Source organism: Microbacterium sp. MYb62 (genome assembly GCF_002979475.1).
Taxonomy (GTDB): domain Bacteria; phylum Actinomycetota; class Actinomycetes; order Actinomycetales; family Microbacteriaceae; genus Microbacterium.
The window spans coordinates 170954-397174 of the sequence record NZ_PCOY01000002.1 but is presented as its reverse complement, the minus strand read 5'-3'; the positions used below and the strand labels follow the sequence as shown (position 1 = coordinate 397174).

The window sequence follows — 226221 nt, the reverse complement described above, 5'->3', positions numbered from 1 at the left end:
GATGAGCTGGATCAGCTCGGGGAGGAAGCGCCGTACCGGAGCGGGACCACCGTGCAGGTGCACCCCGGAGAAGAACAGCTCCTCACCGGGCAGCGCGACGTCGTGCGAGACGCCGACGTAGCCGACATGTCCGCCGGCGCGCGTGGAGCGGATCGCCTGCATCATCGACTCCTGCGTGCCGACCGCCTCGATCACCGAGTGCGCGCCCAGGCCGTTCGTGAGCTCCTTGATGCGCGCGACGCCCTCATCCCCGCGCTCGGAGACGATGTCGGTCGCGCCGAACTCCCGTGCCAGCGCCTGCCGGTCGGCGTGCCGGCTCATCGCGATGATGCGCGCGGCGCCGAGCTCCCGCGCGGCGAGGATGCCGAGCAGGCCCACGGCGCCGTCGCCGACCACCGCGACCGTCTTGCCGGGGCCGACCTCGGCGGCGACGGCCGCGAACCATCCGGTGCCGAGGACATCGGATGCCGCGAGCAGCGAGGGGATCAGGTCGGCGTCGGGCTGTCCGGGTGTGACGACCAGGGTGCCGTCGGCATGCGGGACGAGCGAGTACTCCGCCTGCGTGCCGTACCTTCCCATCGGCACGACGTGCACGCAGCGGGACTGGTAGCCCGCCTGACAGATCTCGCACGTGTTGTCGGAGGCCATGAACGACCCCACGACGAAGTCTCCGACCTTCAGCGTCTGCACCTCGGAGCCGATCTCCTCCACGACGCCGACGTACTCATGACCCATCGGTGCGTGATCGACCTCGTTGGCGCCGCGGTAGGGCCAAAGGTCGGACCCGCAGATGCAGGTGGCGGCGATCCGGATGACGGCATCGGTCGCCCTGCCGATGGTCGGCTTCTCCCGCTCCTCGACCCGGACGTCGCCGGGGGCGTACATGACTACTCCACGCATTCGTGGTGCTCCTTCCGTCGTGTGCACCCCAGTCAACGCCGAATCCGGCGCGCATGGGAGGTACTGAGGGAACCCCTCCGATATACCGTGCTTCCGGGAATACTCCGGCGGACCGCGTGTTGCACCCGGCATGATTGAAACTTCAACCGTCGCTCCGGTCGCCACGGAACGCACCAGCGTCCGCGTGCCGCTGCGCTTCGGCGACGGCTTCTCCACCGCCGCCGACGTGGTCACGTTCGACGGCCTGGTCGACGGCCGCGAGCACCTGCTGCTCGGCCTCGGCGACTGGCGTGCAGCCCTCGAACGTGCGACCGACGGCGGCGACGCCCCGCTCGTGCGCCCGCACAGCGAGTGCCTGACCGGCGATGTGTTCGGGTCGGAGCGCTGCGACTGCGGCCCCCAGCTGCGCGAGGCCGTCGAACGCATCGCGGAAGAGGGCGGATTCCTGCTCTACCTGCGCCAGGAGGGCCGGGGCATCGGGCTCTACGCCAAGCTCGACGCGTACGCCCTGCAGGACGCGGGCCTCGACACCTACGAGGCGAACGTGGCGCTGGGTCACGGCGAGGACGAGCGCGACTACACCGTCGCCGCCCAGATGCTGAACGCGCTCGGCGTCGACGGCATCCGTCTGCTGAGCAACAACCCCGACAAGGCCGTGCAGCTCGAAGCACTCGGCATCCGCGTGACCGAGCGCGTGCGCACCGAGGTGCACCTGTCCGAGTCCAACACCCGTTACCTGCAGGCCAAGCGGGACCACACGGCGCACACGCTCGACCTGTCGGCGGCGTGACCGCGGGCGTGGCACTCCAGGAGGACACCATGGCGGCGGAGCAGCATCATCCGCGTCGACTCGACGACATCGAGATGGACACCTGGCTGCCCGTCATCCGGTTCGTGCAGCTGCTGCCCCAGGTGCTCGACCGCACGCTGAAAGAAGAGGTCGGGCTGAATCATGCGCGCTATGCCATCCTCATCACGCTGGCGGGCCAGGGCGAGAGCGCCGTCACCATGACCGAGCTCGCCCGCATCGCCGGGCTCAGCCGGTCGCGCCTGAGCCACGCGCTGGACTCGCTCGAGGAGCGCGGCTGGGTCGCGCGCACCTCCTGCGGCTCCGACAAGCGCACCCTCTCGGCCGCGCTGACCCCGGCGGGACGGGAGATGCTGCGCACGGCCGCCCCCGTGCACGTCGAGCAGGTGCGCGAGCTCGTGCTCGATCCGCTCAGCGCCGAGGAACGCCGACAGCTGGGGACGATCCTCGGGAAGCTCCTGCCCGGCGTGACGGCGGCGCTCTGAACCGGCGCCGGCCGATCACCGGTACCGGCAGTACCTCCCTCCGCGGTCGCCGAGCGCGTAGCGTCGAAGCATGGACACCCGCAGCGAGGTGCGCGAGTTCCTCTCCACGAGGCGCGCACGCATCACCCCCGACCAGGCAGGACTCCCCGCATTCGGCGGCAACCGTCGGGTGCCGGGCCTCCGCCGGGAAGAGGTCTCGCTCCTCGCGGGCGTCAGCGTCGACTACTACACCCGGCTCGAACGCGGCGACCTGTCCGGCGCCTCCGACAGCGTGCTCGAAGCCCTCGCTCGCGCGCTCCAGCTGGACGAGGCCGAGACCGCGCACCTGTTCGACCTCGCCCGCACGGCGAACGCCTCCCCTGTTGCGCGCACGCCACGGAAGAAGGCGACCGAGCTGCGACCCAGCATCCTCCGGCTCCTCGATGCGATGACCGAGGCGCCGGCGGTGGTGCGCAACAACTACTTCGACTATCTGGCCGCGAACGCGCTGGGGCACGCCCTGTACGCGCCGGTGTTCGCACAGCCGCAGCCGAACAGCGCGCGCTTCGCATTCCTCGATCCGGCGGCGCAGGAGTTCTACCCCGAATGGGAACGCAACACGCAGGAGCTCGTGGCCGCCATGCGCGGTGAGGCAGGACGCAATCCGTTCGATCGGAAGCTCACCGATCTCGTCGGCGAGCTCTCGACGCGGAGCGAGCGGTTCCGTACTCTGTGGGCCGCCCACAACGTGCGGTTCCACCGGACGGGCGTGAAGCGCATCGTGCATCCGGTGGTCGGCGAGATCGAGCTGACGTACGAGGCGTTCGAGCTGCCGGCCGACCCCGGTCTCCACCTGTCGACCTACACGGCCGAACCGGGCACGGCGTCGGCCGACAAGCTCCGGATGCTCGCCAGCTGGTGGGCGACGGATGCCTCCGCATCCCCCTCCTCCGAATCCGCGCCGAACCCCGCAGAAGCCTGAGCACGAGCGGTTCTGCTCTGAGCAGAACCGCTCGAACCGGCTGGATGCGGCGGATTATCGTGAGGCATGGCCGACATCGTCCCGTTCCCGCGCGCACCCCGCACCGACCGCCCCCACCCGAGCGACCCCGAGCCGCTGTGGCGCCACCTGCTGGGCGATCAGCTGCGCCGACGTCGCCACGATCGCGAGGAGACCCTCACCGAGACCGCGGAGAAGGCGGGCGTCTCGCCGCAGTACCTCTCCGAGGTCGAGCGCGGGTTGAAGGAGCCGTCGAGCGAGATGATCGCCGCGATCGCCGGCGCCCTCGACACGAGCCTCATCGAGCTGACGAGCGCCGTGGCCGACGAACTGCGGTCCGCTGCCGTCCCGGCATCCGCCGCGGTGTCGGTGTCGGTGTCTGCGTCGCGCGGCGCGTTCGCCCTCGCCGCCTGACCGCGAGGGCGAGGCTGCCCGCGAGCACGAGGCCGAGGGCGAAGACGAGGGCGAACGAATCAGCCGCGGGCGCCCAGCACCGTGTCGATGAGCCCGTAGTCCCGCGCGGCGGATGCCGTGAACACCCGGTCACGGTCGGTGTCCGCACGCAGCTCCGCGGCCGTGCGACCGCTGTGCCTGGCGAGGATCTCCTCCATGTCGGACCGCACCCGCACCACCTCGTCGGCGGCGAGGATCAGGTCGGGGATCGCGCCCCTCGACTGCCCGGCCGGCTGGTGCAGCACGACGCGCGCATGGGCGAGTGCGGCCCGCTCCCCCGGGTCTCCGGCCGCGACGAGGAGTGCCGCAGGGCCGATGGCCTGACCGACGCACGTCGTCGCGATGCGCGGGCGGATGTGCTGCATCGTGTCGTAGATCGCCAGCGCCGCGCCGGGGTCGCCGCCCTCGCTGTTGATGTAGAACTGGATGCCCGACTCCGGGCTGTCCGCGTCGAGATGCAGCAGCTGCGCGATGAGGGCGTTCGCGACCCCGGCGTCGATGCCGGTGCCGAGATAGATGACGCGTTCCGCGAGCAGGTGCGAATAGACGTCCATGATGCGTTCCCCGCGCGGATGCTGCGCGATGACGTTCGGGATGGTGTATCCGCTCATGCGTCCGCCCCCAGTCCGACGCGCGCGCGTCGTCGCGGCATCACCTCGGCGATCGAGGCGACGATGCCGTCGATGAACCCGTAGTCCTGTGCCTGGGTGGCGGTGTACCAGCGGTCGTGCAGCGAGTCCTCGAAGATGCGCTCGAGCGGCTGACCGGTGTCGGCGGAGATGAGCCCGAGCACGGTGTCGCGCGTGTGCCGCAGGTCGTCTGCCTGCGTCTCGATCTCGCCCGCCGAGCCGCCGATGCCCGCGGACCCCTGATGCATGAGGATGCGCGCGTGCGGCAGCGCCCGCCGCTTGCCCGGGGTTCCTGCGGAGAGCAGGAACTGCCCCGCGCTGCAGGCGAGCCCGAGCGCCAGCGTCGCGACGTCGTTGGGGATGAGGTGCATGATGTCGCGGATCGCGAGCATCGACGGCACCGACCCCCCGGGTGAGTGGATCCAGAGGGCGATGTCGGCGACGGGATCCTCGGCCGACAGCGCCAACAGCTGCGTCATCAGCAGCGTGCCGTTGTCGTCGTCGAGTGCGCCGTCCAGCACGAGCACGCGCTCGTGGAACAGTGCACGCCGGGCCTCAGGGCCGAACTGCGGGATGGAGGGGTTGTCTTCGCTCATGCCCCCAGCATCCGTCGCCGCCCGTCGCGCTCGGCCGGATTCTGCCGTGGGCCGCTCTGCCCTGAGCGGATACGTTCCGGCGCGGTCTCACCGCAGGCCGTCTTCGCAGTTGCTGCCCGCGCGCGCCTCCTGCCACAGCGCGTACTCGTCCCCGTCTCCCGCATCGATCTGCCACGGGGGGAACGTGACGAACTCCTCCATCGCCAGGCCCCAGGATGCGTCCGCCCGCGTCGACCGGGGGTCGTCTGCGGGCAGCTCATCCTCCGTCGTCCAGTGCTCGGCCGGATGGCTCTTCGCCCATTCGTAGATGTCCTGGCCGGTCTGGGACCAGTCGCGAGAGTTCATGCTCTCGGCGATGTCGGCGGGCATCGGCAGCCGGTCCGGAGTGCTGTAGTCGTACGTGCAGGAGTACGTCTGCCCGTCATCGCCGACGTAGCTCAGCGAGATCGTCACGTTCGTGGTGAAACCGGGCCTCTGCACCAGGATGACCGTCGCGATGATCGCGACGAGGGCAGTCACGGCGAGCCCGATGATCCACCCTGCGCGGCGACGCGGCCGCGCAGATCCTGCGGGCGACGGAGCGTCAGGAGCCACGAGCAGATCCTTCCCCGGTTGCGGACGGCGAGGGCCTCTCCCCGGGACACGACCGCATCGCATCCGCGTCGTGGAGCTCCCCCCGCCTTCCATGGTGCACGTTCCGGAAGCGACGTGCCAACCTGAGCGGATGCCCGGTGGGGAGGCATCCGCCCAGGACAGCGGGTGGGGACGGTGAGTGGAGACGGTCAGGCGGCGAGAGCCAGGGAGCGGCGATGGGTGATGCGGTGTCCGACCCAGAAGCCGATCGCGATCAGCCCGGCCAGGGCGATGCCGAGGATCCAGGGGAGCATCGACGGCGCGGCTCCGGCCGTGGCGGAGGCGAGCGTTCCCGAGCCTTCGGCGATCAGGCCGTTGCCGGCGGCGAGGTCGGCCGCTCCCGCCTCGAGCTTGTCGCCACCTGCGGCGAGGTCTCCCGATCCTTCTGCCACCGCGGCCGCCCCTTCGGAGAGCTTCTCCATGCCGACGTTGAGGTCGCCCGCACCGGCCTGCAGCGCACCGATGCCGGTGGCGAGCGTGCCGGCACCGTCGTTCAGTCGGCTCGCTCCGGCGCTGAGGTTCGCCGTCCCCGCATGCAGGGAGGACGCTCCGGAGGCGAGCGTCTGCAGCCCCGCGGTGAGCTTCGCGGCACCGGCCGAGAGCTGGGAGGTTCCGGACTGCAGGGACTGTGCCCCCGCGACGAGCGCGGGAGCGCCCTGGGGTGCGACGAGGGCGACCGTGCCCGGCCACTTCTTCGTCGGGTCTCCGCTGATGAGTGCGTCGACGCCGGCCGTGACCCGCGACGAGCCGTCGGCCGCGGCGACGAGGCCCTGTGCGAGAGCCGGGGCCCCCGCGGCCGCGGGAGCCATCGCGTCGACCTGCTTGTCGACACCGTCGGCGAGTGTCACGAGCGCCTGCAGCCGCGCGTTCTCCGGGTCGGCGGCGAGCATCCCGGCGAGTGCGTCGCGGAGCTGCTGGGAGTGGCCGGGCGCCGTGGCTGCGACGCCCTCCAACAGGGTCTTCGTGCCCGACTGCGCCAGAGCGACCACGTTGTCGTCCACCTTCGCGCCGAGCGTGTCGCTGAGTGTGGTCGCCCCGGCCAGCACGCCGTTCGCGTACTGATGGGCGCCCGCGACGCCCGCGGCGAGGGTGGAGACCCCGGCGGAGAGGGTCTGCGCACCGGCGTCCGCCTGGACGAGCTTCGCGGCGAGCTCCTGGGAACCGGCGAGCGCCGACTGCGCTCCTCCGCTCACCCTGCCCGCGCCGTCGACCGCCGTGGTCGCGCCGGCGGCGAGGCTGCTCGCGCCCTCCGCGAGGGTCGTCGCACCGGTCGCGGCCGTCGTCGCACCATCGCTCAGCTTCTGCGATCCCTGCTGCGCCCCGGCGGTGCCGGTGGAGAGGTCGTCGGTGCCCGCGGCGAGCCGGGTGGCGCCGGCGGAGAGGTCGGCGGCACCGGCTGCGAGATCGGCGGACCCGTCCTCGGCCGTCGTGGTTCCGACGGCGAGCTCGGAGGCGCCGGCGGCGATCTTGCTCGTGGTCAGGAAGAACAGGATCACCATCGCGGCCAGCAGCAGGCTGAGCACGATCACGGCGATGCGCATTCCGATTCCATGCGCGTGGGGCTTTGCACTCGTCATTGAGGACTCCCGGGTCAGTGGCGTCGTTGCCACCGGCGACTGTATGGGCGCACCACCTGCCATCGGCCGGATTTGCCGATCGAAACCAAGTCTCAGCACTCTTGAGACTCAGTTTCTTGTGGTGAATGCACAAACGAAGCCGAGGGGCGCTGTGCCTTCCACGAAAACGGACCGTAACATCGCGGACTCACGGCCCGCCTACCCTCGTGCTCATGGCGAAGCAGAAGGCACCGGCCTGGCAGTGGTCGGAAGACGGACTCAACTTCCGCACCCGCAAATGGGTGCGCCCCGAGGATCTCAATGCGAACGGCTCGCTGTTCGGCGGGAGCCTACTGAAGTGGATCGACGAGGAGGCGGCGATCTACGCGATCGTGCAGCTGGGCAACTACCGCGCCGTCACCAAGCACATCTCGGAGATCACCTTCGAGGCGTCGGCCGTGCAGGGCGATCTGATCGAGATCGGGCTGCAGGCCACACGCTTCGGCATTACCTCGCTGACGATGCGCGCCGTCGCGCGGAACATGATCACCCGGAAACGCATCCTGACGATCGAGAAGATCGTCTTCGTGAGCCTCGACGAACACGGGATGCCGACCCCGCACGGGTACGACGAGATCACTTACGAGCGCGACCGCATGCCGACCGAGCGCATCGCGACCGGCACGATCCGGCTGCCGTCCGCCTGAAGGCCCGCCGCGTGCGCCGGGTTGTTTTCGGTGTGCCTAAAAGCTAGATTTTTAGGCATGCCTAAAAATCTAGCTCGCCGTGCCACCGCCGTCGTCGCCGTCGCATCGGCCCTGATCCTCGGGGGCTGCACCGCCCCCGCCGTCGCCCCCACCAGCGACGACCAACCGGTGGTCCTCACGACGTTCACGGTTCTCGCCGACATCGCCCGCGCCGTCGCGGGCGACGAGCTCATCGTCGAATCGATCACGAAGCCGGGGGCGGAGATCCATGGCTACGAACCCACCCCCGGCGACATCCGCAAGGCCGCGGAGGCAGACCTCATCCTCGACAACGGCCTCAACCTCGAACTCTGGTTCGCGCAGTTCGTCGACACCGTGGACGTGCCGCACGTCGTCGTCTCCGAAGGCGTGGACGTGATCGACATCGGGGAGGACGCGTATGCGGGCACCCCCAACCCACACGCGTGGATGAGCCCCCTCAACGTGCAGCGGTATGTGGACACCATGCGCGATGCCTTCATGGACCTCGCCCCCGAACACGCGCAGACCTTCACGGCCAACGCCACGGCGTACAACGCAGAGCTGCAGAAGGTGCAGGACGATCTCGTGACCGAGCTGTCCCGCCTTCCCGAGGCCCACAGGGCCCTCGTGACATGCGAGGGCGCGTTCTCCTACCTCGCGAGGGACGCCGGCCTGACCGAGGCCTACATCTGGCCCGTGAACGCTGAGCAGCAGGCGACACCACAGCAGATCGCCCGGGCGATAGCGTTCGTGCAGGAGAACGAGGTTCCCGCGGTGTTCTGCGAGTCGACCGTGTCAGACAAGCCCATGCGGCAGGTCGTCGACGCGACGGGTGCCGCGTTCGGCGGCACGCTCTACGTCGACTCCCTCTCGGAGGAGGGCGGCCCTGTCCCGACCTACCTCGACCTGATCCGCCACGACGCAGACACCATCGTCTCCGCACTGGCCGGTGGCCGCTCATGAGCGCGATCGAGATGCGCGGGGTCGGAGTCCGCTACGGCGACGTGACCGCCCTGGAGAATGTCTCGTTGACGGTCGAGGCCGGGCGGATCACCGCACTGATCGGTATGAACGGATCTGGCAAGTCGACCCTCTTCAAGACGGTGATCGGGCTGATCCGTCCGCACACCGGCACGGTCAGCCTGGACGGTGCTCCCGCCGCCGCCGCGCGCCGCAACGGCCTGATCGGCTACGTTCCGCAGAGCGACGAGATCGACGGGCACTTCCCGGTCTCCGTGCGCGATGTGGTGATGATGGGGCGATACGGACGGCAGGGGATCACCCGCCGCCCTCGCCGCGACGACATCGCGGCCGTCGATGACGCACTTCAGCGCGTCGACCTCGCCGACCTCGCCGACCGACAGATCGGGCGGCTCTCGGGCGGCCAGCGCAAGCGAGCCTTCGTCGCCCGCGGCATCGCACAAGGGGCGCGGATGCTGCTTCTCGACGAGCCCTTCGCCGGGGTGGACAAGCGCTCCGAGGCCATGATCGTGGGGCTCCTTCGTGAACTCGCCACCGAGGGCCACGCGATCCTCATCTCCACGCACGACCTCCATGCGCTCCCCAGCCTCGCCGACGACGCCGTCCTGCTCCTGCGGCGCGTCCTTCTGCACGCACCGGTCGACGAGGTTCTGCGCCCCGAGAACCTCGCCAGGGCGTTCGGACTCGATGACGGATCGGAGCTTGCGGCATGAGCATCATCGAGGTTCTCGTCGAACCGCTGCAGTACGAGTTCATGGTCCGCGCCCTGGTCACGACCATCATCGCTGCCGTGGTGTGCGCCGTGCTGTCGTGCTGGCTCGTCCTGATCGGCTGGTCGTTGATGGGCGACGCCGTCTCGCACGCCGTGCTCCCCGGCGTCGTGATCGCCTACATCCTCGGAGCCCCGTTCGCGATCGGCGCCCTGGTGTTCGGCCTGCTCGCCGTCGGCCTCATCGGCGGAATCCGCGGGACCAGCCGGATCAAGGAGGATGCGGCGATCGGGATCGTGTTCACGACCCTCTTCGCGCTCGGTCTCGTCCTCATCTCGGTGACCCCGAGCCAGACCGACCTGAACCACATCATCTTCGGGAACATCCTCGGCGTCTCCACCGGCGATCTCATACAGATCGGCATCCTCGCCGCCGTGGCCTTCGCGGTGCTGCTGATCAAGCGCCGCGATCTGACGCTGTACGCCTTCGATCCCACCCATGCCTTCGCGATCGGACTGTCTCCGCGGTTCCTCGGAGCCCTGCTGTTGGGCGTCCTCGCCCTCACGGCGGTGGTCGCGCTCCAGGTCGTCGGCGTGGTGCTCGTCGTCGCCATGCTGATCATCCCTGGAGCGACGGCTCATCTGCTCACCGACCGGTTCGGTCGGATGCTCCTGATCGCCCCGATCCTCTCCGCCCTCTCGGCCGTGATCGGGATCTACCTGAGCTACTGGATCGACGCCGCGTCCGGTGGCCTCGTGGTCGTGGTGCAGGGGGTCGTCTTCGGACTCGCCTACCTGTTCGCCCCCCGTCACGGCGTTGTGGGCCGAAGACTGCGGAGGCCCGTGCTCGCATGAGTGCAGGCCACCGCCACCGCCGCGGGGCCGTCCCCTCAGGCGCGGACGGCCCCGCGGGATGCCTCACTCGAGGAGGCGGCGTGCATCGAGACCTGCGGCGCGGCGTCGGCGGCGACCATCGAGGCGATCGCCGCGAACGCCTGGCCGAGGTCGGCGATCAGGTCGTCGACGTCCTCCAGGCCGATCGACAGCCGCAGAACGTCGGCGGCCGGACGCGCCTCGGGCGGGACCGGGCGGTGGGTGAGCGCCGCCGGATGCTGGATCAGCGAGTCGACTCCGCCGAGCGACACCGCATGGGTGAACAGGGCCGTCGCACTCGTGACGGCGGACGCCGCGGCGAATCCGCCCCGCATCCTCATCGCGATCATCGCCCCCGTGCCGCGCATCTGCCGCTCCAGGATGCCGCGCGGATCGCCGTCGAGCCCCGGATAGAACACCTCGGCGACCTCGGGTCGGTCGATCAGCCACTGCACGATCCGCCGTGCGCTCTCCTGCTGGTGCCGCACCCGCACGGGCAGGGTCGTGAGTCCGCGATGCAACAGGTACGCCCCGAGCGGATGCAGCAGCCCCCCGGTCACCGCTCGCACGCGGCGCAGCGCTTCCGCGGTCTCTTCGCTGCAGGCGACGACGCCGGCGATCACATCACCGTGGCCGCCGAGGTACTTGGTGGCGCTGTGCAGCGACATCGCCGCGCCCAGATCGATCGGGTTCTGCAGCACCGGGGTCGCGAAGGTGTTGTCGACCACGACCGGGACCGACCCGGCCTGGCGCACCACGTCGGCGATGTCGGCGATGTCGAGCGTCGGGTTCGCCGGGGTCTCGACGACCACGAGGCCGGTGTCGGGCCGTACGGCCGCCGCCACCTCGTCGGGGTGGCAGTAGGTGGTCTCGACGCCGAGCAGCCCGGACCCGAGCAGATGGTCGGTGCCGCCGTACAGCGGACGCACCGCGACGACATGGCGCGCACCCGTCGCGCCGGTGTGCGCGAGGATCACGGCGGTCATCGCGGCCATGCCCGAGGCGAAGGCGACGGCGGCCTCGGCGTGCTCGAGTTCGGCGAGCGCGTCCTCGAAGCGGGCGACCGTGGGATTCCACAGGCGCGCGTAGACCATGCTGCCGTCCGCCGGCGGGCGACCCCCTGTCGCCATGGCCTCGTACGACTCCCCGCCGCGTTCGATGTCGGGCAGCGGGTTCGTCGTGGACAGGTCGATCGGCAGCGCGTGGACCCCGAGACCTTCGAGATCGGAGCGCCCGCTGTGGACGGCGACGGTGTCAGGATGCAGCGGTGCAGTCATGTCTCCACGTTGCCCGAATCACGATACTTCCGCAGGAAACCGACAGAGACCGCCAGAAAGTCGGCCCCTGACGCTATTCTGTGCAAGAGTCGGCACGAGAAGGGGCACCACGTTGGCGAAAGCACAACTCGACGAGATCGACCTCGAACTGCTCGCGGTCCTCAGCCGTGACGCCGAGACGACGAACAAGGCGCTGGCGCATCGACTCGGCCTCGCCGAATCGACGTGCGCACACCGAGTGCGTGCACTGCGCGAGCGCGGAGTGATCCGCGACACCCGCATCCGCATCGACGGGGCGGCCCTCGGGTTCCCGTTGCAGGCGATCATCAAGGTGCGCCTCGCGAACCACACCGGCGCCAAGGTGACGGCACTGTTCGACGCCCTCGCGAGCATCCCGCGCGTCCTGCAGGTCTTCCACGTCGCCGGGGTCGACGACTTCCTGGTGCACGTGGCGGTGCAGGATGCGACGGCCCTCCGCGACATCGTGCTCGAGCACATCACGATCCACCCGGTCGTGCGCGGCACCGAGACCCAGCTCGTGTTCGAACTCCGCGACGGCCCGGGAGTGCTTCCTTCCTAGGGGAACGTGTGCGCGAGGATGGAATGCACGTCAGCACGGAGCCAGGAGCAAGGGAGCACCATGAGCCGCAGCGCCACCACCGCCACGCACACCATCCGTGAGATGCGGGACTTCCTCTTCGCGAACGCCACCGACTACGCTGCGGCGCGTGCCGGATTCACCTGGCCGGAGGTCGATGAGTTCAACTTCGCGCTCGAGTGGTTCGATGTCGTCGCGGGTGAACGGCCGGACCGGCCGGCCGTGCAGATCGTCGAGGCCGACCTGAGCCTGCGCTCCTGGTCGTACGGGGAGCTGTCGACGCGGTCCGACCAGGTCGCCGCCTGGCTCACCGCGCGCGGCATCCGTCGCGGCGACCACGTGATCGTGATGCTGAACAACACGATCGAGCTGTGGGAGGTGATGTTGGCGATCACCAAGATCGGCGCCGTGTCGATCCCGACCTCCACCCTGCTCTCGGCATCCGACCTCGCCTACCGCGTCGATCACGGACGGGCGCGCGCCGTCATCACTCTCGGCGCGCTCGCCGACCGCGTCGCGGGTATCGACCCCGGCATCCTGCGCATCGGCGTGGGTGACGACGTCCCCTCCGGTTGGGCGCGCTTCGACGACTCGACCGCCGCCTCCACGGCCTTCGAGCCCGACGGACCGACGCCCTCGTCCGACACCGCGCTGCTCTACTTCACCTCCGGCACCACGAACCGGCCGAAGCTCGTGCAGCACACGCACGCGTCGTATCCGATCGGGCATCTGTCGACCATGTGGTGGCTGGGCGTACGACCCGACGACGTGCATCTGAACATCTCCTCGCCCGGGTGGGCCAAGCACGCATGGTCGAGCTTCTACTCGCCGTTCCTGGCCGAGGCGACCGTCTTCGTCTACAACTACGCCCGCTTCGATGCGGACACCCTCATGCAGGTCATGGACACCCACCACGTCTCGACGTTCTGCGCGCCGCCGACCGTCTGGCGCATGCTCATCCAGGCCGACCTGTCCCGTCTCACCCACCCGCCGCGCGAACTGGTCGGCGCGGGTGAGCCGCTGAACCCCGAGGTGATCGACCGCGTGCGCGACGCCTGGGGCGGCACGATCCGCGACGGCTTCGGACAGACCGAGATGACCGCCTGCATCGGCAACTCCCCCGGCCAGACCGTCAAGGTCGGTTCGATGGGGCGCCCGCTGCCCGGATATCCGGTCGTACTGCTCGATCCCGTCACCGGAGAGGTCGTCGACGGCGAAGGGGAGATCGCGCTCGACCTGTCGCAGCCACCGCTCGGGCTCATGGCCGGATACTACGACGACCCCGAGAAGACCGCGGACTCACGGGCGGGCGGCTACCACCACACCGGCGACATCGCGGTGCGCGACGGCGACGGCTACCTCACCTACGTCGGGCGCTCCGATGACGTGTTCAAGGCGTCCGACTACAAGATCTCGCCCTTCGAGCTCGAGTCGGTGCTGCTGGAGCACGACCTCGTGATCGAGGCCGCCGTGATCCCGAGTCCCGACCCGACGCGACTCGCCGTGCCGAAGGCGTACGTGTGCCTGACCCCGGATGCCGCGTCCTCCGAGGCGGACACGGCGCGCGCGATCTTCGCCTACGCCCACGACCGACTGTCGTCGCACCTGTGGGTGCGGATCATCGAGTTCGTGCCGGAGCTGCCCAAGACGATCTCCGGCAAGATCCGCCGCGTCGAGCTTCGGGCGCGCGAATCCGCGCGGGTGCAGTCCGGCGACGAGGCGGGACAGCACCGCGACCGCGACTACCGCTGAGCGATCAGCGCACGATCGCGATCGAGGCCGTCGCGGGCCCCGTCTTCGCGAGCGCAGGCTTCGACGTCGTCACCGCAGCGGCCTTCGAGGCGGGAACCGGAATCGGCAGGGCCTCCTCGACCGTGCGGTCAGCACGCTCGACACCGGCCGCGTTCGCGATCGCGCGCACCACGAAGCCGATCACCAGCATGGCCGCGAGCGAGGCACCCGCCAGGATCAACGGCATCCACACGCTCGCGAACGATGCCGTGAGGCTCATCAGCGCGCACACGATCCACAGAGCGACAGCGCCTCCGGTGAGCCCCCCGGCTCCTCGGATGATCGCGATCGCCGCGACGATCGCGCAGATGGCGGCGAGCGCCGCACCCACGTAACCGATCGGCACCATCACCGCGGCCAGATCACTGGCCACTCTCAATGTCGTCATGACGACCCCCCGTCAGTGGTTATTCCACTCCTTCGACAGTAGAAGTGTCTCCCGGAAGGGGCATCCGTCTCAAGTCCGATCCGCATCATCCTGAAGGCGGATATCCGTGCGGATCGGACGAGGCGACGCGGGTGTCAGCGGCGGCTCGGCCACCGCAGCCGCCGGGTGCGCACGACCCGCACCGGCTGGGTCACGACGGCATCGACGACCATCGACCCGTCGGTCGGCCCGACGATCGCGATCGCCGAGGTCTCGGTCGCCTCTGCGGGATCGATGGGCAGTCGTCCGAGCGCCCGGTGCGCACGGACGTACGCGGGCACGAGCAGCACGATCGCGCCGACCCAGGCGAGCGGGTTGCTCAGGGCGACGCCCTCGAACCCGATCCACGCCCCGAGCACGATGGCCGCCCCCACGCGCATGACCAGCTCGATCACACCGGTCACGGTGGGCACGAGGGTGTGCCCGAGCCCCTGCAGCGCGCCGCGCAGCACGAACAGCATGCCCAGCGCCCAGTAGCCGCATCCGTTGACGATGAGCATCAGGTGGGCCTGTTCGACGACGATGTCGGAGCCGTCGCCGATGAACAGGCGCACCATCGGAGCGCCGAAGGCGATCAGTAGACCGCCGAGCACCAGCCCCGCGACGACGGCCATCCAGGTCGCCTCGACCACGCCGCGCCGGATGCGGTCCGGTCGGCGGCCGCCGTGGTTCTGCGCCGCGTACATCGAGACCGCGAGCCCGAGGGAGGAGAGCAGGGCGACCGCGAGGCTGTCGACGCGGGACCCCGTGGTGTAGGCGGCGACCGCGTCGGCGCCGAGGGTGTTCAACGCCACCTGCACCGTGAGCGTGCCGATCGCGATGATCGATGCCTGGAAACCCATCGGCAGACCGAGCCGCAGGTGCTCGGAGACGTCGGCGCGGGTGATGCGCCAGTCGGCGCGGCGCAGGTGCAGCATCGGCAGGCGGCGGCGCACGAACTCGAGGCACAGCGCCACCGAGACGGCCTGCGCGACGACCGTCGCGAGTGCCGCTCCACCGACCCCCCACTCGAGAGGGCCGACCATGAGCACGACGAGCCCGACGTTCAGAGCGCACGAGACCGTGAGGAACACCAGTGGCGTCTTGGAGTCGCCGATCGCACGGATGATCGCGGAGAGGTAGTTGAAGAACATCGTCGCGCTCGCCCCGAGGAAGCTGATCTGCGTGAAGATCGTGGCCTCGGGCATCAGCTCGGCCGGCGTCTGCAGCAGGGCGAGGATCGGGCCGGCGAGGAGGGGCGCCCCCACGGTCAGGATCACGCTCGTGATGCCGCTGAGGAGCACGCCGGTCGCGACCGATCGGCGCACGGCGGCGTCGTCTCTCGCGCCGAATGCCTGTGCGATCGGGATCGCGAAACCACTCGTCAGGCCCCAGGCGAATCCGAGCAGGAGGAACAGCAGGCTGCCGGTCGCACCGACGGCGGCGAGGGAGGTGACGCCGAGGTGCCTGCCGACGACGATCGCGTCGGCGAACTGGTAGAGCTGCTGCACCACGTTGCCGAGGAGGAGCGGGATGGAGAAGGCAAGGATGACGCGCCACGGGCGGCCCGTGGTGAGGGAGGTGGCCATGAAGGAGCGGCTCGCAGAACTGAAGGGGTGATCGGGGGTGCAACAACCTTATCGAATCGATTCGGCGGAGCGGAATACCGGATCTCGATTCCGATCGATCCGGAGTCGGCAGGTACCGTCGGAGCGATGAAGTCGACGACGACCGGAGGACGAAAGTGACGAAGCAGCACACGGGGGGAACCGGACGCGAGGGCGATGCCACCGCGGACGGAGAGGAGCAGCACCTGCGGCGAGCGCTGAGCAACCGCCACATCCAGCTGCTCGCGATCGGCGGGGCCATCGGCACCGGTCTGTTCATGGGCAGCGGCAAGACCATCTCGGTCGCGGGTCCGTCGGTGATCTTCGTCTACATGATCATCGGCTTCATGCTGTTCTTCGTCATGCGGGCGATGGGCGAGCTGCTGCTGTCGAACCTGAAGTACAAGTCGTTCAGCGACTTCGCGAGCGACCTGCTCGGCCCGTGGGCGGGGTTCTTCACCGGGTGGACCTACTGGTTCTGCTGGGTGGTCACCGGCGTCGCCGACGTGATCGCGATCGCCGGCTACACGGATGCGCTCCTCCCCGGCATCCCGCTGTGGATCCCCGGTGTGCTGGTGATCGTCATCCTGCTCGCCCTGAACCTCCCCACCGTCGCCGCGTTCGGCGAGATGGAGTTCTGGTTCGCGCTGATCAAGATCGTCGCGATCGTGGCCCTCATCGTCACGGGTCTCGTGATGATCTTCACCGGCTTCCAGCACGACGCCGGCACCGCGAGCTTCTCGAACCTGTGGGACAAGGGCGGCATGTTCCCGCACGGGTTCATGGGCTTCGTGGCCGGGTTCCAGATCGCGGTGTTCGCCTTCGTCGGCATCGAGCTCGTCGGCACCGCTGCGGCCGAGACCAAGGACCCGAAGCGCAACCTGCCCAAGGCCATCAACGCGATCCCGATCCGCGTGCTGCTGTTCTACGTGGGCGCGCTCATCGTGCTGATGGCGGTCACCCCGTGGACCGAGTACGTCGCCGGGGAGAGCCCGTTCATCGCGATGTTCGCCCTCGCCGGGCTCGGCATCGCCGCGACCGTGGTGAACCTCGTGGTGCTGACCTCCGCGATGTCGAGCGCGAACTCCGGCATCTACTCGACCTCGCGCATGGTGTTCGGCCTGGCGCAGGACGGCGACGCCCCTCGGCTCTTCGGCCGTCTCTCCCGCCGCCGCGTGCCGCAGAACGCCCTGTTCCTGTCGTGCATCCTGCTGCTGTCCGGCGTCGTGCTGCTGTACGCGGGCAAGGACATCGGCACCGCCTTCGACATGGTCACGACGGTCTCGGCGCTGTGCTTCATGTTCGTGTGGACGATCTTCCTGTGCAGCTACCTCGTGTACCGACGCACCCGCAAGGAGAAGGTCGCCGCGTCGACGTTCCGGCTGCCGGGCGGCGTGTTCATGGTCTACGTGGTGCTCGCGTTCTTCGTGTTCGTGCTGTGGGCACTCACCACGCAGCCCGACACGCTGACCGCGCTGCTCGTGACACCCCTCTGGTTCGTGGTGCTGTTCGTGGCCTGGCTGTTCGTGCGACGCTCGCCGAACCACCTGGCCCGGCATGCGGCCCACATCGCCCATCTTCGTGACGACTCGGTGGAGGCGGACTGAGCCTGAACCCACGCAAGAGCGCCGCCTCCCGGAGGGGTGGGCGGCGCTCTTGCGGCGTTGCGACGGTCAGGCCGTGGCGGCGGATGCCGAAGCCGTGGGGGCTGCGGGCTTCACGGCGAACAGGCGCTTGCGCAGCGCGAGGAACAGCAGCACCATGCCGGCGCTGAGCAGGATGTGCCCCATCCCGGCGATGCCGGCGATCATGCTCGACGACTCCAGGCCGAGCACCGTGAGGCAGCCGTGCCAGACCATCATCGCGGAGGTCAGCACGAGGCCGGCGTTGTAGAGCCAGAAGAACCAGCCGAACAGGCGGCTCTCGGACAGGGTGAAAGCCTTCTCGAGGAGCAGGACGATCAGCAGCACGACGAAACCCAGCACCAACAGGTGCGTGTGCACGAGGCCGAGCTGCGTCGACTCCCCCTCGGGGAAGTCGTTGATCTTGGTGAACTCTCGGTAGAAGAGTCCGGAGGCGACGCCCACGAGCATGTAGGCGAACGCGGCGGAGAAGAGGCGGCGCATCGGAATCCTTTCGGTCTGATTCCAGCCTCGGCGCAGCAGCGGTTTCGGGGATCCATCGAACGGTTGAGACGGAGATGCCGTCGTCGGAGCTGTCGGGCTCAGAGCAGTCCGGTGTCGCGCGCGATGGCGATGGCGCGCGCGCGGCTGTCGGCACCGAGCTTCTCGAACACGTGCACGAGGTGCGTCTTCACGGTGGCCTCGGTGACGAACAGGGTCTTCGCGATCTCGCGGTTCGATGCCCCCGTGTCGAGCAGCCGGAGCACGTCGAGCTCCCGGTCGGTCAGGCGCACCCGCGGCGCGCGCATGACCTGCACGACCCGCTCGCTGAGCTCCGGTGTGAGCACGAGTCCGCCCGCCGCGGCCTGCCGGATCGCGCGCACGATGTCGTCCGGCGGCACGTCCTTGAGCAGGTAGCCGGCAGCTCCCGCCTCGATCGCCCCGAGGATCTCGGCGTCGCGGTCGAACGTCGTCAGGATCAGCACGGCCGGAGCCGGGTCCTGCGCACGAAGCGCCGCGGTCGTCTGCACGCCGTCCATGCCCTCGCCGAGGCGCAGGTCGCACAGCACGACATCGGGGTGCAGGTGTCGCGCGAGAGCCACGGCCTCCTCGCCCGACGCCGCCTCCCCGACCACCTCGACGTCGTCACGGTGGTCGAACAACGAGCGCACACCGGCGCGGACGATCGGGTGATCGTCGACGAGCAGCACGCGCACCGCGGTCATCCCTCATCTCCCGTCCGTCTGGCCGATGTCACGCCGCCGAGCGGGAGGTGTGCCGAGAGCGCTGTGCCGTCGCCAGGGGTGCTCTCCACGTCGAGCCCGCCACCGAGCTCGCGCAGCCGCGCGCGCATCGAACGCAGCCCGTAGCCGCCACCCCGGCTGCCGACACCACCCTGGGAATCCCAGCGCCTCGCGTCGAACCCGACCCCGTCATCGACGATGTCGAGCCGCACTGCATCGCCGGCGTCGGCCAGGGTGACCACGACCCGGGAGGCGGCCGCGTGGGAGCGGACGTTCGCGAGGGCCGACTGTGCGGTGCGCAGCAGGGCGACTTCGGCATCGAGCCCCAGCGAAGGCAGGTCGTCGTCGGCGTTGAGCGTCGCCTCGATCCCCGTCTCCTCGGCCAGACGTTCGAGCATCCGGGCGAGGGCGTCGCCGAGCGCCGTGGATTCCAGCTCGGCCGGCATCAGGGCGTTCACGATGCGCCGCGCATCGGCGAGGCCCTCGGCCGAGAGGGCGCCGATCTGCTCGAGCGCTCGGGTGCGCTGCACCGGGTCGTCCGCTTCCAGAGCCGCTCGCGCCAGCATCCCGATCGACGACACGCTCTGCGCCACGGTGTCGTGGATGTCGCGCGACACCCGGGTGCGCTCGGCGCTCGCTCCCGACTCGCGCTGGGTGCGGGCGAGTTCATCCTGAAGCGCCGCCATCTCCTCCTGGGTCGCGACGAGCGAGGCGATGAGTCGGCGCCGCTCCCGTCCGTCGCGCACGAGTTCGAGATACCCGCGGGAGATCCCCAGAGCGAAGACGCCGCCCACGAGGGGGCCGATCACGTTCGCGTAGGTGGTGGTACCGGTGTGCAGCAGGGGGCCGGTCACCACCACGGCGAGGATCGCCACACTGAGCAGCAGCGCCCACCGCAGGCGCATCACGAAACCGGCGAGCAGCCACAGCGGGAACGCGAGCCACACGAACTCCGGCGAGACCACGACCGCGCCGAGCCAGATGAGCGTGAGCCCCAGCAGCCACCAGGTGGCCAGGCGGCGGTCGGAGGTGCGTTCGCCGAGCAGCAGCCCGCCGCCGTACCAGCCGAGGAACACGAGCGAGAGGGCGAGCACCCACGGCAGCGGCACGCCATCGACTGCCGCACGCCACGCGCCGATCACGAGCAGCACGACGGTGATGACGGCCTGGCCGATGCGGATCGATCCGACCAGGCTCGCCCAGGTGCGCGGCGTGCGGAACCCGGCGGACCGCTCCTCGCGGCCGGTGCGCTCAGCCCGCGACGGCCCAGCGCGCGACGGCTCAGCGCGCGACGGGGGCGGTGGCGACTGCGGCATCTTCGTATTCTCCCCCGTGCGGTCGATCTGCGCCCCCGACCTTCCCCGGCCACCACATCCGGTCGCCGACGATCGCGAAGATCGCCGGGACCACCAGGGTGCGTACGACGAACGTGTCCACGAGCACGCCGATCCCGACGATCAATCCGATCTGGCCGAGCGTGACCAGCGGCAGTAGCCCGAGGGCGGCGAACACTGCCGCGAGCACGACGCCGGCGCTCGTGATCACACCGCCCGTCGCGGTCAGCGCACGCACCATCCCCTGCCTGGTGCCGACCGTCTGCGCCTCGACGCGCGCCCGGTGGACGAGGAAGATCGTGTAGTCGATCCCCAGCGCCACCAGGAACAGGAACGACAGCAACGGCACCTGCAGGTCGAGCGCCTCCCATCCGAACACGACCCGGCTCAGCCAGGTGCCCGCACCGATCGCGGCGACCGCGCTGAGGATGTTCACCGCGAGCAGCAGCACGGGTGCCACCACGGAGCGCAGCAGCACGATGAGCACGAGCAGGCTCACCGCGAGGACGAGCGGGACGACGAGGAGCAGATCGCGCTGATTGCCTTCGCGCGCATCGAGATCCGCCGCCACCGGGCCGCCGACCACGGCGTCGGCATCCGGCACCGTGTCCACGGCGTCTCGCACGGCGCTCACCAGATCGAGGCTCTCGGTCGTGCCCGGCGCCGGTTTGCCGACGACGAGCAGACGCGTGAGTGCGCCGTCGGTGCCCTCGCCGGTGGCCGACACCCGGAGCACTCCGGGAACCTCGCCGAGGGCAGCGGTCAGCGCATCGACCTCCCCGGTGTCCCCGATCACGATCATCGGCTGGGCCTCGCCGGCCGGGAAGTGGTCACCGAGCACGGTGAGCCCCGCCGCCGACTCGGACTCGACGCGGAACTTCTCGACCTGCGTGAGACCGACGGATGCTCCGGCAAGGCCACCGGCGAGGACTCCGAGGAGCGCGAGCCCACCGACCAGCGGCACCCAGGGGCGTCGGGAGACCCGGTGCGCCACGGCACCCCACACGCGCCCGGTGACGGCGGCATCGCCCACCCGCGGTGCGAACGGCCAGAAGATGCGGCGGCCGCACACGGCGAGCGCCGGCGGAAGCACCAGCAGCACCGCGGCGAGCGCGATCAGAAGACCGACCGCCGACGCGATGCCGAGTCCGCGTGTGCCGGGGATCACGGCGAGCGCGAGCGTCGACAGCGCCAGCACCACGGTCACGTTCGAGGCGACGATCGCCGGCGCCGTCGCACGCCATGCGGCGACGAGGGCGCGGCGGTGATCGGTCTCGCGGGCGAGCTCCTCGCGATAGCGCGAGATCAGCAGGAGCGCGTAGTTCGTGCCCGCCCCGAAGACGAGCACGCTCACGATCCCCGAGTCGAACTGAAGGCCCAGCCCCGCCCCGACCGCCGCCGTGGCCTTGTTCGCCAGCTGGTCGGCGAGCGCGACCACGACGAGCGGGATCATCCAGAGCACCGGCGAGCGGTAGGTGACGATGAGCAGGAGCGCGACGATCCCGAGGGTGACCATCAGGAGCGTGAAGTCGGCGCCGTCGAACGCGGAGGCGACGTCCACTCCGAAGGCGGGCCCGCCGGTGACCTGCACGGTCATCCCGTCGATCGGATTCGCGGCGACGGTGTCACGCAGACCGTGCACGGCATCCGCGGCGGCATCGTCGTCATCATCATCGAGGGCCAGCGTTGCTTGGAGCACTGCGGCCTCGCCGTCGTCGCTGACGATCGGACCGTGCGGCTCCCGCCCCGTCTCCGCTTCGACATCGGTGGCGAGGGCGTTGATCGCCGCGACGTCGTCGTCGTCGAGCTTCTTTCCGTCATCGCGTGATGCGACCAGGAGTACCGCGTGCTCGTCCGCATCGGGGAACCGCTCGGCGAGGACCGCCGCCCGCGCGGACTCGGAACCGGGAGGAGCGACGTCGTTGCCGGCGGGGAGCGACACCCGGCCGAGGGCACCGAGGAGAGCGGTGAACGCCACGACGGCGATCAGCAGGGAGAGCCATCCCCCGCGTCGCGAGGTGAGCCACAGCGGAAGCGAACGAAGGGTGCGGAGCATGGATCCAGTCCAGCCGCCACCGGCTCCGCGAGGATCGCGCAGGCGGCTGAGACGAGTCTCCACCGTTCGATGGATCCGGCGGCGCGGCCAGAGGGGTTCCGCCAGAGGGGTTCCGCCAGGCCCTCCCCCGTTTCGGCTCCCGCGCGTAGCGTCGGATCAACGGCCGCGGACACGTCTGCGGCGACGATGAAAGGACCACTCATGCACACACGAACTCTCGGACAGGGCCTTCGGGTCTCGGCGGTCGGACTCGGCTGCATGGGCATGTCGCAGAGCTACGGACCCAACCCGGGCAGCCGCGACGACATGATCGCGGTGCTGCGGTCGGCGGTCGACCACGGCGTCGACTTCTTCGACACGGCCGAGGTGTACGGACCGTATGTGAACGAGGAGCTCGTCGGGGAGGCGCTCGAACCCCTCCGCGACCGCGTCGTGCTGGCCACCAAGTTCGGGTGGGACATCGAAGACGGCAAGAGCGTCGGGCTGAACAGTCGTCCCGAGCAGATCCGCCGCGTGGCCGAAGCTTCGCTGCGGAGTCTGCGCACCGATGTGATCGACCTCTTCTACCAGCACCGCGTCGACCCCGACGTGCCGATCGAAGACGTCGCCGGCACCGTCGGCGAGCTGATCGCCGAGGGGAAGGTGCGCCACTTCGGGCTCTCCGAGGCGTCGGCCGACACCATCCGTCGCGCGCACGCCGTGCATCCGGTGACCGCGCTGCAGAGCGAATACTCGCTGTGGACCCGCGACCCCGAAGCCGGGATCCTGCCGGTGCTCGGCGAACTGGGCATCGGGTTCGTACCGTTCAGCCCGCTCGGCAAGGGTTTCCTGACCGGCACGGTCGACACGGCAGCCGACTTCGCGACCGGCGACATCCGTGCGACCATCCCGCGCTTCACGGCCGAGAACCGGGCGGCGAACCAGGCGCTCGTGACGCACGTGGCCGAGTTGGCCGCGGCGAAGGAGGCCACGCCGGGGCAGATCGCTCTCGCGTGGCTGCTCGCCCAGCAGCCGTGGATCGTGCCGATTCCCGGCACACGTCGCACCGCCCGCATCGCCGAGAACGCCGGCAGCACGGCCGTCGCCCTGTCGGCCGACGAGGTCGCCGATCTCTCGTCCCTCGCGACCCGCATCGGCGTGAGCGGTGACCGCTACAACCCGCAGCAGATGGCGTTCGTCGACCGTTGAGCGACGCGCGGCCTCGGTATCGTGAGGCGGGTGACCTCCGCCCGCAGCTACCCCGCGACGATCGCGGCGGCTGTCGAGCACGAGACCGTCATCCGCAAGTCGCGCTTCCTCACCCGCATCGAACCCGTCTCCTCGGTCGAGCAGGCCGAGACCGTGATCGCCGGCATCCGCAAGCGGGCCTGGGACGCCAACCACAACTGCACCGCGGTGGTCACGGGTCTGCTCGGCGATCAGGCGCGGTCGTCGGATGACGGCGAGCCTTCCGGCACGGCGGGGATCCCGATGCTCGAAGTGCTGCGTCGACGCGAGTTGACCGACGTGGTCGCGGTGGCGACGCGCTACTTCGGCGGCGTGAAACTCGGCGCGGGCGGGCTCGTGCGCGCCTACTCTTCTGCCGTGTCGGAGGCGCTCGATCTGGCCTCACTCGTGCGGCGGGCGGCGCTCCGACAGGTGACGCTCGAGGTGCCGCACGCGGAGGCCGGCCGCTACGATAATCTGCTGCGCGACTGGGCCGTTCACCACGGAGCAACTCTCGGCGATCCGGCCTATGCGGCGATGGCCACGCTCGAACTGTGGGCCCCGGAGTCGGAGCTCCCCCGCCTCCGGGACGACCTGGCCGCCGCCTCCGCCGGCTCGGTCGTCCCTGTCTTCGGCGCCGAGCGCATCGTCGACGTGCCGGCCTGACCCCGGGAGATCGGCGAACGCACAACGACCGCCGGATATCCTGGATGCCGCGGTCGCGGAAGGAGAGCGATGTTCGACAGTCCGCTCTCTGCTTCGGCCTACGAGATCCTCGGAGTCGACCCCTCCGTCGACGACGGCGAACTGCGTCGCGCCTATCGCCTGCGTCTGCGCCAGACGCATCCGGACACCGGCGGCGACGCGGCGATCTTCATCCAGGTGCAGCGCGCGTGGGAGCTGGTGGGGACCGCCGAGGGCCGTGCCGCCTACGACCGCCGCACCGGAGTGACCCACGAGGCCGGCGCCGAGTGGAGGGGATGGCGCCCGCCGCCCGCGCGCACCGACACCCGCCCGCGCGCACGCTCCTACGGTCACCCCGGTGGGTGGCGCCGCGAACGCTATCTGGTGCTCATCCGCGAGTGGGCGGGCCGCGGCGTCGAGGTTCCCGACCCGTACGACCCGGCGCTCGTACGCTCGGCACCCCGCGATCTGCGTCGGCTCCTCGCCGATGCCCTCGCGGAGGAGGCCACGGCGCGCACGGTCTCCGATCTCGGCATGGGGTTCACGGTGTGGCATGACGTCGTCGCCGGCGCCGAGGCCGACGACAAGCTCGATCACGTGGTGCTGGGCCCCTCGGGGCTGTACGGCGTGATGTCGGAGGACTTCGGCGGAGTCGTCGGCTTCCGGCGCGGAGAGATCACGGGCCCGAGCCTGGGAACACGGGCGCCCGTCACCGCCGCCCTCCGACGCATGCGCACGATCGCCAAGGCGGCGCGCGTGCGTTTCGGCGGCTCGATCATCGTGCTGCCCGACGACGACCTCGCCCAGGCTGTCACCCCTCTCGGCACGAGCCGCGGAGTCCCCGTCGTCGTCGTGCGCCGCAGCGCTCTCGCGATGGTGCTGCGCCAGGGCGTTCCGCAGGCGCGGGCCATCGGCGGCAACGAGCTGTTCGACGTGCGCACCCGCTTGCAGCAGACCGTCCGCTTCGTCTGAGCGGCCCCTCCCGCTGACCCGTTGACTTCCGCAATCAAACCGGTTTACACTCATCAAACCGGTTCACCGATGAGCACGTCGGCGAGCGAGGATCCCCGAGGAGATGGCATGAGCCGCACGACCATCGCCGATGTCGCCCGCGAAGCCGGCGTCACCAAGGCCACGGTCTCGCACGCTCTGAGCGGCAACCGCCCGATCTCGGACGAGACGAAGGCGAAGGTCCTCGCCGCGGCTGCGAAGCTGAACTGGGCACCGAGCCAGAGCGCACGGGCGCTCGCCACCCGGCAGGCCAATGCGGTCGCCGTGGTGCTGGCCCGCGACCCCCAGGTCATCGCGAACGACTCCTTCTTCCCGGCCTTCATCGCCGGCGTCGAGTCGGTGCTCGCCGAGACCGAGACGGCGCTCCTGCTCCAGGTCGTCCCCGACCGCGACGCCGAGGAACGGGCCTACCGCACGCTCACCCACGGCCGCGCCGACGGCGCCCTCCTGCTCGACCTGCGCACCGACGACTGGCGCGTGCCCTTCCTCGACGACCTCGGACTGCCCACCGTGCTGGTGGGCGCCTATGACCAGCCGACCGGGTTCTCGTGCGTGCGAACAGACGACACCGCCCCGGTCCGCGAGATCATCGCGCACCTCCGGGCTTCCGGGCACGAGCGCATCGCCCACGTCTCCGGGCCGCTCGAATACGTGCACTCGAAAGCGCGTGCAGACGCGTATGTCGCGGCGATCGGCGACGACGAGCTGCTCCGCGAGGGCGACTTCACCGCCGCGAGCGGCCGCACCCGCACCGCCGAGCTCCTCGCCCTGCCCGACCGCCCGACAGCGATCCTCTACTCGAACGACACCATGGCCATCGCCGGGCTCTCCTACGCCCGTTCCCAGGGCCTCTCGATCCCGCAGGACCTCGCGATCTCGGGCTTCGACGACGACCACCTCTCCGCCCACCTGTCTCCGGCGCTGACCAGCGTCTCATCCGACCCCGCGGCCCGAGGCCGCGCCGCCGCCCGCCTCCTGCGGGCAGACATCCTCGGGGCGCAGCCGCGCACCGAGATCGTCGACTGCAACGTCGTGCACTTCCGGGAGAGCACCAGCTAGTCGGCATCCGCATCACCGCAGCATCACCGCAGTGTCACCACCCGCAGTGTCACCACCCGCAGTGTCAAGGAGGACACCATGAAGAAGCTCCGCGCAATCGCCTTGATCGGCGCCACCGCTCTCATCGCCACCGGATGCTCGGCCGGAGGTGGTGGCGGCGAAAGCTCAGCCGACGGTACCGGCCCCATCAGCATCTGGCTCTCCAACAACGAACAGGAACTCGCCTGGGGCACCGCCGTGGTCGAGGCCTGGAACGACGAGCACCCCGACGAGAAGGTCAAGGCGCAGGAGATCCCCGCCGGCTCCTCGTCGGAAGAGGCGATCACCGCCGCGATCACCGCGGGCACGGCTCCCTGCCTCGTCTACAACGTGGCACCCGCCGCGGTCTCTGGCTGGGTCAAGCAGGGCGGACTCGTCGACCTCAGCAAGATCGACGGCGGCAGCGACTACATCACCGAGCGCGGCGGAGAGGTCGATGCCTACGCGAGCGACGGCAGCTTCTACCAGCTCCCGTGGAAGTCGAACCCCGTGATGGTCATGTACAACAAGGCGCTCTTCCAGGCCGCGGGGATCGATCCGGAAGACCCGCAGATGAACACGTACGACGCGTTCCTCGAAGGGTCGCGTGCGATCGTCGCCTCCGGCGTGCAGAGTGCGATCTGGCCGGCGCCGACGAGCGAGTTCTACCAGCCGTGGTTCGACTTCTATCCGCTGTATCTGGCCGAGACCGACGGCACGATGCTCGTCGAGGACGGCAAGTCCACGTTCGACTCGGATGCCGGGCGCACCGTCTCGGAGTTCTGGAAGACCTTCTACGACGAGAAGCTGTCGCCGAACGAGGCGTCGACCGACGACGCGATGTCGGCAGGCACCACGGCGATGCAGCTCGCCGGCCCCTGGGCGATCCCCTCCTACGCCGACACCGTCGACGTCGGCTTCATGCCGGTGCCGACCAGCGACGGCCGGGAGACTCCGACGACCTTCGCCGACTCGAAGAGCGTGTCGATGTTCACGGCCTGCGAGAACCAGGGCACGGCGTGGGAGTTCCTGAAGTTCTCCACCAGCGAGGATGCCGACGGCCAGCTGCTCGAGGCCACCGGGCAGATGCCGATGCGCACCGACCTCACCGACACCTACGGCGACTACTTCGCCGCGAACCCGAACTACGTGGCGTTCGCCGAGCAGGCCGAGAAGACCGCCGACGTCCCCAGCATCCCGAACTCCGTGGAGGCGTGGCAGGCGTTCCGCGACGAGTACTCCTCCGCCGTGATCTTCGACAAGGAGTCGATCGACGACTTCCTCGGGAATGCGGCGAAGAAGATCGACGCGCTCGTCGCCGAGTGACACCGTGACCGAAAAGAAGCGGTTGCGCACCCAATGGCTGGGTGCGCAACCGATCGGCGGGCTGTTCGCGCTGCCGTACTTCGTGTTCGTGATCGCGATCTTCGCGTATCCCCTCGCGTTCGCGGTCTACATCGCCTTCCACGACTACTTCTTCACGGCTCCGGCTCCGGGCACCGAGGTCGATCGCCCGTTCGTGGGCTTCGACAACTTCGTCACGGTGCTCACCGACCCGCGGGTGCTCGGATCGTTCCGCAACACCCTGATCTTCCTGGTCATCAACGTGCCCCTCACCGCGGTGCTCGCCCTCGTGCTCGCCGCGGCCCTGAACACCGGCATCCGATGGGTCGCGGCCTACCGGGTCGCGTTCTACGTGCCGTATCTGACCGCGAGCGTCTCGCTCGTGGGCGTCTGGATGCTGCTGTTCTCGGGCAACGGGCTGATCAACACGATCCTCGGCCCGCTCGCCCCCGATCCGTCGTGGCTCGTGAACAGCGGACTCGCGATGCCGATGATCGCGTTCTACGTGACCTGGAAGCAGCTCGGGTTCTACATCCTGCTGTACCTGGCGGCGCTGCAGAACGTGCCGAAGGAGCTGTACGAGTCTGCCGAGACCGACGGAGCTGGAGTGCTCTCGCGCTTCCGGCACGTCACGATCCCCGGGGTGCGCAGCGCGACGACCCTCGTGCTGATCCTGTCGATCATCACCGGCGCGAACCTCTTCACCGAGCCGTATCTGCTCACCAACGGCGGCGGCCCTGACGGCGCCTCGACCACCCCGGTCCTGCTGATCTACCAGCTGGGCATCCAGCAGCAGAACCCCGACACCGCAGCGGCCATCGGCATGATCCTCGTGATCCTCGTCGGCATGCTCTCGCTGGCGGCCAACCGCGCGACCAGGGAGCGATGATGAAACGCAAGCGTTCAGTCCCCCGCATCCTGAGCATCATCCTGCTCACGATCGCGGCCGTCGGCTTCGCCTTCCCGTTCTACTTCATGATCGTGGGGGCGTTCCAGGAGAGTCCGACGAACTCCCCCAGTGAGCTGTTCCCGACGAGCGGGTGGACGGTCGACAACTTCGTCGCGATCGACTCGCGCATCGACCTGGTCGGCTCCCTGCTGAACTCGCTGATCTTCACGGCGGGCGTGCTGCTGGGGACCGTCGTGTTCGGTCTGCTCGCCGGCTACGCGATCGCCCGCCTGGACTTCCGCGGCCGAGGCGTGATCTGGGTGCTGATGCTGCTCGTGCAGATGGTGCCGTTCCAGCTGCTGATGATCCCGCTCTACGTGCAGATCACCCGCAACTACGGCCTCGGCGACTCGTACATGGGCATGATCCTGCCGTTCCTCATCAACACCACGGCGGTGTTCATCTTCGTGCAGTTCTTCAAGGCGCTGCCGGTCGAGATCTTCGAAGCGGCACGGATCGACGGCGCGGGCGAGATCCGCCTGCTGACCTCGGTCGCGATCCCGCTCATCCGGCCCGTGCTGGTGACGGTCGTGCTGGTCACCTTCATCGGCCCCTGGAACGAGTTCCTCTGGCCCTTCCTCATCACGAAGGATGCGAGCCTGCAGCCGCTGGCCGTGTCGCTGGCGAACTACATCTCCAACGTGGCGCAGTCCACGGCCAACCCGAACGGCGCGATCCTCGCCGGCGCCACGGCGCTCGCGTTCCCCGTCGTCATCCTGTTCGTCGTCTTCCAGCGCTTCTTCAAGGCCACCGACCTCGGCGCGGCCGTCAAAGGCTAGCCCCCATCCCCCAGCCAGAAAGGGCCCCCATGTTCTCCGGAGCCTCCTTCCCCCTCGGTCCGTTCACGCCCTATGAGGGCAACCCCATCCTGCGTCCGCGCGGCGACAGCTGGGAGTCGGCCAACCTCTACAACCCGGCCGCGCTCGTCGACGGCGACGAGGTCGTGCTGCTCTACCGGGCGCACGCCGACGACATCATCTCCCACATCGGCATCGCCCGGTCGAGTGACGGCGTGAACTTCACGCGCGAGGATGCGCCGATCCTCTCCCCCTCGGAGGACTACGAGACCTACGGGTGCGAAGACCCGCGCATCGCGCTGATCGACGGCACCTACTACCTCACCTACACGGGCTGGGACCGCCGCAGCGCGCAGCTGTGCCTGGCGACTTCGACCGACCTGCGCACCTGGACCAAGCACGGTCCGCTGTTCGACGACTTCGACACGTTCAAGACCATGGACCCGCGCGGGTTCAACTGGTCGAAGGCCGGGGTCATCGTTCCGCAGCGGATGCACGGGAAGTGGTGGATGTACTTCGGCGAGGGGGCGATCTACTGGGCGACCAGCGATGACCTGATCCACTGGACGCCGGGCACGGCCGACACCGAGCCGATGTACTCGCCGACGCCCGGCACCTGGGATGAGGCGCTGGTGGAGATCGGCACCTCCCCTGTGGTCACCGACAACGGACTGCTGCTGTTCCTCACCAACGGCGCCACCCGTGTCGTGCACGACGACGGTACCGTCGACGTCGACTACCGCTGCGGGCAGATCGCGATCGACCCGGACGAACCGACGACCGTCATCGCCCGCCTGCAGGAGCCCTGGCTGCGCCCGCAGACCTTCGAGGACATGCACGGACTCGTCTCGAACGTGACCTTCGTGGAGGGGCTCGTGAAGTTCCGGGACCGATGGTTCGCCTATTACGGCCAGTCCGACACGACACTCGCCGTGGCGATCCATGACCCGGCGGAGCCCTGGGGGCGCGCGCTCCGCACCGAAGGGCGCTGACACCCCGATATGCCGTTCTTTTGAGTTATTCAAATGACGGGGTACACTCGGGGCATGGAGACAGAACTCGACTCGGCGCTTCGCGTTGCCGGGCTTCGAGCGACCGCGGGCCGCGTCGCCGTTCTCGAGGCTTTGGACTCCATGGCCCATACGGATGCGGAACGGGTCTACCGCGCCGTGTCCGAAGTGCTGCCGACCACGTCGATCCAGTCGGTGCACAACATCCTCGCGGACCTGACGACGGCGGGCCTCATCCGCCGGATCGAACCGGCAGGCTCCGCGGCGCTCTACGAGCGGCGCATCGACGACAACCACCACCACGTCGTCTGCACCTCCTGCGGTGCGGTCGGCGATGTGGACTGCGTCGTCGGTGAAGCTCCGTGTCTCACCCCGTCCTCGACGGGGGGATTCACCGTCCAGACAGCCGAAGTCACCTTCTGGGGCCTGTGTCCCAGTTGCCAGAACGCCGCGCAGTAACAGGCCGCCGATCGCCCGTCCCCGGATGGGGGTATTCGTCGCGCCCGCGCGGAGAAGGAGAACACCATGACGAAACCTGCCACCACCACGCAGGCCGGAGCCCCGATCGCGAGTGACACCCACTCGCTCACCGTCGGCGCCGACGGGCCCACCGTCCTGCACGATCACTACCTGGTCGAGAAGATCGCCGCCTTCAACCGCGAGCGGGTGCCCGAGCGCAACCCGCACGCGAAGGGCGGCGGGGCGTTCGGCGAGTTCGTCGTCACCGAAGACGTGTCCGCGTACACCCGGGCCGCCGTCTTCCAGCCCGGCGCGAAGAGCGAAACGCTCATCCGCTTCTCCTCCGTCGCCGGCGAACAGGGCTCTCCCGACACCTGGCGCGACGTGCGCGGCTTCTCGCTGCGCATGTACTCCGAGGAGGGGAACCTCGACATCGTCGGGAACAACACCCCGACCTTCTTCCTGCGCGACGCGATCAAGTTCCCGGACTTCATCCACTCGCAGAAGCGCCTGAGCGACTCGGGACTGCGAGACCCCGACATGCAGTGGGACTTCTGGACGCTCTCCCCGGAGACCGCGCACCAGGTGACCTACCTCATGGGTGACCGCGGCCTCCCGCTGAGCTGGCGGCACATGAACGGCTACGGCTCGCACACCTACTCGTGGGTGAATGCGGAGGGCGAACTCTTCTGGGTGCGCTACCACTTCGTGTCGCACCAGGGCGTCGAGGCGATGGGAGCCGACGAGGCGCAACAGCTCGCCGGATCCGACGCCGACCACTACCGTCGCGACCTGTTCGACGCGATCGCACGCGGCGAGCACCCCTCCTGGGACCTGTACGTGCAGATCATGCCCTACCACGAGGCGAAGACGTACCGCTTCAACCCGTTCGATCTGACCAAGACCATCTCGCTCAAGGACTACCCGCGCATCAAGGTCGGCACGCTGACCCTGAACCGGAACCCGGAGAACTTCTTCGGCGAGATCGAGCAGGCCGCGTTCTCGCCGGGCAACCAGGTGCCGGGCACGGGCATCTCTCCCGACAAGATGCTGATGGGCCGCATCTTCGCGTACCCGGACGCGCAGCGTCACCGCATCGGCGCGAACTACAACCAGCTGCCGGTGAACCAGCCGCACGCCGCCGAGGCGCGCAACTACCAGCACGAAGGCGCGATGCGGTACCAGCACAACAGCGCCGCACACCGCACCTACCAGCCGAACTCGTTCGGCGCAGCCGGCGGCCCTGAGGCCGATCCGGCGAAGGGTATCGAGGCGAACTGGGAGGCCGACGGCGAACTCGTGCGCTCGGCCGCCACGCTGCACGCCGAAGACGACGACTTCGGACAGCCGGGCACGCTCTACCGCGAGGTCTTCGACGCGGAGCAGCAGGCGCGGTTCCTCGAAACCCTCACCGGTCAGGGGCGCTCGATCACGATCGACGACATCCGCGAGCGGTTCTTCCAGTACTGGACGAACGTCGACGCCGCGCTCGGCGCCGCACTGCGCGAACGGGTCTGATCCGCGGAGCCGACAGAAGCCGCCCGTCGTCGCGTAGGTGACGCCGGGCGGCTTCCGGCATCTCCGCAGCGGCCGGCGGACTCGCCGATACCCCGTGCAGCGCGGCGCCGCCCGCCGCGAACAGGGCCAAGATGGAAGGGTGGCCGTCCCTCTCTCCGACCTGACCAGCATGCCCGACCCTCAGCACGTGCACGCGGCCGACGGCACCCGGCTGGCGACCTACACCTGGGGCGACCTCGACGCCCCGGTCGTGGTGATCGTGCACGGGTTCGCCTCGAACGCGCGCGACAACTGGGTGCTCACCGGCTGGGTGCGCGAGCTCACCCGTGCCGGCTACCGCGTGCTGGCACTCGATCAGCGCGGCCATGGACTCAGCGAGAAGCCGCATGACCCGGTCGGGTACCGCATCCGCACTCTCGTGACCGATGTCGAGACGGTCATGGACACGTACCTCGTCGACGACGCGTTCTACGTCGGCTATTCGCTCGGTGCCCGCGTGGGCTGGGAGGTCGTGCGCGAGCTGCCGCACCGTCTCGGACGCGCGGTTCTCGGCGGGGTGCCCGACGGCATCCCGCTCGCCCGACTCGATCTCGACCAGGTGCGGGAGTACATCGCGCACGGTACGCCCGTCGAGGATCGGACGACGCAGAACTACATCGCCCTCACCGAGCGGGTGCCGGGCAACGATCTGCAGGCGCTGGTCGCCCTCGCGGAGGGGATGAGGGCGTCGGGCATGATCGACCCGGACCCGTCGGATGCGCCGACCCGCCCGATCCTGTTCGCCACCGGGTCGAAGGATGCGATCATCGAGGGCTCGCGGACATTGGCGGCTGCCGCGCCCGACGGCCGATTCTTCGAGATCCCGAACCGGAACCACTTCAATGCACCGGGTTCCCGTGACTTCAAGGAAGCCGCGGTGGCGTTCCTCGCCGAGGGATAGCCCGGTCGAGAGGCGCAGCCCGCCCGAGAACCAGTCCGCGCCACGCGCTCACCCCCCCCCCCCCGAAACAAACGGGGGCCGACACACCAGATGTCGGACGATTCGGTCGAATGCGTCCGACAAATGGCGTGTCGGCCAGCAGGGTGGATGCTCCGCGCCTCAGACCGCGGAACTCTCGGCGCGCTTCGGCAGCAGCCAGCCCGCGCGCGGGAAGTGGCACGTGTAGCCGTTGGGGTACTTGATCAGGTAGTCCTGATGCTCCTCCTCGGCCTGCCAGAACGGGCCCTCCGGCTCGATCGTGGTGACGGCCTTCGCGGGCCACAGGCCGGAGGCGTCGACATCCGCGATCGTGTCCCGTGCGACCGTCTCCTGCTCGGGCGAGAGCGGGAAGATCGCGGAGCGGTAGCTCGATCCGATGTCGTTGCCCTGACGGTCCTTCGTCGACGGGTCGTGGATCTGGAAGAAGAACGCGAGGATGTCGCGGTACGTCGTCTTCGTCGGGTCGAACACGATCTCCACGGCCTCGGCGTGGCCGGGGTGGTTGCGGTAGGTCGCATGGTCGTTCGAGCCGCCGGTGTACCCGACGCGGGTCTCGAGCACGCCGGGCTGGCGGCGGATCAGGTCTTCCATGCCCCAGAAACAGCCGCCGGCGAGCACAGCGGTCTCGGTCCCAGGGGTGCGGGTGATGTTTCCCGTGTCGGTCATGACTGCTCCTCAGATGAATCGGTGGTGGGGGTGTCTGCTGTCTTGGCGAAGAGGGGGCTGTAGCGACCGTACCCCTCCTTCTCCAGACTGTCAGCCGGGATGAAGCGCAGGGCTGCCGAGTTCATGCAGTAGCGCAATCCGCCTTCGGCGCGGGGCCCGTCGTCGAAGACGTGCCCGAGATGGCTGTCTGCACCGGCCGAGCGCGCCTCCGTGCGCGCCATCCACAGCTTGCGGTCGGTGCGCGTGGTCACGGCATCCGTCTCGATGGGCTTGGTGAAGCTCGGCCACCCTGTGCCGCTGTCGAACTTGTCGGTCGACGAGAACAGCGGCTCGCCGGAGACGACGTCGACGTAGATGCCGTCGTCATGGTTGTTCCAGTACGCGTTGCGGAACGGCGGCTCGGTCGCGTCCTGCTGGGTCACCTCGTACTGCAGGTGGGTGAGGCCGCTGACGGCCTCGGGGGTCTTGCCGTAGTCGTTCGACATGATCTGACTCCTTGTCCGACGTCGCTGGCTGCGGCGTCATAGAAGGAGAACCGACGACGGAGCGGTTTTGGTCCCGCAGGGCTGGGAGCGCGCTGTGAGTTTCCCCGACTCGATAGAGTTGCCTCCGCACTGCACACCTGCCGAGGGGAACCACCCATGTCCGTTGGACTGCTCGCCGTCGTCGACGACATCCTGAGCGCCGCGATGAAGGCCTCGGCGAAGGCGGCCGGTGTCGTGATCGACGACGCCGCGGTCACGCCGCAGTATGTGCAGGGGATCACGCCGGCGCGCGAGCTGCCCGTCGTCGGGAAGATCGCGCTCGGCTCGCTCGCGAACAAGTTCCTCATCATCATCCCGGCGGCGCTGCTCTTGACCGCGTTCGCGCCGTGGGTGCTGCCGTACCTGCTGATCCTGGGCGGGGCGTATCTGTGCTTCGAGGGTGCGGAGAAGGTGCTCGAGTGGTTCGGCGTGCAGCACGGTCACGCCGACGAGGGCGCCCGAGACGAGAAGAAGCTGGTGCTGGGTGCGGTGCGCACCGACCTGATCCTCTCGACCGAGATCATGCTCATCTCGCTCGCGAGCCTCGAGAAGGGGCTCGACATCTGGGCGACGCTCGCGATCCTGGCCGTGATCGCGCTGATGATGACGGGCGTGGTCTACGGCGCCGTCGCACTGCTGGTGAAGATCGACGACATCGGGCTGAAGATGGCCAAGAACCCGGTGCGTCGGGTGCGCCACACCGGGACGAGGATCGTGCGTTCGATGCCCGCGGTGTTCCGCTTCATCAGCGTCTTGGGCACGGTCGCGATGCTCTGGGTCGGCGGGCACCTCGTGCTCGTGAACCTCGGCGAGGTCGGCCTGCACTTCACCACCGATGTGCTGCACGGCATCGAGCACGCGCTGGAGCCGCTGGGCGGATTCGTGGTCTGGGTTGTCGAGACGATCGTGTCGGCGATCGCCGGTCTCGCACTCGGGCTGCTGATCGTCGGGATCGTGGTGGGCATCGCCCGACTGTTCGGCAAGACCCCCAACTTCCACGAGGGCGAGGAATCGCCCGCCGACGTGCACGTCTGAGCGGGACGCGGCCACTTTCCGCCACGCCCGTTATCCGCCGCGCGGGGGATGCGGGCTGCCTCTTCGTCCGGTTTGATCGGAGCATGAGAACCGATCGGGCCTCGCAGCTACGTCTGGCACTTCGCCTCATCTCCGCCGTCGCCATCGTGGGGATCGCCGCCGCCGTGGTCTGGTTCGTCTTCGCCGCCGTCGCCGAATCCGGTGCGCAGCTCGCGGCCGCCAGCGCCATGGCTGCGGGACTGGCCGCGGCCTGGTCAGCGGGATTCGCCGCCATCAGATCCCGGTTGACGCAGATCCCGGTTGACGCAGATCCCGCCTGACGCAGATCCCGCCTGACGCAGATCCCGCCTGACGGCACCGAAGGCTCAAGCTGCTCGCACGCGGCACACGCGGCACACGGCTCACGCGGCGATGTCGTACCGTGCTCTTCCGCCCAGCCTCGGCCTGCGCTCCCGATCGACGTTCGGCGGAGGAATGAGCCACACGCGCGCCGTGACCCCGCGCCCCTCGATCCTGATCTCCCAGCCGTTGTCGTGGATGCGGTGATGACAGCTCTCGCAGAGCAGCACGCCGTTGTCGAGATCGGTCGGTCCGGTATCCCGCTGCCACCAGCGCAGGTGATGGGCTCTGGTCATCGACGGTGGCAGCCCGCACATCACGCACCCGCGGTCGCGCTCCACGAGAGCGAGTCGCTGGGCCCGGGTGAACAACCTCTTCTCACGCCCCCAGTCGAGGATCTCGCCGCCGCCGCCCAGCACGACCGGGATGATGCCACCACCGGCCGCCATGCGCCGACAGGCACCGACGCTGATCGGCTGATCGAGTCCGTCGACCTCGGCGAATCCGGTACCGGCGGTCAGCGCGTCGAGGCCGATACGCACGACGACCGTCGCGCCCGCGAGCGGCAGGCCGCCGTTGTCGCACCCGCTCGCGTGCGCGCAGATCTCCGCGAGCGCATCCGCCTGGAGCATCGCGATCGTCCGTCGATCGGCATCCGGCGCCTCGGGGTCGAGCGCACCCGACCTGGCCTGGAACGTCGCTGTGACATACGCCTGGATCGCCGCCTTCACCGGAGCGCCGGAGGCGATGTCGGTCTGCAGCGTCAGGTGCAGCGACCCGTCGCGCTCGAACATCGTCAGCGAGCGCCGCGACCGGGCCTCGTCTTCGCGCGGAGCCACACCGTCGGGATCGAGCCAGGCCTCGGCGCGCACGACGAGCTTGCGCACGTCGTCGAGCGACAGCCCTGCCGTACGTTCGACGAGCAGCCGCTCGGCCTCGATGATCCGCTCCAGACCGACCTTCAGGCGCGCTCGATCGAGCAGGGTCACGATCAGGGCCGCAGCCGCTGCGCTGAGCGTGCCGGCACCGATCGCCCTCTGCACCTCGGGATACCGCGGCGGCAGCGGCTCGCCGAGCAGGTTCGCCCGCGGGGCCGTGGCCTCTCCCACCTTCACGAGGCGCACCGCATCGCCCGTCGAACCGCCCGTCGTCGCGGCGATCATCGTCGCCGGGTTGCGAAACCCCTGTTCCTTCGCCAAGCCCGCCGCTCCCAGCTCGGGCCGCGACTCGCGCGCGATGCTCGCCGCGATCTCGGCATGGATGCCGTCGAGCCGACGCTGCACCAGCCCCATCGCGCGGTGCGCCTCGAGCAGTTGTTCTCGGGTCAGGTCAGCCGCATTCGCCGCGTCAGCCCACGCATCTTCGAGGCATTCCACGGCCTCGAGAAGGGGGTTCAGATGCGGGTTCGACATGCCTCCAGTTTAGAACATATCTTCGATATATTGGAGGGGTGTGGATAAGTCCGTGAGCCTCCGTACCGTAGTCTCGTCGCCATGGTTTCCTCTCCGCCCTCCCCGAAGCTCCGGAGTGCGAAGCGAGACGCCGACCGCTGGTTCCGAGAGCAGGGCCTCCCGACGTTCGTGCCGCTGCGCCGGTGGTTCACCGATCTCCCGCGTCGCGTCGCACCGCTGATCGCCGGGGTCGCGCTCCTCGGGTTCCCGCTCCTGAACGGCATCGAACTGGCCGTCGACGTGGCCGTCGACATGGCCAGCGGCGAGGAGACGCTCATCATCCTCCTCGTCCTCCTGGTCCTCGCGGCCGCGGTGGGCATCCCCTGGGCCTGCTATCTGGTCGTCCGCGCGGTGCTGCGTCGACTCCCCCTCGCCATCGGCACCCTCGTCGCCCTGATCGTGATCGCGGCCAGCATCACCCTGGTGGTCGTCGACGGCTACGAGACGCAACCGGGCGCGACAGCAGGTCCTGTGTTCCGCGCTCTGCTGGTGATCGCCGTCTGCGTGCTGGTGACAGGGATGGGCGGAGGCGCACTGATCTCCTGGGCATCCCGCCTGGCCGTGCGCAATGCCTCGGCCATCGGCCACATGGCCTCGATCGCACTGCCCGTGATCCTGATGCTGGTCGTGTTCGCGTTCTTCTCGGCCGAGGTCTGGCAGATGGCAACCGCCCTGCACTGGGGGTCGATCGCGCTGGTCGGGCTGGTCGTCGCGGTGCTCGCCGGGGTCGTCGTACTGCGGGTCAGCGCCTCGGAGATCGACGACGACGCGCAAGCCCCCACGGACGAGCAGCGGGCCGCGCTCCTCGTGGACACCCCCGCCGAAGGGCGTTCGGCGACCTCGGGCGCTCACCGTCGGCTGCGCGCACCGCAGCGCATCAACATCCTGCTCGCGATGACCGTCGCCCAGCTGGTGCAGGCGCTGTTCTTCGCCGCACTGCTGGCCGCGCTGCTGATCGTGATCGGCGGCATCGCGATCCCGTCGGGCGTCGTGGGCATCTGGCTCGGCCCCGGCAGCGAGGAGCAGCCGCTCGCGGTCCAGCAGCTGGAACTCTTCGGAGCCGAGCTGCCCCTCACCGTGAACCTGCTGAAGGCCGCCACCCTGCTCGCGGTGATCGCGACCCTTCCCTTCGTCTTCTCCGCGGTCAGCGAGGCCCGCTACCGGGAGCGGTTCTTCGACCCGATCATGGCCGACATGCAGCGCGCGATCCTCGTGCTCGACACGGTCGAGGCGAAGGGCACGGGCGGAACGGCGTGATCGCCCGGTCGCATGGCGCTCGAACCCCCGGCATCCTGCTAGCGTCGGCGATGCGCACCCGAGCGCCGAAGAGCGACGCGCACCCGAAGTGCAGAAGAAGAGAGACCGTCCGCCGATGACAGCCGTGCGAATCAGGGACGCCGAGCCGGGCGACCTCGACACGATCACCGCGATCCACAACCACGCCGTGGTGCACACCACCGCGATCTGGAACGAGGAGGCCGTCGACCTCGCGGACCGCGCCGCCTGGCTCGCAGACCGCGCGGCCCGCGGGTACCCGGTGATCGTCGCGGTCGACGACTCGGGAGTGCTCGGGTACGCGTCGTACGCGCAGTGGCGCCCCCACAGCGGGTACCGGCTCACGGTCGAGCACTCCGTCTACGTCCTCGGCGGCCAGCACGGCCGCGGCATCGGCACGACGCTGATGGCCGCGCTCGTCGACCGCGCCAGGGCGGCGGGCATGCACGTGATGATCGCGGGCATCGAGAGCGGGAACGCCGCCTCCATCGCCCTGCACGAACGCCTGGGTTTCGTCGAGGTCGGACGGATGCCGCAGGTCGGCGCCAAATTCGGACGCTGGCTCGACCTGAGCATGCTCCAGCTCGTGCTCGACGACCGCCCCGAGCCCGACGCGGGATCCTGACGATGGATCCGCTGCAGTGGTTCGTCGACGCCTTCAATTCGCAGTGGATGCTGCCCGGCGGACAGACGCTCCTCGTCCGCGAGGTGGTGGGCAACGCCTTCGGACTCGCGAGCGCTCTCGGCGGCATGCGCCGGAAGGTGTGGGCGTGGCCGGTCGGCATCATCGGCAACGTGCTGCTGCTCACGGTCTTCCTCGGATCCGCGCTCAGTCCTGATCCGTCCCTGCCGCACCTACTCGGGCAGGCGGGCCGGCAGATCATGTTCATCGCCGTCGCGATCTACGGGTGGGTCCGCTGGCGCAATCTCGACGGGGGACGCGTCATCCCGCGATGGGCGCCGACGAGCGCGCGCATCGGACTCGTCCTCGTGATGATCGTCGGCACCGTCGCCCTGACTCCCCTGTTCCGCGCACTCGGATCGTGGGAGCCGGTCTGGGCCGACGCCTGGACGTTCGTCGGCTCGCTGCTCGCGACCTACGGCATGGCCAAGGGCTGGACGGAGTTCTGGCTGATCTGGATCGCCGTCGACGTCGTCGGGGTGCCGCTTCTGTTCAGCTCCGGCTACTACGCCACGGGCTTCATGTACGTGTTCTACGGCGTCTTCACGGCTGTCGGGTTCGTGATCTGGTGGCGGGCGCAGCGCCGCGCCGCGCATCCGATCGAGATCCTGCCGCCCGATCCGAGTCCGCGCCGACCTGCGGACGACGAGCGCGCCTGAGCTCCCGGGTCAGCGCCGCACGGGGCCAGCGCCGCACGGGGCCAGTGCTGCACGGGGCCAGTGCCGCACGGGGCCAGGAAGTCACGGGTCAGTGCCGCACGCGTGCGAGGAAGTCCGCGGTCGCGGCCTGCTGCGGGGCATCGAACACCTGAGACGGCGGCCCCTGTTCGACCACGACGCCGTGCTCGAGGAACACGATGCGGTCGGCGACCTCTCGGGCGAACGACATCTCGTGCGTCGCCATCACGATCGTGGCGCCCTGATGCTTCAGCTCGCGCACCAGGTCGAGCACCTCGCCCACCAACTGCGGGTCGAGCGCACTCGTGATCTCGTCGAGCAGCAACACCTCGGGCTGCGTGAGGATCGCGCGCACGATCGCCACGCGCTGCTGCTGCCCACCCGAGAGCCGGTCGGGGTACTCGTCGGCCTTGTCGCCGAGCCCGAGCGTCTCGAGCAGCTCGCGCGCCTTGGTGCGCGCGTCCGTCTTGCGCATGCCGTGCACGCGGACCGCCGCGAGGGTGACGTTCTCGAGCACGGTGAGGTGCGGGAACAGGTTGAAGTGCTGGAACACGACCCCGATCCGGGCGCGGACGGCGTCGGCATTCACCCGCGGGTCGGTGATGTCGTCGCCGGCGAGGAAGATCTGCCCGTCGTCGATGCCCTCGATGAGGTTCATGGTCTTGAGCAGCGTCGACTTGCCGGAGCCCGAGGCGCCGATCAGCACGACGACCTCGTGCGTGCCGACCGTGAGGTCGATCCCGCGGAGCACGTCATGGTCGCCGAAGCGCTTGCGCACCGCCCTGGCCTCGATCACGGGGACGCTCATACGACTCCTCCGGCCTGCTCGCGCTTGTTCATCCGGGCCGTGACGACGTCGGTGAGGCGGATCATCGGCCAGCTCAGGATGATGAACATGAGCCCTGCCACGATGTACGGCGTGAAGTTGTAGGTCTCGGCGACCAGCAGCTGCGCCGCCCGGACGGCATCGACCGCGCCGAGCACCGAGATCAGGCCGACGTCCTTCTGCATCGACACGAAATCGTTCATGAGCGCGGGCACGACCTTGCGCACGCCCTGCGGGATCACGACGATGCGGAGGGTCTGTCCGTGGGTCAGGCCGAGCGATCGCGCGGCGATGCGCTGCGAGGGGTGCACGGCCTCCATGCCGGCGCGGAGCACCTCGGCGACGTAGGCGGAGTAGGTGAGGACCAGGGCGATCGTGCCCCAGAACATCGCCGGCATGCGCGGGAAGATCATCAGCGCCGGGATGCCGAAGCCGACGAGGTACAGCACGATCAGCAGGGGCACGCCCCGGAAGAAGTCGGTGTACGCGGCGGCCAGAGCGCGCAGCGGGAAGAACACCGGCCCGCGCAGGGAGCGCATCGTGGCCAGCAGCGTGCCGAGGATCGCGACGCACACCGCGGCGATCGCCAGCACCAGGAGGTTGACCAGCAGGCCCTGGAAGATCGGCCCGACGCTCTCGAGCGCGACCTGCGGGTCGAAGAACGTCTGGCTGACGATCGCCCAGCCGGGAGTGTTGACGATGACGACGATCAGCACGGCCGCGAGGGCGAGGCTGCTGCCGAGCGCGATCAGGACCGACTTCGTGGTCGCCCGGCGCCGCAGAGCGCGGCGTGACAGCTCGAGCGCGCTCGGCTGCCACTCCGCGTCGACGGAGGTCGAGGTCATTTCAGGACGGGGACGTCGACCGCGTCGCTGAGCCACTTCTGCTGCAGCTCATCGAGCGTGCCGTCGTCGCGCAGGGCGTCGACCGCCTCGGTGACGTCCGCCGTGAGCGCGGAGCCCTTCGGCAGCACGATGCCGAAGTCGTCGCCGCCGTCCGCGTCGGCGAACTGTCCGGTGACGACACCGTCGTCGAGCTGAGCGCCGACGACGTAGAACGCGCCGGGGAGATCGGTGATCATGGCGTCGATCTGGCCGCCCTTGAGCGCGAGCACGACGTCGTCGACCGAGTTGAAGACGCTGAGGTTGCCTTCACCGAGCTGGGCCTTGGCGACCGTGTAGCTGGTGGTGCCGCTGGCGACGCCGACCTTGGCGGTCTTGAGCTCGTCGATCGTGGTCGCCGATGCCGCAGGCGAATCGCCGACCGCGACGACGGCCTGCGTGGTCGTGTAGTACGGCGACGAGAAGTCGACGGCCTTCTTGCGGTCATCCGTGATGGAGAACTGCTGCAGATTGATGTCCCAGTCCTTCGGACCAGGGGCGATGGCGCCGTCGAAGGTCGTGCGCACCCAGACGATGTCGTCGGCCTTGTAGCCGAGCTGTTCGGCGACGGCGTTCGCGACCGCACCCTCGAAGCCCTCGCCGTTGGCGGGGTCGTCGTCGACGAACCACGGCTCGTAGTTGGGCTCGCCGGTGGCGATCGTGAGCTTGCCCTCGGTCACGGTCTGCAGGCCGGATCCTTCACCGCTGCCCGAGTCGGCGGACGGCGTGCTGCACGCGGAGAGGGTGAGGGCGATGGCGGCGGCCGCAGCGGCGACGGCGGCTGCACGGCGGAGGGAGGGAGCGAAGGACACGATGACTCCAGGCGAGGAAGGGTATGGAGAGGACGGCGAGGCGGGACGGCTCTGGTTCTGCACTGTCCTGATCTGCGCTGTCTGTTCTGCAGAGACGGGTCTGCCTCTACAGAGTAGGCGATGCGGCGAGTCGCCAATCGGCGAAGTCGAAACCTGGAGACACGAAGCACGACACCAGGACCTCGTCGGCATCGAGCGGCCGCGCCGCCTGCCACACGCCGGCCGGCACCAGCATCTGCGCGGCTTCGTCGGGACCGAGCACCACGATCGTCGCTTCGCCCGGTTCCGCGCCGTCTCCACCGAGGCTGAGTTCGAGCCGACCCGGTCCATGCCAGAGCCACAGCTCGTCGCTGGTCACGACATGCCATTCGCTCTTCTCCGACGGCAGCAGGAGGTAGTGGATGCAGGTGGCCGCCGGTCGCTGGCCGTTCGGCGTCTCGACGAGCAACGGGCTCGTCCAGGTGCGGCGGAACCACCCGCCCTCGGGGTGCGGGGCGAGGTCGAGCCGCTCGGCGGTCGTGGGGCGCTGTGTCATGAGACACCTCCGGGTTCAGGGCGGGTTCAGGCGACCGGAATGTTCACGGGGTGACCGCGGCCCGGTCGAAGGAGTCGATCGCGTAGCGCACCTCGCCGGACACGACCGTGGCGGCGGTGCGGCCAGACCCGTGCTCGACGAGTTCGGCGACCGCGTCGGGGCCGGCGGGGACGTCGAAGAACGTGAGGTCGGCGAGGGCTCCGACGGCGAGGTACCCGGTGCGGTCGGGGCCGACGTCGATCCCCATGGCGTGCGCACCACCGAGCGTCGCGGCTCCGAGCAGGCGCGCGTGCAGGTCGCGGTCGGTGTAGCCCTGCGAGCGGGCGATGCGGGCGAGCTCGGCCACGTCGGCCAGCACGTCGAGCGAGGGGCTCGACGACAGCGAGTCGGTACCGACGGCGATCGGGCTGCCCTCGCGCAGGTACGCGGCGATCGGCGGCTCCTCGAGTCCGATGACGGCGTTGGACCGCGGGCACAGGGCGACGGTCGTACGGCGCTCCCGCAGGATGGCGCGATCCCTGGCGCTCATGTAGACCCCGTGCGCGATGTGGCAGTCGGGGCCGAGCACGCCGAGCTGGTCGACGAAATCGGTGGCGCTGGTGCCGAACCCGGCCTTGCGCAGCTCCTGGAAGCTGGCGAGACCCGCGGTGTGCCAGGCCTGCGGATGCTCGTGCGCGAACTCGCTCTCGAAGGCGGCCTCACCGAGGTGGATGTGGATGCGTCCGCCGCGCTCGCGCACGATGTCGGGGATCTCCAGGAGCGGCTCGATGTCGAGCGAGTAGGGCGCATGCGGCGACAGGCCGGTTCCCGGCGGGGTCGGCAGCGCGTCGAGGGCCTGCTCGACCTGCGCGCGCCCGGTGCGCGCCCAGTCGGCGTTGGTCCAGCTCATCACCTCCCAGTAGGTGATTCCATGCAGTCGGGCGTCGTGCAGGGCGGTCGCCGCCGCGCGGTCGGTCACCACGTCGGCCACGGCCGTCGTGCCGGAGCGCAGTGCCTGTGCGGCACCATCCGCGGCATCCGCCGCCCAGTCGCGCCCTCCTTCGTACACCGGGTCGAAAGCGCGCACCCAGTCGTCGAAGCCGTCGTACCGCCCGCGTCCGACCGAGGCCATGCCGGTGTACTGCAGGTGGGTGTGCGCGTTCACGAGTCCGGGGGTGAGCACGCCGTGCCAGTGCACCTCTTCCGCCTCGATCCCGCGTTCCGAGAGCGATCGCAGCACCCATTCGCGTTCGCCGACGTGCATGATGCGTCCGTCGCGGACGGCCACCGCTCCGTCGACGATCGGCGGCGCCGTGACCGGGACCACGAGGCCTGCGGAGTAGACGGTGACGGCGGTCATGCGGATGCTCCCCCGAATCGCGGCGAGCGCCACTCGCGTTGCGCCTCGACCTGGGCCTGGCTGCGCTCGTCGATGTGCTCGCCCCGCAGCGCGAGGGCCGCAATGCCGATCGTCGTGTCGGCCTCGGCAGGAAGCGGGTGCACTCCGGCGGACAGGTCGTGTGAGAGCAGGTACTCGACGGCGGAGAGCTGCACCGAGAACGACAGGTCCATGATCTCGATCGGGTTGCCCTCGCCGGCGGAGAGGTTCACGCAGCCGCCGCGGGCGATCACGAGCGCGCCGTCACCCGCACGCTCGACGTACGGCGAGGCTCCCCCGCGCGGTCCCGAATACGGTCGCAGCGTCGACACATCCAGGTCGATCTCGTGCGGGACACCGCCCGCGACCGCGACGACCGCTGCCTCGCGGAGCACCTCGGCGTCGACCGTGTGCGGCGCCCCGGTGGCCGAGACGACGAGCGCCCCGGGAGCGAGATCGTGCAGCCGACCGATGCGGTACCCGTCGTGTGCGGCCCGCAGCGCGCGGACGGGATCGGTCTCGGTGACGAAGACCTGCACGCCGAGTGCGCGCAGGTGCGCGGCGACGCCCTCACCGACCGGGCCGTAGCCGACCACGACCGCCGGCTGGTCACGGATGTCGATGCCCGCGGCATCCAGCGCATCGGCGATCGCGAACACGCACGACTGGCCGGTGCCGTAGCGGTTGTCGAACGAGGTCTTGGTCAGGGCATCGTTCACCGCGATCACCGGAATCCCGAGCACGCCCTCGCGCTCCATGAGCCGCAGGGGCGTGAGCCCGCTCGTGGTCTCCTCCGCCGCACCGCGCAGCCCGCCGGCGAGACCCTCTTCATGGGCGAGGCGGATCAGGTGCGAGCCGTCGTCGAGCAGCAGGTCGAAGCCACGGCGAAGGAACGACACAGCGGCGGCCCGCTCGGCGGCACCGGAGAGCGAGGGGTCCCCGTCGACGGGGATGCCCCGGGACCGCAGTACCTCGGCGACCTCGACGTCGATCTCATCGGGGTGGGCGTAGACGGCGACCGTGGCGCCCGCGTCCCGCAGCAGCAGAGCGAGCTGGGCGGTCTTCGGCTCGAGCACCATCGCGATGCCGATCCGCACTCCGCGCACCGTTCCGGCCTCGCGCAGCCGTCGGGCGCGGTCTGTCGCGACGGGCATGTGGCGTCCGGCCGCATCGACGCGATCCTCCGCCGTCTCGCGCGCGGGCAACGCGCGACCATCGAGCAGGATCTCGGGCGTCTCCCCCGGCGCGAACACGACACCCGCATCGCCGGGATGAGCGCCGAGAGCGGGGAGCAGCTGACGCAGCGCACCGGCCACGGCATCAGTACCGACCACCGAGAAGTCTCGACCCGACACGAGCAGGTTGGTCTCGCGGGCGAAGCGGCGCACCAGACGCTGGGCTGTCGCGGTCTCGTCGGTCACCAGTCAAGGGTAGAGCCACGGGAGGTTGCGTGAATGCCAGAGCTTCGAAGGCGGGACTCTCGAATGTGTCCGCGAATTTCGGCGACCCTGGATTCGCCCGCGTCGTTCGCCTTTCATGGGGGCATGACCCGTCAGATCCGCTTCAACGCCTTCGACATGAACTGCGTCGCCCACCAGTCGTCCGGCCTGTGGCGGCACCCCGACGACCGGTCCCGCCAGTACAACACCATCGGGTACTGGACGGATCTGGCGAAGCTGCTGGAGAGCGCGGCCTTCGACGGCATCTTCATCGCCGACGTGCTCGGCACCTACGACGTCTACGGCGGCACGAACGAGGCCGCGATCCGCAACGGCGCCCAGGTGCCCGTGAACGACCCGATCCTGCTGGTGAGCGCGATGGCCGCTGTGACCGAGAACCTGGGCTTCGGGATCACGGCCGGCACCGCATTCGAGCACCCGTACCCGTTCGCGCGCCGCCTCAGCACACTCGACCACCTCACGCAGGGCCGTGTCGGCTGGAACGTCGTGACCGGCTACCTGCCCAGTGCCGCGCGCAACATGGGCCAGGAGGACCAGCTCGCGCACGACGACCGCTACGACCATGCGGACGAATACGTCGAGGTGCTCTACAAGCTCTGGGAGGGTTCGTGGGAAGACGACGCCGTGGTCGAGGACCGCGAACGCGGCATCTTCACAGACCCGGCCAAGGTGCACCCGATCGGGCATGAGGGCAAGCACTTCAGCGTGCCCGGCATCCACATCTCCGAGCCGTCGCCGCAGCGCACCCCGGTGATCTACCAGGCCGGAGCGAGCCCGCGCGGCGTGAAGTTCGCGGCCGAGAACGCCGAGGCCATCTTCGTCGCCGCCCCCTCGAAGGAGGTGCTCGCCGGCACCGTCAAGCGCATCCGCGACGCTCTCGAGGCGGCCGGTCGTGACCGCTACGACGCCCGCATCTACACGCTGCTCACCGTGATCACCGCAGCGACCGGCGAAGAGGCCACAGCGAAGCACGCCGAGTACCTCTCTTATGCGAGCCCCGAGGGCGCGCTCACGTTCATGTCGGGGTGGATGGGCGTCGACCTGTCGCAGTACGCCGAGGACGAGCCGGTCGGGAACGTCGAGTCGAACGCGATCCAGTCGGTGCTGCAACACCTCAAGGAGGAGGCCGACCTCGGCCGCGAGTGGACGGTCGGCGACTTCGGACGCCACAACGCGATCGGCGGCCTCGGCCCCACGATCGTCGGATCCGGCGTCGAGATCGCCGACGAACTGCAGTCGTGGGTGGAGGAGACCGACATCGACGGCTTCAACCTCGCCTACGCGGTCACCCCCGGCACCTGGCAGGACATCATCGAGCACGTGATCCCGGTGCTGCGCGAGCGCGGCGCCTACCCCGAGGAGTACGCGCCGGGAACGCTCCGCAACAAGCTCCACGGCCGCGGCGACCGCGTGCAGGACACGCACCGCGCCGCGAAGTACCGCGTCGGGGCCTTCGCGAAGGCATAGCCACTTTCGAATCGCGCAACTGGTCGCTTCCGAGGCGAATTCGCGACCAGTTGCGCGATTCGAAGGGCCGGGGGGTCAGTCGTCGCTGCGGGCGAAGAGGCCGCGGAGCACGAGGAAGACCACGACGGCGACGACCGCCACGATCGCGAGCTTGAAGAAGAACGCGAGGACCGAGAACAACGCGCTCACGATCCACCACGCGATCACGACGGCGAGGATGACGCCGAGGATGGTCCAGATGTTCTTGGTCATGCCTCCAGCCTACGGAGTCGAAGCGGCGGGGATCTCGTCGAGCGAGCGGAACACGGCCGATCCGAGTTCTCGTGCGATCTCGACCGGCGTGCCGTCTCGTACATGACGTCGCCCTCCCCGGCACCCGCCGCATCGAGGGTGCGAAGGACCGGCAGTGCGACCCACTCCCCGATCATCGGCACGTGACCGAGGCGGAAGATCGGCCCGGACGCCTCCTCGAGACGGGCGAGGATCTGGGCGATCAGGGCAGGATCGGCGCGACCGGAGTCGATCCCGAGCGCGGCCTCACCACCGGCGACCTCGACGATGCCGTCACGAAGCGGGCGCTCGCCTCACGCTGCCCGGAGACGATCGTGCTCGCCAGCGAGGAGAAGATCGGCGTCGTCGCACACCAGCCCGTCCTACCACTCGGAGCCGTCAGCGGCATCGTCACCGACCCGCACGACACGAATCCGATGATCGCGGTGATCGGCGCACGCCTCGGCGTCCGAGGCTGACGCCGGATTCGCACAGGATGCGACGCGAGGGTCAGCGGTAGAGCAGATCCTCCGCGACGGCATCCCGCCATCCGGGGACGGCGAAGCGCTCCGGGTCGTTCCATTCGCCGTGGACGATCTGCGCGAACGCCCCCTCGACGCCGAACAGCTTCTCGATCGGCGACCAGTCCGACTCCCCCGGCATCGGGACGAGCGAGCGTTCCTCGAGCACGCCGGGGTGGATCTCCTCGATCAGCGAGAGCAGGCGCGCACCGGTGTGCACCGGTCGAAGAGCGTCCGCATCCGTGACGTGCAGGATCACGCCCTCGCACGCCTCGCCGGCGTGGTCGCGCACCAGCGGCGTGAAGCCGTAGGGCACGGCCGTGACGCCGGGCAGTCCCGCGGCGGCGATGGCTGCGGCGTAACGCTCCCCGTCGATGAAGGGCGCGGCGATGACGCGGAACGGCACCGCGGTGCTGCGACCCTCCGACACGTTCACGCCCTCCGCCAGACAGGTGCCCGGATACAGCAGCGCCGTCGTGGGGCTGGGGAGGTTCGGGGACGGCGGCATCCACGTGCCCTCCCCGCCCCCGATCGGCGCATCGCGAGACCACCCGTCGACCTCGATCACGTCCAGCTCGACGTCGATCCCTCGGGTGCGCACCCAGTGCCGCGCCAGCTCGCCGATCGTGAGCCCGTGCCGGATCGGCATGCTCCACCGCCCGACGAGGGACTGCGCCCGCTCGTCGAGCATCGGCCCCTCCGCGCGGTCGAGACGGCCGCCGATCGGGTTCGGGCGATCGAGCACGACCACAGCCACTCCGGCATCCGCGCACGCTTCGAGCACGTGGCTCATGGTCCAGATGTACGTGTAGAACCGGGCACCGACGTCGGGCAGATCGATGAGCATCACATCGAGATCGGCGAGGTCGGCGGCGGCAGGGCGCACCGCGTCGCCGTACAGGCTGCGCACCTCGACGCCGGTGACCGGATCGACGAGATCATCGACGAGCTCGCCTTCGCGCGCACGACCCGAGAGCCCGTGCTCCGGCCCGAACAGCCTCGTGAACCGCCATCCGGTCGCCGCCAGCGGCTCCCTTCCTCGCCGCAGATCGGAGGTCAGCGCGAGATCGTTCGTGACCATGCCGATGCGGCTCGCGGTCAGGCGGGCGAGCAGCTCGGGCTGGATGTCGCGTCGGATCAGGCGGTCGATGCCGAAGAGCATGAGGATCAGTCGATTCTGTGGTCGGTGACGGCGTTGTAGGTGCGCTGGAGGTTGTCGGAGATCGTGTCGTAGTCGGCCTGCGCGATGCGTGTGAACAGGAAGTCGAGCACTGCGAGCTGCGCGATGCGACTGGCCATCGCTCCGGATCGGAACGTGGACTCCGAGACGGCGGTGACCAGCACGAGCGAGCAGACGCGCGCGAGCGGGGACCGAGGATTGTTGGTGATCGCGATGGTGGTCGCTCCCGCGCGGGCAGCGACCTCGGCGGACTGCACGATCTCGAGCGTGCGCCCCGAATGCGAGATCGCGAACGCGACGTCACGCTCGTCGAGGAGCGCGGCACCGGTGAGCGCGAGGTGCAGATCGGTGCGCGCCTGCGCCACGAGTCCTGCGCGGTGCAGCTTCTGCTCGAGATCCTGCGCCGCCAGCCCGCTCGCTGCGGCACCGTAGATGTCGATGCGGCGGGCGGCGCGCACGGCGTCGACGCAACGTTCGAGCTCGTCGATGTCGATCTGACGCGCCGTGCGCTCGATGGCGGACGCCTCGGCGAACGCGATCTTCCGCACGGTCGTGAGCGCATCGTCGTAGCGGCTCACATCGCTCTCCGACACCTTGAACCGCTCGCGGTCGGAGGCGCTGCGGTCCAGTTCGGTCGCCAGCGCGAGCCGCAGATCGGGGTATCCCGAGAAGCCCAGGCTCTGCGTGAAGCGCGCGATGCTCGCGATCGAGGTGTCGCAGGCCGCGGCGAGCTGCGTGATCGACGATTCGACGACGCTCTGGGGGTCGGCGAGCACATGCTCGGCGATCCGGCGCTCGGTGGGCGTGAGCGCAGAGAGGCGCTGGTGGATCGCGGTCATCGCACTGGTGGGCACGCGATCAGGATTGCAGACCCGAACCGGGAATGGAAGGAATTTTCGTAAAGGGGTTGAAATCCTGTAAGAAATTGCCCAAAGTGGGCGGGAGGCTTTCACAGCAGAGACGCCCGGTCTGTCAGACGGCTCTCATTCACCCGAGAGGAACCCCATGCGACACCGCACCACACGACTTGCCCTCACCGCAGGTCTTCTCGTCACAGGCCTTGCCCTGGCCGGCTGCGCACCTGCGGCATCCAGCGGCGAAGGAGCCGACGGCGCCGAGGAGATCACGCTCACCATCTGGTCATGGCAGGCCTCGTCCTCGCCGAAGTGGGAGGCCGTCTTCGACAAGTACGAGGAGTCGCACCCCGGCGTGACGATCCAGTTCGAAGGCTTCCAGCCCACCGAGTACAACCAGATCCTGGCCACCGGCCTCGAGGGCAGCGACGGCCCGGACATCGCCATGCTCCGCGCCTACGGCGGCATCCAGTCCGCGATCCAGTCCGAGCAGATCGTCCCGATCGACGACATCGTCGACGGGCTCGACCAGTTCGACCCCACCGTGCTCCGCGCCGCGCAGGGCAAGGACGACGGCGTCACCTACGGCGTGCCTTTCGCGTACCAGACGATGCAGATGTTCTACAACAAGACGATGTTCGACGACATGGGTCTGGAAGAGCCCACGGACTGGGACGAGTTCATCGACCTGCAGGAGACCCTGCTCGAGGAGGGCGTCACCCCGATGGCACTCGGCGCCCGCGAGGACTGGGTGCTGCCGATGTTCCACGACATCGTGGGCTCGTCGAACTACGGCGGCGCCGACTTCGAGGAGAAGGTGCTCAGCGGCGCAGCCGACTTCACCGACCCGGCATACGTCTCGTCGCTCGGCATCGTCAAGGACATGCAGAAGTACCTCGACAAGAACGTCAACGCGATCGCCGTCGCCGATGCCGTGCTGCAGTTCACCTCGGGCCAGGCCGCACAGTGGCCCGGTGGCTCGTTCGACCTGCCCACGTTCCAGAACTCCGCTCCGGACATCGAGTGGGGCGTCTACGAGGTGCCGCCGGCTCCCGGCAGCGCGCTCGACCACGCCGTGACCCCCGGCTACGCGGACGGCAGCTTCGGCATCAACGCCTCGAGCGACCAGCAGGAGGCCGCGACCGAGCTCCTCAACTGGATGACGACGGCCGAGTTCGGCCAGCTCGTCGCCGATGAGGTCGACCAGTTCTCGGCGCTGCCCGGTGTGAAGTACTCCGACCCGCTGATGCAGGAGATGAACGAGCAGTACACGGCCAACCCGGCGCCGTACCTGCTGCTCGTGGACTTCCGTTACGGAGACCCGACCGGCACCGCGGTGCTCGGCCCCGACATCCAGGCGATGTTCCTCGGAGACAAGACACCGGAGCAGCTCGGGACCGACCTGCAGTCCGGGATCTCCACCTGGTTCACCCCCGCATCCTGATCCGACCGTGGTGGGGGCGCCGACTCCGGCGCCCCCACCACGCAGCGAAAGAAGCATCATGGCCCTGACCCTCCCCCTCCGCCGGGAGAAGACGCGGCGTTCGCGCACGGGGATCGCGCTGTCGACCCCGACCGCGACGTTGTTCGTCCTCCCCGCCGCGGTTCTGTTCGCCGTGCTCATCCTCTACCCGATGCTCGCGGCGCTCAGCTATTCGTTCTTCGACTGGCAGGGAACCAAGCAGGGCGGTTTCGCCGGGGTCGGGAACTACATCACGCTCCTCACGAAGGAGCCCTACGCCTCCGAGCTGTGGAACGCGTTCGGACACAACCTCCTGCTCTTCGCGGGCGCACTCGTCTTCCAGAACTCCCTCGGCCTCGGCATCGCGACGCTGCTGCACCGCCGCAAGCGCACCAAGCGCTTCTTCCAGACGATCTTCGCGCTGCCCTACCTCGTCAGCCCGATGGTGATCGGATACCTGTGGTCCCTGATGCTGTCGCCGCTGTTCGGCCCGGTCAACGCCATCCTCCGCGGCGTCGGACTCGAGAGCCTCGCGCTCCCCTGGCTCGGCGACCCGCAGCTCGCGATCTGGGTCATCGTGCTCGTCAGCGCCTGGCAGTGGATCGGGTTCCCGATCCTGCTCTACGGCGCAGCCCTCGGCGGCATCCCCGAGGAGATCGAAGAGGCCGCCGCGCTCGACGGCGCCACAGCCGGCAAGCGCTTCCGCTACATCACCCTGCCGATGCTCACGCCGACGATCGGCATCATCACCGTGCTCACCTTCATCGGCAGCATGGAGGCGATGGCCATCCCGTTCGCCCTCGCCGGGTCGAACGGCGCCCCCGCCGGATCGACCGACGTGATGATGCTCCTGTTCTACCGGACCGCCTTCGAGTCGGGGAACCCCAACTCGATCGGCGTCTCCTCCGCGCTCGCGACCGTCCTGTTCATCTTCATCATGGTGATCTCGGTCGTGATCACCACGACGATGCGTCGCGCCGAACGAAAGCTGTTCTGATGAGCACCGCCACCGAACCCCGCATCGAGCCGACGACCGAGGCGATCGTCTCGGGCCGTCGCCCGTCCGCACCACGGCGCCGCACGAGCCGCACGTCCGACACCCCGTTCATCGGACGCCTGTTCGCGAACGTGTTCCTCTGGGGCTACGCGCTGGTCGCGATCGGTCCGCTGCTGCTCATGGTCAACAACTCGCTGCGCACGCAGCAGCAGATCGCCACGGAACCGCTCGGCCTTCCGGTGCCGCCGACGTTCACGAGCTTCCAGAGCGCCTGGATCACGGCCTCCTTCGACACCTACTTCCTCAACTCGATCACCGTCACGGTCGGCTCTGTGATCGTCACGACCGTCGTGTCGGTACTCGCCGCGTACGCGTTCGCCCGCGCCAGGGCGAAGTTCTTCCGCGGCATCGAGGCGATCTTCCTCTCCGGGCTCATGCTGCCGGTGCATCTCGCGATCCTGCCGCTGTTCTACCTGCTCGACTCGCTCAAGATGACGAGCAACGTCTTCAGCCTGATCCTCGTCTACGGCGCCCTCGGCATCCCGTTCACGACCTTCGTGCTGACCGTCTTCTTCCGTGCGCTGCCGATCGAGCTCGAAGAGGCCGCGCGCATCGACGGCGCCGGCCCGTTCCGCACGTTCATCCAGATCCTGCTGCCGCTCGTACGTCCCGCTCTCGCGACGGTGATCGTCTTCCGGTTCGTGCCGGTGTGGAACGACTTCTTCTACCCGCTGATCCTGCTTCGCGACCGCGATTCGTACACACTGCCCGTCGGTCTCACCCGCTTCTTCGGCGAGTACTCCACCGACTGGCCGCAGCTGTTCGCCGGACTGACGATCGCGACGATCCCGCTGATCGTGCTGTTCCTCCTGGCGACCAAGCAGATCATCAACGGACTCACCTCCGGGATGAGCAAGTGAGTCGCACGTGGTGAACGGGGCGCCGGGCTCGGCGTGGGCCTCACTGCGGTCCTCGGACCGCGGCGCAGACGAGGAACTGACACTGCTCGGCACCCCGGCGCACGACGACCCCACCCCGCTGCGAGCGGATCACCTGTTCGACCTGGCTTCGCTCACGAAGATCTTCACGACCGTCGCCGCGCTGCGTCTCGTCGACGCCGGCGAGATCGACCTCGATGCGCCGGTCGCGGATGTGCTGACCGTCGGCACCGGAGCGGACGCCGGCCGCATCACGCTGCGACACCTGCTCACGCACACCTCCGGGCTTCCCGCCGAAGGCGGCGCCTGGCGGGAAGGCCTCGCAGGAGACGAGCTCCGCACGACCGTGCTGCGCAGCGAGCTGCGTGCGGAGCCCGGCACCGCGCACCTGTACTCCGACGTCGGATTCATCGCGGTCGGCGAGTTGCTCGAGCGGGTTTCGGGACGCCCTCTCGCGGCACTCGTCGCGGAAGCGGCTGCCCCGCTGGGCGCGGACGCCCTCACCTGGAGCCCCTCCGCGGCGCACGCCGTGGCGACCGAGGTGCAGCCGCATCGCGGTCCGGTGCGCGGCGAGGTCCACGACGAACTGGCGCACGCTCTCGTCCGCCCCGCCGGACACGCCGGGCTCTTCGGGACGGTGCACGACGTCGCCGCGCTCGCACGCATGATCCGTGACGAGGGCACGGGGGCGCAGGGGCGAGTGCTCTCCGCGGACAGCGTGCGGCTGCTCGTGACGCCGGTCGTCGCCGCGGACGCAGGCTACGGCCAGGCGATCGGCCTCCGGGTGCGCGACTCCGCCTGGATGGGCGATCCGGTAGCGGTCGGCCACACCGGCTTCACCGGGACCGCATTCGCGGTCGACCTCGACTCCGGCGGCTGGGGCGTGCTGCTGCTCAATCGCGTGCACCCTTCGCGAGACGGCACCGACGTGAGTGCGGTGCGACGGGAGTTCTTCCGGACCCTCGGCTGAGAGGCGGGGCGTGTTCCCCTCGCGACTCCACTAGCGTCGTCCCATGACGTTCACGCCCCTCCGGTCGCGGTCGCGCGATCTCTCCTCGTGGTTCGCCACGCGACCGGACCTCTTCGTCTCCGAACGCTCCCCGCGAAGATCCACGACCTGGCTGCTCATCGCCGCCCTGATGGTCATCCTGATGGTCGTGGTCTATGCCAGCCCCGATGCGACGGTCGCGCTTCTGGGTGGACGTGTGCGCAGCGGCCTCGCGATCGGCGGCGCCTTCTTCCTTCCTCCGACCGTCTTCGCGGCGAGCATCGCGATGTTCTTCATCGGCACGAGACGCTGGCGGGTCAAGGGCGGCGGTGCGCTGACGAACCCGGTGGTCCACGGTGTCGCGGCGGGATTCCCTCTCGATCAGGCCACGGCCGCGCTGCAGCGGGGGAGCTCCGACATCGCCGGCATCGTCGACGCGCTGAAGACCGTGATCGCGCACCGCGGGGATGACCGGCTGCTCACGATCTGGACCTCCGAGTCCGACCGCGCGATGTACATCGGCGTGATCCGCGTCGACGGCAAGAAGCTCTGGATCGATTCCGAACCGGTCCCGGTGGATCCGGCGCTCGTGTTCGACGTGAAGGAGCTCGACCGCGCCGCTCTGCGCGAGCACGCCGGTCTCGACCGCCCCCGCACCGACAGGCGCTGAACCGACAGGAGCTGACCTGGCGGCCGCTGACCTCGCGACCCGACCCCGACCCGACCCCGGCCTCGATCAGGACAGGGCGCGACCGAGTCCGGAGAACACGAGCGACGCCTCACCGCGGTCGAGGCTCGCGAGTCGCTCCGGCGAGCGCTCCTCCCCGGGCGGCAACTGCTCCGGATCCCGCCACGCCCGATGAGCGAGGACGTCGGGGCTCTTGAGGCCGTAGGCGTCGCGCAGCGCGGCGACGCACCGCTCCGCGAGCTCGCGGTATTCGATCGCGTACGCCGGGAGGGAGAGCTCTGTGGTCCAGTTCCGCTGTGCGACCCCGGGCGGCTCCCATCCGGCGGCCCGCAGCACCGACTCGTCGGCGTCTACGACGACATCGATCCCCGGCGCCTCGACGGACAGGGCATCAGGGCCTCCGGCGAACTGCACGTACCGCAGCGGATCGTCCTCGACGGAGACGATGAGGAACACGCGGTCCGTCACGCCGCGGAGCGCGGTGATGAGGCGGAGCGTGAACGCGCCCCACTCCGAGGGCTCCCCTTCCGGTACCCGCGGGACGGCCCGTGGAGCGGGGGTTCGTCGTGACTCGTCGCTCGGTGCCGCCCACGGCATCGGCTCGGGGGTGCGTGTGGTCGTGAAGCGAAGCTCCCGGTCGTCGACGGCGACGAACTTCAGCCACAGCTGCAGCTCCGGGCGCTCGAAGCCGACCCTCTCGAACCCCTGCTCGGCGGCCCGCGAGTCGCCCGTGCCGAGCCGGACCAGCGCTCCTCCGTCGGACTCTCCTCTGCCGGGTTCGCCTCTGTCGGGCTCGCCTCCGCCGGACGCGCCTCCGCCGGGCTCGACGGTGACGGGGATGCCGCGATACGTGCCTCGATGCTCGACGCGGTAGCACTCGAGCTGCTCGTCAGGGGCGATGTTCCGCACGTACCCGCTCCCGATCTTCCGGAAGCCGAGGACCGGGGTGCGACTCCAGAGCGCCCAGTGCCCGCCGGGCGTCGCGAGCGGGTACTCCTCGGTCCCGACGCGAACGTACCGACCCGACTTCTGCACGGTCAGCACCGCGGCTTCCGGTCGGGTCGCACCCGAGGGTGCGTCTCGGTCGGCGGTAGAGCTCTCCACGTCATACGAGACACCCTAGGCGAGCGCTCCGTCGTCACGGAGGAAGGGGACGTCGCGGACGGGGATCGAGCGATCACTCCGCATCGACTCGGTCGTCGAACAGGGCATGAAGCTGCCCGGCGGCGGCGAGAAGGGCGATGCTGCGTCGGGTGAGCACGCCGAGCCTGGCGCGGAGGATGCGCTGCACCGCGCTCGCATCGGCGTGCAGGCGCACCTGTTCGAGGATGTCCGCGATCGCGGGGATGCCGTAGCCGCCGGATCGGAGGGCGGCGACGATCCGCGCCTCGGTGATGGCCCCCGCGGCGTACGACCGCGACGATGCCGCATCGCGCAGCGGATGCACGAGGCCCTCCCGCTCCCAATGACGCAGCGCAGATGCACGGATGCCGAGCGCCTGCGCGAGCTCGCCGATCGTCATCGCATCCGCGTCGACGAACACGTCGTCAGCCTCGGTCATGGCGACGTCGAGACCGTGCAACGCCTCCCGCACCCGGGAGCGCTCGTCGGCGAGATCGGCGTGCAGCTCGTCGATCCGCGCGGCCGCCTCCTCCACGGGAGCCTCGATCAGCAGCGGCATCAGGCGGCGGGCGGGGACGGGACCGATCGCCTCCGCCATCGCCCGGTACGCGCGCACGGCCGTCTCGTGTCGCGTCCGATACCGGCGGTACCCGTTCGACCCGCGCTCGGCGGGCGGGATGACACCGAGACGCTCCAGGCCGCGCACCTGCTGGGTCGAGTACCCCACGCGGCCGCCGAGCACCGCGGTGGTCATCGCCTGCTCTTGAGGGTTGCGCATCATCTTTCCCTTGTTTTCGGTTCGCATGTCCACATAAGCACTTCAGCATCACCATTGAAGGATGGAAATGCAGGAGATCATCGAATCGGTCCGCGGTCTCGACGGCGTCCTCGTCGTCGAACCCGAAGAAGGCAGCGACTTCCCCGCGCTGTCGTGGGGAGACACCTACCTCTACTACGCACCCGATGGGCGGATGCCGGAGCGCACCCAGCCGTACGGGACGATCATCACGAAGGACTACCCGGACGACACCTCGTCCGCCCTGGATGCTCCCGGACGCTTCCGGGTGAACATCCACGTCGGGCGCGAACAGACGGAATCGATCGCGGATGCTGACGCCGATCCGACCGCGGCCGACGTGTTCCACCGGCATCCGCTCTACGGCGCCTCCGGCTGGGTGTGCGTGATCGACCCGGCGGAGCGGACGGCGGATGCGGTGCTCGCTCTTCTTCGCGAGGCGCACGAGACCGCACGATCACGCATCGAACGCCGAGCGCGGTGAGCATGACCACCCCGCAGGGCATGACCGAGGCAGACCGACGGATCGTCGCCGTCTGGGCGGCCGATTGCGCCGAGCGGGTGCTGCCCCTGTTCGAGAGGGAAGCGCCGGACGACGACCGTGCGCGCGATGCGATCGTGCGCACGCGCGCCTTCGCCCGCGGAGAGCTCACGGCCGCGGGCGAGATCCGTCGGCGTTTCGTCGCGGGCCGAGCCGCCCGCAGCGCGACCACCCCGGCGGGTGTCGCCGCGGCCCGCGCGGCCGCCCAGGCCGCAGGCGTCGCCCACATGGGCGCCCACGCGCTCGGGGCCGCCGCCTATGCCGCGAGGGCCGTCGAGCTCGCGCATCCGGACGATCCCGAGGCGCGCTCCGTTGAAGTGCACCGGCAGCTCGCCGATCTCTCCCCCGTGGTGGCCTCGACCCTGCGACGCCTGCCACCCCTCGGCGAGGACACCGCCGGTCCGCTCGGCCCCGGCCTGCTCGCCTCCGGCACCCTCGGCGAGATCATCCGCGAGATCCAGTCCCACCTCCGCTGAGGACGCAAGACCGCTTCAGCCCCGATTCAGCGTCGACCGGCCACACTGGAGGAATGCGGATCCTGGTGGTGGACGACGAGGTGCGCCTCGCCGAGGGCGTGCGCCGCGGGCTCGAGGCCGAGGGCTTCGCGGTCGACGTCGCGCACAACGGCGTCGACGGACTCTGGCGGGCGCGCGAGACGCGGTACGACGCGATCGTGCTCGACCTGATGATGCCGGGCATGAGCGGGTGGAAGGTGTGCGAGGCGCTCAGAGCCGAGGAGAACTGGACGCCCGTGCTGATGCTCACCGCGAAGGACGGCGAGTGGGACCAGGTCGAGGCTCTCGAGACCGGGGCCGACGACTACGTCACCAAGCCGTTCTCGTTCGCGATCCTCGTCGCCCGCCTGCGTGCGCTCGTGCGCCGCGGGGCCGTCGCACGCCCCGCGATCCTCGAAGCGGGAGACCTGCGACTCGACCCCGCCGCGCACCGCGTCTGGCGCGGCGAGACCCCGGTGACGCTCACCGCGCGCGAGTTCTCGGTGCTCGAGTATCTGATGCGCCATCGCGGCCAGGTGCTCTCCAAGCGCGCCCTCATCGACGGGGTCTGGGACGACGACTTCGACGGTGACCCCAACATCGTCGAGGTCTACGTCGGGCATCTGCGCCGCAAGCTCGACAAGCCGTTCGGACGCGAGGCGATCGAGACCATCCGCGGTGCGGGCTACCGGCTGGCGGCGAACGGTGGCTAGCCGCGGCTGGCGCTCGGTGCGCGGCAGGACCACGCTGGGAGCGACCGTCGTCGTCGCGATCGCACTGCTCGTCGGCGCGTTCTCGTTCTACGGCGTCCTCAGTGCCAGCGTCCACGGCAGCACGGAGCGTGCAGCCGAGCAGCGTCTCGACGAGCTCTCCCAGCGCGCCGATGGGCCGGCAGGCAAGGGCATCGATGCCGTCGACGACGAGATCCTGCAGATCATCGGCCCGGACGGATCGGTCCGCGCCGCCAGCGAAGACGCCAGGGAGAAGCTCGGGTCGACACCTCTCCCGGTCGACGACGATCCGCAGACGACGACCGTCGACGGCGAATCCGTCCTCGTCGTCTCGGAAGACCTCGAGGGCGATCAGACGCTCGTGCTCGCCGTCTCGATGGACGACGACGCCGAGACCCTGGCGACGGTCGCGACGCTGCTGGCCATCGCCGTCCCGCTTCTCCTGCTGCTCGTGGCCGTGACCACGTGGCTCGTCGTGGGCCGCGCACTCCGCCCGGTCGAGCGCATCCGCGAAGAGGTCGACGGCATCACGGCCGAGCGCCTGCACACGCGTGTGCCGGTGCCGGAGACGGCGGATGAGATCGCCGCCCTCGCGACGACCATGAACGGCATGCTCGATCGGCTCGATGCCGCCGCCACCGCGCAGCGGCGCTTCGTGTCGGATGCGTCGCACGAGTTGCGCTCCCCCCTCGCGACGATCCGGCAGCACGCCGAGCTCGCCCAGGCTCATCCCGACGTCACGAGCATCGGGGAGCTCGCGGAGGTCGTGTCGGAGGAGGGACTGCGCCTGCAGGGGATCGTCGAATCCCTGCTGCTGCTCGCCCGACTCGACGAGGGCGCGAGCACGCACGACGAGGCGCTCGACCTCGACGATGTCGCCCTCGGCGAGGTGCGCCGACTGCGCGCGGCCGGTCTCGATGTCGACGGCTCCGGCATCCATGCCGCCCGGGTGCACGGCGATCCCCGCTTGCTGGGCCAGCTGGTGCGCAACCTGGCCGACAACGCCGCCCGCCACAGCCGTGGGCGGGTCGCGATCGGGGTGACCCCGTCGCAGGGCTACGTGTTCGTGACCGTCGAGGACGACGGCGGCGGCGTGCCCACGGAGGAGCGCGAGCGGATCTTCGAGCGCTTCGTGCGCCTCGACGAGGCCCGCAGCCGCGACGCCGGAGGCAGCGGGCTGGGACTCGCGATCGCCCGCGGCATCGCCGCCTCCAGCCGCGGCACCCTCATCGTCGACGAGTCCCGCTGGGGTGGCGCGCGCTTCGTCCTCACCCTCCCCCTCGGCTCCTGACGGGAGCTCCCGACACTTCCTGAAGAAGGCTTCAGGACGCTTCAGGGAGGCTTCAGCGCCCGCGCGAGAGCATCGAGACATGGACGACAAGACACCCACTCCCGACCAGACGCCCGAGCCCGCTCCCGAGAGCACGCCGGATGCGCAGACGGTTCCCGTGACTCCGACGCCGGCCCCCGCTGCCCCGGCTCCCGACTCCGGGCAGCACCCGACGTTCCCGGCAGCCGAGCCCGTCGCCGCCCCTGCGGCAGCCGGACCGAAGCCCGGCCGCAAGCGCGCGCTCCTCATCGGCGGCGGTATCGCCGCCGCCGTGGTGCTCGCCGGCGGCGGCATCGCGGTCGGTGCGGCGATCGGCGACGAGTTCGGCGACGACGACCGCGCCTCGATGTCCGACGGCCCTCGCCACGATGACGCAGACGACCACGGTCAGCGCGGAGACGACCACGACGACGCGCCCTCGAACGGCGGTGCGTCCTCGAACGGCCGCGGCCCGGTGACCGGCATCGGCACGGCATCCGCCGACGAGCTGATCGAGATCGCGGATGCCGCGCGCGGTGCTGCCGAGGGCGATGTCACCTCGATCGACGCGAAGCGCGACGGCACCTGGGAGGTGCAGCTGACGAACGCTGCCGGTGACGAGACCGAGGTCCGCGTCGCCGAGGACCTCTCCACGACGATCACCTCGACCGACGCCGCCGATGGCGACGACACGGGTCCCGCTCTGACGCTGGACGACGAGACGATCCGCGCCCTCGTCACGGCAGCCCTCGCCGAGGCCGACGGCATGGTCACCGACCTCGACGTCGATGGCGACGACGTGAGCCCCTACGACGCGTCGGTCCTCACCTCGGACAACCGCTCGATCGACATCGACTTCGGCGCGGACTTCGCCGTCGTCGGAACCGACATCGACGACTGAACGGGGAGCACCGTCCTGCCGGGCGGACCCTGAGACGCCCGACACCCCGATGCCGCCGGTCCCCTCCCCGAGGACCGGCGGCATCGTCTCGTCCAGGCAGCCGAGTTCCGCCGCTCCGGACGCCGACGGCTACCATTCAAGGATGACGAACACGGATCCGATCAACGACATCTCCATCGGCGGTGAGGTGATCCGCCTCGGCCAGTTCCTCAAGTTCGCCGGCCTCCTCGACTCGGGCGGCGACGCCAAAGAGGTCATCATCGACGGCTACGTGACGGTGAACGGCGAGATCGATCGTCGCCGCGGACGTCAGCTGCGCGACGGCGACCTGGTCGCCTTCGAAGGTCGCACGGTCCGCGTCCGTCCCTGAGACGCGCGCGCAGGTCGCTCAGTCGCGATCCGTCGCGAGCCAGGCATATCCGAAGGGCACGAGCGTCAAGGCATCGTGGCGGACACCGGTGAGCAGATCGGTGCCGGCGAGCGAGGGAACGGTCACCGCGTCGCCGCTGACATTCACCGCCGCGATGACCTCGTCCGCGGTCTCTGCCGCCCGCCGCACCACCAGCACCCGGTCGTCGAGGTACTCGACTCGCTGGGACGCGAACGGCGAGAACGCCGGCACGACTCGGCGCACTGCAAGCATCACGCGCAGCCCCTCCAGCATCCCCGTGCGGCGTCCGGGCCCCTGCAGCTCCTCATCCAGACGGTCGGCGTCGAGAACCTCACGATTGATGCGTCGTGCGATGTCGCTGTCCCGCACGGCCTGATGATCCTGCGTGGAACCGAACAGCGAGTGGTGGTAGATCGCCGGGACCCCCACGAGGGAGAGCAGGATGGCGTGTGCGGCGAGGCCGCGGGTCACCGCAGACCGGTCGGGGAACGGGTCGCCCGGGTCCACCAGCGCTTCCAGGAAGTTCGTGTTCAATTCGTACACGCCCTCGCTGCCGTCCGGACGTCGGGCCATCGACACGCGGCCGCCGCGGGCGTGCGTACGCTCGACCAGCAGTGCCCGATCCTCGTCGGTCAGCAGACCCTCGGTCGGCCGAAGCCCGATGCCGTCGTGGCTCGCCAGGAAGTTGAACCAGGTGGCCGTGCCGCTCACCGGCTGCACGCCGCTCGCCCACTCGGAGAGCCCTGTGGCTCGACCCGTGACGAACGCGTGCAGCACCAGCGGCGGCAGGGCGAATTGGTACACCATGTGTGCTTCGTCATCCCCCTGGCCGAAATAGGTGACGTTGTCGACATGCGGCACGTTCGTCTCCGTGAGCAGCAACGTCCCCGGTGCGAGCTCATCGACGATCGCCCGCCAGATGCGGATGATCGCGTGGGTCTGCGGCAGGTGGATGCAGCTCGTGCCGGACTCCTTCCACAGATACCCGATCGCGTCGAGGCGCACGGTGGTGGCGCCGCGCGCGAGATAGCCGAGCAGGATGTCGGTGAGATCGAGCAGGACTGCCGGAGTCCGGGGATCGATGTCGACCTGATCAGGGCCGAAAGTCGTCCAGGCGCGCGCGACCGTGCCGTCGGGCCGTTCGTACTCGTGCGTGAGGGGACTGGTGCGCGGACGCACGACGTGCGAGACGTCGAAGTCCGTGCCCGGCTCGAGGAAGTATCCGGCATAGCGCGCATCGCGGGCGAGCCACGCGCGGAACCAGGGCGAGGAGCTCGAGAGGTGGTTGGCGACGAAGTCCAGGGCGAGCGCATACTCATCGTTCAGCTCGGCGACGTCCTCCCAGGTCCCGAGGGCGGAGTTGACCTCACGGTGGTCGACGACGCCGAAGCCGTCATCCGAGGTCCAGGGGTAGATCGGCAGGAGGTGCACGTCGCTGATGACATCGCCGATGTGCTCGCGCAGCACGCCGGCGAGCGTGTGCAGCGGCGTCTCGCCCGGGCGCCGGAAGGAGTCGCCGTAGGTGATCAGATACGCGGTGCTCTCATCGGGTCGCGTCTTCGCCGCTGGCGACAGACGGTCACGCCAGCTCTCGGCGAGATCGAGCAGCGCCGCGAGCACCTCGCTCGAAGATTCCGGATACAGCTCAGCCACGAGAGGGGCGAGCCGATACTCCAGACGCATCATGGTCTTCATGCCGTGCCGCCCTTCAGCAGCGCGCGGACGAGCTCCACCCCGTGCGCATCGAGGGCGTCGATGCGGTCGGAGAACCCACGGATACCGGGGGCGGCGAGAACCACGTCAGCCCACTCGTCTCGCAGGACGAACTGCGGACGCGCGACGAGGCAGTCCGGATCGTTGGTCCAGAGCCGGCCATGCTGCCAGGACCTCGCCTCGAGGGACATCTGCCCTCGGAGCCCCTGCGACCCGTCCTCGCCGCCTTCATGGAAGGTGTCGCCCGACACCCGCATCGCGTCGACGAGTCCGACGCTCGGCAGCATCGGTGCGCCGCAGCCGAGAAGGAACGCCTCATTGCCGAGCACGTCCCTGATCAGCTCCAGGCCCGAGCGGTAGGCGGCGATCGGCGTCGCCGTCGCATCCCATCGCTGCCCGGGGATCGCCCCCGAGTACAGGAAGTCGAGCTTCACGTAGTCGATGCCGAGCTCGCGGAGGTCTGTGAACACGCGCGTGAGGTACGCCCGCACGCCGGGATGTGTCAGATCGAGGCCCCGAAGATCGTCGCCCCAGTTGCGACCCGCGTCGCCGATGACCCAGTCCGGGTGTTCGCGCGCGACGGATGATGTCGCGCCCACCGAGAACGGCGCCGCCCAGATCCCCGCGCGGCGCCCGCTGCCACGGATCGCGGCGACGGCATCGGAAAGCGACCCGAATCCCGGGCGGAGTGCCGTCCACTCGCCGGTTCCGAGGCTCCACCCGTCGTCGATCTGCACGACGTCGACGTCGAGCTCGGACTCATCGAGGGCACGCAGATTCTGGAGCACATCGTCGGCGCGCACCTGTTCGAAGTACTGATACCAGCTGCACCAGACACGCGGTGCACGGGCGGCCGTCCGCGCGCCGGCAGCCGCGCCGAAGCGCTCACCGAACACGGCGAGCGCCGCGACACCGGCGTCGGCGTCGGCGTCGGTGTCGGTATCGGTCGGCTCGTGGGTCCAGGTCGCCACGCTGTCAGCACCTGAGTGGTCGGTGTCGACGACGATCCTGTCACCGTGACGGCTGGCACGGAGCGTGGGGACCGCCTGCGTCGCTTCACGTGCTCCGAACACCCGCACGGGCGCACCGCCACCCGGATCGACGACGAGAAGGCCCTCGCCCTGCCACGCATCGGCCGCGACCTCGGTGCCGGGACGAAACCGCATGGTGTGCTGCCAGGGCTCGGCCGGGCGATGGATCGGATCCCCGTCCGCGTACCAGGTGGTCGGACTCCAGCTCTGCCAGCCCTCGGCATACACACGGGCGTCAGGACCCACGACGATCTCATCGAGGACGTTCACTCTGCTCCACTCCGCCCACTGAGGGCCGTCGTCAGTTCGAGGTCGCGCGGATGCACCGGGGCACCGCCGCGTTCAGCCGATTCGACCGCGGCGAATGTCATCTGGACGGTCGCGAGGACGTGCTCCGCCGAGTTCTCCGGGTCGCGTCCGTCCACGACGGCGAACTGCAGCTCGCCCATCGCCCCTGCGAAACCGTCGGTGAACCACTCACCTTCCAAGGGGATCTCCGTGCTCGTCCCGCCGCTGTCCAGCACGAGCCGGTCGGAATCACGCAGGATGCTCCCCCGCAGCGTGCCCTTCGTGCCGTGTATCCAGAACGGGCACCCGCCGGCATGGGTGTTCGCGCTGCCGACGACGCGGATCGAGGCGCTCGCCCCCGTCGAGGTCAGGATGCGGAGGTCCGCTCCCCAGGGGTTGCGGGCGTGCGCGGGTTGTCCGGGCACGCGGTGATCGGAGGCGGCGACCTCGATGACGCTGCCGCCTTCGAGCCAGCATCGGCTGATGTCGACCCAGTGCACCAGATAGTCGCTCAGCAGCATGTGCGGGACGGCGTCGAACGGTGTTCCGGCCAGCGGCGGGAGAGGCTTGTCGTGCAGATGGGTCACGCCGACGACGCGCCCGATCCGCCCCTCGCGGATCAGCCGGGTCGCGAGCCGCCAGGCCGGAGCCCACCGCGCGTTCTGATTCACCGCGACGCGGACTCCTCGCGCACGGGCTTCTGCGAGCACGTCGAGGAGGCGAGGCAGATCTGCGGGGTCGCTGATGAGCGGCTTTTGCGCGAGCACGTGCTTCCCGGCCGCGACCGCAGCTGCGATCAATTCGACCCTGCCCGCCGGACCGGTCGCGAGATCGACGACCTCGACGCGGGGGTCGGCGAGCAGGTCCTCGGCTTTGTCGTGCACGACGGCGATGTCGAAGTCGGCGGCGAGCGCCCGCGCATCGGCGACTCGACGAGAAGCGACCGCGACGACCGGCACACCCCGATCGCGATACGCGGGGAGATGCGCGCTGCGGGCGATCCCGCCGGCACCGATGACTCCGATGGCGAGAGGACGCTCGGGGAATGTCGGCGCGTGCGGCGGGATCGGGGTCACCACGTGCGCTCCGGTGCCGCGTCGAAGCGCAGCACGACCTGCAGGATCTCGGGGTCACCGTCGTCGAGTCGCGCGAACACGGCTGCGACATCCGCGGCGGGCACGACATCGGTGACGAGCGCCGCGGCATCCACACGGTCGGCGAAGATCAGGTCCATCACCGTCCGCACGAGACGGGCCTGATCCCAGCGGCCGCTGAGCGAGACGGGAACCCCGCCGATCTGACTCGCGACGATCCGTACGCGGTTGTGGTGGAACTCCTCACCCAACCGCAGATGGGTCGCGCCTCCCTGATAGAAGCCGGACGCCGCCACCAGCCCCTCGGGCACGACCGAGCGGATCGCCTCGTGAAGGGCACGATCGGTTCCCGAAAGCTCGATCGCGCTGTCCGCTCCGCCGCCGGTCACCTCGCGGACCCGCTCGCCGGCGCCGCCGGACCGGAGCGCGTCGACCGTGTGGGCAGCACCGAACGACTCGGCGACCGCCAGCCGGGACGCCAGAGTGTCGACAGCGATGGCCCGGCCCCCGGAGAGGGCGACGAGTCGCGTGGCGAGAAGCCCGATCACGCCCTGCCCGAACACGGCCACCTGTTCCCCCAGGCGGACGTCGGCGGCGAGGACGCCGTTGAGGGCGATGGCCCCCACACGAGCGAACGTGCCGAGCAGCGGATCCACGCCCTCGGGGACGAGCCGCCCCGAGATCTGCGTCGCCGCGACGACCGCATCGCTGCGGTGTCCCCAGATGCCGTAGACGACCTCGCCGACCTGTACGTCGGTCACATCCTCGGCGACTTCGACGACCTGGCCGACCTCGGAGTAACCCCATCCGGACACCGGGTAGGCGAAACTCGGCTCACCTGGCACGAACAGCCGTCGCTCCGCATCCCAGGTCGAGGTCAGGTAGGGGTTCGTGCCACGGAATGCCGTGAGCTCGGTGCCGGCGGAGATTCCCGAGTACCAGGTGGCGATTCGGACACTGCCGGACGTCAGAGGCTGCGGCTCGACTTCGACCAGCGCGACTTCTCGGACGGCGGAGAACTGCACGACGTGGGGCACGGTGATGTTCCTTCCAGCAGGGGACTCAGCCCTTCTCCGCACCGGCGGTGAGACCCCCGACGAGGAGCCGCTCCGATGCGAAGAAGAGCGCGATGATGGGCAGGGTGAGAATGACGGATCCGGCCATGAGCACCGTCGTGGGAACCTCGATGCTGCCGGAGAGCTGCGAAAGGCCGAGGGAGACGGTCCATGCATCGCGCTTCTCCACCAGGAAGAGCAGCGCGAAGAGGAACTCGTTCCACGCGATCATGAAGATGAACAGGCCATTGGAGACGATCGCCGGCATGGCCAGGGGGATGCTGACCTTGCGCATGATCTGGAACCTGCTGCAGCCGTCGAGGGCCGCTGCCTCCTCGAGCGAGACCGGGATCGTCGCGAAGTAGTTGCGCAGCGTGTAGATGGACACTGCGGCGACCTGCGACACGTACACGATGAGCAGTCCGACGAGCGAGCCGCGCAGCCCGATCTGGGTGAAGAACACGAAGAGAGGCACAGCGAGCAGGATGGCGGGGAAGAAGTAGACGGCGAGGAAGAGTCCGGACACCTGGCGGCGTCCGAAGAACGCCAACCGACTGACGGCGTAGGACCCCGGGATCGAGACCAGAAGCGTCAGCGCCACGGTCGCGAGGGCGACGAGCAGCGAGTTGCGCATGAAGACGATGAACCCCTGTCCTCCTGCCTCCACAGGCGCGAGCACATCGAGATACGTCGACAGGTCGAGCTCGTCGAGAGAGATCCACAGCGCGCCGGGGTTCTGCAGCAGCGAGTCCAGGGAGCGGAAGCTCATGAGCACCATGTAGTAGAACGGCACCACGGCGACCAGCACCAGGAGCACGATCACCACGGGTCGCAGCACACGGAGAACGGCATTCTCGACGCGATCCCGGTCGAGTCGGCGACGCGGGGACATCTTCTTCGGGGCGTCCGTCGTCGAGCTCATGCCTGCTCCTCCTGACGGCCGAAGAATTTGAGGTACACGCCCACGAGGATCGCGAGGATCGCCGCGAGGACGAGGGCCTGAGCCGCCGCAGCGCCGATGTCACCTCTGGCGGTGAGCAGATCGAACACACGGACCGAGACGACCTCGGTGCCCGCACCCCCACCGGTGAGCAGATAGATGTCGTCGAAGTTGTTGAAGGTCCAGATGAAACGCAGCACGCACAGCACCGCGATCGTGGGCAGCAGTTGCGGCAGCAGGATGTGGCGGAATCGCTGAGTCGGCGTCGCGCCGTCGACCCTTGCGGCCTCGTCGAGAACACCGGGCACCGCCTCGAGCCGGGCGGTGAGGAACAGGAAGGCGAACGGGAATGACCGCCAGGCCTCGAACAGGATCACGGTGATCAGCGCCATGGGCAGCTCCACCTGCCAGCCGAAGATGCTGACGGGCAGGGCACGGTCGGACAGGAAGGCGATCGGGTCCTCCCACCCGAGAACGTTCACGCCGAACCAGTTGACGATGCCGAACTGCGGGTTGAGCATCGTGGACCACACGAAGGTGGCCGCGACGACCGGCGCCACGTACGGGAGGAGGAGCGAGGCGCGGATGAGTCCTCGACCGCGGAAGGGCTTGCGAAGCGCGAGGGCTGCGACCAGGCCGATGCCGATCGCGAGGGCGGTGCCGCACACCGCGTAGACGATGGTCGTCCACAGAGCGCTGAAGAACCCGGGGGAAGTGAGCACCTCGACGAAGTTGTCGAGCGTGTAGTCGCCGATGATGCCCGTACCGCGGATGTTGATGAGCCGGACGTCCTGGAACGCCAGAGAGATGGCCCAGACGATCGGCAGGACGACCGCCACCAGGATGATGATGAAGGTCGGTGAGATCAGGAGCAGGCCCGCGCGGTTCTCCTCCCGGCGGCGTCGCGAACCGCGCCGCCGCACCGGTGCGCTCTGCGACCTCGGCGGTGTGGTGCCGGGCTCGGGGCGAGGCGCCCCGAGCCCGGATCCCTCGACGACTCTGCTCACTTCAGCGACTCGCCGATCGAGCGCACCGCCTCGGCGGCGGTCGCGGCGGCTTCGGCCGGGTCACCGCCCTGTGCGACGTCGCTGACGGCGGTCGCGACCGGGAGCTCTCCCTGCAGCGCGCCCAGCAGCGTGCCCTGACCCTGCGTGATGCCCCAACGGGCGAGGTCTTCGGGCCCCGCCGCCACGGCCGCGAGCACCTCAGGGGCGTAGAAGTCGGACAGCGGCGCCTTGGTGTCGACTCCGGCGGGCAGCGTCGCCCAGAGGTCGGAGTACAGCGTCGGCTCGTCGGGGGTGCCGGCGCGGACCGGAACCTTGCCCTCGGGGGCGATGGCGATCCAGGGCTCGTAGCCGTCGGTCATCATGTATTCGACGAACGACTGCGAGGCCTCGGTGTTCGCACCCTCCGTGATCGTCCAAGACGTGATCTCGCCGAACTGGGCCGGAGCATCGGCATCCGGGCCCGTGATCGAGGTGACGACGCCCGTGTTCTGGGCGAGGAACGCGGGGTCGGCGACGCATTCGGGGCACGACGGCTTGGCGTCCTCGCGGAGTCCCGCCAGCTCATCGAGCACGAAACTCGACCAGATGAACATGGCGGCGTCACCCGCGAAATAAGTGGCCCGGGTGGTGTCGACATCCTGCGCACCGGGCACGGAGTAGTTCTCCGTCAGATCGCCGTAGAACTCGAAGGCGCTGACGCATGCGTCCGAGTCGAGTTCGACATCACCGTCTTCGTTCACCAGCTCGCATCCGTTGCCCAGCGCGATCTGCTCGAAGGTCTGCTCGGTGAAAGCGTCTCCGGGGGCCGTGGCTCCGACGAAGCCGGCGATGTCCGGGGAATCCAGCGTCTTCGCGGCCTCGAGGATCGACTCGTACGAATCGGGCGCGTCCAGCCCTGCGGCCTCGAAGAGGTCGGTGCGGTAGAAGAGCATCTGCGTCCACGACTCGCTCGGAATCGCCAGCGGAGTCTCACCGTCCGAGGTCAGCGTGAGCGCGTTCTCGGCGAAGGTCGAGGCATCGAGCGCATCGATGGTCGCGGCCACGGCATCCGTGTCGACGAACTCGTTCGCCGACAGTGTCCGCACCTGGGGCAGTGAGATGCCGCCGATGACGTCGGGAAGATCTCCCGCCGCGGCGGACGAGGTGATGAGCTGGGCGAACTGGTCCTCCGCCACCGACACGACCTCGACCTCGATCCCGGTCGTCTCCGTGAATGCATCGACGATCTCCTGGGTCGCGGCGACCCGGTCGGGAAGGTCCTCCTGGACCCAGAACGTGATGCCGTCGGCATCGCCATCCTCATCTCCGGAGCTCGTGCATCCGGTGAGGGCGATCGCCGTCAAGCACACCGCGGCCATTGCTGCTGCTGTCGCACGGGTCTTCACTATGCGCCTCCTTGCGCTGAACCTGCAGGGTCGAACCGTCGGGTCGGCTCCATTAAGACTAAAAGCTAGACATAAGTCGCCTAGCTGTCAAGCATTATGCTGAAGTCACACACATGGAGGTGCTGATGTCCGGTCCCGGCGACGTGCTCGATCTGATCCGAGAGCGTCGAGCATTCACACGCGGCGACGTGCTCGAGATCACCGGTATGTCACGGATGACCGTGGCGACCCGCATCGACGCCCTGCTCGAGGCGGGCCTCATCATCGAATCGGGAACCGAGAAAGTCGCTGCGGGCCGCCCCTCTCGCCGCCTCGAATTCAACACCGGACACGCCTTCGTGATCGCCGCCAACGTCGACACGACGCACACGACGGTGGCCCTCACCGACCTCGCCGGGCGCGTGGCAGCCGAGGAACGCATCGAAGTCGCGGTCGCCGACGGCCCCGACGTGACACTCAACGCGATCGCCGACCGCGCGAAACATCTGCTCGCAGACGGACGGATCGGGCGCGAAGACGTCGCGGCGATCGCCCTCAGCATTCCGGGTCCCGTCGATCCCGATACCGATCGCCCCTCCCAACCGCCGATCATGCCCGGGTGGGACGCGTATCCGATTCCCGATCACCTGAAGGCAGCACTCGACGTGCCCGTCCTCGTCTCGAACGATGCGGATGCCGCAGCGCTGGGCGAGCAACGCGTGGCGCACCCGGGCTCTCGGGCGTTGTGCTTCATCAAGGTGTCGTCGGGAATCGGGACGGGGATCGTCCTCGGCGGCAAGGCGTATCGCGGGACGGACGGCGGCGCCGGAGACATCGGACACGTGAAGATCGCCGGCCACGGTGACCTGCTCTGCCAGTGCGGCGCGCGCGGATGCTTGGCGGCGGCCGCATCGGGCCGAGCCGTCGCTCGCGCGCTCGTCGATCTCGGCAAGCCCACCGCGTCAGCCTCGGATGTCGGCGTCTACCTCGCTGACGGCGACCCCGACGCCGCGCGCCTCACCCAGGCGGCCGGTCGCGTGATCGGCGAGGTGGTCGCGACCATGGTGTCTCTGCTCAATCCCTCCGAGGTCGTCCTCGGGGGCGTACTCGCCTCACCGCCTCTGCTGGCGGGCGTGCGCGAGACCCTCTACCCTCGATCTCTCCCCCGCGCGACCAGGCACCTGAGCATCAGCCAGTCCACCCTCGGCGAGAAGGCCACAGCGGTGGGCCTCGCCGCGATGGTCGTGGAGCGCGAGTACTCGGCGTCCGCCGTCAACGCGGCCCTCGCCCGCAGCTGACCGCCGCGCCGCCTCACGAAGGACGCGCGCGCAGGGAGAAGAACGGCGTTCCGTCGTGCGCTTCGGCGCGCCCTCGCACTCCGGTGCGCCCTCGCACTCCGGTGCGCCATCGCACTCCGGTGCTTCCCGCGGTGCCCGTGATCGCCCAGTCCATGTTCTGACCGCACGGAGCATAGGAATCACGGCGTGCAGCGACTTGAATCGACCGTATCGCCCCGTGAGTACAGAGGAGTACCGATGAGCATCGTGGTCCACTCAGACGCCTGTGTCGGTGCCGGTCAGTGCGCCCTGGTCGCCCCGGACGTGTTCGATCAGGATGACGACGGCATCGTCATGCTCCTCGACCCCGACCCGCAGGGCGCCCAGCTCGACGCCGCCGTGCGCGCCGCCCGCCTGTGCCCCGCCCGTGCGATCGCCGTGGCCTCGCGATGACCACCCCGACTCGGGTCGTCGTCGTCGGGGCGTCGATCGGAGGACTGACCGCAGCCGAGACGCTGCGCCAGGAAGGGTTCCACGGCGAGATCATCGTGCTCGGCGACGAGCCGCGCCTGCCGTACACCCGCCCGCCGCTGTCGAAGCAGATCCTGCTCGGCGACTGGGAGCCGGAGCAGGCCGCGATCCGCACGGCGGCGGAGCTCGACGGCCTCGACATCCAGGTGCGCACCGGATGCACTGCGACCGCGCTCGACCTCGAGACGCGAACCGTGCACACCACCGACGGCCCCGTGCCCTTCGACGAGCTCATCATCGCCACGGGGACCGACCCCCGGCCGCACCCGCTCCTGCCCTGGGCGCCCACCCTGCGCACGATGGAGGACGCGCTGCATCTTCGCGACCGCGTGCGCGCGTCCGACCGCATCGCCGTCATCGGCACGGGCATCCTCGGCTCGGAGATCGCCAGCGCCGCGCGAGCGCACGACGCCGAGACGCTCCTGATCGGCCGCTCGGGCATGCTCGGGTTCGGGGGTGTCGGCACCCTCCTCGCTCCCGAGCTCGCCCGCCTGCACGCGGACAACGGCGTCGAGCTCGCGCTGAGCGCCGACGTCACCACGGCCGCTCCACTGGCGTCCGGCGGCTCCGATCTCACCCTCGGCGACGGCACGACCCACCGCGTCGACCTCGCCGTCGCCATGATCGGCGGTGCCCCCCGCACCGCATGGCTCACCACCTCCGGCCTGTCCGTCGCCGATGGCGTCGCCTGTGACAGCGACGGCTTCGCCGCTCCCGGAGTGTCCGCGGTCGGCGATGTCGCCGCGTGGGCCGACCCGGAGACCGGACGACACGTCCGTGTCGAGCATCAGAGCAACGCGATCGAGCAGGCGATCGCCGTCGCCACCCGTCTCACCCACGGCGCGTCCGCCGCACAGCCGATCCCGCTCTTCTGGTCGGAGATCCACCACACCCGCATCCACGCCTACGGCTGGTTCGCCCCCGAGCGCGCCCTCGTCGACATGACGCACGCCGACGGGCGCGGAACGGTGCACGGCAGCCGTGATGCCGACGGCCGCGTACACGGGGTGGTCGGCTGGAACGCCGCTCCGCGTGACTTCCGCACGGCCCGCGCCGCGGTCCTCGCCTCCACACCCACCCTCATCTCGCAATCCTGAAGGAGACGATCGATGACGATCCCCGCGCAGTGCCCTTTCCACGCCCGATCGCTCCCCGGAGACGGCACCCCTCTCTCTCCGTCACCTCAGCTCGCCCAGTGGCGCGAGGAGGGGGCGCTGGTGCCGCTCGACTTCCAGGACGGACATGAGGGTCTGGTCGCGACCCACTACGAGGCCGCGATCGCCGTGCTGCAGGATCCGCGGTTCAGCATGCGGCCGGGACGGATGCCGGTCGGCCCCGGACACGCCGCGCACGAGGGCGGAGCGGAGAGCGCCGCCGTGCCGCTGGAAGCGGCCGGGGAGCTCGACGAGTCCGGTCGGCGCTCCGACGACCTCAACCTGCTGAACCTCGACGGCGAGGAGCACTCGAAGCTGCGCCGCGCCGTCACCGGCCGATTCTCGGTGCGACAGGCCCGCGGGCGCGAGCCCTGGATCCGCGCGATGATCGCCGAGCAGATCGCGCAACTGCGGGCGAAGGGTCCGGTCGTCGATCTGTGGCGCGACTACGCGATGCCGATCTCGGCACGGACGCACTGCCATGTGATCGGCATCCCCGACCACCACTACCCGCGCTTCGTCGAGCTGTTCGTCGAGGAGTCGACCGCGCAGCAGAAGTACGACTTCATCCGCGCCCTTCTGGAGGAGCGCCGCGAGACCCCGGGCGAAGACGTCATCACCGACCTCCTCGACAACCCCGATCTCGACCGCGTGGAGATCGAGGGGCTGCTGCGGCTGCTGATGGGCGCGGGCCGCGACTCCGTCGCCTACCTGATCGCCACCGCCTCCGTCGCACTCCTCACCGACCCCGCACAGCTGGCCATCCTCCGCGACGACCCCGAGGAGATCAGAGCGGCGGTCGAGGAGTTCATGCGCGTCGGGGCGATGTTCGTCACGCTCTTCGCGCGCACGGCGACGGAGGACGTCGTCGTCGAGGGGATCCCCGTCGCGGCCGGCACATCCGTCGCCGTGTCGCCGGTCGCCGCCAACCGCGATCCCGGCCGGTGGGAGCGACCGGAGGAGTTCGATGTGACCCGTGACGCGTTCGGGCACCTCGGATTCGGCTACGGCATCCACGGCTGCATCGGACAGCAGGTGGCCCGCGTCGAGATCCGCGAGGCGATCACCGCCCTGCTCGAGGCCTTCCCCGCGCTGACGCTCGTGGACGCCGAGCAGCTCACACCGCAGCCGTTCGCGCATCCGGTCGCCGTCTACGAGGCCGGCACGGTGTCGGTGCGCCTCGACGGGCGCGGATAGCGCAGGAGATCGACAGGCAGCGACGCGTCGCTGCCTGTCATCATCGAAGGGGACGGCCCGCCTGCGCACCGGACGTGTGCGTTCACCGACGACGAGGGAGGCAGACATGGACTCCGCCGAGGACCCGGTCGTCGTCGGGGCGAACTGGTACCGCTTCACCTCCGGCGAGCGCATCGTGAATCCGCACGTGATGAGCATGTCGTTCATCTGGATCATCAGCGGCGCGGGCGAGATCCGCGCCGACGGACAGCGCTTCGCCGTGGATGCGCAGCATGTGGTCCGGCTGCCGTGGCGGCATCACGTCGAGTACCGCGCGCAGCGGCGCGGCCCGTTCCACGTCGGCACCCTGCACATCGTGCCCCGGTACGACCGCTCCGAGCCGGTCGTACCGAGGGTCGCGCACCTTCCGGGCGATCCGCTGCTGCTCGACCCCGCCCGCAGCGGCGACCCGTCGGCCTTCCGCGCGGGCCTGTCGACGATGCAGAACGGGGCGGCCCGGCGCATCACGGAGTTCGGCACCATCGCCATCGAACGCCTGGGAGAGGGTGCGTTCGACGAGGAGTACTTCCGGGCACTCGGCCGGCTGATCATGCTCGACAACGCCTCGTGGGCCGATGCGCACTCCCCTCAGGCTCCACTGCCGGGAACGCTCGAGCTGATGATGACGTTCATCCGTCACCACATCGCCGATCCGCTCACCGTCGCCCGGGTCGCCGAAGCGGCGCGCTGCAGCGAGACCACAGCGCAGCGGCTGTTCACCCGACACACGGGCGAGTCCCTGCAATCGTGGATCCGGCACACGCGGCTGCGTGAAGCGGCGAGCCTCCTGCGCAGCACGGGCCTGCGGGTCAGCGAGGTCGCCCAGCTGGTGGGCTACCCGGATCCGCTCTACTTCTCGCGGGCGTTCCGCACGGCATACGGGGTACCGCCCAGCAGGTTCGCTCAGGCCACGCTGCGGCCCTGACTCCGAGCGGGCGGCTGATCGTCCAGTCCATGTTTTCGGCGCTTCGGCGACCTCTGCGGACTCGTCGATCTCCGTACGTTGGACAGAGAGTCGCGCAGTCCGTCTGCGCCCGAGCGTGAAGGAGCGCACCCGTACATGGCCACGAACCGTCGACCTTTCGGACGCACAGGATGGGACATCAGCGAAGTTTCGTTCGGTGCATGGCAGTTGGGCGGCCAATGGGGGCCCGTCGATGACGCCGCGTCGATCCGCACATTGATCGACGCCTACGAGCAGGGCATCAACTTCGTCGACACGGCGGAGATGTACGGCTCGGGGCACAGCGAGGAGGTCGTCGGCCGTTCGCTGCGGGAGTGGAAGGGCGAGCGCGTGTACGTCGCCACCAAGATCCAGCCCACCGCCTGGCCGCACCCCTCGGTCCAGGACCCCGACATCGCCGTCGCCTACCCGCGGGAGTACATCCGCGCACAGGCGGAGCAGTCGCTGCGTCGCCTCGGCGTCGAGCGGATCGATCTGCTGCAGCTGCACTGCTGGATGCCGGGCGGGATACAGGACCGGGGCTGGCTCGACGCCCTGCACGAGCTTCGCGCCGAGGGCAAGGTCGATCGCATCGGCGTCTCGCTGCGCGACTACCGCGCCGACGAGGGCGTGGCCCTGGCCGCGTCCGGTCTCGTGGATGCGATCCAGGTCATCCACAACGTCTTCGAGCAGAAGCCGGAGCAGGACCTGTTCCCCGCGGCGGCCGCGTCCCGGACCGCGATCATCGCCAGGGTCGTGCTCGACTCCGGCTCCCTCAGCGGCGCGTGGACCCGCGATTCCTACGACGGCTGGGCCGACGACTCGGTCCTCAAGAGCATGTTCCGCGATGAGCGCTTCGCCGAGACGCTGGCGCGCATCGCCGAGATGAAGAAGGTCACGGAGCCGTTCTACGAGGGCCTCGATGAGGCGGCCGTCCGCTTCGTCCTCGACCGCCCCGAGGTGTCGACCGCGATCGTCGGCATGACCACGCGGAAGCGGATCGCCCGCAACGTCTCATTCGCCGACGGCGCGGGCCTGGCAGAAGGTCTCCGCGAACGCCTCGCGGGCTTCGAATGGGAGAGGAACTTCTACGTATGAGCGTCACCACCGCCGCCGCCGACCGGCTGAGCCCGCAGCAGATCGCGGAGCGCCTCGCCGCGGCATCCGTCGTCTACATCCCGCTCGGCTCGCTCGAGTTCCACGGCCCCCATCTGCCGATCGGGCTCGACGCTCTGACGGCGCACGGGCTCTGCCTGCAGGCCGCCGAGGTCGGCGGAGGGATCGTGCTCCCGGTCGTGCACCACGCGGTCGGCGGCGAGCACAGCCGCTACCCGTGGACGATCATGAGCGCCTCGCCGTCCGCGATCGAGACGCTCCTGACCGAGACCCTCGCGCGCCTGTCGGACTTCGGCGTGCGCCGGGCCGTCCTGCTCAGCGGCCACTTCGCCGACGAGCAGCGCGACCTCATCACGCGCGTCGCCGAGCGGTGGAACGCCACGGATGCAGCGCTGCGCGCCGTCGCCCGCACGCTCGGTCAGGCCCCGCAGCCGCCGGTCGCTCCCGACCATGCCGGCCGCTTCGAGTCGCTGCTGCTGCACTCCCTGGCGCCGGAGCTGGTCCACGTCGACGCGCTCCCCGACCCCGGTGCCTTCCCCGCCCCCGCGGACGAGGACCCGTTCGGACAGGACCGCCACCGCGCCGACCACCCTCTGCACGGCGTGTTCGGCCCCGATCCGCGTGCCCTCGATGTCGACGCCGCCGCCGGGCTCCGCGATCACCTGGTCTCCTGGATCGCGAGCCTCGCCGTCGCCGACTGACACGGCAAGACGAAGGGCCCGGCCGGAGTGATCCGGCCGGGCCCTTCCGGCGCCAGGACTCAGAAGTCGAAGTCGCCGATGTTGTCCTTGTCGAACACGTACGGGTCGCCCAGCAGCACGGTCGCGTCCTCGCCGACGGTGAACGAGCCGAGCTCGCCCGCCTCGAAGGTGTCGCCTTCCTTGCCCGTGATGTCGCCCTTGATCAGGGCGGCGGCGGCGAACGCCGACAGGTAGCCCAGGTCCTCCGGGTTCCAGAGGGCGAACGCCGTGACGGTGCCGTCCTCGACGTACTCGCGCATCTGGTTCGGGGTGCCGAGGCCGGTCAGAGCCACCTTGCCCTTGTAGTCCGACGTGGAGAGGTAGCGCGCCGCGGCCGAGATGCCGATCGTGGTGGGCGAGACGATGCCCTTCAGGTTCGGGTGCGACTGCAGCAGTGCGGCGGTCTTGTCGAACGAGATCTGCTCGTCGTCGTCGCCGTAGACGACCTCGACGAGCGTGATGTTCGGGTGGTCTGCGGCGAGCAGCTCCTTCATCTTCTCGATCCAGGCGTTCTGGTTCGTCGCGTTGGCGGTCGCCGAGACGATCGCGATCTCTCCGGCGTCGCCGATCTGCTCGGCGATGAGGTCGACCTGCACCTTCGCGATGCCGTCGGCGGTCGCCTGGTTGATGAACAGGTCGCGGCACTCGGGGTTCGTGTCGGAGTCGAAGGTGACGACCTTGACACCGGCGGAGCGGGCTTCGTCGAGGGCGTCGCAGATCGCCTTCGGGTCGTTCGCCGAGACGACGAGCGCGCCGACACCCTGCTGGGTGGCGGTGTTGATGTAGCTCACCTGCGCGTCCGGACCGGATTCGGCGGGACCGACCTCGGCGAAGGTGCCGCCGATCTCCTCGACCGCGGCCTCGCCGCCCTTGCTGGACGTGTCGAAGTACGGGTTGCCGAGGCTCTTGGGCAGGAAGGTGATCGCCAGGTTGTCGCTGCCACCCGAGCCCTCGGTCGAGCCGCCGCCCGAGCCTCCGGTGTCGGCGCAACCGGTGAGGACGAGGGCCGTGGCCACCGCGACGGCGGCCAGGGCCGCGACGCGCTTACGTGCAAACATCATTGTTCTTCCTTTCGTGCGGGCGACCGAGACGGATGTCCTCGGTCGAAGGATCCAGCGTCGTCACGACGCTGCGGACGGTGCGGGACGAGGGAGGCGGTTCGGATGCTGTCGGCGCTTCTGGAGCCACGTCAGCACGCTCGCGCCGACCACGGACAGCACCAGGAGCACCCCGGTGATCACATTGATCACGTCGGAGGTCACGTTCGCCAGACGCAGCGCGCTGGAGAGCACGCCGATGAGCAGCACGGCGGCGACGACCCCGTAGAGCTGGCCGCGACCGCCGAAGACCGACACCCCTCCGAGGACGACGGCGGCGATCACCTGCAGCTCCAGCCCCGTGGCGTTGTCGCCGCGGGCGCTGCCGAACCGCAGGGTGTAGTAGATGCCGGCGAATGCCGAGACCAGACCGGCGAGCACGAAGAGGAGGAACTTCGTCCGCTCGACGTGCACCCCCGAGAAGCGGGCGGCCTCCTTCGACAGCCCGATCGCGTAGATACCGCGGCCGAAGGGGGTGAACTGCAGCACGATCACGAAGAGCACCAGCAGGATGAGGAACGGCACCATGATGTACGGGATCGTGGTCCCGGAGATCTTCGCCTTCGCGAGTGCCGTCCACGCCTCGGGGAAGTCGGTGACGGCGGTGGTGCCGAGCAGCCCGACCGCGAGTCCGCGGAACAGGGCGAGCGTACCGATCGTGACGGCGAGGGAGGGAAGCCCGACGACGGTGACGAGGAACCCGTTGAAGGCGCCGCCCAGCGCTCCGACGAGCAGGGCGAGGAAGGCGGCCACTTCGAACGGGAGGCCGGCGTGCACCCCGGCTCCGGTGACGACACTCGCCAGACCCACCATGCTGCCGACCGAGAGGTCGATCTCGCCGGTGATCATGATCAGCGTCATCGGCAGCGCGATGAGCAGGATGGGAGCCACGTCGAGCAGCAGGTAGTTCACGGTGATCGGCTGGCCGAATCCGCGGACGGAGACCATCGAGTAGATCACGACGACGATGAGAAGGGCGACGACGCCCATCTCGCGGCTCACGAGGACACGACGCCACAGGGGCTTCTCGAAGTCGCGCGTGACGCGGTTGCTGCTCGTGGTGGCGGTTGCCGTGGTCATGACTCGTCCCTCGCTTCGATGAGTCGCCGTCTCTGCCGTACGGCCAGCCAGCGGTCCAGCACGATCGCCCCGATGATGAGCACGCCGACGACGGCGCGCTGCCAGAAGTCCGGGATGCCGAGGATCGGCAGTGCGCGGTTGATCGTCATCAGGAGCATCGCGCCGATGGCCGCGCCCCATACCGTGCCGACCCCTCCCGTGATCGCGATGCCGCCGATGACGGCGGCGCCCACGGCGTCCAGCTCCCAGCCGGCACCGGCCTGCGAGCTCACCGACCCGTACCTGGCCGCGTAGAACACGCCCGCGAGGCCCGCGAGGGCGCCCGAGAGGAGGAATGCGGTCAGCACCCGCCGGGTGACCCGCAGACCGTAGAGCTCGGCCGCCGCCGGGTCGGAGCCGATCGCGTAGTACTCGCGTCCGCCGCGGGTGTTGCGCATGTACCAGGCCGCCGCGGCCAGCACCACGAGCGCGACGATCGCGAGGATCGGGATCGTGAGGAGCTGCCCCGTGCCGATGGCGAGGAAGTCCTTGGGCATGTCCGAGGCGTTGACGCGGGTGGAGCCCGCCCAGATGACATTGATGCCGCGGTAGGCGTACAGGGTCCCGAGCGTGATCACCATGGCGGGCACGCGCGCGAACGCCACCAGCGCACCGTTGATGAGGCCGAGGGCGGCGCCGAAGAGCACGGCGCACACCACCACGACCGGGATCGGGATGCCGGGGAAGTCGATGAACATGCGACCGGTGAGATAGGCCGAGAGACCCATCACCGAGCCGACCGAGAGGTCGACGTTGCGGGTGATGATCACGAATGCCTGGCCGATGGCGACGAGCACCAGGATCGACGGGGTCAGCAGCAGGTCGCGCCAGCCGTCGGCGCTGAACAGGAACGCGGGGTTCTTGGCCGTGGCGGCGATCACGACGAGGGCGAGCGCGATCAGGATCCCGAACTCCCGCGCCTTGCCGAGCGCACCGATGTGTCTGGTGAGACCCGATACCGGGATGCGGGTCGTGCTGGTCATGCTCACGAGTTCTCCCCCGCGTCGATGGTTGCCTGCGGTGACGCGTGCGTGGCGGCGAACATGACGTTCTCCGAGGTGGCGTCCGCGCGATCGAGCTCGGCGGTGATCCGCCCTTCGCGCATGACCAGCACCCGATCCGCCATGCCCAGCACCTCGGGAAGCTCGGAGGAGATCATGAGGATGCCCTTGCCCTCGACGGCGAGCTGCGACAGCAGTCGGTGCACTTCGGCTTTGGTGCCGACGTCGATCCCTCGGGTGGGCTCGTCGATGATGAGCACGTCGGGCTGCGTCGCCAGCCACTTCGCGAGCACGACCTTCTGCTGGTTGCCGCCGGAGAGCGTCGCCGCGACGGTGTCGAGGGCGTGCGCCTTCACCTCGAGTCGGCTCGCCCACTCCCGGGCGGCGCGGTTCTCGAGACCGGTCGTGATCAGCCCGAAGCGGGAGAGGCGGCGGCGGATGGCGGTCGTGATGTTCCGCCCGACACCGGATTCGATCACGAGGCCCTGCTTGCGTCGATCCTCGGGGACCAGCGCCAGTCCGGCGCGCATCGCCTCGGTCGGGCGCGAGCGGGGGATCCGCCTGCCCTTCATGGTGACGCTGCCTTCGCGGTAGTCGTCGACGCCGAACACGGCACGCGCCACCTCGCTGCGGCCGGCGCCGACGAGGCCGGCGAGTCCGACGATCTCTCCCGCACGCACCGTGAAGGAGATGTCGTGGAAGATGCCGGGGCTGGTCAGGTTCTCGACCTCGAGCAGCGGCTCCCCGATCGTCGACTCCATCTTGGGGAAGAGCTCGGTGACGTCGCGGCCGACCATCTGGCGCACCAGCTCCGCCGGGGTGGTCTCGGCGATCGACGTCGTGGCGATGTAGGCACCGTCGCGCATGACGGTGACCGTGTCGCACAGGGCGAAGACCTCATCGAAGCGGTGGGAGATGAAGATCAGGCCCCTCCCCTCGTCGCGCAGGCTGCGGGCGATGACGAACAGCCGCTCCACCTCGACACCCGACAGGGCCGCGGTGGGCTCGTCCATGATCAGCACCTTGGCGTCGAGCGAGACGGCCTTCGCGATCTCGATGACCTGCTGGTCGGCGATCGAGAGTCCCTCTGCGGGACGGTCGGGGTCGATCGTGACGCCGAGCCGCGTGAACAGCCGCTCGACCTCGTGCCGCATGGCCTTGCGGTCGATCCGGCCGAAACGCCCGACCGGCTGCCGGCCCATGAAGATGTTCTCGGTGACGGTCAGGTCGGGGAACAGCGTCGGCTCCTGGTAGATCACGGCGATTCCGGCGGCCTTGGACTGCGCCGTCGACACGAAGTCGACGTCTTCGCCCTCGAGCTGGAACCCGCCGCCGTCACGGCGGTAGAGCCCTGCCACGATCTTGACGAGCGTGGACTTTCCTGCGCCGTTCTCGCCAATGAGCGCGTGAATCGAACCGGCCGAGAGCCGAAGGCTGCCCGAACGCAATGCCACCACTGCGCCGAACGACTTCACGACCTTGGAGAGCTCGAGGACCACGGGTGCGGCATCGCTGGGCACGGGTGCCTCCTCATCGAGGTTGGGATCGGGATGAATCGATTCATATGCGATTCAGGGATACTGTAGGCATCGAATTCGTCGCCGGTCAAGTCACAGTCCGGCCACACACGTCACAGTCCGGACACGGTCGACGCCATGCCGGCGAAGGAGTACCCATGGTGGTGAGCATCAGAGACGTCGCGCAGGCGGCCGGCGTCTCGGTCGGCACGGTGTCGAACGTGCTCAACCGTCCGGACACCGTGTCGCCCGATTCCGCCGAGCGCGTGCTGAAGGTCATCGAAGAGCTCGGATACGTGCGCAACGACGCCGCCCGCAAGCTCCGCGCCGGCGTGAGCACGACCGTCGGATTCGTCGTGCTCAACGGGCAGAACCCGTTCTTCAACGACGTGGTGCGGGGAGCCGAGGACGAGGCGTCGCGGCACAACATCGCGGTCCTGTACGGCAACACCGACGAGGACTCCGACCGCGAGCGCATGTACCTCGATCTCTTCGAGGAGCAGCAGGTGCGCGGCGTGCTCATCTCGCCGTACGGCGACATCCACCCGCGCCTCGAGCGCCTGCGCTCCCGCGGCATCCGCGCCGTCCTCGTCGACCGGTTCGGCGGCAACAGCCGCTTCAGCTCGGTGTCCGTCGACTCTGTCGCCGGGGGCAGGATGGCCGTCGAGCACCTCATCGCCACCGGGCGCCGCCGCATCGCCTTCATCGGCGGCCCCATGGACATGCGCCAGGTCACCGACCGGCTCGCCGGGGCGCGGGTCGCCGCGGACAACGCACTGGACTCCGTCGAGATCGAGGTGTTCGCCACCGACGCGATGACCGTCGAGGAGGGCGTGGCCGTGGGCGAGCGGGTGCTGCGCCGCCCCCGCAGGGAGTGGCCGGAGGCGATGTTCGCGGCGAACGACCTGCTCGCGCTGGGCCTGCTCCAGTCGCTGATCGTCGACGGCCGGATGCTGGTGCCCGACGAGATCGCGCTGATGGGCTTCGACGACATCTCGTTCGCCGCCGCTGCCGCGGTCCCCCTGACGTCCATCCGCCAGCCGAGCGGCATGATCGGCCGCACAGCCCTGCGTGTGCTGCTCGAGGAGTCGGATGACCCCGACCTCATCCCCCGGCAGACCGTGTTCCAACCCGAGCTCATGGCGCGACGATCCACTGCCCCGGCGAACGTCGCGGCCACGCGCGCTCCTTGACGGAGCCCCGCGCGTGCAGTAGTGTCTGAATCGTTTCATACCCGCTGGCCCGAGCTTCAGCTCCCCCACCCGTGAAGGAGGAAGGATGACCGCGCGCGTCGCCTTCCAACTGCAGATCGCCCCCGACATGATCGCGGAGTACATCGCCCGCCACAGCCCGGTCTGGCCGGAGATGCTCGCCGAGATCGCGGCGTCCGGCCGCCGCAACTACTCGATCTTCCTCGGCGAGGAAGGACGCCTGTTCGGCTACTACGAGACCGACGACGACGCCGCCGCACGCGCCTACCTCGCCGCCTCGACGGTCGCCGCCCGGTGGGAGGCTTCGATGTCGGAGTTCTTCGTCGGCCTCGAGGGCCGCGCCGATCAGGCCGCCACACCCCTCGTCGAGGTCTTCAACCTCCAGGACCAGCTCACGGCGTCGGCGACCTGAGCGTCAGAGCGCTCCTTCACCCTCGGATTCCCGAGGATCGTGCGGGGTGAACACCAACCGCGAAGTGACGACGATCAGCGCGACCAGAAGCCCGACGATGGCTACTTCCGCGACGATGTACGCGTAGTGCGCCCCGTTCGTCCCCGGTGACTCAGCGCCTGCGATGACCAGGTCGCTGCGCTGATTGAGTACCGGACGGATGCCCGCCACCTCGACGAGGTACACGACCCAGATCGAACCGAGGATGCCCAGTGCCGCACGGCCGGCCCTCGCGCGCACGTTCACGCCCGTGAGCACGAGCAGCACGACGCCGGCGATCACATTCAACGCCGTGAAGACGAGCCGCCCGATACCGAGCCCGATCGGGATGGTGACACCGGGGGCGAGGAACTTCAGCGGCGCCTCCAGGAACGAGATCGCGACGATCGCGCCGAGCAGGAAGGCCGGCAGCAGGAGCCGAAGCGCAGTGGTCGTACGCACCATGGAAGTCACACCGTCCTCATCTCCCGCCGATCGCAGTCCGCCCTTCGACGCTACCTCGACGGTGCGGGGTAGAGGCCTGCGTCGACCGGGGAAAACGCACGACTCATAGCCACTCGATCACCTGCTCGACGAGGATCCCGACGCCGATGACGGTCATGGCGATGCCGGCGATCCGGGTGACCACCGAACTCGCGCGCGGACGCGTGCGCAGCAGCCGACGGGCGAGCAGTCCGACGGTCGTGTAGACGACGGCGATGTTGACGAGATGGAGGCCACCGAGCGCGAGCATCTGCGTCGTCGACGACCAGCCGTCCGCACTCGTGAACTGCGGGAGCAGGGCGAGGAGCAGCAGGAGACCCTTGGGATTGATCCCGCTCACGCCCGAACCGCGCAGGAACTGCGCCCATCCGCCCGTCGCGATCTGCTCGCCGCTCTCGGCGATCGGCGCCGGCCGGCTCGCCAGCGTCGTGGCTCCGAGGAAGATCAGGTACAGCGCGCCGACCACCGTCAGCGTCGTGAGAGTGAAGGGATACGCGGTGACCAGCGCACCGAGGCCCATCGCCACCGCGACGATCACGACGGTGTACCCGGCGATCATCCCGAGGATCGACGGGGCGATCGAGCGGGCACGCAGGCCCGCCGAGATCGCGTACGCCCAATCGGCGCCCGGGGTCAGCGCGAGCATGACGGCGACCACCCAGAACTGCATGACCAGCGCGATGTCCATCGATCCTCCTCGTGTCGAGGAAGAGACTACGAACGATCAGGCGAAAGGTGCTTCGTTTCTTCGACCGATCTCGCGATGAACCTGCAAGAATTGTCGACATGGACGCACTTGATCGGGAGATCCTCTCTCTACTGCAGGATGACGGACGGATGAGCGCGACGAACCTGGCCTCGCACGTCGGTCTGAGCCTCTCCGCCTGCCACCGCCGACTCAAGGAACTGGAGCAGTCCGGCGCGATCGAGCGGTACCGTGCGGTGGTGGCCCCGAAGGCGGTCGGGCTCACATTCGAGGCGATCGTCTTCGCCACGATCGGGCGCACCGACAAGGACACGATCATCGCGTTCGAGGAGGCGGTGGTGGCGATTCCCGCCGTCGTCGAGGCGCAGCGCCTGTTCGGCGACCCGGACTACATGCTGCGTATCCTCACCCGCGACATGGGCGCCTACCAGGAGCTCTACGACAACACGCTCGGTGCCCTGCCCGGCGTGCAGCGCCTCACCTCGACCATGGTCATGAAGCGCCTCGGTGCCGACCGCGCGGTGCCGATCCCCTGAGACCGGAAGGCGCATCCGGACCCGCCACCGCCTCGCGCCACACCGCCTGATGCGCAGCCGCATAGTCGACCACGGCTGCCCAGTGCGCTCCATGGCCCTCGCTGAACATGGTCCCCCAGGGCTCCCGATGTTCTGCGTGGCCCGACCGGAGCAGCTCGAACATCGCCGCCGCTCGTCGCGTCATGACCTCCGGCAGCGCAGCGCGGAGCTCATCGTCGGCACCGTAGCCGTCGACGAACGCACTCAGGTCGCTCGCCGCACGCTCGGGAGGGCTGTCGACGCGGGACAGGGTGAAGGCCTGCGCCGCATAGGCGAGATCCCACAGTCGCGTACTCGGCGCAGCGCCGTCCCAGTCGATGAAGACCCATCGGTCCCCGACCATCAGGTTCCACGGAGCCAGATCGTTGTGGCACACCAGATCGGCGCCGGGCGCCGCGATCGCGGTCTCCCACCGGGCCTCCGAGGGCGGGATGAAGTCGGCGCTCGCGTCGTGGATCGCACGCACCATCTCCCCCACCCTGCGGAGCTCCGCATGTGACAGCGGCTCCCCGTGCATCGCGAGTCGGCCGGGGATGAACTCCATGACCTGACGCCCCTGCTCGTCCCTCCCCATCGGCACAGGCAGGTCGACACCGCGGCTCCGCACGAACTCCATGAAGGCCACGACGCTCGGCGTGCTGTCGCCCCATGTCTTGCGCACCGTGCCGTCGACCTTCACGACCGGCCCACCGGCATTGCCGCCCGCCAGGGTCTCTTCGTGGCTCATACGCCCATCCAACCGTGGCACCCTCGACGGTTCGGCCTGGCGTGCCGGTGGCACTCGGATCAGCGGCAGCGGACGACGCTCTCGCCGGATCTCACTGCCGCGTCGTGATGATCCGCATCCGATCCTCGATGGGGATGAGGTGATCATGCGCATGGGCATCGTCGCCGAGATCGATCTGCACGCGGTGGACGCGCCCGGTGAAGACGCTGCCGCGCGTGTCGTAGTCCTCACTGACCGGAGTACCGGTGTCGGAGCCGACGTCGGTGGTCTCATCGCCCGAGAACGCCAACGGCACCGTGGCCTCGATGCGTCCTGTCGCGACCTTGGCGCCGTCGAGATAGAGTTCGGCGGTGGCGCCCTTTCCCAGGCCGCCCCCGTCGTAATCGAACTCGAGGCGCACCTGATGGTCTCCGGAAGCGAGCGGCTGTGCGCTCCGGACGTACGTGCGCTGCATGCCGAACAGGTTGTAGCAGTAGGTGGGCTTCCCCTCGTCGAGGTAGATCGCCCAGCCGCCGAACGCGCCGCCCTGCGCGACCACGACGCCCGTGGCCCCGTCTCCCACGGTCACATCGGCGGTGATCGCGTGGGACTTGTTCTTGACGTTGAGCACGACGTTCTCGGTCAGTCGGCCCATTCCGCCGAAAAGCAGCTGACGGTCACCGTGGATGAGGGTGGGCCGCCCGGCGAGGTCGGAGTTGAAGCGCTCGATACGTCGATCGTCGAGCGGGAACACCTTGTACTTCGACGCCTCCAGCAGGAACTTCTGCTGCAGGTGCGCCAGCTTCTCCGGGTTGTCGGCGGCGATGTCATGCGCCTGCGTCCAGTCATCGGGGCCGTAGAGCTCCCATGCGTCGTCGTCGATGGGGGGAAGCGGCTTGCCCTGATCCCAGGGGATCGAGTGACGAGTGACCGCCGTCCATCCCTGGTGGTAGATGCCGCGGTTGACGAACATCTCGAAGTACTGGGTGCGGCGTCGATCCTCCGCCTGCTCATCGTCGAAGGAGTAGGCCATGCTGATCCCCTCGTAGGGGTGCTGCTGCACGCCGTTGACGAAGGTCGGCTCGGGGATTCCCGCCGCTTCGAGCACGGTCGGGGCGATGTCGATGACATGGTGGAACTGGTGCCTGGTCTCGCCGGCGGCGTCGATGCCGCGCGGCCAGCGCACGATCGTGCCGGTACGGGTGCCACCCCAGTGGGAGGCGACCTGCTTCGTCCACTGGTACGGAGTGTTCATGGCATGCGCCCACCCCACGGCGTAGTGGTTGTAGGCCGCGGGGGTGCCGAAGTCGTCGATGCGCGAGGCCATGAACTCCGCGGTCTGCATCTCGGCGGCGCCGTTGAGGTTGATCAACTCGTTGAAGCATCCTGTGACGTCGCCCTCGGCGGAGGCGCCGTTGTCGCCGATGATGACGTACACGAGCGTGTCGTCGAGGACGTCGAGGTCTGACAGTGCGTCGATGAGTCGCCCGACATGATGATCGGTGTGCTCGAGGAAGCCGGCGTACACCTCCATCTGGCGGGCGAGGACGGGCTTCAGCTCGGCCGGCATGTCCTCCCACGCGGGAATCTGCTCGTGCCGAGCCGTCAGCTCCGCCGACTCAGGGAGGACGCCGAGCTGCTGCTGCCGGGCGAAGGTCTCCGCGCGCAGGCTGTCCCATCCGTCGTCGAACGCGCCCTTGTACTTGTCCGACCACTCCGTGGGCACGTGGTGGGGGGCGTGGGTCGCCCCCGGCGCGAAGTACGCGAAGAAGGGTTTCGTCGGCATCAGCGCCTTCTGCTGGCGCACCCAGTCGATCGCCCGATCCGTGATGTCCTCGGTGAGGTGGTACCCCTCCTCCGGTGTGCGATCCGGCTCCACCGGAGTCGTGTTGTGATAGAGCGCCGGCGCGTACTGGTTCGTCTCACCGCCCACGAAACCGTAGAAGTACTCGAACCCGCCCCCGCCGGATGGCCAGTTCTCGAACGGACCCATCGGGCTCGTCTGCCACACGGGCACCTCATGGCACTTCCCGAACTGCGCGGTGGAGTATCCGTTCAGCTTCAGCGTCTCGGCCAACGGGGCGCAGTCGTTCGGCCGGACCGAGCTGTACCCCGGAGCCGACGTCGCGATCTCCGTGATCCCGCCCATCCCGACCGTGTGGTGATTGCGTCCCGAGAGCAGCGCGGCCCGCGTCGGGGAGCACAGCGAGGTGTTGTGGAACCGCGTGTACTTCAGCCCCTGCCCGGCCAGCTTCTCGAACGTCGGCGTCGCGATGGGACCGCCGAACGCACTGGAGGCACCGAACCCGCAGTCGTCGATCAGAACGATGAGCACATTCGGCGCACCCTCCGGCGGCAGCAGCGGCTCGATCGGCGGGAACGCCGTATCCGGATCCTTCGCATCGAACGTCGCCGGGAAGTCGGCGCCCCGGTACGGAATCGGCAGGATCTGTCGCTGGATCGAATCGCGCATGGTCACTCCGGATGGTCAAGCAGCCCGGGACCCCGGACCTGGTGCTCCTAGCATCACACCTGGATCGCCGGCGGACGAGGGCCCCATCCGGGTGAATTTTCTCGACCGATCAGACCGCCACGGCGCTGACCGAAGCGTGCGGCCGTCGTCCCTCCTGCACCCTGGCGTCGCTGTCGAGCACCGAGAAGCCCGCGCGCTCGAGCAGCGCCGTCATCCCCTCGATCGACCAGTAGTGGGCTGACGTCACGGCATGCGGGAAGGGTTCACCGTCGACGCCCTCGAAGAATCCGACGAGCAGACCGCCGCCCGCTCGGAGTGCGCGTCGCGCCGCGGTCAGGAGGGAGGGAAGCTCAGCCGGACTCGCGTGGATCAGGGAGTACCAGGCGAGCACGCCGCCGAGCGACCCCGGCGCGATGTCAGCATCGGTCACCGACGCGACCCGGTACGGCACGTGCGGGAATCGCGTGGTGGCGGTGGAGATGAACGCCGGCACGAGGTCGACCCCCTCCACCTCGTGGCCTCGATCCGCGAGGAACGCCGTCCAGTGTCCGGGACCGCAGCCGGCATCGAGGATGCGTCCGTCCACGCCATCGGCCCAGAGGGTGATGCGCTGCCGATCGATCGCATCCATCTGCGAGATGTCGCCGAAGAGCTCCGTGTACTCGACGGCGCGCGCGGCATACCCGTCTCGGATGCGCCGGCTTCCTGCTCCGTCCACCATGGATCGTCCCCTCCCGAGATCGCCCGCGATCGCCGGCCTCCCCCAGTATCCACCGCCCGCCGATACGCCTCCTCGACGCGTCCGTGAGATGACCGATACTGTCTGGTCATGACTCCGAGCGACGCCGCGGCAGGCCATCCGACCACGACCGCAGGACGCCGTTGGGTGGTCACGGGTGCCGCCGGAACGATCGGATCCGCGCTTCGCGCCGCCCTCGCGAAGGAGCGGGTCGTGCTGGTGTCCACCGACGTCCGCCCCACCACCCCCGTCGGCCCCGACGACGCGGTCAGGACGCTGGACCTCGGTGACCTGGAGTCGCTGGTCGACCTGTTCGCGGGTGCCGACGGTGTGATCCATCTCGGGGGGATCGCCGATGAGGCGGACTTCCACGACCTGGCCGAGGTGAACGTCGTCGGCACCTACCACGTGCTCGAAGCGGCTCGACGGGCCGGAGTGCGTCGCGTCGTCTACGCCAGCAGCAACCGGCTGACGGGCATGTACACCGCCGGCGAGCACGTCTCCCCCGACATGCCTCCGCGTCCCGACGGCTTCTACGGGGTGTCGAAGGCAGCAGCGGAAGCCCTGTGCCGCCTCTACGCGGACAAGTTCGACGTCAGCACCGTGTCGGTGCGCATCGGCACCTACGAGCAGCGGCCGAACTCCGCCCGCGAGCAGCGCACGTGGCTGAGCCCGGCCGACGCGGTGCGGGCGTTCCTCGCGGCCATGACGACCTCCGCGCATACGGCCGTGTTCTATGCGGTGTCGGCGAACGCCGAACTCTGGTGGGATCTCGACGCCGGCGCGGCGATCGGGTTCGCTCCCCGAGACGATGCCGCCGAGTGGGGCCCGCCGGAGCCGCTCGACGCGAACATGCCGCAGGGCGGGGTCTATGCGACCCCGGAGTACTCGACCGACCGGATGCGCCGCTAGCCGCCGGCCGCTCGGCGCCGCCGGTGCCCGTTCGGACGCCGATGGAACCGGATCGCGCCGAGTGACGGATACCTATTGTGACCAACGACAACGACATCATCCGCGAATCGATCGGGTCTGCGGAGAAGTTCTCCGAGATCTTCGAACGACATATCGACGCGGTCTCGGCGTACGTCGCCCGCCGCGTCGGGCCGGCGGCGAGCGACGACATCGTGAGCGAGACGTTCCTCATCGCTTTTCGCAAGCGCAAGCGCTTCGACCTGGAGCGCCCATCCGCCCTCCCCTGGTTGATGGGCATCGCGACGAATGTGCTCGGTCAGCACCGCCGAGCCCAGGCACAGCACTGGCGCGTGCTGCAGGCATCCTTCAGCCAGAGCGACCCGGTCGCTCCGGACGATCACGACCGGTCATCGGCGCAGCTCGATGCGGCGGGCGAGATCGAGCGTCTGTATCCACGGATCGCCGCCTTGTCCGCTCGCGACCGCGAAGTCCTCTTCCTCCACGCCTGGGGAGACCTCACCTACGAACAGATCGCGGCCGCGCTGCGGATCCCCGTCGGCACGGTCAGATCGCGACTGAGCCGCATCCGGGCGAAGCTCGCGGCACCGCCACCGTCGCCGCCCGAGGCTGCCCACCAGCCCCGGCCCGCGACCACCCACATCCGACTTGCTGAGAAAGAGATCATCCATGGACATCCTTGACACGGTGCGCGAGATGAAGCCCACCTACCCCGCCTCTTCGCAGGCTCCCCGGCGCGCCCTCCACCAGGCGATCGGCCGCTCCCGGCGTCGACGTCCCGTCGGACGGATCGTGGCGGCCTCGGTCGGCGGCACGGCCGTCGCCGCCGTCGCCCTCACCGCTTCCCTCGTGATCCCTCCGGGGATCGTCGGTGAGCCTCAGGCCGCATCGGCGTCGACGTACCTCAACGAGACCGCGGCTTCGATCCGCGCTGCGGTCGCTCAGCCCATGCAGGTGACGATCACGACTCGGCACCTGCGCATGATCGGTGGCCCCAACGAGAAGTTCCTGCCCTTCGGAAGCTTCCGGACGGGAGCGACCGCGGCCGTCGTCACCGAGTCGGGAAGCACGTACGTCACCGCGCCCGACGGCACGTACTCCATGACCTCGGAGACGTCCTTCCATGCGTCGGAACTGTACGGAGACGAGTCGGCGATCCGGGCCACCTGGACCGCGTACTACGGATCGGAGTATCCGATCGGATCGGTGCCGGGTCCTCAGCCCGCCTCCGACACCCAGCAGTTCGATGCGGACATCGACGAGCTTCCGGTCCCCGCTTCCGATTTCCCCTCCGAGCCCGCCGCGTTCCTCGCCGCCTGGGAGCGAGGGATGGAAGCGCAGCTGATCGCGGAGAAGGCCGAAGCGGCGACGTTCCCCCAGGATGGCGAGCCGGAGACCAACGGCCTGTACGACAGCATCGAGGAGGAGCTCGCCATCCCCCCGGCCGAACACATGTTGAACCAGCTCACGTGGGCGCTTCCCTTCATGACCGCGTCTCCCGAGTACCAGGCGACCTTCCTCGAGGCGCTCGCTCTCGCCGAGGGGATCACGGTCGAAGAGGATGCGACAGCGAACAAGGTGCTCCTCTACGAGACCGATGACGCCCGGATCCGGCTGACGATCAACCCCGAGGCCGGAGCCATCGTCAAGATCGAGGAATTCCTCCTCCGGGCGCTCCCGGAACTGTGGAACCGCCACACGAAGGACGACCCGCTCGTCGACGTCGGGTCAGCCTCGTTCCTTCCGGCGGACGTGCCCGACTCCGTCACATCGTTCACCACCGTGCCGTTGGGGTGACCTTCCCTGCCCCGCAGACGTGCCCTCCCCATCCTCTGCGGATGGGGAGGGCACATCCGTGCTCACGGCAGCAGCGCGAATCCCGCCTCGTTGCGTGTCTTGCCCAGCGCCGCCAAGACGATCTGGAGGAAGCCCATCGCCTCGAGCTCTCTCGCCCGTGACAGCGGGCCGACGTCGACCGCCCTCATCCCTGCGGCCTCGATGAGCCCCGCGACGGCGATCTTCGCCTCCGGGTGATCGCCGGCGAACAGGACGGTCGTCGGGGTCGTGCCGTTCGTGCCGGTGACGAGGGTGTCGCCCAGGTTCACGTTGAACGCTTTCACGACAGCCGCTCCCGCGGGTACCTGTCGGGCGAGCTCGGCAGCGGTGGAGGAATCCGCCGGCACCGTCAGCTCGTCGTAGGTGGTGAAGTCGATCGGGTTGCTGATGTCGATGACGACCTTGCCGTCGAGCTGCTCCCGATAGTGCTCGAGGATGCTCGGGTAGGCCCCGTACGGAACGGCGAGCACCACGAGTTCGCCGGTCAGCTCGTCACCGATGGCCCCGTACGTGACGTCCGCGCGCTCCCGTGAGGAGCTCGCCGTGCTGCGTCGGATGATCTGGATGCTCGCGCCGGCCCGTGCGGCGACGTCGGCGATCGCCGCGCTCATCCTGCCGCTGCCGATGATGCTGATCGATGTCATGCGAACTGATTCCTCCTCGAGTTCTGGAGCGCCTTCTCGGCGACTTTCAGCGCGTCGTAGTCGAACACCGCACTTCTGCGGAAGTCCCGCCCCACACGCAGGTCGGCGTCGCGCTTCTGCAGATCCGCGAACTCGTACTGCGCATCGAACATGGCACCGGCCCGTCGAGAGCCGTGCTGCAGGATCGCCGTGCGCTGCATGCGGACCGAGGTGTAGCGCCGGAACGCCTCGGGGATGTCGGACACGTCATCGGCCGCGGCGAGGAACGTCGCGAGGGCCATGCTGTCCTCGATCGCCTGGTTCACCCCCTGGCCCTGGTGCGGCAGCATCGTGTGCGCGGCGTCGCCGAGGAGCGTGATCGGCCCGCGCGACCAGTTGGTGAGGGGCTCGTGGTCGAACAGACCCCACCAGAAGGTCTTCTCGATCGCCGAGATGAACCGATGGAGCCGCGGGTCCCAGTCCTCGCCCGCGAACTCGGCGGCGAGTTCGCTCACCTCGGCGGGTCCAGACCAGTCCCCCGCGAGCGGCCGATCGCTGGGGACCCCGGCCACGAAGTTGAAGAGCTTGCGCTGCTGCAGCGGATAGCACATGAAGTGCCGATGGTCCCCCATCCACACCTGGCTGATCATGGGCCACTCGTCGGGGAGGAGCGACGCGTCGACGACTCCGCGGTAGACGATGTATCCGGAGTAGACGGGTTCCGGGAACTGCGACACCGCCTTGCGCACGACCGAGTGGATGCCGTCCGCTCCGATCACGGCATCGAAGTCCTCCCTCGCGCCGTTCTCGAACTCGACGCGTACCCCGGCGTCCGACGTCTGGATCGACGACAGCCGATGGCCGAGACGGATGGTGTCGGGATCGACCTCCTGAGCCAGCACGGCGATGAGGTCCGGCCGATACATCCCGATATTGCGGTACTGCCGTGCGGAGTCCTCCCAGGCCGCGTCGGTGACGACGTTGCCCCGCGCGTCCTGGTACACGCCATGGCCGTCGGGGGTGGCGCCGGCACGCTTGATCTGGTCGAGCACGCCGAGCCTGTCGAGGACGCGCTGGGCGTTCGGGGCGACGGTGACGCCGGCGCCCACCTCGCCCAGCTTGCCGGCCTGCTCGAAGACCGTGACCTGGACGCCGGCGATCCTCGTCAGGGCGATCGCCGCGGTGAGTCCGCCCATCCCTCCGCCGATGATCGCGATCCTGGTGGCGCTGTTTACCATTTCTTCTCCTTGACTGGACGGCGCGACATGAGTGGCTTCCTAGTGCTTTCCGGCGAGTTCGGGGGCGGCCGCGCGAGACGTGAACATGGTGGCTCCGCTCGCCTGCTCGGCCTCGTGGTCGGGTCCGAGCGGGATGCCGGAGCGATCCCGCAGGCACAGCGTCGCCGCACCCCCGAGAAGCGAGGCCGTGAGGAGGTACCCCGACACCGCCGCGGTCGAGCCCGTGGCATCGAGGAGCATCTGCGCGATCATGGGCGCGAAGGCCCCGCCGAGGACCGCACCGATCGCGTAGGTGATCGAGACTCCGGAGAAGCGGACCGACGCCGGGAAGATCTCGGAGTACCACGCGGCCAGGGGTCCGTAGGTGAGCCCGAGTCCGGTGGAGATGAGGACGAGTGCGGTGTAGAGCCCTGGCAGCCCTCCGTTGTCGACGAGCCAGAAGATCGGGAAGACGACCGCTGCCTGCAGGGCGAAGCCGATGAGGAACGTGTTGCGGCGGCCGATCACGTCCGACAGGTAGCCCGCGAGGAGGGTGGAGAAGAACCAGACGACCGCCGCGAAGGAGGCGGCGAGCAGCACCGACGTGGTGTCGATGCTCTGCACGTTGATCGCATAGCTGTTGAGGAAGCCGCCCGTGGTCATGTACCCGAGCGTGCCGTTGCCTGCGAACACGAGCGCCGCGAGGATCACGAGGTACCAGTGGCGCTGGAAGAGGGCCACGATCGGGAGGCTCTTCTGCTTGCCCCGCTGGGCGATCTCGGCGAACACCGGGCTCTCCTCGACCGAGCGGCGGATCACGAAGCCCACCACGATGAGCACGATGCTCACGAGGAACGGCACCCGCCAGCCCCACTCGAGGTAGGCCTCGCCCGGCGAGACGACCCCGGTCATGAGCGCCGTCATGCCCGACGCGAGGAGGAAGCCGAGGGGGACTCCGAGCTGCGGCCACGAGCCCGCTCGACCACGGCGATCCGCAGGGGCGTGCTCGACGGCCATGAGCACCGCTCCGCCCCACTCGCCGCCGGCGGAGAGACCCTGGAGGATGCGGAGGAGGAGCAGCAGGATCGGCGCGGCGATGCCGATCTGGGCGTAGGTGGGCAGCAGACCGATGAGCGTCGTCGCGGCCCCCATGAGCACGAGTGTGACGACCAGCATCGCGCGCCGCCCGATCACATCGCCGAAGTGCCCGGCCAGGAAGGCGCCGAGCGGACGGAAGAGGAACGAGATGCCGACCGTGGCGAAGGCGAGCAGCACGCCGATCTCCTTCCCCGCGGGCTGGAAGAAGAGCTGAGCGAAGACGAGTCCTGCACTCGTGGCGTAGATGAAGAAGTCGTACCACTCGATCGTCGTGCCGATGATCGTCGCGAAGGCGATCCGGCGCTGGGAAGTCGGGTGTCCAGCGGGAAGGCGAGAGTTCATGGTTGTCCCTAACGTCATTGTCGCCCCGCCGTCACGGCGGGGATCGGGATGCTGTCGCTCCATGGTGCGTCGGCGATGACTGCATGTAAATCGCAGTAATCCGGGGATATAGTTCGATCGAACCGAAGAAGCCCGCACACGAAGGAGTGGCATGGCCGATGTGAGCCTGCGGCAGCTGGAGCTTTTCGCCGCGCTGCCGAACTTCGCCACCCTCAGTGCGGCGGCCGCCCATCTGCACATCTCGGAGTCCGCGCTGTCACAGGCCATCACGAGTCTCGAGAAGGCGGTGGGCGAGCAGCTGTGCGTGCGGCTCAAGGCACGGGGCCTCACCCTCACCCCGACCGGCCAGCAGTTCGCCAAGCAGGCCCGTCAGATCGTCGCCGACACCCAGGAACTCGTCCTGGGTGCCCGAGGAGGGCAGGAGCTGCGGGGACCGGTGAAGCTCGGATGCTATTCGAGCTTCGCCACGAACGTGGTTCCCGAACTCCTGGAGGGCTTCCCGAAACGGCATCCGGGAGTGCACATCGAGATCATGGTCGGGACCAACGAAGAGCTGCTCTCCGCCCTCGACGCCGGACGCCTCGACGTCGCCCTCGTGTACGACGTGTCTCTGCCGTTCGGGTACCGTCGGCGCAAGATCTACGCGACCGAGCTCCAGGTCCATCTGCATCCGGACCATCCGCTCGCGATGGCCGACGCCGTGGATCTCGCCGATCTCGCCGACGAGCCCTACATCCAGTACGACGCGACTCCGGGCATCCGCAACGTCGCCGATGCGTTCACCGCACGCGGCATCGCCCCGCGGGTCGAGGCCCGCATCACCCAGTTCAGCCTCGTCGACGCGATCGTGGCACGCGGTCTCGGCTACGGCCTGCTGATGTCGCGTCCCCATGCGCTCCCCGTGAGCATCGAGGGGCGGCCCTTCGTCATCCGCCCCCTCGACCCACCCGTCACGGTCTCGAATGTGGTGGGGATCTGGCCGGAGGACATGACCCTGACGCCCCGCGCCTCCGCCCTCCTCGACTTCGCGTCGGAGACGCTCGGCGGCTACGTCCGGGAGGACGTCTTCTCGGATCGCCCTGCGGCGCCCGGCTGAGCGGTGGACGCCCGGATCACCAGGGCGGTGGGGAGCCGCTGCGAAGACGTCGCCTCCTCTTCGCGCAGCAGACTCAGCAGAGCCTGCGCCGCAGCGTCCCCCTTCGCATCGATGTCCTGGCGGACGGTGGTCAGCGCGGGCGAGACACGTGCGGCGAGCGGATTGTCGTCGAAGCCGACGACGGACAGCTGTTCGGGAACCAGGATGCCGCGCGCCTTCGCCCGCTCCATGACTTCGAGGGCGGCCAGGTCGGAGAACGCCAGGACGGCGGTGGGCGGATCGTCGAGCATCCGATCGATCCGCTCACGCAGGATGTCGTCGATCCCGAGCGCGGGGGTTCCGACGAGGGTCGGGACGATGTCCGCCTGCCCGAGAGCGCGCATCCACCCGTCCATCCGACCGGCGATCGTGGGCGATGCCGTATCGACGGCGGCCTCCGAGGGCGAGGAGTTGTCGGCATCGAGCGCAGAGACGACGATCGCGATACGGGTGTGCCCCAGATCGACGAGGTGCTGTGCCGCCTGGTAGGCGCCGGTGGCGTTGTCGATGCCGATGTCCGGCACCCCGGGGAGCGGCGCTCCCTCGACGTTCACGATCGGCAGATGCCGCTCGCGGAGCGCGGCGAACGCCGCCGTCGCCGGCGCGCACGAATAGACGATGGCGCCGTCCATCGCAATATCCCTCGCCGGGACCACGCCGTTCTTCCCGGAGGCGTGCAGCAGGACGAGAGAGTATCCGGCATCGGCGAGCGACCCCGCCACCGCCCGGACGAAGCCGACCGCGACGTCGTCGGTGAAGGCGTCGCGCGGCGAGTTCGTCAGCACCATGCCGATGACGCCGGTACGTCCGCGAGCGAGCGCCCTGGCCGCGGGGTCGGGGCCCGCGTACCCCAGCTCCTCGGCGGCGGTGAGGATGCGGGTGCGGAGGTCTTCGGAGAGCTGGTCCGGCCGGGAGAAGGCGTTCGAGACCGTCATGCGGCTCACGCCGACGTGCTCCGCGATCGTCTTCAACGTCACTCGCGCCACACCGACCACCTCCTCCCCCATTGTGCCCGACAGGGGGATCGGTCCGGCCGGGGTCAGCACGGATCGGGCGCGGGCGAGACGCACACCGGACGAGGCGGCTCGACCATCTCCGCCAGCCGCCGGATGCCGTGGGCCAAGGCGGTGCGCAGACGCCTCCATCGCTCCGCCCTGGCGTTCGCGGCGACGACGCGGTCTCGCGCACGGAGGGCGTCGAGCCGTCGCTGGCGGTGAGGGTCGCGCGCAGTTCCCTCGCTGTCGGCCCGGCGTTCCGCGAGCACGAGAGCCGCGATCATCTGAGATTCCATCCTCGTCTCCTTCTGTATCGGTACAGAAGGAGAGCCTACTGTACCGGTACAGTAGGCGCCAGGGTCTCTACGCTTCGACATCGCTGACGTGATCGGCGTCGTGCTCCTCGCTTCGAGCCGACGACGTCGAAGTGCGAACCCGTCCGCACGCACGACGCGCCCCGACTGGCTCCCACGACCGCCGCGAGGCGCGATCCGTCGCGCGAGCGGCTCAGGCCGATTCCGCGAGCCACGGGTAGCGAGCCGTATCAAGACCGGCGTAGTCGGGATCGAGATAGATGTGGAGGCGCTGGATCTGGAAATCCCAGATCTCGAAGACGTCGCAGAAACGACCAGCTCCCCATTCGGGAGTTCCGGCCGCCCACGGGCCGTCCTTGTGCACGCCACTGGTCAGGCCCTCACACGCGACAGTCGTGCCACCGAAGACGAAATTCATGTGACTCGTCGTGTGATTGATCCACAGGAAGTGAGCCGAAAGGTCACCGAACATGGCACCGATCCGCTCCCGACCGACGGCGATGCCCCACTTGGGGAAGAACACCGTCGCATCTTCCGCGAACAGGCTGAGGATACTCTCGCCGTTCGCACGCGTTCCCCCTCGGTCGAAAGTGTTGAAGTACTCCAGGACGAGCGCCTTCTTCTGCTCGTCGGTCATGGTTTCGGTTGAGATCGTCATTGTTCTTCTCCTGACCTGATGGATGTCGGATGGCGGTGAGTGGATCCGGCCGGAGTCACGGTGCGAGACACGGACGAGGGTGCATGTCAGCCGGTGAACACCTGGCGAATGGTGCCGACTCCCTCGATGGTGGTGACGAGCGTCTCACCGGGTCGGATGAGGCGTGCGGGCTCGCGCACGAAGCCCACCCCGGAGGGCGTGCCCGAGTAGATCACATCGCCCGGATGCAGCGTCACGATTGCGGAGAGCTGCTCGACGAGCGTCGCCACATCGAAGATCATCTGGCTCGTACGGCCGTCCTGCATCCGCTCGCCATCGAGTTCGCAGAAGATCGCGAGGTCGTCGCGGTCGGGCAGTTCGTCGGGGGTCACCAGCCAGGGACCCTGAGGGGAGTACCCGGGGAAGGACTTCCCGAGACCGAACTGCGGTGCCGGACCGTCGAGCTGGGTCGTCCGTTCCGAGAGATCCTGTCCGACCGTCACGCCTGCCACGTGATCCCAGCCTGATCCTTCCGCGATGCGGTGCGCCATGCGTCCGATCACGACGACGAGCTCGGCCTCCCAGTCGGTGCGGCCTCCCGGCACCAGCTCGACGGTCTCAAAGGGCCCCGCGATGGACGACTGGAACTTCGGGAAGACGGGGGGAAGCTTCTCCGGCCGGCCGAAACCGCTCTCCGCGACATGCTCGTCGTAGTTCAAGCCGATCCCGAACGCCTGGAAGGGGCGTGGTGAGACCGGGCCGAGTTGCGACTCCTCGATCGCGATCGCCGGTCCGGAGGCCTCAGGCCCCCACTCCGAGAATGCCTCCCACTTTTCGTAGACGTCCTGGATACTCGGACCGAATCGGCCCGCGCTGGCGTCGAAGACGTCGAAGCCGCTGGCATCGTCGGTGAGGATGACAGCTCGGCCGTCAAGGTTTGCAAGACGCATATGTGATTCCTTTGATGGTGAACTCAGGGTCGGGGAAGTGTCCGTGTGCGTTTCGGATCATCGCTCGATGGGGACGACACCGTGGTCGAGGATGCCGGGCGGCACCTGACCGTCCCACTGATTGATCCAGTAGAGATCGTCGGCATCGAACCGACGCTCGGGTCGCTCCTTGTCGCGGATGGTCTCCATATCGCAGTAGTACTCGATGACCGCGCCGTTGGGTTCGACGTAGTAGACCGCGATGTTGTCGCCCGCGCCGTGGCGCACCGGCCCCCAGGCGAGGCGCGATCCTCGGCGGGCGAGCCGGTCGCCGAGACGGGCGAGATCCATGATGTTGCCGGCCTGCCATGCGTGATGGTGCATCGCAGCGCGGGTGGATTTGAAGACCGCGATGCCGTGATGGTCGTTGTTGCAGCGCATGAAGAAGTTCTCGTCGCCGATGTTGTCGGAGACGACGAAATCGAACACCTCGCCCAGGAAGTCGCGTTGCGCCTTCGAGTCCCTCACCTGGATGTTCGTGTGCCCCAGGCGATCCGGCGCGAGCGATCCTCGCTTGAGCATCGAGTAGTCGATGCTCTCGGTATAGATCTGCCAGGTGAACCCTTCGGGCCCGACGAAGGCGAAGCCCTCCTCGATGTGGTCCTCGATCGGGTGCTCGGAGACGATCCGATATCCGCCGCGATCGACCTTCTCGCGGATGGCCTCGAGCTCCATCCGGTTCTCGACCACCAAGCCGGTATGGTCGAGCGCATCCTCATCGGCTTGCGCGTAGACCAGTTCGTGGTGCTTGTTCTGGGCGGTGATGAACGCCTTCTGGGCATTCGAATCGGTCACCGCGAGACCGAAGACATCGACGGCGTTGGCGATCGAGGCTGACAGGTCTCGCGTGCGCATCGACACGTAGCCGATCTCTGAAACGGCGCCTTTTGCGCTCATGGTTCGTCCTCTCGGTTCGTTCCGGCGAAGTGCTGGTGGCGGCAGGTCAGGCGCGCGCGAGCACGGCTCCGAGCGCGGTACGCAGAGCAGCGACCGCGTCCTCGGGCTCCTCGGTCACACGCCACGAGACGACGCGATCGGGGCGTACGAGCAGCGCACCGGCGTCACCCACGCCGCGAACCCTCGTCCAGTCGCCGTAGACGTCGTCGTACTCCCCTCGCACGGCCACCTGAGCGACGCGGATGACGACACCGAGCTCGCTGCTCACCGTCGCGGCGGCTTCGCGCCACGCTCCATCTGCGATGCCGGTGACGAGCGTGAACACGCCGTCGCCGACGAGGTCGATCGTCGACAGCAGCGCGGAGTCGCGCTGGACCCGCGCATGCGCGAGCGGCGCGCCCGGATGGGTGGAGGGAGTCGCGTACAGCGCCGGGTCCCTCTCGTTTCGCGGCCAATCCGTGCCGTCGTCGACGACGGCCGCCGACTCGTATCGCAAGTCGAACTCGAAACCGTGCGCGTTGAACTGGTAGTGCTGAAGTTCGATCGCGGCCTCGAGCGCAGCTCGGCGATCGGCCCCGTGGGGAGTGGCCGAGAAGAGATCCTCGAGGTTGTCCCATCCCTCGGCGATCGACTGACCGGGGGCGAAGCCCAGCGCGTCAGCGATCGGGCCCATGTTGCCCACGCTCTCGATCGCGCGGTCGACGACCTTCCGGCCGATCGGCTGCCGCTCGGCGTCATACGTGGCGAGGAGCTCGGGACCTGCGAGCCCGCGGATCACGTATGCAAGGCGCCAGGCGAGGCTGAAAGAGTCCTGCACCGAGGTGTTCGAGCCGAGGCCCCCGGCAGGTGGGTGCCGGTGGGCGGCATCTCCGACGAGGAAAGCCCGGCCGCACTGATAGCTCTCGGCGACGACGTGATTGATCTGCCACTTCGACACCGACTTGATCGTCACGTCGACGGTGTCATCGCCGATGGTCGAGCGCACGCGCTCGATGAGCGCGCTCTCGCTGAGGTCGGGTTCGCCTTCCGCAGGGTCGTACATCGAGAGGTTCACCCATTCTCGGAAAGGTGTCACGCAGATCCAGGTGCCCGAGCCCACCCAGTAGTTGTTGCCCGGCTGGGTCATCCAATAGAGCACGCCGGGACGGTGCGCGCAGTACTCGGAGAGGTCAGCCTCCAAGAAGATGTTGAGCGCAGCCCCCAGCCCGCTCTCTCCCGAGAACCTGAAGCCGAGCTGTTCCCCCACCGTGCTCCGCGCCCCATCGGCGCCGACCACGTACTGCGCGCGGATCAGCGTCTCCACGCCGCTCTCATCGCGCACCACTGCGCGCACCCCGTGCTCATCCTGGGTGATCTCGATGAGCTCGACCCCGAAGCGCAGGTCCGCGCCCTGTCCTTCTGCTGACGCGCGCAGCACGGGTTCCAGCCGATGCTGCGGCGCGTTGCACATCCGGCTCGGACTCACCGCGTCGTAGTCGGCCTGCCGCTCGATGCTCGTGCCCCACGTCTGCAGGCGTGCGATCTCCGTGCCCGCGAAGCTGGTCGCCCAGACGTTGTTCGACATGAGATCGCTCGGGGTGGCGATCCGGTTCACCTCGTCTTCGATCTTCAGATCGCGGTAGACCTCCATCGCACGCTGGTTGGTGATGTGGGCGCGGGGCGTGCGGGCGGTACCGGCGAACTTCGACACCGTGATGGCATCGATTCCGTATCGGGCGAGCAGGGCCGCGAGAGTGAGCCCCGCCGGTCCGGCGCCGACGATGAGCACATCGGTCGCGACCTCTTCCGGCGTCATGCGCAGCCCTCCTCGACGATCGCGAAGGGAATCTGCGCGCACGGCATCTTCTGTGACATCTTCGTCTCCTCATGCGTAGCGACCGCGGTGTGCGACCCGCTCGCGCGAACGGCACTCCGTCATGCTTTGGCCCAGCTTGCCATTAACTTTCGAAATACTCAATGAATTTCTAAATTCTGTCGGGAGCGCTCCGCGACACCGCGCTCGCGCCGGCGCGGGGGACGCTTCGGGTCCCCACCATCCCCCGCGAGCCGGTGGTCGGATCCCACCGTCAGCCCACCTCCGCGGGGATGGTCGGAGGTTCAGACGGAGAGGCGGCCCGACTCCAGCAGCAAGCGCGTCGTGGTCTCGATGTGCTCGGCGAGTCGACGGCTGGCGAGTTCAGCGTCGCGCGCCAGCACGGCATCCACGATCGCCGCGTGCTCAGCGGGAATGTCCCGAGGATGCGTGCGATCGGACAGCGGCACCGACCACCGGCGGTAGAGTTCCGCTGATGCCCGCAGGTGGTTCGCGATCTCGGTGAGTCGCGGGTTGCGGCATCCCGCGAGGAGCACTCCGTGAAACTCGTTGTGCACCTCCGCCCAGGCCTCGCTCAGCCGATCAGGATCTCCGGGGGCATACACCGGCGTCGCTGCGAGGCGGTGGTGCACCGCGACGAGGCGACCCTCCCAGTCGAGGTCGCCGTCACGGATCGCCTGGCGCAACGTCAGCGTCTCGATGTGGACGCGCGCCTCGGTGAGGTCGCGCAGATCGGCTTCACTGAGAGGCATGACGACGAAGCCACGCTGCGGCTCCGAACGAACGAGCGACTGCTCGGCGAGGCGCTGCAAAGCCTCACGCACAGCACCGACGCTCACGGAAAAACGATCGCAGAGTGCGGCGAAGGCCAGACGCTCGCCCGGCTGAACGCGACCCGACAGAATGTCCGCCCGGAGCAGACGATACACCTCTTCCTGGCGAGTCCTCGAAGCGGGCATGTTCGAAACGCTAGCACCGGGGAGACGATGCGCCCGCCCGCCGGCGATCAGAACCCGCGCACGCCCGTCGCATCGCTGGTGATCTCCCACAGCCGTTGCGCAGAACCCTCATCCGTCGCCCACGGTTGCACACCTCCGACGTTCATATCGAACCCGTCGGCCATTCTGGCGATATCGACGTCTTCCAGATAGGCGCCATTGCCCGCATCAGCCAACAGGGATGCGGTGGCAGCCCACGCGGCCGTCGCGGCACCCTGTGCGACGGACTTCAGGCGCAGACCCGGCGCGGCAGTTCGGTCCTCGCGCATCCACCCCAAAGCGATCTGCTCTTCGCGCGAGACGTGCCGCTGCAACGGGGTCATGATCACACCCGGATGGAGCGAGAAAACGCGGACACCGTCGCCGGCACCGCGCTTCGCGAGCTCCAACGCGAAAAGCACATTCGCCGTTTTCGACTGTCCATACGCCAGCCAGCGGTCGTACGGGGCTCGCTCGAAGTTCAGACCAGCCCAACGAGTATCGGAGGCGAAATGACCGGCGGATGAGAACATCACGACTCGTGAACCATCCCGCCGCAACGCCGGGGCAAGGAGGTTGATGAGGGCGAAGTGCCCGAGATGGTTGATCGCCACCTGCGACTCCCATCCACCGCCGGATCCAGCAAGGAGACTTCGAAGCGTCGCCCACCCGGCATGCATGTTCCCCAGGAACTATTCGCCCTTCACACAGATACAGCACGGTCATCTGAGTCGGAACAAATGTCCAACCGGCCACCAGCAAGACACATCACTCGCGACATGGACAACTCTTAGTGATCCCTACAATCACATCAGTTGAAGTCGCCGCCGGGGGCCATGTCCATGAAGCGCGAGTAGTGCCCCTGGAACGCGACGGTGATGGTCGCCGTCGGACCGTTTCGGTGCTTGGCGACGATCAGGTCGGCCTCGCCCGGACGCACGTCCTTGTCGTACACCGAGTCGCGGTGCAGCAGGATGACCATGTCGGCGTCCTGCTCGATCGAGCCGGACTCTCGCAGGTCGCTGATCGCGGGCTTCTTGTCGGTGCGCTGCTCGGGACCACGGTTCAGTTGCGACAGGGCGATGACCGGAACCTGGAGCTCCTTGGCGATGAGCTTGAGGCTTCGCGAGAACTCGGAGACCTCCTGCTGACGAGACTCGACGCGCTTGCCCGAGGTCATCAGCTGCAGGTAGTCGATGATGACCATGCGCAGGCCCTCGCGCTGCTTGAGTCGACGGCACTTGGCGCGGATCTCGACGAGGGTCATGTTGGGGCTGTCGTCGATGTAGAGCGGCGCATCGTTGATGCGCCCTCGGGTCGCGGCGACCGTCGTCCAGTCGCGCGGGTCGAGGTTTCCCTTGCGCATGTTCTGCAGCGGAATCGCCCCCTCGGCGCTGAGCAGACGCATCGCGATCTCACTCTTGCCCATCTCGAGCGAGAAGAACACCGAGGGGAGGTTGTGGCCGATGGATGCCGCGCGCGCGAAGTCCAGCGCGAGGGTCGACTTACCCATCGCGGGACGCGCGGCGACGACGATCATCTGCCCGCCGTGCAGGCCGTTGGTGAGTTCGTCGAGCTCCCTGAACCCTGTCGGGACGCCGGTCATCGACCCGTCTCGGCCGCTGGCGGCCTCGATCTCCTCGAGCGCGGCGTCGACGGCGATCTGCAGCGGAACGTAGTCGACGGCGGTCTCGGAGCCGGTGATCGAATAGATCTCCGCCTGGGCGTTGTTGACGATGTCGGTCGCGTCGCCCTCGCCGGCATAGCCGAGCTGCACGATGCGGGTCCCGGCGTCGACGAGCCGACGAAGGATCGCGCGCTCCGAGACGATGCCCGCGTAGTACCCGGCGTTCGCCGCCGTCGGCACGATAGAGGTCAGGGTGTGCAGGTAGTCCGCGCCGCCGGCCCGACCCAGCTCACCGGTCTTGATGAGCTCGTCGGTCACGGCGACAACGTCGGTCGGCTCGCCGTGCGAGTACAGCGAGAGGATGGCCTCGAAGATCAGCTCGTGCTTGGGAACGTAGAAGTCGGCGCCTTTGAGCGTCTCGATGACATCGGCGACCGCGTCCTTCGACAAGAGCATTCCACCCAGAGCGCTCTGCTCGGCGAGGAGGTCGTGGGGAGGCGTGCGCTCCGGCGCGCGCTTCGCGCCCATGCGCTCCTCTGAGATGTCAGCGATCGACACAGTGTTCCCTTCGATGCGACGTTTTCGATGCGATGTTCCGATGAGACGCTTCGACGGCGGGGCCGACAGGATCTCGGCCGTCACGCCACCCTGCACAGCGAAACAGGAGCCTCCGACATTCGGTCGCTCGCCCACGCTACGAGCGACTCTTTCCCCATGCAACACGGCCTGTGGATAACCATGTGGAAAGCGTGCGGACAAAGTCGGAGTGTCTGTGCACAACGGGTGTGGATAACCCCGTGGAGGGCGGGAAAAGCAAACTTTTTTATTCGCGGTTATCAGGGATTTTCTGTTTCCCCAGCCTGTGGATGAGAATCAGTTTAAATCGGGCATTGAAGGTTGCCCTCTCTGCGGAGGGGATGTGTAGAACCTGGGGAAAGTCAAGCCGAGATTTCGCCGGGCGCGTCACACCCCGACATCCCCGGAAACGCGCGGAGAACCCCCTAGACACAGCCCCCGCTCGCGAGTATCGTCACCCGCAATCGACGCAACTGCGTCGACGTACGTTGCCTTCGGAGGGGGAGGTCGACGTGGACGCTCGGGCCACCCGACGCGGCGTACCCGCCGTGGTCTTCTGGGGTGGAATCGGCGTGCTCGCCTGGGCGGCGCTGACCGTGCTCCTCGGAGGCGGATCCGCGCACGCGGATGAGCAGGACGACGGCCCACTCGACGGGCTCACTTCGCTCGTCAGCGACACGGTGTCCGCCGTCGCGGCACCCGTGGCCCCGATCGTCACGCAGGTCGTCGCCCCCGTCGTCACCCAGGTGGTCGCACCCGTGCAGCAGGCTGCCCCCGCCATCGTCGCCACCGCCACCCAGCCGATCGTGGACGCTCCGGTCGTCGGGCCGGTCGCGGCACCCGTCGTGCACGCTGTGACCGAGACCGCGACCGCGGTCGTCGCACCGGTCACCGATGTTCTGACGGGCGCACCGGTCTCGCAGATCACCGACCCGATTCTCGACACGGTCGCCGGCATCCCGGTGGTCGGCGGACTCGTCTCCGACCTCGGCCTGATCTCCGCAGTGGATGACGTCGTCGGCGTGGTCGATGACACCACGGCCCTTCTCGGGAACGTCACCGCAGAGACCGTCCCGCCCGTGCTCGAAGCACTCGACCCGACGGCGCCTGCGGCTCCCGAACCCGGCGCCGCTCCCGGGAGCGCCGCCGAGCCTGCCGCGACGACGACGACCGTCATCGCGGTCGAGCACACCGCGTCGAAGCCACCGGTATCGCCGACGGTTGCGTCCTCGGCAGGATCCCCACCGTCGAGCGCGCTCCCCGCCACGAACGGTGCCGGAGACGTCGACCACACCACCCCTGTGCCCGCCGGACCTCCCTCCGGGAGCCCACCGGGCACCGCCGTGCCCGCGTCGTCCTCCGCCGGTTCCGGCGGCGGCAACGGCGCGTCCCCCGCGCGCCTCAGCGACGCGAACTCCTCTCCGCTCCGTGCTGGTGAGCGGACATCCGGCGCATCCGACGACGAGCTTCCCTCCTCGCCGGTCGCCGACACCGACGTCTCTCCCGACTGACGGATCGTCACGTCGTTCCCCCGGGAACGACAGATGCCGTGCTGCGCGCGCACTCTGATCGCGCGCACCCCTCAGACGATCCATCCAGTCAAGGAGAACGATCATGCGCACTTTCCTCAAGCGAGCCCTCTGGGGCGCGCTCATCGCCGGGGGCATCACGCTCCTCGGCGCGACGGCCGCGAACGCGGCCGAGACGACCGGAGACGACGGACTGCTCTCCGGCACACAAGCGGAGACAGCGATCACCGCACCGATCTCGATCGTGAACAACGCGATCTCGGTGCTGAGCGACGCCGTGTCCACCGCACCGGCTCCCGCACCGGCTCCGGCACCGGCTCCCGCACCGGCACCGGCACCGGCTCCTGCCGCCGCCCCGGTGCAGACCAGCGGGGAATCGGGTACGGCATCGGGCACCCAGGCCGCCGTCACCGTGAACCTCCCCGTCACCGTGTCGAACAACGCCGTGAGCGTGCTCGACACGTCGACGACCAGCGCCCCGGCCGTGACTCCCCAGAGTCCGGCTCCCCAGGCCGGAACACCGGCCGGGGCGCCTCTCGTGACCACGAACGGCCTGGACGGCGTGCTCTCGGGCACCCAGGCGCTGCTCGCGGTCAACGCACCGATCACCGTGACGGGCAACGCCGTGTCGCTGGTCGGTGACACCGAGAGCACCGCACCGACCGGGCAGGGAGCCGCAGCACCGGCATCCTCCGCTCCGCTCGGCGCAGCCACGTCCGGCGACGACGGCGTCGGCAGCGGCACCCAGGTGGTCGCCCCCGTCACGGCACCGGTGACGGTGTCGGGGAATGCGATCTCGCTGCTCGGCGACACCAGCTCGACCGGAACCGGCACTGCCGGACCGACCGGGTCCGCCGCGCCCGCCACCGCGGCGGGCACCTCGGGTGACGACGCCATCCTCGGCGGCACGCAGGCGACTGCTCCCGTCACGGCACCGGTGACGGTGTCGGGAAATGCGATCTCGCTGCTCGGCGACACCAGCTCGACCGGCGGGGGAACCACCACCGCACCGACCGCACCCGCGACCGGCGGCAACACCACCACCGGAACCGACAGCGTCCTCGGCGGCACCCAGATCACCGCGCCCGTCACCGCCCCCGTGGGCGTGACCGGCAACGCGATCTCCGTCCTCGACGACGCCACCGTCGCCCGTACCGGTGGGGGAACCACCACCGCACCGACCGCACCGGCCACCGGCGGCAACACCACCACCGGAACCGACAGCGTCCTCGGCGGCACCCAGTTGGCGCTGCCGATCAGCCTTCCGATCACGCTGGGCGGGAACGCCATCTCCGTGGTCGGCGAGTCGACGGTGACGGATCCCGGCGCCGGGTCCGGAACCGACCCGGGAACCGACCCCGGCACCGACCCCGGCACGGACCCGGGAACGACCCCCGGAACTGACCAGGGCACGACCCCCGGCGCCTCGACCGGAGCCACCACCGCCTCGGGCGCGGCGGCCACCGGCCAGGCGGAGGGGCTCGCGATGACCGGCGGCGCCCCTTCCGAAGGTCTGATCGCCCTCGCAGCATTCCTGCTCCTCCTCGGAGGCGCAGGAATGCTGCGACGTCGCCGGCTGACGGCGTAGCCACGACGCCGGCGGTGCGGTCGTCCTCGGGGGAGGAGACCCCGCGCCGCCGGTGCGCCGCCGCGTCCACCTCAGCGTCGACGGATTCGCAGCCCCCAGCTCGCACCGTCGTTCGACGCCGGCGCAGAAAGGACGGATGCCCCGTGGACCCCACCACGGGGCATCCGTCGCGCCCGATGACCACGGGTCGGCCGACGAGGGCGCCGAAACCTCGGACGCCTAGACTCGCTCACGGAGGTCATCATGCAGGTCGATTACGGTCAATTGGCGCTCGCGTCGCAGGTGCTGCGGAGGCAGCAGGAGGCGCACACTCGGGCGGTCGCCGACTACATCCAGCGCTACGGCATCCTCACGCCATCGGACACGGGCATCGTCATGCTGCCGTTCACCGGCGTCTCGCTGGTGGTCGCCATGCTCGGGGTGCAGGCGGCGGACACCTTCGGGCAGGTGTGCACTCTGGCGGCAGATCGAGTCGATGATGCCGCGCGCTCGTACGAAGCGCACGAACAGCAGGCCCACCAGGCCGCGCAGCAACTGATGCAGCAGATCGGCCTGAGTCTCCCTCCCTATCAGAGCCCGCTGTCGTCCTCGCCCACGCTCGGCGGAGCCGGTTCCACAGCGCCGGCCGACCATGGTGCGCCGGAACCCAATCTCATCGTCGAGATCGTCGAGACGCCGGGGAAGCTGTCCGACGGCGTCACCGGCCTCTACGAGAACGCGACCTCCCGCGTCGACGGATGGACGGGAGGCGGTGCGGTGAGTGAGCGATCGGATGCGTCGTCGTGGCTGGTCGCCCCGAACGCCACCAAGAGTGAGATCGAGAACATGCGCTGGGGCGCCGGACCGATCCTGGGCGGCGTCGACTGGCTCATCGAGCAGCTCATCGGCATGAGCCTTCTCGAAGACGTCATCATGAAGCCGTTCGCCGGGGACTGGACGGGCATCGAAGAGGTGCAGCAGGCGTGGACCCACGTCGGGGAGTCGATGCGCGCGATCTCCGACAACGCCGCCGGCCTCGCCGAGTCGGGCACGTTCTGGGAAGGCGATGTCGGGACCGCGTATCAGGGCGGGATGACGGCGATCGGGCTCGGGGCCTTCGGCCTGGGAAGCGTGGCCGACACGGTCGCCGGCCTCGTCGGTCAGCTGGTCCTGGCCTCGAAGACCGCGGCGGCGACCATCGGCTTCGCGATCAACCAGCTCTCGCAGACGCTGCTCCGAATGGCGCTCGAAGCGACCGTCCCCATCGCCGGGTGGATCGTCGCCGCGGCGGAGGGCGCCCTCGCCGCGACCAAGATCTTCGGAGTGATCCGCCTGATCTACTCCATCATCAACATCATCTACGACGTGATCGAGAGCGTCGTGTCCGCCCGCGCCCAATTGGTGGAGAATCTCCTCCGCCTGGAGGACCTGGCCCAGGTCCTCCTCCACACCACGAGGAAGTACGCATGACCCCTGCGAACGACCCTGCAGCGTGGCGGGAGCGCCTCGCCGCGATCCGCTCGGAACTCGACGAGCTCTTCCCTCCCGGCGAGGCGGAAGACGCCGAGGAGGCCTTCGCCGCCCAGGCCCGCGCGGGAGCGCTGGGCCGTGAGTGGCAGGTGCTGCAGGGGCGGATCGACCTGAACCTCACGACGCGCGAGGCCGTGCTCTCCGGGGAAGACGACTCGGTCGAGGCGGCTTTCGTGCGGGAGACCGGGGCACGGCAGTCGGAAGCGCTCGTCGACGCCCTGCGACGCAGCGCGCCGGGCGATCCGCGTGACCCCGGAGCAGAGCTGCGCGCCCTGCACGCGGAGACGACCGAACGCGGTGCTCGCATCCAAGAGATGCTGCGCGACATGGCGGCACGGGAGAGGCGGATCTGATGGCGATCCTCAAAGCCGAGCCCACGCAGATCACGGCCCTGGCGGCGGAGATCACCGCAGGCAGCGCGCAGATCACGGCCGCGCTCGCGCGGTTGGAAGCGGTGTCCGACGACCTCTCCCACCGCTGGAGCGGCGAGGCCCAGGCCGCCTATGCGGCGGCGCAGAGCCGATGGACGAGCCAGATGACCGAGCTCGCCGCCATCGCGAACGCCGCCGGCGAGCTGGCGGACGAATGGTCGACGGGACTGCGCGACCTCGAGCGGTCCCTCGCCCAGGGATGGCCGCGGTGACCGAGGATCCGCGCCGTCTGCGGTGGGCGGTCAACGGCGCGCGGACCTTCCGTGTCCCGGCCGATGCGGTCGAGATCGCCCTGGTCGAGATCGACCGCGCGATGCAGGCTGCGCACTTCCGTACGGACACCCCTGACGCGACGACCGGCGTGCAGCGCATCCATCGACGCGGATCCGTCGTGGGAGACGTCCTGATCGGCGGAAGCGGCCTCTCCGCGATCACGACCAGGGTCGGTCCGCTGTCCGCCCGGGGCGTCGCCGTCACGTGGGTCGGCGCGGGCGACCCGCAGACGACTCGCGTGATCGTCTCGCTCATCGCCGGATCGCACGTCGGCGGCGACTTCGTCGACGGGGTCGACGACGCCGTGCGAGCGCTCCTCGCCCGCGGCGTGCCCGTCCAGGACGAAGGCTGGTCGCGGTCCGTCGACATCGATCCGGCGCTGCCGGCGAATCCTCGCCGCGCCGCCGAACTCGGCCTCACCGGTTAGCCGAGACCAGATGAGAACCGGCGTCGAACGCGTCAGGGAATGTCGTCGACCTCGCCGTGGGGGATGATCGCGGCCCGGTAGCGCTCGACGAGCTCACGCCATCCGAATCCCTCGGTGTACTCGTGCTCGTAGACGGCCTCGGTGAAGTGCCAGAGCAGATACGGGTGCGCACCGAGACCATACAGTGCGCCGTAGTCGCGGTTCACGAACGCGATGCGCTCCTCGGGGGTCAGCACCCGGTCGTCGGCGACCGCGGCGGGCCCCGCTCCCCCGGCGAGCCAGCCGTCGACGAATCGCTCGGTGTCGGCGACGTAGGCGTTCACGTTCGCGGTGCTCATCTCGACGGCGCGGATGAACTTGTTCATCATGTACCGGCTCATGACGCGGCCCTCCACAGGAAGAACGGACTGGAGGCGAAGCGCGAGGTCGTGGCCTCCGCCAGATCAGCGGGGCGACCCTGCATCGCGGCGAGCGCGGTCACGATGTTCACGTACTGGTAGGTGACGTTGCCGGCGGCCATGATCCGGTCGTATCGGCATCCGGTGATCGCGCCGTCGAGGTCTCCGTCACGCATCCAGGTCACCGCCTCGGCGTCGAACTCCGGGTCGGGCGAGCCGTTGAACGTGCGGGGTCCGCCGACGTCGGTGGCCATGTGGCCAGAGGTGAGCAGCCCCACCCTGGCATCGCTGTCCCAGGACTCCACCGCGGTGCGCAGGTGCTGCCCGAGCGCGGCGAAGCGCGCGGCGGTAGGCAGCGGCGGCAGGATCGAGTTCGCATGGATCGGCACGACCGGCAGGTCGAGCTCTGGACGCACGTACTGCAGCGGGAGCACGAAGCTGTGGTCGAGACGCCACTCGTGCGAGACCGAGAAGTCGATCGTCTCGGGGAGCACTTCGCGGCCGGTGATCTGCGTCGCCAGCTCCGGGTTGCCGGTGAGCTCGGCGTACTCCATGCCGAAGGTGCGCACCTCGTTCTCGTAGGTGCCGTGGTACGAAGCCGCCTTGCCGACGATGAACGCCGGCGAGTTGTCGGAGAAGAACTGCCGCACGTGGTCCGTGCCGAGCACGATGAGCGTGTCGACGCCGGCATCCGTGATCGCCTCGCGGATGCGACGGAAGTTCGCCTCGACCGCGATCAGGTCATCGGGCATCGGCTCGCGCATCGCCCGCCACAGCAGCGGGTTGTGCGGGGTCGCCGCGGCCATCACCAGTTCAGCCACGATCGGCTCCTTCCTTCGCGCTCACAGTCGGAACAGCTTGCGTGCGTTGTCGAGCAGGATCTTCCGGCGCGACTCCTCCTTGAGCTCGAGCTCGTCGAACTCGGCCATCCAGCGATCCGCAGACATCACGGGCCAGTCCGACCCGAACAGCACCCGGTCGGAGATCAGCGAGTCGGCATAGCGGACCACCTCGGGCGGCAGATACTTCGGTGCCCAGCCGGACAGGTCGAGGTACACGTTGGACTTGTGCCAGACCATCGCCAGGTTCTCGAGGTGCCACGGCCAGGCCGGGTGCGCGCTGATGATGTTCAGTTCGGGGAACTCGGCCGCCACGTCGTCGATGTAGGGCACGGGGCGGGCGTTCTCGAGACGGTAGCCGCCACCGCCGGGGGTGCCCGCACCGGCGCCGGGGAATCCGGAGTGGAACATGACGACGAGTCCGAGCTCGGCGCAGGCCTCCCAGATCGGGAAGAAGCGCCGGTCGTTCGCGAGGAACTTCTGCCGCGACGGGTTGAGCTCGCCGACGCCCTTGATGCCGTACTCGGCGTGCATCCGACGGATCTCGGCGACTGCGGCCTCGCCCTTCCACGGGTCGATGCCGGCGAACGCGAGGAACACGTCGGGGTGGTCCTGCTGAGCCTTGCCGAGCAGGTCGTTCGGTGCGCCCTTGATGCCGCTCGTGGTCTCCGAGTCGGAGTTCACGATCACGGCCATCATCCTGCGGTCGCGGTACTGGTCGGCCTGCTCGGCGAACGACACGACCGGCCGCTCGCGTCCGAAGTGCGCCGACATCTGGGAGTGCCGCTGGCCCATCGCGGCGATGAATTCCTCGGTCTGCGGATGGGTGTGGACGTCGATCGCGACGAGGTCGTCGATACCGGGCATCAGGCTGCCCCTTCCTTCGCTCGCGCGGGTTCGGCTCCGGACTGCAGTCCGGTGATCGTTTCGGTGTCGGCGCCGAGCGCGGGCGCGTAGCGCAGCTCCGGGCGCCCGGAGCGCTGGAATCGGATGCTGGGCACGGGCACACGCAGCGCGCCGTCGGGCCCCTCGATCTCCTCCACCAGCCCCATGCTCGCGATCTGCGGATCGTCGAACAGGTCGCCCATCGTGTTCAGCGGACCGTGCGGGATGTCATGCGCCGCGAGTCGGTCGAGCCAGTACTGGCGGGGCCGGGTGGCGGCGATCTCCTTGAGCACGACGTCGAGCTCGTCGTAGTTGCGCACGCGCCCCTCGCGTGTCGAGAACCGCGGGTCGTCGGCGAGGTCGGGCCGCTCGAGCACGTCGAGCAGGCCGGTCCAGAACTTCTCGGGCACCGACATGTGGATCACGAACGCCTTGTCGTCCGAGCCCCGGCAGGCATAGGCCTGCGCACGACGCGGCCGTGAGTCGGGCGACGAGACCTGCCCTGTCTCCAGGAACGCCGAGGCCGACTCGGTCAGGAAGTCGAGCAGGGCACCGACCATCGTGACCTCGACATGCTCCCCCACTCCGCTCCCGTCGCGGGCGTGGAGGGCGGCGAGCACGGCCTGCACCGCGGACATCCCGGACAGCAGATCGGAGAAGGCCGGTCCCAGCGGACGGATCGTGGAAGCCGGGACGACCTGGCTGTACATCCCGCCGGTGGCCGAGATCACGGTGTCGTAGGCGGGTCGCTTCGCCGCGGGGCCGGTCGCACCGAAGCCGGTGATCGAGCATGTGATGACTCGCGGGTTGCGGGCGTGCAGCGCATCCGGGCCGAAGCCGAGCCGCTCTGCCACGCCGGGACGGAAGTTGTCGAGCACGATGTCGGCGTCATCCACCAACCCGAACAGGGCGGCGAGGCCCTCGGCGCTCTTGAGGTCGAGGACCACTCCGCGCTTGCCCCGGTTGTAGGCGGCGAACTGCGGGCTCATGGTCGCCCGACCCTCCCACCGGCGCATCGGGTCGCCCTCGGGCGACTCGACCTTGACGACGTCGGCGCCGAGGTCGGCGAGCAGCTTGGCGGCGAACGGGCCCGAGATGTACTGGCCGAGCTCGACCACGCGGATCCCGGCCAGCGCTCCGGCGCCCGGGGATGCAGTACTCGTCACTTCTGGTCTCCTCTTCGATACCGAGGGCGGTCAGCGCACATCGACGACGACCTTCCCGTCGCCCTTGCGGGGGAAATCGCGATACGCCGTGGCGATGTCGTCGAACGCATAGCGCCGGCCGACGAGCGAGGGCAGCGCACCGGCGGCAGCCAGCGCGAGGGCCTCGGCCACGTCGTCGTAGCGCGCGCTGGCCACGCCGAACAGTCGCTTGCGGCGCAGGTAGAAGTCGCGGGCGTCGAGGCGCAGATCGCTGTCGACGGATGCCGCGCAGAACACGGCTCTGCCGCCCCAGCGCAGCGCCGAGATCCCGGCACTCAGGGTCGGAGCGTGGCCGGAGACATCGAGCACGACGTCGAAACCCTCTCCCCCGTCGAGCGCTGCCGCCAGGGACGCTGCGCCCGATGCCTGAACGACCTGCTCGTCGCCGAGCGGGGAGAGAGTGCGGCGCGAGGCCGCGACCACCTGGGCACCGCGAGCGAGCGCAATGGCGACTGCCGCACGCCCGAGCGTTCCGCCCGCGCCGGTGACAAGGACCCTGTCGCCCGCGGCGAGCGCGACCGTGCGGACGGCGTTGATCACGATGGAGGCGCTGTGCACGACGGCGGTCGCCTGCGCGGCATCGAGACCGCGGCGGTCGATCGCATTGCGGGTGGGCACGGCGACGTACTCGGCCGCGCCGCCATCGCGATGCACGCCCACGACGGTCTGCTTCGGGCAGTCGGCTTCGTCTCCGGCCTCGCAATGGGCGCACTGCCCGCAGGCGATGTTGGGCTTGACGACGACGGTCTGCCCGATCCGCGCCTGGTCGACGCCCGCTCCGACGGCGACGATCTCGCCTGCGGGGTCGATCCCGAGGATGCGGGGCAGCTGCGCCTGTGCACCTGGCCCGACGCCGGCGATGACGTTGAGGTCGAGCTGATTCACGCCGACGGTCTCGACGCGCACGAGCACCTCGCCCGCACCGGATGTCGGCACGTCCGTCTCCGAGACGGTCAGCCCGTCCACGTCATGACGGCTCAGCACGGCGGCACGCATCTTCACCTCTTCATCGCGGGAATCTGTTTGGGATACTGTATCCAATTTTCATCACAGCCGTCTACACCCTGTTCGAGCACGATATCCCGCAAACCATGGACACGGGATTCCAAATTGGATACCGTATCCCAAAATCCGCGTGAGGCGCCCCACTCCACGGAGGAGTCGCACGCACTTGCCCGAATGGAGAGTCATGCGCACGACACGAAACAGACTCGGCATCGCCGTGGTCGGGGGCGCAGCAGCACTGACGCTGCTCGCCGCCTGCGCCTCGTCGACACCGACATCGGAAGGCCCCGTCGACCTCGGCGACGGCGAACCCGACGCGGCGGAGGACACCAGCATCACGGTGGCCATCCCCTTCCCCGACATCACGATGTACTCGATGTTCACGCTCGCGACCGACCTCGGCTACTACGAGGACGAGGGCCTCACCGTCGAGGTCATCACCGCCGACAACGTCACGGCAGCGGTCGCCAGCGGCAGCGCCGACATCGGCGTGGAGTCGACCGGCACCGTCATCGACGCGATCCGCGGCGGCGTCGAGATCGACCTGGTCTCCGGGCACTACTGCCGGCAGAACTTCGACTTCGCGGTGCAGTCCGACGTGAAGAGCGTCGACGACCTCGACGGCACCTCGATCGTGCTCGCCGGAACCCCCGGCGATCCCGCCGAGTTCCAGCGCGCCCAGGTGCTGAAGGAAGAGGGCTGGGACGTCTCGTCGATCAACGCCGAGGTCGTCTACCCCGGGCCCGGATCGGAGTCGTGGACGGAGTTCTTCGTCAACGACAAGATCGCCCTACAGCCGTTCTACGCCGACGACCGGGCCGCCCTCGAGGAGCACGGCGCGAACATCGTCGTGGAGTCACTGCGCAACTGGGCCAACGACGTGCAGATCGCCGGCACCAAGTGGGCGCAGGAGAACCCGAACACCCTCGTCCGGTTCTTGCGCGCAACACTGAAGGGCACCGACTTCATGACGGCGCCGGCGCCCGGCGAGTTCCCCGAGAACGCGGAGGAGGCGCTGGACATCTACGAGGCCAACGACTTCGACGTCGCGGAGCTGCGTGAGTCGGACAGCGTCTGGATCCTCGACGGACACCTCGCCTGCCCGAACCTGTACTTCGACGACGAAGCCTGGGACACCACCATCGAGACGCAGAAGCTCGAACCGCTCGAGTTCGACTCCGACCAGCTCGTCTACCTCCGCAAGGCGCAGGAGCTCCTGGGGCTCGACAACGAGGGACCGGCCACGCTGACCTACCCGTGAGTCGCAGACTCATACGAAGAGGCCCCACCGTTGCGCATGGCGGTGGGGCCTCTTCGTGTGTTCGGGGTATGGGATCTACCGCTGAACGAACAGCCCCACGACTCCCGCGGGATACAGAGGCAACGCTTCGGCGTCGTCATCGAAGTTGCGCCAGACGACGGGAACCACCGCCCCGTCGCTCTCCGTGAGCGTCGCGCCCGTCGCTGCGGGCTCCGGGTCGAGAGTTCCCGTGTACAAGAAGACGATCTCGTGCCCGACTTCGCCATCGATCCGGAAGATGTTCTCCACCACTCCGAGGTAGCTCAGATCACGGATCGTCGCCGACAGCTCCTCGCGCACCTCGCGCCGGACCGCATCGATGTGGGTCTCGCCGAGCTCGACGCTGCCGCCGATGAGCCGGTGATATCCGCCCGGATTCTCTGCGGTCGCGGCGTTGACGCTGACCGCGTGGGCGGTCCTCTGCGCGTTCGGCGCGACGAGCATCGCCTTGACGCGGATACGGCTTCGATCGATCGGCGGGGCAGGCTCTACCATGATCGCCACGACGATCCCCTGAACACGACGGCCAGATCACGCACCGTCCGTCCAGTGGGTTCAGGTGCTGGAGGCGCGATCTGAGGACTCCTCGTTCTTGCTCTTGCGCACCTCGTAGACGTAGCGAGAAATCCACCCCGCAGCTGCGAGAAACGCCACGACCACAGTGACGTACGAGTACCACTCCGGCCCCACACCCTTGACGAGCGAGAAGATGCCGACGCTCAGGAAAGCGGCCGCCCCCAGCAGATTCCACTTTCCGTAGCGCTCCATGGTGAGCGATGCTACTTCACACGAACCCGACAGTCGACTCGACGACGTCCCTTCGGCAATGCGTCCTAGTAATGGTCGCGGGCCTGGAGGATGACGATCTGCTCATCGCTCACGTAGTAGACGAGGCGATTGGTCTGGTCGATGCGGCGGGACCACGATCCGGAGAGCACGTGCTTCAGCGGCTCCGGTTTCCCGATGCCCTCGAAGGGATCACGGAGAACGTCGGCGATGAGCTGGTTGATCCGCCTCAGCGTCTTGCGATCCTGGCCCTGCCAGTACGTGTAGTCCTCCCACCCGTGGGGGTCGAAGGCCAATCTCCGAGTCACTCGTCGATCAGATCGTGCTGCTCGGTCTCACCGCGGCGCGCACGCTCGATCGCCGAGAGAAGTCGCTCTGCACCCACAGGGTTTCGCAGCAGGTACGCCGTCTCCGTGAGGGCGTCGTAGTCGTCCTTCGACATGATGACGGCGTTCCCACGTCGGGAGACGACCTCGACGGGCGCATGGTCATCGTTCACCTGCTGGATAAGACCGAACAGGCTCTTGCGGGCCTCGCTAGCCGAGATCGCGGACATCCTCCACCTCCCTAGTGGTACAACAAAGCGTACCACTCAGTCGCGCGTGAACGCCCGCCGAACAGACCCGACCCCCGTCGCGCATGAGACGGAGGCCGGGAGTCGTGACGGCGGATCAGCCGACGATCTTGCGCTCGTCGTACCAGGGCGCGAGCCGACGGCGGAGCACGGAGATGAGCAGCAGCGTGAGGTTGGCGATGATCACCATGACCACGACCATCGCGATGGCCTCGTCCATCCGGAACTGGTACGCGGCGAACTCGAGCAGGTGCCCCAGGCCGCCGGTGCCGCCGAGGAACTCTCCGAGCACCTCGCCCGTGAAGCCGAGGGCCGCACCACGCTGGATGCCGGAGAGGCTGTAGGGCAGCGTGGCGGGGAAGATCACCTTCCAGCCGAGCCCGATTCCCTTCGCGCCGTAGACCCTGGCCGCGTTGACGAGCGAGGGGTTCACGGTGACCGCGCCCTCCATCGTGTTCAGCAGGATCGGGAACACGGCCAGCAGGATCACGAGGGCGATCTTCGACTCGCTGCCCAGCCCGAGCGCGAGGATGATCACGGGAGCGAGAGCGACCTTCGGCGTCGAGTACAGCACCCACAGGAACGGCGCGACCATGAAGCGCAGCACCGGCGACCACCCGACGGCGAGGCCGACGACCACACCGACGACGATCGCGATCACGAGTCCGATCAGCAGGTTGGTGACGCTGAACGCGAAAGCGCTCCAGAACTCCGGGTCGACCATGAGCTGCCCGAACGCCACCGCCACCGCGGTCGGTGCGGGCAGGAACGCCTCGGGGATCCAGTGGAACCAGCTGACGGCCGCCTCCCACAGGAGCAGCACGGCGGCGATCACCCCGATCAGCAGCAGCGTCCACTTGCCCTCGCCCGAGCGCACCACACGCCGCGGCCGCACGATGCGGACGGTACCGGTTGCCGAGACGACGCTCATCGCTTGCCCTTCTTCGTCCAGGGCGCGACCCCGCGTTCGATGGCCGTGACCACCTGGGTCATGCCCACGCTCCACAGCACGACGACTGCGATCGCGGCGAACGCCTGGTCGGTCTGATAGGTGTTCGAGGCGCGGATGATGAGTGCCCCCATGCCGCTCGACGAGCCCGCGAGCTCGGCCACGACCATGCCGATCGTGGCGAGCACGACCGCCTGGCGGAGCCCCGCGAACAGGAACGGCACCGTCGACGGCAGGTACACCGAGCGGTACAGCCGCATCCGTCCGGCGCCGTAGACGCGGGCGGCGCGGATGATCGAGGGGTTCGTGGTGCGCATGCCGGCGGCGACGTTGAGCAGGATCGGGAAGATCGCGCTGATCGTGACGAGGAAGATCACCGGACCGATGCCGAAGCCGAACCACGCCTTCGCGAGCGGCTGATAGGCGATCGACGGGGTGGCGTAGATCGTCCACGCGATCGGGCCGATCACCCGGTCGACCGGAAGCGAGGCACCCATGAGAAGCCCGACGGGGATGCCGACGACCACCGCGAGCACGAAGCCCGTCAGCCATGCCTGCACCGAGACTCCGGCGTTGGCGGCGAGCGAGCCGTTCGCCACGATCTCACCGAAACCCTGCGCGATGGCGAGCGGCGGCGGGAGGAAGACCGGGCTGATCCATCCGAAGACCCCGACGACCAACTGCCAGAGCACGAGGAGGACGACCACCTCGATCGCGATGACGGCACCCTTGCCCCGGGCGCTCAGACCCGCGAGCCAGGCGGCGGCTCCGCCTCGGCCGAGGTTCGGCCCGGCGGCGAGCAGCGCGGTCATTTCGACACCGCCGCCGCCGTCGCCTCACCCTCCAGCGCCTCCCAGAGGTGGTCGCGGAGTTCGAGGAAGCGGGGATCGTGCTGCACCGAGCGTTCCGAGCGCGGGCGTGGGATGCCGGTCGTGATGATCTCCTTGATCGCGCCGGGGTGACTCTTGAAGACGACGATGCGGTCGCCCAGGAGGATGGCCTCCTCGATCGAGTGCGTGATGAAGAGGACGGTCTTGCCGGTCGCCTCGATGAGCTTCTCGATCTCGTCGCGCATCACCTCGCGGGTGAGGGCGTCGACGGCGCCGAGCGGCTCGTCCATCAGAAGGATGCGCGGTTCGGCGACGAACGCGCGAGCGAGCCCGACGCGCTGCTGCATGCCGCCGGAGAGCTCACGCGGATACGACGACTCGAATCCCTTCAGCCCCACCATGTCGATGGCCTCCTGCACCTTCGCGCGCCAGTCGGCGGTGCGCAGGCCCTTCTGCATCTCGAGCCCGAACTTCACGTTGTCGAACACCGTGCGCCAGGGCAGCAACGCATAGTCCTGGAAGACCACGGCCCGATCGGGGCCGGGGCCGTCGACCTGCTTCCCATCGACGAGGACCGAGCCGGTGCTCGGCGCGACGAGGCCGGCGATGACGTTCATGAACGTCGTCTTTCCGCACCCCGACGGGCCGAGCACCGTGATGAACTCGCCCTCGAACACGTCGAGGTCGACGTTCTCGATGGCTATCAGCTTCTTTCCCGTCCGCGCGACGTCGTAGCTCACCGAGAGACCGGTGACCGAGATCAGCGGGGTATCGAGGTGTTCTTCGGGGGAAACCGGCGAGGCTGTCATCTGTTTGCTCTTTCATCCGCGGTCATCGTCGATCGGGTATGGGACGAGGGTAGCAGGGATTGGATTCTGGATCCAGAATTAGATCGATGGGAGGACATCGACCTACGGCGCATCATCGACACCGTCGAGCAGTCGCGCGATAGTCGGGACGACGGCGATCGCGGTGAGGCCCAAGACACCGAGGCTCGCCAGGGTGAGACCGAGGGGGATCGCCTCGGCCAGCAGCCCCGCCACGAGGGGCGCACTCAACTTGCCGGCACTGCGGATCCCGCCCGTCAGTCCGATGAACGCGGCCTTGCCGTCCCCCGGGGCGAGGCGCGTGACGACGACGTTGTTGACCACCGCCAGCAGTCCGTCTCCGGCGCCGGTGAGCACCACCAGCAGAGCGAGCACGCCGACCGGCCCCGCCACCGGCACCAGCACGATCGGCAGCGCCGTGAGCGTCAGAGAGATCCCCAGGAGAGTGCCCACCGATGTCCCGCGGGCGAACCACGGCGCTGCGGCCGCCATGCACGCCCCCGCCAGAGAGGCGAGTGCGAGCATCACCCCGATCTCCAGAGGATCGAGCCCGTACGTGGTGGCGGCGAGCAGCGGAACGAACGTGAGCAGTGCGTATTTCAGGAAGAAGCGGAGGAAGCCGGGCGCCTGCACCGCCGCCCCGGCAAAGGAGAACACGGCCCGCCTGCTCGCACGTACGATCTCCGCCGTCGAGACCCGTCGACGTGCACCGGGGACACTCTTTGGGAGCATGCGGCAACAGAGAACAGCCACCGGTAACGCCACCGCCTGCAGGAGGAACACCGAGTTCCAGCTCAGGTTCACGAGCACGATGCCTGCAGCCAGCGGCGCCACGCCCTCCGCGCACGTCATGATCACGACCCGACGGCTCTGCGCCGACGTGATCCGCTGTGTGTCCCCCGCCGCCCCTGTCGCGATGATCGTCAGAGCGAGCACGCCCCCGAACATCGCGCCCTGCACAGCACGGATCGCCAGGAGCGAGCCGAGGTCATGCCAGAAGTACGCGAGCACACCACAGATGCCGAAGACGATGAGAGCGCCCGAGACCGTGCGCGCCAGCCCCGCCCTGTCGGCGACGATCCCGATCGGGAAAGCGCACAGCGCTCCCGGGAGGAGGTATCCGACGATCAGCAGCGAGATCTCGAGGTCGCTCAAGCCCAGCTGCACGCGCATCAGCGGGAGTGCGGGGGCGAACCCCTGCACTCCCGTGAGCACCACGGCTGCGGCGAGCGCCGCGGTCAGATCGGCACGGAGCTCCGGTCTCGTCACGAGCGCCTCGAGCCGCCCGGTACCCCATGCCGTACGCGCGAGCCCCGCCGCGGGGCGTCCGTCATTCGCTCATATGCTCCTGCGCGAGCTCCACGGCTCGAGCGAGAGTCTCCCGATCCACGGCGTCTGCGAGGTCGGGGGCTTCCGTGAGCACTCCGGACGCGACCGCGACATCCGCCATGAACTGGATGCTCTCCTCGCTGAGCCCGCCGTCCTCGGGCCAGAACTCGTACTTCTGGATGAGGTCGAACAGCAAGCGCAGCTCCTCCTCCGTCGGCGGCTCCTCGACGTACTGGGCGACCGCGTCGCTGAACAAGTCGAAGTCGGACTTCAACTCGTGCATGGCGACGAGGGTGGTGGCGCAGTACTGCGCGGCCAGTTCGCCGTTCTCCGCGAGCCAGTCCGCAGGGGCGGCCTGCGCCTCCTTCACGAAGACCTCGACATCTTCGTACAGGGTCGCGATCCTCGCCGCATCCTTCACCTGGGTCGCTGCAGACGTGAACTGATCCTCGTGGATGACGGTGGCATCGACCTGGCCGGCTGCGAACGCCGTCGTCCGCAGTCCGGAGGACTCGAGAATCTGCTGGTTCGGGATCTCCTGGATCGATCGCTTCTCCCCGTTGCCCATGAGGAGGGCGTTGAGGATGATGGCACCGGCACCGCCGGGGCTGTCGATGGCCACGCGGGTCTCCGGGTCGAAGAGCTGATCGATCTCGGTCACCCCGTTCGCGCCCGCGAGCACGAAGTCGTCCATGCTGACGTACGGGCAGAAGATCCGGAAGTCCTCGCCGCGTTCGCGCACGGTCAGAATCGACGCGACGGATGCCCCGAGCACCTCGGCGCGTCCCCCCAGCACCGTCTGCGTGCCGGTCGTGTGGGAGTCGAAGATCGTGACGCTCTCGTCGACACTCATGTCGAGCCCCAGCTTCTCCGCATAGTTGTCGATTCCGAAGACGAGAGGGACGAGCGACGGCTGGATGTTCGCCGTGAGGGCGACCCGCACCGTCGGCTTCTCCGAACTCGAGGCAGGTGCGTCCTGCGTTGCGCAGGCCGATAGTGCAAGTCCGGAGACGAGCAGGACTCCGAGCGCGACGGTGCGCGCCGGGCGGCGTGATGTGACTTCGTTGTCATTCATACTTCGGGTGCCTTTCCAGTTCGATTCTTCGAGGGGATGTCGATCTCTGCAGAACTCTCGTGTGCGTGTTCCGACGGCCTCGGGTGACGCCGCCGCTGGCCCTCCTCTCGTGGTGTTCCGCTGATCCGCCTGCACTCACACGCGAAGGTGCCGGGTGGCCTGCCGCTCGAAGATGCCGGCGAGTCGCATCATGATGAGGCCGAGCGCCATCACGAAGATGATCCCGGCGAGCAGCCGCGGAATGTCGAAGACCGACCCGGCGAACAGGATCACCTCGCCGAGGTTGGCCACGGCGAGGAGAAGCTCGGCGGTGACCGCTCCGCGCATCGCACGTCCGACGCCGATACGCAGGCCGACGATGATCAGCGGAGCTGCCGCCGGCAGGATGATCTTCGAGTACATGCTCATCTTCCGCGCCCCGAAGGATCGCCCCATCTCGATGAGGTTCACCGGGGCGCTGCGCACTCCCGATACCGTGCTGACCAGGATCTCGAACACACACCAGAGGGCGGTGAGTATCACGCGGCCCTGAAGATCCAGGCCGGTGTAGATCCCGATGATGGGGATCATCAGCGAGACCGGCGTCGCATAGCCGGCGTGTACGAGAGGCTCGAGGACGTTCCTGGCGAAAGGGGAGATGCCGATCCAGAGTCCGAGGGGCACGCCCACCACCACGGCGATCGCGTAACCCAGGGCCATCGTCAGGATCGTCCCGCCTGCAGCGACGAGGAAGTCACCGGATACCAATCCGTCCCACAGGGCGGCCATGACATCGGTGAACGGGGCGATCGCGAAGGAGTCTCCGCTGCTGCCGTACCACTGCCAGAGGGAGATGACGGCGAACAGCAACCCGATCCGCAACACCCATCCCCACACCTGCCAGCGCGGGATCGGCGCTCGTGCTCCGCCGTCGTTCTGCGTGACGATGGACTCCGTGGTCGAAGGCCGCGCGCTCATCGGGCACCTGCCACGGCCTGCTCCACATCGCCGGCCCAGGGCGTCAACCGCTTCTGCACCCACATCAGCAGTCCGGTGAGGAGTGCCCCCACGACGACGACGGTGGCGGCGACGGCGAAGAACTCGCCCAGGTTGCGCGCGAGCCCCATCGTCTGGAGGATCCTCCCGGTGGCCACGGAGACCCAGAGCTCAGCGACGATCATGCCCTGCACCGCCTGGCCGAGGCCGAGCCTCATTCCGGTGATGATGTAGGGAAGGGTGCCGGGCAGCGTGATCGCGGAGAAGCGCTTCGAGTGGCGGGCGCCGAAAGACGTCGCCATCTCGCTGAGCCCTCGATCGATGGCGCGCACGCCGGCGGCGGGCGTGATGATCAGGTAGAAGACGGCGAACAGGAAGACGACCGCGGCACGGAACATGAACTCCGTCCCGAAGATCAGGATCAGGAATGGCAGGAGGGCCGCGAGAGACGTGACGAAGAGCGCATTCACGAACGGTCCGACGACGAAGTCGACCATCTTGAACTGCCCCATCAGCAGACCCAGCGGGACTCCGACGAGGACCGCCGCCGCGAACCCGGCAAGCATCTGCGTGAAGCTGCCGAGCACGACGAGAGGTATCCCGTCCTGAACCATCTGCACGAAACCCGAGGCGACCTCGGGAACCGACGGGAAGAAGTACGGCCCGACGCTCATCGCGAACAGCTGCCAGATCACCAGCATGCCGCCCCACACGGTCAGTCGCTGGAACCACGCCCGTTTCCGCAACGGGGGCGCGGCAGGGGCGAAGGGATCACCCCCTCCTCTGCGTGGGGACGCGACGGCGGACCTGGCGTCGAGCGTGGCGACGGTGTGCGTGTCCACGGCGGGGACAGCGGAGGGCTGACGTGCTCTCATGCGACGCCCACCCCCATGCCTCGCTGCAGGGCACGCCAGAGCTGCTGCTTGAGCTCACCGAACTCGGCCGACGCCCGCAGCTCCTCGCCGCGCGGCCGACCGAAAGGGACATCGATGATGTCCGTCACACGGCCGGGGCGGTTGCCCATCACGATCACCCGATCGGCGAGGTAGACAGCCTCCTCCATGTCATGCGTGATGAGGACGGTGGTCTTCCGCTCGGCGCGCCACACCCGCTCGAGTTCCGTCTGCAGAACGACCCTGGTCTGGGCGTCCAACGCCCCGAACGGCTCGTCGAGCAGGAGGATCCCGGGGTCTACCGCATACGCACGGGCCAGGCCCACACGCTGCTGCATCCCGCCGGAGAGCTGAGCCGGATAGTGCCCTTCGAAGCCGCCGAGCCCGACGAGCTCCACGTACTGGGCGACCCGATCCTGTCGCTCCGCAGCAGCCATCCCGTTGCACTCGAGTCCGAACTCGATGTTGCGCTGCACCGTGCGCCACGGGAGCAGGCTCGGCTGCTGGAAGACGACTCCCCGGTCAGGTCCTGGCCCCGTGACGATCTCCCCGCGAAGACGGATCTCTCCGCGCGTCGGGAAGTCGAGTCCGTCGATCATCCGGAGGATCGTCGATTTCCCGCACCCGCTCGCCCCGATGATCGCGATGAACTCGCCATCCTCGACGTCGAACGAGACGTCCTCCAGGGCGTGCGTCGTCGAATACGCGCGGCTCTTCTTGACCGTGAACGTCTTGGAGACGTTCTTCAACGTGAGTATCTTCGTCATCTGGCAGCTGCCTTCTCTCGACGTCACGCCTCGGAGCCCGATGGTCCGGATGCATCGTCACTGATGCCCCGGTGGAACTGATCTCGAGTACTTGCTGCTCCGAAAGGCGGAACTTTTGGATCCCGTATCCATTTTGACAGTAGAGTACTTCTGGAGGAAAAGGAAGAGTTGGATTCCGGATCCAAAATAGCCTTTCGGAGTGAATCCCCCTCCGTGCACCTAAGTCGTGCGGACGTCGATGACGACGGGGCGGCGCTCTTCCCGCACGACGCGGATGCCACGGCGCAGCGCAGCGTGCAGATCTCCGGGCCGGTCCACGCGCCAGCTGTCGGTGATGCCCATCGACGACGCCAGCGCGACGAAGTCGATGGCGGGGTCGTCGATCACGGTTCCGACACCCATACGCGTCTCGGAGCGGGTGCGACTACGCGCGATGAGTCCGGCATGAACGAAGGAGTTCCCCCACTTCCGGTTGTTCTCCAGCACGATCAGCAACGGCACCCGATGTTTGGCAGCCGTCCACAGCGCCCCTGGCGTCATCATCGCGTCGCCGTCGGATTGGATGTCGATGACCAGCCGACCCGTCTCACGATGGGCGAGCCCCGCACCGATCGATGCGCCCAGCCCGTAGCCGAGGCCGGCGCCCCCGGAACTGCCGAGATAGTCGTCGACCCGGTCGATGCTCCACAGCCGATGCACCCAGTTGTGCAGGCTGCCATTGGCCAGCACCCGGTCGATCCCGCGCGTCTCGTCGTCGATCGCCTGGGCGAGGAACGCAGGAGTGATCACGTCGCCATCGCCGTCCGCGCGGGCCTCGGCCTCCCAGCGGGCGCGCACCGACGCCGTCTGCGCGACGAGCGCTGAGCCGCGTTCACGCGCGACAGCTTGTGCGGCAGCATCCACGGCGAGCAGCTTCCGGATGCGAGGGAGCAACTGCTCGAGCACAGGCGTGACCTCGGCGGCGACCAGGGCACGTGCCGTCTGCACGCGCTGGAGATCCGCTGCCCATGCTTTGGCGGCGAGACCCGCAGTGCTGACCTGGTACACGTCAGCACCCTCGACCCCGGGAACCACGTGCAGATCGCGCACGTCCAGGGCAAGGACCACATCCGGAGCCAGCGCCAGACCCATCCCCGTCGCGTTGTGACCGTGCGCGGTCGGCATGCACAGCGCTGTGCGGTTGTAGTCGCGCTGCACCTCCATGACCGCAGCTCCCAGCAGTTCAGCGAGCTCGACGAGCAGTTCGAGCCCGCGCTGCCTGCGATCGACTCCCTCGACGGCGATCAGCGGTTGCCGCGCATTCACCAGCGCCGTCGCGATCTCCTCCACCGTGTCGGGGTCGGGCGAGAGCGGGCGGGCCGCAGGATAGGCGCTGACGTCGACGGACCGGAATCCACCCGGCACACGCTGCTCCTGGATCTCCGAGTCGAGACAGAGATAGACCGGCCCTGGCGGCGCACTGGTCGCGAGTTGCCTGCCGCGGACGAACGACTCAGGCACCGCTTCGAGCGACGCCGGTTGATCGTCCCATTTCGTGTAGTCGCGCACCTGGTTGCCCTGCACGTTGGCCGTGTGTATCCAGTCGATCCAGGGCCGCCTCCGAGCGGCGTCCACGGGCCCGGTCCCGCCGAGGAGGAGGAGCGGGACTCGATCACACCAGGCGTTGTAGATGGCCATCGTCGCATGCTGAAGCCCGACCACATCGTGGAGGGCGGCGACCGCCATCGTCCCCCTCGCCTTGGCGTACCCGTGGGCGACTGCCACCGAGATCTCCTCGTGCAGGCACTCGATGATCTCCGGCGCATCGTCACGGTGGAGCAGCGAATCATGGATCCCGCGGAATGTGGCTCCCGGTGCGAACGGGATGATCTCGACGCCCATCTGCACCAGCAGATCGACCATCACGTCCGATCCGTACTCCGGTTCGATGCTCATCGCGCCATCACCACGTTCACCGCTGTCGTCTCCGTGTAGCTGAGCAGCTCATCGATCGACTCCTCGCGCCCTGCTCCGGAGAGCTTCGTCCCCCCGAAGGGAACACCCGGAAAGTGCGTCGAGGTGTCGTTGATCCAGATGTACCCGGCCTCCAACGCACGCGCCATGCGGAACGACCTCGAGAGATCGTTGGTCCACACACTGGCCGTCAGGCCGTAGCGCACATCGTTGGCGAGCGCGATCGCCTCCGACTCCTCCGTGAACGTGAAGAGGCTGACGACCGGCCCGAAGACCTCCTCCTGTCCCAATTCGGAACGCGGATCGACACCGCGAAAGACCGTCGGCGCGACGAAGCCTCCATCGTCGGGCAGCTGACGGTCCGCGGTGAGCCGGACGGCTCCCGCCGCCGATGCCCGCTCGATGAAGCCCTCGACGCGTTGCCGCGCTGCGGCGTCGACCATCGGCCCGACCTGGACGTCCGACTCCCACGGAGCTCCGACCCGCAGGTCGTCCACCGCCTTCACGAAGAGCTCCGTGAACCTCTCCGCCACGGACCGATGGAGGAGGATCCGGGATGTCGAGCCGCACGACTGCCCGACGAACGCGAAGTTCATACCCTTCACCGCGCCGGCGACGGCCGCCTCCATGTCGGCATCGTCGAAGACGATCATCGCGTTCTTGCCGCCGAGCTCGAGCGAGATGTGCTTGACTCCGCTCTCGGCACCGATCCGCTGGATCTCCCTGCCGACGATGTGACTCCCCGTGAACGCGATCCGCCGGACCGCCTCGTTGCGGACCATCCGCTCGCCGACCGGCGGCCCCCCGTGGAGCACCGACAGGACGCCGTCCGGCAGTACGCCCTGGGCGAGTTCGCCCAGGCGGAGCGCGGAGAGCGGCGTCTGCTCCGACGGTTTGAGGATGACGGCATTTCCTGCCATCAAGGGGGCTGCGAGCTTGGAAGCGGCGAACATGAACGGGTGATTGAAGGGGATGATCCTCGCGACGACGCCGAAGGGTCGGGGGAACGTGAGGTGGACTCCACCGGCGGAGGCCGGGATCGTCTGGCCGGTCAGTCCGAGCGCGAAGTCACTGAACATCCGCATCCGCTGGAGACCCGTGGCGACGTCGACACGCATCATCCACAGAGGCAGCCCGGCATCCAGGGTGTCGAGCCACGCGAGCTCCTCGGCGTGCGATTCCAGCACGTCGGCGAGATCCCGCACGAGGCGCGCCCGGTCGAGCGGCGACCTCTCACCCCACTGCTGCGCCGCGAGGACCGCCGCGCTGACCGCGTCGTCGACATCATCGGCGCTGGCGCTCGCGACCTCGGCGAGCAGCCTGCTCGTCGACGGATTCAGGGTCGGCAGCGCGTTCCCTCTCCCCGGACGACGCTCCGATCCGATACTGAGCGTCCAATGATGAGAGGCGATCGCGCTCTCGTGGAGATCGAGTTCTTCGTTTCGTACGTTCACGGGCAAGCTCCGATCATCGAAAGCGGCACCAGCGGAAGGATGCGCGTCACGCGGACGCGCACGGGTGCGGCGGAATCCGTCTGGATCCACCGCACCCGCAGCGGCTTATCGCAGCTTCGGAAGCACCTCGGTGCCGAGGAGTTCGATCTGCTCGAAGAACCGATCGAACTTGAAGCGGAAGTCGAACACCAGGTGCTCGGTGCCGACCTCCTCGAACCGCTTGATCTGCTCGACGGCCTCGTCGGGGCTGCCCACGATGAGCTGACCCTCGAGGTCTTCGACGGTCTCGAAGCTGCCGGACGGCGGCTTCACCGCGAACTTCGCCTTGTTCGCCCAGGCGAGAAGACCCGGGATGTTCACGTGCTTCAGCGCCTCTTCGCGCGTGTCCTCGATCGAAGTGGGCGGGATGACGGCGATGGTCGGCATCGGCCGGCCGTTCTCGTCGGTCATCTCGCGCATGGTCTTGATGCGCTTCTCCATCGTGAGCAGACCCGTGCGTCCCGGCATCCATCCGTCGGCGAACTCCGCCGCGAGACGGGCCGAACGCGGGGTCGCGCCGCAGTACCAGAACGGGATGCGCCCGCCCACGGGCTTGGGCTCGATCGTGACGTTCTCGAATTTGAAGATGCCGTCGTCGTAGGTGACGTCGTTCTCGGTGAACACACGGCGCAGGATCTCGGCGTTCGAGCGCACCATCTCCACCCGGTCGAGGTCGCCCCAGCCGATCGCGTCGAACTCGTGGTCGAAGGTTCCGGCGCCGAAGCCGAGGATCAGGCGCGGGCCGAGCAGCTGCGTCATCGTGCCGGCCATCAGCGCCGTGACCAGCGGGTGGCGGAACGGGATGAGCGATCCGGTGCCGAGCTCGATCTTGTCGGTGACGGCACCGATGGCGGTGAGGGTCGTCAGCGCGTCATAGAACGTGCGGTTCGGCTTCTCCATCTCGCCGTGCGGTTCGAACACCAGGTGATCGCGCACCCAGACGGAGTCGAATCCGAAGCTCTCGGCGAGCTTCGACCCCTCCAGGAGCTTCTCCTTGCTCGCCTCCTCGCCGAAGTGCGGCAGCAGCAGTCCGAATTTCATGTCAGTTCCCTTCTGCGGCGAACGCCGCCCTGTCTTCCGCCGATGCGGCGAGCTTCCCGAATGTGCGATCGCCGACGACCTCGTCGCCGACGTAGACGTCGACACCGCGCACGAGGGTGCGCTGGATGCGGGCGCTGATGGTGCGCCCGTCGTACGGGGTCCAGCCGATCTTCGACAGCACGCCGTCGTTCGTGATGGTCCATTCCTCGGCGAGGTCGGCGATGACGATGTCGGCATCCGCACCGATCGTGAGCGACCCCTTCACGCCCTCCAGCCCGAACTTGGCGGCGGGGATGTGGGCGACCATGTCGATCGCGCGCTGCAGGTCGAGCTCGCCCTTGTTCACGGCGTCGAGCATGAGCTCGTAGTAGTACTGGATGCCGGGGGTGCCGGTGTGCGAGCTCCACATCTGCGTCCAGCCGACCTCCTTCTCCTCGCGCGTGTGCGGGGCGTGGTCGCTGGCGGCGATGTCGATCGTGCCGTCGCGCATGCCTTCCCAGACGGCCGCACGGTTGTCGTCGGGCACCCAGTAGCTGAGCGCGTACGGACCGAGGGTCTCGACGTCGTGCCAGGTCGACAGGAACGGCGCCCAGTGGTTGACCTCGCAGGTCACGTCGATGCCGTTCTGCTTGGCGCGGCGCACGGCCTCGATCGAGCGCCGGGTCTGGATGTGCGCGATGTGCACGGGGCATCCGGACGCCTCTGCGAGACGCAGCACGACGTCGATCGCCGTGTCCCAGATCACACCCTCGCGGGCGGCGTAGGCGGAGGCGTAGCCCTCCGGGGTGTTCTCTCCGCGGGCGAGGTAGGCGCCCTCGATGTAGTCCATGAGAGCCTGGTCGTGCGGGTGCACGATGAAGCGCTTGCCGGTCTGGGCGATGTGATCCATGATCTCGAGCAGGTGCCCGTGGTTGTGGATGCCGGTGCCGGAGGGGTGCGGGTAGTCGCGTCCGGTGTCGACGACCATGTAGATCTTGTAGGCCCGGATGCCCATTTCGCTCATGCCGGCGATCTCGTCGAACTTGGTCGGCGCGGGGTTGTGGTTCCAGTCGACGATCGACGATTCCTCGTACCGGTGGAACACGTCGGTCAACGTCGCGACGTCGGTCGTCGGCGGTTTGAGGTTCGGCATCCCGAACATCGTCGTGACGCCACCGGCCGCGGCCTGCAGGCTCGTCGTGTAGATGTCGTCCTTGTGCTCGTAGCCGGGCTCGCGAGTGTGCACGTGCACGTCGACCATGCCGGGGAGCACGAGCTTGCCCGCGGCGTCGATCGTGCGCGCGGCCGCGATCTCGGTTCCCGCGGCCACGATGCCGGCGACCTTGCCGTCGGCGACGAGCAGGTCGGCGACGACCGGTCCTGCGGGGGTGACGACGGTGCCGCCGGTGATCTTCAGATCCACGCTCATCGCGCGACCTCCTCTGTGCTGACGGACTCCGCCTGAACGGATTCTGTGGTGATGGACTCGCCGATCGCGGGTGACGGCGAAGACCGGTGGATGAGATGCGCCGGGCGCACGTACCGGTCGAACCAGCCGACGATCACCGGGGTGGTCTGCTCCCAGTACGCGTCGTACGCGGCGTAGTGGGTGGTGTGCCGTTGCATGATGAGCTGCTTCGGACCGCGTGCGGCCTCGTACAGCGCCTCGGCGTGGTCGGTCGGGGTGGTCGCATCGCCCTCGACGCCGATCACGAGCAGCGGTGTGGTCAGGCGGGCGGCGGCCTCGATGGGCCGGTACGCGATGATGCCCTCGGCGCACGCGAGCGGAACGGCGGTGGGGATGCGGTCGTCGACGTCGGCCTTGATCTTCGTGGCCCGACGCTCGGCCGTGGGGATCATGATCTCCTCGCGGGGATGCACGATCCGCCCCTCCCCCGTGGCGACGCGCTGGCGACGGTCCTCCTCGAGGGACTTCTGGAAGTCGAGCCACTCGTACTCGCTGCGCATGCGGTGCAGCCAGTCCTCGCCGTCGGCGACCGGCACCTGGCTAACCGCGGCCTTGATGCGCGGGTCGGCGTCGGCGAGGAGCACGGCGTTGCCGCCCCCGGTGCCGCCGGTGCCGAAGACGCCGATCGCGTCGGCGATCACATCATCGCGGGTGGTGAGGTAGGTCACGGCGTTCACCAGATCCTGCAACTGCCAGGCCGGGGAGAGGTAGCCGCGGTCACCCTCGGAGTCGCCGAAGCCGCGGTAGTCGATCACGAGCACGGCGAAGCCGGCTTCGACGAGCGCCTCGTGGTAACGGACGTAGAGCTTGGCGTCCTTCAGCCCGAGCCAACCCGGTCCCTGCACGATCGCGCGATACGGTCCCTCGTGGTCGGGGGTGCGCCACACGGCGGAGATGCGCTGACCCTCGCTGAAGTACGAGACGGGTGTGGTCTGCATGGGTTCCTCTCGGCTGAACGCGGCGTCGCGATCGGCGATGTGCGCCGCTGCGGTGGGGCGTTTCCATCTTCACCCATTTTGGATCCAGAATCCAGTATTGATTTGGATCCAGTATCCGCGCTACCATGACCGCATCACGTCGGCCCGATTGGCCGGCGTCGGTGGTCCCGACCTGGACTGCGAACGTGCTCTCTCTTGCGCCCTTCCCCTTCCTCGTCTCCCGGAGAACCATGCCTGCCACCGCCCGCGCCCTCGGCGCCGCCCCCGTCCTCGCCCTCTTCCTCGCCGCCGGACTCGGCGGATGCGCCGGCACTCCCGCGACATCGGCCGAAGCGCCCGCCACCGAGGCACCCCGGACCGAGCCGGTCGTGCTCGACAACTGCGGCACCGAGGTCTCGCTCGACGCCGCGCCGCAGCGCATCGTCACGATCAAGTCGTCGACGCTCGAACTCGCCCTCGCTCTCGGCGCGGGCGACCGGATCATCGGCTCGGCGTTCTCCGACGGCCCCCTCCCCGACGACCTCGCCACGGATGCCGAGGGCATCGAGGTCATCTCCGACAAGGTGCCGTCGAAGGAGGCCGTGCTCGACCTCGAACCCGACCTGGTGTTCGCCGGATGGGAGTCGAACTTCTCGGTGGACGGTGCCGGCGAACGCGCCGACCTGCAGCAGCTCGGCATCACCACCTACGTCGCCCCCGCGGCCTGCAAGGCCGCGGGATACATGCCCGACCCGCTCACGTTCGACACCGTCTTCGACGGCTTCGCGGAGGCCGGCGAGCTGCTGGGCGAGACGGATGCGGCGAGCGCGCTGATCGCCGAGCAGCGCGCGGAGCTCGACGCGATCACCCCCGACGACCGCGGCCTCACGGCGCTCTGGTACTCGTCCGGAACGGACCAGCCCTTCGTGGGCGCGGGTATCGGAGCTCCGCAGATGATCATGGCGGCGGCCGGGCTCGACAACGTCTTCGCCGATGTCGAGGACACCTGGACCTCGACATCGTGGGAGCTGATCGCCGAGGCCGACCCCGATGTGATCGTGCTGGTGGATGCCGCGTGGAACACGGCCGCCTCCAAGATCGCGCTGCTCACCGCCAACCCGGTCACCGCACAGCTCGACGCGGTGCGGAACGAGCGATACGTGACCGTCGACTTCCCGGCGACCGAGGCCGGCATCCGCAACGTCGACGCCGTGGAGTCGATCGTGGCGCAGCTCGGAGAGCGGTGAGCGTCACGATCCCGCTGCGGACGGCGATCCCGGTCGCGGCGGCGTCTCCCCCTCGGCCGCGGCGGCGGCGCACCGTCTCGGCGATCGCGGTCCTGCTGCTCGCGCTGGGGGGCACGGTGGTCGCTGGGGTTGCGATCGGGCCGGCCGACATCACCCCGGCCGAACTCGTGGCGAGCGTGTGGTCGCACCTGACCGGGGCTGCCAGCGGGCTCTCGCCCATCCGCGACGCGATCATCTGGGACGGGCGCGTGCCCCGTGTGCTCACGGCCGCCGCGGTCGGGGGCGGCCTGGCCCTGTGCGGCGCCGTGATGCAGGCCCTCACCCGCAACCCGCTCGCCGATCCGTACCTGCTCGGGCTGTCGTCCGGCGCCTCGACCGGCGCGGTGCTCGTCATCGTCCTGGGCGCCGCGGTCGCCCTGCCGTTCGCGGCGTTCGCCGGCGCCCTGCTCGCGCTGGCCCTCACACTCGGCCTGGCCCGCGCCGCCGGCTCCGCGGGTCCGACCGCCGTGGTGCTCGCGGGTCTCGCCGTGTCGGCCGTGCTCGCCGCGCTGACCAGTCTCGTGATCTTCTGGAGCGCGACGAACGACAGCTACCGCGAGATCCTCAGCTGGCTGCTCGGCTCGCTCGGCGGCGCCGATTGGGGGGATGCCGCGTTGGCCGGTGTCGCCGTGGCCGTCTGCGCCATCCCCCTGCTGGCCGCGGCCCGTCCGCTCGACAGCCTCGTGCTCGGTGACACCGCGGCCGAGGCGCTGGGCATCCCGGTCACCCGGGTGCGGGTGTTCCTCTTCGTGTGCACGGCACTGCTGACGGGTGCGCTCGTGGCGGTGAGCGGATCGATCGGCTTCGTGGGGCTGATCCTGCCGCATGCCGTGCGGGCGGTCGTCGGCGCCCGCCATCGCGCGCTGCTCCCGGTGTCGTTCCTCGCAGGCGCCGTGTTCCTCGTCTGGGCCGACACCATCGCCCGCACCGTCTTCGAGCCGCGCGAGCTGCCGGTCGGCATCGTCACCGCCCTGATCGGCGGACCGGTGTTCGCCGTGTTGATGCTGCGCATGCGGAAGGGCCGTGCATGAACGCGTCGCTCCTCACCGGCCTCGACGCCCGCCGCCTCCGGTTCGGGCACGGCGGGCGACTCCTCTTCGACGACATGCATCTCGCCGCTCCCGGAGGCTCCGTCACCGCGCTGCTCGGCCCCAACGGCTCGGGCAAGAGCACGCTGCTGCGTCTGATCGCCGGCGCTCTCCGCGGCGGCACCGAGACCCTGGCACTCGACGGCGCATCGCTCACGGCGATGCGCCGCCGCGAGCGCGCGCAACACGTGGCCCTGGTCGAGCAGGAATGGTCGGCAGCCGAGGGCATGACCGGGCGCGACATCGTGGGACTCGGACTGCTCCCGCACCGGGGGTGGCTGTCGTTCGAGGGCGAAGAGGCGGATGCCGCCGCCACCGACGCGGCACTGATCCGTGCGGGGGCGCTCGAGTTCGCGGATCGCGATGCGGGGACCCTGTCGGGCGGCGAGCGCCAGCGGGTGAACCTCGCCAGAGCCCTGGCCCAGCGGCCGACGTTGCTGCTGTGCGACGAACCGACGAATCACCTCGACATCCGGGCGCAGCTCGACGCGCTCGCACTGCTGCGCTCGCTCGCCCGCGACGGCATGACGGTGCTCGCGGCGCTGCATGACCTCAACCATGCCGCCGCGTTCGCGGACCGGATCGTGGTGATCGCAGACGGCCACGTGCAGGCGGCGGGCCCTCCTCAGGAGGTGCTGACGCGCGAGCTCATCGCCCGCGTCTGGCACGTCGATGCCGAGGTGCTCTCGCGCCCGGGCAGCGATCGCCCGCTGATCGTGTTCGACGCCGAGGAGGCCGTCGTGCGCTGAGGGGCGGATTCCCCGCCGAGCGCACTACCCGTCGACGAGGCTCACGCTGCCGGAGACCACCTGCCACCGTCCATCGACGATCGACCAGGATCGTTCGTAGCCGAGAACCGCTTCGACCCGGTTGCCGCGGTCGAAGACGACGATGTCTGCGCGCGAGCGCGTTCTGGCCTGCCCGCCCTGCTCCTGCGTCGAGCGTTCGAGTTCGGTGAGGGATTCGAAACGCGTCGCCCCGGAGCGATGCGCCTCGAGATCGGCGTCGCGACCGACGACGGATCCGTCGATCACCGTGAAGGCGAGGTCCGGGGAGAGGAGCTCGCTGAGCGTGTCGACATCGCTCTGTCGCATCGCGTCCAGCAGGAGATCCTCTGCCTGGTCGGCGGTTCTGTTCAGATCGTCACGGGTGGCCATGGACGCAGGCTACCGCGACCGGACGGGTTCAGCTCCAGACCGCGTCGGCGGATGCGAGCTGCGGGACGAGGACATAAGCGCCGAGACGGTGGGCGAGCGCCTCGGCTTCGGCCTCCTGATCCGCCTGCTCCTGGCACACGTCGGAGGCTGCGGAGCCCCCGCCCGCCCCCACGCCCGCGAGAACGCAGGCCTGCGCGGGCTTCCGAAGCCTCTCGAATGCCATGGGCAGCGCCTCGCATCGGGAATGTCCGCACAGCAGGTGCGCGAGCTCGTGGATCACCACGTGCAGCCGATACCAGCGCGGGTCGGATCCGCGCACCGGGATCCTCGCACGATCACCCTCGACGAGCACGAACTGCGGGACCGCGTTCCATTCCTCCTCGGTCAGCACCTCGACCTCGATGTCCAGCATCAGCAGGGCGGATACCCGCTCCGTGATGCACTGCACACTCGCGCCGCACTCGACCTCCAGCTCTTCGAAGAGCCGGTCCACTGGACTTCGACCACTCACGATTCCCTCACCCCTCGCAGAGTCCGACCCCCTTTCGGCCGGACAACCCTCACAGTGGAGAGACGGCGGTGGGGGCCCAGTCATTACGCCGAAAACCTGGGAACTTTCGGCCAGTCTTTCGCGACTTCGGGCTATGACCTTCGGTGCGCGTCGAGCGCAGCGGTCGCGAGAGCTGCGGCACTGTCGAGGTCACGCATCCACAGCGGGCGCACCGGCGCACGGAGTCCCTCGGCCCCGAGCCCCGCAGCGAGGGAGGCATCCTCCTCGGCGATGAGCCAGGCGTCGAGCAGGCCGCCCTTCGCCCGGGAGCCGTAATGACGACCGACCGCGTCGGCCGTGGCGGGGAGGCCGACGGCTGCGAGACAGGCGTCGGCCATGCCGCGCACCGGAGAGCCATCGATGATCGGCGACACTCCGACCACGACTCCGGGGGCGGCGCGAACCGCGTCGGAGATTCCGGGCACGGCGAGGATGGGGCCTAGTGAGACCACCGGATTGGACGGCGCGAAGAGGACGACGTCGGCAGCGGCCAGCACCTCACTCACACCGGGCGCGGGCGCGGACTGCGCGATGCCCGGCCACTCGAACCCGTGCGCCGGCAGCGCCGCACGGTGCCTGGTCCACCACTCCTGGAAGTGCATCCGGCCCCGGTCGGTCATGACATGCGTGTCGACCTCGGCATCCGTCATCGGCAGCAGTCGGACTCCGAGCGGCCAGCGTGAGGCGAGGCGTCCGACGACATCGGTCACCGAGGCGCCGTCGCGGAGCCAGCCCGTGCGGGCGATGTGCGCACCGAGGTCGAGGTCACCCAAGGTGAACCACGGCCACCCGGCTCCCCACGCGTGCAGCTCCGTGGCCACCCGCTCGCTCTCGCCCGCCCTGCCCCAGCCGCGTGCGGTGTCGTTCACGCCGGCGAGTGCGTAGATCATCGAGTCGACATCGGGTTGCAGCCGCAGGCCGCTGAGCCACAGGTCGTCGCCGGTGTTGGCGATCACCGTGATCTCGGCACGGGTGCCACCGGCCGCATCCGGCCATCGCCGACGCGCGGCCTCGCGCACGCCGACCACGAACTTCGATCCGCCCACTCCGCCTGCCAGCACGACGATGCGCGGTGCGGCAGCGGTCATGAGGCGAGCACCAGCGGGCGATCGACGAGTGCCGCGGTGCGCGGCCCCAGACCGGCGCGGCGTGCGGCTCGGAGATGCTCGGCGTGATCGAGGTCGCGACGCAGGCCGCTCAGCACCGGGAATCCGACCTCGGCGAATCCGGCTGCGCGATGCGCGGAGGCCGAATCGGACCCGAAGCGCGGGGTGAGGTCGAAGCCCGCCCGAGCCGTCGCGAGCACCGTGCCCGTTCCTTCCGCATCGGGGACGAACGCCCGTGGGTGCGACGAGGCGAACGCGAGCGCCCTGGCCAGCTCGTCCGGACGCAGCGCCGGCAGGTCACCGAGCAGCACGGCACGGGGGCGCATGTCGGGAGCCGCACTCACTCCGAGCCCGATCGCCGTGGTCAATCCCTCACCGCGATCACGCACCAGGCGCACCCTCGGCAGCAGACGCAGAGCGGTCGCCGTGACCTCGTCGCTCGTGACGACGATCACCTCCGCCACCCGCTCGCACGCTGCGGCGGCCTCGACCGTGTCGAGGGCGATCGCCCGAGCGAGGGGTTCGCGATCGACACCGGGGATCCGCAACCGCGACTTGCCGATCTCGGCGCGCTTGACCGGGACCACCACGACCCATTCGCGCACGGGGGCGCCGGGCAGCGGTACCCCGGCACCCGCACCGCGGATCACGTCGGCCTCCTCAACCGCGCAGCCGGGGCGCGATGTCGCGCTCGAACAGCTGCAGGAATCGACGCTGGTCGTGACCCGGCGCATGGAAGACGAGGTGGTTGAAGCCCCAATCGATGTACTGCTGGATGTCGGCGGCGACCGCATCCGGGTCGTTCCCGACGATCCAGCGCTTGGCGATGGTCTCCAGCGGCAGCGCATCGGCGGCCTTCTCCATCTCGACCGGATCGGTGATGTCGTGCTTCTGCTCCTTCGACAGCGACAGCGGCGACCAGAACCGGGTGTTCTCCAGCGCCGCCTCGCGGGTCTCCTCGTACGACAGCTTGATCTCGATCATCCGGTCGTAGCTGTCGAACGAGCGCTCCGACTGCTCGAGCCCCTCCTTCACGGCGGGGAGCAGCTGGTCGACGTAGAGCTCCTGGCCCTTGCCCGAGGTGCAGATGAAGCCGTCGCCCGCCCGTCCGGCGTAGCGGGCGACCATCGGGCCACCCGCGGCGATGTAGATCGGGATGCCAGCCTCGGGGCGGTCGTAGATCGAGGCGTCGTGCGTGGAGTAGTACTCGCCGTCGAAGTTCACCCGGTCGCCTGACCACAGCGCCCGCATCAGGCGCACAGACTCGCGCAACCGCGCATAGCGCTCCTTGAACTCGGGCCACTCCTGCTCGCCCGCGCCGCGGAATCCGGTCGCGATCTCGTTCAGCGCCTCACCGGATCCGACACCCAGGACGATGCGGTCCTGGTACAGGCAGCCCAGGCTCGCGAACGCCTGCGCGAGCACGGCCGGGTTGTAGCGGAAGGTGGGGGTCAGCACCGAGGTGCCGATGCGGATGTTCGACGTGCGCTCGCCGACCGCCGCCATCCACGTCAGCGAGAACGGGGCGTGCCCGCCCGTGTGCCGCCACGGCTGGAAGTGGTCGCTCGCGAACACGGACTGCATGCCGTGCGCCTCTGCGGCGACCGAGATCTCGACGAGCTCCCGCGGGTCGAACTGCTCTGCGCTGGCCTTGTATCCGAGGGTCAGTGTCATGTCGCATCCTTCTTTTCGTGTTCCTGCTGTTCGTGTGCGGGGAGACCGGCCAGGGCGGCGGCGTATCCATCGCGGTATCCCTGGTCGAGCGCTTCGGCGGTGCCCAGCCAGAAGAGGTCGCGCTCCGAGGCGCGCACGATGCTCGACGCTCCGGGCAGGGTGAGGGGTCCGACGAGGTCGGCGCGACCGCGCACCACGGCTACCGGGTTGCCGCTCGCCTTGCCCTTGACGAGGTCTGCGGCCGCGGCGAGCTCGTCGGCGACGCACGGGGTCGTGACGCTCAGGACCTTGCCCGCCTGGTCGGTCGTGCCGCGGAGGTCGGCGATCATGTGCACGCCTCCGCCGCCGATCGCGACGTCGGTCTGTCCTTCACGCCAGGGGCGGCCGAGGGTGTCGCTGAGGATCACGCCCACCTCTGCCCCGGTGGCGGCCCGCAGCCCTGCGGCGAGCGCACGCGCCGACCGGTCCGGATCTTCGGGAAGCAGCAGCACCCAGCCGTCGGGGGTGTTGCTGGCGTCGACACCGGCAGCCGCCGAGACCATCCCGAGGCGATTCTCGACGATGCGCATGGTGTGACCGTCGTAGGTGCGGGAGGCGACGAGGCGCACGGTCTCGGCGGTGATCGCCTCCTCGCGGTCGGCAGCCTGCACGTAGCGCCCCTCGGCCTTGGAGACGATCTTCGAGGTCACGACGAGGATGTCGCCGTGGGCGAGCTCGACGCCCGTGGCGAGGATCAGGGCGACCAGGTCGTCGCCGGGGTGTACCTCGCCCATGCCGGTGAGGGCGAAGACACTGATCGCGGGGGCGCTCATGCGTGCACCTTCGGGAGGACGTCGCGACCGAAGACCTCGAGGAACTCGCGCTGGTCGGGTCCGACGTTGTGCAGGTAGATGCGCGTGAAGCCGAGGTCGACGTACCGCTGGATCTGCGCCCGGTGCTCGTCAGGGTCGGCGGAGATGAGCATCGACGCCCGCATGTCGTCGGCCGTCACTCCGCGGACGAGCTGTTCGAAGTCGTACGGCGAGCGCACGTCGCCCCGGCGCATCCGGAGTCCGGCGATCGGCCATTCGGTGAGCGCGTTCGCGAGGGCCTGCTCCTCGGTCGGCGCCCACGAGAGGCGCAGCTGCAGCACCTTCGGAAGCCGCTCGGGGTCGTGTCCCGCCTCCCGGGCGCCCTCGCCGAACCGGGCGAGCAGCGGGGCGAGGCGCTCCACCTCGGCGGAGGTCGTGATCAGCCCGTCGGCGTTCCGGCCGGCGCGGCGGGCGGTGGCAGGACCCGCGGTGGCGACATAGACCGGCGGGGCGGTCGGCGGCATCGTCCAGAGCCTGGTCGACTCCATCCGGAAGTGCTCGCCGCGGTGGCGGGTGTCGCGACCGGCGAGGGAGGCGGTGAAGAGCTTGCGGATCAGGTCGACGGCTTCGAACATGCGGTCGATGCGCTCCGCGGGTTCGGGCCAATAGTCACCGACGATGTGCTCGTTCAGCGCCTCCCCCGATCCGACGCCGAGCCAGGCCCTCCCCGGGTACAGCGCCGCGAGGGTCGCTGCGGCCTGAGCGACGACGGCGGGGTGTGTGCGGAAGCCCGGTGTGGTGACCCCGGGGCCCAGGTCGCCCGTGGTGTGCGCGCCGATCGCGCCGAGCATGGTCCACACGTGCGCGGCGTTGCGGTGGCGCGGAAGCCACGGCTGGAAGTGATCGGTGGCCATGATCCCGCGGAACCCGTGCGCCTCGGCGAGGACGCAGTTCTCGATCACGGCGGTCGGCTCGACCTGCTCGAGCATCGCGGCGTACCCGATGTGCATGTCGCCTCCTCCCCCTTGATCTGCTGCTGTTCCCATTGAATGGATACTGGATCCAAAAGTCAAGAGACACCGCTGGTCAATTGCCTGGAGGCCTGCGCTGTCGAGTGCACGGGATCTCGACGAGTGCACGGCTTCCTTGCGTTGATACGCCGTGCACTCGACACGAAGCCGTGCACTCGCGGCCGGGCGCGGGAGCGCGCGGCTATCCGTTGGCGTAGATGGCGATCGTGGCCCATCCCAGGCCGAGGACGAGGAGCGCGGAGTGGGTGAGGACCTGCTGCATCGCGGTGGTCCGCCGTCGGAACGCCCAGGTCAAGACGAGCGCGAGGAGCCCGAGTCCGGTGGCGAGGAACGCGATCGGGACCCGAGACTCACCGGTCTGGGTGGTGATCGTGCCGCCGTCCGTGGCGGCGTAGGTGCACTGTCGACCCGGGGGCAGGAACGTGATGTCGGCTTCGTAGGCGGAGGAGTCTTCTGTCGCCACAGCCCCTGGGGGCACATTCCCGAAGCATTGGCCTTCGATCTCGCGGCCGTCGGCATACTGACCGATGAAGACGAACCAGATCAACACCGCGCCCAGCGCGCTCAGGAGGACGAACCACCACCCCAGAGTGCGCGGGCGCTCCGCCTTCGTCATCGCGTCACGGCCTCTCGCGCCCTCTCGACACCGATGAGGCTGGTCGCGGAGAACGCGTACGCTCCGGCGACCACGAGCGCCAGCAGCGCACCGACGGTGACGGCGAGCGGGAACGGCGTGCTGCTCGCTCGAAAGAGGCCGGTGACGGCCTGAATCGCGAAGAGGGCGGAAAGGACCGCACTGGAGAGCGCCGTCGTCGTCATCCGCCACCACGGCCGGGGCTCCAGACTCTCGCCGGGACCGCGGAACGCTCTCGCAGTGAAGACCACCAGAGCGATGACCGCCAGTAGCGACCAGGCATACCCGACGAAGACGTCCATCGCCCCGAGGACGACCCCGATCATCGGCAGGATGAACAGCGCTCCGACGACGATCCCCGCCTTGGCCGAAGGTTCTCGTAGGCGCATTCCACGCCCTCCTCTCCCGCACGCGACGAAAGGGACGCCGCGCCATAAGCACGCTAGGCGTTTGCGAGCGCCGTGTCTGTCGACTGTTCGGCGGACAAGCGCGTCGCATCCGCAGGTTCCGTCCGTTGTTGAAGGGTTGTCAGTCCTCACTTGAGGACATATAGTCCCCTTTTGGGGCTGCTGTGATGAAGATGGCAGCGATTCATCGGAGGGCAGGATGGCGCAGGACTACGAGATCGACACCGATGTGCTGCGCGCCATGTCGACCAAGGCACGCCGAGCTGTCGTCGGCCTCGGCTCTTCGGAGATCGCGGAGCCGGCCGATGCGGGGCATGAGTGGATCGTCGCTGCGGCAGCAGACTTCGGCACGAAGTGGTCCTCGGGGCTGACGGCGCGGGTCGCTGATGCTGAGGACTTCGCGGACCGGCTCGAGACAACCGCGCGCGTCTTCGAAGAGGGCACCGACGCGGCGAAGGCCGAGGTCGACGCGATGATCTGGGACGACTGATGGAACTCGGGCAGTCGCAGTCCGCGACGGATCTCATCCCCGGGTCGGTGTCAGACGCGCGAGCGACCGCAGAGGCATGGAAGGCGCACAGCACGGCGGCGACCCAGGTGCGCGATGACCTGTCCCGCCTGGATGACGACGGCACCTGGAAGGGCGACGCGTACGACGCCTACCTGGAACGGTTCCAGCGCCAACTCCTGCATTGGAAAGACGCCGGCGAAGGGCTTCGAGCCGGGGCGAATGCGTTGTTCACCTGGGCAGATGCCCTGGAGTGGGCGCAGGACGAAGCAGACCGTGCGATCACCCTCTGGAACGAGGCCGAACAGCAGGCCATGACGGCGCTGGCCACTCATCGCGCGTCCATGCGCGAACTGCGTACGGGACAAGGCCTGCGATATCCCGAGATCGACGTGCCGTTCATCGATCCGTCCGGCCCCGCACACGACGAAGCGCGAGAGGTGCTGTTCAACGCGCGGATGACACTCGAGGTCTTCGCCCGCGACCGCGCCTCCCGGCTGGACGAAGCGGCAGCCGCCGCACGGATGCCGCTGACCGATGCGGAAGCAGCGAGTGCGGCGCAGCGCGCGATCACGACCATCGCTTTCGACGTCGCCGTCGTCCGGCCCTTCCGGGCGACGCTCGACATGCTCGCGGTGTCGGCGCAGACGCTGTGGGAGCACCCCGACACCATCCTCGAGCTCCTCGGCGGCGTCGCACTCGTGGTCGGCGGTGGAACGATGATGGGAGGAGGGGGAGCCGTCGCGGTCACCGGCGTCGGTGCAGTGCCCGGCGGTGGCCTGGCCTGGGCCGGCGCGGGAGTAGCCGCCGCCGGCCTCGCCGCAGCGGGACACGCCGCCGGTCGATGGGCAAACGAATCCGCCACCAACGCTGCTGAGGGCCCGCCGCCGCACCCCACCCACGGTGGACGCAACGTGCTCGGCCAGTACAACGGCGACGGCCAACGGCCCTGGGTCGACGCCGAGAAGATCGGTCTCGACCAGGTCGAGGAGAGGCTCGGAGTCGACGTCATCCGCGACAAGGTGCGTGCGATCATCGAGGGGTTCCGGCAACCAGGAGCTTCGACCGATCAACACCGCTACTTCGACGGGCTCTACCGGAATGCTGACGGGACCTACACAGCGATCGAGGTCAAGAGCGGCGGGGGCACTCAAAATGCTGCGCAGAGGGGTTTTGACAGCACGCTGAGCGTCGAGCGACCAGCGACTGCCATGCTCGACGGCGAGAAGATTCAGATCGTTCGAGTGATATTGAAGGAAGTACCGTGACGAAACCTACACACATCGACCAGATCAACGGCTTCACGCGGGGTGCTCTTCTCGACGACCTCCGCCCTTATCCGGAGGAGATTCGTTTTGCGTTGAACCGGATGAACGGGTCGTCGTTCTGGGCGTGGAGCCTGTGGCGCGCGCCGGAGGGTGCGGATCTGCTGGAGAGCATCCCGTTCAACGACGAATACATGCAGTGCGCAGGAACCGCGGAAGCACTCACGATCGAGGTCCGCTACGTCGATCCAGACGGCACCCCACACCAGTACACGATTGGTCGGCCAGACGGCGACCTCTCCGGCGAACCGACCGAAGTGATCCACTGGGACGACGGCCGCTACAGCACGACGGTCTACCCGAACGAGGTCTTCACCGCCGACGAGGCGGCCGTGATCTTCTACACCTACTTCCTCACAGACAAGGTCGCGCAGCCGTACACTCTCCGCGAAATCGACATGAGCGTGCCTGAATCCGCTGAGGATGAAGCGTGATGCACCTCCAGCCCTACGTGCTCCGCGAACTCGACCTGTCCCACGAACTCTCGGAGGAACGATGAGAGTCGCCGTCGACCACGATGCCGTCGCAAACGCCGTCGCACGGCTCGCCCTCACCGTGCGCGGCTTCGAACACGAGCTCGACACCCTCGATGCCGCGGCGACCCAGCTGAAGGACACGTGGACCGGTGACGCGCAGAACGCCTACGAGCGTGCCCACCGGGAGTGGTCCGCCGCGATCCGTGACATGAAGGCGCTGCTCGCCGAAGCCACCCGCCGACTCATCACCGCCAACGCGATCTCCGGGGAGACAGCCGCGATCGCGACCGGCGTCTGGACCTGACGCTCTCTTCACCTCACCGCCGCGTGCCGTCGTCGTCGTCGTCGTCGAGTGCACGGCGTCTCGCCGAGTGCACGGCTCCGTCGCGTCGACAAGCCGTGCACTCGACAACAAGCCGTGCACTCGCGGCCGGAGAACGCGGTGCGGCGACGGATCAGCCCTTCGCACGCCCCTTCTGACGCTGCACGGCCAGGGTCACGGTCGCCGAATCGCCGGCAGGAACCGGGGTCGCGGCGAGGTCGGGGAGGCCCGCGGCGACGGGCTTGCGCGCCCGACCGATCGCCCGGCGAGAGAGCGCCCACTGCAGGCCGTAGCCGATCGCGAAGACCATCAGCGTGAAGATCAGCGCCATCGCGGCACCCTGGTCGGGTGCATAGAGCTGCGCCGAGCGCGGGTTGATCATCGCGTAGATGTACATCGACAGCGGCCGCGACGACGGGGTCGCCAGGAACGCCGGGAGCGTGAACTCGTTGGTGCCGAGGATGAACATCTGGATCCACACCGCCATCACGGTGGGCATCAGCAGGGGCGCGATGATGCGGCGGAACCCCTCGAACCGACTCGCTCCGCTGGTGAGCGCCGCCTCTTCCAGCTCGGGTCGGATCTGCAGCGTCGCGCTGTACGACGAGCGGTAGGCGATCGACACCCGGTAGGAGTACGCGATCACGAGGGCGAGCAGCGTGCCCGCGATCGGGATGTAAGGGTTGATCACCATGAAGGTGAGGAACATCGCGAAGCCGGCGATGGTCGCGGGGATCGCGACCGACGACGACGCGAACAGGTCCATGGCCTTCACCCACCAGGTCTTCTTGCTGCGGGCGATGCCGTACGCGAGCACCGTGGCGAAGACGACGGCGATCGTGGCACTGCCGCCCGCGATGATGACCGTGCGCCCGAGCGACACCCAGAACTCCGGGTCGGCGAGCACCGTACCGAACGCTCCGAAGTCGGTGCTGCCGAGCATCGCGTCGATCGAGAATGCCACAGGGTACGGGGTGATCGCCGCCCACAGCAGCGCCAGAAGAGGGAGGATGCCGGTGAGCAGGATGAACACGGCGACCAGCAGCATGACCGGGATCTTCCACGGCCCCATCCGCATGGTCGACGGCCGGAAGCCCTTGCCCGACACCGAGGCTCTTCGCTCGGCGTTGCGCGTGGCTCGCAGATAGATCGCGAAGGCGATGGTCGTGATCACGAGGAACACCAGGCCCCACGCGGCGGCCAGCCCGTACTGGGGCAGCTCGCCCGCGTTGGAGCTGATGAGCGTCCAGAGCTTGAGGGCGAAGATGTCGCGCCCCGACTCCTGGCCGAACAGCAGTGGCACCTCGAGACTGCCGAGGCCGAGGATGAAGGTGAGCACGGTCACGCCGAGCAGGCCGGGCCAGAGCATCGGCAGCGTCACCCGACGCAGGGTCTGCGGCCACGAGGCCCCGGACACCCGCGCCGACTCCTCGAGCGAGCCGTCCATGTTCGTCAGGATGGGCACGATCATCAGGTACGGGAAAGTGACGTTCGTCAGCGCCTGGATGAAGATCATGGTCGGAAACGCGTACGGGTCGATCGGCACGTCGCTCGCGAACGGCAGCAGTCGCAGCATCTGGTTGAGCACGCCCGACTCGGGCGACAGCATCAGCAGGTAGGCCTGCGCCTTCACGATCGGCGGGATGATGTACGGCACGATCACCAGCACCGAGATGAGGCGCCGCCACGGGGCGTCCGTGCGCACCGTGACCCAGGCGAGGCCGAATGCCATCAGGAGCGTGAGCAGCGTGGAGCCGCCGACGAAGGCGCCGGTCGCGCCCAGCACGCCCCAGAAATCTTCGCGCAGCTGCCAGAGGGTGACGAAGTTCTCGACACCCCACTGGGCCGAGGAGACGCCGAAGGGCAGGAACGGACCACGGAACGCGGTGATCACCTGGACGATCAGCGGTACCGCGAGAAGGATGAAGATGACCGCGCCCGCGACGATCATCGCGATCGTCATCGTGGTGGGACGCTTTCGCCCCGTGGTCCGTCCTGCCTTGAACATCGTTATCCGTTCAGCGCCTTGTCGGCGGCGTTGATCATGGCCTGCCAGTCGTCACGAGTGGCCTGCGTCTCGGTCTCGGCCCCGTTGTCGAGGCCGAGCAGCAGTGCATCGGAGTTCGTCTTCATGAGCCCGGTGGACTCGGCGAACGTCGCGGCCGGAAGCCCCGCGAACGGCACCTGGGTGCTGGCGAAGCGCTCGTCCGTCATGCGGAGTGTGATCCAGTCGGGGTCGAACGCGTTCCACAGGGTCCAGAGCGCCGCACCCGGCTTGTTCTTGGCGTCGGAGTTCACTCCGGAGAATTGCGCCCAGACCCCCGCGTGCTCGAACGGCGAGACCTGCAGCGCGGGGTTCGGGTTGAACAGCGTCTGGTTCAGCGCGATCGGCACGTCACCGCTCGACAGCGGAGCACCCTGGTCCTCCAGCAGCTTCAGGTTGCCCGACGACATCAGCTCGTCGATCAGCGAGACCATCTTGTCTTCGCCCTCGGCCATGCCGTATCCGGCGAAGACCACCGCGTTGTAGCCGGCGACCGACACCTTGTCCTTGTACTCGGGGGCCAGCAGCCCGTCGAGCGTCTCCGGCACCGACTCGACCTTGTCGGTGTTGTACTGGATGAGCGTGCCGTTGATGCTGTCGGGCATGAGCTCGGGGGCGCCGATGGTCAGGAACTCCTTCGGAACGCCGAAGCTCTCCCAGTCGACCTTCTCCCAGAAGCCCTCGTCGTACATGGCGGCCATCGAGGTGATCGAGCCTGACACCACATCGGTGTTGCGCGAACCCGTGGCCTTGGCCGAGATGATCGCCGACGACAGGTTGTAGGTGAGGCCCCTGGTCTCGACCTTGATGTCGGGGAAGCGCTTGTTGAACTGCTCGATCACGTCGGGCGACAGCTCGTACCAGTCCCAGATGACCAGCGTGCCGCCGTCGGCCTTCTTGGCCTCTTCGTAGAGCGTGTCGAGCTGCTTGTCGATCTCGGGCCAGTAGTCGTCGTAGAAGTTCTCGCAGCGGGTGATCGCTCCGATCTCCGCGGCGTCGCAGGTGGCCGAGGCGGCGTCGCCCTTGAGCGCGCTGTCACCGCCGGCGGCCTCGGTCGACGTGTTGCATCCGGTCAGGGCGAGTGCGAAGACCGCCGTGATGGCGACTGCTCCCAGTGTTCTCTTCATGATCTGAATGTCCTCTCTGACATCAGGTGTGTGATTGCGGGTGTGGTGCGGGTTGCGTCAGGCGCCCAGCACGCGGCAGGCGTGCGGGACCAGTTCGAGGAAGACCCTGCCGCCCTCGGGGGGTGTCGCCTGCGGTGCCCCGCGGCCGACGATCGTGGCGACGGGCTCGCCCTCGGTGAGCACCTCGGCCTCGTACTCGACGATCTCGCCGAGGAACTCCACACGCACGATGCGCACGGGAAGCACGTTCGGGCGGTCGACAGCGGTCTCGTGCCAGCGCACGGTCTCGGGGCGGAAGGTCAGCGTGACCTGGTCGCCCGCCGAGACCTCGTCGGGCACGGGGGTCTGCAGCCGGGTGCCGAGCGCCTCGACCACCGCGTCGCCGGCACCGTCGCGCTCGATCACCACGGCGGGGATCATGTTCGCGCGACCGACGAAATCCGCCACGAACCGGTCGGCCGGCTGGTCGTAGAGCTCGCGGGGAGAGGCTTCCTGCACGATGCGCCCGCCGTTCATGACCGCGACCCGGTCGGACATCGACAGCGCCTCGGACTGGTCGTGCGTCACGTACAGGGCGCTGATGCCGAGGGTGCGCTGCAGACTCCGAAGTTCGTTGCGCATGGTGTCGCGCAGCTTGGCGTCGAGGTTCGACAGCGGCTCGTCGAGCAGCAGCAGGCGGGGTCGGTGGGCCAGCGCACGAGCGAGGGCCAGGCGCTGCTGCTGACCGCCCGAGAGCGCGGTGGCCGGACGCTGGGCGAGGTGGTCGAGCTGCACGAGCTCCAGCGCCTCCATCGCCCGCTTGCGCGCCTCCTGCTTCGGAAGCTTCGAACCCGCGACCTGCAGCGGGAAGATCGCGTTGGCGAACACGGTCATGTGCGGCCAGATCGCGTAGTTCTGGAACACCATGCCGATGTCGCGCTTGTCCGGCGACACGTGCTCGGTGCCTGTCGACAGCACGTTGCCGTCGAGGGAGATGACGCCGCCGTTGCTCCGCTCGAGACCGGCGACGCAGCGCAGCGTGGTCGTCTTGCCGCATCCCGACGGGCCGAGCAGCGAGTAGAACATCCCCGGCTCGATCGTGAAGGTGACGTCCTTGACCACGGGGACGGCGGCGCCATCCAGTTCGTAGTCCTTCTTCAGGGCGTCGACGACGAGCCGTCCGCCTCCGGATCTCTCGTTCATCGGAGCCTTCTCCCGCTTCTTGCTCGTCATCGGACTCGTTCTGGATGTTGGATCCACTGCGATCGCCGCCATCATCGTCCCTCTCTCACAACAGAACCCGCCGTCTGCGGGGTGGCCGGTGCACCCCAGGGCCGTGGCTTCTCGAAGAACACCACGACGACCGCGCACACGGCGAAGGCGATGGCCGAGAGCAGCAGCGACTGCGACATGGCCGTGGCCAGCCCGCTCCCGTCCTCCGCCGACAGCTCGCTCCCCGGGTGGATCGCGCCGGGCACGAAACCGGAGATGTGCGCGGCGAGCGTCACGTTCATCAGCACGGCCAGCAGCGCCGATCCGATCACGGATCCCATCTGCCTGGTCGTGGAGTACACGCCGGATCCCGCTCCCGCCTGGGTGTGCGGCAGGTTGCGCGTGGCCGTCGACGCGAGCGGCCCGAACATCCCGGACACACCGACCCCCAGCAGAGCGGAGGGAAGCAGAAGGAGCCAGAACGGTGCGTCGATCGTCATCGTCGCCGCATACCAGGCCATCGCCAGCGCCGAGACGACGAAGGCCGCGAAGGTCACCCACCGCGGGCCGATCCGGTCGCTCAGCTTGCCGACGAACGGCCCGAGCACCCCCGAGACGACCGCCATCGGTGCGAGCATGAGCGCTGCGAGCGTCGGGTCAAGCCCGCGGGCGACCTGGAAGTAGAAGGCGAGAGGAACGGGCATGGCCGTGATGCCGACGCCCACGAGGAAGATCGTGGCGTTCGCGACCGAGAAGTTGCGATCGCGGAACAGGCTGAGGGGCATCAGGGGCTCTGCGCGATTGACGCGCTGCCACACCACGAAGAGCACCAGGAGCACGACGCCGGTGACGATGACGCCCCACACCGTGACCGGGCCGAACATCACCCCCCAGTCGTAGACCTCGCCCTCCTGGATGCCGAACACCAGCAGGAACAGGCCGAGTCCGGACAGCGCGACGCCGACCATATCGAAGCGGTGCGGGTGTCCTTCGAGATCGGGCACCAAGCGCCAAGCGACGACGAACGCGACGACCCCGACGGGAACGTTGACGAAGAAGATCCACTCCCAGCCGACGGTGTCGGTGAGCACGCCGCCGAGGATCGGACCGACGAGTGTCGCGAGCCCTCCGACAGCGCCCCACGCCCCCATCGCCTGACCCCGACCGCGCGGCGGGAACACCCGCGCGATGATCGCCATGGTCTGCGGCGTCATCAGGGCGGCACCGAAACCCTGCACGGCGCGAGCCGCGATGAGCATCTCGATGCTTCCGGCCAGGCCGCACGCGAGCGAGGCGAGGGTGAACAGCACGAGCCCCACGAGATAGACCCGCTTGGGACCGAAGCGATCCCCCAGGCGACCCGTCACCAGCAGCGGAACCGCGTAGGCGAGCAGGTAGGCGCTGGTGACCCAGATGACCGTGGTCAGGTCGGCGTCGAACGTCGCGAGGATGACCGGGTTGGCGATCGCCACGATCGTCGTGTCGACGAGGATCATGAAGAAGCCGATGCACAGCGCCCACAGGGCCGGCCAGGGCCTAACTGTCTGAGTCATGGATCGCTTTCGGGAGGGATCGTCAGGGGTCGGGAGCCGGTGTCCGTCCACTCAGCCCCTTGTCGGAGGACGGACACCGGAGTTTCCGGGAAGAGTTCAGCCTTCGGCGGCGGGGAGCCCGACGACGACCTCACCCAGCAGCGGAGTCGAGACGGCGTAGATGCCGTGGTTGGCGAAGAGCCAGATCACGTTGCGGTCCCACTCGACGAAGATGCCGTGCACGGGGGCGGCGAGGTCATCGTCGTCCTTGAGGCCGATCGGCGGAACGAAGTACGCCCCGACCTTGGGGTTCTCCGGGTCTCGCACGTCGAAGATCTGCAGACCCGCGGCGTAGAACGCGTAAGGGATGACTCCGCCGTGCGGCGTGCCCGTGTTGGTGAAGTAGCCCGAGCGCTTGGGACCGAACGATCCGCGGCGCTGCGCCCAGTCGGTGAACGCGGCCTCTGCCGGCGGCGTCGGGCGGGGGAGCGTCCGCACGACCCGAGGGTTCGTCGGGTCGCTCACGTCGATCTGATAGATCTCCTTGGCCGGCTCGTAGCAGTCGGTGTTCATCGGGTAGCCCGAGACGTAGACGTATCCCGTCTCCTCTACCTGAGTGGTGTCGACGTTGTCGCCCTCGGTGCCGGCGACGCTGACCGGGAGGTGGCACCAGCCGACGTGGTCGATGTTCGTGGGGTCGGACACATCGAGCACGAAGAAGCCCTGGCCACCCTGGGCGGCGTAGCCGTACTTCCACCCCGACTCGACCGAGCGCGGCAGGAAGATGCCCATGCGCGAGCCGAACCACGAGGTCTTGTTGTTCCAGCGCTCGTTGTCGGCGAGGTACTCGGAGTCCGTCTCCTCGCCGGCACGGGATCCGGGCACCCACCAGCTCGAGAGCAGCTCGGGCTTCGCAGGGTCCGACACGTCGTAGGCGGCGTGACCCGCCGTCCACAGCGTGGTCTTGTACGGCTGGTTGGTGAAGGTGTTGTCGGGCGCGGTCGCCACGAACAGGTACTTGTCGCCGTAGTAGACCGGCAGGTCGAGCACGCCGTTGCCCTCCTGGATCTCGTCCGGCCCGTGGTTCGGGTCGGTCGAGACCTCGGTGAGGAGCGTCCAGTCGCGGGGGCTCGGGCCGTTCATCTCCCAGGTGCGGAAGCCGCGCAGACCCTCCCACTCCTTCAGCTGCCCCTCGACGGTGTCGTCGATCCACTTGTTGGCGACGCGCCCCTTGAGGAAGTACCGCGGGGTCTCGCTCGCCTGGATCGCGATGTGCTTGCCGAGCTTCTGGTTCCACTGCACCGTGGTGGCGCCGAACTGCGGGCGGGGGTCGTCCCAGCCCCACTGCTCCTCGTCGACGATGGTGAGGTCGCGCGGGTCGGTGATGTCGTAGAGCTTCCAGTGGTTGCCGCCGCCGTAGTGCAGCATCAGGCGACGGCCGTCCCAGTCGTAGATGCACTGCCACGAGTGGCTGGTGTTCACCACGATCGGGTAGAACGCCTCGGCGGTCGCATTGAGTGCGTAGGTCTCGGGGTCGCGGTAGTCGAGCTGCCCCGGCCAGTCGACGAAGACGTCGCGCGGGACGGACGGCGTGTGCTCCGGCGGCAGGAACGTGCCGTCGGGCTGCATGCCCCAGCTGGAGGGGTCGGGATCGGCCGGTTCACCCTCGACGCGCTGGAAATCCTCCGGGCGGTACTTCTTCGCATCGGGCACGTAGGGAGAGCCGGCCATGTCGCCTCCATTGGCTGAATCGGGTGAGATCGTCACGACGTCGTGTCGTTCTCATCAGGTTCACCCTGTGGGAGCGATGCTGTCCAATATCCATACGGGTCAGAGCTATGACCATTCGGACATATCAGCCGGCGAAGCGGGGCTCCGTCTCCGCATACTCGCGTTCGAGCTCCGCCAGGCGCGCCCCCTCTTCGCGCAGATGGGCCAACAGGGCGGATGCCGCGGGCGACGGCGCCCGGTCCTTCGGCACGGTGACGCCGACCGAACGGCGGATGGAGCTCAGGGGCGTGGGAAGGATCCGCAGCTCCCGGTCGTCGACGGCGATGAACATCGGGAGCGCCGCGATCACATCGGTCGAGATGAGCAGGGTGCGCAGCGTCAACATCGAGGTGCACTCGACGCGGTCGGGCGGGAGGGGCAATCCCTCGTGGAAGAAGACGGCTTCGAGCTCGGCCCGCAGCGCGGTCTGAGCGACCGGGAAGATCCACGGGTAGCTGATCAGCTCGGCGAGGGAGTTCGCCTTGACCCCGCCCAGCACCGGATGACCGGCGCGCGCGACCAGGCGGATCGGTTCCAGATGCAGGCGCTCCTGCTCGAGTCGCACGGGCACCGTGGGTGAGAGCCGCCCGACCGTGAGGTCGAGGTCGCCCGCGAGCAGCAGCTGCTGGAGGGTGTCGGGCGTGCCCTCGCGGACGACGACGGTGAGCCGTGGATGCTCGGCCTTCAGCGCGGCGATGGCCCGTGGCAGCAGCAGGTTCGAGCCGGCGAGGTGCGTGCCGACCGTGACGGTGCCGAGCTGACCCGACTGCAGCAGCCGCACCTCCTCCCCCGCGGCACGAAGCTCGGCGAGCACGGAACGTGCGCGCTCGATGAACGAGTACCCGTACTGCGTGGGCCTGACGCCGCGCGGCAGCCGCTCGAACAGCGGCACACCCAAGACGTCTTCGACCTCGCGGAGACCGCGGGTGACGACGGGCTGGGTGATGTGCAGCGACTCGGCGGCGCGCACCAGGGTGCCTTCGTCGGCGATGGCGGTGACGAGGACGAGGTGGCGGATCTTGACCCGTCCGTCGAGCAGTCGATCGGTGACCATGATCCGGACTATAGCCGTATGGGCATGGCAGTGCATCAAGAGAGTATTTGTCGGCATCCCTCGAACCTTCTTAGCCTGAGCCCATGCCTTCCGAGACGATGACGCCTCCCCTCCGTGCCCCTGAGCCGGAGCGGGCGCCCCGCGCGATCCACAACATGATCGCCGGCGAGCGCGTGGAGGGCATCGCCACCTTCCGGAAGATCAGCCCGGTCGACGGTTCGATCATCGCCGAGGTGCACGAGGCCGGCACCGAGCAGGTCGACCGCGCCGTGGCCGCAGCCCGCGCGGCGTTCGACGGACCGTGGGGGCGGATGACGGTCGCCGAGCGCGCCCGTCTGCTGCGCGGGTTCGCCGACGCGATCGACCGCCGTTCGGACGAGCTCGTCGCGGCCGAGGTGGGCGACACCGGCAAGCCCGAGGCTCTCGCCCGCGACCTCGATGTGGCCCGGGCCGCCGCGAACTTCCGCTCCTTCGCCGACACGGTCTCGACGGCCGGACTCGACTCGTTCCTGACCGAGCTGCCCGACGGTCGCCGCGCGCTGAACTACGCGGTGCGCAAGCCGCTCGGCGTCGTCGCCGTGATCGTGCCGTGGAACCTGCCGCTGCTGCTGCTCACGTGGAAGCTCGCTCCGGCCCTCGCCACCGGCAACACGGTCGTGATCAAGCCCTCGGAGGAGACGCCCTCCTCGGCCACGCTGCTCGCCGAGATCCTCGCCGAGGCGGGGGTGCCGGCCGGCGTCGTGAACGTCGTGCACGGTTTCGGCGCCGACTCCGCGGGCGAGGCACTCACGAAGCACCCGGGCATCGACGGGGTCACCTTCACCGGCGAATCGTCCACCGGCTCGGCCATCATGCGGGCGGTCGCCCCGCGCGTGCGCCCCGTCTCTTTCGAACTCGGCGGCAAGAACGCCGCGCTCGTGTTCGCGGATGCCGACCTCGACGCCGCCATCGCCGGCCTCGCCCGCTCCACGTATCTCAACACCGGCCAGGTGTGCCTGTGCACCGAGCGCATCTACGTGCAGCGTGCAGTCTTCGACGATGTCGCCGCCGGTCTGGCCGAGCACGCCGCCCGTCTGCGTCTGGGCCGCCCGGAAGACCCGGCCACGACCACCGGTCCCCTCATCTCGCAGGCGCACCGCGAGAAGGTCCGCTCCTACTTCGACCTCGCCGTCGCGGAGGGTGCGACCGTGCTCGCCGGCGGTGGCATCCCCACCCTCGGCGACGGACTCGACGGCGGATCCTGGATCGAGCCGACCCTGTGGACGGGCCTCGACAACAGCCACCGCACCGTGCGCGAAGAGGTGTTCGGTCCGGTCGCAGCGCTCATCCCGTTCGACACCGAGGAAGAGGCGATCCGACTGGCGAACGACACCGACTACGGGCTCGCCGCCGTCACCTGGACCACCGACCTCACCCGCGGACACCGCGTGGCGCAGCAGATGCGCACCGGCATGTCGTGGGTCAACACCTGGTATCTGCGCGACCTGCGGAGCCCCTTCGGCGGTGTCGGGCTCTCGGGCATCGGCCGCGAGGGTGGCCACCACTCGCTCGAGTTCTACACCGAGCCGACGAACGTGTGCGTGCAGCTGTGACCGGCATCCAGGATTCCGACGCCGTGCGCGCTGCGGACGAGCGGCTGCGGCTCGCAGCCGAGTCGGGGCGCCCGTGCGCGCCGGTGCGCGACCTGCTCGGCGAGACGGATCAGGATGCGGCGTACACGGTGCAGTCGCTCGGCATCGCCCGGCGCCTGGACGAGGGTCGACGGGTGGTCGGCCGCAAGATCGGTCTCACCTCCCCCGCCGTGCAGACGCAGCTCGGCGTCGACAGCCCCGACTACGGCGTGCTGCTCGACGACATGATGTTCGCCGACCGCGAGCCGATCGACCTCGCGCGGTTCCTGCAGCCGCGCGCCGAGGCCGAGGTCGCCTTCGTGCTCGGCAGCGACCTCGACTCCCCCACCACGCACGTCGCCGATGTGATCCGGGCCACCGAGTTCGTGCTGCCCGCGATCGAGGTCGTCGACTCCCGCGTGGCCGGGTGGGACATCCGCATCACCGACACCATCGCCGACAACGCCTCCAGCGGGGCGGTCGTGCTCGGCACCACGCCGCGACGCCTCGACGGGTTCGACCTGACCGCACTCGGCATGGCCCTCGACCGCGAGGGCCGTCCGGTCTCGACGGGATCCGGGGCCGCGTGCCTGGGCAGCCCGGTGATCGCGGTGGCGTGGCTGGCACGCGAGGTCGCCCGACGCGGGCAGCCGCTGCGCGCGGGCGAGGTGATCCTCTCCGGAGCGCTCGGCCCGATGGTCGACGCGACCGCCGGGGTGTACCGCGCCCGGCTCGACGGTCTCGGCGAGGTGCGTGCCGACTTCTTCGGCACGGCATCCGGCACATCGGGCACGACAACGGAAGGGGCTGCGGCATGACCGTCGGCATCGCCATCATCGGCTCGGGCAACATCGGCACCGACCTGCTCATCAAGGTCAAGCGGCTCTCCACCACCCTGCACGTGGTCGCGATGGCCGGCATCGACGAGAACTCCGACGGGCTCGCCCGTGCGCGACGGCTCGGTGTCGCCACGACCCATGAAGGCGTGGACGGCCTGATCGCGATGCCCGAGTTCGCCGATGTGGAGCTCGTGTTCGATGCGACCTCGGCCGGAGCCCACGCCCGCAACGATGCACTCGTGCGCAATGCCGGACGCCTCATGGTCGATCTGACCCCCGCGGCGATCGGCCCCTACGTCGTGCCGGTCGTGAATCTCGAGGCGCACCTCGGCGCGACCAACGTGAACATGGTCACGTGCGGGGGCCAGGCCACGGTGCCGATGGTCGCCGCGGTGTCGCGCGTCGCCCCGGTGGCCTATGCCGAGATCGTCGCCTCGATCGCCTCGAAGTCCGCAGGTCCCGGCACCAGAGCCAACATCGACGAGTTCACCGAGACCACCGCCCGCGCGCTGGAGGTGATCGGCGGCGCCGGCCACGGCAAGGCGATCATCGTGCTCAACCCGGCCGACCCGCCGCTCATCATGCGCGACACCGTGTTCTGCCTGGTCGAGGGCGACTCCGACGAACTGGATCGCGATGCCGTCAGCGCCTCGGTCGCCGGCATGGTCGCCGACGTGCAGGCCTACGTCGGCGGCTACCGCCTCAAGCAACAGGTGCAGTTCGACGCGGTCGACGAGGCCTACGTGCCCGCACTCGACCGCCCGTTCCGCGGCACGCGCGTGACCGTCCTGCTGGAAGTGGCGGGCGCCGGCCACTATCTTCCGGAGTACGCGGGCAATCTCGACATCATGACCTCGGCCGCCCTGCGCACGGCCGAGCGACTCGTCGCCGAACGGACAGGGGTTCCCGCATGACCACTGCATCTCCGCGCGTGTACGTGCAGGACGTCACCCTCCGCGACGGCATGCACGCCATCGGCCACGGCTACACGACCGATCAGGTCCGCGACATCGCGCGTGCTCTCGAAGCCGCGGGCGTCGATGCCATCGAGGTCGCGCACGGCGACGGTCTCGGCGGTTCGAGCGTCGCCTACGGGCAGGGCGCGCACACCGACTGGCAGTGGATCGAGGCGGCCGCCGAGGTGCTCGACCGTGCCGTCCTGACCACCCTGATCCTCCCCGGCATCGGCACGATCGACGACCTCGCCAGGGCCCGTGACCTCGGTGTCGCGAGCGTGCGGGTCGCGACGCACTGCACCGAGGCCGACGTCGCGATCCAGCACATCACCTGGGCGCGCGAGCACGGCATGGACGTCTCGGGCTTCCTCATGATGAGCCACCTGAACGACCCGCGCGGGCTGGCCGAGCAGGCGAAGATCATGGAGGCGGCCGGAGCGCACTGCGTGTACGTCACGGACTCGGGCGGGCGCCTCACGATGCGCGACGTCGCCGACCGCGTCGACGCCTATCGCGACGTGCTCGACCCCGGCACGCAGATCGGCATCCACGCCCACGAGAACCTGTCCCTGAGCGTCGCCAACAGCATCACCGCCGTCGAGCACGGCGTGTACCGGGTCGATGCCTCGCTCGCAGGGCAGGGCGCCGGAGCCGGCAACTGCCCGATCGAGGCGTTCATCGCGGTGGCGGATCTGCTCGGCTGGGAGCACGGCTGCGACCTGTTCGCCCTGCAGGATGCGGCGGAGGAACTGGTGCGTCCGCTGCAGCGCCGCCCGGTCCGCGTCGACCGCGAGACCCTCACCCTCGGCTACGCCGGGGTGTACTCGAGCTTCCTGCTGCACGCCGAGCGCGCGGCCGAGAAGCACGGCCTCGATGCGCGTGACATCCTCGTGGAGCTGGGACGCCGCCGGATGGTGGGCGGCCAGGAGGACATGATCGTCGACGTCGCCCTCGACCTCGTCGCCGGCCGCTCGATCGAGGTGACCGCATGACCGCCGACGCGGTGTTCGCCGCCGCGCTCGACACCGCGCAGCGCACCGCGACGGCGATCAACCAGTTCTCCTCCACCGAGGAGGTCGGGCTCGATACCGCCTACGCCACGCAGCACGCGCTGATCGCCCGCCGACTCGCCCGCGGCGAGCGCCTCACCGGTCTGAAGCTCGGCTTCACGAGTCAGGCGAAGGCGCAGCAGATGGGCGTGAGCGACGTGACCATCGGCACCCTCACCGATGCGATGCGCCTCGACGACGACGCGGTGTTCGACCGGCGGTCGGCCATCCACCCGCGCATCGAGCCGGAGGTCGCGTACCTTCTCGCCTCCGACATCGACGGCACGGATATCGACGGCGCCGGATCCGGACGTCCGCTGGCGGCGGTCATCGCCGCGGTCGCCCCTGCACTGGAGATCATCGACTCCCGGTACCGGGATTTCCGCTTCAGCCTCGCCGACGTCGTGGCCGACAACACGTCGGCCGCCGCCTACGTGGTCGGCCCGTGGACCCCGTTCGACCGGGCCGGTGCCCTCGACAACAGGGCGGTCACGCTCGAGGTCGACGGTCGGATCAGCGCCACCGGTTCGACCGCCGCGATCCTCGGCGATCCCGGCCGCGCCGTCGCCGCGGCCGCGCGACTCGCCGCCCGCCACGGGTTCACGCTCCGCGCCGGCTCCATCCTGCTCGCCGGTGCCGCGACCGCCGCTGTTCCGCTGCCGGATGACGGCACGGTCGAAGCGACGATCGCGGGGCTCGGACGCGTCGGCATCCGCACGCGCAGCAGGGCGGACAGCCTCGCCCAGAAGGGATCATGATGACCGCATCACGAGGCATCCTCGTCGAGGGCAAGGCCACGCCCCGGGGCCGCTTCCCGCACGCCAAGGTCTCCGGCGACCTGGTCTTCGTCTCCGGTACGTCGAGCAGGCGCCCCGACAACACCATCGCCGGAGCCGAGGTCGATGAGTTCGGAGCGACGAGGCTCGATGTCGCCGTGCAGACCCGCGCCGTCATCGAGAACATCCGCGAAGTGCTGGCCGCCGCCGGCTGCGGCCTCGACGATCTGGTGCAGGCGACCAGCTTCCTCGTCGACATGAACGACTTCGCCGCGTACAACGCCGTCTGGGCCGAGCACTTCGACGAGCAGGGGCCGGCCCGCACCACGGTCGCCGTGCACGCCCTGCCGCATCCGCACCTGCGCATCGAGATCCAGGCGATCGCGCGGCGCCCCGACACCACCACCGACCACAACACCGCCGACCACAACACCGCTGCCACTCTCGAGGAGGAGAAATGAGCACCATCGCACCCGTCATCCCACCCGTGATCGACTTCCCCGCATGGATCAAGGAGAACGAGCATCTCCTGAAGCCACCGGTCAACAACAAGGCCGCGTGGACGCCCATGGGCGACTTCATCGTGCAGGTGGTCGGCGGCCCGAACCAGCGCACCGACTTCCACTTCGACCCGTATGAGGAGTGGTTCTACCAGTACCGCGGCAACATGCACGTGAACATCCAGACGCCCGACGGCCTGCAGCGCATCGACATCCGCGAGGGCGAGATGTGGCTGCTGCCCGGCAACGTCTTCCACTCCCCGCAGCGCCCGGAAGAGGGGTCCATCGGCATCGTGATCGAGCGCATCCGCGAAGAGGGCACGCTCGAGAAGTTCGCCTGGTTCTGCCCGAACTGCAACGCCAAGGTGCACGAGGTCGAGCTGCAGGTGCGCGACATCGTCGAGGATCTGCCGCCGGTTTTCCGCGACTTCTACGAGAGCGAAGAGGGGCGCACCTGCCCCGAGTGCGGCGCCGTCCACCCCGGCAAGGGCTGAAACCCCTTGGGCACGATCGACGTCCACACGCACTTCGTGCCGAGTTCCTGGCCCGACCTGTCATCGCAGGTCGGGCCGGGTCTCTGGCCGACCCTGCGCGTGGACTCCGAGCGCGAGGCGATGATCATGCTCGGCGACACCGAGTTCCGGCGGGTCGGCGACGACTGCTGGGACGCGTCCGTGCGCCTGGCCGACATGGACGCCGACGGCGTCGAGATGCAGGTCGTCTCCCCCACCCCGCTGTTCTTCTCCTATGACAAGTCGGGTGCCGAGGCGGTCAAGGTGGCGCGCATCTTCAACGACCTCGCCCTGGAGATCTGCGCCCCGGCCCCCGATCGGCTGATCCCGTTCGCGCAGGTGCCGCTGCAGGATCCGGATGCCGCCTGCGTCGAGGCCGACCGCGCCATCGCGTCCGGTCATGCGGGTGTCGAGATCGGCAACCACGTCGGCGACCGCGACCTCGACGACGAGGGCATGGTGATGTTCCTGCAGCACTGCGCGGCCAACGGCATCCCGGTCTTCGTGCATCCGTGGGACATGGCGGGTTCCCCCCGGCTCGACCGCTGGATGGCGCGATGGCTCACCGGGATGCCCGCCGAGACGCATCTCTCGATCATCGCGATGATCCTGGGCGGCGTCTTCGACCGCGTGCCGCCCACCCTCCGACTCGCTTTCGCGCACGGCGGGGGATCGTTCGCGTTCTGGCTGGGTCGGTTCGAGAACGCCTGGATGCAGCGGCCCGACCTCATCGGGGTCAGCGAGCGTCCACCCTCGGCCTACCTCGACCGCTTCAGCGTCGACAGCGTCGTCTTCGACCCGGTCGCGCTGCGGGTGCTGGTCGAGACCCTCGGCGCCTCGCAGGTGATGGTCGGCAGCGACTACCCCTACCCCCTGGGCGAGCGCCCCGTCGGCAGTGTCGTCGACCGCGCCGACTTCCTCGACGACGCGCAGAAGAGCGCCATCCGCCGCGACAACGCCCTGCGCTTCCTGGGGCGCTGACCCCGCACGACCTCGAACGGACCTGCTCATGAGCACCACCTCCACCCGCCCCGTCATCGACCGCGCGACCTGCACGGCCTTCGACGACGCCGACCCGCTGGCCTCGATGCGCGAGCGCTTCGTGCTGCCAGACGGCGTGATCTACCTCGACGGCAACTCCCTCGGTATGCTGCCGAAGCACACCGCAGCCCACCTGCAGCGTGTCATCACCGAGGAGTGGGGCACCGGCCTCATCCGCAGCTGGAACGACGCCGGATGGTTCGCCAAGCCGCGCACGATCGGCGACCGCATCGCACCGCTCATCGGGGCTGACGCCGGCGAGGTCGTGCTCGGCGATTCGACATCGGCGAGCCTGTTCCAGGCGGCGGTCGCCGCTGTCCGGCTTCGACCCGGCCGCCGGGTGATCGTCGCGGAGCGGGGCAACTTCCCCACCGACCTCTACATGCTGGAAGCGGTGCAGGAGCTGCTCGGCGGCGGAACCCCGTTGGAGCGCCGGCTGATCTCCGACGACGGTCCCACCCTCGACGACGTGCTCGACGATCACGTCGCGGTCGTCGTGCTCACCCAGGTCGACTACCGCACCGGACGGATGCACGACATGGCCGAGATCACACGCAAGGTGCATGCCGCCGGCGCCCTGGTGGTCTGGGACCTGTGCCACAGCGTCGGCGCGGTGCCGATCGACCTGAACGGGGCGGAGGCCGACTTCGCGGTCGGCTGCACCTACAAGTACCTCAACGGCGGTCCCGGCTCGCCCTCGTTCATCTGGGCCGCCGCGCGGCACCACGACGCGGCCCGTCCTGCCCTGACCGGCTGGCACGGCCACGCGAAGCCCTTCGACTTCACCGTCGAGTACGCCCCCGCCGCGGGCATCGAGCGCTTCCGCGTCGGCACGCCTCAGCTGCTGTCGGTCGCCGGACTCGAAGCGAGCCTCGACATCTGGGACGACGTCGACATGGAGCTGCTCCGCGAGAAGAGCCTGCGGCTGACCGAGCTGTTCCTGTCCCTCGTCGACACCCGCCTCACACCGCGCTGGGGAATCGAGCCGGTCACCCCTCGGGAGTCCGCCCGCCGCGGCAGCCAGGTCTCGCTCCGCCACGAAGACGGCTACGCGGTCATGCAGGCCCTGATCGAGCGCGGGGTGATCGGCGACTTCCGCGCCCCCGACCTCATCCGCTTCGGTTTCACCCCGCTCTACACCTCCTACACCGACGTGTGGGATGCGATCGATGCGCTGGAGGACGTGCTGCACAGCGAGATCTGGCGCGAGCCGCGGTTCGCGCGTCGCGCCACCGTCACCTGATAGACACCGTCACCTGATAGACACCGTCACCTGATAGACACCGTCACCGAGAAGCACCGCCACCGGAAGCGCGGACACGAGTGAGGGGACCGACGCCGGGCGTCGATCCCCTCACTGGTTCTCGCGTGCGCCTCAGGCTCCGTCGCCCGCGGCCTCCGTCGCGGCGGCGTCGAGGAGGGCGATGACCCCGTCGCGCACGTGGTTGAGGTGCGTCTCGAGCACACGCAGCGCCTCGCCGACGTCTCCTGCAGCGACGACGTCGATCAGCTCGCCGTGGGAGTGGTCGTGCGCACCGGGCGAGACCAGGCGCCAGCCGAGCACGTAGCGTCCGAGCTTGAGCCGCAGCTGTTCGATCATCTCCCACATCACGGGGCGGGCCTCGGCGTCGTAGAGCGTCGCGTAGAACTCGGTGCGGGCCTCCACGAACTCGCCGCCCTCCGAGATGTCGTCCGCCGTCTGGGCGAGCTCGCGCAGACGGGTGATCCGCTCCGGAGTGATCTCCTCCATCGCCAGGCGCAGCGCATCCTTCTCGAGCAGGGTCCGCAGGTGGTACACCTCCGTCGCCTCCTGCACGGAGAGCGCACGCACCATCGCCCCGCGGCGGGCGTGGAAGACCACGAGGCCGTCGGCTTCCAGTTGGATCAGCGCCGAGCGGATCGGCAGTCGCGAGATGCCGATGGACTCGGCGAGCGTCTCCTGACGCAGCTTCATCCCCGGCGGCAGCGTGCCGTCGAGGATCGCATCGCGGATGATGTCGTACGCCATCGCACCGACCGACCGGTATCCGGCCCCGTGTCGCTGAGCGAGCTTCTGCAGAGCCTCGGCCCGTTCCTTGGGCGACGCGGCGTTCCCTGATTGCACCATGGGAGCGAGAGTATCGGATCATCTCGCCGAACTCTGCATTCTGGATCCAAAAGTGACGACGCGTCGTCGACGAGGACGTCGGCCGGAAACGGATGCCGGGCCCGCGCAGGTCATGCCGTGGGGGGACGGGGATCAACCCGCGGGAGGATGCCCCGGGATGTCCGACCCGGCAGGCTCGAAGTGTCGATCGTGTCGCCGTAGCTCAGTCGCCTCTCCTCGCGCTGCGCCGGAACAACGGGATCGCCGCGGAACGATGAGATCCGAGTGACGACAGGCGGCTTCCGCGTCGCGGGGTGCGTCTTCGCCTGCCCACCGTGACCCAGCCGAAAGCACCTCACCGCTCCATGTCGTTCCTCACACGCAGCAGCCTCAAGAACCGTCTCATCCTGTCGCTCGCGACACTGGCCGTCGTCGCCCTCGGCCTCATATCGATGGGCGCGCTCAAGCAGGAGCTGATGCCGTCGCTGCAGGCGCCCATGGCGTTCGTCTCCGCGCAGTCGCAGGGCCTCGCGCCCGAGGAGATGGCGAGCAGCGTGACGGAGCCCCTCGAACAGGCGGTCCGCGCGGTACCCGGCGTGACGAGTGTGACCTCGACGACGTCGAGCGGTGACGCACAGGTGCTCGTCGAGTGGACGTTCGGCGAAGACGACGAGGAGACGCTGCGCACCATCCGCAGCGCGGCCGAGTCGTTGAAGCCGAGCTTCCCGTCGGGCACGGAGATCATGGTGGCCTCCGGCGGCGCCGGCGACCTGCCCGCCATGGTGCTCAGCGCCGGTACCGGCGGCGACCAGGAGGCGTTCGGCGACGCCCTGCAGCAGACCGTCGTGCCCGCGCTGAAGGGGGTGCCCGGCGTGCGCGACGTCACGCTGGCCGGTGAGGAGACGCAGCGCATCACGATCGACCTCCGCTCCGCAGACGTCGCCCGGCTGAAGGTCGAGCCCTCGACACTCGGACCGCTGCTCGAAGCTCACGGCGCGGCACTCCCCGCCGGACAGGCCGATTCCGCGGAAGGTCCTCTCTCGATCACCGTGGGGTCGCGGCTCGCCACTCCGGAAGACATCCAGACCCTCTCGGTGCCCACACCCGAGGGAGCCGTCACGATCGCGGATTTCGCCGACGTCTCCCTCGAGAAGGTACCCGCGCAGACCATCTCGCGAGTCAACGGCAATCCGTCGCTCACGCTCCAGATCATCCCGTCGCAGGGCGCCAACGTCGTCGACATCTCGCACGGGGTGAACGCCGAGCTCGACCGGCTCGCACCGATCCTCGACGCCGACTTCGTCACGATCTTCGACCAGGCGCCCTACATCGAGCAGTCGATCCACGACCTCTCCGTCGAGGGTGGGCTCGGCCTGCTCTTCGCGGTGCTCGTGATCCTCGCGTTCCTGCGGTCCTGGCGCTCGACGATCATCGCCGCCGTGTCGATCCCGCTGTCGCTGCTGATCACGCTCGCGGGCCTGTGGTGGAGCGGCAACACCCTCAACATCCTGACGCTCGGCGCTCTCACGATCGCCATCGGACGTGTCGTCGACGACTCCATCGTGGTGATCGAGAACATCTCGAGACGGCGCGGAGACGGCCCGCTCACGATCGACGGCATCGTCGCGTCGGTACGTCAGGTCGCGGGAGCGATCACCGCATCGACGCTCACCACCGTCGCGGTCTTCCTGCCGATCGCGTTCGTCTCGGGTATCGCCGGTCAGTTGTTCCGGCCGTTCGCGGTGACCGTCTCGATCGCTCTCCTCGCCTCGCTGGTCGTCTCGCTCACGATCGTGCCCGTGCTCGCCTCCTGGTTCCTGAACAAGGCTCCGAAGCACCGCGACGCCGACGCCGAAGCGGTCCAGCCCGCAGTCGAGGCTTCGGCGGACGACGCATCCCCCACCGGTGCCTCTGAGGCGACCACAGCGACGGCGACCACGGCGACGGCTGTGCTCGCGGCTCCCGCCACTGCGTCCGTCGCGCCCTCACCGGCTCCCGAGAGCGACGTGCCGTCCGAGCTCGACGAGATCCACACGGCTCCCGACCGGCTGCAGCGCACGTTCATGCCGGCTTTGAACGCCACCCGTCGGCACCCGGTGATCACCCTGGTCGCCTCGGCTGTGCTGCTCGTCGCGACGCTGGGCATGACCCCGTTCATCCAGACCGATTTCCTCGGATCGTCGGGCCAGGCGAGCCTGCAGGTCGTGCAGACACCCCCGAAGGAGACCACGGCCGACCTCGTCGCCGCGGCGGAGCCGGTCGAGAAGACGCTCGGGAAGATCACGGGCATCGCCGACATCACCACGTCGATCCCGGTGCCCACGCCCGGCACGCCGACCTCCATCACCTACGACCTGCGGCTGCAGGACGGAGCCGACGTCGCCGAGGTCGAAGCGAAGGTGCAGGAGGCGCTCGACGGGCTGCCCGACAGCGGGGAGATCGACCTCGCCTCGCAGGATGCCTCCCTCGCGGGAGCCGGCGACGGCATCGCCCTGGCGATCCAGGGCAACGACCCCGCCGCACTGCGGACCGCGAGCGACCTGCTCGAGAAGCAGCTCGCCGACGCCGACGGCGTACGCTCCGTCAAGAGCGAACTCGCGGGAGAGCAGCCGGTGCTGCGCGTGAAGGTCGATGAGCCGCTGGCCGCACGTCTCGGGTTCGACCGGGCCACGATCGCGAAGGCCGTACAGGAGGCGCTTTCCGGCACCACCGTCGGAACCCTCATGTTCGAGGGCCGGGAACGCGACATCATCGTGCGCACACCGGGCTCGGCACGAACCGCCGACAAGCTCGGCGAGATCATGCTCCCGGTCACGGCTCGGCAGACGGCTGACGCGCAGAAGGCCGCCGCCGACGCCCTCCAGGCCAAGGCCGAGGCGAAGGCCGACGAGGCGAAGACCAAGGCCGAGAACGAACTGAACTCGCAGATCGACACCGCCACGAAGCAGCGTGCCGAACTCGCCGGTCAGATCGGGGCACTGAACCGGCAGCTCACGGAGCTGTCGGCGGCGCCGATCGTTCCCGCCGACCCGCTGAACCCTGATGACGCGGCCGTGCTCGAGGCGCAGAGGGAACGCGCCGAGCAGCTCGCCGCACTGCAGGGCGCCATCGAGGGCGCACAGTCCGGCGTCACGGCGGCCGACGAGCAGATCAAGGCGCTGCGCCAGGCGCGCACCGACGCGGCGGTTCAGCAGACCGAGGCCGAAGCGGCTGAAGCCGAGCAGAAGGCGGCCGCCGAGGTCACGGGCACGGCGATCCCGCTCGCCGCGATCGCGACCGTCGAGGAGGAGCTCACCGCGCCGACCATCACTCGCGCCGACGGCGAGCGTCAGGTCACCCTGACGGTCACGCCGGAGAAGGGCGGCCTGTCGGCCGCCAGCCAGGCGATCGACGAGGCGATCGCCGAGACCGAGCTGCCTGCCGGGGTGACGTTCGAACAGGGCGGCGCATCCGCCCAGCAGGATGAAGCCTTCGGTCAGCTCGGCCTGGCCATGCTCGGCGCCATCGTGCTCGTGCTGCTGGTGATGGTGGCGACGTTCCGCAACTTCCGCGGACCGCTCGTGCTGCTCATCTCGATCCCGTTCGCGGCGACCGGCGCCATCCTCGGGCTCCTCCTCACGGGCACGCCGATGGGCCTTCCGGCCCTGATCGGACTGCTGATGCTGATCGGCATCGTCGTGACGAACGCCATCGTGCTCATGGATCTCGTGAACCGGCTCCGTGAGGCCGGTGCGACTCTCGACGAGGCGGTGGAGCACGGCACGCGACTGCGCCTGCGCCCGATCCTGATGACGGCGGCGGCGACGGTCTTCGCGTTGATCCCGATGTCCCTCGGACTGACGGGTGGCGGTGTGTTCATCTCGAAGCCGCTGGCGATCGTGGTGATCGGGGGGCTGGTGTCGTCGACCCTGCTCACGCTCGTCCTGGTGCCGATCCTCTACACGCTCGTGGAGCGCGGTCGGGACCGACGGATCGCCAAGCGCGCCGAACGGCGGCTCCGTCGCGAGGAGCGCCGCGCCGCGTCGTCCGAGACATCGACCGACATCTTCGCGGTCGCGGCTGACAGGGAGTAGCCCCGAGGCCCGGGTCACTCGCTGCACATGTCGGGAGATTCCGTCAGGTCCCCCACGGATCTGCCGGAATCTCCCGACATCCGTGCATCCTCCCGACATCCGTGCACGGTTGAGCTGATGCAGGATTCACACGTCGGACGAAGCCGCTGACCGGATGACCTCGGCGAGGTCGCCTGGACGACTCCACATGGGCCAGTGTCCTGTCGGGAGGTCGATGACATCGAGATGCTCGAGGTTCGCGACCTCGGCGAACATGGGGTGACCTGCTCGAGCCAGCTCCCGCAGTTGCGCGCTCGGAATCGAGCAGCACACCAGTGTGGTCCGGACCCTCCGGCGAGCGTCGTTCGAGAGCTCGACAGACTGACGAAGCACCGGACCGGGCTCGGGGACAGCCTTGTCGCGAAACCGCTCGAGGACCTCTGCACTCAAGCCCTCGAGGCTCGCCTGCTGCGCGAGGACGTCGAAGGGCGGCAACGGAAGCTCCTCCACCTCATCCGGCAGCCCGGGGGCGAAGATGCTTCCCGTCGCCACCGGGCCGGAGTCGACCCAGATCACGCGGTCGACGAGCTCGGGGTGCCGATCCAGGACGACGCTCACGGGCGCGTTCGCCCCGCTGTGCGCGACGATGGCCACGGGCTGATCCACGGAGACGCCGAGCCGGGCGAGCTCGTCGAGGATCCCGTCGACTTGATCGTCGATCGACCTCGTCGCTCGCTGAGGATCTTCCCCGTCGAGACCCGGCAAGGTCATCGCGACGGCGCGAGCGTGGTCGGTCTTCAGGTGCGCGAGGACCTCGTCCCACGCCCAGGCTCCCAGCCAGTGGCCGGCGATGAGAAGGATGGTCGGACTGCTCGTCGTCTGTGTCATGTCTCCACCCTCCTCCGCAGGACGGGCAGGTGTATGTCACTATTTATGTCATGAATTTCTCACGAGTCGCACGGTGAAGCGCGCAGAGCGGCTGCATGCCCTGTCCGAGATGCTGCGCCGCAGCGGATCGCGGGGCACCTCCGCCGAGCGCCTGGCACGGGAGTTCGAGGTCTCCGTGCGCACCGTCAAACGCGACCTGGCTGCGCTCGAACGCAGCGGCGCACCGCTCTGGTCGCGCCCGGGCCCTGGCGGCGGGTACGGGTTGGCCCTCGGCGCATCCCTGCCACCGGTCAGCCTGTCCCCCGCGCAGGCCGTGGCACTCCTGGCGGCCGTGTCCGCCGCGCCCGATGCTCCGTACGCCGACTCGGCGACAGCCGGCGTGCGGAAGATCCTCGACGTGCTCGATCCCCACACCCGCGCACGAGCCGACGAACTCGCCCACCGCGTGTGGGTCGACGCGCCGCCCTCGTCATCACGCGCGACCCGGTCGGCCCTGGAGGAGGCGATGGCCGAGCAACGGGTGGTCCGCATCCGCTACACCGCTCGCGACGGGAGCACGACCACGCGTGACGTCGAACCCGTGCTGTTCGCCTCCGCGAATGGACAGTGGTACCTGGTCGGATGGTGCCTGCTGCGCGACGCGATGCGCTGGTTCACCGTGTCGCGCGTCGAGCGGGCCAGCGTGACCGCGATGGCGTGCAGCGGCCACACCGTGCAGGAGGTCGGAGAGCCTCCGGCCAACGCCAGACCCGTGCATGGTCGGGACGAGTGAGGTGCTCGGCCGATCACGGGGAATGCAGAACGCCCCCTGTCCCGAAGGACAGGGGGCGTTCCGGAAGTGCCTTACTTGGCGGCGACGACCAGCAGCGTGATGACTGCGGTGACGTCGTCGTGCAGACGCACGGTCGCCTCGTGCTCACCGGTCACCTTGATGGGCGACGTGATGTGCACCTTGCGCTTGTCGATCGAGCCCAGGCCGGCGGCTGCGACAGCATCCGCGACGTGGTCGGTCTTGACGGAGCCGAAGAGACGACCCTCCTTGCCGGCCTTGACCGTGAGGCGCACCTTGGTGCCCTCGAGAGCGTTCTTCAGTGCGACAGCGTCGTCACGATCGTGGATCGCGCGTGCCTGACGCGCGGCCTGGATCGAGGCGACCTGCTTTTCGCCACCGCGGGTCCACGCCGTAGCGAAGCCCTGCGGGATGAGGAAGTTGCGGGCGTACCCGTTCTTGACCTCGACAACGTCACCGGCGCTACCCAGCCCGGCGACCTCGTTCGTGAGAATCAGCTTTGCCATCTCGATACCCCTTACCGGCCGGCGCCAGCGTAGGGCAGGAGCGCCATTTCGCGCGCGTTCTTGATCGCCGTGGCGATCAGACGCTGCTCCTGCACCGAGACACCGGTGATACGACGGGCACGGATCTTGCCGCGCTCCGAGACGAACTTGCGAAGGGTGGCGACATCCTTGTAATCGATGACACCGACCCGGATGGACTTCGCGGGAGCAGCGTTCTTCGCGCCCTTCCGCGGCTTGCGGCGGTCGCCGCTCGACTTTCCAGCCATTGTTTTTCCTTAGTGATGAGCGGATGCCGGCCGCGAAGGCCGGATCCAGAAGTTGTTCAGAACGGGGTGTCGTCGCCGAAGCTGCCCGGAGTGCTCCAGGCATCCGCGCTGGTCGACGAGCCGGGCGTGGACCACGGCTCCTCCGACACCTGCTGCTGCGCGGGACGAGGCTGTCCTCCGCCTCCGCCACCGCCGGCACCGCCGGTCGAGGCCGCACGGGTGACCTGCGCGGTCGCGTACCGGAGCGAGGGGCCGATCTCGTCGACCTCCAGCTCGATCGCGGTGCGCTGGTTGCCCTCGCGGTCCTGGTAGGAGCGCTGACGCAGACGACCCTGCGCGATGACGCGCATGCCCTTCGTCAGCGAACCCGCCACGTGCTCGGCGAACTCGCGCCAGACGGATGCGCGGAGGAACAGCGCGTCGCCGTCCTTCCACTCATTCGCGGCACGGTCGAAGTTCCGAGGCGTCGATGCGATGGTGAAGTTCGCCACCGGCAGCCCGTTCTGCGTGTAGCGCAGCTCGGGGTCGGCCGTGAGGTTTCCCACCACGGTGATGACGGTTTCGCCGGCCATGGACCTTAGGCCTTCGCAGCCTTGGCGGCCTTGCGAGCAGCCTTCTCTTCGGAGCGCTTAGCCTCCGAAGCGACCATCGCCTGAGCCTCTTCCGAGCGGAGGACCTTGGTGCGCATGATCTGCTCGTTCAGCTTCAGCTGACGGTCGAGCTCCTGCGTGGCCTCGCTGGTAGCGGTGAAGTTGACGACGGCGTAGATGCCCTCGGTCTTCTTCTGGATCTCGTAAGCCAGACGGCGCTTGCCCCAGATGTCGACCTTGTCAATCGAGCCACCATCGTTGGTGATGACCTTCAGGAACTTGTCGAGCGTCGGGGCGACCGTGCGCTCGTCGATCTCGGGGGTCAGAATGACCATGAGTTCGTACTGGTGCGTCACTTACCCACCTCCTTCGGACTAGAACGGCTCTCGGGACTTTCCCGGGAGCAGGAGGGTGTGTGCACGTGCCCGCCTCTGGAATCCCGAATGGACGCCGCAAGGCAGACAACCTCGACAGTCTAGCGGAATCGGGCGGGTGTCGCGAACGGCGTCGCCCGCACCGGACGCGCTGGCTGAACGGACCACGAAGTTTTGACATGCTGGGTGCAGTGCCGGTGACGGTCATCGGGCACTCGATCAGAGGGGGGACGCCATGCGCGTCAACAAATGGGGGGTCGGCGTCGTTCTCGCCGCTGCCGTGCTGCTCACCGGATGCACCGCCGGCGGTGCGGAGCCGACGGCCGAGAAGAAGCCCAGCGCGAGCCCGTCGCAGGAAGCCGAGGCGTCGACGTCGGAATGCCCCGAGCTGAAGGAGGGCGCGACCATCGACGGCACCGTGCTCGGCGGCTGCGTCGCGGACGCGATGGCGGACACCGCGGGGTATGCCGCCACGTCCAGCGTGATGGGCATCGATTCGACGGCGCGCTTCAACCCCGCTGAGAACGCCATCGAGACGATCTCACCCGTGGGATCTCTCATCGTCATCGGCGATGACGTGTGGGTCAAGTCCGCGACGAGCGACTGGCAGGCCGCCGACCCGTCGTCGAGCGACCCGGTCATCGCCGCGCTCAGCGCCAGCGCGAGTGACGCCTCGCTGCTCGACCCGACGAAGGCCGCGGATGCCGTCACCGGTGAGTTCACCGTGACCGGCACGGGCGAGCGTCTGGGCCAGAAGGTCTACCTCGTGTCCGGCGCCATGGAGCAGCAGGGCGCAGCGGTCGACATCGTCTTCGAGATCACGGCCGACTACGTCACCCTCGCCTCGTCCAGCAGCGCCTCGATCGAGGGCCAGACGGTCGAGGTCACGATGGAGATCACCGAGTGGGATGTGAAGCAGGACATCGTCGCACCCGTCTGAGCGGGAGCTGACGAGGCGGGCCGGGGCTGATGCCCCGGCCCGCCGTGCGTTCGGGCGGTGCTCCGCGTCCTACGAGGCGCGCGCGGCGAGGAATTCCCCGATCTCCTGCGCGTACGGAGCGGACGCGGAAGCACCGGGACGCTGGACGCACAACGCCGCGGCAGCGGAGGCGAACCGCGTGGCGGCGTTCAGTTGCTCTCCTGCGGCGAGTCTCGCGGCCAGGGCGCCGCAGAACGTGTCTCCCGCAGCAGTGGTGTCGACCGCCGAGACGGCGTGGGCCGCGACGAGGTCGACATCGCCGCCGGACAGGACGAGGGCTCCCTGCGCACCGAGTGTCACGATCACGGTGCCCACGCGAGCGGCGAGGGCCTCCGCCGCACCCCGCACGTCGCGTCGATCGCCTCCGGCGGCATCGAGGCACTCGTGCTCGTTCACCACGAGGATGTCCACGACGTCCAGCAGCGCGTCGGAGAGCGGGGCGCTCGGCGCCGCGTTGAGCACCGTCGAGGCACCCCGCGCCCCGGCGAGGCGGAATGCCGTGAGCACGACATCGATCGGGATCTCGAGCTGCGCGAGCACGATGTCGCCCTCCGCGATCGCGCCGACCGCCGCATCGGCTTCACGACCGAGTGCCTCGGCATCCTGGTTGGCGCCCGGAACCACCACGATCGCGTTCTCGCCACCAGCGGACACCATGACGAACGCGCTCCCGGTCACGCGGTCGGAACGGGCCAGCCTCGTTCCCACTTCCTCGGCCGTGAGTGCGAGCCGCAGCCGAGCACCGGCATCGTCGTCGCCGACGGCTCCGACGAAGGTCGTCGAGGCACCCGCGCGCGCTGCCGCGATCGCCTGATTCAACCCCTTGCCTCCGGCCCCGACCCCCGCGGACGAGGCGAGGACCGTCTCGCCGGCGCCCGGGTGCCGTCGCACCGACACCGCGGTGTCCTCATTGGCGCTGCCCAGCACGATCACGCCCATTCGGGTGTCTCCCCACGGAGGGATCCGAGCGTCATCGACGGATCGCCTCGTCGACGGTGAGGCCGGCGAGCGCCGGGATCCCGAGTCCGGTGAGACGGATGTCCCCGACCTCGAGGCCCGACGGGATCCCGTCCTGGCCGAACAGCACCGCGGCTGCGGCTCCGGCGAGTGCGGGCAGCGTGGCCGCATTGCGCGGCTGGGCGAGGGCCCCCAGCATGAGGTCGTCCGTCCCCTTCGCCATGGCGACATGTGCGAGCAGGAAGCCGAAGGTCTCGGGGGCGGCGATCGGATAGCTGTAGACCCAGTCGCCCACCTGCGTGCTCAGACGTCGTGCACGATCCAGTGGCCCGGTCGCCTCGGCCGCGACGCGCAGCGAGGTCTCGGCCATCCGTCGACTCCAGGTGTTCTCGGGGAGCTGCTCGACGGCGAGCCGCACGGCGTCATCCGCGGCGGCGCCATCGACCAGCGCGCCGAAGAGCACCGCGCTGGCTCGCGCGCTCCACAGGCCGTCGAGGGAGTGGGTGATGGCGGCATCGGCATCGGCCGCCTCGACAGCTCCGTCGGATCCGTGGACCGCGACAGCGGCGATCGCGCGCACCGTCGCGATGTCGTCGAAGTAGTGCGCGTTGTCGTGCCCGGTCTGCGGAGGCTCCATGCCACGCCGCAGGTTCTGCAGTGCGAGCTTCGTGCCGATGCGCGCGCGCAGCCCTCCGGTGGGATCGGCTTCGAGTTCTGCGAGCTCTCGCCATTCCGCCAGGCCCAGTCCCCGCGTGTGCTGCCGCGCCGAGAACGCGAACCACTCGATGTTCTCCCCGGCTCCCGGGTGCAGCACGGTGGGTGGCGCCGCATGCGTGAACGGACGCGGAACGGTCGTGGTGCGGTCCTCGTCGCCGAGCTTCGCCAGGATGCGCACCCGGTTCACCCGCTTGGGGGGAAGCGCGTACACGCGGAAATCGGCATTCATCGACGATGCGGACTCGCCTGCGACGATGCCCCGGGTGAACAGATCGATCAGGGGGGTGGTCATGCGCGCGCCTCCTCGACGATGCGGGTCAGGGTGTCGGCGGCATCCAGCGGATGGATTCCGGCCATCGAGCGGATGCACGATCCCACGACGGGCCGCAGCCCTGCCACCCATTCCTCCGGCAGGTCGCCGATGCCGGAGATCGCACCGCCGATGCACCCGGCGATCGCGGCCGTCGTGTCGGCGTCGCGCCCCATGTTCACGGCGAACAGGATGCTGTCCGCCGCGCGCCCGTCGGCATGCAGCACCGAGGCCATCGCCAACCCGACCGCCTCGGGCGCGAGATCGGCCCAGAAGTAGTCGGCCACGGCCAGGCGGTCGTGGAGCGCGAGCGCGAGCGCGTCGTCATCGAGTCCGGATCGCACCAGGTCACGGGCGTCGCGCAGGTTGCGCGCGGTCCAGCTGTCCGCCGGGATCGCCGCGAGACCGGCGTCGTAGCAGGCAGCGGCATCCGCCCCGGTCAGGGCCGTGGTCACCGCGACCGCCACGACCACGCCGGCCCAGATGCCCTCGGTGGTGTGGCTCACGGCGCCGTCGGCCTCGGCCAGGCGGCGGGCGAGTTCGACGTCGCCGTCCGCCACGATGCCGAGCGGGCTGACCCGCATGGCGAGCCCGTCGCTCCACCCGTGCATGGTGTCGCCGCTCAACGGCGGGCGGATGCCGCGACGCAGGTTGTCGATCGCGGCCATCTCGCTGAACCCGCCGCCCTTGAAGTCATCGGCCTGCGGGAGCACGTCTTCGATCCAGGTCTGGGCGAAGTCTTCCGCCGTGGCCCCGATGCCGACGCGTTGCACGGTCTTGGCGGTCAGGAGCGCGTACTCGGTGTCATCGCTGCCGGCGGGCTCCGGGTCGAGGTATCCGGTGACGCGCCCGTGCGCGGCCTGGATCTGTGCGGCGGAGAAGCCTTCGACCGGCCGGCCGATCGCATCGCCGATGGCGAGCCCGGCCAGCGAACCGCGGGCGCGGTCCTGCAGGGTCGGCGTGGGAGAAGTCATGAACGTCCTTGTCTCTGGGGGTCAACGTCTCTGGGGGTCAGCGTCTCTGGGGGGTCAGCGTCTCTGGGGGTCAGCGGGTCGGGAGCAGGGCGAGGGTGCGGCGGGCGAGCGCGTCGATCTCGACCCCGTCGAGCCCCGGAAGGCTCGTCGCGATGCGGTTCTGAAGCGGGTCGATGAAGTGCGGAGGAAGACCGGCGACGCCCGCGAGCCCTCCGAGGACCGATCCGACGGTGGCCCCGGCGGAGTCGGTGTCCCACCCCGCGATCACCGCGAGCGGCACGCCGCGGACGAAGTCCCCACCGCTGCGCGCGAGTGCGAAGGCGATCAGCGCCGCGTTGTTGGTCGTGTGCACCCAGTGCAGATGCCCGTACGTGGCGTGCAGATCGTCGATCGCGGCGGAGTCGTCGAGGCCGCCGCGTCCGAGCGCTGCCCCGTGCGAGATCGCCGCGGCCAGCTCGCTTCCCGCGGGGACGACCGTCGATGCGAGATCCAGCACGTCGTCGACGGAGGACGCGACGAGGGATGCGGAGGTGAGCGCCGCCGCCCACATCGCACCCCACAGTCCGCTGCGGGTGTGGCTGAGACGCGCATCGGTCCAGGCCATGCGCGCCGCCTCGGCGAGGTCGCCCGGGTTGATCCAGCCGTACACATCGGTGCGGATCAGGGCGCCGATCCACTCGCGGAACGGGTTGCGCACGCGCGCCGCCTCGTCGGGACGATACCCGTCGAGGAGGTTGCGGTACGCGATGCGCTCGGCCGTGAACGTGCGGCCGGCGGGGAGATCGGCCAGCCAGGCCTGGGCGACGTCGTCGGTGGTGAACCCGCGACCCGAGGTCTCGAGGACCCGGAGGTTCAGCAGCGGGTAGTTGAGGTCGTCGTCCTCGGGCATCCCTGCGATGTTCTCGACGAGCGAGTTGACGGCGGAGCGCCGGTTCCACGGCCAGCGCCGTGCCACGTCATCGGGAAGCCCCCGCGCCGTGAAGTAGTCCGTGAGCGGCCAGCGGCCCGTCGCCCGCAGGATCTCCTCGATCCCCTCCCGGGGAATCTTCTCGACGGGTTTGCCCCACAGGCATCCCGCCGAGCGCCCTGCCCAGGCCCCGTGGATGCGGCCCCGGAGAACCGCGTCCTCCGGGGCCGTGATCGGGTCGGGGACGCCGTCCAGCGCGGCGCGGACCTCGGTCCACTCCGTCGCCTCGACCATGGGGGCCGTGACCTCGTCGAGCTCGACGAGCAACGACCGCGCCAGCGCACGGAGGCTGTCGGAGACGGCATCGGGCGTCGCCCCGCCGCGCACCGCGTCGAGACTTCCGCCCGCGGCCCGCCAGCGTTCGGCGATCGCCTCGACGTCCTTCCCCTCGGTCCGCGACTGCACCAGCTCGTGCGGGAGCAGGTCCTCCGGCTGTGCCCAGGTCAGGCGCATCATGCCCCCTGGAGAGCGAAGACGCGGCGGAGGTCGGCTTCGGCCCTGGCGGCATCCTTCTGCATGATGTCGGTCGCGATGTCCGACAGCAGCGTCGCGTACTCGTCGAAGTCGACGCGGCTCGCCGTGGCGATCCGGTCGAGGATATCCGTGGGGATCACCGCCTGACCGCCGATCCCCGCGGCGATGCTGCCCGCCATCGATGCGATCGAATCCGAGTCGCGACCGTAGTTGACGGCGCCGAGCACGGTGGGCAGGAAGGCGCCGTCGTGGGCGACGAGGAACCCCAGCGCGACGGGAAGCTCTTCGATCGACTTCGTCCGCGACGGCACCCTGGCGTCCATCAGAGGCTCGCGGTAGGCGTCTCCCACCGTGTCGAACGGGCGGATCGCATCGCGCAGCGCAATGCCGATCGTGTCGGCGTCGGCGTCGTCGTCCAGGCCCCTGGCCGCATCGACCACGGCACGGATAGCCGCGGCCGTCCCGTCGTGGGCTACGCGGAGTGCGGCGTCGATCACGGTGTCGACGGTGGCATCGAGGGCGACGGATGCGGCCACCGCCGCCGCGAAGACTCCGGCGGCCTCACGCCCGTAGCTCGACTGATGAGCACCGGCGACATCGATCGCCTCCGCGTACGCCGCCTCGGGGTTGCCGGCGTTCACGATGCCGACCGGCGCCATGTACATCGCGGCGCCGCAGTTGACGACATTGCCGACCCCTGCCTCGCGCGGATCGACATGGCCGTACTGCAACCGCGTCACCAGCCACTTCTCGGCAAGGAAGATGCGCTGCAGCAGGATCGACTCGCGCTCCAGTTCGGGGATCCACCGGATCTCGGTCTGCAGCAGCGGCACGAGCACCTCGGCGACGGCGAACGCGTCGATGTGGTCGCGCCGCTCGGCGTACACCCGGATCAGCGCCTGTGTCATCAGGGTGTCGTCCGTGATGTGCCCGTCGCCCTTGTGGTACGGGCTGACCGGCCGTGCCGTCTGCCAGTCCAGGTGGTACGGCGGCACGATGCCGGTGATGGGCCCTCCGTACCGCTCCTTGATCTTCTCCGGACTGAACCCCTCGGCCGCCCCGCCGAGGGCGTCGCCGATGGCCGACCCCGCGAGTACGGCCGCCGTGCGTTCCCGAATCCAGCTCATGCCATTCCTCTCCTAGAGGTGGGGGCGGATGCGCTCATCCGCCCCCACCGTCGTCAACCGTTGACCTGTGCCCAGCCGTCGTCGAGCTCGGACGCCAGCCCCTTGTCGTCGATCTCCCCGCCCAGGAACTTCTGGAACGCCGGAGTCGCGACGGTGTCCTTCCAACGCACGAAGCCGTTCGCCTGCAGGAACACCGGACCGTCGAGTCCCTCGGCCGACTGCACGATCTCGGGCCAGCCGTTCTGATCGGCCGTCTGCTCGGCGAGCGCCTCGCGAGCCGAGATCGTCGTCGGGATGAGCCCGTCGGCGATGTTCATCTTCACGAGGTTGTCGGTCTGCATGAAGTAGTCGAGGAACTCCGCCGCCTGCTTCTGGTGCGGCGAGTCGATGTTGATCGACAGCGTCTGCGGGTTCGCGGCCTGTACCGCGCCTTCCGAGCCCGCGAGCGCCGGGAGCACGATCCAGTCCATGTCGGCCGGAGCGTCGGTGGCGATGTTGGCCACCTGGTACGAGCCCTGCACCGTCATGGCGGCCTTGCCCGCATAGAAGGTGGCCAGCACGTCGGAGCCCGACTGCGTGACCCCGATGGGGTCGACCGTTCCGTCTTCGATCATGGACCGCACGCGATTCGGCACCTCGAGGTCGGCATCCTTGACGTCGACCTTCATGTCGTCGCCCTCACCGGTGAAGTACTCGGAGCCGAAGCCCATGCCGAGACTCATGAACGCCGCGGTCGGGCTCTTCAAGCCCCACGTGATGCCGTGCACGTCGCCGGAGGTGGTGGCCTTCGCGATCTCGTCGAGCTCGTCCCAGGTCATCGAGTCCCCGGTCGGGATGTCGACCCCGGCCGCCTCGAGCAGCGTCTTGTTCGCGAACACGACGTAGGTCTGCAGTTCGGTCGGCGCGCCGATCATCTGATCGTCCACCGTCACCGAGGCGAGCACGCCCGGATCGATGTCGTCGATCGTGTCCTTGCTGAGCAGCTCGCTCAGGTCGGCCAGGTATCCGTCGCGGGCGAAGGGGACGATGCCCAGCACCTCGTAGTGGATGATGTCGGGAGCGACCTCGCCCACGAACTGGGTCGTCAGCTTGTCGTCGAGGCTGTCGGTCGGCGCCTGCACGATCTCGACCTGGATGTCGGGGTTGTCGTCGTTCCACGCGTCGACGATCTCCTTGGTCGCCTGGATCGCGGCCGGCTGGTCGGAGAACGACTGGAAGGTGATGGAGACCGGCTCGCCGTCGCCGGCATCCTCGGTCGTGTCGCCGCCCGAGGAGCAGGATGCGAGTGTCAGCGCCGTGATCGCCGCGGCGGCGAGCGCGATGGACGCGCGATGAAGCTTCTTCACTTCATACCTCTTTCTGTCGGTGATGGGGAATTGCGGAAGTCTGCGGAGATCAGCCCTTGACGGCGCCGGAGAGCAGGCCCGTGGCGAGCCTCTTCTGCAGCAGGGTGAAGAACACGATGCTCGGGATGCTCGACAGCAGCGCACCGGCGGCCAGCGGCCCGACCGCGACCTTCCCCTCGCCGCCGACGAACGTGCTGAGGGCGATGGGGAGGGTGTAGTTCTCGGGGGACTGGAGCAGCACGAGCGCGAAGAAGAACTCGTTGTACGCGGAGACGAAGCTGAACATGGCGGTCGCGACGAGCCCCGGCATCAACAGCGGGAACACGACCCTCTGCAGCGTGCGCGCCTTGTTGGCGCCGTCGATCGACGCGGCCTCCTCGATGTCATAGGGGATCGCGGCGACGTATCCCTGCAGCATCCACAGCGAGAACGGCAGCGTGTACACGGAGTAGACGGCGACGAGTCCGAGCAGCGAATCGACGAGGCCGACCGAGCGGAGGATGAAGAACAGGGGGATGATGACGAGGATCACCGGGAAGATCTGGCTCACCAGGATGTACCCGACCCCGATCGAGCGGAGCTTGCCCTGGTATCGGGCCATGACGTATGCCCCGGGGATCGACAGCAGCGTGACGATGATCGTGGTCGCGATGGCGACGAGCAGGCTGTTGCCTGCCGCGCGCACGAGCCCCTGCCGCTCGAGCGCGACGACGAAGTTGTCGATCGTCGGCTGCAGCGGGAACAGGTTGACCGCGAGCGAGTTGATCTCGGCGGACGACTTGAACGCGGTCGAGATCAGCCACAGCAGGGGGAATCCGAGGAAGATCAGGAATCCGGCCAGAGCCAGGTACTGCAGGGCGCGCACGAGCGGCTTCTTCGAGCGCCGGTTCATCTTCGCGCGCTGCCTCTTCGTCGTGTTCTGCGTGACCAGTGTGCGGGTCTCCATGAGCCGGGTCATCGCGCGCTCCTCTCCGGCCGCAGCTGACGCCACAGGGCGATCACCAGGATCACGATGAGGAAGATCACGATGACGTCTCCCATCGCCGCGGCCCCGCCGGTGTTGCGGGACTTGAAGGCCTCGAGGTAGGTGAACAGCATCGGCAGCATCGTGCGACCACCCGGTCCGCCCTCGGTCATCACGTAGACGATGCCGAACGAATTGAAGTTCCAGATGAAGCTCAGGCTCGCGATCGAGAAGATCACCGGACGCAGTGCCGGAAGCGTGACGCTGACGAACCGGCGCCACGTGCTCGCCCCGTCGACCGCTGCGGCCTCGAGGAGTTCGCCGGGCACCTGCTGCAGACCCGCCAGGAGCACCACCGTGTTCTGCGGCATGCCCACCCAGACGCCGACGAGGATGACCGCGGGGAGTGCGAGGCCGAAGTCCCCCAGCCAGTTGATGTTCTCGGGACCGCCCAGCGATTCGATCAGCCAGTTCAGCGGACCGTTCGTCGGCGAGTAGATCATCTGCCACATCACGGCGACGACGACGGGCGGCATCGCCCACGGGATGAGCGCGAGCACTCGCGTGATGCCGCGGAAACGGAGATCCGTGTTCAGCAGCAGCGCGAGGCTGAGCCCGCCGACCAGCTGCAGGGCGGTCACGGTGACGGCCCAGATCATGCCGATCCCGAACGACTGCCAGAACTGCGTGTCGGAGCCGAGCTTGATGAAGTTCTCGAACCCGATGAACTGGGTCTCGTGATGGCGTGCCAGGCGCGAGTCGGTGAATGCGGTGGCGACGCCGATGAACAGAGGGATCACGCTGAGCGCGATGATCGGGATCAACGTCGGGATGACGAGGCCGATCGCCTCGTTGCGACGAGAACGCGCGAGGCCGCCGGGCTTGGGTGCACCGTTCCGCCCGGACGGGGGCTTCACTGCGGTGGCGCTCATGCGCTCTCCCCGATCGTCGAAGCCCGGACCACGAGCGTGGCCTCGACCGTTTCGCGTCTGGTCGGTCGCGACGGGTCGGCGAAGCGCTCGCTGAGCATCCGAGCGGCGATCCGCCCCCGTCGCTCGGACTGCAGGGAGACGGAGGTCAACGGAGGGCTGTAGAGCCCCGCGAGATCGGTGTCGTCGATCCCGGTCACGGCGATGTCCTCCGGAACGCGCAGCCCCTGGCGACGGATCGCGTTGATCGCACCGATCGCGATCAGATCGTTCGCGCAGACGATCGCATCGATCCGCTCACCGCTCTCGGCCGTCGCCGCGAGCAGGCGCTCCGCAGCATCCACGCCGGCGCCCACCGTGAAGTCGGCTGCGGTCACCTGGAGCGCCTCGGTGCGCGTCAGACCGTGTCGCTCGGCGGCCGCGGCGAATCCGGACCGGCGCGCCGCGCCCGGGTTCGTGTTACCGGGACCGTTGATCACGCCGATACCGGTGCGCCCGATCTCGACGAGGTGATCCACGACCATGCCGACGGCGACCGCCGAGTCGACGAAGACGCTGTCGATGCTGAGCTCGGAATGCAGCGTGCCGATGACGACGACCGGCACGACCGTGTCGGCGAGCGCCTGCCGCAGTGCCGGCGTCACCCGCAGCGGCGAGATGATGAGGCCGTCGCCGGCTCCCATGCTGAGCATGCGCACGAGCTCGACCGTCTGGTCGGGGCGGCGACCTGTCGCCGAGACGCTGATGCGCGTCGTCTCCCCCAGCTCCTCCTCGATCGCGCGGAGCATCTGCACGTAGTTCGGGTTGCCGATGTCGTCCACGGCGAAGACGACCTGCGGCCGACCGCCCAGACGCAGGGATCGGGCCGTGGCGTCGGGGAGGTAGCCGATGCGCTTCGCGGCCATGCGCACCTTGCGCACCATCTCCGGACTCGCGGATCGTCCGGTCAGAGCGCGCGATGCGGAGGCCAGCGAGACGCCGGCCGCCGCAGCGACCTCGTGCAGAGTCGGCTTCGTCCCCATGGTTCTCCTCGTCGAGCGGAAACGTTTCCACCGACAGATTTGGAAACGTTTCCAAATCGACGGTGGTCGGGCTCCAGGGAATCTAGGCGCACGCCCCGGTGGGTGTCAAGACCCCGGTTCGGCGGCGCGCAGGATCCGTTCCGCCCGGCCGCGCATCGCGGGGTCGACCATCTCGCCGGACGAGAGCGTCGCCACTCCCCCGCCCCGCAGCGCCGCGACCACCTCCCGCGCCCAGACGACGTCTTCCACGGCAGGAGCGAACACCTCGGCGATGACGGGCAGCTGGATCGGATGGGCCGCCATCCGACCGAAGAGCCCGAGAGCGGCCGCGCGGCGCGTGTCGTCGGCGAGTCCCTCGAGATCACGGAGCGCGGGATACACCGACGCCATCGGCGCCGGAAGTCCGGCGGCGCGCGCCGCGTACAGCATCGAGAGTCGCGCATGCGTGATCACCGGTTCTCCCCCGCCGACCTCGCTGCGCAGGTCGCTCTCGCCGAGTGCGAGGGCGACCACGGCGGGATGTTCGGCGATCGCGGGCGCGTTCACGACGCCCCTCGCCGATTCGAGCAGCGCGATGAGTGGTCGGCCGGGGGCGAGAGCCCCGACGCGGTCGAGGTCGACGACGCTCTCGACCTTCGGCAGACGGATGCCGATGTCAGGGGCGAGCGCGGAGACGGCCCGCAGATCCGCGTCATCGCCGGCATTGACGCGCACCTGTACCGCAGCCGTCCCCCTCCTGCCGTCGCGGAGCCAGTCGACCACGGCGTCGCGCGCCATCGACTTCGCCGTCGGCGCCACCGCATCCTCGAGGTCGAACACCACGAGGTCGGCGCCGCTCTCCTCGGCGGAGAGGAAACGATCCGGTCGGTCGCCCGGCACGTAGAGGCCCGTGCGGTGCAGAGCCGTCATCACACCGCTCCCCTCGCGCGGAGCTCGGCGATCTCGTCCACCGAGAATCCGAGATCCCGCAGCACGTCTTCGGTGTCGGCGCCGTGCCGTCTCCCCGCCCAGCGGATGGAACCCGGAGTGCGCGACAGTCGGAACAGCACGTTCTGCATCGCGACGTCGCCGAGTTCGTCGTCCGCCACCCGCACGACCGTGCCCAGCGCCCGGTACTGCGGGTCCTCGACGACTCCACGCACGTCGTAGACCGGGGCGATCGCCGCGGACGCCGCCTCGAACACGGCGACGACCTCGTCCGCGTCGTGGGCGCCGATCCACGACTGCACGGCGCCGTCGAGCTCATCGGCATGCAGCGCCCGCTCGTGGCCCGAGCGGAACCACGGCTCATCGATCAGGTCGGCGCGCCCGACCACCCTCATCACCCGCTCCGCGATCGACTGCGAACTCGTCGACACCGCCAGCCAGACGCCGTCCCGCGACCGGTAGACGTTCCGCGGAGCATTGTTGACCGAGCGGTTGCCGGTGCGGGGCTGCACCACCCCGAGCTGATCCCATGCGGTGATCTGGCCGCCCAGCAGCATCAGGATCGGCTCGATGATCGCCATGTCCACGACCTGCCCCCGACCGTCGCGCTCGGCACCGCGCAACGCCGCCATCACGGCGTACGCCGTGGCGAGAGCCGCGATCCCGTCGGCGAGTCCGAAAGGAGGGAGCGTGGGGGGCCCGTCCGGGTCTCCCGTGAGCGCGGCGAATCCGCTCATCGCCTCGGCGAGACTGCCGAACCCCGGGCGGGTGGAGTACGGGCCGACCTGCCCGAAAGCCGTCACCCTGGCCAGCACGAGGCGTGGATTCGCCTCCTGCAACCGCTCGGGAGAGAGCCCCCAGCGCTCGAGTGTGCCGGGACGGAAGTTCTCGATCATGACGTCGGCATCGGCCACGAGGCGCAGCAGCACCTCCGCCCCCGCGGGATCGCTCAGGTCGATCGTCACGGTGCGCTTGTTCCGGCCGAGTGTCTTCCACCAGAGGTTGACGCCGTCCTTCTGCGGGCCGTGTCCGCGAGAGGCGTCCGGCCGGGTCGGATGCTCGACCTTGATGACGTCCGCCCCGAAGTCACCGAGGAACGTCGCCGCCAGTGGGCCGGCGAACAGCGTGGAGACGTCGAGCACGCGCACCCCGTGGAGGGCTGCCGTTGGAACAGTTCTCAGATCTTCCCGGTCCGACACCGAGACATGATAGCCACAGCAGAGCCGGGACTCGACCCCTCCCTGCGCGGCTCAGTACCGGCGCCGCGCCGTCCGCACGACGAGGAAGATCAGGTACACCCCGCCGAGCACCAGCGTCACCACGCCGACGGGGAGCGCATGCCGGGGAACGAGATTCTGCCCGATGATGTCGGCGGCGGAGAGCAGCAGCGCCCCCGTCAACGCGGTCGCGACGAGGTGCCCCGTCCCGTGCTTCACGACGAGCCGGGCGAGGTGCGGGGCCGCGAGGGAGACGAACGCGATGGGTCCGATCACGGCCGTGACCACACCCGTCAGTCCGACCGCGATCGCCACGAGCCCTGCCTTCGTGGACCCCATGCGGCCGCCGAGGCTGGTCCCCAGGTCGTCGCCGAGCTCGATGAGCCACAGGCCGCGTCGAGCGAGGAGCAGCACGACGATCAGCACCGACACGACGAGCATCGGCAGTCCGGCCTGCTGCCACCCGACGCCGTTGAGCGAACCCGCACCCCAGATCGCGGCGGAGATGGCGACTTCGAGCCGCGCCCGCAACAGCATCCATGCGTTCAGGGCGGCGAGCACGGCGCTCACCCCGATGCCGACGATGACGATCCGGTATCCGAGGGCTCCCCGTCCGGTGACGAGCAGCGCCACCAGGGCGGCCGTGGCGAAGCCGCCGAGGATGGCCCCGATCGCGACGCTGAGACCGGATCCGCCACCCGTGGTCATCACGATCAGCGCGCCCGTGTAGGCACCCGTCGTGAGGCCGATCACGTCGGGGCTGCCGAGCGGATTGCGTGTGATGGTCTGGAAGACGGTGCCGGACAGCGCCAGCGCCGCGCCGAAGAACACCGCGGCGAGCGCCCGCGGCAACCGCCAGTCGACCACGACCATGCGCACGCCGCCCTGCGTCTCGAACAGGGCCTGGATGACGCGGATCGGCGAGAGCACGGTATCGCCGATCGACAGGCTCGCCAGGAACGAGACGAGCACCGCGGCACCGAGGATGCCCATCGCCCAGCGGCCGCGGCGCCCGAGAGGACGACGGGCGCGGCGGATGTCCGTGCGGGTCGGGGCGTTCACATCTGCACCGGATTCCTGCGACGGCCGATCCAGATCAGGAAGGGCGCCGCGATGAACGCCATCACGATCCCCACCGGCACCTCCTGCGGGGCGATGACGACCCGGCCGACGACGTCGCCGAGCACCACGACGATCGCCCCGATCACGGCGGAGAGCGGCACCACGGCCTTCTGCGAGGGCCCGACGACCCCCCGCGCGATGTGCGGGGCCGCGAGTCCGAGGAAGGCGACGGGGCCGGCCACCGCGGTGGCTGTGCCTGCCAGGAGCGTCACGGAGGCGACGGCACCCGTGCGGAGCACACCGATCCGCACGCCGAGCGCCGCGGCCGTGTCGTCACCGAGGGCGAGCAGGTCGAGGCTGCGGGTCAGGAGCTGCGCCAGCACGAGCCCGATCGCGATCGCCGGGCCGGCGACGAGGAGGATCGACAGGTCGCGCCCGGCGAGCGCCCCGGACTCCCAGCTGCGCATGTGCAGGAACGCGGTGGGATTGAGCAGCACGAGCGCGGTCGTGATGCCGCCGAGCACCGCGGCGAGCGCGACCCCCGAGAGCACCAGCGTCACCGGGCTCCCGCCACCGGCAGCGCCGAGCAGCACGACGGCGATCGTCGCGATGAGCGCGCCGACGAGCGCGAACGCCATGAGCTGCGGGAACGCGTTGATCCCGAGGGCCGCGACAGCGAGGGCGACCGCGACCGAGGCACCGGCGTTGACGCCGAGGATGCCGGGGTCGGCGAGGGCGTTGCGGGTGAGGCCCTGCATCACGGCGCCCGCAGCGCCGAGCGCGAGCCCGACGACGATGCCGAGCACCGTGCGCGGGATGCGAGACTCCCGCACCACCAGCTGCAGGTCGCTCCCGTCGAAGCGGGTGACCGCGTCGAGCACCGTGCCGAGGCCGACGAACTTGGTCCCCACGCTCAGCCCGACGGCGGTGGCCACGAGCAGGCCGAGCACCGAGAGCACGACGACGAGCGCGGTCCGCCCGGCGGAGAGCCGCTGCGGACCGCGCTTCGTGCGCTTGCCCTGCGTCACTCCGCCGTGCGGGCAGGCCCGTTCCCGGCGACGGCATCCGCGAGTGCAGGCACCAGAGCGTCGAGAACATAGGGGAGGCTGAGCGGCGAGGTGAAGTAGATCGCCCCGGCGGTGACGCCGTCGGTGTAGACGACGGACTTGTTCTTCATCGCGTCGATCGCGGTCACGAAGGCCTCGCCCTCGAGCGCGGTGATGTCATCATCCGATTCGGTGCCCCAGATCAGCACGTCGGCGGCGTTCAGCACATCGAGGTTCTCGACCGGGATGTACGCCTGTCCGCCCGAGGCGTCCTTCGGCGCGTAGGCGTCGATCTCGGAGGGGATCGTGAAGCCGAGGTCGGTGAGGAAGTCGGTGCTCAGACCATCCTGGTAGGCGATCGCCGCGCCGTCGTAGATCGCGTTCTGCAGGAAGACGATCGACTTCCCGGAGAACTCGGGGTTCGCGGCCGCCGCGTCGGCGAACTGCGCGTCGATGTCGTCGACGAGCTTCTGCGCCTCGTCCTTCATCCCCACGGCCTCGCCGATCTGGAGTGTCTGCACGTCCCACGGCTCGAAGTACATCGAGTAGTCGCCCGAATGCGCGACCGTGGGCGCGATGTCGGACAGGCGGTCGAAGTCCTCCTCGGTCAGCCCGGCGTTCGTGCCGATGATGAGGTCGGGGTCGAGCAGGGCGATGGCCTCGAAGTCCAGGCCGTCGCTCGTCGTGAGCACCTCGGGCTCGGAGTCGCCTCGCGCCTCGTCGGCCCAGGGCCAGGAGGCGAAGTCGTAGTCGCCGTACCAGTCGGTCACGCCCACGGGCTCGATGCCGAGCGCCCAGAGAGTGTCCTGCTCGGTGTAGCCGACCGAGACGATGCGCTGCGGCTGCTCGGAGATGGTGGTCTCGCCGTACGCGCGCTCGACCGTGACGGGGAAGGCGTCGGAGTCGCCGGCGGGGGCGGTGCCGGCGCCTTCGTCCGCGGGGGCGCAGGACGTCAGGGCGGCCGCGGTGAGGAGGCCGGCGAGGAGGGCGGTGACCGCCTTCGAGCGGGTGAGAGGCATGGGGGTACCGTTCCGTAGGCTAAGGGTTGCCTAAGCTTAGCCAGCACGAGCGGTCGGGACGCAAGCGAAAACGGAGACGATCCGGTCACGGAACGGCGCGTCGGGGCCCGACACACCGCAGGATGCTCGGATCGTCTCGGTTCTCGCACGGCGCTCGCGGGCCGGCGCGGCTCAGTACGTGACCGGCGGGATCTCCGCCCACACCGTGCGGTCGTCGACCGAGGGAGCGGCGGGGATGCGGCCGGCGCCGTCGGGCTCCGGGATCGCCGCCAGCAGCGCCTGGGTGTAGGGATGCTGCGGCGCAGCCCAGAGTTGATCCGTCGGACCCGACTCCAGCACACGTCCGCCGAACATCACGAAGGTGCGGTCGGCGATGCGTCGCACCACGGCGAGGTCGTGCGAGATGAACAGCATCCCCGCCCCCGACTCCGCCACGAGGTCGCGCATGAGGCCGGCGACGCTCGTCTGCGTCGAGGCGTCGAGGGCGGAGATCGGCTCATCGGCCACGAGCAGCGACGGCCGGGCGGCCAGGGCCCTGGCGATCGCGATGCGCTGCTTCTGCCCACCCGAGAACTGATGCGGGAAGCGGGTGCTCACGTTCGTCGGCAGACCCACGCGCTCGAGCCACTCGTCCACGGTCGAGCCGGCGGCGCCGCGCGCGCGGGCGGTCGCGATGCCGTCGGCGATCTGGTCGCCGACCCGGCGCCGCGGGTTCAGCGAGGTCGCCGGATCCTGGAAGACCATCTGGATGCCGGTGAGTGCGATCGACCGACGACGGATGCCGAGCGGCGACACCGGGGCGTCCCGGAACCGCACCGTTCCTGCGGCGGTCTTCTCGATTCCCACCACGGCACGGGCGAGGCTGGATTTCCCGCTGCCGGACTCGCCGACGAGGGCCACCGTCTCACCGGCGGCGACACTGATCGACACCCCGTTCACGGCGATCACCGGCGGGTTTCCCGGATAGCGCACGACCACGTCCTGCGCGTCGAGGACGGCGACCTCACTCATCTGCGGCCTGCCCTTCCGGTGCCTCGTCGATGCGCGAACCCGGCAGGGCCGCGAGCAGCATGCGCGTGTACTCGTGCTGAGGGTCGCGGAACAGCGTTTCGCGATCGGCGAGCTCCACGATCTTGCCGTCCTTCATGACTGCCACCTTGTCGGCGATCGCGCTCATCACGCCCAGGTCGTGCGTCACGAGGAGCACGGCGAGGTGGCGTTCGATCGCGAGGTCGCGCAGCAGCTGCAGGATCCCCGCCTGCACGGTGACGTCGAGCGCCGTGGTGGGCTCATCCGCCAGCAGCACCTCGGGGTCGCAGGCGAGGGCGCACGCGATCGCGATGCGCTGACGCTGTCCGCCCGAGAACTGGTGCGGGTAGCGCTTCAGCGCCTCCGCGGGGTTCGGCACCTGCACCGTCTCGAGCAGCTCGACCGCCCGCGCCCGTGCGGCGGCGCCCTTGAGGCCGAGGTGCACGCGCATGTGATCGGTGAGCTGGCGTCCGACGGGCAGCTGCGGGTGCAGCGAGGCCGACGGATCCTGGAACACCATCGCGATCCGCTTGCCGCGCACCCGATTGAGGGACCGACGGCGCAGCCCCACGAGCTCCTCGCCGCCGAGCAGGATCGATCCGCCGGTGCGCGCCTGTCGAGGCAGCAGCCCCAGCACCGCGAGCGAGGTGAGCGTCTTGCCGGAGCCGGATTCGCCCGCCAGACCGTGGATGCGCCCGGCCTCGAGTTCGAGAGAGACGCCCTTCACGAGCGGGCGCCCGATGTCGATCGTCAGGTCGCGGATGCTGAGCGTCGCGGACGGCGGCACGACGGCGTTCTGGACACTCATGCGGCCACCCCCGTCGCGGACGCCTTGTGCTCTGCGGCCTTCTCGTGCGTGATCTCGGCCGTCGGGTCGAGCACGTCGCGCATCGCGTCTCCGAGGAAGTTGAACGCCAGCACGACGGTCAGGATCGCGAGACCCGGGAAGACCCCGAGCCACCAGGCGTCGAAGTTCTGCATCGCTCCGGAGATCATCGAACCCCACTCGGCGGTCGGCGGCTGTGCACCCAGGCCGAGGAAGGAGAGCCCGGAGAGGAGCAGGATCGCCGCACCGATGTCGAGCGTCGCGAGCACCAGGACCGGGCCGGCGATGTTCGGGAGGATGTCGACGAACAGGGTCCGTGCGGGCGAGTGCCCGAGCAGGCGACCCGCGATCACGTAGTTCTGTCCGCGCAGGCCGAGCACGATGCTGCGCGTGACGCGGGAGTACTGCGGCCACGACACCACGATCGCCGCGATCACCGCGTTGAACAGCGACGGGCCGAGCGAGGCGGCGACGACCATCGCGAGGATCACGGTCGGGAACGCCATGAACAGGTCGGTGATGCGCATGAGCGCCTCGTCGACCCAGCCGCCGAAGTAGCCGGCGAGCGCGCCGATCAGCGTGCCGATGATCATGGCCGCGATCACGAGCATGAGGGCGAGCGGCAGGCTCACGGTGGCGCCGGTCATCAGGCGCGAGAAGATGTCGCGGCCGTTGCCGTCGGTCCCGAGGAACGTGTCGATCCCCGGCGGCTGCAGACGCGGCAGCACCTGCGCGTTCGGCGGGTACGGCACCCACCACTGCGCGGTGAAGGCCACGATGATCCAGGCGCCGGCGATCACGGTGCCGATGATGCCGAGCGGGGTGCGCCAGGCACGGGGCCAGCGGAAGCGGAAGCGCCCGGCCGGCGTGGCGGCGGCGATGCGGCTCATGCGATCCTCACTCTCGGGTCGAGCACGCCGTAGAGCAGGTCGACGATGAAGTTGATGAGGAGGTAGATGACGCCGACGACGAGACCGACGCCCATGATGCCGGGCAGATCGAGGTTCGCCGCCGAGTTGTAGGCGTAGGTGCCCAGCCCCGGCCAGGCGAACACCGACTCGACGAGCACCGTGCCGGAGAGCAGCGCTCCGAACGCGACACCGACCACCGTGAGGATCGGCAGCGAGGCGCCGCGCAGCACGTAGTCGAGGATCACGCGCATGGCCGGGAGACCCTTGGCCCTGGCTGCGCGCACGTAGTCGCTGCCGAGGACTTCGAGCACCGAGGTGCGGATGAAACGAGTCAGCAGACCGATGGTCACGAGTGAGAGCACCATGACCGGAAGAGCCAGGTGCGCGAGGGCGTCGAAGAACCCGACCGCATCGCCGTTCAGGAGATAGTCGACCGTGTAGAGCCCGGTCACACGCGGCGGTGGGGTGATCGACGGCGAGATGCGGCCGGAGCCCGGTGCGATGCGCAGCTCCAGGAAGAAGACGTAGAAGCTGACGAGGGCCAGCCAGAAGGTCGGCACGCTGAGTCCGACCAGCGTGACCACGCGGATGACCTGGTCGGTGACGAGCCCGCGGCGGTATGCGGCGAGGGTGCCGAGCACGATGCTGACCGCGAGGCTGACGATGATCGCGCCGATCGCGATCTCGATGGTCGCGGGAACCGCGGTGGCGAGGTCGCTGGTGACCGGGCGTCCGGTCACCAGCGACGTGCCGAGGTCTCCACGGAGCAGGTTCCCCATGTAGATGAAGTACTGCACGAACAGTGGTTGGTCGAGACCGTGCTCCTCGATGAACGCCTCACGCGTCACGGGGTTCTGCGACGCCCCCTCACCGAGTGCGGCCGAGACCGGGTCTCCCGGCACCAGGTTGGTGAGCGCGAACGTGACGATCGTCACGCCCACCAACAGGAGCAGGGAGGTGCCGGCCCGCCGCAGCAGGTATCCGATCAGAGGCGATCGGCGCCGCTGCGCCTGCCTCTGCACCGCCACTGTCGTCATGAGATGTCCGTTCAGCCGGCCGGCGTGATCTCGGCGATGTCCATCTCCCAGACGGAGTTGTACACCGCACCGGACACCGTGTCCGCAGACGAGATGTTGCGTCCGGGGACGATGAGCGGGACGAACGGACCCTCGGCCTGCATCGCCTCGGCGAACTCGGTGAAGGCGGCCGTGCGCTCATCGGCGTCGGTCGCGCTGGCGGCGTTGGCGGCGAGGGCTGCGATCTCCGGGTTGGCCTCGGTGGCCCATCCGGCACGGAGACCGACCTTCAGACCCGGGGCGAAGGGCAGGAAGTTCGCGGAGTCCGCGTAGTCCGGGCCCCAGAACCACAGGCCGAAGCCCTCCACGCCGTTGACGTATGCGTCGAGCTCTGTGGCGAACGGCGCGGGCGCCAGCTCGACCGTGATGCCGGCGTCTTCGAGCTGCGCCTGGACGCGTTCGGCGAGCGGGGTGAACTCCACGCCGCCGACCGGGTAGTCGTTGGGGAACTGCAGCTTCAGCGTCTGGCCCGTGTAGCCGGCGTCGGCGAGTGCCGCCTTGGCCTTGTCGAGGTCCTGCTCCACACCGCCGTCGAGGGCGCCCTCGAATCCGGGCGGGATGACGCCGGTCGCCTGCACCGCACCCGCACCGGCCAGCTCGAGCAGCGCGTCGTAGTCGAGGGCGTAGCGGATCGCCTCGGCGATCTTCACGTTCGCCAGGTCACCGGCGATCGGCTGGGACTGGTTCAGCAGCAGGAAGATGGTCTGCCCCGACGGGACCGAGTCGACCGTGATGCCGTCGCCGAGACCGGCGACCTGGTCGCCGTTGAGGTCCATCGCGACCATCGAGTCGCCGCCCTTGAGGTTGGCGAGCTGGGTGGCGCTCTCCGAGACGTTGCGCACGACGACGCGCTTGTAGGAAGACTCCTCGTCGCCGTTGTACTCGTCGTTCTTGGTCAGCACGACCTGCGAGCTGAGATCGAGGGTGTCGAGCACGAAGGGGCCGGATCCGGCCGACGCGCCGTCCAGGTACTTCTGCGCCACGTCGGTGCCGTCGATCGTGCCGCCGTTCTCGATCACCACATCGGCGTTGACGATGCCGAGCGCAGGGTTCGCGAGGATCGCGGGCAGCTGCAGCAGCGGGGTCTCGGAGGTGAACCGGATCGTCTTCTCATCGACCTCGGTGACGGTGAGGCCGCCGAGGAGGAAGTTCGGCTTCGCATCGGTCATCCCCTGGATGCGCTGCATCGAGAACACGACGTCCTTCGCCTCGATCGGCGAGCCGTCGGAGAAGACGCGGTCGCCCTCGAGCGTGAAGGTGAACTCGGTGGCCTCGTCGTTCTGCTCCCACGAGGCGAGACCGGGGACGGGAGTCGAGACATCGGAGCCCTCGAAATCGACGAGGGTCTCGTAGAGCGCCTTCGCGATCATGTTGCCGGTCGGGTCGTAGGTGTGACCCGGGTCGGTGGTCTCGATCGAGAACGCGGTGTCGATGACGAGCGAGTCGGCGCTGGAGGACTGCTCGCCGTTGTTGGCGGAATTCCCTCCCGAGCAACCCGCGAGCGCCAGGAGCGCGACGGCTCCGAACGCGATGACCGGCGTGATTCGGCGTGACGACATGAGGGCCTCCAAGGGCGAGGAGTACATTCGGGTGAGCCGCCACCGATGTGGACGACCGTGGATCAGATTCGCATCATATGCGACGATGTGTCCAGCGAGTGCGGGTCGCATCGACACGCTCTGTCCAGAACCTCGCCTGTCAGGAGCAATATGTCCAGCAACGATGCGGAACCGTCGAAGCATTCTGGACGAAGTGCCGCCCCGGTGGACGAGACGGCGTACAGAATCCTCGAAGTGCTGCGTGATAACGGTCGCGTCTCGATCGCCGCCCTCGCCGACAAGGTCGGGATCTCCCGGGCCAACGCCTACACGCGGGTCGAGTCCTTGGTGCACGACGGTGTGATCACGGGGTTCAGCGCGCGAGTCGACCAGGCGAAGGCCGGACTCTCGATCGGCGCGCTCGTGTTCGTCACCGTGATGCCGCAGGCCTGGGCGTCGTTCCGCGAACGCGTGCTGGAGATGCCCGACGTCGAGTGGTGCGCCATCACGACGGGCGAGCACGACGCGATGCTGCTGATCCGCGCCGTCGACGTCAGCGGCGTGCACGAGTTCTCCACCGGCGTGATCGCGCAGCTGCCGGAGGTGCGCACGGTGGTGAGCGTCGTCGTGCTCGACGAGGTGATCCGCCGCCCCTACCTGCTGCCGGGCGATCTGCCGGAGCGCAGCACCGAGACTCCGCTCGGGATGACGCGCTGGACACCCGCCTCCCCGGGGCGGGACATGCTGCCGCCGCGCTGAGGGGCCGAGCTCAGGCCGAGATCTCCTCGCACACGCTGAGCTGCGGGAGACCGTGCATCTCGTAGTGCTCCACCAGGCGGATGCCGCCGTCATCGGTCAGCTCCAGCTCGCTCTCGCCATCACCGGTCACGACGGTGCCGTCGGCCTTGAGCACGTGCACGAACGACACCCAGATCGTGTCACCCGTGCGCGTGCCGACGAACTTGCCGAAGGTGACGGTGTCGCCCTCGTACCCGCCCCAGATCGCGCCATCGCGCTCGAAGTACTCGAAGATGCTCGGTGCGTCGGGGTCGACCGCAGACGTCGTGGACGAGACCATCCGGAAGCGGCGGCCGTCGAGGGAGGGAAGGGTTGCTGTCGCAGTCACACCCTCGATTATGCCGGTCGAAAGTCACCCGCAAAGTCACCCGTGGAGTCGGGTGACAGGCCGAACCGCCCTGCCTAGGCTGGGCGCAGAGCGGGCCGGACGGCTCGACGAGAGCCGTAGGAGTGCGCATGTCCGAACCCCAGCGTTCCAGTCTTCCGATCCCCGATCTGGCCTACACGGGCACGGTCACATACGACGCGACCGACCCGGACACGTCCTTCCCGCCCATCACCCCGGTCCGCCCGCCCGAGGGCGCCCCCAACGTCCTGGTCGTCCTCATCGACGACACCGGATTCGGCGCCTCCAGTGCCTTCGGCGGCCCCGTGCAGACCCCCCACTTCGAGCGCGTCGCAGCCGCCGGGTTGAAATACACCCGCTTCCACACCACAGCCCTGTGCTCGCCGACCAGGGCGGCCCTGCTCAGCGGACGCAACCACCACACGGTGGGCATGGGCGGCATCACCGAGATCGCCACGTCGGCGCCCGGCTACAGCTCGCTGCGACCCAACAGCTGCGCACCCCTCGCCGAGACCCTCAAGCTCAATGGCTACAACACCTCGCAGTTCGGCAAGTGCCATGAGGTGCCGGTGTGGCAGGCCAGCGCGATCGGCCCGTTCGACGGGTGGCCCACTCCGGGCAACGGCTTCGAGTACTTCTACGGCTTCATCGGCGGCGAGACCAACCAGTGGTACCCGGCGATCTACGAGAACACGACGCCGGTCGAGCCATGGGGAACGCCGGAAGACGGCTATCACTTCATGGGCGACATGACCGACAAGGCGATCGCCTGGGCTCGGGAGCAGAAGTCGCTGGCCCCCGAGGTGCCGTTCTTCACCTACTTCGCACCCGGTGCCACGCATGCGCCGCATCACGTGCCCGCCGAGTGGGCAGACAAATACAAGGGCAAGTTCGATCAGGGGTGGGACGAGCTCCGCAAGGAGACCTTCGCCCGCCAGCTCGACCTCGGTGTCATCCCCGCTGACGCCGTGCTCACCGAGCGCAGCGCCGGCATCCCCGCGTGGGACGAGATGAGCGACCTGATCAAGCCCGCCCTGGCACGGCAGATGGAGGTGTACGCCGGTTTCCTCGAGTACGCCGACCACCACGTCGGACGCCTGCTCGACGCGTACGAAGAGCTGGGCATTCTCGACGACACCCTCGTCTACGTGATCATCGGCGACAACGGTGCGAGCGCGGAGGGGTCGATGCACGGCACGACCAACGAGGGCTTCACGATCAACCACATGAACGAGATCGAGACCGAGCAGTACGTGGCCGACCACATCGACGACATCGGAACGCCGAGCTCCTACAACCACTACGCGGTCGGCTGGGCGCATGCGATGGACACTCCGTACCAGTGGACCAAGCAGGTCGCCAGCCACTGGGGCGGCACCCGAAACGGCACGATCGTCAGCTGGCCGAACGGTGGCGTCGAGCGGGGCGGCATCCGCAACCAGTTCAGTCACGTGATCGACGTCGCCCCGACCGTGCTCACCGCGGCAGGCATCCCCGAACCGACGACCGTCAACGGTGTGACCCAGCGTCCCTACGAGGGGACGCCGATGAACTACACGTTCGCGGACGACAGCGCCGACGCTGCGGAGCAGCACGAGACGCAGTACTTCGAGATGCTCGGCAACCGCGCGATCTACCACAAGGGGTGGACCGCGGTCGCGAAGCACAAGGACCCCTGGACAGGCTCTTCGCACGGTCTCGACGACGACGTGTGGGAGCTCTACAACGTCGAGGAGGACTGGACGCAGTCGAACGACCTCGCGGCCGCCGAACCCGAACGGCTCGCGCACCTGCAGCGGCTCTTCCTCATCCAGGCCGCGCGCTTCAACGTGCTTCCGCTCGACATCCGCTCCGCCGAGCGGATGAACCCCGACATCGCCGGCCGGCCGCAACTCGTCGTCAGCGACTCGCAGAAGTTCTACCCGGGCATGAAGCGGATGAGCGAGAACACGACGATCAACATCAAGAACAAGTCGTGGACGGTCACGGCGCAGGTCTCGGTGCCGGATGCCGGCGCGGAGGGCGTGCTCATCGCCCAGGGCGGTGCCTACGGTGGCTGGTCGTTCTACGCGAAGGACGGCGCCCTCGCCTTCGCCTACAACCTGCTCGGCATCGACGTCGACATCATCCGCTCCGACAGTCCGGTTCCGGCCGGTGCGCAGGAGCTCCGCGCCCACTTCGCCTACGACGGGGGCGGTCTCGCCAAGGGCGGCACCGTGACGCTCTTCGCCGGCCAGGAGAAGATCGGCGAGGGTCGCGTCGGGAAGACGATCCCGTTCCAGTTCACGTTCGACGAGACGGTCGATGTCGGCAGCGACCTGGCCTCGCCGGTCTCCCCCGACTATCGGGCCACGGGGAACGGCTTCACCGGAAGCATCGAGTGGGTGCGCATCGATCTCGGCGACGACGATCACTCGCACCTGATCGACGACGAGCACAAGCTCGCCGTCGCGATGCTCAAGCAGTAGCCGGGCACGACGGAAGGGGGAGGGTGATCACCGATCACCCTCCCCCTCTGTCAGGACGCTCCGCGTTCCCGCCACTCGTCTTCGAGGAGGGCGTAGACCAGCAGTGTCGTCCATTCCCCCTTGAACCAGCTGCTCTCGACCAGACGCGCCTCACGGCGGAACCCGAGCCGTTCGACGACCCCCGCTGATGCCGTGTTCCGCTCATCGATCCGTGCGACGATCCGGTGCAACCCCAGTCCTTCGAAGCCGAGGGCGAGGAGCGCCTCGACGGCCTCGGTCGCATAGCCTCGGCCCCCTGCGCGCGGGTCGAGGATGTACCCGACCTCGCCGGATCGGTCGTTCTCCCCGCGCCAGAACAGCACCACGTCGCCGAGGAGCGCGCCCGTCGCGCGCTCCTCGACGGCCAGGGAGACGGCGTCGCCCTCCTTCGCGAACCGGGTGTTCGACCAGGTGGTGGCGATGCGCTGTTCGACGTCCGCGAGCTCCAGCGGCGCGTAGGGCACGTACCGCACGGCATCCGGATCCGACTTGTACACGTGCATCGGTGCGGCATCGGCCGCGGTGAGGGGACGCAGGATCAGCCGTTCGGTGCCGATCGGATACTCGGGCACATGACCGGTCGCGGTCGGCCCCGTCGCCGTGCTCACTCGAGGTCGAGGGAGAGGAGGCCGGGGAGGTGGGCAGTCCTGGCGCGCACGGCGAGGAGGAGGTCGCCGTAGTCGGGGGTGATCTCGACTCGGGACGAGGACAGCAGATGCATGGTGGCCTTTCCGCCGATCCGCTCGATGCGGAGGCGTGTGACAGGGTAGGCGGGCGGGGTCAGCCAGATGCGGCTGAGCTGCGTGTACGGGTTGTCGACGCCGTCGATGCGGATGCCGTGGGTGTCGATGGATACCTGGGCGGGGATCGACCGGACGAGTCGACGACGCTGCACCGCTCCGATCCCGAATCCGATGGCGGCGAGTGCGGCGAACGGTGCGAGCAGGACGAGCGCCGAGAGCTCGCTGTCGACGAATCCGGGCACCGCGACGAGCAGGCCGACGCCGACGGCGATGACGAGGAACGCGACGGCGGCGAACGTGATCCGCGTCGCGAGTCGCCGCTCGCCTGCGGCGTCGATCGTGAACAGCGTCGGCAACTGCGATCCCGCGCGCGCGGCGGCGACCGGATCGTCGAACACCGGCTGCGCGATCGGGTTGAGCGTCGCCATGAGCTCGTTGAACATCGACCTCGTGTAGCCGGGCAGCTCGATGGTGATCTCGCGGTCGCCGCTGTGCACGATCAGCGCGCGTGTCGTGCCGCTGGGGAGCCCGTTGGTGCGGTGCTCGGTGATCTTCGAGCGGAAGGCGGTCGCGGCACGGGAGAAGGTCTCGCGGCTGCCCGCCTTCCCGATCTCGACCGCGTCGGGTCGCACGACGATCCGGATGTTGCGGAACCAGAAGAATCCGGCGAACACCGCCACGGTCAGCGCGATCGCGACGACGAGCACCAGCATCCCGCGGGTCGAGATGTTCTCGGTGCGTGGCAGGAACTTCGGAAGCAGGAAGAGCGTGGCGGCCGAGAGCACCACCGAGAGCACGATCGCCCCGAGGGTCGAGCGGACGGGATTCCGGCGGAAGACCCGCTCGCCGGACACGGCTTCGGCCTGATTCAGCATTCGAACTCTCCCCCAAGACGGTCGGCTCGCGCGACGCGACTCCTACCGTAGTGCCCACTCCCGGATGGGAACAGCGTCGGATCGGCTCATCGAGCGATCGATCCGGGGCCTCTCATCCATGCCCCGGGTAGCGTGGTCGCATGGAGTGGATGGCTGACCCGTCGGCGGGCGCATGGCTGCGTGAGCGGCTCGACCCGGAGGTCGAGACGATGAACGTCGTGGTTCCGCGCGGATTTCCCGCCTATGCCCGCGTCTTCCATCCCGCGATCGTCCGCTCCCTGCCGGATCGTGCGATTCCGACATCCGACGAGATGGTTCGACTGTCGGAGCGCGAGCAGCGCGCGCTGGCCGAGCGCTTCGTCGATGAACCCGCCACGTGGCAGCAGACGGCCGCGGCGTTCGGCACGGTATTGCATCCGCTCGCGCAGTGGCAGCGGATCGTGCGCACCCCGGAAGACGGCGACTGGCGCACGCGGATCGCCCCGGACGGCCGCGAGTTCACCGCCCCGCTGGAGGGCGAGCTCGAGCCGGAGGTCCTGGCGACGATCGCCGCGCACCTGGCGGAGCACACCCAGACCCCGGACGACGGTTTCGCAGCGCTCTGGGAGGGCTGGGGCGGGCTGACCGGCTTCTTCGGAGAGACGCCGTCGCGTGCCTTCCCGACCTTCTCGGACGACCCGAACCATCAGGCGATGCTCGACCGCAGCACTCGCGATCCGTTCAACAACGTCTTCCGCAAGCCCACCTGGCAGGAGGGCATCCTCTCGCGGGAGATCTCCGAAGGGGCGAGGCTGCATCTGCCCCAGCGGGATCACGTGCTGTTCGCCGCGTCACCGCGGGATTTCGCCGACCCGGACTGGATCCTGCGCGTCCCCTGGCGCGATCGCGCCGCCGAGGAGCGCGGCTTCCCGCCGTCGGCCCAGGGCCCGAGCATCCTCTGGCCGGAGGATCACGCGTGGGTGATGGTGACCGAGGTCGACTTCGATTCGACGGTCGTGGCGGGTTCGCCGGAACTGATCGCGGAGATCTGCGCCGACGACCGTCTGGAGGCGCTCCCGATCGTGGAGGGTTCCGACCTCACCTGGGACGCCGATGCGGTGAACCGGTGACGTCACCGCATCCCGCCTTCGACCCCCGGCCGCTCACCGACCCGGTCGACGGTGCAGCCGTGCGTGCGTTCGCGGCGGAGCTGCGGTCCCGGCAGACGGCCGGAGTCTCGGCATCCACCGTCATCGGCATCGTCGCCGTGGCGATCGCGACCGTGGTGATGGTGCCCGTCCTCGTGAGCGTGATCCTGAGTCTCGCGTCGTTCGGAGGATCCCCCGCCACCGCGGCGATCCCTCTGGTGCTGATCGCCCTCCTCCTCGCCGCGGTGGGTGTGATGATCTGGCTGAGCGTGCGCAACGCCCAGGCCACGCGCTATCGGCTGCACCGGTTCGCCCAGGCGAACGGGATGTCGTACGAGGCGAAGGTCGCAGACCCTCCCCTTCCCGGCATGATCTTCCGTCTCGGACGCTCCCGTCAGTCGACGGACCTGATCCGCGGCACGCGGCCCCGCTTCGTCGAGTTCGGCAACTACCAGTACACGGTGCAGTCGGGGAAGAACTCCACGACCTACCGCTGGGGGTACGTGGCCGTGAAGCTCGACGTGCCGCTGCCGAACATCGTGCTCGACGCGAAGGGCAACAACGGCTTCGGGTCGAACCTGCCGGCGTCGTTCCAGAAGGCGCAGCGCCTCTCGCTCGAGGGCGACTTCGATCAGCATTTCACTCTGTACTGTCCGACCAGCTACGAACGCGACGCCCTCTACCTGTTCACCCCCGACATCATGGCGCGGTTCATCGACAGCGCCGCGCAGCTCGACGTCGAGATCGTCGACGACTGGCTGTTCCTGTACACGCAGCGGAAGGTCTCGACCCTCGACCCCGCGACCTGGGCGTGGCTGTTCGGGACGGTCGGCGCGCTCCTGACGAAGGTCGATCAGTGGTCTCGGTGGCGCGACGAGCGTCTGGTCTCCGAGAACGCGGCTGCCGCGGCATCCCTGGCGGGCCCGGGGCCGGATCGGACGCTGCCGTTCGCTCCCCCGGTGGGAGTGCTCACCCCGCCTCCGGGGGTCGCGTCACAGGGGCGGCGTCTGAAGCGCGGGGGAACGTGGTGGCCGATCATCGTCGTGATCGGTTTCGTCGCGTTCTGGTTCCTGAGCAGACTGCACTGAGAAGAGCGCTCCGAGCAGACCGCTCCGAGGGGAGTCCGAGTGTGGGGGTGGGTGTCGGCTGGGGACCGAACTCCCACCCCATCCCCCCTCGGGATCGAAAGAAGATCGACTCTCCCTCCGCTGACGGCTGAGCCGCCCCGCCCGCGGTCAGCTGGGGACTGACACTGCTGGGCGTATACCGGAATGGTATACCGGACAGGGTTGCAACGCATTGCATCCATGCACCGGAATGCGCTTTCTTTCCCCGGGATTCAGCGGCGGAGGTACCCGGCCAGGAAGAGGTCGACGGCCCGGTCCACGGGAGGCGCAACCCTCTCGACGCCCAGGAGGCCGGCGTTCAGGGGCGCTCCCACCACCAACCAGGTGAACTCACTCGCGAGCGCATCCGCATCGTCGACGCGCAGGCCGTGCGCCTCTGCCAGTTGCACCATCGCCTCGGCCAGATCGTGGATGTTCGTGTCCCAGCTCTGGGCCAGGTAGTCGCGTGCCACCTGAGGCTGCGCGGCGGCTTCGGCGATCACCAGACGGCGCATCGCGATCACCGGAGCGCTGAGCATGCCGGCCCTCAGCGTCTCACCGAGTGCGATGAGCCCCTTCCTCAGGTCGCGGCTCGCCTTCAGCTCCACGAGAGCCGGGCGCATGGCGCCTCGGCCGGCGATGGCCCACTGCCCCACGACGGCGGCATACAGCGCCGACTTGGAGGCGTGCTCCCGGTAGAGCGAGGCCTTGGAGATGCGAGCGCGTCTCGCCACCTCGTCCATCGACGTCCCCGCATACCCGTACTCGAGGAACACCTCGCGAGCGGTGTCCAGCAGGGCGTCACCCGTGCGACCGGCCGGGCGTCCTGGCGTTCGAGGCGTCGCGGTCATGTTCTCGAGTTTAGTACTTGACAGTTCCCCGAAGTCCTCCTACATTGAGTACCAGTAAGTACTAAAGGAGGCGGACATGATCATCCTCGCAATCGTCCTCGCCACGGTGGTGTCGTTCATCGCGAGTGCCGCCCTGTACGCCGTGCCGCCGGTCTCGGCTCTCATCGCGCGGACGAGCACGCCCCGTCCCGGCCTCCCCGTGCTCGCGCAGATGGCGTCCGTCGTGCTGCGCAGCCTCATCGTCTCGTGTCTCGTCGCGGGACTGATGGCCGCAGCCGGATGGCACGGAGCCGGCACCGGGTCCCTCCTCGGCCTGGCTCTGTGCACCCTCCCCTTCGTCCTGCTCATGGGCGGCGTCGTGCACGAGAACACCGCACTGTCGGCCGCGGCCATCCACCTGCTCGACTGGGTCCTCAAGCTCACCATCATCGGCGCGATCGTCGGATCGTTCGTCTGACACGAGAACGGAGAGAGACATGCACACACCCACCCCCCTCGACATCACGTTCACGGCCACCCTCGGCAAGGTCCGCGATGGCGACACCTGGACCTGCGTTCAGCTCGACGACTCCGCGACGATCTTCGGCACACGCGGACTGGTCAAGGTGGCCGGCACGGTCGACGGCGAGCCGTTCCGCGGCGCATTCATGGCCCTCGGCGACGGCACGCACAAGCTGCCCGTCGCCGCCGCCATCCGCACGCGCATCGGCAAGACCGATGGCGACGAGGTGACCGTGCATCTCACCGAGCGTCTCAACGGCTGAGGCGTCGGCGGCGCATGCGCGTCAGCTTCGAACGTCGCGACCGGCGCGTTCCATCCGGTCCGCGAACCCATCGAGCACACTCCCGAGCGATCGCCAGGCGTCGGCCTCGCGCATCGCCGCGCCGAGCCGTTCGGCATTCACCCGGAACGACGGATTCGTCAGCACCCGGTCGACGGCGCGTGCGACCTGCGCCGCGCCCGCGGTGCTCGTGCGCAGATTCACACCCGCACCCGACCATCCCACCCGCGCGCACACCTCGACCTTGTCCTCCGTCTGACCGGCGACCACGAGCGGGATCCCGTGCGCGAGGGCCTGCTGCACGCCCCCGTATCCACCGTTGGTGACCAGGACATCGACCCGCGGGAGCAGACGATCGTACGGAAGGTACTCGGCGACGCGCACGTTCGCCGGCAGCTTCCCCGCCAGGGCATCGACGGGTCGCCCACCGGTCGAGACCACGACCAGAGCATCGGATGCCGCGAGTGCCGCGATCGTGGGCAGCACGAGCTGCCCGAAGTCGGAGTTCGCGATGGTCCCCTGCGTGACGTGCACGACGGGCCGGGAGCCGTCGAGATCCGCCCACCAGACCGGCAGTGCGGGGTCGGAAGGCGTGGGTGGCAGCGGTCCCGCGAAGTGCACCGACGCGGGAAGATCGGCACGCGGATACTCGAATTCGGGCACCGTGAACTGCACGTAGGCGTCGGCACGGCCGGCCCAGTCGAGGACGAACCCGCCGAGATCGCGTCCGACCTCGCGTCGTGCCATCGCGTCGGCCTCCTTCTGGACGCCTCCGAAGATCGCCCGTTCGGCGACGGTGCGCAGGAACGCGTTGCGCACGCGTCCGATCGGACCCGGCAGCGGCGTGACCCCGAGTCCGAAGGGCGCGGTGTCCCTGCTGCGGGCACCGAGCGGGAAGATGCCGAGCACGACGACGGGCGGTCGCTCGCTCTCCGGCAGCAGCTGCAGGAGGGCGCCGCCGACGAAGAGAGGTTCGGTGAGGACGGCATCGACGGGATGGGCACCCAGCTCGGCCCGGACGGCAGCGAGCTGCGAGGCCCCCGGTCGCACGAAGAGGGTGCTCATGTCGAAGCGCAGGGCGGCGGGCCCGGTGAGCCCCACCCGCTCGGGGAACGCCCCGTCGGCGTCGTCGAGGTCGATGTCCGCGTCGAGAGGAAGAGCGACGAAGCGCGCGCCCGCCGCCTCCACCCGATCGGCGTAGCGACTGCTCGTGAGGAAGCTCACGACGTGCCCGCGGGAGATGAGGTGACGAGCGATCTGCAGCAACGGCACGACGTGGCCGTGTGCGGGCGTGCAGGTGATGAGGTAGCTGGACATGGCGAGTTCTTCCCTAAGATCGAATGTACCGTCGTAGTATTCATCACCCCATGAGGAAAGTCAATGACTGAAGCCGCCCCCCGCGCTTATAGATCCGAACTGCGCGCCCGCCAGGCACGGGAGACGCGGGCACGCATCGTCGCCGCATCGGCCCGCCTGTTCGCCACGCAGGGCTATCAGGCCACCACGATCGCCGCGATCGCCCGCGAGGCCGGAGTCTCCGCCGAGACCGTGAAGACCACGGCGGCGAAGGCCGAGCTGCTGATCGCGGCGTTCGAGGTCACGTTCTCGGGGGCGGAGGGGGCGGATTCCCTCACCGATACCGAGGTGGCCGCCGGCGTGCTCGACCTCCCGGACGAAGTCTTCCTCGACGCCGTGCTGACGCAGATCACCACCGCGAACGCGCGGGGACACGGCCTCTGGACCGTTCTGCTCGGCGCGGCCCTCTCCGACCCCGTGGTCGACGACGCGCTCCACCGGATCCTCGAGCGCCGCCGTGCCGACTACCGCAGGCTGGTGTCCGAACTGGTGCGACGCGGCATCGCCTCGCCACGCGCAGACGAGGACGCGACGGCCGACGCGCTGTCCTTCCTGCTCTCGCCCGAGAGCTGCCAGCAGCTCGTCACGCAGTCCGGCTGGCCGGCGGAACGCTACGCCGTGTGGCTGCGCGCCGCGGTCCTCGCCGAGGTGACCTCCGCGGGATGACCCGGCGGAGGAACCGCTCGCCGACCGGGGGGAATCCGGTGCACGGCAGACATCCGTCCACCGTCAGCGGCTGAGATCGAAGTACTCCAGCTCCGCGTCGTTCAGCATGCGGGAGCGGATGAGGAAGCGCAAGCCCGTCGGACCCTCGACGCTGAACCCGGCTCCCCGTCCCGGCACCACGTCGATCGTGAGGTGCGTGTACTTCCAGTACGCGAACTGCGACTCGGACATGAAGACCTCGACCGGTGCGTCGAGCCCGACGTCGAGCGCCCCGAGCAGCACATCTCCCGGGCCGGTGAGGAACATGCCGACCGGATAGCACATGGGTGCGGAGCCGTCGCAGCATCCGCCCGACTGGTGGAACATGAGCGGTCCGTGCTGCGCCGTCAGGTCCCGGACGAGGGATGCCGCGGCATCCGTCACGCCGACGCGCTGGTAGGTGCCGATGCCGACCATGGTTCCGCCCTCCGCGATGAGGCCGGGCGGACGCGGAAGCGCCCGCCCGGAGCTGCGATTCAGAAGAAGCCCATCGGGCCTTCCGCGTACGAGACGAGGAGGTTCTTCGTCTGCTGGTAGTGGTCGAGCATCATCTTGTGGTTCTCCCGGCCGACGCCCGACTGCTTGTACCCGCCGAATGCCGCGTGTGCGGGGTACTGGTGATACGTGTTGGTCCAGACGCGTCCGGCCTCGATCGCTCGCCCTGCACGGTAGGCCGTGTCTCCGCTGCGGCTCCACACACCCGCGCCGAGTCCGTAGAGGGTGTCGTTCGCGATCGAGATCGCATCGTCGAAGCCGTCGAACGAGGTGACGGACAGCACGGGCCCGAAGATCTCCTCCTGGAAGATGCGCATGTCGTTCGTGCCCTCGAACACGGTCGGCGCGACGTAGAACCCCTCGCTGAGGTCGCCGCCGAGGTCGACCCGCTCGCCGCCGGTCAGCAGCCGCGCTCCCCCCTGCTTCCCGATGTCGATGTAGCTGAGGATCTTCTCCAGCTGGTCGTTCGACGCCTGTGCACCGATCATGGTCGCGGGGTCGAGCGGGTTGCCCTGCACGACCTTCGCGACCCGTTCCAGGCCATCGGCGAGGAAACCGTCGTAGATCGAGCGCTGGATGAGGGCGCGCGAGGGGCAGGTGCACACCTCACCCTGGTTGAGGGCGAACATCGTGAAGCCCTCGAGCGCCTTGTCGTAGAACGGGTCGCTGGTCGAGCGCGCGACGTCTTCGAAGAACACGTTCGGGCTCTTGCCTCCGAGTTCGAGCGTGACCGGGATCAGGTTCTGCGAGGCGTACTGCATGATCAGGCGCCCGGTCGTCGTCTCGCCGGTGAAGGCGACCTTGCGGATGCGCTTGTGCTGCGCGAGCGGAGCGCCCGCCTCGATGCCGAAGCCGTTGACGATGTTCACGACGCCGGCCGGCAGCAGGTCGCCGATGATCTCGAACAGGAAGAGCAGGGACGCCGGGGTCTGCTCGGCCGGCTTGATCACGACGCAGTTGCCTGCGGCGAGCGCCGGCGCGAGTTTCCACACCGCCATCAGGATCGGGAAGTTCCAGGGGATGATCTGGCCGACCACACCGAGCGGTTCATGGAAGTGGTAGGCGACGGTGTTCTCGTCGAGCTGGCTGATGCCGCCCTCCTGCGCCCGGAGCACCCCGGCGAAATACCGGAAGTGGTCGACGGCGAGCGGGATGTCGGCAGCGAGGGTCTCGCGTACGGGCTTGCCGTTCTCCCACGTCTCGGCGACCGCGATCTCCTCGAGGTGCTGCTCGATCCGGTCCGCGATGCGATTGAGGATCACGGAGCGCTCGGCCGGGCTGGTCTTGCCCCAGCTCGCGAACGCCTGCCACGCCACCTCGACGGCCCGATCGATGTCTTCGCTCGTGCCGCGGCCTACCTCGGTGAAGGGCTTGCCGTTCACGGGGCTCACGTTCTCGAAGTACTGGCCCTTCACGGGTTCGACGAACTCGCCGCCGATGTAGTGGCCGTAGCGAGGGCGATAGTTCGCGACGGCGCCCGGCTGGCCGGGGGCCGCGTAGGCGAGGGAAACGTCTTCTTCGACGATGCTCATGGGGGTCTCCTTCGACGGGCCGCGCGTCGGTGCAGCGGCTGTCCTCCGAAGGTAGGTCGCCGAACGTTGCGCCCGGATGCGCAACGTTGCGCCCGGTTGCACGCCTACTCGGCGTCGATGCGCTCGATCCGGGCGACCAGGCCGGCGCGCTTCGGCGACCGTGCGGGAAGCATCTCCAGGGCGAGGCGGAGTGTCGCCGCGTCGCCCTGCCCCTCGGGGATGTCCGCGTAGGAGAGCAGCACGTCGAGGCTCGCCTCGGAGAGCATCGCCTCGCGCAGCGCCGCGCGCACCGATTCACGGAACTCCTCGACGCCCGGCGAGGTCGACTCGGGCAGCACGGGGCCACGGTAGGCGGTGAGGGCGACCCGATGCGCGCCGCGGTCGAGCAACGACAGCACGTCGTGCGCATCGGTGTCGAGCGGCACGGGAAGGCGGTACGGGCGCGACTCGGGCACGAGGTCGGGTGCGGTGCGCTCGAGCACCTTGCGCAGACGCACCATCTCCGGACGCAGCGTGTCGGGCGAGACGCCGGGTCCGTAGACGAGCTCGCACAGCCGTTCGGCCGAGAGCCCCTGGCGATGCACGGCCAGCATCAGCAGGATGGCCGCATGACGCGCGCTGAGCTCGACCATCGATTCGTCGTGCACGGACTCGGTCTCCAGTCGCGCCCTGTCGCGGCCCAGCACGTGCAGGGTCGCGCGCGCGGTCGCCGACGTGCGCGCCTTGACCGGGGTCGCTCTGGCCCGGGGCGCCTCGCTCCGTTCGCGAAGACGCGCCACCATCAGCTCCGACTCGACGGCGCGGGCGGTCGCATCGACCAGCAGCCGCGCCTGCAGGCTGACGACCTCGGGACCACCCGTGATGTCGATGACCCCGAGCACGCGCTGCGTCTCCGGATCACGGACGGGGGCGGCGGTGCAGGACCACGGGTGCACGAGGCGGTTGTAGTGCTCCGCGCCGCGGATCTGCACCGATTGCCCGAGAGCGAGCGCGGTTCCGGGTGCGCTCGTCCCGACAGCCTCCTCCGACCAGTTCGCCCCTGCCACGAAGCCCATCCCGTCGGTGAGCGAGCGCAACTGATCATCGCCCTCGATCCAGAGCAGACGACCGGCCTGGTCGCCGACCGCGATGATCACTCCGGTGTCTTCACTGGAGCCGGGCAGCAGGAGCGCGCGGATCATGTCCATCGCGGAGGCTAGAGGATGGGCGAGACGGTACGCCTCGAGTTCTTCGCTGACGAGTTCGAGCGGCGGGGCGCCTTCGGGGCCGACACGTCCGCGCCAGGATCGCTCCCAGGACTCACGGACGAGAGGCCGCACCTCCTGCAGTCGCCGATCGTCGAGGTTCCCGGCGAGCAGCTCCTCATGCGCACGCTCGACGAGCAGTCGCGATGTCGGGGGAAGGGACTCGCGGGATACCTGCCACGGCGCAGACACAGCGGTCTCCGATCGTCGAGGACGTGCGTTGCCTCAGTGTACGAGCCGCGCGCCTCGGAGGGAACACCCTGCCGGAGTCAGCGGAGGAGGCCGGCGACCAGGGCGTCGATCACGTCGTCGGTGGGGGTGTCCGGATCGATCGGGGTGGTGAGCCGGTCGAGCAGCAGTCCGTCGATCGCATAGTGGAAGAGCGCGATCTCGCGGCGCCCGCCGGGGAGCCCCGCCGCGGTGTTGAAGGCCACGTCGCCGTCGAAGCCGGCCCGCTGCCAGGCGCCCAGGACCGCCGCGACCTCGGGGCGCCGCCCTCCTTCGAGTCGCAGCTCGAACAGCGCGAGCGTCACATCCCGGTCCTCGGTGAGACGGCGCACGATGTCGCGCATGTAGTCCGCGAAGAGCGCGGGCCCCGGCATCGCGGTCGCTCGTCGCGCCAGATCCTCCGGAGTGGGCCCGAGACGTTCGCCGATCCGTTCGACGAGTCCTTCGACGAGGGCGTCCCGACTGCGGAAGTAGTTCGACGTCGTGCCGGTCGGAACCCCCGCGGCGATATCGACCGCGCGGTGCGTGAGCCCTCTCGATCCCTCGCGGGCGAGCACCGTGAGTCCGGCATCGGCGATGGTCCGTCGCCGCGAATCGTTCTTCACCATGAGACGAACACTAGCGCGATCACTACACCTGTTGTAATGACTTCGAGCTCGTGTCCGACCGGGTGGAGATCATCGTCCCCGAACTGCGCTGAGGCAGGTCAGCCGCGTGCGGCCCACCACTCCCGCAGCCGCTGCTCGGCGACCTCGGGACCGAGCACGCCCTCGTCCAGGCGCAGATCGAGCAGGAACTTGTACGCCTCACCCACCTCGCGCCCCGGAGTGATACCGAGCACCTGCTGGATGCGGTTGCCGTCGATCTCAGGGCGGATGGAGTCGAGCTCCTCCTGCTCGCGCAGCGCGGCGATACGCGCCTCGATGTCGTCGTACGCACTCGCCAGGCGTCCGGCCTTGCGCTTGTTGCGGGTGGTCACGTCGGCGCGGGTGAGGATGTGCAGGCGTTCCAGCAGGTCGCCCGCGTCGCGCACATAGCGGCGCACCGCGGCATCCGTCCACGCGCCCTCGGCATAGCCGAAGAATCGCAGGTGCAGCTCGATGAGGGTCGCGACGGCATCCGTCGTTCCGGTGTCGAAGCGCAGCGCCTGCAGCCGCTTGCGCGCCATCCGCGAGCCGACCACATCATGGTGGTGGAACGTGACCACGCCCCCGGCTTCGAGTTTGCGGGTGCGCGGCTTGCCGATGTCGTGCAGCAGCGCGGCGATGCGCAGCGGCACGTCGGGGGCGGCACCAGGATGTCGGGAGTGCTCCAGCTCGATCGCCTGGGTGAGCACGGTGAGCGAGTGCTCGTACACGTCTTTGTGGTGGTGGTGCTCGTCGACCTCGAGGCGAAGGTCGGTGACCTCGGGGAGGAACTCGTCGATCAGCCCGGTGTCGACCAGCACGCGGATGCCGCGCACCGGATCGTCGGTCTGCATGAGGCGCACGAGTTCGGACTGGATGCGCTCGGGACTCACGATCTTCAGCGTCTCGCGCAGCTCGGTGATCGCCTCGGACGTGGCCTCGTCGACGCGGAAGGCGAGCTGCGCGCTGAAGCGCGCGGCGCGCAGCATCCGCAGCGGGTCGTCGCCGAACGAGATCCGCGGGTCGGCGGGCGTGCGCAAGACGCCCGCGATGAGGTCTTCCACACCACCCGTCGGGTCGACGAGCTTCACGGACGGCACCTGCAACGCCATGGAGTTGACGGTGAAGTCGCGGCGCACGAGGTCGCCGTCGATCGTTTCGCCGAACTCGACCGTGGGCTTGCGGGTCACGCCGTCGTAGCTGTCGGCGCGATAGGTCGTGATCTCGACCTGCTCGCCCTGCACGCGCGCACCGATCGTGCCGAAAGCACGGCCGATGTCCCACTGCGCGGTCGAGATCGGCGTGACGATCTTCAGGATGTGGTCGGGTGAGGCGTTCGTCGTGAAGTCGAGATCGTGCGTCGCCCGGCCGAGCAGCGCATCGCGCACCGGTCCGCCCACCACGGCCAGATCGAAGCCGGCATCCTCGAACGCCGTCGCGAGGGTGCGGACGACCGGATTCTCGGCGAGCGCACCGAGACGGGCGAGGCCGTCAGCCATGTTGAGCATGGTTTCCAGCGTACCGGGGTGGGCCGGTGGGGCTGCCTGTTCACCTCCCGGTCGCCGGAAGGCCAGTCCCCGGTCATCCGCCTTCGATGGGGTGGAGGAGCCCCGTGCGGCTGAGCACGGAACCCCATCCCGAAGGACAGACATGACCTCCTCCACCTCTGCGGTGCGATGGCGGCGTCGCGGACTGACGTCCGTGGCGCTCCTCGCGGTGCTCAGCGGCGCCGTCGTCGCCCCTGCGGCACTCGCTGCTCCCGACCCCGAAGTCCCGACCGGCTCGCTGATCACCGGCGACACCGCGTGGCACTACCTGGACGACGGTTCCGACCCCTCTCCCGCACCCGCGGAACTCCGCGACTGGACGCTGCCCGCCTACGACGACAGCACGTGGAAGACGGCGCCGGGTTCGTTCGGCGCCAAGGGCGGGAAGCTCGCACCGGTCGGGCCGCAGACGCCGAAAACGCTCCTGAACCACTACCTCGACGGCACCAAGGCCCCGACCGTGCCGACCTACTTCTTCCGCACGACGTTCGAACTCGAGGCGGGCGTGGCCGAGCAGGTCGCCGCGCTGCAGAGCACCATCACCTTCGACGACGCGATCATCGTCTGGATCAACGGCGAAGAGGTCGCCCGCTATGTAGACGGCCGCATCACCGACACCCAGAACGTCGAGTACGCCGGCGACAGCGGCGGCGACCCGCTCACCAGCACGTTCAGCGCCGAGGGCGGCCTGCTGCACGACGGCACGAACACCATCGCGGTGTCGCTGTTCCAGGACCGCGAGACCAGCTCCGACATCTACTTCGACATGTCGTCGCTGACCCTCGTCAAGGCCTCCGCTCCTGGCATGCCCGTCGTGGCGCCACCGACCCGCGTCATCCTGACCCCGACCGAGCAGCCCGCCGTCTCGCAGGCGTTCTCCTGGCTCGCCGGTGACGCGTCGCACACGATCGGACAGGTGGAGATCGCCCCGTCCGCCGGCGGAGAGATCCGCACGATCGACGCCTATGACGCGGGCGTCGTGAACGGCAACCCGAACAAGCACTTCTCGGCCACCGTGACCGGCCTCACTGCCGCCACCGAGTACCGCTACCGCGTCGGCCTCCCCGGCAGCTGGAGTGACTGGTTCACCTTCCGCACCGCCGATCCCGCGGCGACGGACTTCCAGTTCATCTATTACGGGGACGCGCAGATCGGCCTCGACACCACGTGGCCGAGCGTCGTGAAGCAGGCCGAGGCCAGTGCGCCCCGATCGATCGGCTCCGTGCATGCGGGTGACCTGATCAACACGTCGAGCAACGAGAACGAGTGGGTCAACTGGTTCAAGGGCATGAAGGACTCGGCCGTCCGCACCAACGTGATGGCCGCCCCCGGCAACCACGAGTACTCGGGCGACAAGCTGCTCACCGCGTGGAAGGCCGCATTCGAGTACCCGCACAACAACCCGTCGACGAGTTCGATCGGCGACCTGGCCGACCTGGCCAAGGGCGACTCGGCCGTCGCGCAGCAGTACCGCGCGTTCTTCGACCACTGGAGCTCGTTCGCCGCGGAGACCGCGTACTACACCGACTACCAGGGCGTGCGCTTCATCACACTGAACGCGACGCGCGACACGACGTTCCTCACCCCGGCCGGGCTCCCGTCCTGCACGGGCGCGGAGTGCCCGTCCACCCAGATCGGCGTCCTCTGGACCCGCTTCCAGGCAGCCTGGCTCGATCTGTTGCTGCAGGACAGTCCGTCGAAGTGGAACGTGGTCACGTTCCACCAGCCGGTGTTCTCAGCGTCCGAGGGTCGTGACGAGCCGGTGCTGCGCGCCGAGTGGCTGCCGGTCTTCCAGCGCAACGACATCGACCTGGTGCTCATGGGCCACGACCACACGTACGCCCGCGGCTACGTGAACACGGATGCCACAGAGACCCCCGGACTCACCACGGGGCCGGTCTACGTGGTGTCGAACTCGGGTGCGAAGCACTACGACCTCGAGACTCCCGAGAAGAACGTCTGGACCAACAACGGCGCCACCCAGGTGCTGCGCGGCCAGGGCGTGACGACGTACCAGGTGATCGACGTCTCGAAGAACCAGCTGGTGTACCGCTCCTACCTCGCGGAGAAGCAGCCGGGCGCCACGACCGACCTCCCCGTCGGCGCCGTCTATGACACGTTCACGGTGACGAAGTCGGATGCCGGCGAGAAGTGGGTCACCGAAGCCGGTGTCACGCCTCCGGTCACACCGGAGCCCGAGGTTCCTGCCAAGGTCGAGCTCGGCGCGGCATCCGCGAAGGCCGGCGGCACCGTCACGGTGTCGGGAAGCGGCTTCGCAGAGGGCGCTCAGCTGCGACTCGAGCTGCGGTCCGACCCGGTGCAGCTGGGGACGGTCACCGCCGGTGCGGATGGCAGCTTCGAGCGCACCGTCACGATCCCCGCGAACACCCCGGCGGGTGTGCACACGCTCGCGGTGATCCTGCCGGACGGCACCGAGGTCACCGCGTCGCTGACCGTCACGGCGGCACCCGGAGGCGGAGGGTCGACACCCGGCGGCGAAACGACACCCGGCGGCGGAGCGGTGGCTCCGGGCAGTGGCAGCTCCGCCGGTGGCGACCTCGCCACGACGGGAGCCGACAGCGTGCCGTACATCGTCGCCGCCGTCGTGCTCCTCGCGGCGGGCCTCGGCCTGTTCGCGATGAGGCGACGTCGCCGGCACGCAGCGGTGGACACGACCGAGGCGGAGTAGTGCACCGGGCGCCGTCGGGTTCTCGGACTCGACGGCGCCCCCCCTCGGAATACGTGTCGTCTGGGCGGCATCACCGACGAGACGCGACACGGTCATAGGATCGCCTCGTGGCCGATGACGACTCCTCCTCCCCCGCTGTCTCCGACACGTCCCGCCGTGGCTTCTTCAGGATCGGCGGTGCGGCTCTCGCCGGTGCGGTGGTCGGCGGCGCCGGAGGGGCGGCCATCGGAGCGTCGGTGGCAGGCGGGGGGCGCGACGGCTTCGCCGAAGATCCGGATCCGTTCGCCGCGCTCGCCCCGCGGAGCGAGCCGGGTTTCGACCACATCGTCGTGGTGATGGGCGAGAACCGCTCCTTCGACAACCTGCTCGGGTATCTGTACTCGAAGGAGAACCTGCCGAAGGGCGAGAAGTTCGAGGGGCTGAACTTCGGCTCGTTCAGCAACACCGCGGCCGACGGCACGGTCGTCGACGCCCACGTGTACGAGGGCGATACGGACCGGATCATGAGCCTCCCCGACCCGGACCCGGGTGAGGAGTATCCGCACGTCAACACCCAGATCTTCGGCACCGTCGACCCGAAGACGAACGCCGACCTGTTCGTCGACCAGATGACCGCGCCCTTCAACGCGCCGACGCACGGCGAGAAGGCCACGATGTCGGGGTTCCTCGAGGACTACATCATCAACTTCCGCCGTCTGCGCAAGGGCGTCGAGCCGAAGCCCGAAGAGGCCGCGCACATCATGGGTTCGTTCTCGCCCGAGATGCTGCCGGTCCTGTCGACACTGGCATCGGAGTTCGCGGTCTTCGACCACTGGTACGCCGGTGTGCCCTCGCAGACCTTCTGCAACCGTTCGTTCTTCCACGCATCCACCTCGCACGGATTCGTCACCAACCAGGCGGGCGGCGGCTACAAGAAGTGGCTCGACGCCCCCGCCGCACCGACCGTCTTCAACCGGCTCGAAGACAAGAAGCTGAACTGGAAGATCTACATCGACAAGCTCCAACTCGTCTCGTTCACGGGAATGCTGCATGCCGCCGTCCTGGAGAAGTATTGGCGCACCGATCACTTCGGCACCATGGAAGACTTCTACGCCGAGGCGAAGGCCGGGAAGCTCCCCGCATACGCCTTCATCGAGCCGAGGATGGTCTACGACCACAACGACTTCCATCCGCCGTTCGGGTCACCCCGCGAGAGCGACGTCGATGGCGAGGACGTGTTCGACAGCGCGATCTCGGATGTCCGCGCCGGCGATCGGCTCATCCACGACATCTACGAGGCGGTGCGCACGAGCGCTTCTCCCGAGGGTTCGAACGCCGTCAACACCCTGCTGCTGATCACCTTCGACGAGCACGGCGGCTGCTACGACCACGTCCCCCCGCCCGCCGCGACCAAGCCCACGCCCGACACCGAGGCGGGAGAGATGGGCTTCACGTTCGATCGACTCGGATGCCGCGTTCCGGCGATCGCCGTGTCGGCCTACACGCGGCGCGGCACCATCATCCACGACGAGATGCATCACGGCTCGGTCACGGCGACCCTCTCGCGCCTGCACGGACTGAAGCCGCTCAACGACCGCGACCAGTCCGCCAACACGCTGATGAACGTCGTGAACCTCGACAAGCCCCGGCATCCGGCCGACTGGCCGGTGACCACCCCCGCGTACACCCCGCCCAACCCGGAGGACGCGGCCCCGCAGCCCGGCGAGAGGGATCAGATGAAGCCGCTCACGCCACCGGCGCGGGGGCTGCTCGGACTCCTCATCGCGAGGTACGGCAAGCCCGGCGAGCCGGAACCGGAGACCTTCGCCGATGCGTACAAGCTCCTCCACGAGCACGGCGAGGAGCTGTTCGGACCTCCGAAGGGCGGGTGAGCGCGCGGCCTACTTCCGACGGGAGCGGCGGCGGGCGGTAACCAGGAGTATCGCTCCGAGGAGCACCACGCCGGCGCCGCCCGCGGCCCAGAGGAACGTGTCGGGTCCGAGTCCCGTCGCCGGCAGTCGGCCCGCGTCGATGCCGCCGCCTGCCCCGGGACCTGCCGCGGGGAAGCCGCGGATGGTGGCGACGTGCTGTTCATGGCTGATCGGCCAGGGCTAGCTCTCGGTGAGCTGACGCTTCCGATACTCGCTGACCGATCTCAGGATGTACCGGAGCTGGAAAACGCACGCACCGAGAACGAACGCGTACCCCAGCCCTTGCAGGAAGTCTTCCGAGCTGCGCACCAGGAAGAACCCTCCGAGAAGCAGCATCCAGGTCAGCAGCAGTGTCCCGTCGATCTTCTTCACGAGCGGAAGTCTATCGACGGATCGCTTCGTGCACCCCGGGTCAGATCGCGTCGCCCTGAACCGGACCCTCCGTATTCGGCTTCCACCCCAGCGCCGGCGCGACGTGCTTCGCGAACGACTCCAGCACGTGCAGGTTGTAGTCCGGCCCGAGCTGGTTCGGGATCGTCAGCATCAGGGTGTCGGCGGCCATCACCGCCTCGTCCTGCTTCAGCTGCTCGATGAGGACGTCGGGTGCTGCCGCGTAAGTCTTGCCGAACGTGGAGCGGAACCCGTCGATGATGCCGATCTGATCGGCGTTCTCCTCACTGCGCAGTCCGAAGTACGCACGGTCCATGTCGGAGACCAGCGGGAAGACGCTGCGACTGACCGAGACCCGTGGGGCTCCCGAGTGACCGGCCTCCTTGTAGGCGGAGCGGAACTGGTCGATCTGCTCGCGCTGGAGCTCGTGGAAGGGCTGCCCCGTGGCCTCGGTGACCAGGGTCGAGCTCATCAGGTTGAGTCCCTTGCGGCCCGTCTCGATCGCGGTCGCCCGTGAGGCGGATCCCCACCAGATGTGATCGCGAAGCGTCGGCGACTGCGGTTCGATCGCAAGGTAGCGGCCGGCGCCCACCATGCGCGGGTCGCCGGGAGCCATGCCCTCGCCGTCGATCGCGCGCAGGAAGAGGTCGAACTTCTCGCGGGCGATGACACTGCCCCGGTCGGTGTCCTCCTCGTCGACGTACCCGAAGGTCTCGTAGCCGCGCAGTGCCGTCTCGGGTGAACCACGGCTCACCCCGAGGGCGATGCGGCCGTCGGCGATCAGATCGAGGGCGGCCGCCTCCTCGGCGAACTGGAACGGGTTCTCGTAGCGCATGTCGATCACACCGGTTCCGACCTCGATGCGCTGCGTGCGAGCGGCCATGGCCGTGAGCAGCGGCATGGGAGAGGCGGCCTGGCGCGCCCAGTGGTGCACGCGCACATAGGCGCCGTTCACACCGATCTCGTCCGCACCCTCGGCGATCGCGATGGTCTGCTTCAACATGTCGCCCGCGGTGCGGGTCGCCGAGCCGGGCACATCCGCGTAGTGCCCGAAGGAGAGGAATCCGAAAGCCTTCATGGTGTATTCCAACGCATGAATCTCTGAGCTATTCCCCCGGCACGAGGATGCCGTCGAGCACGAGCGACCGGATGCGGGGCTCGAGTTCCCCCCACAGTTCGGCGAGCGGGACCTCGAAGAGATCGGCCAACGCGGAGGCGATCTGCCCGACCGTGAGCTCGCCGTCGCAGGCGCCGACGAACCCCGCGAGGGCGGGATCGACATTCACGGTGCGCGCGAAGCCGCCGCCCTGACGCAGCTCGATCACGCTCGGGTCGTCGTTGCCGGGGAGAAGATGCCGGGCCTCGGTGACGTCGGAGGCGACCACCAGTGTCGCGGGCATGCCGCCGGCGAGCGCGTCGTGCGCGGCGAGACCCGTGCCCAGGGCCGCCCCGACGCTCGAGACCTGCTGCGAGAGACGTTCTCTGCGCCGCAGAGGGTCACCGGACGTCCCTCTGCGCATCAGCACGTAGCCGAACCCGATCGATGTCACGCCCCGAGCCGCGAAGTCATCCAGCCAGGCGGTCAGCAGCGGGGTGAACCCGGGGTCGCGCGGCGTCGTGCCGCCATCACGGATCCACAGCTCCGCGTAGCCGAGGGGCGACAGCTCCTCGCGCTCGACCACCCAGAGGTCGAGCTCCGTGGGCACCCAGGCGTCCAGGCGAGCGAGGCCGGCGACCCCCGCCCTCGACTCCCAGTTGCCGAGCAGCTGAGCGATGCCGTTCTGCGTCAGGAACGCGGGCGCGCTGCGCACGAACTGCTCGACGAGCGCATCCCCCACCAGCCCGCCGTCGCGGTATTCGTATGCGGGCACGCCCTCCGCACGCGGAGTGATCACGAAGGGCGGGTTGGAGACGATCAGATCGAAGGCCTCCCCCGCCACCGGCTCGAACATGCTGCCGTGCCGGAACTCGATGTTCGTGACCCCGTTGAGCCGGGCGTTGAGCTCCGCGAACGCCAGTGCGCGCGAGGAGATGTCGGTCGCGACGACCCAACCGGCCCGGCGCGCGACGAGAAGCGCCTGGATGCCGCATCCGGTGCCCAGATCGAGAGCGCGCTCCACCTCGATCGGGACGATGATCTCGGCGAGGGTGCGAGACGCCCCTCCGACGCCGAGCACGTGGTCGGGAGGCAGGACGCCGTCGAGAGCCACCTCGTCGAGGTCGCTGGCGATCCACCATTCCCCCACCCCGTCGGCATCGACGAACGACTGCGGGCGCAGCAGAGCGGTCGGCGTCACGGTCTCCGCATCGGTCGTCGCGAGTCCGAGGGCCACGAGCCCCTCCACTCCGAGCCGCGGGAGAGCTGAGGTGACGGCGTCTCGAGGCTGCGGCATCCCGAGCACGAGAAGCCGGCCCAGCGTCGCGAGCACACCGGCATCACCCGCGATCGCACGCAGGATCGGCTCACGCATCCCGCGCGCGAGAGCGTCGTCTGCTTCCTCACCCCACAGGCGCCGAAGCGGCTCGGAGCGGAGGTCCGCGCTGTCGAGATCCGCGGCGAGCGCGGCGCTACGGAGCGGGTCGGAAACGGGTGCGGGGGTGTCGGACACGGCCGTCACTCTACGCGTCTTCAGGGTTCTCCTTTCTCGCGCCTCCTAGAATCAGGAGGTCAGTACTCACGATCAGCCCCTTTCCGGGCGTTCGAGGAAGACCTTCATGACCGCGATCACCCCCGAGCACGGCCTCCGTGCGCGCCTGCGACGGCTCGCAGGCAGGACGGCTGTCCTCGCGATCGCACTGGGCGGGTGTGCCCTCGTGGTCCCTGGCGCGGCGGTCGCCGCCGATCAGTCGGCCTCGGACGGCGATCAGAGCGTCGGGTTCCACGTCTCCGCCGGTCTGCGCGGGCTCGTCGCGCCCGGATCCTCGACCACAGCGATGCTCACCGTCGAGAACGACACCGATTCGGAGCTCTCCGGCGGCCGTGTCCAGGTCGAGATCAGTAAGACGCCGCTCACCGACGACGCCGCCGTCACGGGGTGGCTCGACGATGGCGAGGCTCCGGGCGAGTTCGCGGTGATCGGCGACGACACGACGACCGATGTCGATGCCGGTGCGACGACGACGACCAACGTCTTCGTGCCTGCGGAGACGCTCGCCGACCTGGGGCCGGGGGTGTATCCGCTGCGCGCGGAGCTCAGCGGTGCGACGACGCGAAACTCCGCCGACGATCGAACGACCGCGGTGGCGTCGACGGCGACGAGCGTTCTGGTCGTCGCCGACTCCCAGACCACGCAGGTGGGGGTGATCGTGCCGATCACCGCGACGCCGGAGGTCAGTGCGCTGCTCACCGCCGACGAGCTCTCGGCGCTCACCACCTCCGACGGCGCGTTGACGGCGCAGCTCGACGGGGTCGCCGGCACCACCGCGGTGCTGGCGATCGATCCGTCGATCCTCACGGCGATCCGCGTCCTCGGCTCGGCAGCGCCCGAATCGGCACAGCAGTGGCTCACGCGGCTCGACGGCCTGCCGAACGCGCGGTTCGCGCTGCAGTTCGGTGATGCGGATGCCGCGGCCCAGGCGCAAGCGGGTCTCCCGGCGCTTCTCCAGCCCACGACCTTCGCCCCGTTCCTGGAGGGAGCGAACTTCCCGCAGGCACCGGCCACCACGGCGCCGACGAACGCGCCGAGCGGGACCCCGTCGCCCTCCCCCAGTCCGACCGGCACCTCGGATCTTCCCCGTGATGAGGACCTCATCGTCGTGGAGGGCGCGCTGCCGCAGATCCTCTGGCCGGAAGACGATCTGACCCTGAACGATCTGAGCACATTCGCGGGATACCTCGGAGAGGGCACGACCACGATCGTCTCCTCGGCCTCCGTCGGCGGGCAGAGTGCAGCGCACGCGACGGCCGGCGGTCAGGACCTGCTGATCACGGATGCCGCTGCGTCGGAGACCCTGTCAGAGGTCGCGGCCGAGGAGGACTCGCTCGACCGTCAGCGACTGCTCGCCGAAGCCTCCGCTCTTCTCGTGCTCGCCGAGGGCCGGGTGGCGGGCGCCCCGCTGCTGATCGGACTCGACCGAAACGAGGACCGCACCGCCGATGCACTGCGCGATGCCATCTCCACGGCCGATTCGATCGGCTTCGAGCTGTCTGCTCTCCGAGCGACCGCGCCGGTCGCCGCATCCCTCACCGCCGCGGCCGACCCGGCCCGCGCCGCCGCCGTCGTCACTCTCCTCGCCGACGAGGGGACTCTCACCGCGTTCTCCTCCATCCTCGCCGACCCGCAGGTGCTGCTGAGCCCCGAGCGCATCCGCATCATGCGCACGCTCGCCGTCGGCGCCTCGCCGGAGGCCTTCGCCGAGAAGGTCGCGGCTCACCAGGAGCGCACCACCGGCACGCTGGGCGCCGTCAACATCCCGCCGTCCAGCACGATCCAGCTCCTCACCGCCAACGCCGATCTGCCGATCGCGGTGCGCAACGATCTGCCCTGGCCGGTGACCGTGCAGCTCTTCGCCGCGCCCACCGACCCGCGCCTCGAGGTCAAGCCGATGATCGAGACGGTCGTGCAAGGGAACTCCACGACGCGCGTCAAGGTTCCCGTCTCCGCACGGGTGGGCAGCGGCGAGGTCGACCTGCGCCTCAGCCTCTACAGCCCCACGGGCGTGCAGATCCAGGGCGAGCAGACCGTCCGGGTCGCCGTGCGCGCGGAGTGGGAGACCATCGGACTCATCGTGTTCGGCGGCCTCGCCGTCCTGCTGATCGCCCTCGGCGTGATCCGCACCGTCCGTCGCAAGCGCCGCGAGGCCGCCGAGGAGGCGGCCGTCGAGGCACAGATCGAATCACTCGAAGAGGATGCCGTGGAAGCCCGACCGGATGCCCCCACGACCGAAGACAAGAATGAGTAGCCTCGGTCGCGCGAGCGCCGTCATCGGCGCCGGCACCCTGGTGTCGAGGGTCACCGGACTGCTGCGCAGCATCGTGCTCGTCGGGGTGATCGGCGCCGTCGGATCGGGTCCGGCCGACGCGTTCGCCTTCGCGAACACGCTCCCGAACAGTGTGTTCTCCCTGATCTCCGTCGGGATCCTCACTGCGGTCATCGTTCCCCAGATCGTCAAGGCGACGGCGGATGCCGATGGGGGGAACGCCTTCATCTCGAAGCTCTTCACCCTGGGGACCGTCGTCCTGGTCGCCGTGACCGCCCTCGCGACGGCGGCGGCGCCGTGGCTGGTGACACTGGTGGCGGGCACGGCTCCGCCGTCGGTGCAGGCCATGGCGACGGCGCTCGCATACTGGTGCCTGCCGCAGATCCTCTTCTACGGCCTGTACGCCCTTCTGGGCGAGGCTCTGAACGCCCGACGCATCTTCGGGCCGTTTACCTGGGCACCGGTCATCAACAACGTCGTGTCGATCATCGGATTCGTCCTCATCGGTGCGCTCTTCGCGCCGGTACCGACCCAGGCGGTCGACTGGACACCCGAGATGATCAGCGCGCTCGGCGGCACGGCGACCGGCGGAATCGTGCTCCAGGCTGTCGTCCTGCTGCTGTTCTGGCGTCGCACCGGCCTCTCGCTCAAGCCCGACTTCCGGTGGCGCGGTGTCGGTCTCGGCGATGTGGGACGCCTGGCCGGATGGACGTTCCTCATGGCCTTCGCCAGCCTCGCCGCCGGGATCGTGCAGGGGCGGATCGTCGCCGCAGCCTCGGGTGTGGGTTCGTCGGCCGCCGTCACCGGCAACGCCTGGTTGATCTTCATGCTGCCGTACTCGATCATCGTGCTGTCCATCGGTACGCCGTACTTCACACAGATCAGCGAGCATGCCGCTGCGGGACGCCATGACGACGTGCGCGGCGACATCGCGCGCAGCATCCGCACGCTCCTCTTCTTCATCGTCGCTGCGGTCGCGGCCGTGGCCGCAGCCGCGATCCCCGCATCACGCGTCTTCACGAAGACCTCGGAAGATGCGCAGTCGGCCGCCCTCGTTCTCCTCTGCTATCTGATCGGGCTCATCCCGCTCACCATCCTCTTCATCGTGCAGCGCACGTTCTACGCGTATGACGACACGCGCACGCCCTTCTGGTTCACGATCTTCCAGTGCGTGCTCATCGTGGGAACTGCCCTGGCCGCGTGGGCTCTCCTCCAGGCGGGCGTGCTGCCGCTGACCGAACTCGCCGCCGCCGTCGCCCTCGGGCAGTCGATCGCCAGTACGGTGCAGGTGATCGTGGCGACCTGGCTTCTGCACCGGAAGATCGGCGGTCTTCGCGTCGGTACGTGGATGCTCGCCATCGCACGCTTCTCCGTGGCGGGCATCCCGGCGGGCCTCGCCGGGTGGGGTGCCTACCTCCTCCTCGGCGGCACCTCGGGGTGGGCGACGTCGAGCGTCATCGCCGGTACCCTCGCGACCGCGATCATCGGCCTCGTCGTGGTCGTCGTCTACGTCGCGATCCTCGCCCTGATGCGTGCGCCGGAGCTCAAGGCGGCCGGCGCCCTCGTGCGGCGATTCCCCCCCGGCCGCTGAGCGGGTCGCCGGGCGTCCACGGAGGCGTCTCCCAGCCCCGCGGCGCACACTGTGCGGGGAATGCCCCGCGGTTACCATGGGTTGAAGCATTCGAAGGTCATTCGACGGCAGTTTCTAAGACGGAGAGCACATGCGTCAGGTCATCATCATCGGCTCCGGCCCCGCCGGTTTCACGGCTGCCATCTACGCGGCCAGGGCGAACCTCAAGCCGCTGCTCATCGCGAGTTCCGTCGAGGTCGGCGGTGAGCTGATGAACACCACCGAGGTCGAGAACTACCCGGGCTTCCCCGAGGGCATCCAGGGCCCCGAGCTGATGGCCAAGTTCCAGGAGCAGGCGGAGAAGTTCGGCACCGAGGTGCTCTACGACGACGTCACCGAGCTGCAGCTCGACGGCCCCGTGAAGAAGGTCATCCTCGGCAGCGGCGCGGTGCACGAGACCCAGTCGCTGATCTACGCGACCGGCTCGGCGTACCGCAAGCTCGGCATCGCCGGCGAAGAGCGCCTCTCGGGCTACGGCGTCTCCTGGTGCGCCACGTGCGACGGCTTCTTCTTCCGCGAGAAGACGATCGCCGTCGTCGGCGGCGGCGACTCGGCGATGGAAGAGGCCACCTTCCTCACGCGCTTCGCCGACAAGGTCTACGTCATCCACCGCAAGGACACCCTGCGCGCGTCGAAGATCATGCAGGAGCGCGCGTTCGCGAACGAGAAGATCGAGTTCGTGTGGAACAGCGAGGTCGCCGAGGTCCTCGGCGGCGATTCCGTGACGGGCGTGCAGCTGCGTTCCACGGTCGACGGCACCCTCAGCGACCTGCCGCTCGATGGCCTGTTCATCGCGATCGGCAACGACCCGCGCACGCACCTCGTGCACGAGAAGCTCGAGCTGACGGATGAGGGCACCATCTGGGTCGACGGCCGTTCGTCGAAGACCTCGGTACCCGGTGTGTTCGCCGCCGGCGACGTGATCGACCCCACCTACCGCCAGGCCATCACGGCGGCCGGCACCGGCACGGTCGCCGCCCTCGACGCGGAGCACTTCCTCGCGGATCTCGAGGATGCCTCCGTCGAGGTGCCCGCGGCGGAGGCCGCCGAGATCCTCACCGCCACGGCATAGATCGGATAGCGGCCGGCGGGCCGCTGACCGGGCGGGAACACTTTCCCCTCGTCGGCTGTTGTAGCAGGCGAACCCCAATCAAGGAGAACTCTGATGAGTGCAAAGGCGACGAGCCAGGCGACCTGGGAGCAGGACGTTCTGCAGGCCGACGGTCCCGTGCTGGTGGACTTCTGGGCCGAGTGGTGTGGCCCGTGTCGAATGGTCGCACCGGTGCTGGACGAGATCCAGGCCGACAACCCCGACAAGATCACCATCCTCAAGCTCAATGTCGACGAGAACCCCGAGCTGGCGATGAAGTACCAGATCACGTCGATCCCGGCGATGAAGGTCTTCCACGGCGGTGAGGTCAAGACGACCATCATCGGCGCCAAGCCGAAGTTCGCGCTCGAGAAGGACCTCGCCGCTTTCATCGGCTGATCCTCTGAGACGAAAGGGCCGCACCTCCCGGGGAGGTGCGGCCCTTTTCTGCATCTCCGGCTGCTGAGCGCCTGGCACATCGCCCTCCGCGGTCGCCGAGCGCGCGAAGTGAGACGAAGCGCCTTCAGCTCTTGTCGTACACCGACACCGACGCGAGACCACGGGCAGCGCGAGCGCGATCCACGAGGAGCTGGAGAACCGCTGTCTTTCCCGCGTTGTACGACTCTTCGCCCATTCTCGCGGCGTCCACCGCGGCATGTTTGGCGCGTTCGTAGAGCAGCGCGTCTGCCGGATTCTCCCGCAGCCAGTCACGCAGGATCCTCTGGTTCACGTCATCCCACTCTGCCGCCTCGAAGAAGTGCGCGATGCGGGTCCGGACGCCATCTTCCTCGTAGACCATCACCCGGTGACTGCGCACGCCGCTGCCGACCTGCCACCCCGCATTCTCGAGCGCGGGTCGATGCCGGGTGAAGTCGGCAGGGTCGGCGATGCGAACGGCGACGTCGATGACCGGCTTCGCGCTCATCCCCGGAATCGCCGTGGAACCGATGTGCTCGATGGTCCAGCTCGCGTCGCCCTGCTCCCGCAGCTCGGCGGCGATCACCGCGAACGCACGCTGCCATACCGGATCGTACGGGACGAGCACGACGGTCATGTCAGGAGGCGTCGGCGACCGTGGGGTCCCAGCGGCGGTGGCGCTGCTTCTCGTCCAGCAGGCCCCACACCGCGGAGGTCAACTCCGGATATTCGAGGGCGATCTGGCGCAGCACGCGGTAATGCCGGGCAGCGTTGGGGCGCACACCGTCATTCGCGTTGATGTTGTCGGCACGCAGCAGGTAGACGACGAGCTCATCGACGCTCGGGAGCTCCTCCATGAACTCCCACGGATCCTCCCCGCCGAGAAGTCGCTCCTGGATGAGCACCGCGAGCTCGTCGGCCGCCTCGGCGCGCAGCACTTCGAGGCTGGCGCGGCGCTGGACGGACTCGGTCATGCATCAAGCCTACGTCGGCTGCGGACCCCTCCGCCGCACGACCTTCATGTTCTCGGTCATGTCCTCGAGTTCCTTGCCCTTGGTCTCCGGCACCTTGAAGAACACGAAGAAGAACGACAGGAGCGCGAAGAACGCATAGAAGCCGTAGGCGAAGGTGAGGCCGATCTCGGCGAACGCGGGGAACGTCGTCGAGATGAAGAAGTTCGCGACCCACTGTGCCGCAGCAGCCACGGCGAGAGCACCGGCTCTGATCGAGTTCGGGAAGATCTCGCCCAGCAGGACCCACACCAACGGCCCCCAGCTGGCACCGAAGAACACCACGAATCCGTTCGCACAGACCAGAGCGACAGTGGCCCAGGGGTCGGGGAGGGTCGCCGTGCCCTGGGCATCGAGCGTGCCGAACGAGAACGCCACAGCCATCAGCCCCAGCGTCACCGTCATTCCCACAGACCCGACCAGCAGCATGATGCGACGGCCGATCTTGTCGACCAGGAGGATCGCGACGATCGTGACGACGATGTTCGTCACCGAGGTGATCACCGAGGTGAGGAGGGCGCTGGACTCGTCGAATCCCACCGACTGCCACAGGGTCGTGGAGTAGTAGAAGATCACGTTGATGCCGACGAACTGCTGGAACACGGACAACAGGATGCCGATCCAGACGATCGGCTTCAGCCCCAGACGATTGCCGCGCAGGTCGCGCAGCGACTCCGAGCGCTCGGTGTTGATCGTTCCGGTGATCTCCTTGATCTTCGCCTCGGTATCGATCGTGCCGGTGACGGTCTCGAGCACCTCGGCCGCTCGCTTCAGTTCGCCCTTACGCACCAGGTACCTCGGCGATTCCGGCAGACGCAGCGACATGAGCCCGTAGACCAGAGCCGGGATCGCGGCGACCATGAACATCCAACGCCATGCTGTGAGGCCCCACAGGGGCTGGTCGGCGGCGCCGGCGATGTTGGCCAGCAGCGCATCCGAGAGGAGGGCGGCGAAGATACCGGTGACGATCGCGAGCTGCTGCAGGGAGCCGAGGCGTCCGCGCACCGCTGCCGGAGAGACCTCGGCGATGTACGCGGGAGCGATGACGGATGCCGCGCCGACGCCGAGACCGCCGATCACGCGCCACACGATCAGATCGATCACCCCGAACGCGAGACCGGACCCGATCGCCGACACGAAGAACATCGCCGCTGCGACCACCATCACCGGGATGCGTCCGTACTTGTTGGACACCGGCCCGGCGAACCACGCACCGACAGCACAGCCGATGAGGGCCGAGGACACGGCGAAGCCCTTCAGGGCGGTACCGAGATCGAATCCGGAGACATCGCCCGCCAGGGCATCGACGGCGCCGTTGATCACGGCCGTGTCGAATCCGAAGAGGAAACCTCCCAATGCGGCCGCGATGCTGACCGCGATCACACGGCGTTTGATGGCGGCTGGACCCGATGCTGTCGACATGATTTCCCCCTCGTCGTCGAGATGACGCGAGTCTAGGCGACCATCGCTACGGTCGGGGCGTCATTTCGTCGTGCCGTAGCCACTCTCGCCGAGCTCTTCAAGAATGCGATTCAGATCCTGGATCGAAGCGAAATCGATTGTAACCTGGCCTTTTCGCGCCCCGAGGGCGATCTTGACCCGCGTGTTCAGTCGGTCGCCGAGCTTGCCCGCCACTTCATCCAGGTAGGCGCGGCGCGCCCCGGGAGTCGGCTTCGCCGAAGCGCCGGCGCGCGGCTGCGACTTGGCCGCTTCCTCCGTCGCGCGAACCGAGAGGTCTTCGTTCACGACCTTGTCCGCGAGACGCTGCATCGATTCTGGCGTCTCGAGGCTGAGGATCGCGCGTGCATGCCCGGCCGTGAGCACACCGGCGGCCACTCTCTGCTGCACCGGAACCGGGAGCTTCAGGAGGCGGATCGTGTTGCTGATCTGCGGGCGAGAGCGGCCGATCCGTGTCGCGAGCTCCTCCTGAGTGATGCCGAAGTCCTCCAGGAGCTGCTGGTAGGCCGACGCCTCCTCGAGGGGGTTCAGTTCCGATCGATGGAGGTTCTCGAGAAGCGCATCGCGAAGGAGGTCTTCGTCCGCGGTGTCGCGAACGATCGCGGGGATCACGTCGAGGCCGGCCTCGCGGGCGGCACGGGTGCGCCGCTCCCCCATGATCAGCTCATACGCGCCATCCGAGTTCTTGCGGACGACGACAGGCTGCAGGACGCCGAACTCCCGCACGCTGTGGACCAGCTCTGCCAGGTCTTCGGGGTTGAAGTGCGTTCGCGGCTGTCGCGGATTGGCGACGATCGTGTTCGGATCCACCTGAATCAGGTGGATACCGGGAACCTCTTCGAGGTCGGGGGTACCGGCCTCCGAGTCGACCACTGCCTCGGCAGCCTGCCGCAGGCTCGCGCCCGGGAAGAAGACGTCGACGGGACGCTCCGTCTGATCCGCCGTCGGGATGAGGGCACCGATTCCTCGACCCAGTCCAGTGCGCTTCGCCATCATTTCTCCTTGCTCTGCGACGCGATTCGCGACGCGATCTCGACGGCGGCCTCGCGGTAGGCGATCGCACCGGCGGATTGGCCGTCATAGGCGATGACCGTCTGACCGAAGCTCGGGGCTTCGGACACCCGGACCGAACGGGGGATGACGGTTTCCAGCACCTGCTCCGGGAAGTGTGTACGGACCTCATCAGCGACCTGCTGTGCGAGGCGCGTGCGCCCGTCGAACATGGTCAGCAGGATCGTGGACAGATGCAGCACCGGATTCAAGTGCTTCTGGATCATCTGGATGCTGCCCAGCAGCTGGCTCAGTCCTTCCAGCGCGTAGTACTCGCACTGGATCGGGATGAAGACCTCGGTCGCGGCGGTGAAGGCGTTGATCGTGAGGAGGCCCAGCGACGGTGGACAGTCGATGATCACGAAGTCCATCGGATTGTCGACGAGATAGGCCTCGAGGGCCCGACGAAGGCGATGCTCTCGTGCGACCTGTGCCACCAGTTCGATCTCTGCACCTGCGAGGTGGATCGTGCTGGGTGCGCAGAAGAGATTCGGGTCCTCCGGGCTCGGCTGCACGATGTCCGCCAGCGGCAGCTCGTCGATCAGCACGTCGTACACGCTGGGCACATCCGCGCTGTGCGGGATTCCGAGCGCGGTCGAGGCGTTGCCCTGCGGGTCGAGATCAATGACCAGAACCTTGGCACCCAGGCCCGCGAGAGCGGATGCGGTGTTCACGGCGGTCGTGGTCTTACCCACGCCGCCCTTCTGATTGGAAACCGTCAGCACGCGGGTCTCCCCCGTGAATTCCACAGTCGCGGCTTCGAGAGCACGCCTGCGGGCGGAGAGGTCTGCGAGTTCCCGCGCAAGCGGTGTATCCATCCCGAACGATTCGTTCGAGGATGTCTTCTCGGATTGTTTCACGTGAAACATCCACTCCTTTCGGGGCCGCGTTCCACTCTAATCGCAAGCAGGGACGTTCGATGACGGGTATGACCCACGTCAGACAACTCCACCCCGCAGGCGGCTCCCCTGGTTCCCACATCGCCTGGACGGAACGTCGCAGAACGCCGAAAGGCAGCTGTTCCCGCAAAAAATGCCAGTGTCTCGCCGAACGGGGTGTTTCACGTGAAACACCCCGGCCCGCAGCACCCGAAGGGGTCCGTTCGATGGTCGGACACTGTCCTCCGGGCGACTTTTCTGACGCAATGCCGCGTGCGCGGAGGCTGCCCAGTGTCTGC

Annotated in this window: 226 protein-coding genes and 1 pseudogene (1 of these 227 running past the window's edge); 93 read left to right on the top strand and 134 right to left on the bottom strand. The window is 68.9% G+C overall.

Annotated features, from left to right (window positions below; translation table 11 throughout):
- Positions 1–900, bottom strand: partial view of a zinc-dependent alcohol dehydrogenase family protein gene (locus tag CQ042_RS04405; protein ID WP_105669090.1) — the 5' portion only. The gene continues 120 nt to the left of window position 1, outside the view; 900 of the gene's 1020 nt are visible here — the first part of the coding sequence; its start codon is at positions 898–900; the stop codon falls past the left edge of the window.
- Between the two features lie 130 nt (positions 901–1030).
- On the opposite strand from CQ042_RS04405, the gene ribA reads away from it, so the two are divergent.
- The 4 genes from ribA (at position 1031) to CQ042_RS04385 (ending at position 3586) form a co-directional block, all read left to right on the top strand.
- Complete coding sequence (gene ribA, locus CQ042_RS04400) at positions 1031–1690, top strand: GTP cyclohydrolase II (RefSeq protein ID WP_105669088.1); 660 nt, start codon at positions 1031–1033, stop codon at positions 1688–1690.
- 29 nt (positions 1691–1719) lie between these two features.
- On the top strand, positions 1720–2193 hold the full coding sequence (locus tag CQ042_RS04395; protein ID WP_105669086.1) for a MarR family winged helix-turn-helix transcriptional regulator: 474 nt from the start codon (positions 1720–1722) through the stop codon (positions 2191–2193).
- Between the two features lie 70 nt (positions 2194–2263).
- Complete coding sequence (locus tag CQ042_RS04390) at positions 2264–3154, top strand: helix-turn-helix transcriptional regulator (protein WP_105669084.1); 891 nt, start codon at positions 2264–2266, stop codon at positions 3152–3154.
- Between the two features lie 66 nt (positions 3155–3220).
- Positions 3221–3586, top strand: a complete 366-nt coding sequence (locus CQ042_RS04385; RefSeq protein WP_105669082.1) for a helix-turn-helix domain-containing protein — start codon at positions 3221–3223, stop codon at positions 3584–3586.
- A 59-nt stretch (positions 3587–3645) separates the two neighbouring features.
- Here CQ042_RS04385 and CQ042_RS04380 read toward each other — a convergent pair whose 3' ends face one another.
- The 4 genes from CQ042_RS04380 to CQ042_RS04365 all read right to left on the bottom strand — a co-directional run bounded on the left by CQ042_RS04380 (position 3646) and on the right by CQ042_RS04365 (position 7024).
- Positions 3646–4236, bottom strand: a complete 591-nt coding sequence (locus tag CQ042_RS04380; RefSeq protein WP_105669080.1) for a ClpP family protease — start codon at positions 4234–4236, stop codon at positions 3646–3648.
- A complete protein-coding gene (locus CQ042_RS04375) occupies positions 4233–4850 on the bottom strand; it encodes a ClpP family protease (protein WP_181157432.1) in 618 nt (205 codons plus the stop codon). The genes CQ042_RS04380 and CQ042_RS04375 overlap by 4 nt, the downstream gene beginning before the upstream one ends.
- A gap of 87 nt (positions 4851–4937) precedes the next feature.
- Positions 4938–5444, bottom strand: coding sequence for a hypothetical protein (locus CQ042_RS04370; RefSeq protein ID WP_105669078.1), 507 nt, complete (start codon positions 5442–5444; stop codon positions 4938–4940).
- 188 nt (positions 5445–5632) lie between these two features.
- On the bottom strand, positions 5633–7024 hold the full coding sequence (locus tag CQ042_RS04365; protein ID WP_105669076.1) for a hypothetical protein: 1392 nt from the start codon (positions 7022–7024) through the stop codon (positions 5633–5635).
- Positions 7025–7272: 248 nt separating this feature from the next.
- On the opposite strand from CQ042_RS04365, the gene CQ042_RS04360 reads away from it, so the two are divergent.
- Genes CQ042_RS04360 through CQ042_RS04345 form a run of 4 tightly spaced genes read left to right on the top strand, consistent with a single transcriptional unit; the run spans position 7273 to position 10312 of the window.
- Positions 7273–7746, top strand: a complete 474-nt coding sequence (locus CQ042_RS04360) for an acyl-CoA thioesterase (RefSeq protein ID WP_105669074.1) — start codon at positions 7273–7275, stop codon at positions 7744–7746.
- A gap of 57 nt (positions 7747–7803) precedes the next feature.
- A complete protein-coding gene (locus CQ042_RS04355; RefSeq protein ID WP_105669072.1) occupies positions 7804–8730 on the top strand; it encodes a metal ABC transporter substrate-binding protein in 927 nt (308 codons plus the stop codon).
- The gene (locus tag CQ042_RS04350; RefSeq protein ID WP_105669070.1) at positions 8727–9461 is read left to right on the top strand and encodes a metal ABC transporter ATP-binding protein; all 735 of its coding nucleotides are present in this window, start codon (positions 8727–8729) and stop codon (positions 9459–9461) included. The genes CQ042_RS04355 and CQ042_RS04350 overlap by 4 nt, the downstream gene beginning before the upstream one ends.
- Positions 9458–10312: a metal ABC transporter permease gene (locus tag CQ042_RS04345; protein WP_105669068.1), complete on the top strand. Its 855-nt coding sequence runs from the start codon at positions 9458–9460 to the stop codon at positions 10310–10312. The genes CQ042_RS04350 and CQ042_RS04345 overlap by 4 nt, the downstream gene beginning before the upstream one ends.
- 35 nt (positions 10313–10347) lie before the next feature.
- Here CQ042_RS04345 and CQ042_RS04340 read toward each other — a convergent pair whose 3' ends face one another.
- On the bottom strand, positions 10348–11607 hold the full coding sequence (locus CQ042_RS04340; protein ID WP_105669066.1) for a PLP-dependent aspartate aminotransferase family protein: 1260 nt from the start codon (positions 11605–11607) through the stop codon (positions 10348–10350).
- Between the two features lie 112 nt (positions 11608–11719).
- On the opposite strand from CQ042_RS04340, the gene CQ042_RS04335 reads away from it, so the two are divergent.
- Entirely contained in the window at positions 11720–12187 is a 468-nt protein-coding gene (locus CQ042_RS04335) for an Lrp/AsnC family transcriptional regulator (protein WP_105669064.1), read from the top strand.
- A 60-nt stretch (positions 12188–12247) separates the two neighbouring features.
- Complete coding sequence (locus CQ042_RS04330) at positions 12248–13957, top strand: AMP-binding protein (RefSeq protein WP_105669063.1); 1710 nt, start codon at positions 12248–12250, stop codon at positions 13955–13957.
- A 4-nt stretch (positions 13958–13961) separates the two neighbouring features.
- Here the strand turns inward: CQ042_RS04330 and CQ042_RS04325 are convergent, their stop codons facing one another.
- Together CQ042_RS04325 and CQ042_RS04320 are read right to left on the bottom strand one after the other, a co-directional pair.
- Entirely contained in the window at positions 13962–14384 is a 423-nt protein-coding gene (locus CQ042_RS04325; RefSeq protein WP_146115342.1) for a hypothetical protein, read from the bottom strand.
- Positions 14385–14518: 134 nt separating this feature from the next.
- A complete protein-coding gene (locus CQ042_RS04320; RefSeq protein ID WP_105669061.1) occupies positions 14519–15991 on the bottom strand; it encodes an MATE family efflux transporter in 1473 nt (490 codons plus the stop codon).
- Positions 15992–16146: 155 nt separating this feature from the next.
- On the opposite strand from CQ042_RS04320, the gene cycA reads away from it, so the two are divergent.
- The gene (cycA, locus tag CQ042_RS04315; protein WP_105669060.1) at positions 16147–17616 is read left to right on the top strand and encodes a D-serine/D-alanine/glycine transporter; all 1470 of its coding nucleotides are present in this window, start codon (positions 16147–16149) and stop codon (positions 17614–17616) included.
- Between the two features lie 66 nt (positions 17617–17682).
- Here cycA and CQ042_RS04310 read toward each other — a convergent pair whose 3' ends face one another.
- From CQ042_RS04310 to CQ042_RS04295, 4 genes are all read right to left on the bottom strand, one after another.
- Positions 17683–18135, bottom strand: coding sequence for a DUF2871 domain-containing protein (locus tag CQ042_RS04310; protein ID WP_105669058.1), 453 nt, complete (start codon positions 18133–18135; stop codon positions 17683–17685).
- A 98-nt stretch (positions 18136–18233) separates the two neighbouring features.
- Positions 18234–18857 (bottom strand): response regulator transcription factor, encoded by a 624-nt coding sequence (locus CQ042_RS04305; protein WP_105669056.1) that lies wholly within the window; start codon positions 18855–18857, stop codon positions 18234–18236.
- Positions 18854–20191 carry a histidine kinase gene (locus CQ042_RS04300; RefSeq protein ID WP_105669054.1) on the bottom strand — a complete coding sequence of 446 codons (1338 nt, stop codon included), beginning with the start codon at positions 20189–20191 and terminating at the stop codon, positions 18854–18856. Before CQ042_RS04300 ends, CQ042_RS04305 begins: the two co-directional genes overlap by 4 nt.
- A complete protein-coding gene (locus CQ042_RS04295; RefSeq protein WP_105669053.1) occupies positions 20157–22265 on the bottom strand; it encodes an MMPL family transporter in 2109 nt (702 codons plus the stop codon). The genes CQ042_RS04300 and CQ042_RS04295 overlap by 35 nt, the downstream gene beginning before the upstream one ends.
- Positions 22266–22466: 201 nt before the next feature.
- Here CQ042_RS04295 and CQ042_RS04290 point away from each other — a divergent pair, with 201 nt between their 5' ends.
- From CQ042_RS04290 to CQ042_RS04240, 11 genes are all read left to right on the top strand, one after another.
- Positions 22467–23453 (top strand): aldo/keto reductase, encoded by a 987-nt coding sequence (locus tag CQ042_RS04290; protein WP_105669051.1) that lies wholly within the window; start codon positions 22467–22469, stop codon positions 23451–23453.
- A 30-nt stretch (positions 23454–23483) separates the two neighbouring features.
- Entirely contained in the window at positions 23484–24137 is a 654-nt protein-coding gene (locus CQ042_RS04285) for a YigZ family protein (protein ID WP_105669049.1), read from the top strand.
- 69 nt (positions 24138–24206) lie between these two features.
- Complete coding sequence (locus tag CQ042_RS04280) at positions 24207–25127, top strand: J domain-containing protein (protein WP_105669047.1); 921 nt, start codon at positions 24207–24209, stop codon at positions 25125–25127.
- A gap of 108 nt (positions 25128–25235) precedes the next feature.
- On the top strand, positions 25236–26225 hold the full coding sequence (locus CQ042_RS04275; RefSeq protein ID WP_105669045.1) for a LacI family DNA-binding transcriptional regulator: 990 nt from the start codon (positions 25236–25238) through the stop codon (positions 26223–26225).
- 78 nt (positions 26226–26303) lie between these two features.
- Positions 26304–27569: an extracellular solute-binding protein gene (locus CQ042_RS04270; protein ID WP_105669043.1), complete on the top strand. Its 1266-nt coding sequence runs from the start codon at positions 26304–26306 to the stop codon at positions 27567–27569.
- Positions 27570–27573: 4 nt separating this feature from the next.
- On the top strand, positions 27574–28476 hold the full coding sequence (locus CQ042_RS04265; RefSeq protein WP_105669041.1) for a carbohydrate ABC transporter permease: 903 nt from the start codon (positions 27574–27576) through the stop codon (positions 28474–28476).
- Entirely contained in the window at positions 28473–29315 is an 843-nt protein-coding gene (locus CQ042_RS04260) for a carbohydrate ABC transporter permease (RefSeq protein WP_105669038.1), read from the top strand. The genes CQ042_RS04265 and CQ042_RS04260 overlap by 4 nt, the downstream gene beginning before the upstream one ends.
- Before the next feature lie 29 nt (positions 29316–29344).
- Positions 29345–30325, top strand: a complete 981-nt coding sequence (locus tag CQ042_RS04255) for a glycoside hydrolase family 130 protein (protein WP_105669037.1) — start codon at positions 29345–29347, stop codon at positions 30323–30325.
- 54 nt (positions 30326–30379) lie between these two features.
- Positions 30380–30802, top strand: coding sequence for a Fur family transcriptional regulator (locus CQ042_RS04250; RefSeq protein WP_029264333.1), 423 nt, complete (start codon positions 30380–30382; stop codon positions 30800–30802).
- Between the two features lie 66 nt (positions 30803–30868).
- Positions 30869–32320: a catalase gene (locus tag CQ042_RS04245; protein WP_105669036.1), complete on the top strand. Its 1452-nt coding sequence runs from the start codon at positions 30869–30871 to the stop codon at positions 32318–32320.
- Positions 32321–32459: 139 nt separating this feature from the next.
- Positions 32460–33260 carry an alpha/beta fold hydrolase gene (locus CQ042_RS04240; RefSeq protein ID WP_105669034.1) on the top strand — a complete coding sequence of 267 codons (801 nt, stop codon included), beginning with the start codon at positions 32460–32462 and terminating at the stop codon, positions 33258–33260.
- 159 nt (positions 33261–33419) lie between these two features.
- On the opposite strand, the gene msrA is transcribed toward CQ042_RS04240, so the two are convergent.
- Together msrA and msrB are read right to left on the bottom strand one after the other, a co-directional pair.
- Entirely contained in the window at positions 33420–33965 is a 546-nt protein-coding gene (msrA, locus tag CQ042_RS04235) for a peptide-methionine (S)-S-oxide reductase MsrA (protein ID WP_105669032.1), read from the bottom strand.
- A complete protein-coding gene (gene msrB, locus CQ042_RS04230; RefSeq protein WP_105669031.1) occupies positions 33962–34450 on the bottom strand; it encodes a peptide-methionine (R)-S-oxide reductase MsrB in 489 nt (162 codons plus the stop codon). Before msrB ends, msrA begins: the two co-directional genes overlap by 4 nt.
- A gap of 156 nt (positions 34451–34606) precedes the next feature.
- On the opposite strand from msrB, the gene CQ042_RS04225 reads away from it, so the two are divergent.
- Both CQ042_RS04225 and CQ042_RS04220 read left to right on the top strand, forming a co-directional pair.
- Entirely contained in the window at positions 34607–35524 is a 918-nt protein-coding gene (locus CQ042_RS04225; protein ID WP_105669030.1) for a DUF808 domain-containing protein, read from the top strand.
- 83 nt (positions 35525–35607) lie between these two features.
- Positions 35608–35844, top strand: a complete 237-nt coding sequence (locus CQ042_RS04220) for a hypothetical protein (RefSeq protein WP_105669028.1) — start codon at positions 35608–35610, stop codon at positions 35842–35844.
- Positions 35845–35925: 81 nt separating this feature from the next.
- Here the strand turns inward: CQ042_RS04220 and CQ042_RS04215 are convergent, their stop codons facing one another.
- Positions 35926–37275 (bottom strand): HNH endonuclease signature motif containing protein, encoded by a 1350-nt coding sequence (locus tag CQ042_RS04215; RefSeq protein ID WP_105669026.1) that lies wholly within the window; start codon positions 37273–37275, stop codon positions 35926–35928.
- A gap of 81 nt (positions 37276–37356) precedes the next feature.
- Here CQ042_RS04215 and CQ042_RS04210 point away from each other — a divergent pair, with 81 nt between their 5' ends.
- The 3 genes from CQ042_RS04210 to pnuC all read left to right on the top strand — a co-directional run bounded on the left by CQ042_RS04210 (position 37357) and on the right by pnuC (position 39930).
- Positions 37357–38571, top strand: a complete 1215-nt coding sequence (locus CQ042_RS04210) for a hypothetical protein (protein WP_105669025.1) — start codon at positions 37357–37359, stop codon at positions 38569–38571.
- A 115-nt stretch (positions 38572–38686) separates the two neighbouring features.
- Positions 38687–39214, top strand: a complete 528-nt coding sequence (locus CQ042_RS04205) for a GNAT family N-acetyltransferase (RefSeq protein ID WP_105669023.1) — start codon at positions 38687–38689, stop codon at positions 39212–39214.
- A 2-nt stretch (positions 39215–39216) separates the two neighbouring features.
- A complete protein-coding gene (gene pnuC / locus CQ042_RS04200; RefSeq protein WP_105669022.1) occupies positions 39217–39930 on the top strand; it encodes a nicotinamide riboside transporter PnuC in 714 nt (237 codons plus the stop codon).
- A gap of 88 nt (positions 39931–40018) precedes the next feature.
- Here the strand turns inward: pnuC and CQ042_RS04195 are convergent, their stop codons facing one another.
- The 6 genes from CQ042_RS04195 to CQ042_RS04170 form a co-directional block, all read right to left on the bottom strand.
- A complete protein-coding gene (locus CQ042_RS04195) occupies positions 40019–40756 on the bottom strand; it encodes an amino acid ABC transporter ATP-binding protein (RefSeq protein ID WP_105669020.1) in 738 nt (245 codons plus the stop codon).
- Positions 40753–41619, bottom strand: a complete 867-nt coding sequence (locus tag CQ042_RS04190) for an amino acid ABC transporter permease (RefSeq protein ID WP_105669019.1) — start codon at positions 41617–41619, stop codon at positions 40753–40755. The genes CQ042_RS04195 and CQ042_RS04190 overlap by 4 nt, the downstream gene beginning before the upstream one ends.
- Positions 41616–42467: an ABC transporter substrate-binding protein gene (locus CQ042_RS04185; protein WP_105669017.1), complete on the bottom strand. Its 852-nt coding sequence runs from the start codon at positions 42465–42467 to the stop codon at positions 41616–41618. The genes CQ042_RS04190 and CQ042_RS04185 overlap by 4 nt, the downstream gene beginning before the upstream one ends.
- 106 nt (positions 42468–42573) lie before the next feature.
- Positions 42574–43002: a cupin domain-containing protein gene (locus CQ042_RS04180; protein WP_105669015.1), complete on the bottom strand. Its 429-nt coding sequence runs from the start codon at positions 43000–43002 to the stop codon at positions 42574–42576.
- A 43-nt stretch (positions 43003–43045) separates the two neighbouring features.
- Positions 43046–44341 (bottom strand): amidohydrolase family protein, encoded by a 1296-nt coding sequence (locus tag CQ042_RS04175; RefSeq protein WP_105669282.1) that lies wholly within the window; start codon positions 44339–44341, stop codon positions 43046–43048.
- Positions 44338–45780 carry an adenosylhomocysteinase gene (locus CQ042_RS04170; protein WP_105669014.1) on the bottom strand — a complete coding sequence of 481 codons (1443 nt, stop codon included), beginning with the start codon at positions 45778–45780 and terminating at the stop codon, positions 44338–44340. The genes CQ042_RS04175 and CQ042_RS04170 overlap by 4 nt, the downstream gene beginning before the upstream one ends.
- Before the next feature lie 123 nt (positions 45781–45903).
- Here CQ042_RS04170 and CQ042_RS04165 point away from each other — a divergent pair, with 123 nt between their 5' ends.
- The gene (locus CQ042_RS04165; protein WP_105669013.1) at positions 45904–47286 is read left to right on the top strand and encodes an LLM class flavin-dependent oxidoreductase; all 1383 of its coding nucleotides are present in this window, start codon (positions 45904–45906) and stop codon (positions 47284–47286) included.
- Positions 47287–47361: 75 nt separating this feature from the next.
- Here the strand turns inward: CQ042_RS04165 and CQ042_RS20375 are convergent, their stop codons facing one another.
- Positions 47362–47538, bottom strand: a complete 177-nt coding sequence (locus tag CQ042_RS20375) for a hypothetical protein (RefSeq protein ID WP_181157431.1) — start codon at positions 47536–47538, stop codon at positions 47362–47364.
- Positions 47539–47720: 182 nt separating this feature from the next.
- On the opposite strand from CQ042_RS20375, the gene CQ042_RS04160 reads away from it, so the two are divergent.
- Positions 47721–48035, top strand: a complete 315-nt coding sequence (locus CQ042_RS04160) for a hypothetical protein (protein ID WP_258132020.1) — start codon at positions 47721–47723, stop codon at positions 48033–48035.
- A gap of 31 nt (positions 48036–48066) precedes the next feature.
- Here CQ042_RS04160 and CQ042_RS04155 read toward each other — a convergent pair whose 3' ends face one another.
- Both CQ042_RS04155 and CQ042_RS04150 read right to left on the bottom strand, forming a co-directional pair.
- Positions 48067–49239: an exo-beta-N-acetylmuramidase NamZ domain-containing protein gene (locus CQ042_RS04155; RefSeq protein WP_105669010.1), complete on the bottom strand. Its 1173-nt coding sequence runs from the start codon at positions 49237–49239 to the stop codon at positions 48067–48069.
- A 5-nt stretch (positions 49240–49244) separates the two neighbouring features.
- Positions 49245–50111 carry a MurR/RpiR family transcriptional regulator gene (locus tag CQ042_RS04150; protein ID WP_258132019.1) on the bottom strand — a complete coding sequence of 289 codons (867 nt, stop codon included), beginning with the start codon at positions 50109–50111 and terminating at the stop codon, positions 49245–49247.
- 151 nt (positions 50112–50262) lie between these two features.
- On the opposite strand from CQ042_RS04150, the gene CQ042_RS04145 reads away from it, so the two are divergent.
- Genes CQ042_RS04145 through CQ042_RS04125 form a run of 5 tightly spaced genes read left to right on the top strand, consistent with a single transcriptional unit; the run spans position 50263 to position 55166 of the window.
- Complete coding sequence (locus tag CQ042_RS04145; protein ID WP_105669007.1) at positions 50263–51555, top strand: ABC transporter substrate-binding protein; 1293 nt, start codon at positions 50263–50265, stop codon at positions 51553–51555.
- 58 nt (positions 51556–51613) lie between these two features.
- On the top strand, positions 51614–52570 hold the full coding sequence (locus CQ042_RS04140) for a carbohydrate ABC transporter permease (RefSeq protein ID WP_105669005.1): 957 nt from the start codon (positions 51614–51616) through the stop codon (positions 52568–52570).
- Positions 52570–53490 (top strand): carbohydrate ABC transporter permease, encoded by a 921-nt coding sequence (locus tag CQ042_RS04135; RefSeq protein ID WP_105669004.1) that lies wholly within the window; start codon positions 52570–52572, stop codon positions 53488–53490. Before CQ042_RS04140 ends, CQ042_RS04135 begins: the two co-directional genes overlap by 1 nt.
- 7 nt (positions 53491–53497) lie before the next feature.
- Positions 53498–54478: a serine hydrolase gene (locus CQ042_RS04130; RefSeq protein ID WP_105669002.1), complete on the top strand. Its 981-nt coding sequence runs from the start codon at positions 53498–53500 to the stop codon at positions 54476–54478.
- Positions 54479–54521: 43 nt separating this feature from the next.
- On the top strand, positions 54522–55166 hold the full coding sequence (locus CQ042_RS04125) for a hypothetical protein (RefSeq protein ID WP_105669000.1): 645 nt from the start codon (positions 54522–54524) through the stop codon (positions 55164–55166).
- A gap of 66 nt (positions 55167–55232) precedes the next feature.
- Here CQ042_RS04125 and CQ042_RS04120 read toward each other — a convergent pair whose 3' ends face one another.
- Both CQ042_RS04120 and CQ042_RS04115 read right to left on the bottom strand, forming a co-directional pair.
- A complete protein-coding gene (locus CQ042_RS04120) occupies positions 55233–56288 on the bottom strand; it encodes a hypothetical protein (RefSeq protein ID WP_146115341.1) in 1056 nt (351 codons plus the stop codon).
- Positions 56289–56361: 73 nt separating this feature from the next.
- Positions 56362–57087, bottom strand: a complete 726-nt coding sequence (locus CQ042_RS04115; RefSeq protein WP_258132018.1) for a MerR family transcriptional regulator — start codon at positions 57085–57087, stop codon at positions 56362–56364.
- A gap of 64 nt (positions 57088–57151) precedes the next feature.
- Between CQ042_RS04115 and CQ042_RS04110 the strand changes: the two genes are divergently transcribed.
- The 6 genes from CQ042_RS04110 to CQ042_RS04085 all read left to right on the top strand — a co-directional run bounded on the left by CQ042_RS04110 (position 57152) and on the right by CQ042_RS04085 (position 61448).
- Positions 57152–57586, top strand: a complete 435-nt coding sequence (locus CQ042_RS04110; protein ID WP_258132017.1) for a DUF6194 family protein — start codon at positions 57152–57154, stop codon at positions 57584–57586.
- Positions 57587–57588: 2 nt separating this feature from the next.
- The gene (locus CQ042_RS04105; protein WP_105668994.1) at positions 57589–58119 is read left to right on the top strand and encodes a putative immunity protein; all 531 of its coding nucleotides are present in this window, start codon (positions 57589–57591) and stop codon (positions 58117–58119) included.
- 53 nt (positions 58120–58172) lie between these two features.
- On the top strand, positions 58173–58850 hold the full coding sequence (locus CQ042_RS04100; RefSeq protein ID WP_105668992.1) for a response regulator transcription factor: 678 nt from the start codon (positions 58173–58175) through the stop codon (positions 58848–58850).
- A complete protein-coding gene (locus CQ042_RS04095) occupies positions 58843–60159 on the top strand; it encodes a cell wall metabolism sensor histidine kinase WalK (protein WP_258132016.1) in 1317 nt (438 codons plus the stop codon). The genes CQ042_RS04100 and CQ042_RS04095 overlap by 8 nt, the downstream gene beginning before the upstream one ends.
- 79 nt (positions 60160–60238) lie before the next feature.
- Complete coding sequence (locus CQ042_RS04090; protein WP_258132032.1) at positions 60239–61078, top strand: hypothetical protein; 840 nt, start codon at positions 60239–60241, stop codon at positions 61076–61078.
- Between the two features lie 142 nt (positions 61079–61220).
- A complete protein-coding gene (locus tag CQ042_RS04085) occupies positions 61221–61448 on the top strand; it encodes an RNA-binding S4 domain-containing protein (protein ID WP_105668988.1) in 228 nt (75 codons plus the stop codon).
- A gap of 18 nt (positions 61449–61466) precedes the next feature.
- Here CQ042_RS04085 and CQ042_RS04080 read toward each other — a convergent pair whose 3' ends face one another.
- Genes CQ042_RS04080 through CQ042_RS04050 form a run of 7 tightly spaced genes read right to left on the bottom strand, consistent with a single transcriptional unit; the run spans position 61467 to position 69982 of the window.
- Positions 61467–63164 (bottom strand): sugar phosphorylase, encoded by a 1698-nt coding sequence (locus CQ042_RS04080; protein WP_105668986.1) that lies wholly within the window; start codon positions 63162–63164, stop codon positions 61467–61469.
- Positions 63161–64483 carry a glycoside hydrolase family 36 protein gene (locus CQ042_RS04075; RefSeq protein WP_105668984.1) on the bottom strand — a complete coding sequence of 441 codons (1323 nt, stop codon included), beginning with the start codon at positions 64481–64483 and terminating at the stop codon, positions 63161–63163. The genes CQ042_RS04080 and CQ042_RS04075 overlap by 4 nt, the downstream gene beginning before the upstream one ends.
- Entirely contained in the window at positions 64480–65580 is a 1101-nt protein-coding gene (locus tag CQ042_RS04070; RefSeq protein WP_105668982.1) for a Gfo/Idh/MocA family protein, read from the bottom strand. Before CQ042_RS04070 ends, CQ042_RS04075 begins: the two co-directional genes overlap by 4 nt.
- The gene (locus CQ042_RS04065) at positions 65574–66632 is read right to left on the bottom strand and encodes a zinc-binding alcohol dehydrogenase (protein ID WP_105668980.1); all 1059 of its coding nucleotides are present in this window, start codon (positions 66630–66632) and stop codon (positions 65574–65576) included. Before CQ042_RS04065 ends, CQ042_RS04070 begins: the two co-directional genes overlap by 7 nt.
- A gap of 25 nt (positions 66633–66657) precedes the next feature.
- Positions 66658–67572, bottom strand: coding sequence for a carbohydrate ABC transporter permease (locus CQ042_RS04060; RefSeq protein WP_219844805.1), 915 nt, complete (start codon positions 67570–67572; stop codon positions 66658–66660).
- Positions 67569–68597, bottom strand: a complete 1029-nt coding sequence (locus CQ042_RS04055; protein WP_105668978.1) for a carbohydrate ABC transporter permease — start codon at positions 68595–68597, stop codon at positions 67569–67571. The genes CQ042_RS04060 and CQ042_RS04055 overlap by 4 nt, the downstream gene beginning before the upstream one ends.
- Positions 68594–69982 (bottom strand): ABC transporter substrate-binding protein, encoded by a 1389-nt coding sequence (locus CQ042_RS04050; protein WP_219844804.1) that lies wholly within the window; start codon positions 69980–69982, stop codon positions 68594–68596. Before CQ042_RS04050 ends, CQ042_RS04055 begins: the two co-directional genes overlap by 4 nt.
- Positions 69983–70107: 125 nt before the next feature.
- Between CQ042_RS04050 and CQ042_RS04045 the strand changes: the two genes are divergently transcribed.
- The 7 genes from CQ042_RS04045 (at position 70108) to CQ042_RS04015 (ending at position 76919) form a co-directional block, all read left to right on the top strand.
- The gene (locus tag CQ042_RS04045) at positions 70108–71259 is read left to right on the top strand and encodes an ROK family transcriptional regulator (protein WP_105669275.1); all 1152 of its coding nucleotides are present in this window, start codon (positions 70108–70110) and stop codon (positions 71257–71259) included.
- Between the two features lie 186 nt (positions 71260–71445).
- Positions 71446–71691, top strand: coding sequence for a ferredoxin (locus CQ042_RS04040; protein WP_258132015.1), 246 nt, complete (start codon positions 71446–71448; stop codon positions 71689–71691).
- On the top strand, positions 71688–72866 hold the full coding sequence (locus CQ042_RS04035; RefSeq protein WP_105668972.1) for an NAD(P)/FAD-dependent oxidoreductase: 1179 nt from the start codon (positions 71688–71690) through the stop codon (positions 72864–72866). Before CQ042_RS04040 ends, CQ042_RS04035 begins: the two co-directional genes overlap by 4 nt.
- A gap of 12 nt (positions 72867–72878) precedes the next feature.
- Entirely contained in the window at positions 72879–74120 is a 1242-nt protein-coding gene (locus CQ042_RS04030) for a cytochrome P450 (RefSeq protein WP_105668970.1), read from the top strand.
- A 106-nt stretch (positions 74121–74226) separates the two neighbouring features.
- On the top strand, positions 74227–75084 hold the full coding sequence (locus CQ042_RS04025) for an AraC family transcriptional regulator (RefSeq protein ID WP_105668968.1): 858 nt from the start codon (positions 74227–74229) through the stop codon (positions 75082–75084).
- Positions 75085–75219: 135 nt separating this feature from the next.
- Positions 75220–76200, top strand: coding sequence for an aldo/keto reductase (locus tag CQ042_RS04020; protein WP_105668966.1), 981 nt, complete (start codon positions 75220–75222; stop codon positions 76198–76200).
- The gene (locus tag CQ042_RS04015; protein ID WP_181157430.1) at positions 76197–76919 is read left to right on the top strand and encodes a creatininase family protein; all 723 of its coding nucleotides are present in this window, start codon (positions 76197–76199) and stop codon (positions 76917–76919) included. The genes CQ042_RS04020 and CQ042_RS04015 overlap by 4 nt, the downstream gene beginning before the upstream one ends.
- 59 nt (positions 76920–76978) lie before the next feature.
- On the opposite strand, the gene rhaS is transcribed toward CQ042_RS04015, so the two are convergent.
- Genes rhaS through CQ042_RS03995 form a run of 4 tightly spaced genes read right to left on the bottom strand, consistent with a single transcriptional unit; the run spans position 76979 to position 81695 of the window.
- Positions 76979–78019: a rhamnose ABC transporter substrate-binding protein gene (gene rhaS, locus CQ042_RS04010; RefSeq protein ID WP_105668962.1), complete on the bottom strand. Its 1041-nt coding sequence runs from the start codon at positions 78017–78019 to the stop codon at positions 76979–76981.
- A gap of 60 nt (positions 78020–78079) precedes the next feature.
- Complete coding sequence (locus CQ042_RS04005) at positions 78080–79135, bottom strand: ABC transporter permease (RefSeq protein ID WP_105668960.1); 1056 nt, start codon at positions 79133–79135, stop codon at positions 78080–78082.
- A complete protein-coding gene (locus tag CQ042_RS04000) occupies positions 79132–80157 on the bottom strand; it encodes an ABC transporter permease (protein WP_105668958.1) in 1026 nt (341 codons plus the stop codon). Before CQ042_RS04000 ends, CQ042_RS04005 begins: the two co-directional genes overlap by 4 nt.
- A gap of 2 nt (positions 80158–80159) precedes the next feature.
- Entirely contained in the window at positions 80160–81695 is a 1536-nt protein-coding gene (locus tag CQ042_RS03995) for a sugar ABC transporter ATP-binding protein (protein ID WP_105668956.1), read from the bottom strand.
- A gap of 155 nt (positions 81696–81850) precedes the next feature.
- Between CQ042_RS03995 and CQ042_RS03990 the strand changes: the two genes are divergently transcribed.
- Both CQ042_RS03990 and CQ042_RS03985 read left to right on the top strand, forming a co-directional pair.
- Entirely contained in the window at positions 81851–82885 is a 1035-nt protein-coding gene (locus tag CQ042_RS03990) for a LacI family DNA-binding transcriptional regulator (protein ID WP_105668954.1), read from the top strand.
- Positions 82886–82970: 85 nt separating this feature from the next.
- Complete coding sequence (locus CQ042_RS03985) at positions 82971–83315, top strand: L-rhamnose mutarotase (RefSeq protein WP_105668952.1); 345 nt, start codon at positions 82971–82973, stop codon at positions 83313–83315.
- A gap of 3 nt (positions 83316–83318) precedes the next feature.
- Here CQ042_RS03985 and CQ042_RS03980 read toward each other — a convergent pair whose 3' ends face one another.
- Both CQ042_RS03980 and CQ042_RS03975 read right to left on the bottom strand, forming a co-directional pair.
- The gene (locus CQ042_RS03980; RefSeq protein WP_105668950.1) at positions 83319–83798 is read right to left on the bottom strand and encodes a hypothetical protein; all 480 of its coding nucleotides are present in this window, start codon (positions 83796–83798) and stop codon (positions 83319–83321) included.
- 103 nt (positions 83799–83901) lie between these two features.
- Complete coding sequence (locus tag CQ042_RS03975) at positions 83902–84525, bottom strand: LysE family translocator (RefSeq protein WP_105668948.1); 624 nt, start codon at positions 84523–84525, stop codon at positions 83902–83904.
- Between the two features lie 98 nt (positions 84526–84623).
- Between CQ042_RS03975 and CQ042_RS03970 the strand changes: the two genes are divergently transcribed.
- The gene (locus CQ042_RS03970) at positions 84624–85079 is read left to right on the top strand and encodes an Lrp/AsnC family transcriptional regulator (protein WP_105668946.1); all 456 of its coding nucleotides are present in this window, start codon (positions 84624–84626) and stop codon (positions 85077–85079) included.
- On the opposite strand, the gene CQ042_RS03965 is transcribed toward CQ042_RS03970, so the two are convergent.
- The 3 genes from CQ042_RS03965 to CQ042_RS03955 all read right to left on the bottom strand — a co-directional run bounded on the left by CQ042_RS03965 (position 85036) and on the right by CQ042_RS03955 (position 89018).
- Complete coding sequence (locus tag CQ042_RS03965) at positions 85036–85845, bottom strand: phosphotransferase (RefSeq protein ID WP_105668944.1); 810 nt, start codon at positions 85843–85845, stop codon at positions 85036–85038. The two genes, CQ042_RS03970 and CQ042_RS03965, sit on opposite strands and share 44 nt — an antisense overlap.
- Before the next feature lie 91 nt (positions 85846–85936).
- A complete protein-coding gene (locus CQ042_RS03960) occupies positions 85937–88297 on the bottom strand; it encodes an arylsulfatase (protein ID WP_105668942.1) in 2361 nt (786 codons plus the stop codon).
- Between the two features lie 109 nt (positions 88298–88406).
- A complete protein-coding gene (locus tag CQ042_RS03955) occupies positions 88407–89018 on the bottom strand; it encodes a trans-aconitate 2-methyltransferase (protein WP_105668940.1) in 612 nt (203 codons plus the stop codon).
- 108 nt (positions 89019–89126) lie between these two features.
- Between CQ042_RS03955 and CQ042_RS03950 the strand changes: the two genes are divergently transcribed.
- The 3 genes from CQ042_RS03950 to CQ042_RS03940 all read left to right on the top strand — a co-directional run bounded on the left by CQ042_RS03950 (position 89127) and on the right by CQ042_RS03940 (position 91763).
- Positions 89127–89948, top strand: a complete 822-nt coding sequence (locus CQ042_RS03950) for an NAD(P)-dependent oxidoreductase (RefSeq protein ID WP_105668938.1) — start codon at positions 89127–89129, stop codon at positions 89946–89948.
- A 77-nt stretch (positions 89949–90025) separates the two neighbouring features.
- Positions 90026–90649 carry an RNA polymerase sigma factor gene (locus tag CQ042_RS03945; protein ID WP_181157429.1) on the top strand — a complete coding sequence of 208 codons (624 nt, stop codon included), beginning with the start codon at positions 90026–90028 and terminating at the stop codon, positions 90647–90649.
- Positions 90636–91763 carry a hypothetical protein gene (locus CQ042_RS03940; RefSeq protein WP_105668934.1) on the top strand — a complete coding sequence of 376 codons (1128 nt, stop codon included), beginning with the start codon at positions 90636–90638 and terminating at the stop codon, positions 91761–91763. Before CQ042_RS03945 ends, CQ042_RS03940 begins: the two co-directional genes overlap by 14 nt.
- A gap of 62 nt (positions 91764–91825) precedes the next feature.
- Here the strand turns inward: CQ042_RS03940 and CQ042_RS03935 are convergent, their stop codons facing one another.
- From CQ042_RS03935 to CQ042_RS03925, 3 genes are read right to left on the bottom strand one after another with little or no spacing between them, the layout of a single operon-like run.
- On the bottom strand, positions 91826–92446 hold the full coding sequence (locus CQ042_RS03935) for an NADPH-dependent F420 reductase (protein WP_105668932.1): 621 nt from the start codon (positions 92444–92446) through the stop codon (positions 91826–91828).
- The gene (locus tag CQ042_RS03930) at positions 92443–93663 is read right to left on the bottom strand and encodes an FAD-dependent monooxygenase (RefSeq protein ID WP_105668930.1); all 1221 of its coding nucleotides are present in this window, start codon (positions 93661–93663) and stop codon (positions 92443–92445) included. The genes CQ042_RS03935 and CQ042_RS03930 overlap by 4 nt, the downstream gene beginning before the upstream one ends.
- Positions 93664–93702: 39 nt before the next feature.
- Positions 93703–95082 (bottom strand): MFS transporter, encoded by a 1380-nt coding sequence (locus tag CQ042_RS03925; protein WP_105668928.1) that lies wholly within the window; start codon positions 95080–95082, stop codon positions 93703–93705.
- A 151-nt stretch (positions 95083–95233) separates the two neighbouring features.
- Here CQ042_RS03925 and CQ042_RS03920 point away from each other — a divergent pair, with 151 nt between their 5' ends.
- A complete protein-coding gene (locus CQ042_RS03920) occupies positions 95234–96178 on the top strand; it encodes a LysR family transcriptional regulator (protein WP_105668926.1) in 945 nt (314 codons plus the stop codon).
- On the opposite strand, the gene CQ042_RS03915 is transcribed toward CQ042_RS03920, so the two are convergent.
- The 9 genes from CQ042_RS03915 to dnaB all read right to left on the bottom strand — a co-directional run bounded on the left by CQ042_RS03915 (position 96130) and on the right by dnaB (position 105024).
- On the bottom strand, positions 96130–97203 hold the full coding sequence (locus tag CQ042_RS03915) for a LacI family DNA-binding transcriptional regulator (protein ID WP_105669273.1): 1074 nt from the start codon (positions 97201–97203) through the stop codon (positions 96130–96132). The genes CQ042_RS03920 and CQ042_RS03915 overlap by 49 nt on opposite strands.
- 53 nt (positions 97204–97256) lie before the next feature.
- Entirely contained in the window at positions 97257–97508 is a 252-nt protein-coding gene (locus CQ042_RS03910; RefSeq protein WP_105668923.1) for a hypothetical protein, read from the bottom strand.
- 211 nt (positions 97509–97719) lie between these two features.
- Complete coding sequence (locus CQ042_RS03905) at positions 97720–98184, bottom strand: nuclear transport factor 2 family protein (protein WP_105668921.1); 465 nt, start codon at positions 98182–98184, stop codon at positions 97720–97722.
- An 86-nt stretch (positions 98185–98270) separates the two neighbouring features.
- The gene (locus CQ042_RS03900) at positions 98271–99113 is read right to left on the bottom strand and encodes a fumarylacetoacetate hydrolase family protein (protein WP_105668919.1); all 843 of its coding nucleotides are present in this window, start codon (positions 99111–99113) and stop codon (positions 98271–98273) included.
- A 57-nt stretch (positions 99114–99170) separates the two neighbouring features.
- Positions 99171–100049 (bottom strand): VOC family protein, encoded by an 879-nt coding sequence (locus CQ042_RS03895; RefSeq protein ID WP_105668917.1) that lies wholly within the window; start codon positions 100047–100049, stop codon positions 99171–99173.
- A gap of 46 nt (positions 100050–100095) precedes the next feature.
- On the bottom strand, positions 100096–101844 hold the full coding sequence (locus CQ042_RS03890) for an FAD-dependent monooxygenase (protein WP_105668914.1): 1749 nt from the start codon (positions 101842–101844) through the stop codon (positions 100096–100098).
- A 302-nt stretch (positions 101845–102146) separates the two neighbouring features.
- Positions 102147–102821: a GntR family transcriptional regulator gene (locus tag CQ042_RS03885; protein ID WP_105668912.1), complete on the bottom strand. Its 675-nt coding sequence runs from the start codon at positions 102819–102821 to the stop codon at positions 102147–102149.
- Between the two features lie 47 nt (positions 102822–102868).
- Positions 102869–103519, bottom strand: a complete 651-nt coding sequence (locus CQ042_RS03880) for an SDR family NAD(P)-dependent oxidoreductase (protein ID WP_105668910.1) — start codon at positions 103517–103519, stop codon at positions 102869–102871.
- Between the two features lie 131 nt (positions 103520–103650).
- Entirely contained in the window at positions 103651–105024 is a 1374-nt protein-coding gene (gene dnaB / locus CQ042_RS03875; protein ID WP_105669271.1) for a replicative DNA helicase, read from the bottom strand.
- A gap of 530 nt (positions 105025–105554) precedes the next feature.
- Between dnaB and CQ042_RS03870 the strand changes: the two genes are divergently transcribed.
- The 6 genes from CQ042_RS03870 to CQ042_RS03845 all read left to right on the top strand — a co-directional run bounded on the left by CQ042_RS03870 (position 105555) and on the right by CQ042_RS03845 (position 110799).
- Entirely contained in the window at positions 105555–106553 is a 999-nt protein-coding gene (locus CQ042_RS03870; protein ID WP_105668908.1) for a hypothetical protein, read from the top strand.
- Between the two features lie 103 nt (positions 106554–106656).
- A complete protein-coding gene (locus CQ042_RS03865; RefSeq protein ID WP_105668905.1) occupies positions 106657–108159 on the top strand; it encodes a hypothetical protein in 1503 nt (500 codons plus the stop codon).
- Between the two features lie 243 nt (positions 108160–108402).
- On the top strand, positions 108403–109608 hold the full coding sequence (locus tag CQ042_RS03860) for a hypothetical protein (protein WP_105668903.1): 1206 nt from the start codon (positions 108403–108405) through the stop codon (positions 109606–109608).
- Positions 109605–110021, top strand: a complete 417-nt coding sequence (locus CQ042_RS03855; RefSeq protein ID WP_105668901.1) for a hypothetical protein — start codon at positions 109605–109607, stop codon at positions 110019–110021. The genes CQ042_RS03860 and CQ042_RS03855 overlap by 4 nt, the downstream gene beginning before the upstream one ends.
- The gene (locus tag CQ042_RS03850; protein ID WP_105668899.1) at positions 110021–110311 is read left to right on the top strand and encodes a WXG100 family type VII secretion target; all 291 of its coding nucleotides are present in this window, start codon (positions 110021–110023) and stop codon (positions 110309–110311) included. The genes CQ042_RS03855 and CQ042_RS03850 overlap by 1 nt, the downstream gene beginning before the upstream one ends.
- Positions 110308–110799 (top strand): hypothetical protein, encoded by a 492-nt coding sequence (locus CQ042_RS03845; RefSeq protein ID WP_146115340.1) that lies wholly within the window; start codon positions 110308–110310, stop codon positions 110797–110799. Before CQ042_RS03850 ends, CQ042_RS03845 begins: the two co-directional genes overlap by 4 nt.
- 32 nt (positions 110800–110831) lie before the next feature.
- Here the strand turns inward: CQ042_RS03845 and CQ042_RS03840 are convergent, their stop codons facing one another.
- From CQ042_RS03840 to CQ042_RS03820, 5 genes are read right to left on the bottom strand one after another with little or no spacing between them, the layout of a single operon-like run.
- A complete protein-coding gene (locus CQ042_RS03840; protein WP_105668895.1) occupies positions 110832–111179 on the bottom strand; it encodes a hypothetical protein in 348 nt (115 codons plus the stop codon).
- Positions 111176–112018, bottom strand: coding sequence for a hypothetical protein (locus CQ042_RS03835; RefSeq protein WP_146115339.1), 843 nt, complete (start codon positions 112016–112018; stop codon positions 111176–111178). The genes CQ042_RS03840 and CQ042_RS03835 overlap by 4 nt, the downstream gene beginning before the upstream one ends.
- Before the next feature lie 21 nt (positions 112019–112039).
- Positions 112040–112903: an amidohydrolase family protein gene (locus CQ042_RS03830; RefSeq protein ID WP_105668892.1), complete on the bottom strand. Its 864-nt coding sequence runs from the start codon at positions 112901–112903 to the stop codon at positions 112040–112042.
- On the bottom strand, positions 112903–114087 hold the full coding sequence (locus CQ042_RS03825; protein ID WP_105668890.1) for a CaiB/BaiF CoA-transferase family protein: 1185 nt from the start codon (positions 114085–114087) through the stop codon (positions 112903–112905). The genes CQ042_RS03830 and CQ042_RS03825 overlap by 1 nt, the downstream gene beginning before the upstream one ends.
- Before the next feature lie 30 nt (positions 114088–114117).
- Positions 114118–115122: an alcohol dehydrogenase catalytic domain-containing protein gene (locus CQ042_RS03820; protein WP_181157427.1), complete on the bottom strand. Its 1005-nt coding sequence runs from the start codon at positions 115120–115122 to the stop codon at positions 114118–114120.
- Positions 115123–115315: 193 nt separating this feature from the next.
- Here CQ042_RS03820 and CQ042_RS03815 point away from each other — a divergent pair, with 193 nt between their 5' ends.
- Positions 115316–116392 (top strand): ABC transporter substrate-binding protein, encoded by a 1077-nt coding sequence (locus tag CQ042_RS03815; protein WP_105668888.1) that lies wholly within the window; start codon positions 115316–115318, stop codon positions 116390–116392.
- 75 nt (positions 116393–116467) lie between these two features.
- On the opposite strand, the gene CQ042_RS03810 is transcribed toward CQ042_RS03815, so the two are convergent.
- The 17 genes from CQ042_RS03810 to CQ042_RS03730 all read right to left on the bottom strand — a co-directional run bounded on the left by CQ042_RS03810 (position 116468) and on the right by CQ042_RS03730 (position 132308).
- Entirely contained in the window at positions 116468–116926 is a 459-nt protein-coding gene (locus CQ042_RS03810) for an NUDIX hydrolase (protein WP_258132029.1), read from the bottom strand.
- A gap of 60 nt (positions 116927–116986) precedes the next feature.
- On the bottom strand, positions 116987–117199 hold the full coding sequence (locus CQ042_RS03805) for a hypothetical protein (protein WP_105668886.1): 213 nt from the start codon (positions 117197–117199) through the stop codon (positions 116987–116989).
- A gap of 65 nt (positions 117200–117264) precedes the next feature.
- Positions 117265–117513, bottom strand: a complete 249-nt coding sequence (locus tag CQ042_RS03800; protein ID WP_219844803.1) for a Txe/YoeB family addiction module toxin — start codon at positions 117511–117513, stop codon at positions 117265–117267.
- Between the two features lie 8 nt (positions 117514–117521).
- Positions 117522–117773, bottom strand: a complete 252-nt coding sequence (locus CQ042_RS03795) for a type II toxin-antitoxin system Phd/YefM family antitoxin (protein WP_105668884.1) — start codon at positions 117771–117773, stop codon at positions 117522–117524.
- 115 nt (positions 117774–117888) lie between these two features.
- A complete protein-coding gene (locus CQ042_RS03790) occupies positions 117889–118722 on the bottom strand; it encodes an ABC transporter permease (RefSeq protein WP_105668883.1) in 834 nt (277 codons plus the stop codon).
- On the bottom strand, positions 118719–119552 hold the full coding sequence (locus CQ042_RS03785) for an ABC transporter permease (protein ID WP_105668882.1): 834 nt from the start codon (positions 119550–119552) through the stop codon (positions 118719–118721). The genes CQ042_RS03790 and CQ042_RS03785 overlap by 4 nt, the downstream gene beginning before the upstream one ends.
- Entirely contained in the window at positions 119549–120379 is an 831-nt protein-coding gene (locus tag CQ042_RS03780; protein ID WP_105668881.1) for an ABC transporter ATP-binding protein, read from the bottom strand. Before CQ042_RS03780 ends, CQ042_RS03785 begins: the two co-directional genes overlap by 4 nt.
- A 102-nt stretch (positions 120380–120481) precedes the next feature.
- On the bottom strand, positions 120482–121666 hold the full coding sequence (locus CQ042_RS03775) for an MFS transporter (RefSeq protein WP_105668880.1): 1185 nt from the start codon (positions 121664–121666) through the stop codon (positions 120482–120484).
- Between the two features lie 61 nt (positions 121667–121727).
- A complete protein-coding gene (locus tag CQ042_RS03770; protein ID WP_105668879.1) occupies positions 121728–122801 on the bottom strand; it encodes an ABC transporter substrate-binding protein in 1074 nt (357 codons plus the stop codon).
- Positions 122802–122936: 135 nt separating this feature from the next.
- Positions 122937–123758 carry an ABC transporter permease gene (locus tag CQ042_RS03765; RefSeq protein WP_105668878.1) on the bottom strand — a complete coding sequence of 274 codons (822 nt, stop codon included), beginning with the start codon at positions 123756–123758 and terminating at the stop codon, positions 122937–122939.
- Complete coding sequence (locus tag CQ042_RS03760) at positions 123755–124651, bottom strand: ABC transporter permease (RefSeq protein ID WP_105668877.1); 897 nt, start codon at positions 124649–124651, stop codon at positions 123755–123757. Before CQ042_RS03760 ends, CQ042_RS03765 begins: the two co-directional genes overlap by 4 nt.
- Complete coding sequence (locus CQ042_RS03755) at positions 124648–125436, bottom strand: ABC transporter ATP-binding protein (protein WP_105668876.1); 789 nt, start codon at positions 125434–125436, stop codon at positions 124648–124650. Before CQ042_RS03755 ends, CQ042_RS03760 begins: the two co-directional genes overlap by 4 nt.
- 219 nt (positions 125437–125655) lie before the next feature.
- Entirely contained in the window at positions 125656–127371 is a 1716-nt protein-coding gene (locus CQ042_RS03750; RefSeq protein WP_105668875.1) for a thiamine pyrophosphate-binding protein, read from the bottom strand.
- Positions 127368–128843 (bottom strand): aldehyde dehydrogenase family protein, encoded by a 1476-nt coding sequence (locus tag CQ042_RS03745; RefSeq protein ID WP_181157426.1) that lies wholly within the window; start codon positions 128841–128843, stop codon positions 127368–127370. Before CQ042_RS03745 ends, CQ042_RS03750 begins: the two co-directional genes overlap by 4 nt.
- A 105-nt stretch (positions 128844–128948) precedes the next feature.
- Positions 128949–129923, bottom strand: a complete 975-nt coding sequence (locus tag CQ042_RS03740; RefSeq protein WP_105668873.1) for an LLM class flavin-dependent oxidoreductase — start codon at positions 129921–129923, stop codon at positions 128949–128951.
- Between the two features lies 1 nt (position 129924).
- Positions 129925–131331: a dihydroorotase family protein gene (locus tag CQ042_RS03735; protein WP_105668872.1), complete on the bottom strand. Its 1407-nt coding sequence runs from the start codon at positions 131329–131331 to the stop codon at positions 129925–129927.
- Positions 131328–132308: an alpha/beta hydrolase gene (locus tag CQ042_RS03730; protein ID WP_105668871.1), complete on the bottom strand. Its 981-nt coding sequence runs from the start codon at positions 132306–132308 to the stop codon at positions 131328–131330. Before CQ042_RS03730 ends, CQ042_RS03735 begins: the two co-directional genes overlap by 4 nt.
- A 230-nt stretch (positions 132309–132538) precedes the next feature.
- On the opposite strand from CQ042_RS03730, the gene CQ042_RS03725 reads away from it, so the two are divergent.
- The 3 genes from CQ042_RS03725 to CQ042_RS03715 are packed head-to-tail and all read left to right on the top strand — an operon-like array spanning position 132539 to position 135410.
- Complete coding sequence (locus tag CQ042_RS03725) at positions 132539–133534, top strand: putative F420-0 ABC transporter substrate-binding protein (protein ID WP_105668870.1); 996 nt, start codon at positions 132539–132541, stop codon at positions 133532–133534.
- The gene (locus CQ042_RS03720; RefSeq protein WP_219844802.1) at positions 133531–134604 is read left to right on the top strand and encodes a putative F420-0 ABC transporter permease subunit; all 1074 of its coding nucleotides are present in this window, start codon (positions 133531–133533) and stop codon (positions 134602–134604) included. The genes CQ042_RS03725 and CQ042_RS03720 overlap by 4 nt, the downstream gene beginning before the upstream one ends.
- On the top strand, positions 134601–135410 hold the full coding sequence (locus CQ042_RS03715; protein WP_105668869.1) for an ABC transporter ATP-binding protein: 810 nt from the start codon (positions 134601–134603) through the stop codon (positions 135408–135410). The genes CQ042_RS03720 and CQ042_RS03715 overlap by 4 nt, the downstream gene beginning before the upstream one ends.
- Before the next feature lie 24 nt (positions 135411–135434).
- Here the strand turns inward: CQ042_RS03715 and CQ042_RS03710 are convergent, their stop codons facing one another.
- From CQ042_RS03710 to CQ042_RS03670, 9 genes are all read right to left on the bottom strand, one after another.
- Complete coding sequence (locus CQ042_RS03710) at positions 135435–135818, bottom strand: nuclear transport factor 2 family protein (RefSeq protein WP_105668868.1); 384 nt, start codon at positions 135816–135818, stop codon at positions 135435–135437.
- A 28-nt stretch (positions 135819–135846) separates the two neighbouring features.
- Positions 135847–136311: a hypothetical protein gene (locus CQ042_RS03705; protein ID WP_105668867.1), complete on the bottom strand. Its 465-nt coding sequence runs from the start codon at positions 136309–136311 to the stop codon at positions 135847–135849.
- A 149-nt stretch (positions 136312–136460) separates the two neighbouring features.
- Positions 136461–137456, bottom strand: a complete 996-nt coding sequence (gene cofD / locus CQ042_RS03700; RefSeq protein WP_105668866.1) for a 2-phospho-L-lactate transferase — start codon at positions 137454–137456, stop codon at positions 136461–136463.
- Positions 137453–138124 carry a 2-phospho-L-lactate guanylyltransferase gene (gene cofC / locus CQ042_RS03695; protein WP_258132011.1) on the bottom strand — a complete coding sequence of 224 codons (672 nt, stop codon included), beginning with the start codon at positions 138122–138124 and terminating at the stop codon, positions 137453–137455. Before cofC ends, cofD begins: the two co-directional genes overlap by 4 nt.
- Before the next feature lie 10 nt (positions 138125–138134).
- The gene (fgd, locus tag CQ042_RS03690) at positions 138135–139148 is read right to left on the bottom strand and encodes a glucose-6-phosphate dehydrogenase (coenzyme-F420) (RefSeq protein ID WP_105668864.1); all 1014 of its coding nucleotides are present in this window, start codon (positions 139146–139148) and stop codon (positions 138135–138137) included.
- Positions 139145–139960 carry a coenzyme F420-0:L-glutamate ligase gene (gene cofE, locus CQ042_RS03685; RefSeq protein WP_105668863.1) on the bottom strand — a complete coding sequence of 272 codons (816 nt, stop codon included), beginning with the start codon at positions 139958–139960 and terminating at the stop codon, positions 139145–139147. The genes fgd and cofE overlap by 4 nt, the downstream gene beginning before the upstream one ends.
- Positions 139957–140949, bottom strand: a complete 993-nt coding sequence (locus CQ042_RS03680; protein ID WP_105668862.1) for a TIGR03557 family F420-dependent LLM class oxidoreductase — start codon at positions 140947–140949, stop codon at positions 139957–139959. Before CQ042_RS03680 ends, cofE begins: the two co-directional genes overlap by 4 nt.
- Before the next feature lie 202 nt (positions 140950–141151).
- Positions 141152–141586 (bottom strand): hypothetical protein, encoded by a 435-nt coding sequence (locus tag CQ042_RS03675; RefSeq protein ID WP_105668861.1) that lies wholly within the window; start codon positions 141584–141586, stop codon positions 141152–141154.
- Positions 141583–141993: a hypothetical protein gene (locus CQ042_RS03670; RefSeq protein WP_105668860.1), complete on the bottom strand. Its 411-nt coding sequence runs from the start codon at positions 141991–141993 to the stop codon at positions 141583–141585. Before CQ042_RS03670 ends, CQ042_RS03675 begins: the two co-directional genes overlap by 4 nt.
- Positions 141994–142210: 217 nt before the next feature.
- On the opposite strand from CQ042_RS03670, the gene CQ042_RS03665 reads away from it, so the two are divergent.
- The 4 genes from CQ042_RS03665 to CQ042_RS03650 all read left to right on the top strand — a co-directional run bounded on the left by CQ042_RS03665 (position 142211) and on the right by CQ042_RS03650 (position 144624).
- A complete protein-coding gene (locus tag CQ042_RS03665) occupies positions 142211–142501 on the top strand; it encodes a hypothetical protein (protein ID WP_105668859.1) in 291 nt (96 codons plus the stop codon).
- Positions 142501–143787, top strand: a complete 1287-nt coding sequence (locus CQ042_RS20370; protein ID WP_105668858.1) for a putative T7SS-secreted protein — start codon at positions 142501–142503, stop codon at positions 143785–143787. The genes CQ042_RS03665 and CQ042_RS20370 overlap by 1 nt, the downstream gene beginning before the upstream one ends.
- Positions 143784–144278, top strand: a complete 495-nt coding sequence (locus CQ042_RS03655) for a hypothetical protein (protein ID WP_105668857.1) — start codon at positions 143784–143786, stop codon at positions 144276–144278. Before CQ042_RS20370 ends, CQ042_RS03655 begins: the two co-directional genes overlap by 4 nt.
- 61 nt (positions 144279–144339) lie before the next feature.
- Positions 144340–144624 carry a WXG100 family type VII secretion target gene (locus CQ042_RS03650; protein ID WP_181157425.1) on the top strand — a complete coding sequence of 95 codons (285 nt, stop codon included), beginning with the start codon at positions 144340–144342 and terminating at the stop codon, positions 144622–144624.
- 151 nt (positions 144625–144775) lie between these two features.
- On the opposite strand, the gene CQ042_RS03645 is transcribed toward CQ042_RS03650, so the two are convergent.
- From CQ042_RS03645 to CQ042_RS03620, 6 genes are all read right to left on the bottom strand, one after another.
- A complete protein-coding gene (locus CQ042_RS03645) occupies positions 144776–146605 on the bottom strand; it encodes an iron ABC transporter permease (RefSeq protein ID WP_181157424.1) in 1830 nt (609 codons plus the stop codon).
- 47 nt (positions 146606–146652) lie between these two features.
- Positions 146653–147813, bottom strand: a complete 1161-nt coding sequence (locus tag CQ042_RS03640; protein WP_105668854.1) for an ABC transporter substrate-binding protein — start codon at positions 147811–147813, stop codon at positions 146653–146655.
- Between the two features lie 57 nt (positions 147814–147870).
- Positions 147871–148995, bottom strand: coding sequence for an ABC transporter ATP-binding protein (locus CQ042_RS03635; RefSeq protein WP_105669267.1), 1125 nt, complete (start codon positions 148993–148995; stop codon positions 147871–147873).
- A gap of 71 nt (positions 148996–149066) precedes the next feature.
- Complete coding sequence (locus CQ042_RS03630) at positions 149067–150557, bottom strand: DHA2 family efflux MFS transporter permease subunit (RefSeq protein WP_105668853.1); 1491 nt, start codon at positions 150555–150557, stop codon at positions 149067–149069.
- 96 nt (positions 150558–150653) lie between these two features.
- Positions 150654–152267, bottom strand: a complete 1614-nt coding sequence (locus CQ042_RS03625; protein ID WP_105668852.1) for an LVIVD repeat-containing protein — start codon at positions 152265–152267, stop codon at positions 150654–150656.
- Between the two features lie 124 nt (positions 152268–152391).
- Positions 152392–153360: a LysR substrate-binding domain-containing protein gene (locus tag CQ042_RS03620; protein ID WP_105668851.1), complete on the bottom strand. Its 969-nt coding sequence runs from the start codon at positions 153358–153360 to the stop codon at positions 152392–152394.
- A gap of 83 nt (positions 153361–153443) precedes the next feature.
- Here CQ042_RS03620 and CQ042_RS03615 point away from each other — a divergent pair, with 83 nt between their 5' ends.
- Genes CQ042_RS03615 through kynU form a run of 9 tightly spaced genes read left to right on the top strand, consistent with a single transcriptional unit; the run spans position 153444 to position 161886 of the window.
- Positions 153444–154952, top strand: a complete 1509-nt coding sequence (locus CQ042_RS03615; protein WP_219844800.1) for a 2-hydroxymuconic semialdehyde dehydrogenase — start codon at positions 153444–153446, stop codon at positions 154950–154952.
- Positions 154949–155788, top strand: coding sequence for a 2-keto-4-pentenoate hydratase (locus tag CQ042_RS03610; RefSeq protein ID WP_146115335.1), 840 nt, complete (start codon positions 154949–154951; stop codon positions 155786–155788). Before CQ042_RS03615 ends, CQ042_RS03610 begins: the two co-directional genes overlap by 4 nt.
- Complete coding sequence (locus CQ042_RS03605; RefSeq protein ID WP_105668850.1) at positions 155785–156723, top strand: acetaldehyde dehydrogenase (acetylating); 939 nt, start codon at positions 155785–155787, stop codon at positions 156721–156723. Before CQ042_RS03610 ends, CQ042_RS03605 begins: the two co-directional genes overlap by 4 nt.
- Positions 156720–157757 carry a 4-hydroxy-2-oxovalerate aldolase gene (gene dmpG / locus CQ042_RS03600; protein WP_105668849.1) on the top strand — a complete coding sequence of 346 codons (1038 nt, stop codon included), beginning with the start codon at positions 156720–156722 and terminating at the stop codon, positions 157755–157757. Before CQ042_RS03605 ends, dmpG begins: the two co-directional genes overlap by 4 nt.
- Positions 157754–158572, top strand: coding sequence for a 2-keto-4-pentenoate hydratase (locus CQ042_RS03595; protein WP_105668848.1), 819 nt, complete (start codon positions 157754–157756; stop codon positions 158570–158572). The genes dmpG and CQ042_RS03595 overlap by 4 nt, the downstream gene beginning before the upstream one ends.
- Positions 158569–159051: a RidA family protein gene (locus CQ042_RS03590; RefSeq protein ID WP_219844799.1), complete on the top strand. Its 483-nt coding sequence runs from the start codon at positions 158569–158571 to the stop codon at positions 159049–159051. Before CQ042_RS03595 ends, CQ042_RS03590 begins: the two co-directional genes overlap by 4 nt.
- Positions 159048–159584: a 3-hydroxyanthranilate 3,4-dioxygenase gene (locus CQ042_RS03585; protein WP_105526600.1), complete on the top strand. Its 537-nt coding sequence runs from the start codon at positions 159048–159050 to the stop codon at positions 159582–159584. Before CQ042_RS03590 ends, CQ042_RS03585 begins: the two co-directional genes overlap by 4 nt.
- A 6-nt stretch (positions 159585–159590) precedes the next feature.
- On the top strand, positions 159591–160583 hold the full coding sequence (locus CQ042_RS03580; protein ID WP_105668846.1) for an amidohydrolase family protein: 993 nt from the start codon (positions 159591–159593) through the stop codon (positions 160581–160583).
- 28 nt (positions 160584–160611) lie between these two features.
- Entirely contained in the window at positions 160612–161886 is a 1275-nt protein-coding gene (gene kynU, locus CQ042_RS03575; RefSeq protein WP_105668845.1) for a kynureninase, read from the top strand.
- A 132-nt stretch (positions 161887–162018) separates the two neighbouring features.
- On the opposite strand, the gene CQ042_RS03570 is transcribed toward kynU, so the two are convergent.
- A complete protein-coding gene (locus CQ042_RS03570) occupies positions 162019–162750 on the bottom strand; it encodes a GntR family transcriptional regulator (protein ID WP_105668844.1) in 732 nt (243 codons plus the stop codon).
- A gap of 314 nt (positions 162751–163064) precedes the next feature.
- On the opposite strand from CQ042_RS03570, the gene CQ042_RS03565 reads away from it, so the two are divergent.
- The gene (locus CQ042_RS03565) at positions 163065–166802 is read left to right on the top strand and encodes an efflux RND transporter permease subunit (RefSeq protein WP_258132006.1); all 3738 of its coding nucleotides are present in this window, start codon (positions 163065–163067) and stop codon (positions 166800–166802) included.
- A gap of 126 nt (positions 166803–166928) precedes the next feature.
- Here CQ042_RS03565 and CQ042_RS03560 read toward each other — a convergent pair whose 3' ends face one another.
- Complete coding sequence (locus tag CQ042_RS03560) at positions 166929–167669, bottom strand: alpha/beta fold hydrolase (protein WP_105668842.1); 741 nt, start codon at positions 167667–167669, stop codon at positions 166929–166931.
- Between the two features lie 73 nt (positions 167670–167742).
- Here CQ042_RS03560 and CQ042_RS03555 point away from each other — a divergent pair, with 73 nt between their 5' ends.
- On the top strand, positions 167743–168441 hold the full coding sequence (locus tag CQ042_RS03555) for a YafY family protein (protein WP_105668841.1): 699 nt from the start codon (positions 167743–167745) through the stop codon (positions 168439–168441).
- Positions 168442–168512: 71 nt separating this feature from the next.
- Here CQ042_RS03555 and rplI read toward each other — a convergent pair whose 3' ends face one another.
- The 4 genes from rplI to rpsF are packed head-to-tail and all read right to left on the bottom strand — an operon-like array spanning position 168513 to position 170177.
- Complete coding sequence (rplI, locus tag CQ042_RS03550) at positions 168513–168965, bottom strand: 50S ribosomal protein L9 (RefSeq protein ID WP_105668840.1); 453 nt, start codon at positions 168963–168965, stop codon at positions 168513–168515.
- A gap of 11 nt (positions 168966–168976) precedes the next feature.
- Positions 168977–169231, bottom strand: a complete 255-nt coding sequence (gene rpsR / locus CQ042_RS03545) for a 30S ribosomal protein S18 (protein ID WP_017203799.1) — start codon at positions 169229–169231, stop codon at positions 168977–168979.
- A 56-nt stretch (positions 169232–169287) separates the two neighbouring features.
- A complete protein-coding gene (locus CQ042_RS03540; RefSeq protein WP_105668839.1) occupies positions 169288–169803 on the bottom strand; it encodes a single-stranded DNA-binding protein in 516 nt (171 codons plus the stop codon).
- Between the two features lie 5 nt (positions 169804–169808).
- Complete coding sequence (gene rpsF, locus CQ042_RS03535; RefSeq protein WP_017829852.1) at positions 169809–170177, bottom strand: 30S ribosomal protein S6; 369 nt, start codon at positions 170175–170177, stop codon at positions 169809–169811.
- Positions 170178–170430: 253 nt separating this feature from the next.
- Here rpsF and CQ042_RS03530 point away from each other — a divergent pair, with 253 nt between their 5' ends.
- Positions 170431–171135, top strand: coding sequence for a hypothetical protein (locus CQ042_RS03530; RefSeq protein WP_105668838.1), 705 nt, complete (start codon positions 170431–170433; stop codon positions 171133–171135).
- 69 nt (positions 171136–171204) lie between these two features.
- On the opposite strand, the gene CQ042_RS03525 is transcribed toward CQ042_RS03530, so the two are convergent.
- The 19 genes from CQ042_RS03525 to CQ042_RS03435 all read right to left on the bottom strand — a co-directional run bounded on the left by CQ042_RS03525 (position 171205) and on the right by CQ042_RS03435 (position 191633).
- Entirely contained in the window at positions 171205–172113 is a 909-nt protein-coding gene (locus CQ042_RS03525; protein ID WP_105668837.1) for a ribokinase, read from the bottom strand.
- Between the two features lie 31 nt (positions 172114–172144).
- Positions 172145–173140, bottom strand: coding sequence for an ADP-ribosylglycohydrolase family protein (locus tag CQ042_RS03520; RefSeq protein ID WP_181157423.1), 996 nt, complete (start codon positions 173138–173140; stop codon positions 172145–172147).
- Positions 173137–174132, bottom strand: coding sequence for an ADP-ribosylglycohydrolase family protein (locus CQ042_RS03515; protein WP_105668835.1), 996 nt, complete (start codon positions 174130–174132; stop codon positions 173137–173139). Before CQ042_RS03515 ends, CQ042_RS03520 begins: the two co-directional genes overlap by 4 nt.
- Before the next feature lie 70 nt (positions 174133–174202).
- Positions 174203–175555, bottom strand: a complete 1353-nt coding sequence (locus tag CQ042_RS03510; RefSeq protein WP_258132003.1) for an ADP-ribosylglycohydrolase family protein — start codon at positions 175553–175555, stop codon at positions 174203–174205.
- Complete coding sequence (locus CQ042_RS03505) at positions 175552–176700, bottom strand: ADP-ribosylglycohydrolase family protein (RefSeq protein WP_105668834.1); 1149 nt, start codon at positions 176698–176700, stop codon at positions 175552–175554. The genes CQ042_RS03510 and CQ042_RS03505 overlap by 4 nt, the downstream gene beginning before the upstream one ends.
- Positions 176701–176753: 53 nt before the next feature.
- Positions 176754–178046, bottom strand: a complete 1293-nt coding sequence (locus CQ042_RS03500) for an ABC transporter substrate-binding protein (protein ID WP_105668833.1) — start codon at positions 178044–178046, stop codon at positions 176754–176756.
- A gap of 49 nt (positions 178047–178095) precedes the next feature.
- A complete protein-coding gene (locus CQ042_RS03495) occupies positions 178096–179004 on the bottom strand; it encodes a carbohydrate ABC transporter permease (protein WP_258132001.1) in 909 nt (302 codons plus the stop codon).
- Positions 179001–179942, bottom strand: coding sequence for a carbohydrate ABC transporter permease (locus CQ042_RS03490; RefSeq protein WP_105668832.1), 942 nt, complete (start codon positions 179940–179942; stop codon positions 179001–179003). Before CQ042_RS03490 ends, CQ042_RS03495 begins: the two co-directional genes overlap by 4 nt.
- Positions 179939–180961 carry a LacI family DNA-binding transcriptional regulator gene (locus tag CQ042_RS03485; RefSeq protein WP_105668831.1) on the bottom strand — a complete coding sequence of 341 codons (1023 nt, stop codon included), beginning with the start codon at positions 180959–180961 and terminating at the stop codon, positions 179939–179941. Before CQ042_RS03485 ends, CQ042_RS03490 begins: the two co-directional genes overlap by 4 nt.
- A gap of 105 nt (positions 180962–181066) precedes the next feature.
- Positions 181067–181870: a CoA ester lyase gene (locus tag CQ042_RS03480; protein WP_219844798.1), complete on the bottom strand. Its 804-nt coding sequence runs from the start codon at positions 181868–181870 to the stop codon at positions 181067–181069.
- Positions 181870–183087 (bottom strand): CaiB/BaiF CoA-transferase family protein, encoded by a 1218-nt coding sequence (locus tag CQ042_RS03475; protein ID WP_258132000.1) that lies wholly within the window; start codon positions 183085–183087, stop codon positions 181870–181872. Before CQ042_RS03475 ends, CQ042_RS03480 begins: the two co-directional genes overlap by 1 nt.
- 51 nt (positions 183088–183138) lie before the next feature.
- Positions 183139–184167 (bottom strand): iron chelate uptake ABC transporter family permease subunit, encoded by a 1029-nt coding sequence (locus CQ042_RS03470; RefSeq protein ID WP_105668830.1) that lies wholly within the window; start codon positions 184165–184167, stop codon positions 183139–183141.
- Positions 184164–185195 carry an iron ABC transporter permease gene (locus CQ042_RS03465; RefSeq protein WP_105668829.1) on the bottom strand — a complete coding sequence of 344 codons (1032 nt, stop codon included), beginning with the start codon at positions 185193–185195 and terminating at the stop codon, positions 184164–184166. Before CQ042_RS03465 ends, CQ042_RS03470 begins: the two co-directional genes overlap by 4 nt.
- Positions 185192–186232, bottom strand: a complete 1041-nt coding sequence (locus CQ042_RS03460) for an ABC transporter substrate-binding protein (protein WP_105668828.1) — start codon at positions 186230–186232, stop codon at positions 185192–185194. The genes CQ042_RS03465 and CQ042_RS03460 overlap by 4 nt, the downstream gene beginning before the upstream one ends.
- 171 nt (positions 186233–186403) lie before the next feature.
- Complete coding sequence (locus CQ042_RS03455) at positions 186404–187243, bottom strand: ABC transporter ATP-binding protein (RefSeq protein WP_105668827.1); 840 nt, start codon at positions 187241–187243, stop codon at positions 186404–186406.
- Positions 187236–188069, bottom strand: coding sequence for an ABC transporter ATP-binding protein (locus tag CQ042_RS03450; RefSeq protein ID WP_105668826.1), 834 nt, complete (start codon positions 188067–188069; stop codon positions 187236–187238). The genes CQ042_RS03455 and CQ042_RS03450 overlap by 8 nt, the downstream gene beginning before the upstream one ends.
- The gene (locus tag CQ042_RS03445; protein ID WP_105668825.1) at positions 188066–188977 is read right to left on the bottom strand and encodes an ABC transporter permease; all 912 of its coding nucleotides are present in this window, start codon (positions 188975–188977) and stop codon (positions 188066–188068) included. Before CQ042_RS03445 ends, CQ042_RS03450 begins: the two co-directional genes overlap by 4 nt.
- Positions 188974–190035, bottom strand: a complete 1062-nt coding sequence (locus CQ042_RS03440) for an ABC transporter permease (protein ID WP_105668824.1) — start codon at positions 190033–190035, stop codon at positions 188974–188976. Before CQ042_RS03440 ends, CQ042_RS03445 begins: the two co-directional genes overlap by 4 nt.
- 11 nt (positions 190036–190046) lie before the next feature.
- On the bottom strand, positions 190047–191633 hold the full coding sequence (locus CQ042_RS03435) for an ABC transporter substrate-binding protein (RefSeq protein WP_105668823.1): 1587 nt from the start codon (positions 191631–191633) through the stop codon (positions 190047–190049).
- 150 nt (positions 191634–191783) lie between these two features.
- On the opposite strand from CQ042_RS03435, the gene CQ042_RS03430 reads away from it, so the two are divergent.
- A complete protein-coding gene (locus CQ042_RS03430) occupies positions 191784–192371 on the top strand; it encodes an Lrp/AsnC family transcriptional regulator (RefSeq protein WP_258131999.1) in 588 nt (195 codons plus the stop codon).
- A 10-nt stretch (positions 192372–192381) separates the two neighbouring features.
- On the opposite strand, the gene CQ042_RS03425 is transcribed toward CQ042_RS03430, so the two are convergent.
- Positions 192382–192738, bottom strand: a complete 357-nt coding sequence (locus CQ042_RS03425) for a hypothetical protein (RefSeq protein ID WP_258131998.1) — start codon at positions 192736–192738, stop codon at positions 192382–192384.
- Between the two features lie 128 nt (positions 192739–192866).
- Between CQ042_RS03425 and CQ042_RS03420 the strand changes: the two genes are divergently transcribed.
- Entirely contained in the window at positions 192867–195224 is a 2358-nt protein-coding gene (locus CQ042_RS03420; RefSeq protein WP_105668821.1) for an arylsulfatase, read from the top strand.
- Between the two features lie 50 nt (positions 195225–195274).
- Here the strand turns inward: CQ042_RS03420 and CQ042_RS03415 are convergent, their stop codons facing one another.
- The gene (locus tag CQ042_RS03415) at positions 195275–195871 is read right to left on the bottom strand and encodes a GNAT family N-acetyltransferase (protein WP_105668820.1); all 597 of its coding nucleotides are present in this window, start codon (positions 195869–195871) and stop codon (positions 195275–195277) included.
- Positions 195868–196881, bottom strand: a complete 1014-nt coding sequence (locus CQ042_RS03410) for a hypothetical protein (RefSeq protein WP_105668819.1) — start codon at positions 196879–196881, stop codon at positions 195868–195870. The genes CQ042_RS03415 and CQ042_RS03410 overlap by 4 nt, the downstream gene beginning before the upstream one ends.
- A gap of 140 nt (positions 196882–197021) precedes the next feature.
- Here CQ042_RS03410 and CQ042_RS03405 point away from each other — a divergent pair, with 140 nt between their 5' ends.
- Positions 197022–197990 (top strand): hypothetical protein, encoded by a 969-nt coding sequence (locus CQ042_RS03405; protein WP_105668818.1) that lies wholly within the window; start codon positions 197022–197024, stop codon positions 197988–197990.
- A complete protein-coding gene (locus CQ042_RS03400) occupies positions 197987–199096 on the top strand; it encodes a hypothetical protein (RefSeq protein ID WP_105668817.1) in 1110 nt (369 codons plus the stop codon). The genes CQ042_RS03405 and CQ042_RS03400 overlap by 4 nt, the downstream gene beginning before the upstream one ends.
- A gap of 251 nt (positions 199097–199347) precedes the next feature.
- Here the strand turns inward: CQ042_RS03400 and CQ042_RS03395 are convergent, their stop codons facing one another.
- On the bottom strand, positions 199348–199965 hold the full coding sequence (locus CQ042_RS03395; protein ID WP_105668816.1) for a TetR/AcrR family transcriptional regulator: 618 nt from the start codon (positions 199963–199965) through the stop codon (positions 199348–199350).
- 76 nt (positions 199966–200041) lie between these two features.
- Here CQ042_RS03395 and CQ042_RS03390 point away from each other — a divergent pair, with 76 nt between their 5' ends.
- The gene (locus CQ042_RS03390; protein ID WP_105668815.1) at positions 200042–200422 is read left to right on the top strand and encodes a DUF1761 domain-containing protein; all 381 of its coding nucleotides are present in this window, start codon (positions 200042–200044) and stop codon (positions 200420–200422) included.
- A gap of 19 nt (positions 200423–200441) precedes the next feature.
- Positions 200442–200729 carry a DUF1905 domain-containing protein gene (locus CQ042_RS03385; protein ID WP_105668814.1) on the top strand — a complete coding sequence of 96 codons (288 nt, stop codon included), beginning with the start codon at positions 200442–200444 and terminating at the stop codon, positions 200727–200729.
- 21 nt (positions 200730–200750) lie between these two features.
- Here CQ042_RS03385 and CQ042_RS03380 read toward each other — a convergent pair whose 3' ends face one another.
- On the bottom strand, positions 200751–202064 hold the full coding sequence (locus tag CQ042_RS03380; RefSeq protein ID WP_105668813.1) for a glycosyltransferase: 1314 nt from the start codon (positions 202062–202064) through the stop codon (positions 200751–200753).
- Between the two features lie 63 nt (positions 202065–202127).
- Here CQ042_RS03380 and CQ042_RS03375 point away from each other — a divergent pair, with 63 nt between their 5' ends.
- Positions 202128–202769, top strand: coding sequence for a TetR/AcrR family transcriptional regulator (locus tag CQ042_RS03375; RefSeq protein WP_105668812.1), 642 nt, complete (start codon positions 202128–202130; stop codon positions 202767–202769).
- Positions 202770–202832: 63 nt separating this feature from the next.
- Here the strand turns inward: CQ042_RS03375 and CQ042_RS03370 are convergent, their stop codons facing one another.
- From CQ042_RS03370 to CQ042_RS03350, 5 genes are all read right to left on the bottom strand, one after another.
- The gene (locus CQ042_RS03370) at positions 202833–203225 is read right to left on the bottom strand and encodes a DUF779 domain-containing protein (RefSeq protein ID WP_105668811.1); all 393 of its coding nucleotides are present in this window, start codon (positions 203223–203225) and stop codon (positions 202833–202835) included.
- A 59-nt stretch (positions 203226–203284) separates the two neighbouring features.
- Positions 203285–204835 (bottom strand): aldehyde dehydrogenase family protein, encoded by a 1551-nt coding sequence (locus CQ042_RS03365; protein WP_105668810.1) that lies wholly within the window; start codon positions 204833–204835, stop codon positions 203285–203287.
- Positions 204836–204939: 104 nt separating this feature from the next.
- Complete coding sequence (locus CQ042_RS03360; RefSeq protein ID WP_105668809.1) at positions 204940–206271, bottom strand: GAF domain-containing protein; 1332 nt, start codon at positions 206269–206271, stop codon at positions 204940–204942.
- 77 nt (positions 206272–206348) lie between these two features.
- Positions 206349–206915, bottom strand: a complete 567-nt coding sequence (locus CQ042_RS03355) for a TetR/AcrR family transcriptional regulator (protein WP_105668808.1) — start codon at positions 206913–206915, stop codon at positions 206349–206351.
- Positions 206916–207013: 98 nt separating this feature from the next.
- Positions 207014–208441, bottom strand: coding sequence for a CCA tRNA nucleotidyltransferase (locus tag CQ042_RS03350; protein ID WP_105668807.1), 1428 nt, complete (start codon positions 208439–208441; stop codon positions 207014–207016).
- Positions 208442–208583: 142 nt separating this feature from the next.
- Between CQ042_RS03350 and CQ042_RS03345 the strand changes: the two genes are divergently transcribed.
- Both CQ042_RS03345 and CQ042_RS03340 read left to right on the top strand, forming a co-directional pair.
- Positions 208584–211169, top strand: a complete 2586-nt coding sequence (locus CQ042_RS03345; protein WP_105668806.1) for a metallophosphoesterase family protein — start codon at positions 208584–208586, stop codon at positions 211167–211169.
- 107 nt (positions 211170–211276) lie between these two features.
- Complete coding sequence (locus CQ042_RS03340) at positions 211277–213040, top strand: alkaline phosphatase family protein (RefSeq protein ID WP_105668805.1); 1764 nt, start codon at positions 211277–211279, stop codon at positions 213038–213040.
- A gap of 219 nt (positions 213041–213259) precedes the next feature.
- On the opposite strand, the gene CQ042_RS03335 is transcribed toward CQ042_RS03340, so the two are convergent.
- Genes CQ042_RS03335 through CQ042_RS03325 form a run of 3 tightly spaced genes read right to left on the bottom strand, consistent with a single transcriptional unit; the run spans position 213260 to position 216087 of the window.
- Positions 213260–213451, bottom strand: coding sequence for a hypothetical protein (locus tag CQ042_RS03335; RefSeq protein WP_105668804.1), 192 nt, complete (start codon positions 213449–213451; stop codon positions 213260–213262).
- Positions 213452–213491: 40 nt separating this feature from the next.
- The gene (locus tag CQ042_RS03330; protein ID WP_105668803.1) at positions 213492–214547 is read right to left on the bottom strand and encodes an LLM class flavin-dependent oxidoreductase; all 1056 of its coding nucleotides are present in this window, start codon (positions 214545–214547) and stop codon (positions 213492–213494) included.
- 28 nt (positions 214548–214575) lie between these two features.
- Positions 214576–216087, bottom strand: a complete 1512-nt coding sequence (locus CQ042_RS03325) for a methyltransferase (RefSeq protein ID WP_105668802.1) — start codon at positions 216085–216087, stop codon at positions 214576–214578.
- A gap of 97 nt (positions 216088–216184) precedes the next feature.
- On the opposite strand from CQ042_RS03325, the gene CQ042_RS03320 reads away from it, so the two are divergent.
- The 4 genes from CQ042_RS03320 (at position 216185) to trxA (ending at position 221508) form a co-directional block, all read left to right on the top strand.
- The gene (locus CQ042_RS03320; RefSeq protein ID WP_105668801.1) at positions 216185–218371 is read left to right on the top strand and encodes a DUF6049 family protein; all 2187 of its coding nucleotides are present in this window, start codon (positions 216185–216187) and stop codon (positions 218369–218371) included.
- Positions 218364–219980, top strand: coding sequence for a murein biosynthesis integral membrane protein MurJ (murJ, locus tag CQ042_RS03315; RefSeq protein WP_105668800.1), 1617 nt, complete (start codon positions 218364–218366; stop codon positions 219978–219980). Before CQ042_RS03320 ends, murJ begins: the two co-directional genes overlap by 8 nt.
- Positions 219981–220110: 130 nt before the next feature.
- Positions 220111–221091, top strand: a complete 981-nt coding sequence (gene trxB, locus CQ042_RS03310) for a thioredoxin-disulfide reductase (protein ID WP_105668799.1) — start codon at positions 220111–220113, stop codon at positions 221089–221091.
- Between the two features lie 93 nt (positions 221092–221184).
- Positions 221185–221508: a thioredoxin gene (gene trxA, locus CQ042_RS03305; RefSeq protein WP_021201395.1), complete on the top strand. Its 324-nt coding sequence runs from the start codon at positions 221185–221187 to the stop codon at positions 221506–221508.
- 124 nt (positions 221509–221632) lie between these two features.
- On the opposite strand, the gene CQ042_RS03300 is transcribed toward trxA, so the two are convergent.
- From CQ042_RS03300 to CQ042_RS03280, 5 genes and pseudogenes are all read right to left on the bottom strand, one after another.
- A complete protein-coding gene (locus tag CQ042_RS03300) occupies positions 221633–222163 on the bottom strand; it encodes a GrpB family protein (RefSeq protein WP_105668798.1) in 531 nt (176 codons plus the stop codon).
- Position 222164: 1 nt separating this feature from the next.
- Positions 222165–222500 (bottom strand): hypothetical protein, encoded by a 336-nt coding sequence (locus CQ042_RS03295; protein ID WP_021201393.1) that lies wholly within the window; start codon positions 222498–222500, stop codon positions 222165–222167.
- A gap of 9 nt (positions 222501–222509) precedes the next feature.
- Positions 222510–223994, bottom strand: a pseudogene (locus tag CQ042_RS03290) (sugar porter family MFS transporter); the annotation flags it as partial.
- Positions 223995–224018: 24 nt separating this feature from the next.
- Positions 224019–224987: a ParB/RepB/Spo0J family partition protein gene (locus CQ042_RS03285; RefSeq protein WP_105668796.1), complete on the bottom strand. Its 969-nt coding sequence runs from the start codon at positions 224985–224987 to the stop codon at positions 224019–224021.
- A complete protein-coding gene (locus tag CQ042_RS03280) occupies positions 224987–225862 on the bottom strand; it encodes a ParA family protein (RefSeq protein ID WP_258131994.1) in 876 nt (291 codons plus the stop codon). The genes CQ042_RS03285 and CQ042_RS03280 overlap by 1 nt, the downstream gene beginning before the upstream one ends.
- Positions 225863–226221 lie beyond the last annotated feature (359 nt).

Bases quoted from the DNA above. Each gene is read 5' to 3' on its own strand.
- ribA (WP_105669088.1), top strand. From the start codon at position 1,031: ATGATTGAAACTTCAACCGTCGCTCCGGTCGCCACGGAACGCACCAGC.
- CQ042_RS04395 (WP_105669086.1), top strand. From the start codon at position 1,720: ATGGCGGCGGAGCAGCATCATCCGCGTCGACTCGACGACATCGAGATG.
- CQ042_RS04390 (WP_105669084.1), top strand. From the start codon at position 2,264: ATGGACACCCGCAGCGAGGTGCGCGAGTTCCTCTCCACGAGGCGCGCA.
- CQ042_RS04385 (WP_105669082.1), top strand. From the start codon at position 3,221: ATGGCCGACATCGTCCCGTTCCCGCGCGCACCCCGCACCGACCGCCCC.
- CQ042_RS04380 (WP_105669080.1), bottom strand. From the start codon at position 4,236: ATGAGCGGATACACCATCCCGAACGTCATCGCGCAGCATCCGCGCGGG.
- CQ042_RS04375 (WP_181157432.1), bottom strand. From the start codon at position 4,850: ATGAGCGAAGACAACCCCTCCATCCCGCAGTTCGGCCCTGAGGCCCGG.
- CQ042_RS04365 (WP_105669076.1), bottom strand. From the start codon at position 7,024: ATGCGCATCGCCGTGATCGTGCTCAGCCTGCTGCTGGCCGCGATGGTG.
- CQ042_RS04360 (WP_105669074.1), top strand. From the start codon at position 7,273: ATGGCGAAGCAGAAGGCACCGGCCTGGCAGTGGTCGGAAGACGGACTC.
- CQ042_RS04355 (WP_105669072.1), top strand. From the start codon at position 7,804: ATGCCTAAAAATCTAGCTCGCCGTGCCACCGCCGTCGTCGCCGTCGCA.
- CQ042_RS04350 (WP_105669070.1), top strand. From the start codon at position 8,727: ATGAGCGCGATCGAGATGCGCGGGGTCGGAGTCCGCTACGGCGACGTG.
- CQ042_RS04345 (WP_105669068.1), top strand. From the start codon at position 9,458: ATGAGCATCATCGAGGTTCTCGTCGAACCGCTGCAGTACGAGTTCATG.
- CQ042_RS04340 (WP_105669066.1), bottom strand. From the start codon at position 11,607: ATGACTGCACCGCTGCATCCTGACACCGTCGCCGTCCACAGCGGGCGC.
- CQ042_RS04330 (WP_105669063.1), top strand. From the start codon at position 12,248: ATGAGCCGCAGCGCCACCACCGCCACGCACACCATCCGTGAGATGCGG.
- CQ042_RS04325 (WP_146115342.1), bottom strand. From the start codon at position 14,384: ATGACGACATTGAGAGTGGCCAGTGATCTGGCCGCGGTGATGGTGCCG.
- CQ042_RS04320 (WP_105669061.1), bottom strand. From the start codon at position 15,991: ATGGCCACCTCCCTCACCACGGGCCGCCCGTGGCGCGTCATCCTTGCC.
- CQ042_RS04310 (WP_105669058.1), bottom strand. From the start codon at position 18,135: ATGCGCCGCCTCTTCTCCGCCGCGTTCGCCTACATGCTCGTGGGCGTC.
- CQ042_RS04305 (WP_105669056.1), bottom strand. From the start codon at position 18,857: ATGACCGCGGTGCGCGTGCTGCTCGTCGACGATCACCCGATCGTCCGC.
- CQ042_RS04300 (WP_105669054.1), bottom strand. From the start codon at position 20,191: ATGCCGCAGTCGCCACCGCCCCCGTCGCGCGCTGAGCCGTCGCGCGCT.
- CQ042_RS04295 (WP_105669053.1), bottom strand. From the start codon at position 22,265: ATGCTCCGCACCCTTCGTTCGCTTCCGCTGTGGCTCACCTCGCGACGC.
- CQ042_RS04290 (WP_105669051.1), top strand. From the start codon at position 22,467: ATGCACACACGAACTCTCGGACAGGGCCTTCGGGTCTCGGCGGTCGGA.
- CQ042_RS04280 (WP_105669047.1), top strand. From the start codon at position 24,207: ATGTTCGACAGTCCGCTCTCTGCTTCGGCCTACGAGATCCTCGGAGTC.
- CQ042_RS04275 (WP_105669045.1), top strand. From the start codon at position 25,236: ATGAGCCGCACGACCATCGCCGATGTCGCCCGCGAAGCCGGCGTCACC.
- CQ042_RS04270 (WP_105669043.1), top strand. From the start codon at position 26,304: ATGAAGAAGCTCCGCGCAATCGCCTTGATCGGCGCCACCGCTCTCATC.
- CQ042_RS04260 (WP_105669038.1), top strand. From the start codon at position 28,473: ATGATGAAACGCAAGCGTTCAGTCCCCCGCATCCTGAGCATCATCCTG.
- CQ042_RS04255 (WP_105669037.1), top strand. From the start codon at position 29,345: ATGTTCTCCGGAGCCTCCTTCCCCCTCGGTCCGTTCACGCCCTATGAG.
- CQ042_RS04250 (WP_029264333.1), top strand. From the start codon at position 30,380: ATGGAGACAGAACTCGACTCGGCGCTTCGCGTTGCCGGGCTTCGAGCG.
- CQ042_RS04245 (WP_105669036.1), top strand. From the start codon at position 30,869: ATGACGAAACCTGCCACCACCACGCAGGCCGGAGCCCCGATCGCGAGT.
- msrA (WP_105669032.1), bottom strand. From the start codon at position 33,965: ATGACCGACACGGGAAACATCACCCGCACCCCTGGGACCGAGACCGCT.
- msrB (WP_105669031.1), bottom strand. From the start codon at position 34,450: ATGTCGAACGACTACGGCAAGACCCCCGAGGCCGTCAGCGGCCTCACC.
- CQ042_RS04225 (WP_105669030.1), top strand. From the start codon at position 34,607: ATGTCCGTTGGACTGCTCGCCGTCGTCGACGACATCCTGAGCGCCGCG.
- CQ042_RS04220 (WP_105669028.1), top strand. From the start codon at position 35,608: ATGAGAACCGATCGGGCCTCGCAGCTACGTCTGGCACTTCGCCTCATC.
- CQ042_RS04215 (WP_105669026.1), bottom strand. From the start codon at position 37,275: ATGTCGAACCCGCATCTGAACCCCCTTCTCGAGGCCGTGGAATGCCTC.
- CQ042_RS04210 (WP_105669025.1), top strand. From the start codon at position 37,357: ATGGTTTCCTCTCCGCCCTCCCCGAAGCTCCGGAGTGCGAAGCGAGAC.
- CQ042_RS04205 (WP_105669023.1), top strand. From the start codon at position 38,687: ATGACAGCCGTGCGAATCAGGGACGCCGAGCCGGGCGACCTCGACACG.
- pnuC (WP_105669022.1), top strand. From the start codon at position 39,217: ATGGATCCGCTGCAGTGGTTCGTCGACGCCTTCAATTCGCAGTGGATG.
- CQ042_RS04195 (WP_105669020.1), bottom strand. From the start codon at position 40,756: ATGAGCGTCCCCGTGATCGAGGCCAGGGCGGTGCGCAAGCGCTTCGGC.
- CQ042_RS04190 (WP_105669019.1), bottom strand. From the start codon at position 41,619: ATGACCTCGACCTCCGTCGACGCGGAGTGGCAGCCGAGCGCGCTCGAG.
- CQ042_RS04180 (WP_105669015.1), bottom strand. From the start codon at position 43,002: ATGACACAGCGCCCCACGACCGCCGAGCGGCTCGACCTCGCCCCGCAC.
- CQ042_RS04175 (WP_105669282.1), bottom strand. From the start codon at position 44,341: ATGACCGCCGTCACCGTCTACTCCGCAGGCCTCGTGGTCCCGGTCACG.
- CQ042_RS04165 (WP_105669013.1), top strand. From the start codon at position 45,904: ATGACCCGTCAGATCCGCTTCAACGCCTTCGACATGAACTGCGTCGCC.
- CQ042_RS20375 (WP_181157431.1), bottom strand. From the start codon at position 47,538: ATGACCAAGAACATCTGGACCATCCTCGGCGTCATCCTCGCCGTCGTG.
- CQ042_RS04155 (WP_105669010.1), bottom strand. From the start codon at position 49,239: ATGCTCTTCGGCATCGACCGCCTGATCCGACGCGACATCCAGCCCGAG.
- CQ042_RS04145 (WP_105669007.1), top strand. From the start codon at position 50,263: ATGCGACACCGCACCACACGACTTGCCCTCACCGCAGGTCTTCTCGTC.
- CQ042_RS04140 (WP_105669005.1), top strand. From the start codon at position 51,614: ATGGCCCTGACCCTCCCCCTCCGCCGGGAGAAGACGCGGCGTTCGCGC.
- CQ042_RS04135 (WP_105669004.1), top strand. From the start codon at position 52,570: ATGAGCACCGCCACCGAACCCCGCATCGAGCCGACGACCGAGGCGATC.
- CQ042_RS04125 (WP_105669000.1), top strand. From the start codon at position 54,522: ATGACGTTCACGCCCCTCCGGTCGCGGTCGCGCGATCTCTCCTCGTGG.
- CQ042_RS04115 (WP_258132018.1), bottom strand. From the start codon at position 57,087: ATGATGCGCAACCCTCAAGAGCAGGCGATGACCACCGCGGTGCTCGGC.
- CQ042_RS04110 (WP_258132017.1), top strand. From the start codon at position 57,152: ATGCAGGAGATCATCGAATCGGTCCGCGGTCTCGACGGCGTCCTCGTC.
- CQ042_RS04105 (WP_105668994.1), top strand. From the start codon at position 57,589: ATGACCACCCCGCAGGGCATGACCGAGGCAGACCGACGGATCGTCGCC.
- CQ042_RS04100 (WP_105668992.1), top strand. From the start codon at position 58,173: ATGCGGATCCTGGTGGTGGACGACGAGGTGCGCCTCGCCGAGGGCGTG.
- CQ042_RS04090 (WP_258132032.1), top strand. From the start codon at position 60,239: ATGGACGACAAGACACCCACTCCCGACCAGACGCCCGAGCCCGCTCCC.
- CQ042_RS04085 (WP_105668988.1), top strand. From the start codon at position 61,221: ATGACGAACACGGATCCGATCAACGACATCTCCATCGGCGGTGAGGTG.
- CQ042_RS04080 (WP_105668986.1), bottom strand. From the start codon at position 63,164: ATGAAGACCATGATGCGTCTGGAGTATCGGCTCGCCCCTCTCGTGGCT.
- CQ042_RS04060 (WP_219844805.1), bottom strand. From the start codon at position 67,572: ATGAGCTCGACGACGGACGCCCCGAAGAAGATGTCCCCGCGTCGCCGA.
- CQ042_RS04045 (WP_105669275.1), top strand. From the start codon at position 70,108: ATGTCCGGTCCCGGCGACGTGCTCGATCTGATCCGAGAGCGTCGAGCA.
- CQ042_RS04035 (WP_105668972.1), top strand. From the start codon at position 71,688: ATGACCACCCCGACTCGGGTCGTCGTCGTCGGGGCGTCGATCGGAGGA.
- CQ042_RS04030 (WP_105668970.1), top strand. From the start codon at position 72,879: ATGACGATCCCCGCGCAGTGCCCTTTCCACGCCCGATCGCTCCCCGGA.
- CQ042_RS04025 (WP_105668968.1), top strand. From the start codon at position 74,227: ATGGACTCCGCCGAGGACCCGGTCGTCGTCGGGGCGAACTGGTACCGC.
- CQ042_RS04020 (WP_105668966.1), top strand. From the start codon at position 75,220: ATGGCCACGAACCGTCGACCTTTCGGACGCACAGGATGGGACATCAGC.
- CQ042_RS04015 (WP_181157430.1), top strand. From the start codon at position 76,197: ATGAGCGTCACCACCGCCGCCGCCGACCGGCTGAGCCCGCAGCAGATC.
- rhaS (WP_105668962.1), bottom strand. From the start codon at position 78,019: ATGATGTTTGCACGTAAGCGCGTCGCGGCCCTGGCCGCCGTCGCGGTG.
- CQ042_RS04005 (WP_105668960.1), bottom strand. From the start codon at position 79,135: ATGACCACGGCAACCGCCACCACGAGCAGCAACCGCGTCACGCGCGAC.
- CQ042_RS04000 (WP_105668958.1), bottom strand. From the start codon at position 80,157: ATGACCAGCACGACCCGCATCCCGGTATCGGGTCTCACCAGACACATC.
- CQ042_RS03990 (WP_105668954.1), top strand. From the start codon at position 81,851: ATGGTGGTGAGCATCAGAGACGTCGCGCAGGCGGCCGGCGTCTCGGTC.
- CQ042_RS03985 (WP_105668952.1), top strand. From the start codon at position 82,971: ATGACCGCGCGCGTCGCCTTCCAACTGCAGATCGCCCCCGACATGATC.
- CQ042_RS03980 (WP_105668950.1), bottom strand. From the start codon at position 83,798: ATGGTGCGTACGACCACTGCGCTTCGGCTCCTGCTGCCGGCCTTCCTG.
- CQ042_RS03975 (WP_105668948.1), bottom strand. From the start codon at position 84,525: ATGGACATCGCGCTGGTCATGCAGTTCTGGGTGGTCGCCGTCATGCTC.
- CQ042_RS03970 (WP_105668946.1), top strand. From the start codon at position 84,624: ATGGACGCACTTGATCGGGAGATCCTCTCTCTACTGCAGGATGACGGA.
- CQ042_RS03965 (WP_105668944.1), bottom strand. From the start codon at position 85,845: ATGAGCCACGAAGAGACCCTGGCGGGCGGCAATGCCGGTGGGCCGGTC.
- CQ042_RS03960 (WP_105668942.1), bottom strand. From the start codon at position 88,297: ATGCGCGATTCGATCCAGCGACAGATCCTGCCGATTCCGTACCGGGGC.
- CQ042_RS03955 (WP_105668940.1), bottom strand. From the start codon at position 89,018: ATGGTGGACGGAGCAGGAAGCCGGCGCATCCGAGACGGGTATGCCGCG.
- CQ042_RS03950 (WP_105668938.1), top strand. From the start codon at position 89,127: ATGACTCCGAGCGACGCCGCGGCAGGCCATCCGACCACGACCGCAGGA.
- CQ042_RS03940 (WP_105668934.1), top strand. From the start codon at position 90,636: ATGGACATCCTTGACACGGTGCGCGAGATGAAGCCCACCTACCCCGCC.
- CQ042_RS03935 (WP_105668932.1), bottom strand. From the start codon at position 92,446: ATGACATCGATCAGCATCATCGGCAGCGGCAGGATGAGCGCGGCGATC.
- CQ042_RS03930 (WP_105668930.1), bottom strand. From the start codon at position 93,663: ATGGTAAACAGCGCCACCAGGATCGCGATCATCGGCGGAGGGATGGGC.
- CQ042_RS03925 (WP_105668928.1), bottom strand. From the start codon at position 95,082: ATGAACTCTCGCCTTCCCGCTGGACACCCGACTTCCCAGCGCCGGATC.
- CQ042_RS03920 (WP_105668926.1), top strand. From the start codon at position 95,234: ATGGCCGATGTGAGCCTGCGGCAGCTGGAGCTTTTCGCCGCGCTGCCG.
- CQ042_RS03910 (WP_105668923.1), bottom strand. From the start codon at position 97,508: ATGGAATCTCAGATGATCGCGGCTCTCGTGCTCGCGGAACGCCGGGCC.
- CQ042_RS03905 (WP_105668921.1), bottom strand. From the start codon at position 98,184: ATGACGATCTCAACCGAAACCATGACCGACGAGCAGAAGAAGGCGCTC.
- CQ042_RS03900 (WP_105668919.1), bottom strand. From the start codon at position 99,113: ATGCGTCTTGCAAACCTTGACGGCCGAGCTGTCATCCTCACCGACGAT.
- CQ042_RS03895 (WP_105668917.1), bottom strand. From the start codon at position 100,049: ATGAGCGCAAAAGGCGCCGTTTCAGAGATCGGCTACGTGTCGATGCGC.
- CQ042_RS03890 (WP_105668914.1), bottom strand. From the start codon at position 101,844: ATGACGCCGGAAGAGGTCGCGACCGATGTGCTCATCGTCGGCGCCGGA.
- CQ042_RS03885 (WP_105668912.1), bottom strand. From the start codon at position 102,821: ATGCCCGCTTCGAGGACTCGCCAGGAAGAGGTGTATCGTCTGCTCCGG.
- CQ042_RS03880 (WP_105668910.1), bottom strand. From the start codon at position 103,519: ATGCATGCCGGGTGGGCGACGCTTCGAAGTCTCCTTGCTGGATCCGGC.
- CQ042_RS03865 (WP_105668905.1), top strand. From the start codon at position 106,657: ATGCGCACTTTCCTCAAGCGAGCCCTCTGGGGCGCGCTCATCGCCGGG.
- CQ042_RS03860 (WP_105668903.1), top strand. From the start codon at position 108,403: ATGCAGGTCGATTACGGTCAATTGGCGCTCGCGTCGCAGGTGCTGCGG.
- CQ042_RS03855 (WP_105668901.1), top strand. From the start codon at position 109,605: ATGACCCCTGCGAACGACCCTGCAGCGTGGCGGGAGCGCCTCGCCGCG.
- CQ042_RS03850 (WP_105668899.1), top strand. From the start codon at position 110,021: ATGGCGATCCTCAAAGCCGAGCCCACGCAGATCACGGCCCTGGCGGCG.
- CQ042_RS03840 (WP_105668895.1), bottom strand. From the start codon at position 111,179: ATGAGCCGGTACATGATGAACAAGTTCATCCGCGCCGTCGAGATGAGC.
- CQ042_RS03830 (WP_105668892.1), bottom strand. From the start codon at position 112,903: ATGCCCGGTATCGACGACCTCGTCGCGATCGACGTCCACACCCATCCG.
- CQ042_RS03820 (WP_181157427.1), bottom strand. From the start codon at position 115,122: ATGCGTGCCGCCGTGCTGAGCCGTCATGACGTGGACGGGCTGACCGTC.
- CQ042_RS03815 (WP_105668888.1), top strand. From the start codon at position 115,316: ATGCGCACGACACGAAACAGACTCGGCATCGCCGTGGTCGGGGGCGCA.
- CQ042_RS03810 (WP_258132029.1), bottom strand. From the start codon at position 116,926: ATGGTAGAGCCTGCCCCGCCGATCGATCGAAGCCGTATCCGCGTCAAG.
- CQ042_RS03805 (WP_105668886.1), bottom strand. From the start codon at position 117,199: ATGGAGCGCTACGGAAAGTGGAATCTGCTGGGGGCGGCCGCTTTCCTG.
- CQ042_RS03795 (WP_105668884.1), bottom strand. From the start codon at position 117,773: ATGTCCGCGATCTCGGCTAGCGAGGCCCGCAAGAGCCTGTTCGGTCTT.
- CQ042_RS03790 (WP_105668883.1), bottom strand. From the start codon at position 118,722: ATGAGCGTCGTCTCGGCAACCGGTACCGTCCGCATCGTGCGGCCGCGG.
- CQ042_RS03785 (WP_105668882.1), bottom strand. From the start codon at position 119,552: ATGACCGCGCTGCTCGCCGCCGGGCCGAACCTCGGCCGAGGCGGAGCC.
- CQ042_RS03780 (WP_105668881.1), bottom strand. From the start codon at position 120,379: ATGACAGCCTCGCCGGTTTCCCCCGAAGAACACCTCGATACCCCGCTG.
- CQ042_RS03770 (WP_105668879.1), bottom strand. From the start codon at position 122,801: ATGAATGACAACGAAGTCACATCACGCCGCCCGGCGCGCACCGTCGCG.
- CQ042_RS03765 (WP_105668878.1), bottom strand. From the start codon at position 123,758: ATGAGCGCGCGGCCTTCGACCACGGAGTCCATCGTCACGCAGAACGAC.
- CQ042_RS03760 (WP_105668877.1), bottom strand. From the start codon at position 124,651: ATGAGAGCACGTCAGCCCTCCGCTGTCCCCGCCGTGGACACGCACACC.
- CQ042_RS03755 (WP_105668876.1), bottom strand. From the start codon at position 125,436: ATGACGAAGATACTCACGTTGAAGAACGTCTCCAAGACGTTCACGGTC.
- CQ042_RS03750 (WP_105668875.1), bottom strand. From the start codon at position 127,371: ATGAGCATCGAACCGGAGTACGGATCGGACGTGATGGTCGATCTGCTG.
- CQ042_RS03740 (WP_105668873.1), bottom strand. From the start codon at position 129,923: ATGAAATTCGGACTGCTGCTGCCGCACTTCGGCGAGGAGGCGAGCAAG.
- CQ042_RS03735 (WP_105668872.1), bottom strand. From the start codon at position 131,331: ATGAGCGTGGATCTGAAGATCACCGGCGGCACCGTCGTCACCCCCGCA.
- CQ042_RS03730 (WP_105668871.1), bottom strand. From the start codon at position 132,308: ATGCAGACCACACCCGTCTCGTACTTCAGCGAGGGTCAGCGCATCTCC.
- CQ042_RS03725 (WP_105668870.1), top strand. From the start codon at position 132,539: ATGCCTGCCACCGCCCGCGCCCTCGGCGCCGCCCCCGTCCTCGCCCTC.
- CQ042_RS03715 (WP_105668869.1), top strand. From the start codon at position 134,601: ATGAACGCGTCGCTCCTCACCGGCCTCGACGCCCGCCGCCTCCGGTTC.
- CQ042_RS03710 (WP_105668868.1), bottom strand. From the start codon at position 135,818: ATGGCCACCCGTGACGATCTGAACAGAACCGCCGACCAGGCAGAGGAT.
- cofD (WP_105668866.1), bottom strand. From the start codon at position 137,456: ATGACCGCTGCCGCACCGCGCATCGTCGTGCTGGCAGGCGGAGTGGGC.
- fgd (WP_105668864.1), bottom strand. From the start codon at position 139,148: ATGACACTGACCCTCGGATACAAGGCCAGCGCAGAGCAGTTCGACCCG.
- cofE (WP_105668863.1), bottom strand. From the start codon at position 139,960: ATGAGCGCCCCCGCGATCAGTGTCTTCGCCCTCACCGGCATGGGCGAG.
- CQ042_RS03680 (WP_105668862.1), bottom strand. From the start codon at position 140,949: ATGCACATCGGGTACGCCGCGATGCTCGAGCAGGTCGAGCCGACCGCC.
- CQ042_RS03675 (WP_105668861.1), bottom strand. From the start codon at position 141,586: ATGACGAAGGCGGAGCGCCCGCGCACTCTGGGGTGGTGGTTCGTCCTC.
- CQ042_RS03670 (WP_105668860.1), bottom strand. From the start codon at position 141,993: ATGCGCCTACGAGAACCTTCGGCCAAGGCGGGGATCGTCGTCGGAGCG.
- CQ042_RS03665 (WP_105668859.1), top strand. From the start codon at position 142,211: ATGGCGCAGGACTACGAGATCGACACCGATGTGCTGCGCGCCATGTCG.
- CQ042_RS20370 (WP_105668858.1), top strand. From the start codon at position 142,501: ATGGAACTCGGGCAGTCGCAGTCCGCGACGGATCTCATCCCCGGGTCG.
- CQ042_RS03650 (WP_181157425.1), top strand. From the start codon at position 144,340: ATGAGAGTCGCCGTCGACCACGATGCCGTCGCAAACGCCGTCGCACGG.
- CQ042_RS03645 (WP_181157424.1), bottom strand. From the start codon at position 146,605: ATGACGATCGCGATGATCGTCGCGGGCGCGGTCATCTTCATCCTTCTC.
- CQ042_RS03640 (WP_105668854.1), bottom strand. From the start codon at position 147,813: ATGAAGAGAACACTGGGAGCAGTCGCCATCACGGCGGTCTTCGCACTC.
- CQ042_RS03635 (WP_105669267.1), bottom strand. From the start codon at position 148,995: ATGAACGAGAGATCCGGAGGCGGACGGCTCGTCGTCGACGCCCTGAAG.
- CQ042_RS03630 (WP_105668853.1), bottom strand. From the start codon at position 150,557: ATGACTCAGACAGTTAGGCCCTGGCCGGCCCTGTGGGCGCTGTGCATC.
- CQ042_RS03625 (WP_105668852.1), bottom strand. From the start codon at position 152,267: ATGGCCGGCTCTCCCTACGTGCCCGATGCGAAGAAGTACCGCCCGGAG.
- CQ042_RS03620 (WP_105668851.1), bottom strand. From the start codon at position 153,360: ATGGTCACCGATCGACTGCTCGACGGACGGGTCAAGATCCGCCACCTC.
- CQ042_RS03615 (WP_219844800.1), top strand. From the start codon at position 153,444: ATGCCTTCCGAGACGATGACGCCTCCCCTCCGTGCCCCTGAGCCGGAG.
- CQ042_RS03605 (WP_105668850.1), top strand. From the start codon at position 155,785: ATGACCGTCGGCATCGCCATCATCGGCTCGGGCAACATCGGCACCGAC.
- dmpG (WP_105668849.1), top strand. From the start codon at position 156,720: ATGACCACTGCATCTCCGCGCGTGTACGTGCAGGACGTCACCCTCCGC.
- CQ042_RS03595 (WP_105668848.1), top strand. From the start codon at position 157,754: ATGACCGCCGACGCGGTGTTCGCCGCCGCGCTCGACACCGCGCAGCGC.
- CQ042_RS03590 (WP_219844799.1), top strand. From the start codon at position 158,569: ATGATGACCGCATCACGAGGCATCCTCGTCGAGGGCAAGGCCACGCCC.
- CQ042_RS03585 (WP_105526600.1), top strand. From the start codon at position 159,048: ATGAGCACCATCGCACCCGTCATCCCACCCGTGATCGACTTCCCCGCA.
- kynU (WP_105668845.1), top strand. From the start codon at position 160,612: ATGAGCACCACCTCCACCCGCCCCGTCATCGACCGCGCGACCTGCACG.
- CQ042_RS03570 (WP_105668844.1), bottom strand. From the start codon at position 162,750: ATGGTGCAATCAGGGAACGCCGCGTCGCCCAAGGAACGGGCCGAGGCT.
- CQ042_RS03560 (WP_105668842.1), bottom strand. From the start codon at position 167,669: ATGACACAGACGACGAGCAGTCCGACCATCCTTCTCATCGCCGGCCAC.
- rplI (WP_105668840.1), bottom strand. From the start codon at position 168,965: ATGGCAAAGCTGATTCTCACGAACGAGGTCGCCGGGCTGGGTAGCGCC.
- rpsR (WP_017203799.1), bottom strand. From the start codon at position 169,231: ATGGCTGGAAAGTCGAGCGGCGACCGCCGCAAGCCGCGGAAGGGCGCG.
- CQ042_RS03540 (WP_105668839.1), bottom strand. From the start codon at position 169,803: ATGGCCGGCGAAACCGTCATCACCGTGGTGGGAAACCTCACGGCCGAC.
- CQ042_RS03530 (WP_105668838.1), top strand. From the start codon at position 170,431: ATGCGCGTCAACAAATGGGGGGTCGGCGTCGTTCTCGCCGCTGCCGTG.
- CQ042_RS03525 (WP_105668837.1), bottom strand. From the start codon at position 172,113: ATGGGCGTGATCGTGCTGGGCAGCGCCAATGAGGACACCGCGGTGTCG.
- CQ042_RS03520 (WP_181157423.1), bottom strand. From the start codon at position 173,140: ATGACCACCCCCCTGATCGATCTGTTCACCCGGGGCATCGTCGCAGGC.
- CQ042_RS03515 (WP_105668835.1), bottom strand. From the start codon at position 174,132: ATGACTTCTCCCACGCCGACCCTGCAGGACCGCGCCCGCGGTTCGCTG.
- CQ042_RS03510 (WP_258132003.1), bottom strand. From the start codon at position 175,555: ATGATGCGCCTGACCTGGGCACAGCCGGAGGACCTGCTCCCGCACGAG.
- CQ042_RS03505 (WP_105668834.1), bottom strand. From the start codon at position 176,700: ATGAGCTGGATTCGGGAACGCACGGCGGCCGTACTCGCGGGGTCGGCC.
- CQ042_RS03495 (WP_258132001.1), bottom strand. From the start codon at position 179,004: ATGACCCGGCTCATGGAGACCCGCACACTGGTCACGCAGAACACGACG.
- CQ042_RS03490 (WP_105668832.1), bottom strand. From the start codon at position 179,942: ATGAGCGCCACCGCAGTGAAGCCCCCGTCCGGGCGGAACGGTGCACCC.
- CQ042_RS03485 (WP_105668831.1), bottom strand. From the start codon at position 180,961: ATGGGGACGAAGCCGACTCTGCACGAGGTCGCTGCGGCGGCCGGCGTC.
- CQ042_RS03480 (WP_219844798.1), bottom strand. From the start codon at position 181,870: ATGACGGCTCTGCACCGCACGGGCCTCTACGTGCCGGGCGACCGACCG.
- CQ042_RS03460 (WP_105668828.1), bottom strand. From the start codon at position 186,232: ATGCCTCTCACCCGCTCGAAGGCGGTCACCGCCCTCCTCGCCGGCCTC.
- CQ042_RS03455 (WP_105668827.1), bottom strand. From the start codon at position 187,243: ATGAGTGAGGTCGCCGTCCTCGACGCGCAGGACGTGGTCGTGCGCTAT.
- CQ042_RS03450 (WP_105668826.1), bottom strand. From the start codon at position 188,069: ATGAGTGTCCAGAACGCCGTCGTGCCGCCGTCCGCGACGCTCAGCATC.
- CQ042_RS03445 (WP_105668825.1), bottom strand. From the start codon at position 188,977: ATGAGCCGCATCGCCGCCGCCACGCCGGCCGGGCGCTTCCGCTTCCGC.
- CQ042_RS03440 (WP_105668824.1), bottom strand. From the start codon at position 190,035: ATGACGACAGTGGCGGTGCAGAGGCAGGCGCAGCGGCGCCGATCGCCT.
- CQ042_RS03435 (WP_105668823.1), bottom strand. From the start codon at position 191,633: ATGTCGTCACGCCGAATCACGCCGGTCATCGCGTTCGGAGCCGTCGCG.
- CQ042_RS03430 (WP_258131999.1), top strand. From the start codon at position 191,784: ATGTCCAGCAACGATGCGGAACCGTCGAAGCATTCTGGACGAAGTGCC.
- CQ042_RS03420 (WP_105668821.1), top strand. From the start codon at position 192,867: ATGTCCGAACCCCAGCGTTCCAGTCTTCCGATCCCCGATCTGGCCTAC.
- CQ042_RS03410 (WP_105668819.1), bottom strand. From the start codon at position 196,881: ATGCTGAATCAGGCCGAAGCCGTGTCCGGCGAGCGGGTCTTCCGCCGG.
- CQ042_RS03405 (WP_105668818.1), top strand. From the start codon at position 197,022: ATGGAGTGGATGGCTGACCCGTCGGCGGGCGCATGGCTGCGTGAGCGG.
- CQ042_RS03395 (WP_105668816.1), bottom strand. From the start codon at position 199,965: ATGACCGCGACGCCTCGAACGCCAGGACGCCCGGCCGGTCGCACGGGT.
- CQ042_RS03390 (WP_105668815.1), top strand. From the start codon at position 200,042: ATGATCATCCTCGCAATCGTCCTCGCCACGGTGGTGTCGTTCATCGCG.
- CQ042_RS03385 (WP_105668814.1), top strand. From the start codon at position 200,442: ATGCACACACCCACCCCCCTCGACATCACGTTCACGGCCACCCTCGGC.
- CQ042_RS03380 (WP_105668813.1), bottom strand. From the start codon at position 202,064: ATGTCCAGCTACCTCATCACCTGCACGCCCGCACACGGCCACGTCGTG.
- CQ042_RS03375 (WP_105668812.1), top strand. From the start codon at position 202,128: ATGACTGAAGCCGCCCCCCGCGCTTATAGATCCGAACTGCGCGCCCGC.
- CQ042_RS03370 (WP_105668811.1), bottom strand. From the start codon at position 203,225: ATGGTCGGCATCGGCACCTACCAGCGCGTCGGCGTGACGGATGCCGCG.
- CQ042_RS03365 (WP_105668810.1), bottom strand. From the start codon at position 204,835: ATGAGCATCGTCGAAGAAGACGTTTCCCTCGCCTACGCGGCCCCCGGC.
- CQ042_RS03355 (WP_105668808.1), bottom strand. From the start codon at position 206,915: ATGGTGAAGAACGATTCGCGGCGACGGACCATCGCCGATGCCGGACTC.
- CQ042_RS03350 (WP_105668807.1), bottom strand. From the start codon at position 208,441: ATGCTCAACATGGCTGACGGCCTCGCCCGTCTCGGTGCGCTCGCCGAG.
- CQ042_RS03345 (WP_105668806.1), top strand. From the start codon at position 208,584: ATGACCTCCTCCACCTCTGCGGTGCGATGGCGGCGTCGCGGACTGACG.
- CQ042_RS03330 (WP_105668803.1), bottom strand. From the start codon at position 214,547: ATGAAGGCTTTCGGATTCCTCTCCTTCGGGCACTACGCGGATGTGCCC.
- CQ042_RS03320 (WP_105668801.1), top strand. From the start codon at position 216,185: ATGACCGCGATCACCCCCGAGCACGGCCTCCGTGCGCGCCTGCGACGG.
- murJ (WP_105668800.1), top strand. From the start codon at position 218,364: ATGAGTAGCCTCGGTCGCGCGAGCGCCGTCATCGGCGCCGGCACCCTG.
- trxB (WP_105668799.1), top strand. From the start codon at position 220,111: ATGCGTCAGGTCATCATCATCGGCTCCGGCCCCGCCGGTTTCACGGCT.
- trxA (WP_021201395.1), top strand. From the start codon at position 221,185: ATGAGTGCAAAGGCGACGAGCCAGGCGACCTGGGAGCAGGACGTTCTG.
- CQ042_RS03300 (WP_105668798.1), bottom strand. From the start codon at position 222,163: ATGACCGTCGTGCTCGTCCCGTACGATCCGGTATGGCAGCGTGCGTTC.
- CQ042_RS03295 (WP_021201393.1), bottom strand. From the start codon at position 222,500: ATGACCGAGTCCGTCCAGCGCCGCGCCAGCCTCGAAGTGCTGCGCGCC.
- CQ042_RS03285 (WP_105668796.1), bottom strand. From the start codon at position 224,987: ATGGCGAAGCGCACTGGACTGGGTCGAGGAATCGGTGCCCTCATCCCG.
- CQ042_RS03280 (WP_258131994.1), bottom strand. From the start codon at position 225,862: ATGGATACACCGCTTGCGCGGGAACTCGCAGACCTCTCCGCCCGCAGG.